The sequence below is a fragment of the Idiomarina xiamenensis 10-D-4 genome (assembly GCF_000299895.1).
GTDB lineage: Bacteria > Pseudomonadota > Gammaproteobacteria > Enterobacterales > Alteromonadaceae > Idiomarina > Idiomarina xiamenensis.
Genome location: NZ_AMRG01000001.1, coordinates 1 through 230686, shown reverse-complemented (window position 1 = coordinate 230686; position 230686 = coordinate 1). Strand labels below are relative to the sequence as shown.

Sequence of the window (230686 nt, the reverse complement as noted above, 5' to 3'; positions counted from 1 at the left end):
TTGCGCACGTCTTCAAGCAATTCATCGACGCGGTAAACGACACCGTCTTTGATGGTGTACTGTAAGGCCCGCTTACGCACCGGTTGGTTATTATCGTCTAAGCGAAAATGGCCGGTGCCATACAATAACTTAAAGTTGTGTAACGGGTTTTCGTCGGCAATGATCAAATCGGCTTTTTTGCCCACCGATACCGTACCAATGTCCTCCTCCATGCCCAGCGCTTCGGCGCCAGACAAGGTGGCGGCGCGAATCACTTCTAATGGGTTAAAGCCCGCTTCGCGCAGTAACTCCAGTTCACGAATAAAACCAAAACCGTAAACCTTATAGATATAACCGGAATCCGAACCGGTGGTGACGCGGCCACCGTGGTTTTTATAGTCGTTTAAAAACTGCATCCAAATGCGGTAGTTTTGCTTCCATTGGATCTCTTCGTCGGTGGTCCAGTCAAACCAGTATGAGCCGTGTGCATAACGGCTGGGTTGAAAGAAGTCCCACAACTGCGGCAAGGTATATTGCTCGTGCCAAACTGCTTGACGCTCGCGCATTAGGTCACGACTGGCTTCGTAAATCGTTAATGTCGGGTCGATGGTAAAATCTAGCGCAATCATTTCATCGCGCACCGCGTTCCATCTTTCCGAACCGGGCTTAGCCGCTTGTTGCCAGAGCTTACCCGCCTCGGCAAAACGGTCTTGCTCGTTATTGTAGTTGTAATTAGCCGGATAATTCTGAATCACCTGTTCGGTAAATAACGCTTCGGGCAAGCCGTACCAATGCTCCATTGAGGTTAACCCTAAACGTGCCGAATCTAAAGCGTTCATACGCACCACGTTAAGCTGCGCGTGGTGCATCATGGTGCCTAGGCCTTGCTGCTGAGCCTCATCCAGTGCCGCTTGCATGACTTTTGGCGAAGCCCCAAAAAACTTAATACCGGCAGCGCCTTGTTTGGCGATAAAACGCACCCAGTCACGGGCGTCGTCGGCGCCAAAAATGGGCGCCTCCCAACCTTGCCCAAAGCCGACGTAAGGCACAATGCGTGGCGAAGCAATGGCGTTTTTCTCAGCCTGCTGCTGATGCCACTGGACCCAGTCGTAGCCGTTAAAACTACCCGGTTCGCGTACCGTGGTGATGCCATGCGCTAGCCACAGCTTCAGTACATATTCGGCAGGAATACCCTCGGCCGAGCCGCCGATATGACCGTGCATATCGATAAAACCGGGCAGCACATAATGACCACGCAAATCCATTTCTTTATCACCGGCCTCGGCTTGTGGCCGCCGCTCAGCTTTAATCGGCATGCCCGGGTTACCGACGCTGACAATTTCCGTGATGCGGTCATCCTCAATGACGATATCGACCGGCCCATAAGGTGGCGCACCCTCACCGTTAACCAGCGTCACACCCCGTAAAATCAAACGTTCATAGGGTCCGTCACCACGCTCGCGCGGCGGCGCTTTAGGTGGTGCGGCCAAAGCTTGGGTAACAAAAAACAGCAAACAGATGATCGTGATCAGCGTGCGCATAAGGTATCCTAAGGTTTTATTATAATATTGAGTTAAGGTGCTGATAATTCATGCAGCATAGCAACAGCCAGCGTCAGCGGCAATTGCCAGCAACTGACCAAGCACAGCGTCAGCAATTACGCCAGCAGCTGAAGCAACGCCGCGCGGCGTTATCGCCGCAACAACGCCAGCAGGCAGCGCAACGACTGGTCGAGCAAGTGTTGCCGCTACTCGCGTCGTCACCGGCTAAATTGACCGTAGCGCTGTATCACAGCTTTGCCGACGAATTGAATACCGAGCCATTACTACAAGCGCTACGGCAGCATGGACAGCGCCTGCTGTTACCGGTATTACACCCGATTAATCGAGGCCAACTGCTGTTTTTACACGATGATGGTCAGCAAGCGCTGAACTTAAATCGCTTTGGTATTGCCGAGCCACAACTAGACTGCCGTAAGGTCGTGCCTTTAGCGCAAATTGATTGGCTGTTCACACCACTGGTCGGTTTTGATCAGCAGGGTCAGCGATTGGGCATGGGTGGTGGCTTTTATGACCGTACTTTTGGCCGCTACCCACAGCTACAGGTAGCGGGCTTGGCATATGACTGTCAACAAGTCGAGCGCTTACCCAGTGCCGCTTGGGATGTCCCCTTACCTTTAATTGTGACGCCAACACGCTATTACCGGTTTGACAGTGGTTCGCCTAGCGACAACGCTTAATGAGCCAATAAGCAAATTTTTGGCCTTTAACCAACTAACGCCTAACTAACGACGAGCAATTATTAATGGACGCCAAACAACTGAAACAACAAGCCGCACAAGCTGCGCTAGAATTCATCGAACCCAACACCATCGTCGGTGTCGGCACCGGCTCTACCGTGAATTACTTTATCGATGCCCTAGCAACCATGAAAGATGACATCGCCGGTGCGGTATCGAGTTCGGAGGCGTCAACTCAACGCTTACAAGAACACGGCATTGAGGTTATTGAGCTCAATCATACTGCCGACATTCCGGTGTATGTCGACGGTGCCGATGAAATCACCGCTCACCTGCAAATGATCAAAGGCGGTGGCGGTGCGTTAACCCGCGAAAAAGTCATCGCCGCAGTTGCCAAACGCTTTGTTTGTATCGCCGATGAGTCAAAACTGGTCGATGTTTTAGGTCGTTTTCCGTTGCCCGTTGAAGTGCTGCCGATGGCGCGTTCTTATGTCGCCCGCGAAATCGTTAAATTGGGTGGCGATCCGGTTTGGCGTGAGGGTTTTGTCACCGATAACGGCAACCTTATTTTGGATATTCACAATTTAACTATCCTTGAACCGATGAAACTTGAGCAACAATTGAATAACATCGTGGGTGTGGTGACCAACGGTCTGTTTGCCCAACGCGGCGCCGACATCGCCTTGATTGCCAGCGCCAGCGGCGTCGACCAACGCCATGCCGATTAAATCGGCGATCAGCCACTTGCACAGGACCGCGTCATGAGCGACGTATCGTTAGCCAAAGATAAAATTCAGATCCTACTCCTTGAAGGAGTACACCCCAGTGCCGTCGAAAGCTTTGAGCGTCAGGGTTATAGCAATATTGAGTACATAAAGGGTTCGCTTGACGAAGACCAACTTTGCGAAAAAATCCAGCAAGTGCATTTTCTCGGCATTCGTTCACGCACGCAGTTAACCGCCAAAGTGCTGGCGCACGCCGACAAGCTACTCGCCGTCGGTTGTTTTTGTATTGGTACCAACCAAGTCGATTTGCACGCCGCCCGTGAGCGCGGCGTGGTGGTGTTTAACGCGCCCTTTAGCAACACCCGCAGTGTCGCCGAATTGGTGCTGGCCGAGATCATCATGCTGTTGCGCCGTATTCCAGCCAAAAATATGGCGGCTCATCAGGGCGGTTGGGATAAGTCTGCTCAGGGCTCGTACGAGGCTCGCGGCAAAGTCTTGGGTATCATCGGCTATGGTCACATTGGTACACAGTTAGGTATTTTGGCTGAACAACTGGGTATGCAGGTGCGGTTTTACGACATCGAGGACAAGTTGGCGCTGGGCAATGCACAAGCGGTGGCCAGCCTGCCGAGCTTGTTAAAGCAAGCCGACGTAGTCACCCTGCATGTGCCAGAAACGCCGCAAACCCAGTGGCTTATCGGTGCCAAAGAAATTGCCACCATGAAGCCCAGTAGCGTGTTGATTAACGCGTCACGCGGCACCGTGGTCGACATCGATGCGCTCGCCAGTGCCCTCAAAAATGAACAACTGAGTGGCGCCGCTATTGACGTATTTCCACAAGAGCCAAGTAGTAACAACGAGGTCTTCGAATCGCCGTTGCGCGGTATTGCCCAGTGTTTATTAACGCCACATGTCGGCGGCTCCACCATGGAGGCACAAGCCAATATCGGTATTGAGGTGGCGGGCAAGCTGGTGCGTTATTCCGATAACGGCTCGACACTATCGGCGGTTAACTTCCCCGAAGTTAGCTTACCGACACACGCCACCTCGCGGCGTTTACTGCATATTCACGAAAATCGCCCGGGTATGCTGACCGCGGTCAACCAGATCATGGCCGATTTAGATATTAACGTGTCGGGTCAGTATTTACAGACCGACGAAAAAGTCGGTTATGTGGTGATTGACGTCGATATCGACCCAGAAGCGAAAGTCGCTGATGAGGTGGTACAACGGCTACGAGATATCCCGGGCACTATTCGTACCCGGGTACTTTATTAGTCACGGCTACATTAGTGACCGCTACATTAGTCGGCGCTACCGCTCACTTAGTCTGACGCGGGCTTGTTGCTCGCGCTACCTTTGACCGTGCGCTCCATCGACTCTGGCGAGACATGGCGCACGTCTTTACCCTTGGCAAAGAACACGATGTACTCGGCGATGTTCTGACAGCGGTCGCCGATGCGTTCTAACGAGCGCGCCGACCACAACACGTCCATAACCTTAGGAATACCGCGCGGATCTTCCATCATGTAGGTCATCAGCTGGCGGGTTAGCGCCTCATATTGACGATCGGCCTGCGCGTCTTGCTGATGCACTTCTAATGCCGCTTCAATATCCATGCGAGCAAACGCATCCAAGACTTTATGCAGCATTGCTAACACTTGCGAGCCGAGGTTTTCCAGACTGATCAAAAATTGCTGCTGGTCCTTGTTAAAGCTTTCTTTGGCCACGCGCGCGATACGCTCGGCTTCATCGCCAATGCGTTCGAGGTCAGCAATAGTACGGAAAATCGCGATAACCAAACGCAAATCGCTGGCAGCTGGCTGCCGTTTAGCGATGATTTGAATACAAGCTTCGTCGATTTGTACCTCGAAATCGTTGACTCGATGGTCGCTGCTTAGCACCCGCTCGGCCAACTCTTGGTCAGAGTTCTCAATCGCCATTAAGGCATTGTGCAGCTGTTGCTCGACCAAGCCGCCCATGCTCAATACTTTATTACGAACCGCTTCTAGCTCTTCGTTAAATTTGCCAGAAATGTGTTTACTGGTGTTTAAATTGGCATCCATTTGCATCGCTCCTATTAACCGTAACGACCCGTAATGTAGTCTTCAGTTTTCTTTTCTGACGGCGTGGTAAATAACGTATTGGTATCGGCGTACTCAATCAGTTTGCCCATATACATAAAGGCGGTTTGGTCCGATACCCGCGCCGCTTGTTGCATGTTATGGGTAACGATAACCACGGTGTACTTGGCTTTTAACTCGGTGATCAGCTCTTCGATGGTCAGCGTCGAAATAGGATCCAATGCCGAGGTCGGTTCGTCTAACAACAACACTTCCGGTTCAATGGCGATGGAACGGGCGATTACCAGCCGCTGTTGCTGACCGCCGGATAAGCTGAACGCACTATCATTCAGACGATCTTTAACTTCGTCCCATAGCGCCGCACCCTTTAACGAGTTCTCTACCACTTCGTCGAGTACGCGGCGGTCACTGACACCCATTAAGCGCATGCCGTAGACCACGTTCTCGTAAATCGACTTAGGGAACGGATTGGGTCGCTGAAACACCATACCAATGCGTCGACGCAAGGCCGCCACATCGACATCTTTATCGTAAATATTTTTGTCGTGCAGCTTGATCTCGCCTTCAATGCGACAAATCTCGACCAAGTCATTCATGCGATTAATACAACGTAACAGCGTTGATTTACCGCAGCCCGATGGGCCGATAAACGCGGTTACCCGGTTTTTCGGGATGGCCATCGACACTTGATGTAGCGCCTGATTTTCACCGTAATACAAATTCAGGTCATTAATGGTTAACGCCGTTTGTTCGGTTGTTAAGTTCGCTAAATCAAGCGTTTCTGTATTGCTTGTGTTCGGAGTAACCGAAATCATATAACTCACCTTACTCTCGTCTTAATCTGAAATTCGTGTCGACTTACTGTTCAAGCGCACGGTATTTTTCGCGCAGGTGGTTACGTACCCCTATCGCGGTTAAGTTTAGGCCAATAATGACCGTGACCAACAGGAATGAGGTTGCATAAACCAGTGGTCGTGCTGCTTCGACGTTGGGGCTCTGAAAGCCGACATCGTAGATATGAAAGCCTAAATGCATAAATTTACGGTCTAGATGGAAGTACGGGAAGTTACCGTCTACCGGTAACATCGGCGCCGACTTCACCACTCCCACCAACATCAGTGGTGCCACTTCGCCAGCGGCACGGGCGACCGCTAAAATCAAACCGGTCATAATGGCCGGCGACGCCATTGGCACGATAATACGCCAGATGGTTTCAGCTTTGGTCGCACCTAACGCTAAGCTACCCTCGCGCACCGAGCTAGGAATACGCGATAAACCTTCCTCGGTCGAAACAATCACTACCGGCAGGGTCAAGATGGCAAGTGTTAGCGCCGACCATAATACGCCCGGTGTACCAAAGGTTGGGCTGGGTAACGCTTCGGGATAAAACAGCTGATCTAACGAGCCACCGACCATATAGACAAAGAAACCTAAACCGAACACGCCATACACAATCGACGGCACACCGGCTAAGTTGATGACGGCAATACGAATAATTTTAGTCACCGCGTTGCGTTTGGCATATTCGTGCAGATAAATCGCGGCAATCACACCAAACGGGGTCACGATAATCGACATCAACAGCACCATAAAAACGGTGCCGAAAATGGCCGGGAATACGCCACCCTCGGTGTTCGCTTCGCGCGGATCTTGGCTAACAAATTTACCAATTTGTGCAAAAAAGTGTCCGGTCTTTTCAAACACATTCATGTCATTTGGAAAGTTGGCGTCCAACACCCGGTACATCGGAATGCGCACTTGTTCGCCGCGCATGTCACGCATCACCACCGCATCACGACGCGCTTGCTCACGAAAATCAAACAGATGCTTTTCGACCTCACGGTATTGTTCGCGCAAGGCCGCTTGTTGCTCAGCAATGCGCTGTTCGGCAGTGGCGTCTAACTCGCCCTTTAACTCCAGCGAGCGCCGCTCAAGACGCAATTCGTTGAGCTGATAGTTGATGTGATTGATCTCGCCTTCTTCAAGCTCTGTGGCTTGTTCATTGAGCGCCACCGCACGTTCGATGCGTTCAAATAAAAGGCTTCTTAACTGGGCCGGATCATCGACTACGGATTCGCCATTTTCTAGTACATCGGTCACGTAGCCATAAAAATTACCGTCCTTGCTGCGCTCTAACACTGCCAGATCTGCCGGCTGTTGGTCGGCGCTAATCGATGTCTCTAGTACCCAAGTAAAATCCAACGGCACAAACTCACGGTTACCGATTTTCACCAAGTAACGCTCGACCGTCAGGTGCTCGTAGTTTTCTAAAAATACGCCGGATTCTTCTAACCGCGTGACCGGGATTTCCTCGCTGTCGTATACCTCGCCGATCAGCGTACGTTGGCTACCATCGGCAGCCGTTACTTGAAATTCGTGAATAGCCGCAGGCCAAAAGAATGATAGCCCGCGCCAGCCGATCAACAACAGCAATCCCAGCACCGCAATCAAACTGACACTCACTGCGCCTGCTGTTAACCAAATCCATGGCTTGCCGGTTTTAAACCACTTATTCATGTTTAACCTCTCGCCGTTTACATGGAACTGTATTTGTCGCGCAGGCGTTGGCGCACAAATTCAGCTGCTGTGTTGAAGATGAAAGTGAAGATAAACAGCACGAAGGCCGCCAAGAACAGGATGCGATAATGTGAACTGCCGACTTCCGATTCAGGCATTTCAACCGCTATGTTGGCCGACAAGGTGCGCATTCCCTCAAAAATATTCCAATCCATGATCGGCGTGTTACCGGTCGCCATTAATACAATCATGGTTTCGCCGACGGCGCGCCCCAAGCCCATCATAATGGCCGAGAAAATCCCTGGACTGGCGGTTAACAACACCACTCGCGTGAGCGTCTGCCAAGGCGTAGCGCCTAACGCCAACGAGCCCTGAGTTAAATGCTTCGGCACACTAAAGACGGCATCTTCGGCAATCGAGAAAATGGTCGGGATCACGGCAAATCCCATGGCAATACCGACCACCAACGAGTTGCGTTGATCAAAGGTGATGCCCAGTTCATTGGTGAGGTAACCACGCACGTTGCCATCAAACAGCCAGTCCTCGATCAGCGGGCTCATGCCAAAGGCAAAGTAGCCAACCAGCAAAATAATTGGCATCAGTAGCAAGGCCGCACGACCATCGCTCACTTTACTGCGGATATGGGTCGGCAAGCGGCTCCAGATAAATGCGGTGGCAATGATGGCTAACGGCACCAACACCAGAACCGCCATCATTCCCGGCAGATATTGTTCGACCAAGGGCGCTAACCAGAGCCCCGCCAAAAAGCCCAAGATAACGGTCGGTAAGGCTTCCATGATTTCAACCGTGGGCTTAACCGCTTTACGCACCGACGGCGACATAAAGTAGGCTGTGTAAACTGCGGCGGCCAAGCCGATAGGTACAGCAAATAACATGGCGTAGGCAGCCGCTTTGATGGTACCAAACGAAATGGGTACTAAACTGAACTTGGGTTCAAAGTCATCGGAGCCGGAGGTCGACTGCCAAGTATATTGCGGCTCGGGATAGCCCTCGTACCAGACCTCATGCCATAAACCGCTCCAAGTCACCTCGGGATGTTCGTTATCGACGTCAAACAGATGCAGACGGCCGTCGCTTAACGCTAGCAAGTGATTAGCACGCGGATCGATAACCGCTTGCTGTACCGCCACACCGGCTGGACGTTGATGATACAAATCAGCCTCGGAGGTGGTGTGGAAGATATTCAGTTCACCATCGGCGGCCACGCTGTAAAATGTGCGTCGATAGTATTCCACCACCAGCGCTTTAACCGCACTGTTACCGCTATCAAAGCTACGAATAAACTGATAATTCCGGCCTTCATCAGAAGCCACCTGAAACCATTGTGAGATCTTACCGCTGTCGTGACCAATGATAATCGAGGACGCCCCAGCCAATAACTCCACGGTAGTGATTTTACCCATGGCTTTATTGTCTGAAATGAGCAACTGACGTTCGCTGACATTACCATCGCTGCTAACATCATAAACGTGAATACGCTCACCACGACGCACCATCAACTGGCGTAGGTCGGGTGTCATTTCCAGCTCGTCAATGACACCGTTAAAGGGAATTTGCTGATAGCTCGCCTCAAGCGTGACGGCACCGGTTAAAAAGTCTTCATTGGCATTAAAACGGGTCAGCAGTAAATCGCCTGCCGCGGTCACCGCAGCGAACTGCATGGTGGCGTCGTCATACTCATAGACGAGCTGGTTTAACTGGCGTTGCTGCTGGTCAATCAATAACGGTTGGCCGTCGTTCAGCACCTCGACATAAGGTTCAATTAAGCGCTCATTGTTAGGAAAGCTAACACTAAACTTTGGCTGTACGATCAGTGCTCGACCACCGCTCATCGCGTAAACATAGCGATTATTGACCGGCAGCGTCGCGTCAAAGGCAGTAATGTCAGCCGCATCGAGCAATTGCTGTTGTAACAGTACCTGCCCCGCCTGACGTTGCTGCGAGGGTTTATCCTGAACCGCAAAAAAGGTCACCAGCCCTTGGTCGTCAAAGCGATAACCAATTTCGCCTTGCTCTTCCATGCCCAGTGCCAGCGTTTGGCCTTGGCCTGGCGCCGCAAAATCTGTTAACGGCTCAACCTTGACTGAGCGAAAAATGGGTTCTACGACGTATAATAAGTAGAAGAAAATCATCAGCAGCGCGATTAATACCATGCTACCGCCTAAGGTCACACCCCAGCGGGCCATGCGATCTTTGAGCAAGCGGCTGCGATTTGCTGCTAAGTATTTCGACGAGTTGGAAGCCATGAAATACCTCTAACCATTTTAAAGTTGCCGAAGTATACCGACACTATATGACAGTATTGTTACATGGCTGTCATAAAATATTCACAGAAACGGTGCATGCTAGGGATAACACAGCATAAGGATAAGGTACCGTGACCGAATTGCCTATTTACGCTAAAGAATTAAGTTGGTTAGCCTTTAATGAACGGGTCTTGCAAGAAGCCGCGGATAACGATAACGCGGTCATCGAGCGGGTGCGCTTTTTAGGGATTTTCTCCAATAACTTGGATGAATTCTTTCGGGTTCGGGTGGCCGATGTGCGACGCCGCATTCAATATGCCGCCAGCGATAGCATTCGCGCCTACGAAGAACAGCTATTGCAATCAATTCAAAAGAAAGTGCTGCAATTGCATGAGGACTTTGAGCGCATTCGGTTAGAGGTCTACAGCAGCCTAGCTAAAAAGCACATTTACATACTCGAAGAGCAGCAATTAAGCGAGCGCGATGTCGACTGGTTAAAGGGTTACTTTCGCGACACGCTGCTACGTTACTTAGTGCCGATATTTATCGATACACATACCCATGTTGCCGCCCGCATGGATGAGGATTCAGCCTATCTGTGCATTCAGATCCAGCACCAAGACAATATTCGCTATGCGTTAATTGAAATTCCCACGCATGAATTGTCGCGCTTTGTGCAACTCCCTGCCGAAGGCTCTAAGCGTAAGAAAAAAGTGGTGCTGCTGGATAATATTATCAGCCTGTTTTTGCACGAGATCTTTCGTGGCCTGATTGAGTTTGATGGGTTACAAGCATTTTCCTTAAAAATGACCCGTGATGCCGAGTTCGACGTCAGCGAAGAGATAGACCAGAGTGTACTTGAACAGATGGAAGAAGGCTTGAAGCAACGTATTCAAGCCAAGCCGTTACGTTTTGTTTATGACAAAGCCATGCCCTCGGCGATGCTGCGCTTTTTGGTCAAACGCTTAAACCTCAGCGCCTATGACGCGGTAGTTCCGGGTGGCCGTTATCGTAATTTCCGTGACTTTATTCGGTTTCCCAATGTCGGCCGTAAATCTTTGCAAAATGCACCGCTGCAGGCGCTCGACCACTGGCAGTTTGAAGCCTATCCATCGGTATTCTCGGCCATCGACGCGAATGATATTTTACTCTACTACCCTTATCACAAGTTTCGCCATTTAACCGAAATGGTGCGGCAAGCCGCCTGCGACCCACAAGTCACACATATCCGCTTAGCCATTTATCGTGTGGCAAAGCATTCGCGTATCATCGGCTCGCTGTTAGACGCCGTACACAACGGTAAATCGGTGTCGGTGGTGGTCGAGCTACGAGCCCGTTTCGATGAAGAAAATAACATTGAGTGGGCACGCTTAATGACCGATGCCGGTATTCAGGTGTCGTTTGGTATTCCGAATCTAAAGGTACATAGTAAAATTTGCCTGATCACGCGCAAACAGGACGATGTCGTACGTCAATATGCGGCTATCGGCACCGGTAACTTTCACGAGCATACCGCCAAAGTGTATACCGATTTTACCCTGTTTACCTGTCAGCCGGCTATTACTCAAGAAGTCGAGCAGGTCTTCGATTTTATTGAGCATAGCTACAAACGTTACCGTTTTAGCTCATTATTGGTATCACCGCTGAATCAACGCGAACGACTGCTGGCCTTGATTCAACGTGAACAGCAACATGCTCAGCAACGGCAAACGGCGTGGATAGAAGCCAAGGTCAATAATTTAGTCGATGTGGAACTGATTCAAGCCCTTTATGCCGCCAGTCAAGCGGGTGTTAAAATCAAACTGATAGTGCGAGGCATGTGTGCCTTAGTGCCCGGCATCAAGGGCATTAGCGATAATATAAAAGTGATCAGTATCGTCGATCGTTTTTTAGAACACCCGCGGGTGATGGCCTTTGCTAACGGCGGCCAGCGCGAAGTGTACATCGGTTCAGCGGACTGGATGGCGCGTAACCTCGATCAACGCATTGAGGTCAGCGTGCCGATTAACGACGCCAAACTGCAACAACAAATTATGGATATTCTAGCGTTACATTGGCGCGATACCACCAAGGCCCGGGTGATCGACGCCGAGCAACGTAATCACTATGTGAAGCGTGGGAATAAACGTAAATTACAGTCGCAATTGGCTATTTATGACTATTTAAAGCAGCAAAATCGTGCCAGCGAATAAACCACTGCGCACGTTCTTAGCACCACTTTATCGATGAGGCCAGTGATGACCGATAAGCCTGTAAGCACCGCACCGGAGCATACCGCAAATGAGTCACATCAGACCCAAGCAGCTGAGCAGTTTGCGGCACTGGATTTAGGCTCTAATAGCTTTCACCTGATCACGGCGCGAGTCGTCGATGGTGCCTTACAACCGCTGTTAAAACTCAAACAACCGGTACAACTGGGAGCCGGTATGGACGATAAGCAAAGTTTGAGTCAGCAAGCGATGCAGCGCGGTTTTGAGGCACTGCATATCTGTGCACAGCGATTACAAGGATTTGCCCCAGAGCAGGTGCGCGTGGTCGCTACGCATACGCTACGTAAAGCCAGTAACGGACGTGAGTTCTTACAGCGCGCAGCCACCATTTTGCCCTATCCTATCGAAGTCATTTCAGGTCACGAAGAAGCACGACTGATTTATCAAGGCGTCGCGCAAACGGTCGCCGGTCAAGCGACACGGATGGTCATCGACATTGGCGGCGGCAGTACCGAGTTGATCGTCGGCGACGGCAGCCAAGCGCGTTTTGTCGCTTCTCGCAGTATGGGTTGCGTCAGCTTTACCGAACAATTTTTTGCTAACGGAAAAATTAGCAAGAAGCGTTTTCATAAAGCCGTAGTCGCTGCGCAGCGCGAAGTCGAACCGTTATTATCGCAACTTAACCGTTACGACTGGACTACTGTCATTGGCACCTCCGGCACTATTAAAACCATCGCTGCCGTGGTCAAAGATTGTGGCTGGAGCGAAGGTGGCATTACCCATGCCAGCTTGCTCGAGCTGCAACAATGGCTGCTCACACAGGGTCATGCTGACGCGCTTACTCATAAAGCTATCGCGCCGGAGCGACAATCGGTGATGGCGGCCGGGTGTGCGATTCTGCTCGCCATTTTTAATGAACTCGAACTCGATTATCTCAGCGAACACGATGCCGCTCTCCGTGAAGGTGTGTTGTACGAATTAGCTGCACAACAACTGCAAGGCGATGACGTTCGCCAACGCACCATCGATGCCATCGCCAAGCGTTATCAAGTGGACGAGAATCAAGCCGCACGAGTAGCGATAAGTGCCGATAAACTGTTCCACGGCTGTCAGCACGCGTGGGCCCTAGAGCGACCGATTTGGTATGCCTTACTAAGTTGGGCAGCCAGGTTGCACGAAGTGGGCTTGCATATCAATAGTAGTGGCAAGCATAAGCACTCGGCCTATATTCTTGCACATGCCGACCTACCCGGCTTTAACCGCGAACAACAAGACATTCTAGCCGCTATTGTGCGCTTACAGCGCAAAAAGCTACAACCATCAGCATTACCTAAAACCCGTTTATACCCGCTGCGCCAAGTACAGCGCCTGGTGGCTATCATACGTTTAGCCGTATTGGTTAATCAGGACCGACAGTCAGACCCAGTGATAGCCAAGGTACATGCCGAGCAAGATAATTTAACCCTGCAACTGACTCCCGATCGTCAGCAAGACATGGTATTGCAAGCCGATCTATTGAACGAGCGACAACAGCTAGCCAAACTCAATATCGAATTGCTTTGGGCGTGATCAGCAGCGTGCTTAATCTAAAAAGCCCAGTCCGAGGACTGGGCTTTCGTTATTCAACATCAAATAGACTGCGGTATTAGAAACGGTAGTTTAAACCCACAGTCACCGTGTTCATCGGCGCGGCGTGCAGACGATAATGGCTAACACCTAATTTCACCGCCCAATGCGAGTTAACCTGATAGCGAGTGAAGGTCTCTAACACCATCACCGTATCGTCGTTTTCCAGCATCTGTACTGTTCGCCCTTGACGGAAATCACTATCACTGCGCATGCGCCAAACACCTAAACGCACGCCGGGACGCCATTGTTCGGAATCGGTAAATGGCGTCAGCAGCAAGCTCAGCTCTGGACCTTTACCTGATACCGGCCAAACATCTTTCAGGCTATCAGTATCAACATCTTCGGGTAAACGAGCAAAGCTGGTGGTGATCTCGTTGGTATCCACCCAAGCTAATTCAAACGCTAGCACCGGGTTGACTTGCCAGCCACCATATAAACGTAGGCCTTGGCGTGATTTATCATCAATGTTCAAACCGCTGTCGGCATAACCTAGGGCGGCTAAATCGGCTTCCACCTGCTCGGCTTTCACGTCGCTATGGATTTGCAATGCCTCTGCGCCTAAGTACCACTCTTGCGCGGCCGCTTGGTGCGTGACACCCAATACTGCCAACGCCATTAACGCCGAACGTTTGAGTGCCTGACGGATCGCGCGAGTCCGCAGTCCTAATAACGCACCTAACAACAGCAACAAGCCGCCACCGATATTACCACCTGAGCGAGTTTCGGCTGGGCGGGTTGGCTCTGGCTCCACCGGCGGCTCTGGTTCAACTTCCGCTTCGACAGCCAGCACACCCGGATCGCGAATACTGCCGTTAACCTGACCGTCGTCGTCGTTCGGACCACCATCTTCGATGAACAAGCGCACACAGCCATGACCCGCACTCAGACCCGGCGTCCAACTGTCAGCCGAGACCACCGGACAACGGCCATTGCTCATTTTCTCCGCACTGTCGATACGGTTCGAGTCATCTTCGACAAAGGTCTGCCATTGGCCATCGATCCACTTGCGCCAGACCGCGCCTTGCGGAATGCTGACACCGCTGACCAAAGGTATCGCCACCGGCACGATATCGCCTGGAGCAGTGATATCGACCACGTTAAAGTTGACCATTGCGCCAAGTTGGTTAAAGCCTTCGTCCTCGCCCAACGACGCGTCATTTAGCACAGTACCAAACTGCTGACTTTGCCATGACTGCTCGGCACTTAACACACCCAAGGTCAGCGTGTACAAGCTCGGCACTTCAATAAAGCCATCTTCATTCTCACCACAAGCACTTGAGCGTGCGCTGCCAACGGCTGCTGGACAGATGGCCAGGCGGTTTAACCGTTCAGCGTTCTGGTCAGCCGCTGTCGGCAAGCCTTTCACCAAGCCCGCACAGTCATTATCCGGACAGCTATCAACCACAGTCAGTGTTATTTCGGCCTGACCGCTACGCTCTGCCGCAGTGGCTTCGACGCTGATCAGGTAGCTGCCGTTGTCGACACTTTGTGGGTCAAAACTAGCGCTGCTTCCTGCGACGCTCAAGTCGATATCCGACTGCCAGCTAAATTCAGCGTCGGCACCACTTTTCAGTGCCGCAGTCAAGGTTACCACGCCGCTGTCACGACTGACGATGCGCGTTTGCTGCTCACTCGCCTGATGACTACTTAGCTGTACCGTTAACGGCAGTGCTTGCTCGGTTAAACGCAAGGTCGTCGTCGCCGGTGAACCAGCGAGGGCTTGCTCAATATCAGCTAGCGTTAACTGCACCTCGGTAGCCGATGCGCTTGCTTGCATACTCAACACTTGCTGTAACGACTGTGGTTCGTCAAAACTTAACGCTAACGGCGACTGACCCAGAGCATCGCGATTCAAGGTCGCGCTGACCGGATATTCAATCGGCTCATCGCTCAACCAAACACCGACATCAACGGTCTGCTCTTGCTGCGCTAGCTGTCGTGACGCGCTAAACGCCAAGTACGGCATGACATCAAAACTCAGTTCTGTGATCTCACCTGAGACTTCATCACGGAAGCGTAAACTATAGCGACCGGTCAGTTCGGCCAAGAAGATAAAACTACCGTCTTCTTGCAGGCTAATCAGCGCTTCAGCCTCGGCACCTTTTAGGCGTGTTTCAACACCACCGCGTAGACGGTCAACCCATTGTAAGGCCTTATCACCGGCACCACCGTTAAGGCGGAAGCCAACCGCTTGCGATCCACCAACCGGACCATCCTGGTCTTTTTCGGCGTCGGTTGAGTCATACACATGAATTATCAGCTCGCAGTCTTCTGTCACGCGTGCCGTGGTAATCGTCATATCTGAGCGTGACGCGGAACAGCTACCGGCCAGTACCACATAGTCTTCAACATCAGCTAAGGTCAGTGTGAAGCTCGCTCTCTCACCTCGCTTAACAGTTTGTGAAGCCGGCGTCACCTGGCCATTACCCTCAACCCGAGCAGTCACCGTCACTTTAGCTGACTCCTGCCATTGAGCAACCACGGTCACGTCATTAGCCGGCATCGTCTCGGGTATCGCCGGCTGCCAACTGACAAAGGTGTGGTCTTCTTTCGTAGGCGTTTGTGGCTTAGCAACCTGAGCACCGAAATCTGCCGTCAGAGGCTCTATAGCGCTACCTCCATCAGTGTCAAACGTAATGGTATATTGGTTAACTTGCCATTGTGCTTTTACCGTTAAGTTTTCAGCTGGCATTGTTGGCGGTAACTGCGGCGTCCAGCCTTTAAATGTATAGCCCTCACGAGTCGGGGCAGTCGGAGCGTTCACCGTAGCACCATAACTGTAGGTTTGGCTTTCGATAGCACTACCACCATCACTATCAAAAGCAATGATATAGCTATTAGCTTGCCACTGTGCGATCGCCGTGACGTCATTGGCAGGCATGGTGCTCGGTAATACCGGACTCCAACCGACAAAGGTATAGCCGAGGCGGGTAGGCGCTACCGGTGCAGTGACAGTCGCACCGTAATCGATGCTTTGCGCCGCAACCGCACTACCACCATTGCTATCAAAGCTCAGCGTGTAGCTATTAACCTGCCATTGTGCAGTCACCGCAACGTCGTTGGCGGGCATCGTGCTCGGTAATGCCGGGCTCCAGCCGGTAAAAGAATAGCCGGTACGAGTAGGCGCCGCGGGAGCAGTGACGGCCGCACCATAATTAACGTTTTGCGCCGCAACCGCGCTACCGCCGTTGCTATCAAAGCTCAGCGTATAGCTATTCACCTGCCACTGCGCCGTTACCGTGACGTCATTGGCTGGCATAGTGCTCGGTAATGCCGGGCTCCAGCCGGTAAAAGTATAACCAGTGCGTGCCGGTACGGTCGGTAAGGGAATCGCTTCGCCAAATTCGACAATTTCAGTTAACGGTGTGCCTGCGCCAAGATTAAAAGTAACAGTATAAGAGTTCTTCTGCCACTGTGCCGTGACACTCAGATCTTCACCCGGCATGGTGCTTGGTAACTCTGGGCTCCAGCCGGTAAAGGTATAACCGGTGCGAGTCGGCGCGGTAGGTGCGGTCACGCTGGCACCATAAGCCACTTCCATATCAGCCACGCTACTGCCGCCCGCACTGTCAAAGCTAATGGTGTAGCTCTTTAATTGCCATTGCGCATACAAGCTAACCGCACTGCTAATCAGCGGTAAATTAGTGGTGTAGTTAGTACCCGAACCGTCACTGGCAGTATTCCAACCCGTGAAGTTGTAATGCTCGCGAGTCGGCTGTGGTAACTTGATAGTCGAACCAGGGAAGTACTTAGTCGCTACGGCTCCAGCACCTTGCTGCTCATCTAAGCTGACACTCACCGTCGGTATTAAACGTGCTAGGTTTTGCGCAGGTTTACCGCCCGCCGAGCTGAATGAACCGGTCAGATAAAGACTATCGTTAGCGGCGTCCAAGCCATTAATTAGCTGATTAACACTCGTGTCTGGTTGTTGGAAAGCACCGTTTTTAAGAACGTATAAACCGCTATCGCTACCTAAGAACAACTCCTGCTTAAACGATTGCAAGGTTTTTCCAGAGCCAACGTCGCTGTCGCCAACATTAGACCATTGACTGCCATCCCAAGCCGCAACGCCGCTGGCACTGACGCTCTCATTCATGCGATAGATATTGCCGGTCACATACAGAACATCGTCGTGTACCGCCATGCTCAGCACCATACCCGTGACGGCATCAAGCTCTAGCGGGTACCACTGCTCGCCATCGAATGCAGCGACTTTAAATAGTAAAAAGCCCTCTGGGTTATAGAAGCGACCGCTAACAACCACTTCACCTTGGTACTCGACAACATCAGTTGGCCCATAGTGAACTTGATAAGGAAAATCAACGCTTAACCATTGACTGCCATCCCAACGAGCCATACCAGTGGCAGACTCGCCACCCGCAGAGCTAAAGTCACCCAAGATCCATAACTCGTCGTTGATCACTTTTACGCGATAAACGGTATTATTCACACCGATCGTTAATGGCTGCCAAGTTTGTCCGTCGCTATCCCAACGCGCCACGTGTGCCACCGCGGAGCTACCACTATGGTCGAATGCTCCGGCCGCATAGAGTTCACCTTGGTAACTCGCGATGGTCGTTACCGTACCGTTAAAACCGTCTCCCATTGCGTGCCATTGCGAGCCGTCCCAACGCGCAATCCGGTTTGCTGCAATACCTGAGATTTCAGTAAAGTCACCACCGACAATGGTATCGCCATCATATTCCGCGACCACCTGTGTCGAACCGTCAAGGAAGGTCGATTGAAAACCTTGCCACTCGCTATCATTGTTCAAGCGCACTAAGTTAACAACGCCATTTTTATCGAGCAGACCGCCCAATAAAATTTCGTTGTCGAACTTAGCGATGCGGTAGATACGAATCACCGTACCGGCGTAAAGCCCCAAACCATCACCAACGGCTTGCCAACTGCTGCCGTCCCAAGCGGCAATACCTAAGCTACTAATGCCGTCGGCCGTTTCAAATTGACCGCCAACGTAAAGCTTATCGTTATCAGCATATAGCGAATAACCCGCATCGGATAAACCGCCACCCACCGCTGACCATGCGCTGCCATCCCATGCGGCTATGTATGGGAGAGCATGACCTCCAGAGCCAGTAAATTGACCGGTTACATAAAGTTTGCCTTGGAACTCAACCGCATCGTTAACGGTGGTATTCAGACCTTCACCCAGACTAGACCATGAGCTACCGTCCCAACGGGTGATGTAGTTATGGTTTTCACCATTGACCATGTAAAAAGAGCCAACGACGATTAAATCGCCATTGTATTCCGATACCGAATTAACGGTACCCTGGTCAGGGCCACCCATCGCATGCCAATTGCTGCCGTCCCAACGCGCAATGCGATTAACGCTAATGCCGCCCGCAGCAGTAAAAATACCGCCGGCTATCAGCTCACCGTTATAAACAGTTAGATCGACCACCGACGAGTTAAGGCCGTCACCGAGCGCTTGCCAATTGTTCCCATCCCAGCTCGCAATACGCAGTACACTCTCGCCGCTGGCAGTAGTAAATGAGCCGCCGACGATCAGTTTGTCATTAAAAACCGTCATCGCATAAACCGCGTTGTTAACACCATCGCCCAATTTTTGCCAACGATAACCGTTCCAACGTGCGATATAATAAACTTGCTCACCAGCAACTTGTGCAAACGTGCCACCGACGTATAAGTCACCCTGATATTCAACCATGGCGCGAACCTGATTGTTCGGCGAGCCACCAGCATCCGGTGCAAACGCTTGCCAGTTAGCGTCACTAAAGGTCGGGTCGATGAGTACTGGATAACGAGCGGCACGGTCGTCGACTTCAATCGTCAGCCGATTGTGAGCCGTGGCACGCATGGTTGCCGCCAGTCGCTGACCATCGGCATCTATAACTTGCAATTTGTGGTAGCTGAGTTCGCGACCGTTTGCCGTGGTCACGTTGACACCCTGCCCCGCACCAGCAACGTTCGCGCCTTGAAAAGCCAAGGTTAGACTCAATGCGCCGTCGCCTTGAGGGCGCTGAGAAATTAAGAAGTCTTGCCGCACACCATGCATCGAACTACTAAAAATTTCGGTCAACTGTTGACGCTTAAGCAACACCCGTTGCGCATCGGTTACCACATGACCGGCGCTTAGTAGCTGCTGTTGTATGCGTCCCAAACTAATTGGGCGAACCGACACCTGCTCGTCAGCTCCCTGTTCGTGCGCCACCGTTAAGGTAGCGCCTTGCGCATCAATCTGAGCCTGCAAACGCTGCATTGGCGAGGCCAGCGAAACCGCCCCGTTAGTCAGCACACGCGGCGCATAATCGCTGTTATCTACAGCAACATCGTTTGTCGCCAGCGCTGATGCGAGCGGTAAACTCGACAATAGTACAAATTTGTACAGCCAAGACTTAACATTAATCATAATCACGACTCAATCCACACAAAGATAACGTGATTATAACACTGTAAATATTCGTAAAGCTTGCTTTTTTTAATGACTTTTTATTGTAAAAAGCAAAAACCTTATAAAATAAAAGGTTAAAACAAATAACCCTTACAAATCAACAGCTAAAATGACGTCAGCATTAAAAAACTGACGTCAAAAGACGTCATAAAAGCGATGGATAAGCTTCATGTTCAGCGCTTGACCATACGCTAGATTGAACCTCTCCTATATGCATTTGTTGCATCAGCCACATACATAATCTTGACTGACCAATACCGCCACCAATGGTGCTGGGTAACTGCCCCGCTAATAACTGTTGATGCCACGGCAAGGTCGCTAAATGCTGTTGTCCACTCAGCGCTAACTGCGCTCTTAAGGCGCTAGCGTCGACCCTGACTCCCATCGACGACAACTCAATAGCGTCATCTAAAACGGGATTCCATAATATAATATCGCCGTTTAGCCCCACCGTGCCGCTACTGTCAGACGTCGACCAATCGTCGTAATCAGGCGCCCGCAAGTCATGTACTTGACCGTCGCTAAGCTTCGCACCAATCCCCATCAACAGCACCGCACCATATTGCCTGGCGACCATTCGCTCACGCTGTTTCGCCGGCAACTGCGGATATTGCTGCTGCAATGCTGCACTGTCGATGAAGGTCAATTGCGGCGGCAATGTCGGTGTTGTTAATTGAAACTGTTCGGCATAGTCCGCAGCGCAAACTTGCAGCGCCGCATAAATGGCAGCCGCCGTCTGCTGCAATGTCGCGCGACTGCGTTGGCTTGGTAAAATCACTTGCTCCCAATCCCATTGGTCGACTTGTACCGAGTGAATCGGACTCAAACGCTCCTCATCGGGACGCAAGGCGCGCATTTGAGTGACGATACCCTCACCAGCAGCAAACTGATAACGCGCTAATAATTGCCGCTTCCATTTCGCTAATGAGTGCACTACTTCATAGTCGGTGGCTAAGGATTTCACCGCAACCTTAACCGCTTGCTCATAGCCCGCTAAACCGTCCTGTACACCATCTCGCGGGTCGGTCAATAGCGGCGCTTGCACCTCTTGCAGTTGTAGTGCCTGACATAAAGCTTCGGTAAAGCGCTGCTTGATAAAGCGAATACGACTTTGGCGTTGGATGAATTCATGTTTCATGTGCGAGTCCTCAGATTTGCCTTGCCCAGATAGATACAACATCGACCAAACCACGGAAATAATCAATAACCACTAGCAAATTACCCTAACAGCAATAATTTTATTGAAATTAATTCGATTTAAATTAGATAATATCTACAAAACCATAAATTAATGGGTGTAAATCGAATGATCGATGATTTAGACAAACAAATCCTAACCGCACTGCAGCAAAACGCGCGACGTTCATACGCCGATTTAGCTAAACAGTTTCGGGTCAGTCCGGCGACCGTACACGTACGCGTTGAGAAAATGCGTCAGCAAGGTGTCATAACGGGCACCGTAGCTACACTCGACAGCCGCAAGCTTGGTTATGACGTGACCTGTTTTATCGGCATTATTTTGAAGAGTGCTGGCGACTACCCGGCGACACTAGCGCGCTTGGAGCAATTACCAGAAGTGCTAGAGGCCTATTATACAACGGGGCAATACAGCATTTTTGTGAAAATCATGGTGCGTTCAATTGACGAATTACAACAATTATTGATCAGTAAGATTCAGGCCATTGATGCGATTCAATCGACGGAGACATTGATTTCGTTGCAACAGCCGATACAACGACAAATTACCCCATAAAAAAACCGGCTCAATTGAGCCGGTCGGTTAACTTAAGAAAAGCTTAGTGGTTGTGTAAGCCCAACCGCTTGAGTTCAGCATCGACCACTGCGCGTGGCAAAGGAATATAACCGTCTTTCTCTACGATTTCTTGTCCCGTTTGCGACAGAATCATTTTCAGGAATTCAGCATCGGCAGGTGCTAGCGGCTTATTGGGGTGCTTATTGACATACACGACCAAGAACCGAGCTAATGGGTATTTACCGGCTAATGCATTTTCTGTGTTGGCGGCGATAAAGGGTTCACCCGCTTTTTGCGCTAACGGTACCGCTCGTACACCTGAAGTCATGTAACCAATACCCGAGTAACCTATCGCGTTCACCGACGTCGATACCGATTGCACCACCGAAGCCGAGCCAGGTTGCTCATTGACATTGGCGCGGAAGTCGCCGTCACACAACGCGGTTTCTTTAAAGTAACCGTAGGTGCCGGAAACCGAGTTACGACCATATAACTGTAAATCGCGATTTGCCCACGCGCCGGTCATATCTAAATCACCCCAGCGATTAACTTGCTGTTGTGCGCCACATTTACGCGTTGATGAGAAAATGGCGTCAACCTGTGGGATCGTTAAGCCTTCAATCGGGTTATCTTTATGTACAAACACCGCCAAGGCGTCAATAGCAACTCGCACCGGCGTTGGCTTGTAACCATGACGCTTTTCGAAAGCTTCAATCTCTTTCGATTTCATCATCCGACTCATCGGACCAAAATTAGCAGTACCTTCGGTCAATGCCGGTGGCGCCGTTGATGAGCCAGCCGCTTGCACCTGAAAGTTAATGCTAGGATACAGACGGGTAAACTCTTCAGACCAAAACGTCATCATGTTAGCCAGCGTATCTGAACCTACCGAAGACAAATTACCGGATAAACCGTTGATAGGCTCATATTTAGGCAGATCGTCAACCGCGTATGCAGAGGTTGCCGTCATTGCGCCTGCTAACACACAGGTGGCGAACAATTTTTTCATCGTCATAAATCACTCCAATACGTACCGATGCGAATTAGCATCTGAGTTTGGTTAACGTTCGCATAGCAGTATAGGTAGCCTGTGTGACACTTTAATGACAACACACACAAAAATGTCACTAATTTGTCATTAACTCGGCTGAAATTCGAAACCAAAAACGGCTACCGACGCCTTCTTTACTACTAACCTGTAGCTGCGAATGATGGTGTTCTAAAGCATGCTTAACGATGGAAAGACCAAGCCCGGTACCACCACTGGCGCTATTGCGGTCGCTATCGACGCGATAGAAACGCTCGGTAAGACGCGGTAAATGCTGCGATGCAATACCCGCACCATTATCACTCACGCTGAGTTCTGCTTGTTGCCCCACTTTACGCCAGTTGACGGTTATCTCTCCGCCCTCTTGCGTGTAATTAATGGCATTACTGACTAAATTGACAATCGCGCTGCGTAGCTCATCTTCGCGGCCATACATATCCAGTTCGGCGATATTAAATAGCAGTTGTTGTTGGCGCTGTTGAGCTAAGGGCTGCATCTCGCTTTGGATTTGTCGCAATAGCTGCGGCATGCCCACTTTACGTTCAAATATATCGCCCCGCGCAGCGCTATCCATACGTGACAATACTAGCAATTGATTGACCAGATTGCGCATTCGTTCACTTTGCCGATACATATCGCCAACCGCTTTCTTTTGTAATGTAGGCGGCATACTGGCCGGCTCATCCATCATTTCCAGATAGCCCTGCAGAACGGTCAGCGGCGTTTTCAGTTCGTGTGAGACGTTGGCGACAAAGTCTTTGCGCATACGCTCTAACTGGCGTAATTGCGTGACATCGCGAGCTATCAGCATAAACTGGTCGTCGGAATAAGGCATGATGCGGATTTCAAGCTCGGCATGTTCGCGTACCGGCGACGGAATAGTTATCGCCTCGCGAAAGTCACCCTTATTGAGGTAACTAACAAATTCAGGGTGGCGAATCAAATTCGATAAGCGTATGCCGGCATCGCTAGGCCAACGCAAACCAAAATGAAACTGTGCCAGCTTATTACTCCATAACAACGAGCCATCGGCACGAAAAACCACCGCGGCATCGGGAATCGCTTCGGAGGCTTCGCGGAAGCGTCGCAGAATACGCGCCAGCGCGCGACGACGATGCTGACTACGCCGTTGCGTACGATAAATACCTTCGTAAATGTAACTCCAACTACCAGGAGCAGAAGGCGGCATGATGGTGCGACTACGCCATAACCAACGGATCAACTTCAGTTTGAAAAAGTAATTCCATACGGTCAGTAGCAGCAGACCGATACTTAGCGCCAGCCACAACTGGTCAAGCAGAGCACCGACCAAAATGAACGGCGCTAAGTAAATCAGTAATCCACGAATTAAAAACAGTGCGGAAAAATTATTATCCATAACTAACGGGCTGAAAAGCGGTAACCCACACCTCGCACCGTTTGAATGAAGCGGTCATGGCCATTATCAGCAATGGCTTTGCGTAAACGACGAATGTGCACATCGACGGTGCGGTCTTCAACATAGACGTTTGTGCCCCACACCTGATCGAGCAACTGCTCACGACTATAAACCCGTTCTTGATGAGTCATAAAAAAGTGCAGCAAACGGAATTCGGTAGGCCCCATATCAACCGGCCGGTCATAAGCCGATACCCGATGTGACACCGGATCAAGCTTTAAACCATCCAATTCTAACGGCTCATCCAACGAGGTCGGTGATACACGACGGAATACCGCTCGCATGCGCGCCATTAATTCTTTTGGCGAAAAAGGCTTGGTAATGTAGTCATCTGCGCCCACCTCAAGACCTTTCACTTTGTCTTCTTCTTCGCCACGGGCAGTCAACATAATAATCGGGATGTTGCGAGTAAACTCTTCGCTCTTCAACTGTTTTGCTAATTGAATACCGGAACCTCCGGGTAACATCCAATCCAGCAGGATCATATCGGGAAACGGCTCGGTTACTTTATCTAAGGCAGTCTGGTAATTGGCCGCTTCAATCGCTTGATACCCGTGCTGCTCCATGACAAAGCTTAACATCTCACGAATTGGCGCTTCATCTTCGACGATAAGTATCTTTCTTGACATGTGTTTTCACCCAGTTCTCTCTGACTATGGCGAATTATGAATTAACTATATGACACTTTTATGAAATTAATACAGTTTTATTAACTTGCTAAGCATTTATTTTAGTTATCCAACGACGCCGTTTAGATAAAGCAGCAACTGATAAACTAAGGGCAATGTTAAAAAGCAAAATAAAATACCGTAGCCGACTAATGCCGCCGATAACGATGGCGCTAAACCAGCCATAATCGCCACCGCGCCAGCAGAGATCATGGGCGGCATGGCGGCCTCGAAAATCGAGACTTGAACTACGACATCATCAAACCCTGTCCATACCAACAGCGCTATCGCCAATAACGGCATCGCCACCAGTTTAAGCAATAAACCAACCAATAACGGATTGCGATCGTGTCGCGCTAAACGGAACTTAAGCTGGAAGCCAACAGCGATCATGATCACCGGCACCAACGTGGCAGCCAAAGTATCGACCATCGACTGCAACACCGGCGTGTAACTGAAGCCGCGCAAACCAAACGCCGCCACTAACGCAATAAAGGGTGGAAAAATCACAATTCGGTGGGTAATTTGCCAAGCACTCGGGCGAGTTTGCTGGTCGCTATAAACAGCGGCAATGATAGTGGCATAAATTGCCAAACCTAAAAATGACCCCAGTTGGTCATAGAGCACGCCATAAGGGAGCGCTTCGGCGCCGTAAAACGCCTCAATCATCGGCAAGCCAAGAAAAGAAGTGTTGCCTAAAGGAATACAAATCAATAACGCACCAGTAGCGCCGCGAGACCAATGAAAACGCTTCGCCAACAATAATATCAACGGCACCACTAACGCTAACAATAGCCAAGGTAATAAAGCCGGGATGATCAACGCTGAAGAAAAAGTTAGCGCGGGAATTTTTTGTAGGACTAAGGCCGGTAACGCGATATAAATCACATACAAATTTAATACTTGACCGGTATTCTGTGGAAATTGTTTAACCCGTTGTAACGCTAGGCCTAGAAGCAAATAAACGGCGATAAAAATTAAATTTTCCAAGACGGTCCCATCCTTACTGAGGCTTTAGCTTAGTTTGCCGCTAAAAAACGATAGCAGCAACGGCTGCGGGTTAGTCAATGTCGACCAAAGTCAAAGATGGTCAAGGCGCACAGAGCCATTAAAAATTGTGGCGAATACCTACTGCAATATAATCTTGGTCCAGATTACTGGTCTCTAAATCGCGTAAACCATACCACGCATAGACCTTGGTATTGTCACCTAAACGGTAATCGACACCAGCCGCCCAAGAGGTATCGGTGCCGTCTTGCTCGTCATAGTCCATCAGTTGCGCTTGTAGTTTTAGCGTCAACTGACCAAACGGCTGTGCCGCACTGACAACAAAGCCGTCCGCCTTATCGCCACCATCGCTCAGTTCCTGCGCCTGGTACATAAGGCCTAGCACCGTGTTCGACCACTTTGTCGAGAGCGCCGCCCGCACAACATCATAACCATCGACATCACGGTCAACGGCAACACCAGCGTACCATGCCGTGTCACGCAAATACTCGTCACCATAAGCCAAGCTCAATGATAGGCCATCGTCGGTTTCATCTTCTTCGCTCAAAATATAAGAAAGGCCTACGCGCCATTGTTGCCACTTCGGTGAATAATAGGTGAGTGTATCGCTGGTACGGTTTTCACCCTCCCATAACGCTTTAATATCCATCTCATAATCGCTAAATTGGTCAATCGTGCCTTGTAGATCTTTTAACACGGTATCGCGACGCCCCAGCATCACTTGACCAAAAGCGCCACCTAAACCGATGTATTGGTTACGTGAGGTGATGTTGTCATCACCGCCCAAATCGGCAACATCCACTTGCCACTCTAAGCGATAAAAAACCTCTAGCTCGTGCTCTAACGCTTGACTACCCTTAACGCCGAAACGCGATGAGTTAGAAACCATCTCCGAATCACTGCTGACGCCATCGTCATTACGCTGTAATGAGACATCGACGCGGCCGTATACGTCAAGCAGCTCCGAGCCTAATGAAGGAAAACTCAGCGTTGCCAGCATAGCCAAGCTCAGCTTAGCCGAAGATGAAATCGCGTTCATAAATGTACCTATTCGCAGTCAGTTGAACAATAAAGCGGCAGTTTATAACAGTTTTATGACAGAATGATGACTGTATGACTTTTTTATGTCGCTTATGCAAACTATTTATGTCTGACGTATTTCAGTTTTATTGCGATGCTCTTTTGACTGATATTCTTTCACGCAAAAAAAAGCCACTGACCGTGGCCAGTGGCTATGGATGATAGAGCGGTTATGAAAAATTAGAAAGCAAAACTCATGACGATAGTTCTGCCAACACCTGTGCCTGACGCTGCTCGCTTTGTGTGTATTTTTGCCATTGCGCGGCCATTTGTGCGCTGGCGTCGTATTGTTTAGCCTGTTCAAAAGCCACCAACGCCTGTTCATATTGCTTTAATTGCAAGCGTGCCATGCCAATTGCCACATGCATATTTCCGGCTTTCTTTAAGCCCCCTTTGGCTAACGCTTGCTCAGCAGCACGAATAGCGGCTTGATACTGTTGATCATTTAGCAAAACTTGCGCAAGTTGCGCGTATAACTCGCCATCTTCGGCTAATGGCGCAGCTTTTTGCAAGGTTGCCACCGCCTTTTCGGTTTCTTTCGCCAACACCCAGCTTTGCGCCAACAGTTTTAAATTGCGCAAGTTTTCTTCAATTGCCCCGCTTTGCATGCCTGCAGCTAACACTTGTGCCGATTTATAAGGTACGTTGTTTAAGTAATATAACTGCGCCAAGTTAACCTTATCAGCAGCCTTTTCTAAAAAGCCCATTTGGTAAGCGGTTTCTAACATAGCCAGTTGCTTTTGTTCTTGCCCCAACTGACCGTACATACCGGCTAATTGCACCCAATATTCAGGCTTATTAAACAAACGCACCATTTTTTCTAACACCCGCGCCACTTGTTGCGGCTGCTCTAATTCAAAATAGATGGCACGTTGCAAAATCAACCAGTTTTCATCGGGACGATCAGCTTTATCCTCAGCAATTTTAATCGCCTGATTTATCGGCACCAAGGCTTCATCAAATCGTTTTGCTTGATACAACGCTTGCGCCCGTAACACCAACGCTTTACTTTGCGGCTCGTCGCTATTGGCTTGCCAACGCTCAAGGTAACTCAATACCTGCTGGTACGAGCCTTGCTGCATCGATAGTTGCGCCAAGCTGAACAAGGTATTCTGACGCAAGGGCTGGGGAATCGGTTGCTCGTCAACGACCTGATCAAAATAACGAATTGCATCGTCAATACGCTCTTGCTCGTAATACATAAACCCGTAGAAGTTCCAGAGCATGGCACGTTCATAGCTGTTCATCGAGTCAAGCTTGCCCTCGACGTTTTTCAATACCGCCAAGCCACCTTGCAGATCACCGTTATCAGCCATTTCCTGAGCGCGGGCTAATTGGCTATAAACCGCTTCTCGCAGCGCCGGCACACGCTCAGTCTGTTGTGCGTTAACGGCTGCAGAAGACAGCATGGTCAACAATAACAACAGCATCACTGCATTTTGTTTAAACCCGTTCATGGTTGTTCTCCTAACCGCTCATCTCGAAAGTAATACGGTTCTGTACACCTTGTACTTCAACCGCTTCACCATCGATGACCCGTGGTTTATATTTGAACTTCAGCACCGCATCCAGCGCCGCTTGATCAAAAATATCTTGCGGCTGCGCTTCGATAACACGGGGTGCACGCACCGTACCTTGCTTAGTCACGATAAATTCAACTACCACATAACCTTCAATGCCGCGCTGCAACGCACGTCGCGGATAAACCGCTTGCACTTTTACGATAGGTAAGTACTCACCATCGCTACTATCGAGTCCTAATCCACCACTTAAGCCAGCATCGGCACCAACATCGGCACTAAAGCTAAAACTATTGGCGGCCTCGTTATCGACCTGCGAGTCCATTTGCGGCTGCGGCATATCTGGCGGTGGCTGCTCGGGTTCAGGTGGTCGCTCAGGCTTACGTTGCTTTTCCTGCACCTGTTCTTGTTGTTTAACCCGGACAAAGTCCAACACGCTGCCGCGAGGCGGATCGCTCAACGCACCATCACCGCTACTGATCAAGGACTGCATCAAGAAGAACAACACCAGTGTGATCACCGCCGCTGCTAATAACGCCCCTAGCACTCGTAACATGACTTACTCTTCTTGTGTGGCTATCGAGACATCAAACACGCCCGCTGCTCGCGACGCGTCCATGACTTTGATCAAGGTTTCAGTGTTCGCCATTTTATCGGCCTGAATCACCACCGAACCCTGCGGATTCTCGGCATACAAACGTTCGATGTTGGCTTGCACCGCGCGGATATCGACTTGTCGCTTGTTGATCCATACCTGATTACTTTCACTAATGGCAACCAAGATATTGGCACGATCCTTTTGCACCGCGGTACTGGCTTCTGGCCGGTTGACATCGATACCCGCTTCTTTGACAAACGACGCCGTAACAATAAAGAAGATCAGCATGATAAAGACCACGTCCAACATGGGCGTCATGTCGATACTGGCTTCTTCTTCTTCAATTAAATTGGCAAAATGCTGTTTCATAACCCACGCCTCTAGTTGTGGTCCATTAACAAACGGTCTTCGAGTTTCAAACGCTCACGACGTGCAGTGCGTTTAAGCCAAGTGGCAGCCATCACTCCCGACAACGCGCCCACCATGCCAGCCATGGTTGGAATGGTTGCCTTAGAAACGCCCGACGCCATTGAGCGAGCGCTACCCGTACCGGTTATCGCCATCACATCAAAGACTTCGATCATGCCAGTCACGGTGCCCATCAAACCCAGCAATGGACACAGCGCAACTAAGGCTTGGATAATGGCTAGATTACCACCTAGCTTTAAACTCACCCGCGAGATCCACGCTTGGCGAATTTGTTCGGCATTCCAGGAGCGCCTGTCGGCGCGCGCTAGCCACTGTTGCAAGATCTGCTTTTTCAGTTGCCGATGACCTTTTAGGTAATAAAAAATACGCTCAAGTATCATCAGCCACATCACGAAAATGAGAATACCGATGACCAGCAGCACGACGCCGCCGGTCTCGATAAAATCACGAATTGCGTTGATAAACTCGGCTAGGAATAACACGTCGCTTAGCTCCGCTCTGAGCGCTCGGCGATAATGCCCGACGCTTGTTCTTGTAACACGTGCACTAAGTTCTTACTGCGCGTATTCAGGGTGGCAAATAACAACGTCATCGGAATCGCCACCACCAGACCCAGTACGGTTGTCACCAACGCTTGCGAAATACCGCCAGCCATCAATTTCGGGTCGCCGGTACCGAACAGCGTGATCGCTTGGAAAGTCACGATCATGCCGGTCACCGTACCAAGTAGCCCCATTAACGGCGCGACCACCGAGATGATCTTAATAAAGGTCAAATTGCGAGTTAACTTAGGCACTTCGCGCAAAATGGCTTCGCTTAGCTTTAATTCAAGCGTTTCGGTGTCTGCCTCGGGGTTGTTATCTTTCACCTGCATAACCCGACCCAGTGGGTTGTCGTTACGCGCGCTGGTTTGTTTTAATTGACGTTTGACCTTAGCGCCAACCAATAACAACGAAATAAAACGTTCCAGCGCAAACAATAAGCCAATGGCCCCTAATGCTAAGATCACGTAACCCACAGCGCCGCCCTGCTCAACACGTTCAGATAGGCTCGGCGCCTGCACCAACAAGCCCAAAATAGAACCGCCAGTCGGGTCTAAACCAAACTCGACCACGCCACCGTTGGCTGCTTCAATAGCTTCAGCGCTGGCCAAATAACGACCGCTCGGCTGCCGCACTAACTCCACTACCGAGCCAGTGGTTGGCAGGTATTCCAAATATTTGCCATCGGCGACCAAGTTGAAGGCACCGACACGCACCACCTCGTCGTTGTCCTTCTCACCGTCGGCCTCGGTCACTTGCGTCTCGAAGCGCGCGACTTTGCCGGACTCTGTCATTTCTTTTTGCAGGGCAAACCACACTTGCTCGATTTCTTCGATCGATGCCAGTTTTGAGCTAGACCCCATTTTTTCAGCGAGCTGCGTTAATTGCTCGCTACGTCCGGGGTATTGCGCCGAAATCACCGAGTTTTGGAACTGACTAGCCGCATCGTTGGCGACTTGCTGGAGCACACCAAACAGTTCTTTTAGTGACCCCATGCGCTGCGTCAACGTGTCGCTTAAACCGGCTAAGTCGGTCTCGTTGTTTTCAAAACGCGTCTCCAACTGTTCGGCACGCTGTTCTAACCGCGTGCGCTCGGCAATGGCGTCGCGTAATAACTGCTGCTGTTGCGCCGCCTGCGCGCGAAACGCTTGTTCACGTTCTTTATTTTGCTGCGACTGGGCGAACTGGCCTTGCTCAAGTTGTTGCAGCAGCTGGTCCAAGTTAACCGGTTCTTGTAATGGCGCCGCAACAGTGGCTACTGAGGCCACTATTAAGCTCATTGCAGCGCTCGTTTTAAGGATTGATTTAAACATCTGCAAGGCTCCTTACTGTGCCGCGAATACGGGCATCATCAGCATGTCGGGGGCAAGCTGTTTTTTCGCGATGCGCATAGCGGTGTTGATGTTACTGAGATAGCTGTCGTCCAACGGGTGCCAAGCGTTTTTCTCTTGGTTCCAGATGCCCAGTTCACTGCCATCACGAGTCTTATAAATCAGCGTTAAGCGACCGATGCGCAAGAAATCAACATCTTGTTCTTGTCCATCGATGGTCATGCTGCCGTTGTAGGTCTCAATGGTGCGGCCATAATCGGTTTCAATTTCGTAAGCTTCGAGCACGCGCCGAAACTTTTCTGATACGTCAACGTTGGCGCGTTCTAATAATTCCCGTAAACCGGCAATGCGTTGTTGTCGCTCTTGCGGTAAAAACGGCATATCCAAGTCGACAAACTGTTGCAACGCGTCGATCATACGCAGCATCAGTGGCGATACTTGACGCTCTACCACACTGACTTCGTCGATTGACGCATTGAGGTCGGCTTTTTCTTGCTCCTGACTACCAATTTGCGCCTCTAACTGACGGGTATAAACTTTTAAACCATCAATTTCTTTCATCACGCGCTGGTATTGCTGCACGCGTTCTTGCATATTGTCAGCAATGTTATCGATAGTGACTTGAGATTTTTGCGCCGACTGATTGATGGCGCTGGCCGCCTCAACCACCGGTTCTAATGACTGTTGTTGTGCCGATGACGGAATGGCGGTAGCCATCGCCAGCACCATTGCACTGCCTGTCGCTAACAGCTTCATGACGTTAACCTTAAGTTTCAGTGGCACAGCGTTATTGCTGCGTTTTAGTAAATTCGCAGGGGACTTTAGTGAATTTTAATGACAGCTTGATGACGCCAATGTGTCATTTATGTAACAGTGGTTGCAGTTTCGTTGCAGTTACATGACGGCATTATCACGGTCTGTTCAGCCGAGCAGAAAATGAAGCCGGCAAATAACAGCGTTGATTGTGACAACACGCAGCCTATAATAAGCTCTTAATTTATTTGCGATGAGTCAGCGGTGAGCACAGGGATTACATAAGTCCGTTAGCATGCCGAGCAACCACGGAATCCTTTATGCCAACGTCCAGCATTTCCAGAGCCCTACTGACCCGTGTTTTGTCGGCCTATTTTATTTTGACGTTTTTGGTTACCTGTATCCAAATCGCCGGCGAATACTTTGATACCAAAGGCATGTTGGTGGCCGAATTAGAAAACCAACAACATACGTTTAGTGGCTCGTTGGCTCGTTCGTTATGGGAGTTTAATAACGATCAGGTCGAGGTCATTGCCGAAGGCTTGCTCAGTATTCCTTCGATTGCTGGTGTCATTGTCCGTAACGATAGCGGCAATGTACTGATTGATATTGGTTCTACGTATCCTCTGCTAGATGTGCCCAGTCAACCCTCTGAGGGGATTATGCTGGGTGAACGTGACGGTGTGTTCGGCTACTTCTCAACGTTGGTGTTTGAGTTTTCTGGGCAATCAACAAAAGTCGGCGATGTGACATTATTTTCGACTCGCGATATTGCCATCAGCCGTATTAAGGTCAGCTTAGGCTTTATCATCGGCAATGCCATGATCAAAAGTACCTTTTTGTTGATCTTATTCTCGCTGGCATTTAGCCGTATGCTAAATAAACCGATGAGCGACTTAACCCAGCAAATCAGTAATTTTCGCTTAGACGACCTAGAGCATTCGCGGGTGCATATTAATGGCCAGCCGAACAACGAATTCATGTTACTGGAGCAAGCTTATAACCAGCTCATCGATAACATCGAAGACTACCAAGAAGATTTGCAACGTACGCAACAACAATTGCTGCACGCCAATCGCAAACTGGATGAGCAAAACGCTCTACTAGAACAAGAGGTCGCGCGGAAAACCTCGACGCTGAGTCAAGTCATGCTGGATTTAGAGCAGCGTAAGAACGAGCTGGAAATGCGGCAAGATAAGCTAGAACGTGAAATTGGCCAACGTCGCGATATTGAAAGTAACCTGCGGCAAACCAATCAGCGCTTAGAAAACTCGCTGCACAATTTACAACAAGCACAAGCACAACTGATCGAATCAGAAAAACTGGCCTCACTCGGCGGCTTAGTCGCCGGCATTACGCACGATGTGAATACGCCTATTGGTATCAGTGTGACGGCATCGTCGTTTATGCGCGAACGGTTGCAACAATTATCACGTGCATTGACCGAAAAGTCGTTAACGCAACAACAACTCAGTAGTTTTATTAACGACTGTGGCGAGAGCCTGACGTTATTAGACAATAACCTGCAACGCGCGTCAGATTTGATCAGTAGTTTTAAACAAGTTGCGGTTGACCAAACCTCAGATGCCATTCGTGATATCAACCTGCTGCAATATTTAAATGAAGTGGTACAGTCGTTACAACCTCACTTGAAGCGCACGGCTCATCAGGTCGAGGTAAGCTGTGCTGAAGATTTAAATATTCGTTGTCCGGCCGGCGCTATCTCGCAAATTTTTACTAATTTAATCATGAACTCGCTGATCCACGGCTTTGAAGGCGTGGAACAAGGACGCATAACGATTGTCGCAGAAGCCGGTGATGGTGATATTCACTTTGTATACCGCGATAACGGCTGCGGCTTGAACGACGAGCAAATGCGACAATTGTTCGATCCGTTTTTTACCACTAAACGTGATGCCGGAGGCAGTGGCTTAGGCACACACATTATTCGTAATTTAATTACCCAGTCATTGGGTGGTGATATCAGTGCCGAAAGCGAGCCAGGCAAAGGCCTGATTTATCGCTTTAGCATACCCGTTACTTTTTTATCCTAACTCGTTTTAGCTTACTTAGGGATGTCTCATGTGGTTTCGTAACCTCCGTTTTTACAGTTTTTCAAGCCCTTTCAGCCTGCCTGATGACTTTGCTGAGCGTCAGCAAGAGCAGCGCTTTCGCCCTTGTGGTCGACAAGAACTAGCCAGTTATGGTTGGTATTCGCCGTTTGGTGCCGACAATGACATGTTGCATCATCGCATCGGCGATAACGTGTTGTTCTGCGCGCGAAAAGAAGAAAAAGTTTTACCGGCCAGCGTGATCAACGCCGAGGTCGAAGAAAAAGCCGAACAAATCAGTGCCGAACAAGGTCGCATGGTGGGCCGTAAAGAAAAACAAACCATCAAAGAAGACCTGATCCACACCTTATTACCGCAAGCGTTCAGTAAGTATCAATTAAGCTGGGGCTATTTGAATTTGGAGCAGCAGTTCATTGTGATTGATGCCTCTGCCGCCTCGCGAGCCGAAGACTTACTCGCCTTGTTACGCAGCACCGTGGGCTCGTTACCAGTCAAACCCATCGCCAGCGAACAAGCGCTAGAGCTGTACATGACACACTGGTTACGCAAGTTACAACTGCCAGCCGGTTTTGAGTTTGGCGACGAAGTCGAACTCCGTGGCAGCGATAACGACGGCGCCGTGGTACGTTGTAAACAATTGCCCTTGGACAGCGATGAAATTGCCACTCACTTAGTACATGGCAAACAAGCGGTAAAACTGGGGCTAGAGTGGCGCGAACGATTAACTTTCGTACTGGAAAACGATTTTGCGGTAAAACGTTTTAAAGCCACCGACGTCCTCATGGAAGAAAAAGATGACTTGGTCGATGCCACTCCAGAACAACAGCTAGACGTTGATTTTGCTCTGTTAAGTGGTGAGATTAACGCCCTTTATCCAGAGCTGTTAGCAACCGTCGTCAATACTGATATTAGCGAATAACAAGGAAGGTGACTCAAAGCGAGTCACCGATAACACCGCCCAAAGCTTGCTGAATCGATTGGTAACGCTGTTGCACGGTGTCTTGCTGCCAATAATCTAAACTCGGTAAAAAGCCCAGTTGATGGTATTCGGCGCAAGTTAAACCGGGTGACTGTTGCAAGTGGCCAGTTAAACGCCCAGCCAAATGTACAACATCGGCATAGCTAAAGACTTGCCCATCGCGGTTAGGTTGTAACAAACCGTCGCGCCAACACTGCGCGACTTCTAGCAAGTTTTCGCCAAACTGCCAAAACTGCAGTAATAGTGGCCCCACCCTAACATCAAGTTTTTCAATGGCATCGGTAATAAAACTGGGGTTAGCAAAGCTAGCTTGATGTTGTTCGGCTACCGCCAGCACCGGCAATGCGCCAATACCCGCCACCATACCGGCCAATAACGCCACATCGGTATGCAAACGAGCGGCTTCATTGTGGGCGCGTAGATCCGGTGCCAAAACCGCACAAGCAGCGGCCAAGTCGCGGCAACGACACCAGCTTGCCATATAATAGTCACGAATGATCTCGTTATGCGGGACGAACAGTTGCTCCACCGACAATGCCGTGGCAAGCAGACGAATGCGGCGCAGGCCGATACGGGTAAGCGCCTGCATCAAGCTTTCTGCACGGACCCTCCCGCCCAAATAAGCACTGTTCGCCAACTTGATCAAACTGGCGGTAAGCGCGGGGTCACGTTGAATAACCGTCGCTAACTGCTGCAAATTACAGCCATCATCGGCGGCCGCACGCGCTACCGCATCGGCCGTTCCGGGTAAGGCAGGCAACTGTAAATCGTCGCGCTCAAGCTTATCCAAAACGATTAGATAAAGCGCATTTTTAGCTGACGAAAAGGGATCGTCACGTTGACAGCTGGCTGGGTTATTCACGGCTAAACGCCTATAGTTTCCGACAAAGACTCCATTTAACGCTTTGCTTAACCAAAATTCAACCTCAATGCGGGAGGCGGCTGCCAAGGATCCTTTGCGATTAAGCGCTGGCCACAATCGACTCGCTATTGATTAGCCCGGTTAATTACCGCCATAATGGCAAAGGACATAAGCTGCCGTTGTCGCCAGTGTTATAACAGTCCATGCTAGCGATAATAGATTGCACGCCAAAATAACGAACGATAAGGCTCAGGAAACCATGAAGACATTTGCTTTAAGCGCGCTTGCCGCGACTTTCTTGCTCAGCGGTTGTGGTCAGCCCAGCTCTCCTCAGGATGCCGCTAACACCGCCGACAAGCTGATCCCCGATAATCAACAACATCAAATATTGGATAGCGCCAAAACACGTTTAGATATTTATGCACCAGTCGAGTTAACCAGTTCATTAAGTCATTTATCGAATCAGCAGCAACAACTGGTCGGTAAGTTGATCGATGCCGCTAAAATCATGGACGATTTATTCTGGCAGCAAGCTTATTATGGCGATAAGAGCGAATTACTCAATGGCCTTGATGGTAAGGTCAAGAATTTCGCTGATATCAATTATGGCCCCTGGGATCGACTCAATAACGAAAAGCCATTTTTAAGCGGTTTCGACGAAAAAGCCGCCGGCGCCAATTTTTATCCGCAAGATCTGACCAAAGCCGAATTTGAGGCCGCCGATTTTGACGGTAAGCAAAGCCTATATACCTTGGTTCGCCGTAACGACGCTGGTGAACTTTACAGCGTGCCTTATTCTGAAGCTTACGCCGCGCCGTTAAAACAAGCCGCTCAATATTTGCGTGAAGCGGCACAGTTAGCTGAAAGCGAAGCATTTGCCAAATATCTAACCATGCGTGCCGATGCTTTAGTGAGCAACGATTATCAGCCATCCGACTTTGCTTGGATGGACATGTCAGATAACAAAATCGATGTGGTAATTGGTCCTATCGAAACCTATGAGGATCAGCTCTACGGCTACCGCGCCGCGTTCGAAGCTTACGTCTTGGTCAAAGATTTAGCTTGGAGCGAAAAGCTAGCTAAATACGCACAATACTTACCGCAGTTGCAGCGTGAGTTACCGGTTGCGGATGAATATAAACAAGAAGTACCCGGTTCGGGGGCGCAGTTAAATGCCTATGACGTGGTTTATTACGCCGGACACTCGAATGCTGGCAGTAAAACTATCGCCATCAACTTACCTAACGATGAGCAGGTACAGTTGCAAAAGGGCACCCGTCGGTTGCAGTTAAAAAATGCCATGCGGGCTAAGTTTGATAAAATTTTATTGCCGATAGCAGACCAGTTGATCGCGCCCGACCAACGCCAACATATTACCTTCGATGCGTTCTTTGCCAACACCATGTTTCACGAAGTGGCGCACGGTTTAGGTATTAAAAACACCATCAATGACAAAGGCACGGTACGTGCAGCACTGAAAGAACATGCCAGCGCCTTAGAAGAGGGTAAAGCCGACATTTTGGGCTTGTACATGGTGACTCAGTTGGTTGAGCAAGGCGTACTCACTGACGGCAAACTTGAAGATTACTACACCACTTTCTTAGCCGGTATCTTCCGTTCGGTGCGCTTTGGTGCGTCTAGTGCTCATGGCAAAGCCAATATGATCCGCTTTAACTATTTTGCCGATAAAGGTGCCTTTAGCCGCACCGAAGACGGTCATTATCGCGTCAATATGGAAAAAATGCGGCAAGCCATGACCGATTTATCAGCATTAATTTTAACCCTCCAAGGCGACGGTGATTATCAAGGTGTTGACCAGTTATTCAAACAACAAGGTAACATCGGTGAGCAACTTGCAGCCGACTTAACACGTTTAAGTGATGCCGATATTCCGGTCGATATCACCTTTAAACAAGGTCGCGACGTGCTGGGTTTATAAGCACTCATGCCGTTATCCAGTGCCCGTCAAATGGCGTTACTCTTGGCCATACTCTATGCCATTTTGGGTGGGCTCTGGATTACTTTTTCGGATGCCGCTGTTAACCAGTGGTTCGACGATGCCACACTGAGACAGCAAATACAGACGTATAAAGGGTGGGCGTACGTTTTATTTACCGCCACCCTACTCTTTTTTCTTAGCTATTCCGCCTTAAAACGCGAAAAACAGCTCAGCGAAGATGATTCGCTCACTAATTTACACAAGCACGAGAGCTACGTAGTGCTGCTACAACAATTGCTGGATAACACGCAGCAACAGCGCCAAGCGGCAGTCTTGTATTACGTCGATATTAACCAGTTTCGTCAGTTAAATTCCCGTTATGGCTTTAACCGCAGCGATCAATTATTGGTCGGATTTAGCGAATTGTTACGCAAAAACTTTGATGCGCGAACCTTATTAGCGCGCTTAGGCGCCGACCAATTTGCCATCGCCTATCAGATTGAAGAAACCCACCACCGCCAAGTTGTTGACCGCGCCAATCACATTCAGCGCTATCTGACCTTAGCGGCTGATGCCGAAGGCATTCAAGCTAGTGCAGCCATTGGTGTAGCGATTTACCCCAACGACGCCGAGCGAGCCGAGCACTTACGCGATGCCGCTGCCACTGCACTGAGTGAAGCCAAGCAAGCCGGGATAGGTAAAATTCGCTTTTACAATGCAGAGATCGCAGCCCAACAAAACCAGCACTTAGCACTCGTTGAAGCACTCAAACAAGCGATTCAACAACAACAGTTAAGTTTGGTTTATCAACCACAATATCATTTAGCCAGTGGCGAAATTTGTGGTTGCGAAGTGTTAGTACGCTGGCAGCACCCGCAACTCGGTGCAGTATCACCCGCGCAGTTTATTCCATTAGCAGAGCAGCATCATTTAATCGAGCCACTTAGTAACTTGGTATTAAAACAGGCCAGCCTCGAACTCGATCAAGCCGGCTTATTAAATGGCCGTTTGCAGCAAGTCTCGATTAATATTTCTGCCAGTGAATTTCATACCGATTTGATTCCACGATTAACCCGTGATGTGGCTTGGTTACAACGTTTGCGTCCTTTTTTGCAAATCGAAATTACCGAGACGGCAGCGCTTGAAGATTTGCACACCAGTGCCGAAGTCATTAAAACCTTAGCGGCGGTGGGCATTCGTTTTTCAATAGATGACTTTGGTACTGGCTATTCGTCGTTATCGTTGTTAAACGATTTACCTATCGACGAAATTAAGATTGATAAAAGCTTTATTGATCACATCGTCGATTCTCCACGCAGCCACGCCATCGTCGAAACCGTGATAAAATTGAGTCAAGCATTTCAGTTAAATAGCGTTGCCGAGGGCGTTGAACAAGCGGCTCAAGCCGCGGTCTTAAAACAGCTGAATTGTCATAGCGCACAAGGCTTTTACTTTTCTAAGCCACTGCCAATCGACGATTTACAGCAATTATTGCAACAATAACCTGCCTGACCCGATAAGGATGTAGTGACCATGAAAGTGGGTGTTTTTGACAGTGGTGTGGGTGGTTTAACCGTCGCCAAGTCATTGTATGAAAGTCGCTTATTCAGCGATATCGTTTATTACGGCGATACCGCCCGTGTACCTTACGGCAGTAAAGACCAGAATACCGTACTTCGTTATGCGCTGGAGGCGATCGAGTTTTTTAATGGCGTGGATGTCGATTTTGTCGTCGTTGCTTGTAATACCGTCAGCGTAGTTGCCTTAGCGCAAATGCAGCAATACAGCAATAAACCCGTGTATGGCGTGATCGAGCCTGGCGTATTGGCACTGCAACAACGTCAACTGGATAAAAATGACGACCGTATATTGGTCATTGCCACCAAAGCCACCATCAACTCTGGCGAATATCAGCGCCGTATTGAAGCGCTCGGCTATGGGCAGGTAATTGCGCGTGCAACTCCGCTGTTTGTTCCTTTAGTTGAGGAGCAATGTTACCAGGGACCAATACTCGACGCGGTTTTACAACATTATTTTGCCGACTTATCCGCGCATGCGATCACTACGGTGGTATTGGGGTGTACCCACTATCCTCTCATTGCGCAGGCGATTGCAGCGTATTTTAACGGTGCACTCACCATTCACTCCGGCGAAGCCATGGTGGCCTGGCTGCAACAACAATTACAGTTAAACGCCCATTTTGACAAGACTCGGGTGACGATTTACGCGTCAGAAAATGTCGCCGCCGTTAAGCGTGTCGCGGCACAATGGGGATTACCCCTTCAAAGCGACGCGCCTGCCAAATAAAAAGCAGCGGTCAGTTGCCGAAACTCAGCGCTATAGCCTTGCTGATGATGGATGGTTAAGCGCTGTTGTTGCGGTTCAAACGGCTCAGCACAGCGCCATCCATATTGTAGCAATAACCGACGCACGGGTTTATGCGCACGCGTTCGCACCAGACAACGGCGCTGCAATTGCCAGCCGTCATCGGCCATAGCGGCCAGCCAATTGCCCTCATGGTCGGCTGGAATAACCACCGCTAAACAGCCGCCCGGTGCTAATAAATATTGTGCTTGTTGTACTAACTGAGCAAAGCTCAAGCGCTGCTGATGACGCGCTTGGCGTCTAGCGCTCGGCGATTGAGCCTGCAAAGTAGTCTGGTTAGCGCCAGCAAAATATGGTGGATTACTGATAATTAATTGATAACCCTGGTGCCGCGACGGTGCTTGCGCAAAGGCCATGATGTCTTGGTTAAACACTTGTACCCGCGTTGGCCAAGGCGAATTAGCAACGTTATATTGCGCCTGCGTAGCCGCCTGTTGGTCCAACTCGACCGCGTCGATGGATACCGCCTCTGCATCATCAGCACTGCGCTGCGCCAGCATCAACGCCAAGATGCCACAGCCGCAGCCAATGTCCAGCCAACGTCGTGCTGAGTGCTTGCATTCAGACGACGAAGTGGGCAGTTGTAGCCAACTACCCAGCAATAAACTATCGGTACCAACTTTCATCGCACATTGGTCATCTTTCAGGTAAAATTGCTGACATTGAAATGCCATGATGACAACCCCTAAGTAATCGCGTCACGCCGTCTCGGTACGTGCAGCGTTCAGCCAACAGGAAATACTGACTATGAACCCGGACTGGGAAGACCTGGATCTCGATGAGCGCCTGGTCGGCGTACTCAAGCAGGCGAATCTTAACAAACCTTCGAAGGTTCAGCAGCAAAGCATTCCGTTAGCCTTAGACGGTTTAGACGTGATGGTGTCGGCTCCCACCGGTACCGGCAAAACCTTAGCGTTTTTGCTACCCGCCATCCAGCACATGCTGGATTATCCACGCCGTCAGCCCGGTGCTGCACGAGTGCTGGTACTGGCGCCGACGCGTGAATTAGCGGAACAAATCGCCACTCAGGCGCAAGCCTTCGAGGTAGCGACAGGGTTAAGTTGCGTGTTGATCACCGGCGGTATTAACTACGGTACTCAGTTAGATCAATTAGAACTCGCGCATGATATCGTGGTGGCCACACCGGGTCGGCTGATCGATTTAATCGAGGCCGAACAATATGAATTAGAAAGCGTCGAATGGCTGATCATCGATGAAGCCGATCGCATGTTGGATATGGGCTTTAGCGCGGCGGTACAGCAATTAGCCGCAGAATGTCGACAACGACAGCAAGCCATGTTGTTATCGGCAACGTTAAACAGCCCCGGCGTTGAGCGCTTTGCTCAGCAGCTACTGAAACAGCCAAAACGCGTTGACGTTGACCCACCCAAGCGTGAAAAAGGCAAAATTCACCAGTGGCTCCATATTGCCGATACCGCCGAGCACAAATATGCGCTATTACATCGCCTCTTGAATCAGCACGAAGGCCGCCGCGTAGTGTTTGTGCGAACCCGTGAACGCGCCTCGCAATTGGCTAACCAACTACAACGAGATGGCTTGAAAAGCTTTACCCTGCGCGGCGATATGCCACAGGCAGACCGGCAAGCAGTGGTCAAAAAGCTCAAACAGCAAACCGATACCATTTTAATAGCGACCGACGTGGCTGCGCGCGGCTTGGATATTGACGATGTGACGCTGGTCGTGAATTACGATTTACCCAAGCAGGCCGATGTTTATTTACACCGTATTGGACGTACCGCTCGCGCCGGCAAAAGCGGAACCGCTATAGCCTTAGTCGAGGCTCACGATGCCTTACTGCTAGGTCGTATTGAGCGCTATTTAAAAGAAAAAATAGAGCGTCGCATCATCAAAGACTTGCGTCCGCAATACAAGTTTCCCAGCACCGAAAAATCCAAGCCGAAGAAGAGCAAAGGCGCTAAGGGCGCCAAGGGCACGAAAACCGATAAAGGTAATAAGAACGTTAAAAAGAAAACCATTAAGCGCCGTTAACGCGGCGCTTAACTTGTTTCGCGCAAGCAAACAGCAAGTAATAACTGAGTGCGCCGGCGGCGTCGGCGAGCACGTCCCAACCATCGGCCGAACGTGATGGTGTTAAGCCTTGCACCAGTTCAATGACCACGCCGTACCCCAGCAGTAGCAAAAATGCTAGCCAATGTGGCAAAGCGAAGGCGTAATGCAAACAGGCTGCCAAAATAAAAAACAAACTGACATGCACCAGCTTATCAAAGTGCGGTATCGCAGGGGCAGCGCTGGGTGGAAATTGCCATAGGAACAACGCCGACACCACCATTAAGACTACTGCAAATAATAACCGCGCCATCATGCTGCCAAAACTCCGTTGAATACATCGTTGTTGCCGCAGTGTACCGCATTTTTAGCGTTTGAAGCCATCCAACCAGGGCGGCATTACGTAATGTTTTGTAAAAGTCAGCTTCGGGTATCTTTTATGCAACGCACAACCGCCGAATTTACGCACTTATCATCTATAGCACGCTGGGCTGCATTAGCGCTGCTGTTACTAACGCTAAGTCCAGTTGGCTATGCGCGTAGTACAGCTACCGATTTTCCGGCCGACGCACCATGGCTAAATGTGTCAGAAAAACTGAGCATGGAACAACTGAAAGGCAAGGTTGTGCTACTCGACTTCTGGACCTATGGTTGTGTCAATTGCATGCACGTACTGCCTGATCTGGCGCGCTTAGAGGAACAATTCGGTCACGCCTTGGCGGTCATTTCGGTACACTCGCCTAAGTTTGAAAACGAGAAAAACACCGAGCGATTACGACAAATTGTGGCTCGCTACGAGATCAAGCATGCGGTTGTGAACGACGTCGACTTCAAACTCTGGCGCGCCTATCAGGTTAACGCCTGGCCCACTTTTGTGTTAATTGACACCAACGGTCAGTACGTCGGTCAACTGTCCGGCGAGGGACAATATGAAACCCTACAGCAAGCCATTAAGTTGTTACTAGAAGAAGCCGATGACATCGACCGTAAACCACTTCCCATCGCCTTAGAAACCCTGCCCGAGTCGCGCTTCGCGGCACCCGGCAAGGCAGTTAGCAATGGCGACTATATCGCCGTTGCCGATACCCTACATCATCAAATTGTGGTGACCGATAAACACGGCAAAACCGTGCAACGAATCGGTACCGGCAACGCCGCCTTCAATGACGGCAGTGCCTCTGCAGCTAGCTTTAATAGCCCACAAGGCCTCGCATTTGCTGAGCAAACGCTGTATGTCGCCGATACCGGCAATCATGCTCTGCGCGCAATTGACCTGAGCAGTTGGCAGGTGACTACCGTTGCCGGAACCGGACAATTGGGCCGCAACTACAATGCCAGCGGCAAAGCCACTGCGGTCGCCTTACGCTCACCATGGGACATCACCATGTATCAAGATGATGTCATCATTGCCATGGCAGGGACGCATCAGATTTGGCGCTACTCACCATCACAGCAGCGCTTGAGTATTCTAGCTGGTAGTGGCCGCGAAGCCCTGTTAGATGGCACCGCCAAACAAGCCGCATTCAATCAACCAAGTGGTTTAGCCGTGGTCGGCGACACGCTTTATGTGGCTGACGCCGAAGCCAGTGCTATTCGCGCCATTGATTTAACCACACAAAAAGTGCGCACTGTCGTCGGTCAAGGCTTATTTGAATTCGGCAGTAAAGACGGTGACTTTGCCCGGGCGCTGTTACAGCATCCACTGGCGGTGGCGGCGTTGACACCTGATCAGCTAGTGGTTGCCGATACCTATAACCATCAACTGCGACTGTTGGATTTAGGCACGCAACAAGTCTCAACGCTTCACCTCAGCGACTCTTTATTAGAGCCCGGCGGCGTAAGCATCATTCGTACTAACGAGCAAAACCAGCTACTGATAGCCGATACCGGCCATCAGCGTATCCTGATAGCAAAGCCAAGTGCCGATGGCTGGCAACTGCAGCCGCTACCTGACGATGACGCTGACGACTAAGCCGCTAAGCGATGGCTAGGCAGGTTGGTAAACCGCAACATTACTAAAGCCCTGTTCTTGCAAATACAGGGCTTGTAAGCGGCTCATAACGCCTTTATCGCAATACAACAAATACTGTTTTTGCGGATCCAGCTCGCTAAACTGTGTCGCTAACCGATAAAACGGTATATGCGTCACCTCGGCTTCGGCTAGCGTTAACGGTGCTCGCTCTTGTTCATCAGGGCTGCGCACGTCGATGATCACGGTGTTGCTATCTTGTACTCGGCGATAATCGACCTGTCCAACCTTAGCTTCGGTTTGCGCGGCTATATCCTGCATACTCAGAATATTAGCCGCACCCACGACACGCGCGATGAGTTGGTTATCAAGCTCTGCTTCGGCAGCTTCTATTTGATCAAGGCGCGCCGCTACTGTGGGTTTATTCGAGATAACCCCGCAGTACTCGGGAATAGCTTTGGCTAGCGGCTCGGTGCCTATCTGTTTTGCCATGTCAACGATGTCTTGTTTGTCGCTGACGATCAGCGGCCGTAATACCAAGGTATCAGAAGCATGATCAATGACTTGTAGATTGGCTAAGGTTTGGCTAGAAACCTGCCCTAAGGCTTCGCCGGTAACCAGCGCCTTAGCCTTTAACAGACGCCCGGTCAGGCTGGCTGCACGCATCATTTGCCGCTTTAACACCACGCCCATTAAGCCGTTATCAACCTTGGTAAGGATTTCCTCGACCACCGGTGCAAAATCAATACTGACGAACTTCAACGGGTGTGAGGAACTATAGCGCTGCCATAAATAATGTGCCGTTTGTTGCACTGCGATCTCGTGTTGATCGCCACCCAAATTAAAAAAGCAGAAGTGAGTACGGGCGCCACGGCGGATCATCTGATACGTGGAGACACTGGAATCATAGCCGCCCGACAATAAACTCAACACGGTATCTTGGCTAGGTATCGGAAAGCCGCCCATGCCGACTTGCTTATCGCTTAGCAGACGCAGTTTATCGTCTTGTACCTCTAACCGAATTTCTAGCTCGGGTTGGGTCAATTTAACCCGTGTACCAGCGACACGCTGGTTGATACCCCCACCAATGTAGCGTTCAAGATCTTTAGAACTAAATGGATGATGACCATTGCGGCGCACTCGCACGGCAAACGTTTTGCCCTCGACGCGCTCGGCATAATGCGACAAGGTCAACTCAAGTGCTTCTTCAAAACTGCTCAACGGCACTTCGATAAGCTCGCTAAAAGAGCTGATACCGGGTATATCGGTGAGCTTAGCGGCGACTTGCTGAGCTAAACCAGCGACATCGTCAGCCCAGATATCAATGCGATCCCACATCCAGCGCACGCGCATTGACGGGTGTAATGGGGTTAGAATTAGCTTTAAATTATTAACCAGTAATTTGCCGTACCGCTTGCGGACCGACTTACTTTTGATGGTGATTTCGGCCTGCAACCGTACAACAAACTTCATCAAATACCTCGGGCAGAAACAAAAACAACTATTATAGCGAAAGCGTCAAGCCCCCGCTAGTTAGCTGCTGGGTGGTTCGCTTGTGGGCGGTGTTTCTGACGCACTTTGCGGTTGGCTCATTTCAATCGGTTGCGACTCTTTTGCCTTACCTTGCATAATGGCAATATCAACACGCCGATTACGACGCCTATTCTCAGTCGAATTATTCGGTAACAACGGCTTGGTATCGGCGTAGCCCATGACAACCATGCGATCGTCATCGAAGTTCTGCACTTTTAACATTTCTTCGGCTACAGCCACTGCGCGCTTACTTGATAAGTCCCAGTTTGACGAATAAATCTCTGAACGAACTTGTTGGTTATCGGTGTGTCCGGAAATCGTAATTTCGCCAGGAATGTCTTTAAGTACATCGGCGACACGCTGAATGACGGGTCGGAACTGCGGCTGTAAGAAAGCCGAACCAGCCGGAAATGCACCGTTTTCTTTCACCCGAATAAGGATTTGTTGACCCAATTGCTCCAGCTCTAACGCGCCATCTTTAACCTGCTCCTGCAACTGCTCTTGAATACGTTTGAGCAACTCAGACATGGTCGCGTCTTGCTCTGCCGAGCTTTGCTGCGACTGGCTTTGCTGGGTTTCCTCGGTCTCGCTTTCTTGACCACCACGTTGCTCTTGTTGACCACCCGCAAAATCACTTTCGCCGTCCTGAAACTCCAACATTTGTTGCGTGACTTCCATCGTTTGCTGTTGGATGGTTTCGATGGGCGTTGGATCGGGTTTACCAGGACGAAACTCCTGCGCGATAACGCTGGTGCCTTTAGGAATATCCTTTACTTCGATTTTATTTTGCACACCCAAGGCAAATTTCATCGAGCCGGCAATTTGTTTAAACTTCAATACATCCATTTCGGAAAACGCCAGCAGCAACACGAAGAAGCACATGAGAAGTGTCATCAAATCGGCAAAAGTAGCCATCCACATCGGCAATCCCGGTGGTGGGCATTTTTTTTCTTCGTTTTCTTCTGCGGCTGCCATAAGTACTTACTCTTCCGCCGTGATACGTTTTGATTCAGCCAAATAATTACGCAAAATCCCTTCAATAACACGCGGGTTCTGACCGTCTTGAATACCTAATATGGCATCTAAAATAAGCTGTTGATTAAGCTTCTCTTGGTCGGCACGCAAAGTCAGTTTGTTAGCTATTGGGATACAGATAATATTTGCAATCAACGCACCATAAAGCGTGGTTAACAACGCCACCGCCATGGCTGGTCCAATGGCTTTGGGGTCGTCCATATTATTCAGCATGCCAACCAAACCAATGAGGGTACCAATCATCCCCATCGCTGGCGCGATGTCGCTCATGACTTTAAAAATCTTTACGCCTTCTTCGTGCCGCGCGTAACTCATATTAATGTCTTTCGCCAGCGTCGCCCGCACCACATCGGCGTCGTGACCATCGACCAGCATATCGATACCTTTGCGAAAAAATTTGTTAGGCACTTCGGCTTCTTCTAACGCCAAAAAACCGCCCTTGCGGGCTGAATCGGCTAATTCCACGGCTTTATCGATTAATTCCTGCGGCTGCTCAATTTTGAACATAAAAGCTTTTACCGCTACCTTGCCCGCCCCCAAAAACTGCGCCAGGGTAAAGTTAGATAAAGTAACGAATAAGGTGCCGCCAAAAACGATTAAGATGGATGGCACATTGACGAAAATTAATACATCGCCACCAAGAATCATCGCCATCATGACGAAGCCAAAGGCACCAATAAGCCCAACTATCGTTGCTATATCCACTAAATTCTCCTCTCACAACGGATAATTTACATGATTACCCGTTCAACAGACGGTCGCGCTAATGCTATTCTTAACGATAGGATGCCGACTGACAAGCATTGTACTGGGTTAAATTAAGACCGAGTAAACAATTCATCGGCTAGATCATTAAAATCTTTACTGAGAATGCAGCGCAGATACCCTTATGAGCGAATCGGCAGAAAAAACTTTTGAACAAGCCATGCAGGAATTGGAACAGTTGGTACACGAGCTAGAGCAAGCCGACCTGCCCTTAGAACAAGCCCTGAGCAAATTTGAGCACGCCGTTAACCTGTCTAAAATCAGTCAGCAACGCTTGCAACAAGCCGAACAAAAAGTAGCGCTGTTATTACAACAGCAGCAAGGCGAAAGCTTAACTGATTTTGCTGACGATAGTGATGGAGCCATTCAGTGACGCTAAAGCAGTTACTCGAGCCCAGTAAAACCCGGGTTAACCAGTTTTTACAGCAACAGTTAAGCGACTACCCCCACCTTTCCAGTAATTTGGCCGCTGCCATGCAACACGGTTTGTTGCTTGGCGGTAAGCGTGTGCGTCCACATTTACTGTTTAGTATTGGTGAGCTTTGCCAAGCTAACGCTGCGACACTGAACTGGCTAGCGGCGGCGGTGGAGTCGGTACATGCCTACTCATTAATACACGATGACTTACCCGCAATGGATGACGACGAGCTCAGACGCGGTCAGCCGACTTGCCACATCGCGTTTGATGAGGCCACCGCAATTTTGGCCGGTGATGCGTTGCAAACATTGGCGTTTGAGTGGGTGAGTCAGCCACTGCCGGAGGTCAGCGCCCAACGGCAGTTAAAAATTGTACAACAATTAGCGTTAGCCAGCGGCGCGCAAGGCATGTGCGGTGGGCAAGCACTGGATATCGAGGCCACCCGACAACAACTCAGCGAGCAACAGCTGGCACAGATACATCAGCATAAAACCGGCGCCCTAATTCAGGCTGCGGCGAACATGGCGGTGTTAGCTGGCAACGACGAAGCGCAGCAATATTTGCCCGCTTTTTCGCGTTTTGCGGCCGATTTAGGCTTGGCTTTTCAGGTGCAAGATGACATCCTTGACGAAATCGGTCAGACCGAAGCACTGGGCAAACCGCAAGGCTCGGACAGTGCCGCCGAAAAGGCCACTTATGTCAGATTGCTGGGCTTGCAGGGCGCTCAGCAACGGCGCCAACAATTACATGAATCAGCGCTACACGCTTTGTCGACAATACCTTACAATACGACATCACTAGCACAACTAGCTAACGTCCTGCTAAATCGGGACCATTAATAATATCATGACGATAGACGCAACTACCTACCCGTTACTCAGCGAAATTGAGTTTCCCGCCGATTTGCGACGGTTAAAAAAACATCAACTGAGTCCGCTATGCGACGAGGTTCGCCAGTTTTTATTAAATTCGGTCAGTCAAAGCAGCGGCCACTTGGCTTCTGGTTTAGGCACCGTCGAACTGACCGTAGCCTTACATTATGTTTTTCAGACCCCGGTCGATCGCATTATTTGGGATGTCGGTCATCAGGCTTATCCTCATAAGATACTGACCGGGCGTAAAGAGCAATTGCAAAGTATTCGGCAAAAGGATGGCTTACATCCTTTCCCTTGGCGTGAAGAGAGTGAATACGATGTGCTATCGGTGGGACATTCTAGTACCTCGATCAGCGCCGCGCTGGGCATGGCAATCGCTGCCGAGCGTGCTCAACGCGACGAAAAAATCGTCAGTATTATTGGTGACGGCGCGATTACCGCCGGTATGGCTTTTGAGGCACTCAATCATGCCGGTGATATTAAACCCAATATGCTGGTGATCCTGAACGATAATGATATGTCGATTTCAGAAAATGTCGGTGCCTTAAATAATCACTTTGCCCGTTTATTGTCCGGCAAAACTTATACCTCAATTCGCGAACGCGGCAAGCAATTGCTGCGCGGTATGCCGCATATTCATCACTTGGCCAGCCGTGTCGAAGAGCATATGAAAGGCATGGTTGCACCGGGCACCATTTTTGAAGAGCTCGGTTTTAACTACATCGGTCCTATCGACGGTCACGATGTTGACTTATTAACCGACACCCTGCGCAACATGCGTGATCTGAAAGGGCCACAATTACTGCACGTGGTTACCCGCAAGGGTAAAGGCTATAAGCCCGCCGAAGACGACCCGATTGGTTATCACGGTGTGCCCAAGTTCGATCCCAATCAAAATCAGTTACCCAGTAAAAAGCCGGGTATTCCATCATACTCAGAGCTGTTCGGCGACTGGTTATGCGACATGGCTTGCGACGACGATAAGTTAATGGCGATTACACCAGCCATGCGTGAAGGCTCTGGCATGGTCAAGTTTTCACGTCAGTTCCCGCAGCAATATTTTGATGTGGCGATTGCTGAACAGCACAGTGTGACCTTTGCTGCGGGCTTGGCAATAGCTGGCTACAAGCCGGTGGTGGCGATTTATTCGACGTTTTTACAGCGCGCCTATGACCAGTTGATTCATGACGTCGCCCTGCAAAACCTGGATGTCTTATTTGCTATCGATCGTGCCGGTATTGTCGGTGCCGATGGCCCGACTCACCAGGGCGCGTTCGATTTAAGCTACTTGCGCTGTATTCCCAACATGGTGGTGATGGCGCCAAGCGATGAAAACGAATGTCGGCAAATGCTTTACACCGGCTATCATCATAATGGCCCTGCAGCAGTGCGCTATCCGCGCGGACAAGGTCGCGGTATCGCGCTAGAACAACCGTTAGCCGCCATCCCCATTGGTCAGTCACGGCAGCTACGCAAAGCCGCTAGCGAGCAACAACGAGTGGCGTTACTTAACTTTGGTGTATTGTTGCCAGAGGTGGAAGCGGTTGCCGAGCAATTGGACGCTGCCGTCATTGATATGCGCTTTGTTAAACCGCTTGATGAAGACGCCATCAAAGCGGCTGCAGCGGATCATGACTTGCTTGTCACTATCGAAGAGAATGCGGTTGCCGGTGGTGCCGGTAGCGCGGTGGCAGAGTATCTAAGTCGTGCGGCGATAGCGTGTCCGCTGTTATCGATAGGCTTACCCGATATTTTCATTAAGCACGGCTCGCAAGATGAGATCCGAGCCGAGCTAGGCTTAGATAGCGCCGGTATCTTACAGCAGATCCAAGCTTACTTGAGCAACTAACGCCGAACTCAAGTATTTCTAAAGTATTAAGGCCGCGCCATGTAAAATGAGCGCGGTCAAAATACCCGCCACGACGTCGTCTAACATAATACCACTGCCGCCGTGCAACTGACGGTCGCACCAGCCCACCGGACCCGGTTTGCTGATATCTAAAATGCGGAATAGCACAAATGCCGCCAGCAACCATGGCCATTGATGCGGTAACGCATACATGGCGATAAAATAGCCGACAATTTCATCCCAAACGATAGCTGGATGATCATGCACACCCATCGCTTTGGCCGAATAGGCACAACAAGCAATACCCGCCAGCGTCATCACTACTAGCAAGATTAATTGCTGCCACCAATTAAATTGCAGCAGCCCAACCAGTAGCAGCAGCGGAATAGCAGCCAGGGTGCCAAAGGTTCCCGGTGCTTTGGGTGCCAGTCCAGAGCCAAAACCCAGCGAGATTAAATGAATCGGATTAGCCAGCGATAACTTATTCGCTAACAGCATGGTCATCTCCAAAATGGTTAAAGCCACGCTGTTCGGGCATTTGCCAGGCTTGCCCATCAAGCGACAACTGCATGCTACCTGGCCGACCACCAATCACCTGACCAATGCAAATGGGTTTTACCGCGGTGTGCGCTAACGCCGTGTCTAACATACCTCGACGTTCTTCAGGGACGGTAAAACACAACTCGTAGTCGTCGCCGCTGGTTAGCCCGTAACGCAGTGCGGTGTCGGTATCGACGGTCTCGGTTAATGCCAGCGACAGCGGCAATTCATTTAAATCGATACGTGCGGCTAACTGCGAGCGTTGCAGTAAATGACCTAAATCGGCCAGTAGGCCATCAGAAATATCGATAGCTGCGCTAGCAATACCACGTAGTGATTGTCCTAAGGCTACCCGCGGATGTGGGTAGTGTAGCTTCTCGACCACTCGTTGTAGGTGCGCGGCGGGTAACTGTACACGTCCCTGCGTGGCCGCTAACCCTAAACCAGCATCGCCAACATTGCCGCTTAAATAAATCCAATCACCGGCTTTCGCCCCATGCCGAGTAATAGCGCGGCCATTGGGTAATTGCCCGTGAGCGGTAACGGTAATGGTTAGTGGACCTTTGGTGGTATCGCCACCGACCAAGGTACAGCCGTAGTAACGGCTAACTTCGTGAAAGCCAGAGGAGAAGTCCGTTAACCAGTCATGGTCAATCTGCGGCAAGGTTAGCGCTAAGCTTAACCAGCAGGGTTCGGCACCCATTGCCGCTAAATCACTGAGATTAACAGCAACCACTTTATGACCTAATGCTCGCGGCGGCGTGGTGCGATCAAAATGTACCCCTTCTACCAAGGTATCGGTAGCGACCACCAATTGATGCTGGGCAGCGGGCGTTAAGATGGCACCGTCGTCGCCGATACCGAGTTCGACATCACGACGACTGTGCTGACGATGAGCAAAGTACTCATCGATGAGAGAAAATTCATCGACCGACATGATTTATTGGCGAGCGGGCCGCAATGAATCGACAGCTTTGTCTAAAACACCGTTAACGAAGCGGTGGCTATCGTCGGCACCAAATGATTTAGCCAATTCAATAGCCTCGTTAATGGCCACTTTATAAGGCACATCGATACGTTCGCGTAACTCATAACAGGCTATGCGTAAAATCGCACGCTCAATGTGGTCTAAATCGTCGATCGGGCGATCTAAAAACGGGCTCATGGCTTGATCGAGATTACGCGCTTGCGCACCAACCCCTCGTACTAACGCCATGAAGTAATCAGTATCGACCTTGCTGGTATCGTTGTCGGTTAAAAACTGAGCTTCGATATCACTGATAGAATTCTCGCTTAACTGCCAAGAATAAATCGCTTGAACGGCTAATTTACGAGCCTTACGACGCGCTGCTGGTTTCATCATCAACCTCTTACAACTGAGCCAGTACGTTGACCATTTCTAACGCACTTAACGCCGCTTCGGCGCCTTTATTGCCGGCTTTAGAGCCGCTGCGCTCAATGGCTTGTTCGATGCTGTCGGTGGTGATCACACCAAAAGCGACAGGGACACCCGTTTGTTGCGCAACCCGCGCCAAACCGCTATTGCATTCGCCAGCGACAAAATCAAAGTGCGGTGTACCACCACGGATCACGGCACCGACCGCGATGATCGCGTCAAAGTCGCCGGAATCGGCCAATTTCTGTGCGGTAACTGGCATTTCATAGGCGCCAGGTACGCGTACAACGGTAATGTCAGTGTCGCTAACTTGACCGTATTGCTTGAGCGTACCTACCGCGCCTTGCAGTAAGCTCTCAACCACGAAATGATTAAAACGCGATACCACAATGGCAAATTTTTTACCGGGTGCGGCAATACCGCCTTCGATGACGTTCATGACTGTTCCTATCAACCCAAACTCGATGAAATTATTGTGCGCGATAATAGCACAAATTAAAACAATGTGCGCTGCTACAAAATCGCTTAGCGGGCGCGGTAGGAAAAGAACAGCGTGGCGTTATCTTTGTCTTCGGCAACTTGACTGAGACCCTGCCGGCGCACCTGCGCTAACGCGACTTCGTTAGTGGTCGCGACCGGTAGTAGCAGATTTTGCCAAGGCCATTGTGTCGCCAACCATGGCAACACCTGCGATAACAGACGCTCGGCGCTATCACTGCTGCTCTCGCGCTCGGTTAACCACCAGCTCAGTTCGGCATCATACTGTTGTTCAGCCAGCCCCGGTACGTCGCTACGTTGTTCGAGAATCGGTACCAGATAAAGCGCACCAACGATAGTGTCTTTATTGCGCGGCCGAATAATGAAGGTAAAGGCTCGTCGTTGTAAGTGTTGCTCAACCTGATAACGAACCATCTCGGTATTCATTTCAGGCGTGGCTTTTTCGGATGGCCAAGCCCAACCAAGTTGATGATAAAGGAAAGATTGTGATGAAAAATAAGCTTTATAAAACGCCGCCGCATCGTCGTTAGACAACGGCGTCAACACATAGTCGTTAGTTTGTAGTTGTGCTGGCACCTGCCACTCATCCTGCCAAAAGTTTAAAGCCTGCGCGGGAGCACAGGCAAACAAGCAAAAGATGAGTAGCCAGCGCGACATTTACGTGACGCTCCCGTGCTTACCTTTGGCGTGCATAAAATAGGATTTAACACGCTGAAGTTCGCTTTCAATATCACCACTAATCATTAACGCCGGGCCAATATCAACCACTTTACGGGCAAAATCGAAAGCCACCGGTATGACCGGCACGTGCGCCTGTCGAGCGATATGTAAAAAACCGGTTTTCCATTGGGTCACTTTTTTGCGCGTGCCCTCGGGCGTTAACACCAACATCAACTGTCGTTGTTGAGCAAAACGATCGACCATTTGTTCGACTACACCGCGCGCGGCTCGGCGATCGACCGGAATCCCACCCAGTTTACGCATCAGCGTGCCTAGCGGAAAATGAAATAACGTATGCTTGGCCAAAAACGACAGCTTCAGACCTAACGCCATTTTTGTAAATACACCTACCGGGAAGTCCCAGTTTGAGGTATGCGGCGCTACCGCTACCAAGGCTTGGCGTACCGCCGGAAATTGCCCATTGATACGCCAACCGCCCATTAAACGCAGTCCTGCGCGACCCAACCAACGACTAAAACGACCACCTTGAGTGGGCAATTCGCCGAGTAACTGCTCGGGTACAGGATCTGGAGCTTTGGTCATAACTACCTACATCTGTTTTAACTGCTGCTTAATTTCGCGCAGCTTAGCTTTAATTTTTCGCATATTCTCGGGACCCACGCGCAACAACTGCTTCTGTGCCGGTGGTAAGCCTTCGAGCGCCGGATCAGCGTATGTGTACATCACCTGGTCGTCTTCAACTTCAATCAAGCTATCGGGTTCAGGCGTCGCCAATAATACATCAATGGCCTCAATGGCACTATCAGTGAAATCTCCATCGGGATAACCGATTTCGCCGTAAGCCTCGCCGATCAGCGGTTGAAAATGGCGATAGTTTTTAATCAGCACTTGATTATCGATGCTGGTAAACCAACTCACTAAGTTGTCATAACGGTCATAACTGCGCTCATCAATATACAACTTGTCATCTAATTCGATTACCGCAAACTGACCATCAGGGCGCGCGACTGGCGCGTGTTCGGTCACCACCATGCCGTTACGCAAGTTGTCCACGAACACCACCACGTCACGGATCATGCTGTCGCTGGACAATGGCTGAGTATCGACCTCGTCTTGCGCTAAGGTTTCCATCACTACCGGAGTGCTCTGCGCTAGGCTCGGCAAGGGTTGTTCGGGTTCAGGCTGCTGCTGCGGTTGCTCGTCTGGCGTTTCAGCAACCGGCTCAAAATCATCAGGTTCGGCCTGCGGTTCTGGTTCAGGCTCTGGTTGCGCTGCGGTTTCCGGCTGCTTAGGCACTTCCATACTGCGTTCGACCGGTTGTCGTTGCTGAGTTGTATCATCACCACTGGTCAGCCACCAGACTAGGCCGGCGGCAACGATAACTACAATAGCAGCAACGGCAATCCAAGTGCCTTTGTTGCCGCCGTCTTGTTTAAATTCGTCAGTGTCGTTGCTCATGCCCTGTTTCCTCTATGACTTAAGCCGATTGTTGCGGACGCGTAAAAACCAACTGCGCGTCGTCGGATTGGGCCGCGCTATATTGATAGCCAGCGGCTGAAAATGCCTGTAAGTCAGACACTTTTTTAGGTTTTTCGTTCAGAATAAAGCGTGCCATCATGCCGCGCGCTTTTTTCGCATAAAAGCTGATGACTTTATACTGACCATTCTTCTCATCTTTAAATACTGGCGTCACTAACTTTGCGTTCAATTGCCGAGTTTTTACTGCGGAAAAGTATTCGTTTGACGCTAAATTAACGAGAACCTCGCTATTACTTTCTTGGCAGTCACGGTTCAGCATATCGGTGATCAGCTCGCCCCAAAACTCGTACAAGTTTTTACCGCGCTCATTATCCAGCTTGGTGCCCATTTCTAACCGATAAGGCTGCATTAAATCGAGCGGCCTTAACAGACCATACAAACCCGATAGAATGCGCAAATGCTGTTGCCCGTAAGCAATCGCATTAGTCGATAATTGATAAGCATCAAGCCCCGCATAGACATCACCATTAAAGGCAAACAGCGCGGGTCTGGCGTTATCCTGATTAAAAGGCAGTTGCCAGTCGGCAAACCGAGCAGCGTTTAACCCGGCTAATTTATCGCTGATCTTCATCAAACTGCCGAGTTGCTGCGGTGACAATTCGCGGCAACGTTCAACCAACAATTCGGCGTGATTTAACAGCCTCGGCTGAGTCGCCGTTACGGCCGGATAAGTCGATTGATAATCTAGATTTTTGGCCGGTGATATAACGGCTAATACACTCACATGCGCCTCCAACAGACAACGAACAATGAACCACAGGTTAGCGCTCTTGGCTTACCCTATGTGGTTAGACTTTATAGCTAATATACTGATTTTATGCGGCAAGATCATCTAAGCGAGCGGATTAGCCAACGCCAAAAACAAAACAGGCCGACCATTGTCGACCTGTTTAAGCGTAGACCTTGAGTTAGGTTACGGCAACGGATCTTGATCGGCACCCTCTTTTTCTACCTCGGTAGGCATCAAGTCATCACGACTAACGCCCAACATTAATGCCACCGAACTGGCAACATAAATAGAAGAATAAGTACCAATAAAGACACCAAACAATAACGCCGTAGCGAATCCATGAATCAACTGGCCACCCAAGAAGAACAACGCTAACAGCACTAAGATAGTGGTTAGAGAGGTGATTAGGGTACGGCTCATGGTCTGCGTCAAAGACACATTGATGGTTTCTTCCGGACTGTATTTACGGAATTTGCGAAAATTCTCGCGAATACGGTCACTGACCACTACGGTATCGTTAATCGAATAACCAATAACCGCCAGCAAAGCCGCTAATACCGTGAGGTCGAATTCCAACTGAAACACCGAAAACAAACCTAAGGTAATGATCACGTCGTGTGCCAACGCTCCTACCGCACCGACAGCTAAACGCCACTCGAAGCGAATCGCGATATAAATCAGGATACAAATAAGCGCGGTTAACATGGCTAAACCGCCTTGCTCCTTTAACTCATCGCCAACCGCCGAACCGACAAACTCGATACGTTGCATTTGCATATCGACGTTCATACCCGACTGCAATGCCTGCATCACCTGATTGCCCAGTTCTTCAGCCTTAACGCCTTCGCGCGGCTCTAAGCGAATCAAGATTTCGCTTTGCGAACCATAGGTTTGCACCACCGCATCGCCAAAATCGTTCTCGCTTAGCTGTTGCCGCACTTGATTAAGGTCGGCAGGCTGTGAAAAGCTCACTTGAATCAGCGTACCGCCGGTAAAATCCAAACCAAAATTTAGATTATTGATCACCAGCGAGGTCAAAGACGCTAGCACCAACAAGGTGCTAAACGCCATGGCGACAAAACGCCCTTTCATAAAGGCGATGGTTTTGTCTGTTTTAATAATCTGTCTCATGTTCGCCCCCTACACCGACAGCTTCTTGATACGCTTGCCGCCCCAAATAGCGTTAACAACCGCGCGCGTACCAACAATGGCAGTGAACATTGAGGTAATAATGCCGACCGCCAAGGTAATGGCGAAGCCTTTTACCGGACCAGTACCTACCGCAAACAAAATGATAGCGGCGATGAGCGTGGTCACGTTGGCATCAGCGATAGTCGACAAAGCACTGTCGTAGCCGTGATGAATAGCTTGCTGAGGGCTACGTTTAGCTCTGATTTCTTCACGAATACGTTCAAAAATCAGTACGTTGGCATCCACCGCCATACCGACGGTCAAGACAATACCGGCCATTCCCGGCAAGGTTAACGTAGCACCCGGGATCATTGACATAACGCCAATGATCAGCACCACGTTGGCAGCCAGCGCAGCGTTCGCCACCATACCGAATTTACGGTAGTAAATGACCATGAACAGCAAGACTAAAATAAAGCCCCAGAAAATCGCTTGCGTACCCGAGTCGATGTTCTCTTGGCCTAAGCTTGGACCGACGGTGCGTTCTTCAACGATTTGAATCGGCGCAATCAATGCACCGGCACGCAACAGCAACGCCAAGTTCTGAGCTTCTTGATGCTGTAAGCCAGTAATGCGGAAGTTACTGCCTAAGCGGGCTTGAATAGTCGCCACGTTGATAACTTCGGCGTTCTTTTCAAACACTAACTTACCCTCAGCATCACGACGGTCGGTGGCTTTGTATTCAATGAATACCGTTGCCATCGGTTTACCAATGGCGTCGCGGGTAGCGGTTGACATTTTATTACCGCCAGCGCCATCTAAGGCGATGCTGACTTGCGGCTGACTATTTTCGTCAAACCCAGCATTCGCGTTAATAATATGGTCACCGGTCAGAATCACCTCAGATTTCAACAACTGCGGGGCGCCATCACGCATCGGTAGTAATTCACTACCAAAAGGCACACGGCCACGTTGTGCATCGGCCACACTGTTATCGGTATCAACCATGCGGAATTCTAATGTTGCCGTGGCGCCCAAAATATCTTTGGCTCGCGCGGTGTCTTGCACACCCGGTAATTCAACCACGATACGGTTGGCGCCCTGACGCTGAATCAGCGGTTCCGCAACGCCCAGTTCGTTAACCCGGTTACGCATGATGGTGATATTTTGAGAAATTGCGTATTCGCGGGTTTCGCGCAATTTATCTTCGGTCATTTGCAGGGTAATTTGGCGCGCATCGGCGTCGTCCAGCAACACATAACCGGGATATTTATTGTCGAGGAAGTTTTCCGCCGCCTGAAAATCTTCGGCGGTACGCAGCTTAACCACGATATGATTGTCTTGCACGCTGACATCGGTATAACGAATGCGTTGGTCGCGTAAGTCAGTGCGTACCAAGTCGCGCGTCTGCCCACCAATTTTGCTCAGCGCTTCATCCATGTCGACTTCCATCAGGAAGTGCACACCACCGCGCAAGTCGAGACCGAGCTTCATCGGTTCAGCACCGATACTGCGTAACCAGGTTGGCGTCGCAGGAGCTAAATTGAGTGCGACGATATAGTCATCGCCCAAGGCTTGATTAAGAATATCGCGGGCAGCCAGTTGATCACTATCAGAATTAACCCGAACTAAAATTTGTTCGTCTTCCAGTGCCACTGACTTAACCGTCAGATTAGCCGCTTGTAGGCTTTCACGTACGTCATCGAGTGTGGCTGCCGTGACCGTACTATTACGGCTGGCAGAAATCTGAACAGCGTGATCTTCACCGTATAAATTAGGCAGCGCATATAGCGCTGCCACGGCGATGATCAACACCACCATCAGATTTTTCCACAACGGATACTTATTTAACACGTTGTGTCCTTAGCTTTTGCTTACAGAGACTTCATCGTCCCTTTAGGTAACACCGAGGTCACTGCTGCTTTTTGTACAGTCACTTCAACGCTATCGCTGATGGCAATCACCATCACGTCTTTATCATCGCTGATTTTGGTAATACGACCGACGATACCACCATTGGTTAGTACCTCGTCACCCTTACCCATTGATGCCACCAGCTCGCGATGTTGCTTAACACGCTTAGCTTGCGGACGATAAATCATAAAATAGAAAATCAGACCGAAGGCCAGCAACATGAAGACCAATTCCATCACGCCACCACTTTGAGCTGCGCCTTGCTGCTGCGCGTACGCATTAGAAATAAAGAAATCCATTGAGGTTATCCTCTCATTGTCGTTGTAATCGGCCCACGCCGTTGTCTGCTTGGTTATGGGGGTGTTTTCCCCATTTGACAAGGTTGGTCGGCCAAAGCTTTGAAAAATTTGTCAGGCAGTGTACCCGAATCCGATCAGAAATTCAGCGTTTATACGTCGTATCCGAGCGCTTTTAAGCGTCGTCGCAAGCCAATTTGGGACACTTCCAATTGCCACATCATCTGTTCGGTGTCGCCATGACATTGACGATAACAGGTCGACAACTCCTGCTCACCGATATCTTGCGCATTACGGAAGCCATCAAAGCGTTGCAGTAACTGATAAACCGACGCCCGTGAAATCCCTAGCTGCTCGGCACAGGCCTGCAACTCAAAGCGGTTGTCCTGCAACGCCTGCGCTAACTCTTCACGGCTGATGCTGTTGGGTTTTCGGCGCTGCTGCTGTGGCGGACGTGCGGTTAAGGTATGGTGGCCAGACGCTGCTGGCCGCAGCATCGACAACAGTTGGGGTTCAATTTGCAGTTGTGCTTTATCACGACTATCGATGACCACTTGCCGCGCCACATTTCGTAATTGGCGCACGTTACCAGGCCAACTGAATTCTAGCAGTTGCGTCATCGCCGCGGCCGTTAGCGTCGGCATGGTGGGAACGGCTTGCTGCCAATCTTGGTGTAAGCGCTGCCACTGTTGCTGTGCAAAATGCATAAACAGCAAACCAATGTCCTCGCGGCGCTCGCGCAGACTCGGTAAAAATATTTGATAGCTGGACAGACGATGTAACAGCGGCAGTTTGAAGCGCTCGTGTTCAGACGCCGTTTCCAAATCGGCATCGGTAGCAGCAATTAAACGCACACTGATTTGCACTGGCGAGGTTGAGCCAACCGGATAGATTTCGCCGGTTTCTAACGCCCGTAGCAACATCGCTTGCACATCACCCGAGGCCTCACCAATCTCGTCTAAAAATAGGGTGCCGCCATCCGCCGCCATAAAATAGCCATCACGGTCGGCGGCCGCACCGGTGAATGCGCCCTTGCGTGCACCGAATAATTCAGCGACCGCTAACGAGTCTTGCATGGCCGCCAAGTTGACCGATACGAACGCCTGTTGTTGCCGTTGCGAATGCTGATAAATAGCCTGTGCTACCAGTTCTTTACCGGTACCGGTTTCGCCGCGAATGAGCACCGGCTCCTGTAACCCAGCAATACGAGCAATACGGCGACGTACACTGGCTAAATAAGGGCTCATACCTTTTAAACCAAAGTCATCTGAGTCTTGTTCAGCGGGCATGGGTAACCACTTTAATAGCAGCACTACGCGGTCGCTTAAGGTTATCGGCACGCCGTCTAACAATTCGTCTTGAGTCAGTATGTATTCGTCTGCTGACGCACGATCACTGACATTTAAGCGGGTATTGCTATCCCCCTGCTTAACCACAACATCGTCGCTGCCACGGCGTTCAAGCCAAACTGGTGTACGACTTATGTAAGCGTCCGCCAGCGCCTGGCCGAAGCCTTGTTGATGCTTAAATTCCGGTTGATTACGACTCAACGGTGCACGCCCCTGACGCATCAAATCGACCAAAATAGCCGACTCTCCAATACGTTCAAGTTGCGGATGCAGCATGATCACCAGAGTGGGATAAAGCTGTTCGTCACTCTGCGATGAACTATCGGCATGGCGGGTCGATAAAACCTGCGTTTGCGTTTGCGCGTTGATATCCATGTAACGAATTACACCATAGCTAAGCCGTTAAACCATAGTTAAACCCTAGTTAAACCCTAGTTAAACCCTAGTTAAACCATAGTAACGAGTTAAACGTTGCGTTGATAAACGTTATCTTAAGGGCTAGTTGGTTAAATAGCTAGCGTCGATAGTGGGATTCCACGCCAAGCGCCGAGGGTAGGTGTGACCATGGACTTATTCGCCTCTCCCCTAGGCAACGCTGGCTAGCCGTGCCAAACTAGGTTTTTTTACTTAACCAGCAACCGTTATGGACTTTGCCTTTTATTGGATAGATTTAGCCGGAGTAGCGATTTTTGCAGTTTCCGGCACCTTACTCGCCTTTCGTAAAAAAATGGATGGCTTTGGTGTTATCGTACTGGCCTCGGTAACCGCTATCGGCGGTGGCACCATTCGCGACCTGATCTTGGGCTTACCGGTATTCTGGACTCATGATCAAACTTATTTTTATTCCATTTTGATGGCCGCTTGTATCACCATTATTTGGTTGCGCTATCGTAGTTACATTCCAATGACCACCTTATTGGTCGCCGACGCCGTGGGGATCGCTTTTTTTGCTGCTATGGGTGCGCAAAAAACGCTAATGGCAGGCTTTCCCCCCTTTATTGCGGTGATCATGGGCACCATCTCGGCCTGCTTCGGAGGCATGTTGCGTGATGTACTGGCACGGGACGTACCACTGGTGCTAAAAGGCGAGCTGTATGCCACCACCTGTATTGTCGGCGCAGCCTGCTACACCTTGCTGGTGGCTATCGATCCGCTGTTAGCGTTAGCGGTTGGTATGACCGCCACACTAACGCTGCGGCTGTTGGCGATCCGCTTCCGCTGGTCGCTGCCGGTATTCAGCGACAGTCAGGATAACGTGTAATTATCGCGCATTTAACGTCAAACCGTTCACTATAACGATAAAAAAAGGACCTTGACCATGTTAAGTCTGATCGGCCTCGTTGGCGGCCTCATACTATTAATTGTACTGACATTACGTGGCTTAAATCTGTTTATCGGTGCACCACTGTGCGCCTTGGTTGTTGCCGTTTGTAGTCGGTTACCGCTACTGCAAGGTGAGCACAACTTTGTCAGTATTTACATGGATGGTTTTGCCGGTTTTGTCGCGGCATGGTTCTTTATGTTTTTACTCGGCAGTTTGTTTGGCAAACTGATGGAAGATACCGGCGCGGCCGATAGTGTTGCTAGCTGGATCATTGGTAAATTAGGCCGCCGCCAAGCGGTGTTGGCGGTCGTGCTAGCCTGTGCGATTTTGACATACGGTGGCGTATCGGTATTCATCGTGGCGTTCTCGGTCTATCCCATGGCCTTGAGTCTGTTTAAAGACGCTAACTTACCTCGTCGCTTTATTCCGGCAGCGCTAGCATTTGGCTCCATCACCTTTACCATGACCTCCGCCGGTTCACCCGAAATTCAGAACTGGATCCCGATCAAGTATCTCGGCACCTCGCCCTACGCTGGCTGGCAAGTCAGTATCGTGGTAGCGGCACTCATGGCTGGCTTTGGCTATTGGTGGTTACAGCGCATGATCGGCCGCGCGGTGGCAAACGGCGAATCGTTCCAAGCGCGCAACGGCGATCCGCAACTACCGCAGCGACAATTACCGTCGCCATTGACCGGCCTGATTCCGCTGCTGGTGGTGTTAAGTATTTCTTTTAGCTTCCATCAGCAATTACAACAGAACGCGCTTATTGTGGCGTTGCTGGGCGGCGTACTAAGCTTGGTATTGATTAATTTTCGGCATTTACGGCAACCTAAAATCGCCATCGGCGAAGCCACCACCGGCGCCCTGATAGCGATCGGTAATACTGCTGCTGTAGTAGGCTTCGGCAGTATTGCGCAAACCACACCGGCGTTTAACGAGGCGGTGGCATTGATGACGCAGATACCGGGTAATGAGTTACTGGGCGCGGCGTTAGCGGTGAGCGTAATTGCCGGTTTAACCGGATCAGCTTCGGGCGGTCAGGCGATTGCTTTACCCTTGGTGGCGCCGCACTATTTAGACGCCGGGGTGGCAGCAGACGAACTACATCGCATTGTTTCGATATCCTCGGGAGCCATCGACTCACTACCGCACAACGGTTATGTAGTCACTACCATTCGCGCTATTTGCGGCGAAACCCATCAAGCGGCTTATTGGCCCCTAGCCGCGTTAACCGTCGTAGTTCCAGTACTGGGTTTAGCGCTGGCTATCGCGATGTTTATTCTCTGGTAAGACAGGCCGCGCAGCGTCGACAACCGCTAAATGTCGACGCCGTGCGCTGAGCAGCAATGGCGACAGACTAATTATTGCCGCCAAGTTTTTTGAATAAACCCTCTTTTAATTTGTCACCTACCGAATCTTCGGCTTTAGCGTTTAACAAATCGTTCAAACGACTGTCTTTGCTGTCAGCCAGTTCAAGTAACTGCGTTAATTCCGCTAGTTGCGGCTGTTGTTCCGACAAGGCACTTTGTACCTGCTCGTTTAAACGCGCCTTGACCGCATCCAATTTATCTTGCGCCGCACTCATCGCCGTTCCCGTTAGCGCTTCGGTTAGCTGACGGTCCAAGTCCGAGTTAAGCGATAAGGACGGCGAAGTAATATCGCCACTCATGTTAGCGCGAATATCTAAGCGCTGAAGCTGTCCGAGCGCCTGCCCAACCAACTGCGCCCAACGTTGTTCGCCGCTGGCTTGGATATCCAAATTAGCCAACCGAATAGCGCCGTTACCCTCTAACTGGTTACTACGCACCGCCATCGAGCCGTCGGTGTCTAAGGTGGTGGCTAACAGTGTGGCGCTGAAAGCCGACGATTCGCTCAACGGCGTATCGCTCAGTTTCAGCCCTTTTAATTGCCATTGCTGACGCGCGTCAATACCGTTTTCTCCTAAGGATAACTCGCCATTCAAGTTAAACGACTGCCATAAGCCGTTATTGTCAGCCCGCGCTTGAAAGGTGGTCGGTTGGCCTAATTGCTGGTGTTGATGAGTGATATTGCGCCAATCGACGTCCAGCACGGTATCGCCAAAGGCAAACTCGGTGACCGCCTTTTTAATCAAAAACTCTGGCGGCGCATCGTCTTCGGTAAACGATAACCACTGCCCTTGCCCGCGCGCAGGCTCGATCGTCTGATCGTTACTGGAACGCGCCAGCATTGGCGCTACTTGCTCATAAGCGAGCAAAATGTACTGGCTCCATTGCCGCGCCTTTTCACCAAATACCAACGACGTGACATTACCTAAGCCTTGACTGTCCAATTTGAAAAACTGCTGGATGCGGTCGATATCGTCACCAGGTGCCGATTTAACGGCCGCTAACTCAGCACTCAAGGTCTCGCGAGCTTGACTAACGGTGTCTTTGAATTGCTTAACCGCATCGCGGTCGGCACGGAAGTCTGCCTTCAGTTTTTCTAACTGCTCACGGCGCTGCGCTAAATCTCCCAGCCCTTCAATTTTGCCCTCAGTCAGCTCCTTGATGCGCTGCTCGTAGGACTTTAAGGTCTCGTCGCTGGGCAACGCCGCCTTGGCCTGTTCCAGTTTTTGTTGCTGCTCGGCAAAGGTTTGTTTGGCGTTAGCAATAACGGTCTCGGTTTGGATATTGACCTGTTGCATGATGTCATCGACCGATGGCAATTCAATATCCAGCGCCTCTAAACCCGAGCCGGCCGCATCTAACAAGCTGTCTTTAGTCACCGGCGCATAGACTTCACCGGCACTGTCGCGTGGTTGGTCAACGCGAATGCCGCTGGCATTCATTTGTTCGAAAATATAACGCCCTAACAATAACTGACCGGTGTCGATATCGGCACGCACCTCGCCGACCACCACCCGATTATTCTCCGGCTGCTGCGGATTGGTCACTTGAATACCATAAACGCCTATCGATAACGGCACCCAACTATGCTCGACGCGTTCGATATTAACTTCGGCACCGTTCAGGCGACCCAGCGTTTTTTCCATGCCCCAGCGCAAAATACTGTCGAGGAATAACCACGAAAACGCCACCAACAATCCAACAAAGACGACAAATGCCAGCAACCCCGGCCAACGAATAATGCTACGTTTCATGCGCTGTTACCCCCGAATCCCTGCGTAAATCTGCCAAAAACGACTAGCGCGTAAACCTTGCACCACTTTGAGTTTGAGCAACCAAGCCTGAATATGACCGCGATAGTTGATGACAATCAGATAGCTCAGTACCGCTAATATCGGTGCAAACAGCAGACTAACGATAATGCTACCCATGGTAATACTATGATGGAACTGGGTAATGCGGCCCCAAGGCGACGCGTATAGTGTTTCCCAAACGCCTTGCCAGCTCGGTGATTGCAACACGCTCATACCAATTTGATGGAACCACGGGTCGAGTAAATAGGCGATCCCCGAGAATACCAAAAACGAGACAATAAAAGCCGATAGGTTAATTCGAAACAGCAACGCGGCTAATAAAATGATTAAATTGTGCACACGCCATAACGGCGTCAATCCCAGCACCATGCCCAACACAAAGGCAAAAGCCAATGCCCAGGCACCTGTTTCAGAGTTCAAAGCTTTCAATAGCTTGGCTAACAACGTCAGCATCAGCGCTTCTCCTTGCCAATTTCACGTCTATGCTTGGTAGTTAATAACTACACTTTTGCATCAGTGCAGTAAGTGGTTAATACTGATTGTTCAGAATAGCGTATTCTGATCACTTTATAACTTCTGATTAGAAAAATTAGTTGTAAAAGTGCTTGTTTTTTTAACGTCCTAGACTTAAAAAAGCGGCCAGCATTCAGTCGGACTGAAATGCCTTTTTAACCCTTGATGGAACGGACATTTTTCATGCAACAGACGCCACAAATCATTGTTGATGACATCAGCGATTGGCAACCCTACTATCCCAGTCAGTCACTCGTCACCGCAAGTGAGTACTTACAACAGCAACACCCGAAAAGTCGTACCCACGCCTTAAACCTTTGTGCCGACTTGAGCTACTTGTCCACTGGCTATTACGTCAGTTTGCTGGCCGAGGCACGAGGCCAACGTATCATGCCATCGGTGTCGACCATCAACGATCTGGCTAACTTCTCTCATTATCAGCTATTGCTAAGTGATTTAGACAAACAACTAACCCGCTTTTTAGACAGCGAAAAGCAACAAGCGCCGGTATCGTTTTTGATTTGCTTTGGACAAAGCCAGCAGCCACAACTGAATACCTTCGCACGACAACTGTTCGAGCGCTACCCCTGCCCGATCATGCGTGTCGAATTGGCCTGGCAAGGACGTTGGTTCATTAATCAACTGAGCGCTGGCAGCTTGACCGAACTAGATGACGAACAGCAAACCTTCTTTGGTAATGCGTTAGATAGCTTTAGTAAGCGGGTCTGGCGTAAAGCTCGTACGCGTAAAGAATATCGCTACGATATGGCGATTTTGTACGACCCAGACGAGAAAATCCCAACCAGCGATAGTAAAGCGCTGAAAAAATTCATTCGCGCGGCAAAAGATTGCGATATCGACGCCGAGCTGATTACCAGCAGCGACTTTAACCGTTTGCTGGAGTTTGACGCGTTATTTATTCGCGAAACCACGCGTATTAACCACTACACTTACCATTTTGCTAAGAAGGCTGAAGCCAACGGCATGGTCGTGATCGATGCCCCCGGCTCGATTTTGCAATGTGCTAATAAAGTATTTTTGAAAGAGCTGCTTGAGAAGCACCAAATCGCAACGCCCAAAACCGAACTGTTGTTATTGCAACAGGACATCGATTATACCGCCATCGGCAAGCGCCTTGATTATCCAGTGGTGCTGAAGATCCCAGATGGCTCGTTCTCGATTGGTGTCGAAAAAGCCGAAGATGAAGCCGAATTTCGTGAAGTCGCCGCACGCTTGTTTGAGAAGTCGACGATTCTGTTGGTGCAAGAGTTTTTACCCACCGACTTTGACTGGCGTATTGGCGTCCTTAATAACCGTCCGATATACGCTTGTCAGTATTTTATGTCACGTAATCACTGGCAAATTTATGAACATGTGGAAGGTAGCAAACCGAAAAGTGGTTCATTTGAAACCGTTGGCGTGCATCAAGTGCCAAAAGACGTGGTGAAAGCGGCGTTACAAGCGACGCGACTGATCGGCGACGGTTTATACGGCGTTGACCTAAAAATGACTGACAAAGGTCCTGTCATCATTGAAATCAACGACAACCCTTCGATTGAGTCCAGTGTCGAAGATTTACACTTGGGCGACGAGCTTTACCGGATGATCATGGCCGACTTTGCAAGGCGCTTGGAAGAAAAATAGTGAGCACCGATGTGACCATTCGTTTAGCCACGCGTGACGACCTTACCCAACTGGTCGCCCTAGAGGCGGCCTGCTTTGACTATAGTCGTATCGGTAAACGCAGCTTTAGCCGTTTAATGCAGTCGCCCTCGGCGCAATTGCACGTATTGGTAAAGGCAAAGCAAATTCAAGCTTACAGCTTATTATTGACGCGTCGCAATAGCCGCCGCTGGCGTTTATATTCGTTAGCCGTAGCGCCAGCAGCCAGAGGTCAAGGCTTAAGTAAACGATTACTTCACTACGTCATCGACTACGTTAAGGCGCAGCATGCGAGCGCGCTCACGTTAGAAGTCAAAACGGATAATGCAGCCGCCATTGCACTTTATCGGCAGCTTAACTTTGAAGTCACCGACGTGCTGGTTGGTTATTACGACGACGGTTGTGACGGTTATAAAATGTCACTCAGCTTTAACCCTTAATGGCGATGCTCTGCCGTTTCATTAGCTGGCGGCTGAGCAGTGGCTGATGGCTGTTGCTGCTGATTAAGCGATTTTAATAATGCGTCCATCGCGGCAATAAATGACGGTTCACCGGCTAAATTGCCATGCCCGACCCCGGCTAAACGAATAAACTGGTCATCGGCCTTGAGCAACTGAGCTAAACGCTCAGACGCGTCAATCGGGATCAGTTTATCCTGTTCACCATGAATCAGGGTGATTGGTGTCTGACATCCGCTTAAGGCTTTATCGGTGCGTAATGGATAGCGCAATACCGCCGAGGGGATGTAGGGCACGATTTGCGCCGCTAGATCGACCATACTGTAGTAAGGTGCTTTCAGGACGAGATAACGCGGCTGCTGACGGCAAGCCAACCACGCTGCTGGGCCAGAGCCCAATGAATAACCGACCACCACGATATCTTGCTGCTGGTAAGATTGCAGCAACCAACGATAAAGCGCAGCCACATCGCCGTATAATTGGCTTTCACTGGTGATTTCACCAGCACTTTTACCATAGCCGCGATAGTCCACCATGAATAAGTCGTAGCCATTGTCTAAGTAAACCTGGTTGTATTCGGGTTTAGCCCAATCGACCAGCGAACCGCGATTGCCATGTAGGTAAAAAACGACGCCCTGTCGCTGCTTTTGCGTGCGAAACAACAAGCTGTGTAAACGTACGCCATCGGGCATGGCGATATAAGATTCTTCAAACGGCTGCTCATAGTCATAAACATAGTCGCTAGCCAACAGCGTCGGCTTAAATAGCTCCCGCTCCTGCCAACCATAGTAATAGCCAATCACCGCCGCATATCCCAATAGCGCGATAATAACGACCGCTATCAGGCTGCGTAGCAGGCTAAAACCGCGATAAGCGATCATCGCAACGGTTTGCTCCGGTCAACCTGAGCGCCAGCCGGCAACTGATCAACGTCGGTGTCGTCGTGCGCCGCATCAGGTTCGTGCTGTTCAGCGTCAGAGGCTCGACCAATAGCGGCTAACTTCGCGGGTACTCGATTACCGGGAAAATCGGTAAAGACACCATCGACGCCGGCCTGTTGTAACCACTTGATCAAGGTTGGATAGTCTGGTGTGCCTGAGGGTAACTGATCGGCACGCGCGGTGTATACGTGTACGCGTAAACCAGCCCGATGCGCCGCCTTGACTAAATCGGTAAACTGCGGTTGGCCGTTTTCGTCCACGCCTTTTAACACGTGCGGTAGCCACACCCCAACCGCTGACACGGTATTGGATAAGGCTTCTAATCCAGCGGCACTGCGCATTGCCGAATAATCAACGTCGGCTTCGTTCCATTCATTTTCACCGATCAATTGCACCGTCGGCGCGTTCACGTGATATTCGCGTAATAAACGACGCAAGACCTCAGGGTCAAACGATTGTAGATACAACGGCGATGGACTACCTTTAGGCTCCAAATAACCAGCGCGAGATAAAGCCGCCATGGTTGCCGCCGTGACATCAAAGCCTTGGTTGCGATACCACGCGGCATTCTTAATTTCGACGTAAGCACCGGTACGCATGTCACGGGTTTTATTTAATCCATTTAACAGCGCCAAATGCTCGGCCAGCGTAGCAATACGAAAATTGACTGCGCTACCATCAAAGCGGTTCGGCCAACGCATGTCACCGGTCGACTCATCAATGCGGTCATGCAACCTCAGCTGTTTTAACTCAGCGACGCTAAAGTCCAACACATAGTATTTGCCATCTGGACGCGTACGCTCAGGGAACACGTCAGCAACATTGCTGACAGCGCCTAGTGTCAGGTCATGTAATACCACCGGCACGCCGTCACGGCTTAGCTGCACATCCTGCTCTAAATAGTCGGCGCCTAAGCCATGCGCCAATGCCGCGGCGGCTAGAGTATGTTCAGGTAAATAACCGGAAGCACCACGATGGGCAATCACAATCCAATCTTTGTCGTCGACATTTACCGGACTCTGTTGAGCCTCTTGCGCCTGCTCAACGGCTAGCGGATCTTGCGCTAAAACCGGTTGCTGGTCGCTATCAGCGGTTACCGATGGTTGCTCTACTGAAGACGACGATTGCTGATTAGCTTGTAACGCTTCAACCACCGCTTGTTGCATATCATTGTCGCCTTGAGCCCAGCTTGGCGTGCTCGTTATGCCCCCCAGCAAGACTGCGACAACAACTTTTTTTCTAATATTTTTCAAGCGATTAGATTGGGGGTTCACCGAGCTCATGGTGACCTCCTTTACAATGTAAAGATGGAATCAGTTTGCCACAGTTCGGCCATCGCGCAAGCTGACTAACGTATTTTTTACGTTTTACTACACCTTTGGCTTTATGCACGCCACAGCGCCGTTATTGGCGAGGCAAAAATAAACGCACCGAGAAAGTCGCGATAGCTTCGCTGACTTCGTCGATCGCTTGGGCTAAGCTAGCGCTGTCTTGCGCCGCCAGACGCGCAGCAAATGTACTTTGCGCCAAGCGCTTTTCGTCGTCATCCAGATACACCACCTCGACCGCCAACACACTCTCGTCTAACACGACCACACGGTAGCTTAAAATCACACCGTCGCCTTGGCTAAACCGTTGCGGTTGATAAAGTGCAGCGGCTAAGCGTTGCGGTAGGCGCTGACTGATGGCACTTGGCACCGCCAATGTCGATGGTCGCGCTTGCAAGGCAATACTGGAAACCTTCGGCAGCGGCTCGGCTTTAGCTCGCGATGCCGGTCCGCTAACCTGCACACAAGCACTCAGCGACAGCGCTAAAGTAAGACTCGCCGCGCCGAGTAACAGCAACTTGCATAACGCTCGACAGCGGCGCAACGCCGATCCGATGCTCATGGTCTTAGCTCCAGTAATCACGAGTGACGTGAAGCACGCGCTGCGATTGCTGACGATAACGCTGCAGCAACTCGGCTATCGGTTCGACTTGATCGCTCAAACCGCGTTGTTGCAGGTAGTCAGCGTTATACAATTTACTGGCGGAACGCTCACCGAGATCGCAAGCAAAGGTGACAATCGTCTTACCTTGCCCATGATATAACGCTGCCGCTAGTGCCGCAGCGACGTTCAATGCCGAACTACTGCCCAACACAATGCCGTCTTCATCACGCACATAACGTGACAGGGTGACTAAATCTTGATCCGGTAGATTGATCGCATAATCGATTTTAGCCTGTCGGAAATTCTCGACCCGACGCATAATACCGATGCCCTCGGTCATGCTGGAACCCGATGATTGATACTCGCCAGTTTTGAGGAACTGATAAATGCCAGAGCCATCGGGGTCGGCCAACCAGACCGCCAAATCGGGCTTTTGTTGCTTTAAATACGTAGAGTTACCAGCAATCGTGCCGCCAGTGCCAGCAACCGATACCAAGACATCAATAGCACCCTGTGTTTGCTGCCAAATTTCCGGCCCGGTTTGCAAAAAATGAGCACGTGCATTGCTAGTATTTTCAAACTGATTCGCCCACCAGTAATCATCGTGCTGTTCAGCGATACGCTTAGCGGTGTGATAAAAATGATTGGGATCTTTAAACGGTACTGGGTCGACCGCTTTTAACTGTGCCCCGTGCAGGCTGATCATGCGAGTTTTTTCCGGCGCCTGATCGTTAGGCATCACCGCTAGCATTTTTAAGCCGTAAGATTTAGCCACCAAAGCCAAACCAATGCCGGTATTGCCAGCAGTGCCCTCAACAATGGTCATGCCCGGTTTTAGCTCACCGCTAGCCATGGCGTCTTTAACTAATTGCAGGGCCGCGCGGTCTTTAATCGAGCCACCCGGATTTTGAAACTCGCACTTGAGGTAAATGTCGCAACCGGTCAAGGCTGATAAACTCGGGATTTTCAGCAAATCGGTCTGACCGATCAAGTCTGCCGGGCGCTCACCCACGCGGGCGGCGAGCGTTTGCGAAATCGAACTGGTTGTTGTCATACTACCCTCATGTCACACAGGCGTTGATTTGAGTATATCAGACTCTTACGCGATGCTCGCGGTTAACGCTCAGCGCCGCTGCGCAGTTGCCGTTGACGGTGCTGTAAAACTAGGAAGACAGACCATGCAAGACCATCAACATAACTCTATCGCTGCGCCCAGCATCGACTGGCCCGGCTCAGTCGCTGCCGCTCGTCAGCAACAACGACAGCTGGCACAACGCTGCCTGCAGCAGACCACGGAGTGGTCAGGATTATGTCACGGCGACGTGGTGGTGGGTGCCGATGTCGCGTTTCCGCAAAATGGCCAACTGACGCGTGCGGCAGTGGTTGCCATGCGCTGGCCGTGCTTGACGGTACTCGAGCTGCAAGTGCATGAACAAGCCACTAGCTTACCTTACATCCCCGGGTGTTTGAGTTACCGCGAAGGTCCAGCGTTGTTAGCGGCACTGGCAAAACTAAACCATGACTATCGACTACTGATGTGTGATGGTCAGGGTCAGTCGCATCCGCAACGCTTGGGCATTGCGGCTCATATTGGCGCCGTGTTACAAAAGCCCAGCATTGGTATCGCCAAGTCCAGGCTTTGTGGTAACGGTAGCGAACCTGCAGCCGCGCGAGGTAGTAGTAGCGAACATTGGCATGACGATAAACAACAGCAGCTGGCTGGCTATTGGTTGCGCAGTCGAGAGGGCGTAAAGGCGGTACTGGTTTCGGCCGGTTACGGGCTCGACCAGCAGCAGGCATTAACCGCGGTTAAACAATGTTTAGGCCGTTATAAATTGCCGTTGCCAACTCATCTTGCCGATAAACTGAGTAAGTCCTATTAAACCGGCTAGGGAAACTGCGAATAAGTCTATGGTCGCATCTTCCCGATGAAAGACTTAGAACCAAACGCCCGACTGACGCTTGGGCTTCTGGTCACTGGCGGTACGTTCAATTTGCGCGCGGTTATCTTGCACACGGTAGGCATCGCCATCGCATTGAATAGCGGCTAAACATTGATCGGTTTGCACCTCATGGCAGCGTTCTAAAACCACGCCGTTGCCGCCGATCGCTTGCACTGCCGCTTTCAAATCGAGCATCGCCATTTGCTGTTGCGATTGCCCCTGCACGGGGCAAGAAAAGCCGCTTTGACGAGCTAAAAAACGCGCCTCAACGTTATTGTCGTAAATGTCGTAGGGGCTGTAAAAATTGACGGTTTCAACCAGCGCCGATGACACCTCTGCTTCACTTTGGTTGGCTTGCTGGGTATAACGATTAAACGCACTACAGCCTGCTAACACAGCAATTAGAAAAACGCTGATGAGCGTTCTTAGCATCATTGAGGCCTCCCTATGTAGTTTACCCAAAGTGTCGCTAATCAACGTAACTTAGCCAAAGTCACTCAACCAAAGTAACTTAGTCACGCCAATCAAAAAAGCGATAAAGGAAAATTCAGCGCTAAGATAAAAGGTACGCATTAAACTGTAAAGCGGTTTACGGTTTCTTAACGCTTGCTAGTCGCCTATCAATCCGCCCACACGCACCAATAAAGTGCAACCCGAGTCAAAGCAACCCGCCTTAGCACCAACATGGTGCAGCTATCAGCGTGATTTTTGTTGATAACGCCACCTAAGACTATTTATCAAACAAAACATACTGATAACAAAGGTTATTTTTATGTTGGCACAAACTCTGAATAAGGTTTAGCTCTGGTTCTATATGACAGCGAGAAGCGTCTATGAAAATGATAACAGCCTTAATTAAACCCTTTAAGTTGGATGACGTTCGAGCTGCTCTCGCAGAAATCGGCTGCAAAGGCTTAACGGTGACCGAGGTACGCGGCTTCGGTCGACAAAAGGGCCATACCGAGCTGTATCGAGGGGCCGAATATCGCATCGACTTTTTACCCAAAGTAAAAATCGACATCGCCGCCAGTGACGATCAAGTCGAAGCCATCATCGACGCCATCAGCGATGCTGCCCACACCGGCAATATCGGCGACGGCAAAATATTCATTACCCAGCTTGAACAAGCGTTGCGTATCCGTACCGGCGAAGTTGATGACGAGGCAATTTAGGAGAGAACGATGGCCAGCTTAGCGCAATTTAGTGAGTTACAATTTGCTCTGAACACCTTTTATTTACTGATCTCAGGCGCCCTAGTCATGTGGATGGCAGCGGGCTTTTCGATGTTAGAGGCGGGTTTGGTGCGCAGCAAAAATACCACCGAGATCCTAACCAAAAATATCACCTTGTACGCGATTGCCTGTACGCTATTCCTGCTGGTCGGCTATGGCATCATGTATCGCGGTAACGATGCTGGCGGCATCATACCGAGTTTAGCGCTGCTGTTAGGCGAAGCCGACAGCGAGGCATCACACGCATTAGCCGCCGACTTCTTTTTTCAAGTAGTATTCGTCGCCACCGCCATGTCCATTGTCTCGGGTGCCGTTGCTGAGCGTATGAAGCTCAACGCCTTTCTACTATTTAGCGTGGTACTGACCGGTTTTATTTATCCGGTAGAAGGATACTGGAGTTGGGGCGGTGGTTTTTTAAAAAGTGCCGGCTTCGTCGATTTTGCCGGTTCCGGTATTGTGCATATGGCTGGTGCCGCCGCCGCATTGGCTGGCGTATTGTTGCTTGGCCCACGGCTCGGCAAGTACCGCCGTGACGGTAGCATCAACGCCATTCCTGGCGCTAACATGCCATTAGCAGCGCTGGGCACCCTGATTTTGTGGATGGGCTGGTTCGGTTTTAATGGCGGTTCGCAGCTTGCGTTAAGCAGCTATGATGATGCTAACGCTATCGCCGATGTCTTCGTTAATACCAATGCCGCTGCGGCAACTGGCGCTATTAGCGCATTGCTGATGACGCGCTTGCTGTGGCAAAAGGCTGACCTAACCATGATCCTCAACGGCGCCTTAGCCGGGTTAGTGGCAATTACCGCCGATCCGGTCAGTCCCACACCACTATGGGCGGCCGCTATCGGCGTCAGTGCCGGTGTGCTAGTGGTGCTATCAATTATCGCCCTAGACCGCTTACATTTAGATGACCCGGTCGGCGCGATTTCGGTACACGGCGTCGTCGGTCTATTGGGTTTGCTGTGGGTGCCAGTGAACAATAGCGAAGCGAGTTGGTCGGCACAATTATTGGGCGCCTTTAGCATTTTTACTTGGGTCTTTTTATGCAGTCTGTTGCTATGGTGGTTATTGAAAGTCTGTATCGGCATTCGCGTCTCGGCAGAAGACGAATACCAAGGCGCCGATATCAGCGATTGTGGCGTCGAGGCCTATCCTGAATTTAGCGGCTCAGGTAAACGCAACTAGAGTGAATCAATAGGCTGAATTGTAAAGAAAAATACCCGCTTTCAGTGCAGCTATTGGGTATCCAATCGGCGTTTTCTTGCGTAGCTGCTATAGTGATACTGGCAGCAGCAAGGAGACTACGAGCATGGCAGCAAGTCAGGAATTTGTTACTCAGCTTTTAGCCAAAGCGGATATTCGCGTCAACGGCGATAGGCCTTGGGATATACAAGTTCAGCAAAGCGCTATGTTTGATCGCGCACTCGCCTACGGCAACCTAGGTTTAGGCGAGTCATACATGGACGGGCAGTGGCGTGCAGAGCGTTTAGATATGTTCTTTGCACGGCTGCTGCGGGCTCGCATTCAAGATCAAGTCAAACCCACCCGCTTACTGTGGCACGCGTTAAAGAGCCGGCTTTTCAATTTACAAAATATCAAGCGCGCTTGGGAGGTGGGTCGCCACCATTACGACCTCGGTAACCGCTTGTATCAGGCCATGCTCGATCCGCTGATGGTGTACACCTGCGGCTATTGGCGCAACGCCGATGATCTAGCCACAGCACAACGCCACAAGCTGGAATTAAGCTGCCAAAAACTGGGCTTAAAGCCAGGCATGAAAGTATTAGATATCGGCTGTGGCTGGGGCAGCTTTATGCAATACGCTGCCGAGAACTATCAGGTTGAATGCGTTGGCGTCACCGTCTCCAAAGCACAGGTGGAGCTAGGCCAGCAGCGCTGCCAAGGATTGCCGGTAAAGTTTTTGCTGCAGGATTATCGTGATTTACAGGGACAATTTGACCGTATCATTAGTTTGGGTATGTTTGAACATGTCGGCAGTAAAAACTATGCCGATTACATGCGCGTGGCTAAGCGCTGTTTAACCGATGATGGCCTGTTTTTATTACATACTATCGGTAAACACGGCAACAGCGGCGGTACCGACCCTTGGATCAGCCGCTATATTTTTCCCAATGGTGAAATTCCCACGCTAGAGAGCATGTCCCCCAGCCTTGAAGACAACTTTGTGGTTGAGGATTTACACAACTTTGGTGCCGATTACGATAAAACCTTGATGGCTTGGCTAAGCAATTTTGAACACGCTTGGCCACAATTAAAAAGCGACTACGATGAGCGCTTTTATCGTATGTGGCGGTACTATTTATGCAGTTGCGCCGGTGCCTTCCGCGCCCGCGACGTGCAGTTGTGGCAGTGGGTGTTAAGCAAGGCCGGTATTGAAGGCGGCTACCAACGCCCGCTAAGTTAGTCTTTCAGGGGCCAGTAGCCTACTCGAAAGCCGCCCCAGTGTTTACCGTTTACCCAAATGGGTACCGATAAGTCATGCATCACTTCGCCGGTATCGCGCTTATAGGTTTGCAACAAGAGTTGTTGAGTATGTGCGCCGCAACGCTTGCCGGTCGCGTCGTTGAACAAGCGGCGTGAGCGATTACCTACCTTGTCCTGTTCGGCTTTACCCGTTAACGGTTGATTAAAGCGATCATTATGACGGGCGACGTAACCATTCGGGTCGGTGGTAATGGCGTAGACAATTTGCGGGTGACGCGCTAAGGCGGGCTCTTGAATCGGCGCTAAGTGACGCTGAAAGTATTCACTGTACGCCGTTTCTAACTTATACGAGGCATCCGTAGCCGGTCGATATTCACGACTGAATAACTGCGCCTCGGTTAATTCGCCGCTATCGAGCGCCGCGCTTAGCAACTCGCTAACCTGTTCGGCGGCTTGCGCAGCAACGTCATAAATAGCGCGATGCGGAGATTCAGCATCGTGCATGACTAATAACGCGAATAGTGACTCTGATTGAGCTTCTAAATGGCTAGCCTGGCCCAACACATCGCTCATATACTGTTGCTGCTCGTGCAGTTCTTGCTCAACTTGCCGAAAAGCCAGTCGGCTATCGGTTAATTGCTGATGATTCTGAGCAACATTAGTGGCAATTTGCTGTAGCTGCTCCTCGACTGAACTGGCATGCTGTAAAATCTCATCGAGTTGCTGCACCACCCCATTGACGGTGGTTGCTTGCTGCTCGACTTCGTCGGCTAGCGCGCTCATGCTATGACTGGCGTGTTGCGTTTGCTGATGAATCGCTTCGACCAACTGACTGACTTCGACGGTCGAGCTTGAGGTACGTTTAGCTAAGTTACGCACTTCATCGGCAACCACGGCAAAGCCACGACCATGCTCACCGGCACGCGCACTTTCAATCGCCGCATTTAAAGCCAACAGATTGGTTTGCTCGGCAATGGCATCAATGACCGCTGTCACTTGACGTATTTTTTCAGCATCCGCGCGTAAGCCTTCAACATCTTGCGCGACAGCACGACTTTGTTTGACTACCTGCTCGATATCGCCAATCAACGTCTGTACTTGCTGCTGTCCTTGCAGGCTGATTTGGCGCGTTTGCTCACCGGCATCAGCAACATTAGCCGTGTATTGAGATATTGATTGCGCGCGCTCAGCGATATCGGCAACCTGAGCGACATTACGATTAAGCACCGAGACGTTATCTTGCAGCACCTGCTGTAGATGCTGTATACGATGACTTAACTCGGCGGTAGCAATCGCATTATCGCCAGCGTTGGCAGCGACTTGTTGCATTGCGAGTTGTTGTGCGGATTGCTCATTGGTGGCGCTAGCGGGCGTGGCCGGACGGCGCCACAGTAACACGAGCAGCAGACTTAGGCCGATCAGGTTTAGCGTTAACCGCAGCCAATCGTTATCAAGCAGTGCGCTGCTGAGCAACACCATAAGCGCAGCCAGCAACGCGCTAGAATTAACCCACGATAAGGCTTTGTTAGCGCCGCTTAAATTGCTCATAGGCCATCCTCTGTTGACGCCCATAAACGGTTGTTAATCTGCTTAAACTATCAGCTTAATCATGCTTTACCATGCGACCAAAGTCTAACCACTGCTGACACTGTCAGCGTATGGGCTGGTCACGTTCATGTAAATCTTCATCGGCGTCGGTCAGGCGTTCGGCTAAGCGCTCATCGGCGGTCAACTCCGCCGAGGTGTTAAACTCGCGCATAAAAATTTGCCAAAACACCATAAATAGGGCCGCGATCAGTGGGCCAATGACAAAGCCATTGATGCCAAAAATAGCTAAACCACCAACGGTTGAGAACAGTACCACGTAATCGGGTAGCTTAGTGTCGCGACCAACCAAAATCGGACGTAAGACGTTGTCGGCTAGGCTGATGATGACGGCGCCGTAGGCAAATAAAATCACCCCGTCCATCAACTCACCGGTGGCCATTAAATAAACCGCTACCGGCGCCCAGATGATCGCCGCACCAATTGCCGGTATCAGCGATAAAGCCGCCATCACCACACCCCATAAGGTTGGTGCCGGTAAGTCTAGGATCCAGAAAATCAGGCCACCGAGAGCCCCCTGCACAATAGCCACTACCAAGTTACCTTTAACAGTAGCGCGAGTGACCTCGGCAAATTTTGTAAAAAGCTGTTCCTCGCGATCGTCGCCCAACGGTAACGCTTGCACTAACAGCCGTGTTAATTGCGGACCGTCGCGTAACAAAAAGAAACTTAAGTACAACATCAAACCCAAGTTTAAGAAGAAACTGAAGGTGCTTTGGCCGATACTGAAGGTTTCTTTCGCCAGTACTTGGCTCACCGATACTGCGCCATCGGATAAGCGCTGTTTCAGTGTCGCCGGGTCCATACCCAATTGATTTAAGATATCACCGATGAAAGGAAAAGCCTGACGTACGCGATCAACCATGTCGCCGACGCTGATATCGCCGTCGCTTAAGCGCTGATAAAGCTGTACGCCTTCACTCACAAATGACGAAATAATGGCAACGACGGGTATCACCACAATGACCATGCACAACATCAAGGTTAAGGCCGCGGCGATGCTCGGGTGCTGGCCAATGCGTTGATTAATACGGCAATGCACCGGGTAAAAAATGACGGTGATCACAGCCGCCCAAAAGATGGCTCCCCAGAGCGGCTTTAAGACCCACAAGAAGGCTAGTGAAACTACCACTAACATCAATAAAAATGAGCGTTGTTCCAGTTTCTGTTGCATCAACATCCCTTTCGTTGCAGGCGCCGTCGTCAGCGCCATCAAAGCCATTAATCTGGCATCCTACTCCGACTCGGCGCTAAACTAAAGCACCTTAGCGGCGGCGCTTGACAGCTCACCGCTTTCGTATCAATCTTTACCTAACAACAGCGACCAGCAAAGCGCCCCATGAAAAGTTTAACCGAACACCTCAGCAACTATGCTTGCTACCATCGCGATAGCCGCAATATCCTGACGCATATGTTTGGCATTCCGATGATTGTCGTGGCGATTGTCATTTTGTTGTCGCGACCCACGTTCAGCCTGCTGGGGCTGCCATTAACACCAGCCTTATTGCTGAGTATAGCGGCTGTTATCTTTTATTTCCGCTTAAGCAAGCTGTTCGCTGCAGTGATGGCGTTTTTGCTGCTACTGTGTTTAATCGTCGGTGAACAAATTGCCATGCAATCAACTGCACAATGGTTAATTACCGGTATCGGGTTATTTGTCGTCGGCTGGATTTTTCAGTTTATTGGTCATTATTACGAGGGCCGTAAACCGGCTTTCGTCGACGATATCATCGGCTTACTGATCGGCCCCTTGTTTGTGGTCGCCGAGGTATTATTTGCGCTAGGCTTGTGCAGCTCACTGCAACAAGCCATTGAACAGCGCGTGGCACAACAAATGGCGCCCCCCAAGCCATAGTCAACAGCGCCTCGTTAATGCGCCACAATGCAATTGCGGCCGCCATGCTTGGCTTCGTAAAGCGCTTCGTCAGCAAGCTTTCGTAATTGCTCGGCATTGGCATCGGCATGGCTTTGGTTGTCAACGCAGCCACCCGATAGTGAACAATGAAAATGCCCATTAGCGTGTTGAAATACCAGCCGCTCGAAACGTTCGCGAATATCGTCCAGTATCAGCTTCGCTTGGGCGGCGTTGCAGTCGATTAAAACCGCAAAAAATTCCTCACCGCCATAGCGACCAATGCGGTCATCACGTCGTAGCCGTTGTCTTAATAACATAGCCGCAGACGCTATCACCATGTCGCCCACCGCATGTCCATATTGGTCGTTAACGCGCTTAAAAAAGTCGATATCGACCATGACAAAAGCCACCGCCTGTTCGCGCTGCTGAGCACTGTGCCACTCTAACTCAGCCGCTTCTTTAATATTGGCATGCTTTAACAAACCGGTCAGACCATCGAGCATGATTTGCTCGTTAAGATAGCGAGCTCGCTCAACTCGAACGCGTATTGCCGCGACCAAGTGCTCGTCAGAAATAGGCTTGGTTAAAAAGTCATCAGCACCACTGCCCATTGCCGATAGCTGCCTATTCACATCAGTTTCGCCAGATAAAAAGACGATTGGCAAACCAACGCAACTCGGATATTGGCGTAATACCCCGGCTAACTCACGGCCGCTATAACGCGGCATGTACAGGTCCATAAGCACCAATTCACTGCGCTGAGAGAGTACCGTCTCGACAATTTTTTCAGCCTCGGTCAGACGCGCCACCTGCATACCAGCCGCCTGCAGCACCAACTGGTAGTGCTGAGCTAGGTCATCGTCATCTTCGATAATTAATACTCGCTCAGCCGCAACCGAGCGGCGTATCACCAACTGCATGAGTTGGTTCACCACCCGCGGCACATCAAAGGGCTTAACCACAAAACCAGCAAAGCCTAATCGTGCCGCCAGTATGCGCCTTTCAAAATCATCGCACTCGGCGATCATCAAGGTCGGCAGTAAATGTTGCTGCGCACGCGTTTGTACCCAGGTGGCGTTATTGCTCAGGCGATTCACGTCGTCGCGGCTGACATCAAGCAACACCACCTCATACTGATAAAGCCGCGCATCATCGCCAGCGATAATTGACGACCAAGCGACAAAGGCTAAGCGGCAACCGTAAGCGGATAGCTGTTGGTCGAGGAGTCGCTTTAGCGCTTCATCGTCGGTGATAACGAGCAGTGTCAGGCTATCGCTGCTGGCTTGTTGCTCGGTTAGAGTACTCGCATCCGCTTGATATTGTTGCAAGCTCAATGGCGTACGAACTAACTGCTCCACTTGCTCAATCAGCAGGTGACATGGCCTCGCCGGCAGCGGTTGCTGCTGTTGCAGGCTCAACACGTCATGTTCTAGCTGTCGGGCTTGCTGGCCCAAGCTGGTTAAGCCAAAGGTGCCCGCAGAACCGGCTAACTTATGAAGTAGCTGATGTAATTCCGACAGTGCAGATGCCTGCTGTTGCGGGTCAAGCAAGGTTTTTGCCACTTCACGGATATGCGCTAGCGACGCCGGCAAGCGCGTTAAATACTGTTCGCGCAGGTTGCCTAATTGCTTTAGAAAGTCTTGTTGAGCGCCGCTCATACTTGCTTCCATATGGTTTCGATTTGTGCCGCTAATTGCATCGGATCAAAGGGTTTGCTGATCACTGCTAAGGCACCTAGTTGCTTTAACTCCTCAACCTCTTTGGGTTGCACTTTGGCGGTCATAAAAATCACCGGCACCCTGGCTTGACCACTCAATTGGCGCCACTGTTGTAGCAATTGGGGGCCATCCATACCGGGCATCATCACATCCAGCAATAACAGTTGCGGTGCAAATGCCGGACCTTTTGTTAATGCTTGTTGCGCCGATTCACAGCAGCAAATTTGGTAACCACCTAAGGCCTGTAACGCCATGCTGGCGACTTCACGAATATCGGGTTCGTCCTCAACATATAAAATACGCGTTAACGCGGTCATCATTTAATCCTTATCTGAGTCTGGCGTGGTCTTGGTCAGGGTTGCTTGTCGGTTCAGCTCATCATCAATAAGCGCAAGTAATTCGCTGGGTGCCAGTTGCTGAGTTTTCAGCAGAGCCTTGACGGCTGCATCGCCTTGATTAAGCTGCTCGGCGGTCAGCATCACTACCCGCGTATTGGTAGCTAATTGCTGTACCGCTTGCCGACCGTTAGCATCATCGCTAAGCATGTTAATATCGATAAAAACAGTATCGACCCGCTGTGTCGCTAAATAGTCCTTCATCGCGATTAGGCTGGTCACATGATGCCAGTCTTGCTGGCAATTATTACTGCTTGTGATGCTCGCCGCGGTATTCTCGTCCTTGCAGACTAATAACAGTGGCAGTGAGTGCTCGCTAGAGGTTAACGTCGCGCGCTGCAGTGCTTGCAGCAGCCGTTTTTCGTCGATGGGTTTACTTAACCAGTCGATACCGGCATAACGCCCATTGATCGCCAACCGCCCCTCTTCCATTTTTACCGACAGCACAATCAGCGGCAAATCGCGCAACTTGGGTTGCTTGCGCACCGCATGAATAAAGTCGACACCGTTACCGTCAGGTAAGAGTAAATCAACCGTGATTGCCGCAAATTGCTGTGTCGCGACTAACTGCAGCGCTTGTTGTTGTGAAAACGCGATTTCGGTGGCGTAACCGCCGCGTCCGATAGTTAATGCCAGTAGCTGAGCAATATCCGGGTCATCTTCTAAAATTAACACACGCTTTTTGCCAGTTAGCGCGTTATCAACAACCTGATGTTGACTCAGTTTTTCGTCGGCAACCGAACTATGTTCTTGGAATGCAGGTAAATCGACATAGAAAGTCGCGCCTTCGCCCTCGACAGACTCAAAATTAATGCGCCCGCCCATACGTTCGACTAGCTCACGGGTGATCGCCAATCCCAAGCCGGTACCACCTTTTTTGCGCGTATCCGATGCATCGGCCTGGGAGAACTTGGTAAAAATTTGCTGGTGGAAGGCTAACGGAATACCGGGTCCGTGATCGCTTACCGAAACCCTGACAAAACCTTTTCGATGGCTGAGGCTAACATCGACGATGCCGCCATCGGGCGAGAACTTGATCGCATTGGAAAGTAGATTCGCCAACACTTGTTGAAAGCGCTGATTATCAATACGAACAAAAGTATGGTCTTCTGTTGTCTCCAACGACACCTTAACAGAGCGTTCGCCAGCAAAAGTTTGGTGGCTCTCAACGGCATATTGCAACTGCGGCCATAATGGTTGCAGCTTAATGTCGAACACCATTTTACCGGCTACCAATTTTTCCATGTCCAGCAGGTCGTTGATCAGATAGGTCAGGCGCTGGCTATTCTTATAGGCGATTTCGATCATACGCGAGGCCGACTCGGGTAAAGTACCGGCAATACCACCGTTTATCAGACCGAGGGCACCGCTAATGGATGTCAGCGGCGTACGTAACTCATGACTGACAGTAGAGATAAACTCGCTCTTCATGGTTTCTAACCGCTTACGTTCGGTGATATCGCGGATCATACCGACGTAGTGAGGCTGACCAGCGTGTTCCACCTCCCACACCGATAATTCCATCGGAAACAAGCTACCGTCCTGCCGCATCCCTTCAACTTCACGGCCGATACCGATAATACGAGCGATACCGGTTTGCTGATAGTTACTCAGGTATTCGTCGTGATGCTCTTGATGCGGCGACGGCATCAGCATTTTTACATTGTTACCGATAAGTTGTTCGCGCTGGTAACCAAACAATTGCTCGACGGATTGATTCGCGGTAACCATAATACCGCGCTGGTTGATGGTAATAATGCCATCCAGCATGTTGTCCAAAATTGCTTCGGTATAACTGGCTTGTTCACGTAACTGCAACTCGCTTTCTTTACGTGCCGAAATATCCTGAAATAAGCCTTGCAAGCCTGCGCAACGGCCGTTCTCTATGCGTGGTAAGCCGATTGAGCGCACCCAACGAGAGCGTCCGCTTGCGGTGGTGATGACGAGTTCCAAGTCATAAGCTTTGAAGTGTTCAATCGCCTCATCAACGGCCTGTTGTAAACGTTGCAAACTGCCGTCATCACGGTAAAAAGCAAAAGCGCTGTCTAAAGTTGGTTGATAATCATCGTCGACCTCATGGATACGCTTTGTCATGGCGCTCCAATGCAACGAGTTATCGATTAGATCAACCTCCCAGGTGCCCATTTTTGCCGCTTCACTGGTTTTTTCAATAAGTGCATAGGCATTACGTAACTGCTGTTCCGATTGCTTTTGTTCCGTAATGTCCATCAAGGTGCCGATATGACCGACGATTCGTTGCTGCTGGTCGCGTAACGGCGACACTTGGCAGGTGACCCAAGCGTTACTCGGCAAGTCTTGTTGTGAGCGGCGAAAACGAAAGTCAAAGCGAAAACTGCTGCCACTTTGTTGATAACACTGCCAACGCTCAAGCAGTTCACTGCGATCTTCAGGCTCTACGGCCGTTAACCATTCGCCCGCCATAGCCTGTTCTCGAGTTAAGTTGGCAAGCCACAATGCGCGATCGTTAACAAATAAACAGCGATTATTATCGTCAATTTCAAAGATACCGACCGGCGCCGATTCGGCTAACGAGCGAAAACGTTGTTCGCTTTCGTTTAATAACTGCTGCGCGGCTTCTTTTTCTTCTCGCACTCGCGAGGCGTAGACCAACTGTGCAATAGTCGACGTCAATGGCTCAAGAAAGCTGACTTGTTCTTCACGGTAGCCACTCACCGCATTGGCTACGCCAACCAAAGCTACAATTTCACCACCGTAATAAGCCGGAATCGCCATAAACTTACGCAATTCAGGATGCCCAGGGGGTAAACCTTTGGCCCGTGAGTCGGTCATGGGCGAGTCAGAGATTAGTGGTTTACCCGCTGTCACCGCACGACCGAACAGTGTCGTCATATCCCTGAACTCAAGCCCAGTCGGGGCGTGCTTATCAAAAAACTCTCGGCTGGCTTTATCCCAAGCGATATTGGTTAAGGTATACGCCTTCATATACGGCTGACCATGCTCGTCATACAGAATATCGCCAATAAAGCCGTATTCACTGTCCGTCAGCGCCAGCACATCATGCAGGAGCCCATCGAAGGCAGCGGTACGGTTACTGGCTTGTATAAACTTGGACTGGGCGCGCGCAATCACATCGTTAAGACGTTTTGCCTGATGCAGTTCCCATTGCTGTTGGCTTTCATTAACGCGCTGTAACTCGGCCTCAACGCAGGCGGCGAGCTCGCGTAATAATGCCAGTTGTGTTTCGTTAAACTCCCTAACTTGGGTATCAATAACACATAGCGTACCTAAACGGAGGCCATCGGCGCTTTGAACCGGCGCGCCAGCGTATGCGCGTAGGTGAGGTTCACCGGTGACTGCGGGTAGCTCTTTAAAGCGCTCGTCAGCACTTAAATCATTAACCACCAACAGGTCTTCAACGGTGATAGCAAAAGAACAAATTGAGACGTTTCTTGGTGTTTCACAAAAATCCAAACCGATGACCGACTTAAACCATTGCCGCTCTTTAGCCACTAAAGAAATGGTTACGATTGGCACAGAAAATATTTTCTGTGCCATACGTGTGTAGCGTTCAAAACGCTCTTCAGGAGGAGTATCAAGCAGCCCTGTTTTATCTAACGCGGCTAACCTTATTATTTCTTTATGATTATCGGTTTGCATATACCTGCACTTATACTATAACGCTTGAAGCCTGATATCGTTTCTGTAAAAGCTATTTAAATACTTGAGTCTAATTATTATTAAAACCTATCATAACCTTTATCAGTTAACGTCTTGAAAGCTTAGGCAACATTTAGCTAAGTGCAAATAATTTACGTCATTCAAAATAACGTGCTGCTGCAAGTATGCGCTGATCGTCCGTTAATTCAAAAGCACTATCCTGAAAGTTTGGTGGCCCCATTCGACCCATCGCATCTTGGCTAAAAATCAATCCTTCGGCAGGCATACCATTTTGACTAAAGTTTAAGCGTTGATCATCGTTAGCATCGTGAAAAGCTGCAAACGCGTATTCGCCCGCAGGAATATCAGGAAATACAATTTTTACGGTGCCCTCAGCCGCTGGCACGACTTGTCTAATCTCACACACATTCGGAAACTGCTCGTCTTCTTGGCACAGCACCGCACGGATATTACCCTCTGCGGAGCTGACACCGGTAACCACAACAGTCAATTCGTGGCCCTCATCTGCTACAGCAGCTGTCGCCATAAGCGTCATCGACGCAAACATTAATCCCTGTAATTTATTCATAATATCCTCATCAATAAAAATAGTATTGGTTACTGAATGAACTTCTCTTCAAAGCTCCCCTTTTCTAACGAAAAAAGGTGTTTAGCATAACTCGCTGCGTCACTATCATGGGTCACCATAATGATGGTCTTGTTGAACTCCTCATTTAATAACTTCAGTGTTTCCAGAATTTCTTTGGTGGCTTCCGCATCAATATTTCCGGTCGGCTCGTCACATAAAATCAGTGGCGCATCAGAAACGATTGCTCTAGCTATTGCTACTCGTTGCTGTTGCCCACCTGAGAGTTCTTCAGGCAAATGGTCAGCGCGGTCTTTTAAAGCAACCAGATCTAATGCCTTTTTTACCCGTTCACGACGATCACTTTTACCCAATGAGGTCAACAAGAGTGGTAGCTCGACATTCTCAGCCGCGGTAAGGTTTTTTAATAGGTTGAACGACTGAAAAACAAAGGCGACATGCTGAGCGCGCCAATCCGATAACTGTCCCTCGTTGTAATGATCAATACGTTTATCGGCAAACCAATATTCACCACTATCGATACCATCAACACCACCGATGATATTTAAAAAGGTGCTTTTCCCTGTTCCCGATGGCCCCATCACCGCATAAAAATCGCCCTCATTTACACTGAAATTGAGGTCATTAAACACCTGCACCTGATTATTCTTCTTGCGGTAGCATTTATTAACGTTGGTTAATGTGATCACCGTCCCTTTCCTCCCTCACTGGCTAATCTAACACCATCAATAAAGCTCACTCTAACCGCCATATTGGGTAAAATGCGTTCCGAAGCCTTAAGAATTTCAATGCGCACACGCACCGTCGCTTTTGCACGGTCGACCGTGGGCACTATCTTTTTAACTTTGCCGTCGAACATCCAGTCATCGTAGGCATAAAGCTGAGCCTTAACCGGCTGTCCTTCATAAATTTTATCGAGGAAAGCTTCGTTCACATCAACTTCAATTTCTAACGATGACATATCGACGATGGTGCAAATACCCGTTCGGGTATAGCCGCCACCGGCTGAGCTGGGGGAGATGATTTCCCCAGGTTGGGCGTTTTTGATGGTCACCACTCCAGAGAATGGTGCACGGATAGTATGGTCGTCTAAACGCTTTTGCAGTTGTTCAACTTCAAGTTCATTCTGCGCAACATTGGCGCGTGCAATCGTCAGGTTGGACTGCAACACATCCAAATCAATACGTAACGAGTCAAGCTCTGACTGATTCGAAAAATGTTGCTCTGCCAGCGATTGATAGCGCTTAATTTGACGTTCGGTATCACGAATCTCTGCACGACTTTTTTTAACTTCGGCTTGGTATTGCTGACGCCGATTTTGCGCTAACTTTAAATCTAACTCAGCAATACGCGCATCTAATCGAGCTAATGCCTGACCGGCCTCAACCGCAGTTCCCTCGTCGACATAAACCTCTTCAATGAGACCAATAATCTTTGCCGACACCGTTGCCACACGCTGTGCGGTAATATGGCCTGAGGCCTCCAACACACTGTTGTTGACGCTAAACGAGGATTGTTGCGTATTATCCGCTCCGCCCTGCTTAGCATTGATTTGTACGGCGTCGTCGCTTTGCACCATAACTTGGCTGTTCTGTTGACTAGCGCTGATCTGCTGTTGCTGTTGATTTGCCATAGCGGTGCTTTCACTTGCTTGCCAAAAACCATAGCCAGCAATGCCAGCTACGGCAACGATGGCTAGCGGCATGAGTCGCCGCCCCAACGACGGTTTTGCTGGTGTTGCCGAGCGGTCGATGCGCAATTCGTTTAATGTTTCTATTTTTTTATTCATCATGCGACCTATGCTTCATAAGGTTTGCTCGCTTTAATTCTGCTACCGCCTAAAGCGGGTATCAGACCCGAAAGAACGCCCACCACTAACGCTAATAACAAAGCTTGGAGGGCAGTAACGCTGTCTACCTGCAAGGCGAATGAGACGGTATTAAAGCCGGCACCAAAGGTTGAAGTAAGTAACCCATCAAATAGCAACCAAGCGCTAATAAAGCCCACCGCAGCACCTAACAACGCGTAGATACAAGCTTCATAAATCACTATCGCAAACACCAAATCACGCTTAAAACCGACCAGACGCAGCACTTTAAACTCCTGTCGACGTGCGTCTATCATCACTTTTAAGCTATTAAAGGTGCCGCAAAATGCGCCGACCGAAAGGATAATCGCCAGCGGCCAACCGATATAAGTGATCAGACCTACCGTAGCGCTAGATTGCTGTTGGAAATGCGACTTTTCGGTCGCCAATTGCAGCTCTAAACGACGCTCCTCGGCTATTGCTATCGCCAAATCAATTAACGCATCGTCATTAAGTAATGGAATACGTACCGACTGAAATTGATTCTGTCGTTCGAAATCACTTTGCACGGTTTTATCTGACGCCCACACCTCGGATTCAAACAAATTACCGTGTAACTGAAAAATACCGACAATGCGCCACTTGACGCCACCGAGGTTTATTTCTTCGCCGACTTGCAGCGCATCGACGCGCTGCGCCAAGCTATGACCGACGATCAATTCTGCGGTACCGGGCCGAAACATGCGTCCCTGCACTAAGTTAAAACCTTCGTGTAAATCGGTAGCCGTGGCTTGTAGGCCCCGCAGGTTAATATTAATCCGTTCATTTTGATGACTTAGCGTGGTCGAGACGACGCTAACTAACTCGGCTGAAATTGCTTGTCGCTGGCCATAAAAGCGATTGACCAAATTTTGCAAAATATCTACCTGCTCTTGGCTAATATTGCTGGTAATTTCGGTTTGCGCATCAGCCGACAAAGCAATGCCAATATGCTCCGAACCAGAATTCGTTAAGGCTTGCTCGAACCCTTTTGCCATCGATAAAAAGCCAACCAATACCACGACAACCAGCGCTATCGAGATTATGGACGTTAGCGACATCCACTTTTGCCGCCACATAAAGCGGTGTGAAAAGCGGAAGAAGTGCCAATATAACGCGAATTTACTCATGAACTTTAAAGGCCTCCGCTGGTTTCATGCGCAGTGCTAAGTAGCTAGGAATAGCACCCGAAATCACCGCTAAGGCGAGCGCGATGACTAACGTTTGCAGCAGTACAAAGGGTGGCAAATTAATGTCGGGGATGATCGGCCAGTAATAAATCATGACCTTATTGACGATAAAGGCAAGCAACAACCCCAGCGCGGTTCCCAGCGAGACCAACAAGAACACTTCGGTATAAATCATGCGAAAAACATGCGCGCCACTAAAGCCGATAACTTTTAATACACCGATATCACGGGTACGCTGGCGCACCATTAAAGCAATGGTGCTAGCAACCACCATGACGATAGAAAGAAATGAAATCAGTACCACACTTTTGATAATAAAAAAGACATCACCAAACTGTTTAAAGAAGTCATCGTGAAAGGCCTTATCGGTGGCCGAGAAAGTGCTTTGTTGAGAGCGTAAAAAATGGTCATCAATGCGGGTTGCCAGTTGGTTAGCGTCAACGCCGTCTTGCGGTACAACAATAAAGCTGCCGACCGTATCCGGCCAAATAACACGACCGTCGTTCAAATAGTCATAATGTGCAATGACATATTTACGGCCACCTGAGGCATCGGTGGTCTCGAACAAGCCGCTGATTTCAAATGACCAGAAGCCAGAACCATCGCTGGGTTGAAACAAAATGCTTTTCAAAGGCACTTGGTCACCCACCTGCCAGCCAAATCGATTAGCGATATGGCGGTTGACCAACAAACCGTTTTTACTGCGCAAGAAGCGTTGTACAGCGGTATCGGAGATTTCCATTTCGGGATGCTGTTGCAGCCACATGGCGCCATCTACCGCAAATGACATGATATCTTGATCGGTTTCTTGGTAATGCAAACCAAACCACGTTGCATGGCCCACCGATGCAACGCCATCAATGGCGGCTAAACGCTGTTGATAAGCGATAGGCAACGGATCAACTAAGCCACCTTGGCTGATCACCATGAGTCGACTTTGCGCAAACTGGTCGCTACCACCGGACATCGAAAAATTAAGCGTGCCCAATACGCCAAAAATCAAAAAGCCAGAGCAAATAGTAAACAGCAGCAAGCAACTGCGTAAGCGGTTACGTTTGACGCTGGTCCAAGCTAATGATAACGCTTTGCTCATGGCACCCTTAACTCCGTTGGTCGGCGGTTGATAACGCTATGCGGATACGTTCGGCCAAGAAAAATTCATAAGCCGGCGTTACCCCAAGACGATTGTTTAACATATGAATTTGTGAACCGACCATACTCATAATGGCCATCTCGCACTGCTCGTCAGTCTCTACTCGCTGACCATCCAATGGCGAGACTAACTGCTGCTCACGATACAGCCGCCGCCATTCGTCAATGGCGTGACTCAAGTAGCTAAGCCAAGTGCCAATGACACCCGTGACCTGCTGTTCAACCACTTCATCTAAACTGCGCGCAATCGTTTTTCGTAACGCCGGATCGGCTTGTTGTGGTACTTGCACGCCAGCAGCATGACTACGCCAAAACTCAGCATAGTAGGTTGCAAACTGTTTAACAGAAGAAAGTGACGGATTAACAGTAAAGACTGAGCAAATGATCATTTTCAGTGACAATTGCAAACGCTGATTCAATTGTCCTTGCGTTGCCGCGATGATTGCCAACGCCACTTCGCTAGAAATCGAAAATAAACGCTCGTTAATGACCAACGCCGATTCGCCACCATAGCGCGCATACTCGGGCTCATAAGGGAACTGCTTTACTTCACCATCGTGATGCCAATCCAGTTCGTCGATAGCCATTGGTTGTCCGTCAAAACTATGATTGGCATAGTATTGTTCGGCACTGAGCGCTTGCTGTGCGGGTAATTGACGAGCGCTATCTTGTAGCTGATTAAGCACCTGCTGTGGCTGCTGCAACGATTCGAATCTAACGCGAATATGCGGGCCGCCATCCCAATAGCGCAAAAAGAACCAACTCGCCGTTTGCTGTTCGGCTTTTAACGTGCGCACCAAACTTGGTAATTGTTGTTGTAAGAAAACTTCTTGCTGCTCAGTATCGTGCAAAAACACGTGAAAAGCTGACCAGCGCTGTGCGTGAGTCGTTGTCATAGTTTTACCGCAAAGTTGTGATGGCGGTGAAAGCCCACCAAGACCTGAACCAATAATTGCCCGGTAAGCCCTAAGCGCTGCTGTAAAGCCGTATCACGAAACATTCTTACCGGGCGCGCAAAGGCGCCGAATAATGACGCCGTTAAGGCAATATCATGGGCCACCGCGCCAGCCGCCATATGCGCCAGCCGTAACGAACTATCACCGTAAGCCGCCAGCCATTGTTGCGGCTCGACGGTGATGAATAATTCCATCGTTAACGACGCGATGTTGTACTTTTGCTGACTGCTGTATAAGCAATCACGTAATTGATCTAAAAAAGCTTCTTTATCGGCGGGCAGTCGTAGCGCTTGTCCCTGGCCGTCATAAAGCCCTTGCTCAACGCCAAATGGATTAATCCAAGCGACCTGCATCGTTAACAACGACTCGCCCGCTAACCGTTCACGGCGCTGCGCTAATTGTTCGCGGGTTTGCAAAAAGTCAGTTAAAAACTGACGGCTCAAGGGCGGCGTTTTTTGTGCAAAACCAACCGCATCATTGGCCGCGGTACGACGCTGCATAACGCGTAACACATCGGTAGTCGGTAACGTTACCGGCGCGCTGCCGGATGGCGCCGATGAGGATGGTTCCGGCGTCGGCGCCGGAGTCGCAAACAGATTGAATAACGCCGGCAAGTTGGGCAGGCTGGCGTAAGCAATGGACGGCTCTTGCCAGACCGCGATACGGGTATCGGCAGCATTGCTCTGCAATAGCTGCCAAGGCGGTTGTTGGAATCGTAACGTCTGCGCCGCAAAAATTTGTGTCGCGCTTTGGTTGTCGACCAACAGCGCTTGCAGCGCCGGTAACGACTCAGGACAAGCGCTTGAGTGCAGCTCACACAGCTGCGTTAAGTAATTAGCTTGTGCGACTAAAATACCGGCATCTAAAGCAACGCCATAGGGGCTATATTCGCCATATTTATTGACCACCATCCAGTAGTTTCCGGCTATTGCTAAAAGCGCTTGGTCGGCGGCCAGGGGTTGCTGCCAGGCTTGCTGCCGGGCAACGCACTCTAACGCATGATAGTTGGGCTGATAGCGAAAAACATCGACATAGCCCTGCCGTGCTGTTGGCGTCAGTAAGTAGAAGCAACAGGAAAGTAAACCACCAAAGGAGCTTACCGGATAGTGAATATCGGGACGATTCAAGGGTTCATAACGCGCAGGTGCGGCGCAGAATTGAAACAGCAAGCTCAGTTTGTCGACATCACTTAAACTGGCTAAGGCAGAATCACCGCCAGCAATGAAATCGGCAACACTGAGACTAGTGCGCGGCGGTTGCTTAACGAGCGGTAGTAATTGTGCATCGCGTACCCCTTTATCAGGCGGCTATCCACTAAGATCGGCATGTACAGATTATCAAAACGACGATCGCTTGCTAATAACCAAGCATCCGCTGCATTCAGCGGTGGCTGAGAGGATGGTATTGACTGCTGAGCTAATAAATCGCGCATAACAAACTCACGGAAAATTATGTGGGTAAGGGTTCAAGTCACCGACATCGTTAAATTCGGTAACGCCCACGCTGCGTGCAAAGCGATTGATTCGGTTCAGCGCAATGCGACGATATTGATGTCCAAACGTCACCGGCAACAGACCCGGCGCAATAACCTTTACGCAATGCAATTGATGTGCAGCCAATTCAGGAAAGGTTAAGTCGACCACTAATACGTCATCAGCATAGGCCATCACTTGCTTAATGAGCTGACGTAAGTCGACAGTCATATCGCGTTGGCTATGTTGTGCATAAGCGTCGCCGTATAAATCGGACAAGCGCTGTTTGGGCTGCTCCGAAAACAAGAACGCCAAGCGCGAGAAAGTTTCCGGCAAACTATAAAGCAGCACGTGGTCGTGCATGTCCTGAACCTGACTGGGATCAGCGAAGAGTCGCTGTGCTTTTTCCTTTAACGGTGGCATCGACTGCTGATACACCCCCATTGAGGTAGTCACCTCGATCAGCCCGCTGTAAATCGCTTGCTCCGGGCGCAGATGAGCACCGGCAGCACAGTATGATTTTACCGGCGCGTGCTCGGCATCATCGACGATCATGCACCAAACCACGGGAACATCGATGCCGACCCGAATATCAAAGGCGTGTAAGCGGAATCCCTGACCTCGGGCGCGCGCTAACAGCAACTGAATGCGTTCGTCGTCAATGCTATCTAAGTCGATTTCAGGCGGTGTAAAACGACCATACCAAGTGGTCATGTAAGCATCTCTCTCGATCAGCTCTAGCAGCCCACAAAATATCGCTTCTTCTTTTGCGCCGCCCAATGCACAGCCATTAGAAGTCTCGTAAACAAAGCGGTTAACCGGTTGCGACGGGGTGTTTAGTAAATAGTAATAAACCGACTGCTCGGGCACTAACAGCGCCTGATCCTGTGCAAACGAGTGCGCCCACACCCAAGAGAATTCTAAATCCTCGCTGTACGCGGGCAGACCGTAGCCAGCTTCGTGTTGTTGCTGCTGATCGTGCAACAACAGCTGCTGAGGGTCGATAGCTGGTAGTTGTAGTTGCCGATAACTACTGCGTACCACGGTACGATGAGCACGCGGCGCGTGTCCGGCATAGCGCTCTAAACCCTCTAAAATAGCCACCATTTCGGCACTTTGTTGGGTTTCGCTGCGGCCATAGCCGCTCTCGACTTCTCGCGTATGCATGATCGGCAGTTCGGCTGAGTACATCGGCATCAAGTTCGAGGTCAGACTCTGATAAACATGCCGAATCAACCCCAAATGACGGTCATAAAAATCGCGTTTCAAACGTGCTAATGACAGTTGACTGTTGGCGACACGGGTATCACTTGCACGATCTTTCAAACAGGGTTGTAAGTCGAGCTTGGCGGCTGCGGCGGAATCGTCCGGTAAGCAGGCACAAATAGGACATCCTGGATCGCTGATGAAACGATGTTCAGAAGTTCGGTTACGCAGCACATCAAAGCGAATCACACGACGTGCGTAGGCGGCTAAGTGATCGTGTTCAAGCCGAGCAAAATGATAGTGCAATAGCTGTTCAATAATGTTCAAGCTAGCCGGCGACAGCGCACCAGGAAGCTGAGTTCGAATCTGATCGGGTGCGGGCTCGGCTAAGCGCGACCAATGATAAGGTTGATGGTGATTATTGTGCGCCCAGCGCCGCATACAGTTGATACAGCCCGCACCACCGTTAGCCACATAGGGACCTAGCCACATTTCACCGGGCGCCAAGCCGACCAGCAACAGCGCTTGTTGACGCTGCTTCGCTAAACGCTGCAATTCAGTCAGCCATGCATGCTGACGTAGGCTCGCAACGACCAGCAAAACCTGATCACTGTGCGCGTCAGGTGACTGATAAGCCGCTAACCGTTGTACCCGATGGTGCTTGGCAAAGGCCGCGTGTATGTGTTCCACAATTGGCGACCCGTCGTGCGCTATGAGCAAACCTGGTGACTGGCTCATACAACCTCCAGCGCTTCTGTAACGACATCAACCGTTCCGGCATAAACCCCCATCGATAACAGCGCAGTATCAAAGTACTGCTCGTGCAGGGGTGGCAATGACGGCGGCTCTTGGCGTGTCAGTTGACGCCAACGCTCACCTTGCTCATCAACAGCAACATTAGCTGCAGGTAGGCTATCGACCCAGCTTGCAACGCTCATGCTTAGCTCATGGCTATCGCCGAACTGCTGCTGTAAGTAGGCTTCGCCTAAGCACTGCCGAAGCGCTTCTAAGGGCGAGTAACTAACGGCATGCAGCGTCTGTTGTGGGCTAATTTGCAGGCCACAAACAAAGCAATAGCCTTGTTCGTCCCAATACAGCGTGAACTGCTGTAACGCGATTCCGGTGGTGGTTAAAAACTGCCATAGCAACTGCACTTCTTCATCGACTACTTGCGCCAAAGGCACCGACAAACTATGCAGAGCACGACAACGCTGAACATCGTTCAGCCAGTAACGAGCGAATGCCTGCTGTCGCCATGTGTTTACATCAAAGGCCACGGTTAACGCTTCGGCAGCGACCTCGGCGGCAGCAGCCATGCGCCATTGAATGGCTTTGCTCAACACCCGTAAACCAGCGCCGTCAGCACTCAACGCCACCGCCATTAGCGTGGCTGCCGATTGCGCAGCTGGCAGCGCGCTGACATCAAGGCGGGCATGAAAAAATGGGACTTGCTTTATTTGTCGTCCTGCAGTCTCGTCAAAACAGCCCAGTAATGGGTCAAAATACGGAAACAATGCCAATTTGACTTGTTCGTAAAGCAGCATATCGCGCTCTTCGGGTAGCTCAAATTCGCTTTCAAACGCTAACGGCGCTGTGCTTAGTTGGCCATTCTGCTCTACTCCACTGGCTGCCGTGGTCAGTAGTGGCAGCAGCGGGTGTCTGGATAACTCGAGATAAGGAGAGACTTGATAAACATAGTTACGTAACGAATTCAGCTCCAAAGCAAAGAAAGCTTTGACCAGATTTAACGCCGCCACGCTACCCAACACCGACCACGCCGCATCCGGCATTTGTACTGCGCTATCGGCTGCCGGTCGAATTTGCTGCAACATCGCCATATGGTCACACTGACTAATGCTGGTCACCGGCGATACAACCGCGCGCCCTTGCACCCCACCGGCAACCGCCGTCACCGTGGCAGGGCCAAACCATTGTTGCTTACGGTAGGGTAAATCGGTACTGCAAAACAGCACTTGTTGGTCGTTCACATCATGTTCGTCTGATAGCTTATCGACAACCTGCAGTTGGCACTGCCAACCTGGCAATTGTTGCTGGTAATCAGCGATAATGGCTTCGACTGCCGTCGCCGTGTCGCGGTCGTTGAGCACGGTTACGGTTAGCGTCGACAGACCCGATATGGCCAACCCATGCAGTGCCGAAATTAAGCTAGGCCCATTACCAATCAGCAAAATGCGCTGCTGCTGCCAAGCCGAAAAGCGTTGCTCAAAATCGCTACTGGCCTCTCTTAAGTACTGATAAAAATCGACAAATTCAGCACAATTCCACCAGCTTTCGGGTACCTTGCTGTCGCTTTGTCGCGGCATCAGCATTTGATGTTGCTGCCACTGCGTCAACAAGCTGTGAAATAGCGGTCTGACTTTTTCAGGTAGTTTTTGATGAATATCTTGCAAACTGACGCCGGCATCAATAAACGCCACGATTTTGGCGACGATGGGATAGATTTGCTGGCCTTTTAAAACAAAGCCACCATTCGCGCCCTGAAAATAAACGCCGTCTTCGACCTTATTAAAATAAATGTTGCCCTTTAACTGTAAATTCTGCTGTGGCAGTGAATGTGTTTGCGATTGCTCAGCCATGCTCACCTCCTGCAGCAACAGGAATAATGTCCTGCCAATTCAACTGCCATTGCCGCTCAACCGCGTTAGCCAGAATATGGCATAGCGAGAATTTTTGTACGGGACTGATCTCTAAGGTTGGTAATAACAGATAAAAATAATTGACGGTCAAGCGGTAAGCGATAAAGGGCTTCGAACGGAATAACTGCTTACCTTGTTCATGCTGGAGGGCGCTCTTAACCACCTTGCCGGTATTAAAATCACGATCGATGGTTTTAATATGGCTCGGTACTTGAGACGAGACTTGCTCAGCCATTTTCACAAAGTGGCGTTCGCTTTTAGAGACTTCATCATCGTCATCGATAAACGCCTGATAATTATCGGTAACCGTTGCCAACTGCTGTGCATAAGTTTCATCGACGATAGCCGACCATTGCCGTAGTAACTGCATAACCGTGCTCGATAATGACAACTGCGACCATTGCTCGCGCGTTAATTTGGCCAGACTGTCATCAACCACACTTTGTAAACGTTGATCAAGCGCATCAAATTTTTGTCGTAGCGCGCCGCTTTGGTCGTAATTTTCTAGAAAAAACTCGGCGTGTGAACGGTAGGAAATATAGCCACGCCGGATACCATCAGGCTGAAAACGCATCGCCACCATACCCATCATCAAAATTAGGGCGACAAAAAATTCGTTTTGTTGCTGCTGTTTTAATGCCACTAACGCGAGCGTGAGTTCGCAAGTCGCTTGCAAAAACTGCACTTTATTTTGATGCAGCGCTTCAATATCAACGCTTTCACTCAGCTCATAAGCGGCAATACTCACGCTGTTATTAGTCAATAGCGGTAAGTAAGGCGGCGAAGCCAATTCACTCATGCCCAACTGATAAGACAGTTTCTCGTAGGCTTCTGGCTGTAGCTCCGTGGTTGACGGGTGTTGTTTTAGCCAATCATCCAGTTGTGCTTTGATACGCGGATAACACGCATCAAACTGGTTTTGTGAGCATTGCAAAGTCAGGTCGATATGAGGACCAAACTTCCAGTGGCTTTGTAAGTAAGCGGTAATTTTTGCAGGCTTTAAAATGTCTTCAATGACGTGCTTTAGCGGCCCTAGCAGCAACGCCGATTTATCATTTTCAAAATAAGCAATTCGAATAACGTGCCACATGATTAGCCCCCTTGCTGAGTCGCGGTTGAGTGATGCTGACCTTTAAAGGTGCCCGGCTTCTTGGTGATCTCGAACTGAAATTCAGCAACGTGTGGTTGCTGTTGCACCGTCACATGCTGATCATCGACATCCGGTAACGGCTCACTAATCACAATGGGGTAGTCATTGCGATTTAAGGCGATATAAAGCAATTGCACTAAGCGCGGATTGCGAAAGTCGACGTAAAAGGGTTTCATGTTCTTGAAGTCCAGTTTCGACCAGTCGAGTTTGCTATCGGTCGAGCCCGGATTAGTGTCAAAAGGTGATACCCGCACAAATCCCGATTGTGGTAATTGACGCTCTTGAATAAAGCGTTGCAGCGCGGCAAAGAACTCGGCTTCCGGTAATTCGGCGGAGGGTAATAGCTCGCGCGGCACCATATATGATTTACGGATCAAGACCACATTACCCACCGAAACTCTAGGGATCAGGCTGATATCTTCACGCGTGCTAAAGCGGCCACTACGCAAAATCGGCAACACATAAATAAGCACCCCATTCATATTCAATAGGGTTAAAATGCGGTGCAAATTGGGCAATAACAGCGGCATCAGAAAGCCGTGATAAAAGCAATCTAATAAGCGACCGGTTGGCGATTTAAAAAATACCTTGTGAGTCAACTGGTCGTACACCAGCGTCAGCTGGTGCAACGCGAGTTTTTCGGTTTCTTCACGGTTATTAGCAAAAGGTGGGATCTGTAGCTCTTGCTCAGTCAGTTGCGGATGTTTATTCGCATTAAAGCCAAATAACCCGGATATTTCAGCCGACTCACCGTCGCGGCTGACGGCACTTAAATAATCTTTAATATTGTTTATTTTGTCGCTACCCAGCACTTCAAAAAATCGAGATAACAGACCCGAATGACCACTGAATACCTGGTTGAGTACAAATAACGGCTGGTTGTCGGCTTGCGCGATTTGGCCCAAGAAGCTGTGCGATGCACCTCGCTCGCGAATCGCTGCTGGCACCGTCGCCAATAATTGCCGTAATTGCGCGCTATCGAGTTGTACCTGTTCGACTCGCCGCTGCTGTTGGTCGTTAGCAAATACTTGCGTTAATAAATAGTCGGTAAATGTCGCAATTGCCTGTTTAAACTCGGTGGTGATAGCTGAAGGCTTAACCAATTGACTGGGATCGGCAACAAAATCCGGCAGCCCTGCGCCATAACGATTGGCAAAGTCGTCGATAAAGGCAGCCGCGTCTTGGCACTCACCGTCAACGCCAAACCGATCGACAAAAAAGTCAGCAAAGTTTGTTTGCGCCAATTGGTGTACGTCAAAGAATACTGATAACTCGGTCAGTAGTTTAAAATCGTCCGCAAACGGCTCTAAGAAAGCTTGTTCAACCGCCACCTCGTCATCGACAAAATAGCTATTTTCAAAAAAAGCCGGTGTTTGTAATTCTGCCGCGGGTGTTGCTTGCAATGCGTCGGCAAAAGCAGCGATACCATCATTAATACGCCGTGCGCTTTGCAGCCGCTGCTCGGCGGCTAATTGCGGAAACTCGTCTAACAGCTCTTCTAGTTGTTGTAGGTGTGCTAGTGCTTGTTGCGCGCCAGCGTCGCTGGAACGCTGCAGCACTTGCGCAGCCCAAGTTGTCAGTTCGGTTTGATTATAAAAACCGCTTTCAACCACGAAGACCTGTGCATCAAACAGTTTAGCCAAATAACTGTCGACCACATTGGCTTCTAATTTAGGCGCTAGGGTTAATACTTTAGCAATCAACTCGTCAGCTAGTACTTCGCTTTGCTGCAATTGTTGGAAGGCCACAAACAAACACTGAATCATCTGATTGGCATTCAGTTTGACGTCGACCTCACCGGTACCCCAAACGCGACCATTAAGACCCGCCTCAGGCACCACTCGTTTCAGCTGGATTTGACCATCGACTAATTGCATAGATGGATTTAGCTTGATCGGAAAATCCGCTTTGATGCGCTGATAGTCACTTAGCAGGCTATGCATGATGGCTTGAAACAGGCTCGCCTTGACTTCCATACGGTGGGTGAGCTCGCCCGACAATTCGATATCGCGTGAGCTTTTAGCCGTACGCCAGTGCCCGACAAAAACCGGAGTAAAGGTTGATAACGGACTGGTTTTTAACGAGCTACGGGAGGCGTAACGCAATAATCCAGCCTCTAACTGACGACGCTTTTTACGCTTTATCTTTTTTTCCGGTCGTTGGTAAAGCGCTTCCAAATCTTCAAATATCTTCGGGTTCGAATAGCTTAAGGCATGCCGTAGATTCTTGCTTTGCCAAACCGCATTAAGCTGCGCCGAAATAGCGTCAGATTCGTTTTGATAAACTTGCTCCAGCTCTTGCCGACACTGTTCAAGCCGATTAATGCGCTCAACAATGTCTTGCACCTGACGAAAGCTATCAGCATCAAAAACATGCTCAACGTCAGCTAACAAGTTGGTGGAAATCGGCCGACAATTGAAGATGTTTCTCTTTATCTTAAGCAATTTATTCGATGCGGCCTTATCGTCTAAACCTTTAATACAGGTTTCAACATAGCCGCAATAGTCTTCTTTATTCGCCTCTAACCAGTGTTCTAACTGCAAGATATCGTCGACATGACGCTGGCACTGACCGTCACTTAAACTTAAGGTCAAATTAGCGGGTTCACCGCAGACCCGTAATAAGTAATTCGGGTGCAACGCAAAACCATCGTCATGCAAACGTTCTAACCATGTTTTATCGGCTGCATCGGCCTGTCGTGAGACATTGTTAGCGAGCATAATCAGTCGTCCCTATTTTTTTAATCGTTTTCAAGACGCATTGACAGCAGGTGCTGTTTACACCGCTGACTTTTCAAAAGTGCGGTTGGCAACAAAAATACAAATCACACCAATGACCACCGATACCACCACCGGCACGATGGCCGCCTCACTGTATAACTGCCCTGACCAAGACAGGCGTAACAGCTCCACCACGTGATACATCGGGATGACTTGCGCTATCATCAGGAACAGTTGATTAAAGGTTTCCAGTGGTATCGTGGCGCCAGAGAGGAACAACATCGGTTGGAAAATTAAGACGCTGGCAGAAAACACAGAATTTGAACGCTTGAACAAGCTGCCCAACATAAAGCCGAAGGCAAACAAGCTGAACGCCGAAATCGCTAAACCGAAAATAACTTGCAGCGGGTACTCAGGAATAATGCGGTCAAACATCAACCAGCCCAGAAAGAACACTTCCACCATGCCCAAGATGAAAATAATAAAGGCTTTAACTAGGGTAGAAAAAACAATCGAGTTAATGCTTAACGGCGTTACCATCAAACGTCTAAAGAAGCCCAACTCTTTATAAACCACCAGCGATGGCGCGATGTTAAACAACGCGGTATTTAATAAAATGATACCCAGAAAGCTCGCGGTGTATTCGTCGTAATAACTGTTTCTAGCGCTGCCATAGGTGCTATCACCAAACAACATACCAAACGCTAAATACATTGCCGCAGGAAAAATGAGCGCGAAGAACAATACCATCGGCTCTTGAAAATAGACTTTAGAGTCAAAAACGAGATAAGCCCGAAATTTTTTTGAAAGCATTATTATTGTCCGTTAGCTGCCTGTACATAATGAGAGTAAGCCTGATCGAGATTGCCGCCGATCTCTTCTGCTTTGCTAATGACGTCATGCGGCGCACCATTAAAGACAACCCGTCCTTGATGCAGCATGACAACGCGATCAGCTAATGTGGTCGCCTCTTCCATATAATGGGTGGTGAACAGGATAGTCTTGCCCGAGGCCTGTAATTTCTGAATCAAGCGCCAAAACTCTTGCCGTGCAATCGGATCAAGGCCAACCGTCGGTTCGTCTAATAGCACTAAATCGGGGTCATTAACCAACGCCAACGCCAGTGATACGCGCTGCCGCATGCCGCCTGACAACTGACCGATTTTTTTATCGACGAACTCGGTCAGCTCTAACGCTTCGATGATTTCATTCACGTCAGCGGTTTTTTGATACAGTTGTTGAAAGAAATGCAAAAAATCGCGGGCTGATACCTTTGGAAAAAGGCGAACCTCCTGCAGGTGTGCACCAACCCGAGGCAGGTGTTTTTTCCGGTGTTTAAGAATATCGATACCGAAAACTGAAACCGCCCCTTGTTCAGGTTTTTTCAGGTTTAAAATCGTTTCGATGAATGTTGTTTTACCAGCCCCATTAGGCCCAATCAGCGCAACCGTTTGACCACTATCCACCGTCAGAGATACATCATGCAGGGCGTACTTGTCGTCATATGATTTACTTATTGATGACACGGTAATGAGTTCTTTATTATTCTGCATTAGTGAACAACTCCCCATGTTAAAGCGCACCCACAACCAACAACGGGTACGCTTTGCAGTTTAACGATGATTTAGTTAGCTTTAATTTCTTGTTGAACTGAAACATCGCCACCACCACAACTACCGCAACATGATGATGAACCACAGGTAGAGCAAGAACCGCACGATGAGGTGCCGCTTGATGCGCCGGTTTCAGGTAAAGCCATTGCGTTGCTTACATTCGCAACTTCTAAACCGTCCAAGTTCACATCGTCTACGTTCAAGTCATCGAAGTTAATGTTCTCTGTTAACATAATCGTCTTCCTATTTTTTTTATTTAATGAGATCTGCACTGCAGATCGGCTAACGAGCAATCGCTCGCTTACCCCGCAACAACAGGAAATACGGGCCGCTGCCGACAGTACTGCGGTTCAAAAAACAGCCAGCAACAACCTCACTATGTCAACTAGTCAGTTGTTAGTCAAACGTTAATAGTTAAAAGTTTTATGAAATAATTACCAGTCATAACGAATATGATAGCTGTGCTATTAGATCGAGATATGAGCGTTAAGACAGGAGGATTTAGGTCACTAAAAGCGGGCTAGCGAAGGTCTGGAGTAGCTAAAACGACCAATAAAAAAGGGGCCCAAGGCCCCTTCTAACAATAACGACTAAGCGTTAAAAAAATTACTCGACACCCATCTCTTTTAACAGGTTTTGGGCGCCGTCTACTTGACTCATTTGCCACAGCATGTAGCGACTATCGAGCTGAATCGACCGGGTATTGTCGACGTTGAAGTCCCAGTCAGAAATGATCGAGTCTAACGTACCGTCAAAGGCCAGTCCCACCAGTTCACCTTTGCCGTTTAGCACTGCCGAACCTGAATTACCGCCGGTAATATCGAGGGTCGCCAAAAAGTTAACCGGTACCGAGTTCAACGACGGCACAAAATAGTCGCCGTAGTTTTTCGCAGCAATCGCTTCTAACTGCGCATCTGGTGCGTCAAACTCACCCTCACCAGTCGCTTTTTGCTGAATACCGCGCAGTGTCGTAAAGGCTGTCCAAGCGGTACCGTCGTGGGTGCCATGATCACGGCCTTTAACGTTGCCATAAGTCACTCGCAGGGTGCTATTGGCGTCTGGATAAACCGCCTCACCTTGTTCATTCATGTAAGCGATTTTGGCGCGCATATAGTTGGCATAAGCTTGCTGGATTTTACCCGCCAACTCTTCTTCACGCTTTTCTTCAGCCATCGCTTGCGGATAGAGTGCCGCTGCGGCTTTGATGAACGGGTCTTGGCTTTGTTGTAACTCAGCCGGACTCATTTGCAACAACGCCATGCGCGCGTCGACATCGCTAAACACGCTATTCGCGTACCAAGCATCAATGACATCTCGCAGTTCGGCGTCGCTCATATCGGCGCGCAGTCCCATAGCCTTGTTAAATTCACTATGCTGTTGTGCCGCCGGCTTATTTAAATACTGGCGTACAAAGTGCCGATCTAAGGCCGCCTCGACTTGGCTATCATAATTACGCGCCAAACCGCGCACATAGGCCTCAAACCGCGGTAAGTCACGCGCTTGATAACCAACTTCACGTTCAGCATCCGGTTTTTGCTGCTCTTCGGCTAGGCGATACAACGCTTGCGCAGTAGCAAATAAACGTGGTTTAGCTAACGTATAAGCATGATCTTGATGCTCTCGTTGTTGCCGCTCTTTCAGCAACGACTCAATTTGTTGCAGGCTATCGGCGTATGCATTGCGGTTTTTATCGTTGCTATTTACCCAAGCTGTCAACGCTTTATGTTCCGCTTGTTTACGTGCCAGCATGTCGCTATCGGCATAACTATCGAGCATACCCTGACGGTTTTTCATGTAATTGTTCAAGCCCGCCACACGACTGGCGTATTTCAGTTCAGCATCTTTGTTGTTCGCGGTTTGCTCGGCAATGATATCCAGTGACTGCTTATAATAGCTGACCGTATTGGGGTAACTCCAAGTGAAGGTATCTTCTACCTCGCTAGGCAAGCGATGACGGTTGGTACGCCCTGGATAACCCAGCGCCATGACAAAGTCTCCTTCTTGCAGTGGCTCTTGCGCCAAGCTCAAATGAAACTTAGGCTGGTAAGGTACGTTGTCTTCGCTGTACTCGGCTGACTCTCCGTCAGGCCCTACATAAGCACGATAGAACGAATAGTCACCGGTATGGCGTGGCCACATCCAGTTATCGGTATCACCACCAAACTTACCAACGCCCTCGGCAGGGGCATGCACCAAACGCACGTCTTTGATTTCTAACTGCTTAATTAAATAATACGACAAACCGCCGTAGAAGCTAGAGACATCACAACGGTAGCCCGCATCACTCTCGCACTCAGCGACCAAGCGTTTACTGTTATTCTCGATCGCCTTGACCCGCTCGCGACCGCTTAACGCTGCGGTGGCCTGATCGATAACATCGCTGCTAACGTCGCGGACATCGGTCGTAACAAAAATACGTGAGCCTGGCGCTGCGGGTAGTTCCTCGCTGAGATTTTTGGCTAAGAAACCATTCGCTAAGATATTATTTTCAGGGGTCGAGTTGTAAGCAATACTGCCATAGGCACAATGGTGGTTAGTGACCACTAAACCCTCTGGCGAAACAAAAGAAGCAGAACAACCGCCCAAACTCACCACCGCTCCCATGGGGAACTCGGTCAACTCGGTCAAATTATTGGGGTCAAGCTGCAAACCGGCGACCTTCAATTTATCGGCAATGTCGGGTAACTGCTGCGGCATCCACATGCCTTCATCAGCATGGGCAAACGAACTGGCTAATGCCAGCGCTAATAGCGTTCTTTTAAGCATGATAGAAATTATCCTTAGGCAGATAAGTTAACAACGCATCATTGAGCAAATGCCCATGGCCGTCAATTTGCAAATGTAAGAATTTGCAAATCGACGCCACCAGCATCAACTAGGTATTAAGCCTTGGGCTCGTCGTCATCTTGTTGGTGACGTAAATAGCCCGCGCCCTGTTCGGTCTCGGTTAAGCGCTGTTTGTCGTCTGTTTGCCGCGATACTTGATTCACTCGCAAAATGTTCTCAGCATTGCGTAAATCTTGCGAGTTACTAAAACCGGCGATGGTTTCGCGGTTTTTTAAGAAGCTGCGAATTTCATCGACCATCATGTTCAATTCTTCTTCGTTTTTATGCAGCGACATCACATAGCGAGGCATTTCTACATTGTTCTGGCCGCTATCGGCAAAGGTGCTGGTATTAATACGAGAACTCACTATCCAAGGTGTAATAGACGATTTAACAATGACGTTCTCGCTGCGCGTTGAGTCATGAATAGACATACCGGTAGAAATTTTTGATTCGGTAAAGGTTCCCTCGGTTTTCATATACATGAGCAACGAATTAAACTGTAGCTCGGCCCAGAAGATATGCGCCGCGTTCTCCAGAATTTGTCCTCCCGCATGCAGCAACAGACATAACAATAAGGTGGCCAACACCGGCATCACCACATCACTAAGCTGTCCCATAAATGCTGCGCCGTTGGCGCCTTGCAGCATCGCCACAACATCATTGCCACTGACGACTTGCCATAAATCAATCAATTGTGACGTCAGCAGTAGTAGCGTTGCCGCTCCTGCCACAATCAGTAATTGCGCGAATAGCGTGGTTAATAAACGAGTTAATGAAAAGCTTGGCGTGACTTCGGTTTTTGCCAACGCCGGTTGCGTTTCAATTAACAGCTCGCCGGCAAAGTCACCTTTGCCCTGACTTTGTTCATTAAGACGCGGACTAAACTCAATATAAGTACGGTTGGGCACTTCTTTATAACGACGGTTAGCCAAAACGATATTTTCAATATTGATAAAGATTTCGTTTGGATGTACCGACTCTTGCAGATTTTCACGATATTCAGCAACTTCGGTATTGGTTTGAATCAATGCCCCACGCTGCTTTACCAACACTGCAATTAACGCCATGCTGATAAACATCAACATGATCAAAAAAATCAATAACGGCCAAGCACTAAAACTCGACGCTTGTGCAAACAATGCCTCGATATCAGCCATCAACCGCTGTTCGTTATTGACTAGCCAGTTATACAACACGCCAATCACCACCGGGAACACAATCGATAGCGCGATAATTTTGGCTAAGCTGGTCGCACTGGAGCTATTTAGCGTTTTTACTTTACTCAGGCGAATATGTTGCGCGCCGCGACGCCATGCCAGCACTAAATAGAGCACCAAAATAAACGAAAATAAGGTAATGATCAGCGGCCCAGCGGCACCGGCCAGCCCCACCGCAGCGACAAAATAGGTCAAGCCAAAAGCGACAAACGCGATAAACGTCGTTACCGCCAGCGCAAACACATCCTGCACTAGATTGCGAATCGGATAGGGCAAAAATATCAAGCGCGGAAAAACCGTATGTGCCAGCCTGGCTAACCACCCCTGTGGCTCAACAAAGGTCAGGTTTTTACGTCCCATCAACATCGACTCTAAAGCGGAGCTAGGATAGGCCAAACTGCCGCTTTGTTGTTCTAGTTTGGCGTTATCTCGCTCGCTCTTAGTTAAGTTATACGCTAACGACGCCGGTACCGAACGGCCGACAAAGAACTTAAACAGTTGCATTAAGCCACTACCACAACGCTTTAGCCCCAAAACCAGCAAGACAAAGCCAGCAATGGCGTATAACCAAGCACTGCTCAACTGGGTATCAATTAGCGCGGCCACATGAAATAACGCATAAACGCCCAGCAGGGTTACTAACACCCCCGCGACGAAACGAATAAGCCCTTCTTTTTTAAAAGGGTTTTTAATACCCAGTGTTTGTGAACCAAAATCGTAGGCCATAACAGTCCTTGCAGTTGTGCGTCGCCGGTAAGCATGCCAGCGGATCGACTCAATGGTAATTAATCAAAATATTGACGTTCCAAAATGATATTGAGTCAGCTTTAGCTTGGCAAGCAAATCACTTGTCAACTCTGGCTAACAGCCTGCGACAATTTATTTACTGTCCTATTAATTTAAATCAAGTTTGTCCCTTGAACCTGTAAGGGTAAAGAGTAGACTTATCACGACCCTTGCATCAGGAGTAGTCGTTATGGAGCTTGATCCGCTGTTGCTATCGCGAATTCAATTCGCTTTTGTTGTTTCATTTCACGCGATTTTTCCCGTTTTTACCATCGGCCTTGCCTCTTATTTGGCGCTGATTTACGGCCTAGCCTTTAAAACTAACGACCCCAAATGGGAACGTTTAGGCGCCTTTTGGACACAAGTCTTTGCCGTGGTATTCGGTATGGGGGTGGTGTCCGGTATCGTTATGGCTTTCCAGTTTGGTACCAACTGGAGTAATTTTGCCTTAGCTACCGCCAACTTCCTCGGCCCGATGCTGAGCTACGAGGTTATCACGGCATTCTTTCTAGAAGCGGCGTTCCTTGGCGTATTACTTTTTGGACGCGGCAAAGTACCTAACGGCGTACACTTTTTTGCAGCGTTGATGGTCTCTATCGGCACCTTCATTTCGTCATTTTGGATTTTATCGGCAAACAGCTGGATGCAAACCCCGGCCGGTGTCGAAGTACGCGACGGTATTTATCACGTGGTTGACTGGAGTGCAGCAATTTTTAACGCCTCATTCCCATACCGCTTTATGCACATGGCGCTTGCATCATTTATTACCGGTAGCTTTGTGGTGGCCGGAGTGAGTGCTTGGTTCTTGATTCAAAAGCGCGATGTCGACTTACATCGTAAAGCGCTCTCCATGTGCTTATGGTTGCTGTTGATCATCACCCCGCTACAGGCCGTAGTCGGTGATTTTCATGGTTTAAATACGCTTGAACATCAACCCACCAAAGTGGCGGCGATGGAGGCCAACTGGGAAACCCAATCGAACGTGCCGCTGTTGCTGTTTGCATGGCCCGATAAAGAGCAACAAACTAATCACTTTGAAGTCGGCATTCCGAGCATGGCGAGTCTGATTCTGACCCATGACTGGGACGGCGAAGTACCGGGACTGAAAGAAGTACCACCAGAAGAACAACCCTATGTACCGATCGTGTTCTGGTCGTTCCGGGTGATGGTGGCAATGGGTGTGTTAATGATTATTACCGCCATTATCGGTCTGGCATTACGTCCTAAACGCGCTTACATGCGCACTCGCTGGTACTTACAGAGCTTACGCCTGATGACCTTAAGCCCGTTTATTGCGGTGCTAGCAGGCTGGTTCGTCACCGAAGCTGGACGCGCGCCCTATCTGGTTTATGGCATGATGACTCATGCCGAAGGCTTAACGCCGTCATTAACCGGTGGTATGGCATTGTTTACGCTGATTGGTTACTTCTTGGTATACGCATGTGTGTTTGCGGCAGGTGCTTACTACCTGACCCGCGTCATTCGCATGGGTACCGAAGATACGCATCAGACTCACGATGACAAACATCGTGCTAAACGTCCGTTATCAGCTGCCGAAGCTAGCTTCGATTAAGGAACAACGTCATGAGTGAACCAATTTTTGATTTAACCTACATTTGGGCCGCCATCATTGCCTTTGGCGTGATCATGTACGTGCTGATGGACGGTTTTGACTTAGGTCAGGGCATTCTGTTTATGTTTGCCCCTAACGAAGAAGACCGCGATGTCATGATGAACTCCATTGCACCGGTTTGGGACGGTAACGAAACCTGGCTGGTGCTGGGGGGCGCGGGTTTGTTAGCGGCGTTCCCGCTGGTCTACGCGGTGGTGCTGCCAGCCTTATATATCGGTGTATTCTTGCTGGTGGCCGGCTTGATTTTCCGCGGTGTCGCGTTCGAGTTTCGCTTTAAAGCGCATACCTCGCGGTACTTATGGAACTGGTCGTTCAGCATCGGCTCAATCGTTGCCGCTTTTGCTCAGGGCGCGGTCGTTGGTGCTTATATTCAAGGTTTCGAAACCGAGAATATGCGCTATGTCGGCGGTGCGCTGGATTGGCTAACCCCCTTTACCATTTTAACCGGGCTGGGCTTGGTTGCCGGTTACGCCTTACTCGGTGCGACCTGGTTGATCATGAAGTCAGAGGGCGAAACACAAGCTTGGGCTTACAAGCTGGTGAATCCATTGCTGGTATTCGTATTGTTGGTATTCGCCGCCATCAGTGTGTGGACGCCGTTTGTTGATGAGTTTGTCTCTGACCGCTGGTTTAGCGGCTTCTCAGCCATTTGGTTATTACCGATTGGCGGTTTAATTTGCGCCTACTGGATCTTTAAATCGACCCGCGATAAGCGCGAAGGTACTCCCTTTGTCGCCACTATGGGACTATTCGTGTTTACCTACCTAGGTTTGTTGGCGAGTAAATGGCCTTACGTAGTACCGCCCAATTACACCTTGGCAGACGCGGCCTCGGCGCATGAATCGCAACTGTTCTTGTTGTTAGGCTTACTCTTTGTTATCCCGATTGTATTGACCTACACCGCTTGGACTTACTGGGTGTTCCGCGGTAAAGTCAAGGCCGGTCAGGGTTATCATTAGTCAGTCGTTTAGGAAGCTCATTTCATGCGAAGTGGTTTTAACGCAGCCTCTGCTTACCTGAAACAACTTGCAAAAACCGTTAAACGCCCGATCCAGCGGGCGTTTTTATTTGGCTTAGTCAAAACCCTGGCGATTATTGTGCAACTCTGGGCGGTGGCTCGCTTAGCACATGACACCTTTGTCGGTGAGCAAGCCCTGCTTCAGCAATACCCCACCTTGATCAGTCTAGGCTTAGCCAGTTTACTACGTGTGTACGCGGGTTGGCAGCGCGAACAAGCACAGCAACGAGCCGCCAGCGATGCGCTGCAAGCTGCGCGCCAACAACTAACCGAGCGCTGGCAGCAGCAACTGCAACAAGGTCAACGCTTAGCCGCCGCCGATGGTAGCCTAGCGCTGGAGCCCATCGACGCTCTGCACGGCTACTTTAGCCGTTATCTGGTACTACAATATCTCACCGTTTTTTCGCCGCTGCTGATTTTAAGCGTTTGCTTTTGGCTGAACCCGGTAGTTGGCTTACTGTTACTCATCAGTGGCCCGGTAATACCGCTATTTATGGCATTAATCGGTATCGGCGCCGAACGTCTCAGCCAGCAACACGCGCAACAAAACTTTGCACTGAGCCGTAGTTTTACCGACAAACTGCGTAACTTGGCGACCTTGCAGTTATTTGCCGCCACCGATACCGCCGTTGACGATGTTGCCGCTGCCGGTGAGCGTTATCGACAAGCCACCATGAGTACGCTGAAGGTCGCGTTTTTATCGTCGGCAGTGCTGGAGTTCTTTGCCAGTGTCGCCATTGCTGGCGTCGCTTTGTATGTCGGCTTTGGCCTGCTCGGCTATATCAGTTGGCTAGGCGCCGACCAGCTGACCTTATTTAGCGGCTTATTGGTGCTGCTATTAGCACCCGAGTATTTTGCCCCGCTGCGTCAATTCGCGCAGAGTTACCACGACCGTGCCGCCGCTTTAGGCGCTGCCACCTTGCTTTGCGAGCACCAGCCCAAGCAAACGCTCAGCCCGGTAACCACCGCAGCAAGCAGCGAGCATATCGCGTGGCAACGACTGTCGGTAACACTGACGCCCAACATGCAGTTGCATTATCCACCGGCGCAGTGGCGTTGCAACACGCTGGTCGTTATCTCAGGCCCTTCGGGTAGCGGTAAAACCACTCTGCTGCGCGCGTTGCTGGGACAAGCCCCCTACACCGGCGAGCTCAGCATGCCAGCGCCTATGTCAGCCACGACTGGGCGCGCCTACTTTGCTCAACAGCCTTATATAAAACCCGGCTCGATCCGCGCTAACCTCAATTTATTCGGACAATACCACGACCAGCAGTTGCAACAGGCCTTGGCAGCGGTGGCACTAACCCCCCTGTTAGCCCAGCTAGCCGATGGCTTAGATACCCACATCGGCGAACGTGGCGTAGGACTTTCTGGTGGCGAGAGACGCCGTCTAGCGTTGGCTCGTTGCTTGTTAGCGCAACGGCCGTTGCTGATTGCCGATGAACCGACCGAAAATCTCGACCCCGCATCGGCTGCGGTGATCCGTCAACAGCTGCGCGAGTTGACCGACAAGGGCTGCACCGTCGTGGTCGCCAGCCACGACCCTGAGCTACAGCGTATGGCCGACCATCACTATGTTATCGGCTGTAAGGAACAAGATCATGCGTGATAGTCAGTACTTACGTCCATGGCTCAAACAGCTACTTACCCAACGCCGACAGCTATTACTCGGCATGGCATTAGCGTGGCTAACCACCTTGTTTGCCTTGGGGCTATTGTCGTTATCGGGCTGGTTCATTACCGCCTCGGCGCTGTATGTCGGCTTTGATATTTATAGCCCGGGCTCGGGTATTCGCTTTTTTGCGGTGTCACGGACCGTCGGGCGTTATCTCGAACGTTTGGTTAATCACGATTTAGTGCTTAAGCTACAAGCACGTTGGCGTATTGCGCTATTTAAACGCTTACGCCAACAACCGTTAAACGCTGATAAACGCTTTCGTTTAGCCGACACCGTGCAGCGCCTAACGCGCAATATCGAAGCCATGGACAACCTATTGTTACGGCTATTGCTACCAACCTTGGTGTTTACCCTGCTAACGCTGTTGGTCGCGGTTTGGTGGTTGTTTTATCAGCCCTGGCTAGCGTTAGCGTTACTACTGACCAGCCTGTTAGTGATTGCGTTAAGCGCTCATTTGGCGCTACGCAGCCGCATTTTGGCGGTACGCTATACCCGCCAGCAACAACGTTTGCGTAGCGCCAGCATGGCCTTGACCGAAAGTGCCGCCGAGCTGGCTGGCTGGGGTTATTACGAGGCTTATCAACAGCGCTGCTTAGGTCACGGCGAGCGCTTACAACGCTGGCAGGATGACGAAGCCAAGTTACGCCAGCGCAGTCAAGCCTGGGTCGATTTAGTCGTACAGTTATTATTCATCGTTGTGCTAGTGATCAGTCTCACTATGGTCAACAGTGGCCAGTTAAGCGCCGCACAAGCAATCATGCTCAGCTTAGCCGCACTGGCCTGGCAAGAAACCGCGCTAGAAACACCACAGCAATGGAGCAGTTACGGTAGCATTATTGGCGCCAGCCGGGCGCTCTTAAAACCACAGCCAGAATCTGACGCGATGGCGAGTAGCCAGGTCATCCAAAGTGCCGACAGCGATGTTCATGGTCGCGATGTTCATAGTCGCGATATTCAAGGTCGCGATCTGCAACTTCGTATTGCTCAACTGAGCATTACCCGCCAACAAAGGCGCGTGGTGCAACATCTAAATTTGGTCACAGAACCGGGCCGAGTGTATTGGTTACAAGGCTCGTCCGGTGCCGGTAAGTCGACCTTGGCCGACACCTTGATGGGGCTATATCCGGCCAGCAATGGTGACATTAAGCTGCAGCATCGTGGCGACAGCAGCGCACAATCAATGGCCGTTCATTGCGCTTATTTAACCCAACAAACCGATATTCTTGACGCCAGCATCGCCGCCAACCTGCGCATTGCAGCGCCTGCGGCTAGCGACGAGGCGTTGTGGCGAGTATTAGCCTTGGTCGAACTTAGCGACAGCGTCGCCGCATTAGCCGACGGCCTGCAAACCCGCATTGGTGATTATGGCCTGGCGCTTTCCGGTGGCCAGCTGCGTCGTATTGCCTTAGCCCGGGTGTTATTAAGCGGCCGCCCACTGCTGCTGCTAGACGAGCCCTTTAGTGGCTTACAACGCGATTTAGCCGCACGTATTTTGACACGCATGGTGGAGCAGTATGCGCAGCGCACGTGGTTGATCATCAGCCACGTCAGCGCCGCCGAGTTACAGTTTGAATTACCGAGTACGCAGCAGCTAATGTTGACGCCGACCGCTTAAGTCGGCGTGATTTATTCGCGCTAAGACAAGACGCGGGCGGCTAAAATCTGGATAATGGCGCCATTAGCTGGCTCTGCGACACATAGGTAGTTCATGGAAATTAACGTTAACTTTCTTGATAATTTGCGACTTGAAGCGAAATTCGACGATTTTACGGTCATCACCGATCAACCGATTCGCTACAAGGGTGATGGCTCCGCACCCAGCCCATTCGATTATTTTCTGGCGTCGTCGGCGCTCTGTGCCGCCTATTTTGTCAAAGTCTATTGCGTCTCGCGCGATATTCCCACAGACAATATTCGGCTGTCGCAAAATAATATCGTCGACCCGGAAAACCGTTACAACCAGATTTTTAAGATCCAGGTTGAGCTACCCGAAGATATCTCGGAGAAAGACCGCAACGGTATCCTTCGCTCTATCGACCGTTGTACGGTAAAAAAAGTAGTGCAAACCGGCCCCGAGTTTCAGCTTGAGGTGGTCGACAACCTCGCCCAAGATGCACAAGCACTATTGATGGCAGAGCCCAGCGCAGAGGCAACCACCTACATTGAGGGTAAAGACCTGCCGTTGGAGCAAACCATCGCCAATATGACCGCTATTTTGGCCGATTTGGGTATGAAGATCGAAGTCGCCTCATGGCGTAATATCGTGCCTAATGTATGGTCGCTGCACATTCGTGACGCGGCTTCGCCGATGTGCTTCACCAACGGTAAAGGCGCCACCAAAGAAAGTGCACTATGTTCGGCATTGGGCGAATTTATCGAGCGCTTGAGCTGCAACTTTTTCTATAACGACCAATACTTCGGTGAGCAAATCGCTAACAGCGAATTCGTTCATTATCCTAACGAAAAATGGTTTACCCTTACCGACGACGACAGCCTGCCAGACGGCATTTTAGACGAGCACATGCGCGCCATTTATGACGCCGACGGCGAGCTACGCGGTAGTCACCTGATCGACACTAACTCGGGCAATCAGGCGCGTGGCATTTGTGCCCTGCCTTATCAGCGGCTAGCTGACGGTGAGACCGTTTATATTCCGTCAAACCTGATTGAAAACTTGTTCTTAAGTAACGGTATGAGCGCCGGTAACACCCTTGCCGAAGCGCAGGTGCAATGCTTATCAGAGATTTTTGAGCGGGCGGTCAAACGCGACATCATCGAACAAGAACTGGCGCTGCCGGATATTCCTGCGGCGGTGCTAGACCGTTACCCAACCATCGTTGCCGGCATTGAGGGTCTGCAGCAACAAGGTTTTCCGGTATTGGTCAAAGACGCCTCGCTCGGCGGTCAGTTTCCGGTCGCCTGCGTAACCTTAATGAATCCACGTACCGGTGGCGTATTCGCCTCGTTTGGTGCCCATCCGTCATTGCAGGTGGCGATAGAGCGTAGCCTGACCGAACTCTTGCAAGGTCGCAGCTTTGAAGGGCTCAACGACGTACCGCCACCGACCTTTAACAGCATGGCGGTGAGCGAACCGAATAACTTTGTTGAGCACTTTATTGATTCTACCGGGGTGGTGTCGTGGCGCTTTTTCAGCAGTGACGCCGATTATCCGTTTTGTGACTGGGATTTCACCCACCACCAGGATCAGCCGTTGACTACCGAACAACAAGCCCAACGTTTATTCGATATCTTGCACGAGCTGGGTAAAGAGGTTTATCAAACGGTACATGAGGACTTAGGTGCGCCGGTCTGCCGTATTTTGGTTCCCGATTATTCCGAAGTTTATCCCGCCGATGACTTGATTTGGGATAACACCAACAAAGCCTTGGCTTTCCGCGAGGATATTCTTAACCTGCACCGCCTGAGCGATGAGCAGTTGGCGGCTTTAGTCGAGCACTTAGAAGAAAGCCAACTCGACAATTACACCGATATTGTCACCCTGATTGGTATTGAGTTTGACGACAACACCGAATGGGGTCAACTGACGGTGCTGGAGTTGAAACTATTGATTTATTTAGCGCTGCAACAACATGAACAAGCGCTGGAACTGGTCGATATGTTTTTGCAGTACAACACCAATACCGTCAAACGCGGCTTGTTTTATCAAGCCATGGCAGCGGTGTTGGAGATCACGCTGGATGAGGAATTAAATCTGGCCTCGTTCATCGACAATTTAACGCGCATGTTTGGCGATGAGGTGATCACCGCGGTAGTCGGTTCGGTGGACGGTAGCGTGCGCTTTTATGGCTTAGCCGAAACCGACCTGCAACTGAGCGGCTTAGAACGCCATCAACGGCTGCTAGAAAGCTATCAAAAACTGCATAAAGCGCGCGCACAACGCTATCAAGGTTAACGCTTAGTGAACTATTAAGCCCGTGTTTTGCTCCAAGGAAAAAACAACATGGGCTTAACCACTTATGCGCCAATTGCTTTTTCTCTGCGGGCTTTTTTTAGTTAGCCATAGCGCAGCCTATGCTGCGACTCAGACCCCATCGCCACAAGCACCACAGTTTCAATCTTATCAACTTAACCGCGATAGCGGGCAACCGCCGCTGCGGTACTACCTTGCACAGCGACAACCTGCAAACGATAAATTACTGCTGTTGTTGCAGGGTTCCGATTGTCGCAGCGTCAGCCATAACCAAACCATCAAGCAATCACTTTGGCAAGTCTGGCCTGCAGCCGATGTACTGCTGGTCGATAAATGGGGGCTGACAGCCGACAGTCGTGACGGAAATTGCCCGTCCAGCTATCTTGAACATGACTCGCCTTCACAACGGGTTGCCGACCTCAATCGCGTTCTGGAGCAGTTACACTATTCACAATTAGTAGTGGTGGGTGGCAGCGAGGGGGCTGTTGTCGCTAACCTGCTGCGCGCGCAGCGCCACGACATCGCCGCGACCATTAGTTTTAGCGGGGGTGGCAGATACTTCGCCGCCGATGTCGAACACAATATTGAACAAAGTGTGCCGCGCTCGGAGGTTGCTGAAGCCTTAAACGGATTTCGCCAATTTACCCATACCGTGCTAGCTGCCAGCGCGCCCATCGAGGTCGACAGTAGCGACCACGGCTACCGCTGGTGGCGAGAAATGCTGGAGCTGGATCAACAAGCGTTAATCGCCGCCGCTGATTCGCCGTTGTTGTTGCTTCAGGCGGGCCAGGACCAAGCCGTATCGTTAGCTGCGACAGAAGCGATGGTAGCGGCACTGGCGGCACCAGCTTGGCTGACCTATAAACGATTGGATAAGCTTGACCACGGCTTACGCGAAGCCGATTCATCGACCATTAGCGACCGCGCAATCACACTCATGAGGTCGTGGTTAGCGCATAGTATTGAGGATGAAAACCAACAATAAAACAACACCTTAGTAGTTTAATGAAGATAACCCTTTGTGCTAGAGTTGCGCCGCTTGATTGTCATCGTTCTGTCATAGTGTTGGCAATCTCATCAAGAAGACACTTTAGATAAAGGAATAAGTAGTCATGAAAAACCTTTCAATGGTTGCAGCTTCATTATTAGCGCTAGGTATTAGCGGTAATGCAATGGCCAATAAAGCGCCTAACTTTGACTTTGTTGGCGTTAGCTACGTGCAAGCAGACCTTGCTGACGAAGACTTAGACGGTTTTGCGGTTAAAGGTGAAATGAGCTTTGCAAACAACTGGTTTGCAGCCATCAACTACATGGATACCTCTGAAGATACCAACGGTATCGACTTGGATTATTCAGAAGCTTTCGCAAACGTCGGCTATCAGTTCTATCGCACTAACATGCTGACCGCTTATGTATCAGCCGGTTATGCGTGGGCGGAAGCAAAAGCGTCTTCTTCTACAGTTTCAATCAGCGCCGATGAAGATGGCTGGAACGCACAAGTGGGTGTTCGCGCAGCACTGACCGAACAGTTCGAACTTGACGCTAACGTTCGTCACGTTGACATCGAAGAATCAGATCAATACTACAGCCTGACTGGCCGTTACTTCTTTACGCCAAACTTCAGCGCTGACATTAACTACAGCTACATGAATAGCGACCAAAGCAATTACAGCATCGGCGTTAACTATCATTTCTAAGCTAATCAGCTAAGTGATAACTAGCCGTTGAGCTACAACAAAGGCCGCTTTATCAGCGGCCTTTTTTATGACATTGCATGATGGCAACGCGCTTAAACCTTAAATCGTTTAACGGTGATTTTAAGCTCCGTTGACACGCTATTCAGTTGTTCAAAGTCTTGTTGCATGGTGCTGGCATGTTGCACCGCCTGCTCGGTTAATTGATGCACGCCATCCAGTTTATCTCTGACCGTGTTCGCTTGTTGCTGTTGTTGTGCGGTGGCACTGGCTATTTGCTCATTGACGTCTTTTACTTGCGCGACCGCTTGGTTAATGTCGGTGATCGCCGCCAATACCTGCTGCACCTGTTGTACGCCCTTATCGCTTAATTCATCGGTGCGTTGCATCGAGCTTTTCACTTGCCCAGCGCTATGACGCAATTGCTCCACGGTGCTACGAATATTATCGGTTGAGCGTTGCGTGCGCGTGGCCAGCTCCCTCACTTCGTCGGCGACAACCGCAAAGCCACGGCCTTGCTCACCGGCACGGGCAGCCTCAATAGCGGCATTTAACGCCAACAAGTTAGTTTGTTCGGCAATACTATTGATGACCTCTAACACCGAACCGATTTCGGCGACATCCTTATTGAGCTGATTAACCGCCTCGGTGATCTGACTAATGTCGCTCGACACGTTTTCGATCAAACCCTGAGTTTGGGTCGAGTTATCTGACACCACCTGCATCGCTTCCGTGGCTTCGCTAATCGCCTGGGTAGTTTGTGCACCGTATTCGTTAATGGCCGCAGCGCTGCCATGCATCGCGCTGACCGCATCACTGATATCGCGAATTTGTTGCTGTTCGTAATTGACCTCTCGATTCAGCGTCGAGACCGTCTCGGACACCCTTTCCGCCGCTTCATTAACCGCCACCGAGGAGCTATAAGCCTGTTGCACTAGCGCTTGGATCTTATCGGCGAAACGGTTGAATGCGCGCGCCATTGCACCCACTTCATCGTTCGAATTGACCTGCAAACGGCGGGTTAAATCGCCTTCACCTTGCGCCACATCTTGCATCGCCTCGGCGATAGCTTTAACCGGCCGGAAGATATTGCGGGATATCCAGTACGAGGTCAGCGTCAGTACGGCAATAATTAACACGATGGTCAATAATGAATACCAACGTGCCTGCGCAATCGGCCCCTCGATCAAGGCGGCGGGTACTAATATACCCAAGGTCCATTGTATATCCGGTGTGCTCGACGCCACTGGCACGTAAAATACGCGATAATCCTTACCGCGCAGAGTGAGCGGCCAGCCATGCCCGGTGTCGCTGGTTTTGATTTGTTTGGCCAGTTCCGCAAAACCTTGCGTTTGCTGGTCTTTAACAGCCTGATTGAATACCTGATCTAAACTGCGCAAGGGTGAATTTAAAGCCAGCTCAACGCGGTCGCTGGGAAAGTACACCAACTGCTGTTGCTCATTCACCAAAAACGCCTGTCCCTGACCCTGATAATCGATACCATCGATCAGGTCGGCAATGGTGGAAATCAGAATATCGACGCCACCGACGCCGAGCAGGCGCTGCTCATCGTCATAAATCGGCATCTGCAGCACGGTCGACACGGTACCATCGGTGGCGTCCACTTGCGGCGAGGTCAAATACAGCTGACCGGCATCAATGGCCTCCTGCCACCACGGCCGTTGATTAGTGAAATAGCCGTGTTTGGGGTCGCCAGCATGAGGCCCGCTGCTATCGACACCGACGCGCCCTTGCTCATAAAAGTATTCATAGGTGTTGGCCGAGCCCACAAACACCGACTTAAGCGTTGGGTCGGCGCTGGATACCGCCTGAAAAGTGGCGATCATGTCTTGATAACCGACATCATCGTCCAAGTTTTTGCCACGTTGTTGGTAATCGACCAACCAACGGCGTATACGGGGCTGTTGAAATAAGGTTAACGGAATACGCGCGCGTTCGGCAAAAAATCCTTTAATGGTTTCCGCCTTTAAACGAATCGATTCATAAACCTGAGCTTCGGTTTTTTCGCGCGTTAAGGTAGACAGTTGCTGCGTCACCAAATAACCGGCTAAAGCGAGCAAAACGACCAACACGCCCGAAATAGAAATGATCAGCTTTCGCTGCAAGGACCCTGTTAAGCGCATCATGGTGTGACCACATTATTATTATCATGCTAACCAACATAACCTATTCATCGGCCAAAAAGTAGTCAGCTTTAATCACCTTTATGCGTTCGCTATTATTGTTGCCGCTGCGCGTATTCGCGCCGTGCTTGTCGAGCTTGCTCGCGCATTTCCGCCACCGAGGTATGCTTGACCTCCATCATCGATTCGGCATCATTCATAAAGCTTAATTCGCCGTCAAAGCGAATCAAATGCTGGCCGACCCGATAACCCTGTTGTTCATTATGAGCCACAAACGCCGACCACCAGAGGTCGTGTTTAGAATGTTTGATTTGCTGGTATTGCTGGTTATCAAAATAACGATAAGCTAAGGCTAATAGGCCGTAACTCGACACCGGCATATACTTCAATAGACCACGATCAAAGGTGATTTGGCTACGCCGATGATAATCTAAGGACGCTTGCAAGGCATCGTTAAAGCGCTCGACATCCTGCGTTAAAATACCCAGTAAAGCGTTAATCATGGCGCGCTCATAATGCGTTCTTTTGCATTGTAAGAAGCGTTCCGCCGAATCCACCGCTGGTGCCTTTAAATCAGGATTACGTAACGCCAGAATGCAATCGACAATGATGTGACAAACCACCCGTCCCTCGGTTAACGGCAACGAACGCGGCAGCATAAAGTCAATATAAACGTCGTCGTTAGCGGCATAACCGATTAACACCTGCCAAGCAAAAGCGCCGTGGTCATAGCCGCTAGCGTTATAAATGACTTGGTCATAACGATTAAACGAGTACAGCGCATTTAGAAATAGCTGAGGTTGCTGCTCGATCAGTGCGTGTATATAGCCAAAGCTTAAAAAATCCTGCGCGCGAAAGTGTACAAAAAAATCACGCGGTTGCAGCTCGCGCGCTTCGATATGACTTCGCGGTGGATTCAGATAAAAATGTTGTAACTCGTGATAGCGACGCAACAACGCACCCCGACACTGCGCCGGCGTCATATAGTCAATGCGGTTCAAGTCTTCAACGATCGCCTCACGATCCTTCTTGCTCAACTTAATCGGTAACGACTTCGGCAACATCCCTGGTCACTCCTGCTACGGTTACGGGCTGGGGTTAGGCTAGCAAACTTTGCAACTCCCGAGCAATGCATTAACTCAGCAAAGGGTGACGATATAGTCCGCATCGGTTTATAGTGAACAGCTGCCACTGACCGCGTTTAATATTGAGGGGATCAGCCAATGAACACCTTAACCACCACCTGCCACTGCGGTTCGGTCAGACTGTCGCTGACACTACCCAAACCAGCAGAACGTTACCACCCGCGCCGCTGCGATTGTGATTTTTGCACGCAACGAGGCTTGGTTTACTTATCTGATGCCAAAGGCAATATGCTCATTCAATCGAAACTGCCACTACATCGTCAACGCCAAGGTTCACATTTGGCCGACTTTCTCAGCTGTCCACAATGTGACACCACACTAGCAACCGCATTTATCACACCCGCCGGTAACTGTGTTGGCGCCGCTAACGCCACGCTATTTCCCGACGATAGCTTTGCCGATCCAATCGATATCTCACCCAAGCAATTATCAGCCGCCGAAAAAGCCGAACGCTGGGCTAGATTGTGGACTCCGTTGAGGGTGGTTGAGGGGAATCACAGAAATTAGACTTTCAGATACATCTGATTTAAATTGCTAGCGTCTGCTTCCGTTGAAATATAAATGTTTTTCACGATTACTGATACATTGTCCAAGCGTAAATTATCATACGCAACTTCGAGTATAAGAGTAAATCAACCAGTTTCTCACACAACAAGAGCCAAGCAAGTGGTAAAACCGATTATTGGAGAGTAAGAACATGCTTGAGGTTTACCCAAAACTTTTTGTAGGGAATGACACTGACGCTTCAGTCGCTTCGCAAGAAAGTAGCTGGTTTATTATTCACGCCTGCAAAGAGCCCTATCACCGACAAGCTTTAGGTTATTCTGGGAGAGCAGCCCCTAAAGGTCATCCAGAGTACTTAATTGCAAAACGAGAAAACCGACTTATTCTTAACTTAATTGACGCGAATGATCCTAATTACATTCCAAAAGTGGTGATTGATGAAGCGATAGATACTATTCATGGAGAGCTCAAAACTAATAAAGTATTAGTTCATTGCAACCAAGGCATGTCGAGGTCACCGACCATTGCTTTGCTTTACTTACTTAAACACACAGATGCCTTACCCAAAGACAACCTAAACCTAGCCTTAGAAAAGTTTCGAGAACTTTATCCTAAGTATACTCCCGCCAAAGGTGTCGCACTCTTTGTTCAATTCTATTGGCAAGTATACGCGGGCTAAACAATACTCAAACTCCACTCCACCCAATTACTTTTTGACAAGCTGACATTGGTCAGTGAGGGCACATTGCCCGTCACACCAATGATCGAATGGCTATATGAAAAAGCTGCGCTCAACATCAACCCCATAAGCGAATGACATGATCACCTTGTTTGGCTACAACGTCGACATTGCGTGTTAATAGCGTATGATAGTACGCGTGGTCCCCGCTGGTACTGGCAGCGTTGACCAGACCAAATTTATCTGAGCTGAATGGTCGCTTTGTTGATACCTTTGTGAATACCATGTTTAAATGTGGTTCTAATGAGATACACCTTAAAATGGTAGATAAATATTTGCGCCCGTTATAAATCGATAACGACTGTAGCCGATCTGTTCAGGGCGCGTTGAATCGAATAAAAGACGAGTTTGACACTCAGTTCAATGACGATTCAAAAATTCCACTAGACCGACTTATCAAATGATTTTAACTCATTCTCAAGTTTTCTTATTTCAAGATCTAAAAGCCTATCTTGTTGAGGTTGAATTTTTGTATGCCAATGACGAAAACCATAGAAGGTGAAACCAACACCAATAAAAAAGCCAAAAAAATACATCAAAAGCTCGAAGTCTAGTTCAGATCTAGCTATTCTCTCTTTCTCCTCATACAAATATAACTCAAGCTTCTCATCATTTTTTAAAACTCCTTTAGCTTTCAGATTCTCCATTGGTACAAAGCGGTCAAATGCCATAGAGTTATAATACTGATTCCGCATGAAGAACATTATTGCAGCAGTAAGCATGAGCAATATCCCGAGAAAAGCATAGAACTTATATACATTATCCGTTGGTAATGTAATGTTTGATTGCATTCGAACCCCCTAATGGACTTTATGGCTTTGTATTAGCCCCTTTTTCAAACAGACACTCGTTAGTTAAGCGATAGGCTTAGATCTATCTTTAAGGAGTGTCTATGGAGCGTATAGAAATCTTCACTGGCGAACAACGCCGTCGTCGCTATACTCCGCAGGAAAATGCAAAATTTGCGCCATAACCCTGCAGCCGAGTTATTCAGTGCCGCTGGGGGCTAGGCAAAACGGTATCACCCCGAGTTTATTGTTTAAGTGGAAGAAACTTATGCAAGATGGTGACATGTACGCAATTCAAGCTGGCGATGAAGTGGTCAGCGCAGCCGAGCATAAAGCGCTGCAAAAGAAGGTTAAGCAGCTTGAGCAGCTGCTTGGCCGCAAAACGATGAAAACGGAAATCCTCAAAGAGGCACTGGAGATAGCCCCGCCAAAACAGTTGATATCGCGCATGTCATTTTTACCAGCGAACGATTCCCTGTCATCCTTAGTAGTCAATACACTTGGTTTGTTGCGCTCGAACTTATATCAGCGCATTTATGGACGAAATTTAAGCCGCTCAGCGCGTTACAACAAGCAAGAAGATGCGGTCTTGTTACCGCAGATAGAAGCGCTGTATGATGGTCGAGAAACGAACGGCTACCGGCCTTTACTGAGCACTCAAATGGCAAGCTGCGCGCAGATGATTATGGCTTCGTTCGAGTAAACCCGAAGCGCGTGTATCGCATTATGCGCTTGGATAAGTTGTTACTACCCAAGCCTTACAGGTCGCGTTGGTGATAACCGTGCTCATGACGGTAAAGTCCTTACTTTGCATTCCAACACGCGCTGGTGCTCTGATGGCTTTGAAATCATCCGCTGGAACAAAGAAAAAGTGCGTATAGTATTTAGTCTGGATTATTGTAACCGCAAAGTAGTGAGCTACGTTGAGAAGACCAAAGGCATTAGTGCCACTATGGTTCAGCATGTGCTGGTTGAAAGCATTGAAAAACGTTTTCGCCATGCTTCGGTTTTACCAAAGGAAGTCGAATGGCAGACCGATAATGGTAGTTGTTATATTGCCGATGAGACGCGGAAATTTGCTAACTCACTTGGTTTTAAGGTCTGTACCACACCGCGATACGCAGCCCGCAGAGTAATGGCATAGCTGAGGCGTTCGTGAAGACGCTATTAATGGTGATATTACGTTAATGCCTCCAGAATTTAGGCAGGCTGCGTTGCAAAAAGACTATGATGCAATGAATGAGATGATCTATGGTGAATACCCAAGCTGGGAGTCAATCATGAATACTATCAAAGCGTTCGAGCAAGAGCTTGCTGACCGCTAGTCAGTAGCAACTCTGTTAATACTCTGGCAATATCAGCAAAGATCTAAAACTGTAAAGGACTAATGGAATGACTGAAGACCAGTTAGAACAACAGTCCTTGGAATCGTTTGCCGAGGATGGTTGGGAAGTTGCCCATGGTTCCGACATTGCCCATGAAGGCCTCTACCCGGAACGGATAGATTATAAGCAAATTTTGTTGTTCGCTGATCCTGAAACCGCTTTACGCCGCGTTAATCCGCGCCTACCCGAAAGTACCATCGAGCAAGTTGTTGCGTTGTCCGTGCTGTCTGGTAGTTGGACTATGTGAGCTACTTTCCGCTGATGTTTAATTTTCTTGTGATAAGGATAAGCTAGATGGCTAAGCAAACTATCTCTAGGGAAGAGTTGGATGTTCTACTCACAACGTTTGAAAACTCTCTCAAAAAAGTAAGTCGCAAAAAATACAAGGGCGACCCTTTTGGTGACGATGAGATCTCTATCGGCGAATTAATCGATGTAGCCAAAGATTTAATTTTGTCATTGAGATCTCTGACTCGCTCTAGGCACACATTTTCAATGCTGGTTGAACGCGATGAACGACAGGCAATTGCCAGTAAAATTGAAACACTTATTAAAAATACCAAAGATGACAGAATTGACCTCCTCTTTAAAAACCTTTCCGAACTGATCCGGATGCTTAGGGGGATGAACTTAAGAAGTGGCTGGAGTCTGGTTGCAGGTGCCAAGGAAAGCGCCTATGAACTAGAACAAAAAGCAGCTGCATTAGAGTCACGAGAAGAAAGTCTACAATTAAAGTTAAACGCTCTTGAAAAGAAAGCCGCCGAGGTTGAAAAAATAAAAGAACAGATTTCAAACTATTCAAAGAGCATAGGTCAATTTGCAGCAAACATAGACAACCGAGAAATAGAGCTTGAAAAGCAAGCTGAAACATCAAAAAACTTTGAGGAAAGACTGGAAGAGTTCGAAAAACTACAGGATATATACCTCGAAAAAGCAAAAGATTTAATAAGTCAAGCGGAGACTGCTCTTGAAGTAAGAACAGCCGAAGGATTGAGCAAAGATTTTAAAACTAAAGCTCAGAAAGCAAGCTCGAAAGCTTCGTTACTATGGGTTCTGCTTGCTGCTGCGTTTATAGCAGGCGCCCTGTATATAGGCTATAAAATAATAGAATCGTCGAGCCTTGATATTTCTCACGTAATTGCACGCCTATCTTTAATTCCTGTACTATTAACTGGTGCTTGGTTCGCTGCAAACCGATATATATTTCAAAAGAATTTGGCCGAAGATTACGATTACAAACAAGTTCTTATGTCTTCCCATGTAGCTTTTTCACGACAACTAAAAGAGGACAAAGGCTCTGACGAATACTATCAGGACTACATCAAGGGCTTTTTACGCGAAATTTATCAACACCCAGTAAAGTCTAATGGTATAGAACGCAACGAGCTGAACCAATCAAAGAATAAAAAACCGATAGAGAATGAACCCAATAGCGAGAGGCTTCTGTCGCGCATAAAAGAGCTCGAACGCGAGCTAGATCAAAAAACGATACTTATGAGAAAAGTTGAAAGTCAGATCTACGAATTAAACGCTAAACTAACTTCAGTTTCAGAACCCTAATGGTAATATAAGTAGCGCTTTATAGGCATTCGCAACTTGCAAGCAAAAAGGGGGGCTAAGGGTCGGGATCACTCCATTCGACTCGATCCGGAACAATCCGTATAGTAGGTATAACAAAAAAGGTATTTTGACCTCGTTGGATACGATAATGCCAACCTAACTTGAATTAGTCTCGACTTAATCTGACACATCTTCTTGAAAAGGTGAGAGTTACCCGTTTTGATAAAGGTGTCGAATCTTTAATCAAAACAAAATAGGTAACTCTCATGTTGCATACTAACAATCCAATCATTAAACACAAAGCAGGTCTGCTAAATCTCGCCGAAGAACTCGGTAACGTATCGAGAGCCTGTAAGGTCATGGGCGTATCACGCGATATGTTTTATCGCTATCAAGAATTGGTAGAAGATGGTGGAATCGACTCATTGATTGATAAAAGTCGTCGGTCACCGAACTTGAAGAATCGAGTTGATGAAGTCACAGAGAAAGCTGTTATTGATTATGCAATCGAATATCCTGCGCACGGCCAACACAGAACCAGTAACTAGCTCAGAAAGCGCAGCGTATTTGTCTCTGGCAGTGGTGTACGCTCTATTTGGTTACGTCACGACTTAGAGAACTTCAAGAAGCGTCTGAAGGCGTTAGAAACCAAGGTAGCCAATGACGGTATCATCCTCACTGACGCACAAATAGCTGCATTGGAAAAGAAGAAGCATGATGATGAGGCTTGTGGTGAAATTGAAACGCTTCATCCAGGTTACTTGGGTTCACAAGATACGTTCTATGTCGGCAACTTAAAAGGCGTTGGGCGCATCTATCAGCAGACGTTTATCGACACCTATAGCAAAGTCGCGTTCGCCAAGCTATATACGACAAAAACGCCCATCACTGCTGCCGATGCACTTAATGATAAGGTGCTGCCGTTCTTCGAACAGCACGACTTGCCAATGCTCAGATACTCACTGACCGCGGTACGGAATATTGCGGCAAAGTAGAGCATCACGATTACCAGCTGTATCTGGCAATCAATGACATCGATCACACCAAAACCAAGGCAATGTCACCGCAAACTAACGGTATCTGTGAACGCTTCCACAAGACCATACTTAACAAGTTCTATCAGGTTACATTCCGCAAGAAACTCTATGCGTCGCTCGAAGAACTTCAAAAAGATCTGGACGAGTGGATGGGTTACTACAACAATGAACGGACTCATCAAGGCAAAATGTGCTGTGGCAGAACGCCAATTGAAACATTAGTCGATGGGAAGCAGGTCTGGGCTGAAAAGAATTTAGCTCAAATCTAACCTAACAGCGGCACCTGAAAAAATGGGTAACTGTCAGATCAAGTCTGAGCTAGTACACCTAACTGGATCATTTTCCCTGAAGAATCGATACACACGGTATTGTTTTCTTATATGTATGATTCATAGAGATGGTTTCAATTTTCTTAGCTGAAGATAGAGCTCTCAGAGATTACAACCGCTTTTTTGCACCTCCCAAATCTTCGTCCCTCTTCTGGCCCCGAATATTTTTCAGGCGGATTGGGGGTCGAGGCATCATGAGCAGCGGCCTCGACGGGCGACTCTGCGATTCGTGTCTACCTTCTGCGAGTAGGGACTGACTCATGATATCTAGATTTTGCTTAGTCACTACTTTAATATGGTGTCTCAAAATAAACGATAATTCGGTGTCCGAAGATGGAAGAAATAACAAGCTCAAATCGCCTAGCTTATATTCTCGGCATAATGGCAACTTCTGTCCCAGCCCTATACTTGCTAGGCTACTTTTACCATTTCGGATATCTTGAGGAATATAACCTACCACCATCACTATTTAGGGACTCTTTCGAAGGTTATTTGATCAGTGCATTTACCTTTTTCATGCAATCTTTCGTATTACTCCTCAAGTTTTTTAAAAAAACTCCTCTTTCTATCCTTCTGCTCATATTAATGATTTGGCTATACGGATTATTAATAGCTTTTTTTAAGCGTCTAAAAGGTAAAACCCATATTCCAACCAACAAGCTAACCAACTGTAAAACCTATGATTTTATAGCCTCGCCAATCATTTTGGTACTAGCAACTGTCAGTATTTCTTATCTAATATTGGTCTTTATTGGTAGTTTAATTTTTGGAATTTTAATTAGTTGGGCCGTGGGTCATCAAATAGCACAACAAGAAATTAAAAATCACGTCGACTGTGGAGAGTCGGGATCGTGTGTCAGTTTAACTCCTGAGAATGGGATTGTTGTGCAAGGTAAAGTAATCGCAACTTCTAATAATTATATAGCAATTTACGATGGTAATACGGTTCATGTAGAATTTATCCAAAACTCAAAACTTAAAGCCAGACCTAGCATTTAGCCTTGTAAAGTGGCAAGTACGGTAAACGTACTAATATTATCTCGCAATCAATAACCGTATGACTAATACATTAAAATATATTTACTTGCTGAACTTAAAATTATTTACTGGCTTTCGAGCGAGCTACAAAACTATCGTCCTTTTTTATTTTCTTTACTAAAGCCACTACTGCTGCATCGGAGTATTGATGTCGGTCAGACATCTTACTGTGATAGTGAAAGTCATTATTATTCTTTTTCCATCCCAGTTTCATAATACAAGCTTGGATACAGTGACTATTTAATGCTGGCTTACCTTGTTGATTCTGCTTGGGTAACTTTTTACGTAGAGCCTCATCGTCGAGATCTTGCCATAATCTCTCATTGACGGCTTTCATAAGGCCTTTCTGACTAAATGGATGCGATTTGTCAGGATCTACATGCTTCTCAACAATCATAGCCTTACGAAGGTTTTGCAGATCTTCCGCACTCCCACTGGCCTTCGCAATAACAATTTGTTCATCTCCTTCCTCTTTAGCAAACACCAACGAAACCCGCAAAGGGATGGCAAACCCAATATCATCCGTCGCTTCAATTTCCCCTTTTAAGGTATCTGCTAACTCAAAAATTTCTTCAGCAGCTTCTCCATACAGAGTTTTCAATGTCGATTCTGGCGGCAATTTGAAATCCCCAACTAAAGACATCATTCCAGTATGCTGTGAGGAAATAAATGGAACTTCCGCATACTTTTCAAATTCAGAAGAATAATTGAGCACTCCAGATTGAAATACACGTGACGCTAGAGCTTGAAGCTCAGGCATCAGTAAGTGCACAGCTTTGTCACGCCATTCCGCAATTCTTTCTATATTTTTTCTTATTTGGCTACGCTCATCGTACAGGTTTTCAAGGCACTTTCTGAGAGTTATAGTCTTTCTAATGCCATGCTTGTTTGACTTTTCATAGATGAAGTTTTCACCTTGTTTCTCAATCAGGATTGATTTGAAAAGTTGCTCCCATGCCGCGCAAAACAAAAGTACGAAGCCATCAAGTTTGTTTTCTAGCGATGGTCTGTTGTACAACTCTAAAGCTAGCATCATGTTATCTTTGGATTTTTTTAAAAGCGCTTTAGCTAACGGTGATTTGCACTTATGTCCCAGCTCTTGAAAATGCTTGCTTTGCGACAGTCTTTTTTTAAATTCAACAAAGTTGATATCTAGAGTATTGATAGCTTCAAATTTATCTCTCCCAACTTTATTTACAAACTGTGTAAGTTGACCTTTATTTAGGTAAGTTTGAAAAGTTGAAGGCTTCCAACCGACAGAATCCACTAACTGCGACATAGTGAAGTTTGTGTTTTTGCGTTCTTTTTCCTGAAGATAATCAAAAAGCTTCTTCTGGCCTTGTCTTCCTGACATTCTAATTGCTCGCTAATACCTGCTGAGAGTAAAAAGTTACCAGTTACGTTAATTAGCGACACAAAGAAAGTAATGTCACAAAGACAGGTAACTGTATTCCGGTTTGGTTAACTATTGACTTGATTTTAATATAACCGAAAAAAGCGAGGTGTGATAAGCTAAAAAGTAGCACAGAGGTAGCACCAACCAATTTTTGTTAGTGGCAGCTAACACTGAAAGCCTTTAAAAATGGTGGCCCCTCCCAGATTTGAACTGGGGACCAACCGATTATGAGTCGGCTGCTCTAACCACTGAGCTAAGGGGCCATGACAAGATGGGATGGCTTAAGTGGTTGCTACGATTGCCGTTGTCGGCTATCGGCAAACCACTTAAGCGGCGCAAAGTATACGGATTTTTTAGGCGGTTGTCATCGGTAAATCAATGATAAAGCGGCCGCCAGGGGTTAAATCTTCGTAGCGAACTTCACCACCGTGGGCATGCGCAATGGTACGCACCATGGCTAATCCCATGCCGTACACTTGTTTACGCGAACGCGCCTTGGCATCGAAGAGCTGTTTGCGCATGGCTGGCGATACACCGGGTCCCTCATCGCTCACCGAGATCAGCATACGACCACTGGCCTGATGTGCTCGGACAAGTACCTCACTACCGCTTGGTGCAAAAGACAGCGCATTCAAGACTAAATTATCGACCGCATAGCGCAGTTGCAGGCTATCGATACTGATGCTGTCGTGTTCGTCGGCTAACGCCGTTACGGCGACTTGTCGACTCTCAGAAAGCTCGCGATGGCTATTAGCAATGGCGTTCAACCAGGGTTGTAATTGAATCGTCGTGCGTTTGATATCGCGACGGTCATTAAGCAGTAAAAGACCTTCCAGCGTATGCTCAATATGCGCCGCTTCGCGTAAGATTTCATCCAAACGCCCTTGATAGGTTTTTGCCGCCACCTGACTTAATTGTGACGCTCGGCGATGTATCGTTTCTAACGGCGCTTTGACCTCGTTCGCAAGCGCCGAGGCGAGTTGGCCCATCTCGATCAAGCGCTGTTCTTCGGAGCCGCGACTGTCGACTTCATCCAAGCTCTGTTGCAATTCTTTAATGCGTGCACGTGAAGCCTGCAGCAGGAATAACATCGGCTGCATTTCTGGAATATCGGTGGTTAGCGGTACTAACTGATCTTCGTCTTGTAGGCTTTCGGCTAATTCGTCACGACGTTGATACCAGCTACTGACAAAGCGATGCTGTAACACCATGATCAGCACTAACATAACCGCCAAGGTAGTTATAATAGCGGTCAAGGTGATCAGTAAGCCGTTACTGATGATGCCGCGCTCGGTGGCTAGCCAAACAACAGCGTCCTCATGACTCGCCAATGGGCAGATAGCAGTCAACTGTAGCAGCGTTTGCCCTTGTTGCGCTTGCAATACTAGCGGTTGGTCGCCAGCCGCAACGTCATTGACGTTAGCCAACACTCGCTGTTGCTCGGTATCGTCGGCGTGGGAGCGCACTTCACGGCCGTTATAGCTCGGAAAACTATAGGCAAAGAAGCCCGCTTGCCGCTGCCATAAACCGCCTTCGACGCCAGGTGCCTGCTCTAAGCCCATGTCGAGCCGGTTTTGCATAAAGTCGATTTGTTCGGGTTGCGCCAATGGCCGCTGTTGATCGGGAAATACCTGGTCCACACTGTGCGCGATATCGCTACATAACTGCGTTAAAGCAGCACTGCTGCGCGCCACACTGGCACTGGGTAAATTATAAAGTAGCGCCGCCAATGCCGCTAGGCAAAGACAGAATAAGCCCATCAGCAGCCAACGCAATTGACGACTATAAGCAGTTAAGGTGATCAACTGTCGCCACCCAAGGTGTTAATAAAACGTGAAGTTAGCATAACCAGTCAGCAGGCTGGGGTAAAGCGGGGAATGCGCTGTCATGACGACAGCGCACAAATATTACTCAGGTAGTTTATAAAACGCACAAGCATTACGGTAAAACACACGGTCAACCGCTTGCTCTTCACCGTCTAAAGCAGCGACGATGGTATCGATGTCACTCGGCTCGAACGGACGTTCATTACGCGTACCCGGTAGATCGGTACCAAACATCAAACACTCTGGGTTGGTTTGATACAACAGCTGCACTGCTTCTTTAATGTTGACTTCGGTGCGGCCAAATCCGCTGGCTTTAATCGACACACCAGCATCGGCTAAGCGTCGAATTTGTGACAAACCAGATTTTGCCATGCCCAGATGGTCGATACTTAACTTCGGCAGTTTAACCAAGGTTGGTACCATATCGTCCAAATCACGACTATCGACATACAGCTCTAAATGCCAGCCAGCCAGATCCCAGATACGCCGTCCGAATTCGACGATACCGTCGATATCTTTATGCACACCGCGTTTTAAATTAACGCGTACGCCACGAATACCATGTTGATTCAACGATTCAATTTTCTCATCGCTGACGCTGCCAGGTAGCTGAGTCACACCCGCATAACCGTCGCCTAATGCTTTTAAGGCGGCCTTCAAATATTCTTGGTCAAACCCCTGAAAAGAGCCGGACACCACGACACCACCTTTCATAGGCATACCAGACACGCGTTTTTGATAATCCGCGATAGTAAAGTTGTCGGGTGTGAACCCTTGGTTTTCAATTAACGGATACTCGCCATCATAAATATGTAAATGGGTGTCGATGATCCGTGTTGGCCGTTGCTGCTTTTCCATCTGGCCTCCTTCTGTTGTCGTAGACAATCTCGTTAGCTTGCTACTGTACCTGAAACATCCTTGCTTGACTAAGGGCGCTATAGCATCAATACCAAGCGCGCTTGCCAATCAGCCGATTGTGAAAAAGCCCGCATAGGCAGCGGGCTTTTTTAATTACGACTGAAACGCAAGAATGTATCACTGCTCGTCTAAAAACGACTTCAATTGTTCCGAACGGCTCGGATGACGTAACTTACGTAGCGCTTTTGCTTCAATTTGACGGATCCGCTCACGGGTCACATCAAACTGTTTACCCACCTCTTCCAAGGTATGGTCGGTATTCATATCGATACCAAAGCGCATGCGTAGCACTTTCGCCTCTCGGGCGGTTAAGCCACCGAGCACGTCACGTACGGCATTGCGTAAGCTTTCTGAAGTCGCCGAATCGACCGGTAAATCGAGTGTTGTATCCTCAATAAAATCACCCAGGTGCGAATCTTCATCGTCGCCGATCGGGGTTTCCATCGAAATCGGCTCTTTCGCGATTTTTAATACCTTACGGATCTTGTCCTCGGGCATTGCCATGCGCTCGGCCAGCTCTTCGGGTAACGGCTCACGTCCCATCTCTTGCAACATCTGCCGTGAAATACGGTTGAGCTTGTTGATGGTTTCGATCATGTGCACCGGAATACGGATGGTGCGCGCTTGGTCAGCAATCGAGCGCGTGATGGCCTGACGGATCCACCAAGTTGCGTAGGTCGAAAACTTATAACCGCGACGGTATTCGAACTTATCGACCGCCTTCATCAAACCGATGTTACCCTCTTGAATCAAATCCAAGAACTGCAAACCACGGTTGGTATACTTTTTGGCGATCGAGATAACCAAACGCAGGTTGGCCTCGACCATTTCTTTCTTAGCCCGGCGAGCTTTAGCTTCACCGATCGACATGCGTCGGTTAATGTCTTTCACTTTGGCGATAGTCAGGCCGGTTTCTTCTTCGACTTCCGCCAGTTTTTTAACACAGCGCTCAATTTCGCTACGCACAGCGGCTAAGCTTTCGGCGTAACTCTCGCTGCTGTTCACTTGCTCGTCAACCCAGCTCAGATTATTCTCGTTGCCAGCAAAGGCACGCATAAATTGACGCTTAGGCATACCGCCCTGCTCAATGCTGAGCTTCATGATCAAACGCTCTTGCACACGCACGCGATGCATCATGTCACGCATATCTTTGACCAAACGGTCAAATTGCTTAGGCACCAAGCGGAATTGTTTGAACAATTCACTCAGTTCATCAATTTGTGTACGCGCTTTGGCATGATCGCGGCCATGCTTTTGAATCGCCTGACGAGTGGCTTCGTACTGGTCACGCAATTCGGTAAACTTCTGCCGTGCGAATTCTGGATCGATGCCGGTATCAGCGTCATCATCGCTGTCATCGTCATCATCATCTTCGTCTTCGTCGTCTTCTTTCAGCTGCTCGTCGGTCAGTTCAGAGCCGACGTGAGTAGCGCTGACCGGTGCCGTATCGACTTCATTCGGATCAATAAAACCAGAAATGATATCGGTCAGACGCACTTCTTCGGCTTCAAATGCATCCCACTGCTCCAACAAGAAGTTGATCGCTTCGGGGTACTCGGCAACCGAGCACTGCACCTGATTGATACCATCTTCAATACGCTTGGCGATGTCGATTTCGCCTTCGCGGGTCAACAACTCCACGGTACCCATTTCACGCATGTACATGCGTACCGGGTCAGTGGTACGACCGATTTCGCTATCGACCGACGCTAACGCCTGCGCAGCTTCTTCTGCGGCGTCTTCATCAGCCGCACTTTCACTCATCATCAACTCGTCAGCATCCGGTGCGTTTTCAAACACCTGAATCCCCATGTCATTGATCATGCGAATGATATCTTCGATCTGATCGGAATCGACGATTTCCTGCGGGAGGTGGTCGTTGACCTCTGCAAATGTCAGGTAACCCTGTTCTTTACCTTTGGCAATGAGAAGTTTTAATTGCGATTGCCGATTCTGCTGCATACAGACTTTCCACCTGTGAATAACTTTGAACGGTTCGAGAGCAAGACCGTATAGTGTATCAGAAATTGACTCAATAGGCTAGTAATTGATCGCCCTGAAAGCCTTGAGTTGTATACCTTTTGAGCGCCTTGTGGCGATGAAGTTCCAGCCTAATAACGGTTAGCTTGTTAGGCTTTTTTCCCCGCCAGGTGCTGCACTAACAGCTGATATTCCTGACGTTCCTGTTTACTTAAAGATGAGGACGATTTCTCTTTTTGCAAGAGTTGATTGGCGCGTTGTTCAACATAGCGGTCGATCAAATAGACGAAAATGTCTTCAAATTCCGCCTGAATACCGTCGTTATCCATACCGTGCTGCCACACCGCTAAGCGTTGTAGCGCTTTGCTATGCTCTGATTCACGCCACTGTTCGAGTAACTGCGCGGTGCTATAACTGCGACTGGCGGTTTGTCGATGCAACGCCAGCAGTAAATCGACCCCCGGCATTTGTAAATCAGCCAGTTGCTCTTGCACCGCAATCGCCTGCCCAAGTTGCGGATACTGCACCAGTAGTGCAATGGCACGTCGCATCGGCGTCATTTTTAACGCTTGCGGTGCGTAGCGCGATTGTTGCGGGCGTTGAAAGTGCGAATTTAACTGCGAAGTCTCACGGCCGAGTAATTGCGCCAGACGTTCTAACATTAATTCGCGATAAAACTCGCTCGCGACCCGCTCGATCAGCGGCTTGGCTTGTTTAAGCAAGTTCGACTTACCGGCGTCATTGGCTAACGACATGTCTAAGCTGTCAATTAAATGGCCGAAAAAATAGTCGGTAAAGCTTTGCGCACCTTGTAAGCGTTGCGAGAACTTTTGCTGTCCTTCTTGACGCACCAACGAGTCAGGATCTTCGCCGTCAGGCAAAAATAGAAAGGCTAACTCAAGTCCATCTTTTAATAGCGGCAAGGCGTTTTCTAGCGCACGCCAAGCGGCATCGCGCCCCGCTCTATCACCGTCGTAGCAACACACCACTCGACTGGTGGCGCGAAACAGCATTTGTAGTTGCTCGGTGGTGGTCGCCGTGCCCAACGACGCTACGGCATAATCAATACCGTGCTGAGCTAATGCCACCACGTCCATATAGCCCTCGACGATCACCGCTTGCGGTAATTGCCGATGCGCTTGACGCGCCTCATAAAAGCCAAACAGTTCGCGGCCTTTATGGAAAATACGGGTCTCTGGCGAGTTTAAATACTTGGGTCCATCGCCTTCTAGAATACGACCACCAAAGCCGACCACCCGACCACGCCGATCACGAATGGGGAACATAATACGGTCGCGGAAAAAGTCATACTCACGGCCTTGGTCGTTACGGTTGATCAATTTTAGATCGCGCAATTGTGTCCGCGCTGCCGATTTTTGGCCAAAGGTACTGAGCACGCCATCCCACTGTGGCGGCGCGTAACCGATTTGAAATTGTTTAACGATGTCGCCACTTAGGCCGCGACCTTTCAAATAGTCGATCACTCGTGCTGAATTTTCATGGTGACGTAATTGATGCGAAAAATAGCGCGCCACTTGCTGCATCTGCGCATAATCATCGGCGGCTTGCGCACGTTGCTGGGCTGATTTTTGCGGGTTAGCGGTTTGCTCGCGCGGTACCTCAAGCCCCAACAACGAGGCCAACTCTTCGACTGCATCGGGGAACTCAAGGCCATCGTACTCCATGATAAAGTCGATGGCATTGCCATGCGCACCACAACCAAAACAATGATAGAACTGCTTATCGGCACTGACCGTAAATGAAGGCGTTTTTTCGTTATGAAACGGGCAACAGGCCTGATGATTTTTACCCGCTTTTTTAAGTGGCACACGGCTATCGACCACCTCGACAATATCGGCGCGGTCTAGTAAGTCATGAATAAAGGATTTCGGGATCAAGCCAGCCATAGCCCATCGATTGTATGTGGTTAAAGATGTCTTGCCAATCAAACAGCAACAAAAAAAGCCGCGATGGTTGCCTATTGGCAAACCCATGACGGCTTTTTATCAAGCTTTCAGCTTATCGGCTAAGTTTAACGAAAACCTTGCGGCTTAAACGTTAACGAAACGATGTCAGAGTCTTAGTAAAGACGTGTGCGACGAGCGTTTTCGCGAGCCAGTTTTTTAGCGTGACGCTTAACTGCTGCAGCTTTTTTACGCTTGCGCTCAGCAGTTGGTTTTTCATAGTGCTCACGACGACGTACTTCTGACAGTACGCCAGCTTTTTCGCATGAACGCTTGAAGCGACGCAGAGCCACGTCAAACGGTTCGTTTTCTTTTACTTTAACTACTGGCATTAAAAAATCACCTCGGAATAAAAACGGTTGCTTTGGTTAAATTTTAACCAGACTAAATAAATTTGGTGCTGAATTGTAGCGATTGAAATAACACCTGTAAAGCCCTTTTATCGATCAAATCCGATCTGCCGCGATCATCCCCTGTTCACTCAATGAGGCTTCGAGCGGTAATGGCTTGGCCGGATGGATAAAATAATCGACGCCGAGCGTGCGGCAGCTTTCGGCGCTAAGGTCATCGACTTGGCAGTGTGCCATGATTTGACAACGGTGGTGCTTCAATTCTGCAATCTGACGCACCAATTGTACACCAGTTACACGTTGCGCGTCGACCTCGACTACCGCCGCGAGCCGATAAAACGGTTCCCAGCAGCAATACTTTTCGTGCGCCGATAACGCGATTTGGTAGCCTTTATCGGCTAACCGTTGACAGGCGGTTAACAACGCCGCTGAAGGTGAGCGTTCGGTTAATAGTGTAATGACCACTTGCGAGCTTGGTAATAGCTCAGGCAGGCCCTGTACGATACCTGATTCGGTAAAATTCAAGAATACGCGCTTGTTATCAGCGATAACCTGTAATCGTTCACTAATAACACGACACAAGCGAGCCTTTTCGCTTGCCGCTAAACAAGGAAAGCTACGCCGATCTTCACCGCGAAAGTAAACCTGATAAGCCACGGTTTGTCCGTCACCGCTAACTATCGGCTGGCGACACATGCGCTGTAACAGTGCACCAACTAACATAACGACAAATCAGCGGATAATTTCGGTGATAAGCGCTGTTCGGCGGCTTTTAATAAGTGCTTGAGTTGCCGCGAATGTAGCACGAGTTGATTAACTACGTCGCTAAAGTCATCCATGCCACCGTGTAGCTCGATGCCAAAATGCAGATTATCCTGCTGACGCTCTCGGCAGCTACGTAACTCGCCAACTAAGTAGGTTAACGGCTGCTGTTGGTCATCGGCGTATGCGGTAAGTTCTACCGCTTGCCCTGGCTCCGGTAAAACCGTTTCGAGATCTTCACGAAGACAACTAAAGCCCAAGCCACCCGCTGAAATATCGGTGATCAGGCCATTCAGTAACGCTGGCTTTGCTGCATCCTCATGCATCTCGACATCGTCGCTAGCGACCTCACGAACAAAAGACAACTCAGCTTTTAATTCAATCTCTAAGCGCGGCGAGCGCCGAAGATTTTGCACTTCAACACGATTGGGATAACTTAAAAACAGTAATTTTCGGGGATAAGGTACGGTGCTTAAATAGCTGCAAACACCGGCGGCCACTTCACCGCTGGGTAGTAGTGTACGCACAATGACCATCGGCGCATCGACTAATAGGTTTTGTAATTCATGCCAATTGATATTACGCGCTAATTCAAAGACTAAATATTCTTGTTGCCGCTGACCAATAAGCTGCGCCTTAAGCTTAATTTTTCGAGTGTTTAAACTTACTTCTAGTTCGACGCTACTGTCCGCGCTAACGCGAGCAAAAATATCATTATTCCACATAATAAAGAGCCTCTGCGCTGGCGATGTTGTTATTAAATAAGCAGACTAGAGGCCGAGTGAAAAAGTGGGGTAGCGGCTTGCAAGGCTAAAGGCTGGTGAGTCAATCTTACAAGAGCTCCGCCACCCCAATACAGGTCAAAACGATTAACCAACACTCAGGCATCAGTATAACAGCAAGTTTTATACCAACAACAACTTAAATGGATTTTGCCGTTATTTATGGATATTTCGTCACTGATAGCGACACGTTCACAAAAATTGACGTCAATCGACGTTAATTGACGTCAACCATTTGCAATTCGTTAGCTAACTCAACATACTTGGCGTTATTCGGCTTCACCCATTAAACTCAGTAGCGTGGCTTAGGTGATCTCGCATTGCTGGAAAATTAAAAATAGTTGGCACTTCACTATTTGCGCCTCGCCGCCGATATCGTTAACAGCTAAACCGCTAGGGAAGGAGCGAATAAGTCTATGGTCACTCAGCGAGTCCTGAAGTATGCAGTTGCAAGGCAGGGTTGGCAGGTAATGGCAATCGTCCTTGCCAACAAGCCGAACACCGCAAATGCGTGCTTCAGGATTCGCCCTGCGGGGCATACCGCCAAGCACCTACTCGTCGTTGGGCTTTTTTGACTTAACCCATTAGGCCTGCAAAAGACCGCCTTGATTAGTTACTTGGCGGTATGCCTGAGCGACCATAGACTTATTCGCTCCTTCCCTAGCTAACTATAAAAATAACCAGAAGACTTTAACTGTGAACGACAACGAGCAAACCATTTTACCCGGGCAAGATAATCCTGACCGAGGCGACACGCCGCGGCATAGCTTTCCCTATTCCATCAATGCTCGTTATAGCTGTTTAGAATTATTGGGTCGCGGTGGTAGCGGCGCGGTTTATCGTGCTCGCGATAATAAGCTGCAACGTGATGTCGCGATAAAGTTTATTAATACCGACCAACGTCTGGCACGCGATCGTTTTATTAGCGAAGCACGCTTACTGGCTAAATTGGAACATGATCGTATTTGCCGTGTATATGAAGTCGCCGAGGAAGGGCCTGCATTATACATGGTCATGCAGTATGTGGCGGGCGCCACACTCAACGATTGGCGCACGTTGTTAACCACACGGCAATTGGTTGAAGCCATTCAGCAAGTGGCCGCCGGTGTTGCCGCAGTGCATCAACAGGGCGTTATCCACCGCGACATCAAACCGGCCAACATCGCATTAACCACCGATAACCAGCAAGGTGTTAAAGCGGTATTATTGGACTTTGGTATTGCTAGCGATATTAGTAACGCCACACTCGGCGTGCATGCCGGCCAGGGTAGCCTGTTTTATATGGCACCGGAGCAAGCCAAACTGGACCCGCAACAAATCACCCCTGCCGCCGATGTTTATAGTCTGGGCGCTACGCTCTATTTCTTATTGAGTGGTGAGCCGGTATTGGCAAGTCGCCGCACTACCGTGGCGCGCGCCGAATTATCCCAAGACAACATTATTCCACTGCAACAACTTTGCCCTAAGTTGCCCGACGATTTGGCCCAAGTGGTGATGCATTGTTTGCAACGCGATCCCACTAAACGCTACCAAAGTGCACAGCAGCTAGCAGACGATTTGCAACGCTGGCTCAACCATCAGCCGGTGTCGTTGATCCGTAGCCCCGCTTATCGTATTGCCAAATGGTACCGTCGTTCACCCGCGGCGGGCGTGATGATCACCGGTTTGAGTTTGGTGTTAATCGCTGCGCTGGTGTTGTTCGCCTATTACCAGCAACAAGTCGGGGTACGTGAATTGCGTTTGCAGCGCTTCACCGAGCAAGTCAAAAACATCGAAGCTGAAGTACGTTTTATTCGTATGAGCCCGATGACTTATATTGAAGACGATATGCGCCAACTCAGCCGACGCGCCGAACAGTTTGCCGCACAAGCAGTCAACGACAGTGATTTCTTTGCCGGCCCAGCTTGGTATGCCGCAGGCCGTACCTTTTATAGCTTGGGTCGTTTTAACGATGCTTATCACGCCTTACAACAAGCGTGGCAATCGGACTATCAGAACCCCAATGCCGCCCTGTATTTAGCCTTAACGCATAGCGAGCTGTATCAGCAAGGCCAGCAGTTTGCCGCTAGCATACAAAACCCCAGTGAGCGTGAGAGGTATCTCCAACAACTACAAGATGAGCATCAACAACCTGCACTAAGCCTGCTACAGCGAATGAGTGAGGGTTCACAAAGTGAGAGTATACCGAGAAGTTATTTAAGAGCCGTAGCAGCCTATTTAAACGATGACTTGAACGCTGCCGACAGTATTTTGCAGCAAGCTCGCGACATTCCCACCTGGTTTTACGAAGCCGAACGCTTAGCCGCAACGCTGGATTATCAGCGAGCGATTATTGCCAGTAACGTCGACGATATTGACAATATTAACAAATTCTATGAGGCAGCTAAGGAGCATTACCAAGCATTAGAAAACGTCGCTCCGAACTATACTAGCGTGTACTTAGAGCATGCCTCGCTGACAACTAACTTAGCCGCTTGGTTTTTAAAAATGTCGGGTGATGTAACACCTTATATACAAGCCGTTGAGCATTTGGTGCAACAAGCATCAGAGCAGCGCGCTACAAAACCCGAGCTATGGGCAGCCAAATCACAACTGGTTACCATTAAAGCACAGCTTAAAAATATTCAATCAGAATCAACTCTGAGCTTATTTGCCTTAGCCTTATCGCAAGCAGAAAAAGCTTATCGATTGTCAGTACACGACTCGAGCCAGCGTGACAACATACGCTTGCAGCTATTGAGTATGTTAAGGGATTTAATCAGACAGTTTGAACGCGATGGGTTACCACTTGAGAGTTTAGTCGCGCGCTTTCGAGCTGTCGCTGCCGATGTACCGAAGCATCAGCAGGACATTTATTTCTACTACAACAACGCCGTCGTTTATCAATCACTGGCTATTAGTGAATTAAAAACTAACGGAGATACGGAACTCGCCTCGCATTACTTGGAGCGAACTCGGTACTGGTTTGAGTCAGCCATAAATAGTCATCCAGAGCGTAGCGGACTTTATTTGAATTACGCAAATTTTCTAACGCGCGCCTCGTCATACCTCTCACATTCTATGGCACTTGACTTGCTTCATGTCGCACAACAAACCATTGATATCGGTTTAACTTTCACACCAGATTCATGGGCAGCCTGGTATTTCAAGGGCGCTGTTCATGACGAGCTAGCTAAGTTTGATAATTTAATGGGCATCAGTTCAGACGTTCATTATAAAACATCTTTAAGCGCCTACGAGAAAGCTAAGGCGCTAAATCCTGAGTCGCTCTTTCCGATACAGGCTATTCTATCTCCATTAATTTACCGCGGCATTTATTTGGATAGTAGCCAAGCGGCTTTAAAGCAAGTGCAGCAGCAAATCGCTATACATCAAACACGTTTAGCTAAGCGAATAGAGGAGCGTACCGACGACAACATTTCTAATCATTTCTACTTATTAGGGGTAGTCGGCAATTTTATGCTCGCGCAATGCCAACAGCAGCATTTTGAATTACCCGATATGGCGCTACAACTGGTGAGTGAAGACGAGCTAAATAATCCAAATATTGCTAATAGCCTTTTTATTAGCGTAAGTGCTATTGAATTCTATTTAAATTCATCGCAAAGGCCGCAAATTAATCGTCGTATGCAGCATCGGGTATCGATGTCCAATGCATCTGCTCGAGCTGCAAGCATTTTGCCACAAGGTGCTTACGCGTTAGCAGGTTTAAGTCAGTATGTAGTAAGTCCCTCTCAAGCTTCGATTGATGCATATGAAGATGCAATACAGCATTATCGAGCACAAATTCAAAGTACCAATGTCGACGGTATAATCATGTTCGATTTACTTCGTTTTATGCATAAGAAAATCATGCAAGAGCGGCCAGATGATAAACAATTAGAGGCCATTTTTCAGCAATGGTTGAGGCAGCCACCACAAGTAGAAATTAAGGGGCAAGGCTATAGCCCTGCCACCTTAAATGAGTTGCTAAATTAAACTTTAACGCCTAAATCACCACGCGCATCGGGCTCGCCAACCGGCTTCATGCCCTCTTGATAGCCGCTATCGTCATCAATACCGTGAACGACAAAGTTGTACTCGCGTGACTCTTTATCTTCGGCAAATTCGCTAGCCGCAATCACTACGCTATCGTTTGGGCCAACACGATGTACTAAACGATCAACGTTATGAGACTCATTGTAGCCTTGCACATGGACATGTGCGTCTTTATCGGCATGATTGGTAAATTTGATCGTACCGCTATAAGCCACCAGTTTACCGTCGGGGTATTCCAGCGCAAAACTTGGTGGGATAACGACTTCAATTTGATCTTTTGCTACAGACATTTAGGCTCTCCTTCGGATTTATTTATCTTTCTTCTCACCAGCCTCTTTACACTCTATGGTGTTCACGGCTTAATAGCCAGTACTATCGACTAGTTTTGTGACACCGTCAGGACAAGGACATGTTAGATCTGTTTTTATTTCAATTTACCTCGCTGTTTACCATGATCAATCCGATTGCAGCGATTCCGATTTACATTGCCTTGACCGATACCCTAACGCCTAAGGCAGCGCGCTGGGTAGCCATGCGCGCGGCGGTGACGGCGGCGATTGCGCTATGCGTGTTTGCCCTGATTGGTAATGCCATCTTTAGCTTTTTCTCGATATCGGTGAACGGCTTACGCGTGGCTGGCGGCGTGCTGTTTTTTATTATGGGCTTTGAGATGTTACGTGGCCGCACAGTGCCCAAACGGGTTGACGGTGAAAGCGATAGTGACTTTGGCTCTGACGCCGCAGTAACGCCGCTGGGTATTCCCATGATTGCCGGTCCCGGCGCCATCACTATGGTGATTTTGATCATGCAGGAAAGCCCGCAAACAACTAACACTATTAGCTTGATGGCGGCGATTATTGTGGTCTGTGCGCTGACCGCAGTGATCTTGTCGTTTGGTAAGCAAATGCTGGCAAAGCTGGGCCGTAGCGGCAGTAAAATTTTGATGCGGCTGATGGGCTTAATCGTCATGCTGATTGCCGTGGAGTTCTTTTTCGCCGGCATTAAGCCTTATCTGGTCGACATTCTACGTGCAGCGAATGCAGCCTAAGCGCTAACGCTCAAGCTGCTCTTCGCCAACGGCATCAGCCTAACCATCATGTCAGCGGTGGCACCGGTAAGTCACGTTTGGCGTAAAACTCAGCGACATGCTGGTCAAAACGTCCGGCTTCGATAGCGTCACGCATGTCTTGCATAACTTTCTGGTAAAAACGTAGATTATGAATGGTATTTAAGCGCGCCCCCAGAATCTCATTGGTCTTATCCAAGTGATGTAAGTATGCACGTGAATAGTTTTTACAGGTGTAGCAATCACACTCCGGGTCCAATGGCCCGGTGTCACTACGATGTACGGCATTGCGGATCTTCACCACGCCGCTGCTAATAAACAAGTGACCGTTACGCGCATTACGGGTTGGCATCACACAGTCGAACATATCAACACCACGGCGCACCGCTTCGACTAAGTCTTCAGGTTTACCCACGCCCATCAAGTAACGCGGTTTGTCGGTCGGCATTTGCGGCGCCGTATGCGACAAAATGCGCATCATATCTTGTTTCGGCTCGCCTACCGACAGGCCACCAATGGCGTAGCCATCAAAACCGATGTCGGTCAGACCTTTTAACGAAATATCGCGTAACTCTTCATACATGCCGCCCTGGATAATACCGAACAACGCTGCCGGGTTATCGGCATGCGCGTCTTTTGAGCGTTGTGCCCAACGCAGTGACAATTCCATCGAGTCACGGGCTTGCTTTTGCGTTGCTGGATGCGGTGTACACTCGTCAAAAATCATGACTATATCGGCACCTAATTCACGTTGTACCTGCATCGACTTTTCCGGCGTTAATAAGATTTTCTCGCCGTTAATGGGTGAACGGAAAGTAGCACCCTGTTCCGAAATTTTACGTAACTCGCCAAGGCTAAAAACCTGAAAGCCACCAGAGTCGGTCAGAATCGGCTTTTGCCAGTTCATAAAGTCGTGTAAATCACCGTGCTCACGAATGATTTGTGTACCCGGCCGTAACATCAGGTGAAAGGTGTTACCCAAGCAAATGTGCGCGCCAGTGGCTTCCACTTCTTCCGGTGTCATGCCTTTTACCGTACCGACGGTGCCTACCGGCATAAAAGCTGGCGTTTCTACCACACCACGTTCAAAAACCATGCGCCCACGACGCGCATTGCCATCATTGTTCAGAAGTTCAAATTTCATCGTATCGTTACTTATGTCACTGCTGAGTTATGCAACTCGGGTTAAAAGACGGAAAAACAGTCCGATTTGGCGCGCAGTATAGCATTGTCAGACGAGGCTGACTGCGATCAATTGACAGGACTGGTCAGAGCAGTCGCGAAAGGGTAGCATGAGGCTATCGCCACTTGTCGCCGAATCAGCAGACGGCGCCAAATCACATCGTTAAAAGGAAAAGATTATGGCTTTGCCAGAGAGTTTTCGTGGACGCTTACGTTTACCCGTGGTCGCTGCACCGATGTTCTTGGTGTCATCACCGGAGCTAGTTATCGAGGGCTGTCGCAGCGGTGTCATCGGTACCCTACCGGCATTGAACTTTCGCACGAGCGAGCAGTTTGAACAAGCGCTGCAGTTATTTCACGACAAGTTAGATGACAGCCACGCGCCTTGGGGCGTGAACCTGATCATGCACGAAAGCAATACACGCTTGGAAGAAGACCTTGCCCTGCTTGAAAAATACCAAGCGCCGTTGGTGATTACCTCGCTAGGCATTAACGAAGCGGTGATCAAACGCGTGCAAGCCTGGGGCGGTGTGGTGTTTCATGATATTGCCATGCTCCGCCATGCGCAAAAAGCCGCTGCCGCTGGGGTCGACGGTATCATTGCGGTAGCCGGTGGCGCCGGTGGTCACGCTGGCGTTATCAATCCGTTTGCCTTAGTTAAAGAAATCCGCAGCTTTTTTGACGGCACATTGTTATTAGCCGGTGCCATCTCGCAAGGCGAACAGATTTTGGCGGCACAACTGTTGGGCGCAGACTTAGCTTATTTAGGCACGCGTTTTATCGTCGCCAACGAAAGCTGGGCCGCACCGGAATATAAGCAAATGGTTACCGAGACCAGCAGTAGCGATATTGTTTACACATCAGCCGTTAGCGGCGTCGGTGCCAACTTTATGGCCCCTAGTCTGGCGCAAGCCGGATTAGACCCGAAGGCGCTTGCACTGAAGCCATTTGGCGGCAAACTTAAAGACCTGCAAGACGAAGCCAAGGCTTGGAAGAACATTTGGTCAGCCGGTCAAGGCGTCGGTAGCATCAAGCAAACCGCGCCCATCGCTGAGATTGTCGGACAATTAGAGAAGGAATATCAGCAGGCCTTTCGTCACGCCGACGATTTGCGCCCGTAAGTTCAGCGGATTAACCGATAAACATGGCGTCGCCATAACTGAAGAAGCGGTAGCGTTCACGCACCGCTTCGGCATAGGCCGCCATTACCGCATCGTAGCCAGCAAACGCCGAAACCAACATGATCAGGGTGGATTCGGGCAGATGGAAGTTAGTGATCATGGCATCCACCACGGCAAACTCATAGCCGGGATAAATGAAAATATCGGTGTCAGCAAAATAGGGTTGTAACGCTTGCCCTTTCGCAGCGGCATCTTTCGCTGCCGATTCCAGCGAACGCACCGAGGTGGTTCCCACCGCGACTACGCGACCACCGTTAGCACGGGTAGCGTTGATCGCCGCCACCGTTTCCGCCGGTACTTCGGCATATTCGCTATGCATCTGATGTTGCTCAATGCTATCTACGCGCACCGGTTGAAAGGTGCCCGCGCCGACGTGCAACGTCACATAAGCAAAGTTAACGCCCTTCTGGCGGAGTTGCTGTAGAATATTATCGTCAAAGTGCAAGCCTGCGGTCGGTGCCGCCACCGCACCGGGTTTACGGTTATAGACGGTTTGGTAGCGCTCACGGTCGCTATGCTCGTCAGGGCGGTCAATATAAGGCGGCAAAGGCATGTGGCCGTACTGTTCTAATACCTCAAGTACCGGCTTAGGATGATTAAAGCGTAACTCGAACAAAGTCTCGTGGCGCGCCAGCATTTCTACTTCAACAGCATCTTCAAGCCACAATAACTGCCCCTCTTTGGGTGCTCGGTTGCTGCGCACATGAGCCAACACCCGGTGCTCGTCAAGCAAGCGCTCCACCAATACCTCGACTTTGCCACCACTGCGTTTTTGTCCCAATAGTCTGGCCGGGATCACGCGAGTGTCGTTAAACACCAGTAGGTCACCCGCGTTTAAACAGTCGATAATGTCTTTGAAGTGGCGATGATTCACTTGCCCATCAGCGCGTTGTAAGTGCAATAAACGGCTAGCACTACGCTCGGCTTGTGGATAACGGGCGATCAATTCATCGGGCAGTTCAAAGTTGAAATCACTGACTTGCATGCGGGTTCTTACCTAACTGATTAGCTCATTTATTCGACTGGGGTGGTGACTTGAGAACCCGCTTGAGAAGCGGGTGGCTCGCGGCGGCTACAGTTTACTTGATTTTGCCATGAAGCCCAAGCGCACAAAAAAGCCCGGGTAAAAACCCGGGCGAATACTTGTACTCAGGGAGCATCTCACCTGTTGACAACCGCTCTGAATAACAGGTTAAAAGTTATACGCTTGTGCCTGCTTAAATAGATCACTGGCGTCACTTCTTCCCTGACAATTCATTAACTGTGACTTACTCACGATATATACACGCTCGTAATTATCGCCCGAATCCGGCTGCCGCAGACCATCCACAATGACACTGATCTGTTCATCGTCTGGTAGACTTCGCAGAGTTACCCCATAGTCACATAATACTTGTCCCATGGTTTGCTCAAAGCTGCCTAGCAGCTGCTGCTGTTGCTGCTGATGTTGTTTAACCAGTTCAGCGGTTTGCTGACGATTCTTTTGCTCTAACGCCTTGATTTGTTCCGCGTTCGCTTGCAGTTGCTGGTCGAGTTGTTGTTGTTGCTGCTGCAACTCGTCTAACTCGGCCTGTCTAGCCGCCTTATCTTGCTCACTGGCGCGGCGCAACTCAAAAGCTAAATCGCGTTGTTGCCGGCTGACTTCGCGTAATTCCCATGATAGGTCACGAGCATCGTCGGATAGTTCTCGAATTTGCTCACGCAATTGCCGCTGTTCATCACTCATACGCGCATCGAACAATCCGCTACGACGCATGCCTTCAATCGCCGTTTGCGCCGAGGCCATGGCTTCGCCGATCATGCTTTCAAACTCAGCCGAATCTAAATCAATATCGATGTCGGCGCGGATTTTTGAGATGGGTGGCACCGGCGGAACTGGCACATTCAAACCGCCAAAACCGACACCCGGTAGACGCACCCGATAAACCACACCTTGTCCGGCTAAATAGCTGTAGTTTAGGTCGGCAAACCGGCGCACCTCACCCTCGTTTTGACTAAATGCGGTGCGCATGATGTTAGTCATAATATGCAACTGACTACGTAGTTCGCTGTATGCCGCCACAGCCGGTTCGGCGGCGGAGGCTTGGTCAGCTAACGCCACAGAGCCACTCAGTAGGGTTGCCAGGCTAATCGCTAAATAGTGTTTGTTCATGGTCACAACTCCTCTAACTCGGTTCGCTAAGTCAGTCTTCAAGTTCAGTAGCGCTTTGTTTATTATCACGTGGCGGTTGGTAGCCGATAGGCTGGTCGGGTATGGTTTCTTTTAACTGACGCAACTGATAGGCATAGAACACCTGATCATCTTCGCGTTGTTCGTTCACATACTTAATTAAGTCAGCAAAGTCTTCACGTCGCTCTTGCCGCCCTGTCGCCAGGACGTAGCTGGCTAGCTGAGTGGTCGAGTCTTGCATATCTTGACGAATGTCCTGACGCAAATCAGCAACCTGCTGCTGCAAGTGTTGTTGTTGTTCGGCGGCCAAGCTGGCGACCCGCTGATCGACTAACTGTTGCAGTTGTTCAGCCTGTATCGCACCACCGAAGGCAATGCGTAACTGCTGGTCTTGCACGCTCACTTGCACGTTCAACAACACTAAACAGACCGCCAGTAACGAACAAGCCAAGGCCGTCATTGATAACCCTGTGCCCTGCCACCAGCGCGTTCCGCTCGGCTTGACTGGCACGCTGTAGCTTTGTCGTGGTGACCACGCCGGCACCGGCTCTGGCTGCCAACTATCGGCTGCCTGTTGCAGTTGCTGGAACTGCTGCATAAGTTTTGCTAACTCCGGCTCGTGCTGTTCTAAGTCACGTTGCAGTTGGTCACTCTCGCTAGCCGATAACTCGCCATCTAACCAACGTTCAAATGCTTGTTGCCAGTTATTCATGACTCCCCCTCTAATAACTGCTTTAACTTATCAGCACCGCTGTATAAGCGAGACTTTACAGTGTTCAACGATGTGCCGGTGCGCTGCGCTATGTCGGTTAAGGTTAGCTGCTGAAAGAACTTCATCTCTAACACTTGCCGTTGCGCCAATGGTATTTGCTGTAATGCCGCAACTAAGCGGCGGCCCTGTTGTTGCTGGCTGTATACTTGCTCTGGCTGATGCCAATCACAATCGCTACGCGGCTCCTCGCTGTCATCCAAGCCCTGCTGCTCACGCCGGCGTCGATAAAACTCGACGCAGCGGTGATGGGCAATAGTCATTAACCAGCTTTTAAATTGGCTTTCGCCGCGCCAACCGGCCAAGTTTCGGCACACCGCCATAAAGGTGTCCTGCATGATGTCGCGGGCGTCATCAGGGTTGGAGACCATGCGTAACGCATAGTTATAAACCAAGCCGTCGTAACGCTTGACTAGCTTGTCCCAGGCGCGCGCTTTGCCGGCTAAGGCGGCGCTGACTAATTTGCTATCGCTTGCTGCTAACACAAAACACGTTCCTCGTGATTTTGCCGTTATAGTCGATGATGCCGCAGAAAAAGTTTGGCGGATAGATAAAAAAAAGCCCGGGCGCTGCCCGGGCTTAGTCTATCGCTAGCTGATAACGCCAAGCGCTTACACGCCAAACGCCGCCTTGATGATATAAAAGAAGATGATCGACATGATGGCGCCCGCCGGTAGCGTGACTACCCAAGAAACCACGATGTTACGCACGACGCCTAAGTTGAGGGCGGCGATACCACGTGCCATGCCCACACCTAACACCGCACCCACCAAAGTTTGCGTAGTCGAGATAGGTAACCCGGTGCCCGATGCCAACACCACCGTCGATGCCGCGGCTAACTCAGCGGCAAAACCTCGGCTGGGTGTGAGATGGGTAATACCTTTACCAATGGTGGCAATCACGCGATGCCCAAAAATAGCCAAACCAGCGACAATGCCAACGCCCCCTAGCGGCAAGATCCACCAAGCCATTTTTGCTGAGCTGGAAATTTCACCACCGCTGGACACCACACTGACCACAGCAGCCACCGGGCCAATGGCATTGGCAACGTCGTTAGAGCCATGTGCGAACGCCATACAACAGGCGGTCACCACCATCAACACCGCGAATACTTTTTCGACGTTAGTGTAATGCATGTTACGGTCGGCTGAGGGATCGAACTTCAAGCGCGAAATGGCAGCTTTACCAATAAAGAATACCAGCACCGCAATCGCCAGCGACCATAACCAGCCTTCAACCAAGGTCAAATGTAAACCAACGTGCTTTAAGCCCTTGGTGATGGTAACCAATGACAGTACCAGACCTGCAAAACCCATATAAAAGGGCACATAGCGTTGTGCCATTTTTAATGGGTTATCTCGGTCAAAAATCAATTTTTGCGCGCTCATGAAGATCAAGTAGGCGATGAAGCCCGATATCGCCGGGGTCACTATCCAGCTACCCACGATACTGCCAACTTTACCCCATGATACCGAATCAACGCTGATACCGACCGCGGCAAAGCCGACAATCGCACCCACGATAGAGTGCGTGGTCGACACGGGCCAGCCCAAGTACGAGGCAAACAGCAACCAAAAACCAGCCGCTAACAACGAGGCAATCATACCGAACACCAGCAAATCAGGCGAATCAATAAAATAAGCCGAATCAATGATGCCTTTACGGATAGTCGCGGTGACTTCGCCGCCAGCTAAGTAAGCACCGGCGAACTCGAATATCATGGCGATAAAAATCGCTTGTTTAATGGTTAATGCTTTAGAGCCGACCGACGTGCCCATCGCATTTGCGACATCGTTAGCGCCGATACCCCACGCCATAAAAAAGCCAAAGATGGCCGCTAGCGCGATGAGGATCACGCCATAAGAAGTTAAAATATCCATCAAATGCCCCGCTTAAACTCGTGCCAACATTAGCTCAAAGCGGTTACCAACCCGCTCTGAAAGATCAGCTAAATCACCGACCCAGTCGATGATACGGTAAAGGAACATGGCATCCAGCGGTGGCATTTCATGCTCCAACTTACGCACTTTGCGGCGCAGTTGTACTTGTAGTTGGTCGGTATCTTGTTCGATGGCGTCCAGCTCGGCAATCATATTATTAACCAGCTCGCGCTCACGGCCACGGAAGCCCGTCTCTAACAAGTCGTCAAACTCACTGATAGTTTCACGCGCCTTACTGGCGGCGTCGATACAGCGGTTTAAATAAGCATCAAAATCGGTAACCAAGGTTTCCGGTAGCTGTAACTCACGCCCCATGACCAAGCCAGAAATATCTTTTGCTTTGTTAGCGATACGGTCTTGTTGCGAAACCAACTCTAATAAATCGGTACGTTCCACCGGCATGAACAAACCACCGGGCAAGTTAATACGGATTTTGCGTTTCATGTCATCAGCTTGTTTCTCTTTGCTAACGACGTCGGCGCGCGCTTGTTCAGCGGCCGCCCAGTCGCCTTTATAAACAGCGGCAAAGAATGGCTTTAGCGCTTCCGCACAATCATGTACTAATTCGATATGCTCGATCATCGGTTTTATCGGTGATTTAGCGAACACACCTAAAAAAGAGTTTACTGACATATGTGGTTACCTGTTTTATTAGGCTGTCTGTTTTTACCGCGCGAATAGTATCGAAAAGGGCTACGCTTGGAAACCTCTTAGCAACGACTTTATTGTTGACTAAATGTCAGTTCGATACGGCTAGTTTGTGTATTGACGGCCTCTTCGACTCGCGCCAGTTGTTTTGCCGCAGCGACCAATTTATCTACCATAACACTCATTTGCTCTGCAAAATCATGTACATGCTGACTTTGCTCAGTGACTAAGCCATGCGCTTGCTGGGCCTCACTGGCCGAATGCTGGGCCTGGTGGGCTACCTCGTTTGCGTTGTTGGCTAACTGTTTTGCTACACTTAATTGTTCATCACTACTGGCTTCCATATCACTGATGGTCGCCTCGATAGTGGCTGTTGCCGTACTCAGCTCAGTCAACATCGGTTTGATATCATCCAGCGACTGCTGGGTTTTTTGTGCTAGTTTTCGCACTTCATCGGCAACCACCGAAAACCCACGCCCCTGTTCGCCAGCTCTGGCCGATTCAATCGCGGCATTTAACGCTAATAGATTGGTTTGCTCAGCAATGGTGGCAATAACCGTTAAAATTTGCCCCACCGCTTGCACCGATTGTTCCAGTTCGGTTAGTGCCTGTCGCCCTTGATTCACGACGCTGGCTACCTGCTGTGCTTGCTGTTGCATGGAGCTTACGCGTTGTCCACTGTGGTGCATGGTTTGCTTGGTGCTCTCGGCGTTGTGTTGCAACTGCTCCGAAGCGGCGTTTAACTGTTCAGTTAACTGTAGCAGGTTATCTAATTGCTGCTGCGAACTTTGCGCGGCACCAACGGTTTGCTGAGACTGTTGCTGAATGCGTTTAAGTTCACTGGTAATTTCGCGTAAGGCATCGGTGACGACACGCATTTGCTCTTGCTTGAGTTGCTCTTGTTGCGCTAACGAATCGAGTAATTGATTAAAATAGCGCGCGATCTCGCCCATTTCAGTGGCGCGGTCGGCGCCGGGTAATGCTTGCAACTGCTGGTATTGCAGCAAGTTAGCCATGGCATCACGTAAACCGCGCAGCGGCCGCAACACTAAGCCGCGCATGGCTAGCCAGCTCAACAGCGCCAGTACTGGCAACAATAGCACTAACGGCAGTAGCATCCACTGCAACCGCTGCAACATATCGGCCTGCCGCGCCACCAGCGTATCCTCGGCACCACCAACGGCCTGCTGGATCTGGGTCAAATCACTTTGTATCGCGGTGAATCCCTGACGACGTTCGTTGACCGATGTTTCGGTGGTATCGAGCTCGCGCGTATAGCGCTGACTTAAGCTCAATAACTCGGCGCGGATCTCTTCGCCGATGTCTTTCGGTTCGCGCTGCACTAAGGAGAACATAGCCGCCTCGGCACTATCTTCGCTAATGCCCAACAAGGGTAACGCTTGTAACTGTTGAGCCGCGGCCTGCAGCGGTTGTAACGCGGCCACCACCGAATCGCGCTCGGCGTCAGCAAATAAATAAGCTTCGCGAGCGTGTATCAATTGTGTCAGCGCTAAAGTCATGTCGCTAGCTACGGCCAAATAGCGTGGTGCCGGTGCCGCGTTTTGCTGTAACCCGCGCTCGGCATAGTCGATTAAGCTAGAAATGTAGTCGCTTAATTGCCGTTCGGCGTTGATTAGCAGGGCCGCTTCGTTACCAGCCAGTTTGCCCAGCGCGCGGTAACGTTGTTGAGCGTTAGTGGTAAAGCGTTCGATGGCGGCTTGAATAGGTTGAGCCAAATCGTCGTGTAAGGCTGGCAAGCGTTGCTGCTTTACCTTATCGAGTAGGCTCAAAGCTTGATTGAGATTGATGGTGTTGCCACTTTGCAAATAAGCCGAGACTTCGGTGGCTACTGCCACCACCGCCTCTGACTTGAGGCGCTGATACTGGCGACTTTCTAGCTCCATGGCTTGCAGCTGAGTGTACGCCCAAATTAAGGCGCCGATAAATACCGCGCTAAAGGCAAACAATACAGCCGCCGACAGGCGACTATAAACAGACACGCGCATAACCACTCCAACCGTTGCAATGCGCGCCTATGCTACGGCAAAACTATGACAGTTTTGTGATCGGATGGCTGGCAGCTATACGCTCGTTAAGCTGTACAATACGTGCTGCCATTTCGGTAATGATGGCATCTTTAATTTTTTCGCGCATACGTGCGGGTAGCAGTTTCAAACCGTCGTTATCCAGCCGTAGCAAAATCACATCACTGGCGGCAATAGCCGACGCACTGCGCGGCTGTCGAGTAACAAATGCGCCTTCGCCCAAAATATTGCCGGCACCGACCCGCCCCAACTCGCGTTGTAGGCTACGTTTGATCACGCTCACATCGCCGCTTAAGACCAAATACAGTGCCGTATCACGTTCGCCTTCACGAAGGATATGAAAGCCTTTTTTGCACACATAGCAATGCAGTTTATCTTCTAACAACAGGCGTCGCTCGTCTTGATTAAACTGATCAAAAAAGCGTAAACGACTGACGATTTCTAATAATTTCAAACGCGATAGCGCGTTTAATTTCCTCATATCCTTTCTCGACTCGGTAACGCTTGCAGAGTTTGACTGTCTGCCCCATAGTAAATCAAATTACCGTCGCTCACCACAACCAAGGATTGCGTATGTTTGAATGGATAATGATGCCAGAAGCATGGATTGCTTTAGCGACGTTAACGGCGCTGGAAATTGTATTAGGCATCGACAATATCATTTTCATTTCAATTTTAGTCGGTCGCTTACCCGAAGCTCAACGCAATGCAGCACGCCGAGTTGGGCTGTTATTGGCAATGGGTATGCGTATTTTATTATTATTATCGCTAACTTGGATCATGACCCTCACCGAGCCGCTGTTTAGCCTGTGGGACTATGCTTTTTCGGGTCGCGATTTAATTCTAATCGGCGGTGGTTTGTTCTTGCTCGGTAAGAGTACATTAGAGATTCACCACGCCTTAGAGGGTGAGCAAGCTCACGAGCAAAGTACCGTTAAAGCCAGCTTTGCAGCCATCATTGTGCAAATCGGTTTACTCGATATTATTTTCTCGCTGGACTCGGTGATCACCGCCGTTGGCCTGTCTGACCATTTACCAGTCATGATCATAGCGGTAGTGATTGCGGTGTTGGTGATGATGGTCGCCGCCAAGCCCATCGGGGATTTTGTCGACCAACACCCAACCATCAAAATGCTCGCGCTGAGTTTCTTAATTATGATTGGTATGGCGTTGGTGGGCGAAGGCCTGCAGTTTCATGTACCAAAAGGCTATATTTATTTCGCTATGGCGTTCTCGCTGGTGGTGGAATTACTCAATCTACGCGTGCGTAAAAGCCAGCAAAAGCCGCTTAACTTACGCCGTCGCTTGGCACCACCAAGGGTCAACAACAGCGAGTAAACAGGCACAAAAAAAGCTGGCAATGCCAGCTTTTTTTAAGCAAACGGTTGTTAGAAAGTATATACCAACGTAACCGCCGTTTCGGTGTCGAGCTTCTCGATAGTCTCGTCAGAGACGTAGCTGTTATGCGTACCAGATACTGAGACTTTCATCGCTAATGAAGCATTAATGTTCGCCGAGACCGAGACTTCAGCACGAGTTTTGGTATTATCTTCACCAATTTCAGAAGCCAGCAAGGCATTGAAACGCGAGTTTTCAGTAATGTCCCAAACCATGTTACCGGCTAATCGTAAGATGGCGCTGGTTTCGGTTTCTTGTACTACATCGTCGACAATCGGTTTACGCCACGAATAACCCGGACCGATTTCATAATCAGCGTATAAGTTTTCGCTGTAGCGATAACGGGCACCATAACCAGTCACGATAGTGGCTTGATAGTCGTACCCACTGAATTTGTCGTTTTCATAAGAACCAAAGACAAACAGTGATGAAACGCTGTCAGGAGCAAACTTATAGTTGGTTTGCGCCGAGGCGAATAACTTATCGGCGGTGGTTTCATCTTCACCGGTCTCTTGGTCGGTTTGCTTAGCTTTATAATAGTCAAGCACGCCCTTGTGACGCCAGCTAACATACTCGCGAGCGCCGTTTAATTTACCTTTAAACGATTCGGTTTCGGTATTACCCGAGGTATAAAGCACACCCAGCTCGGCGCTAATTTGCCATTCTTTTTTGGCAGCATCAGCCATCCCATCATTGTCATCAAACATAAGTGCCGATGGCGCAGCCATCGCCGAAGATGCTGAAAACAGGCCTATCGCTAGTAACGTCAATCGCACGGGGTACCTCGTCTCACTTTATCCGGATCATTGTAAGCAAATGTGAACATTTCGAAGTTAGTATAACGACTTACATAGGCTTTGCTAAGAGGTGTTTGTGTAAAAATGGCTGGAAAGTCCATTTTTTATGATGAATGTCTTTAAAGTTAGGATAAAAGCCAGTAAAACAAAAAAACCCGTCGCCACAGCGACGGGTTTGTAATAGTGGCTAGCACAACGGTTATGGCTATTTAACCACGGCGCGTAACTCGCCTTTTTCGTAACGCTGGAACATAGACTCCAACGAAATTGGCTTAATTTTGCTGGCCTGGCCGGCGCAACCAAAAGCGTCATAACGCGCTTCACAGATGGCTTGCATGGCCTCAGTCGCGGCAGTGAAATATTTACGCGGATCAAAATTACTGGTGTTTTGCGCTAGATGACGACGAATCGCACCGGTCGACGCTAAGCGTAAATCGGTATCAATGTTAACCTTGCGCACGCCATGCTTGATACCCTCGATGATTTGTTCAACTGGCACACCGTAGGTTTCTGGGATCTCACCACCAAACTCATTAATGACTTTCAGCCATTCCTGTGGCACCGATGATGAACCGTGCATCACTAGGTGCGTATTGGGAATGCGGCGGTTGATCTCTTTAATACGATCAATAGCCAAAATATCGCCGGTCGGTGGGCGGGTAAACTTGTAAGCACCGTGCGAGGTACCGCAAGCGATGGCCAATGCATCAACGTCGGTTGCTTTAACGAACGCAGCCGCTTCTTCCGGATCGGTCAGCAACTGGTCGTGGCTAAGTTTGCCCTCGGCGCCAACGCCGTCTTCTTCACCGGCTTCACCGGTCTCTAACGAGCCTAAGCAACCTAATTCACCCTCAACCGAGACACCACAGGCATGTGCCATGGCAACCGCTTGTTGAGTGACACGTACGTTATAGTCGTAATCGGCCGGTGTTTTACCGTCTTCTTGTAACGAACCATCCATCATCACCGAGCTAAAGCCCAGTTGAATAGAGCGCTGACAAACCGCCGGCGAAGTACCGTGATCCTGATGCATAACCACTGGGATATGTGGCCATTCTTCCACCGCGGCTAAAATTAAATGACGTAAAAACGGTGCACCCGCATATTTACGAGCGCCTGCCGAGGCCTGCACAATCACCGGCGCATCCATTTTGTCGGCAGCCTGCATGATGGCGCGCATTTGCTCGACGTTATTGACGTTAAAGGCTGGCACGCCGTAATCGTGCTCAGCAGCATGGTCGAGCAATTGGCGCAAAGAAATCAGTGCCATAAGTTAAACTCCTGTCATATTCTGGTTCGTGTAATCGGTTATTTGGCGTCTTTTGCACGCTGCTCTAAAATCGCCACGGCGGGTAGGGTTTTACCCTCCAAAAACTCTAAAAATGCGCCACCACCGGTTGAAATATAGCTGATGTCATCGGCAACATCATACTTATCGATGGCCGCTAGCGTATCACCACCACCGGCAATTGAGAATGCCTGACTATTGGCAATAGCCCGCGCCAGCGCTTCTGTGCCCGCAGCAAACTGATCAAACTCAAATACGCCGACCGGACCATTCCAAACGATAGTACCCGCCGACGCTAGCAGCTCGGCAAACTGTGCCGCCGTGTTCGGGCCAACATCAAAAATCATGTCATCGTCAGCCACTGCATCCACCGCCTTGGTTTCTGCCCGTGCGCTTTCGCTGAATTCTTTGCCGGTCACCACATCAACTGGCAGTGGGATATATCCACCTTTTTCCTGTGCGGCGCTGACTAAACGGCGCGCTTCGTCCTGTAAGTCACTTTCATACAATGACTGACCGACATTGTGTCCTGCTGCTGCAATGAAGGTATTAGCAATACCGCCGCCGACAATTAACTGGTCGACCTTGTTTGATAACGACTCTAACACCGTTAACTTGGTCGATACTTTTGAGCCGCCGACAATGGCTACCAGCGGGCGCGCAGGATTGGCTAACGCTTTACCCAAGGCACTCAGTTCGGCGCTTAATAATGGCCCAGCGCAAGCTTGTGGTGCGTATTTAGCGACACCGTGAGTCGACGCCTGCGCACGGTGAGCGGTACCAAACGCGTCCATAACAAAGATGTCGCATAACGCCGCCAGCTTTTTCGCCAGTTGTTCGTCGTCCTTCTTCTCACCGACGTTAAAGCGAACGTTCTCAAATACCACCACTTCGCCGCCATCGACGTCGCAGCCCGATAAGTAATCGGTCTCTAAACGCACTGGAACCGCTAACGCACCGTTTAAATAATCAACCACCGGTTGCAACGAATACTGAGCATCATACTCGCCCTCGGTTGGCCGTCCTAAATGTGACATCACCATCACTTTGGCACCGCCCGCTAAAGCCGCTTCAATAGTCGGGATGGCCGCTTTTAAACGAGCGTCAGAAGCGACTTTTCCAGCCTTCACCGGCACATTCAAATCTTCACGAATCAGGACGCGTTTATCACGTAAGTCTAAATCGGTCATGTTAATGACGTTCATGTGTTTTTCCTTGCAAATTTACTCAGCTTTACGCTCAATCAGTTCGTCTTATCAGCCACTTGCCACATCGCATTGGCACTATCCAATAAGCGGTTGGCAAAGCCCCATTCGTTATCGCACCAGCATAATAATTTGACTAAACGGCGATGACTAACCCGGGTTTGCGTGCCATCGACAATACTCGAATGCGGATCATGGTTGAAATCAATCGATACCAGTGGCTCTTCGGTATAATCCAAAATGCCGCTCAACTGGCCTTGCGCAGCTTGCCGCAACGCAGCATTAACACTATCGATGCTGGCGTCTTGTTGCAGCGTTAAGGTTAAGTCCATAGCCGTGACATTGGTGGTGGGTACGCGTACCGCGATAGCCTCGAAACGCCCGGCAAACTTGGGTAACACCCGCTCAATCCCCCGAGCTAGCTTGGTATCTACCGGAATAATCGAACGACTAGCAGCTCGAGTACGACGTAAATCGGGATGATAGGCGTCGATCACTTGTTGGTCGTGCATAGCCGAATGAATGGTCGTCACCGCACCACTATCGACGCCAAAGGCGTTATCCATCACCTGGATCACCGGTACGATACAATTAGTGGTGCAAGAACCATTCGAGACGATGCGGTGCTGCGCCGTCAGATCTTGACTATTAATGCCGTAAATCAGGGTGAAGTCGACATCGGCCTGGCCCGGTTGCGAAAACAATACCCGCGGTGCACCGGCGCTTTGATAGCGCTGACCATCGGCGGCACTGCCGAACACCCCGGTACAGTCCAGTACCAAGTCGACTGCCAACTCGGCATAATCAAGCGCCGCCGGATCCTCCTCGTGAGTTAACACGATCTGCTGTTCAGCAACCGTCAGGGTGTCACCGTTGACCGCAACCGGCCACTGAAAGCGGCCGTGGCTCGAATCATACTTGAGCAAATGCGCCATACTGGTGGCATCCGCCAATTCGTTAATTGCCACCACTTTTAACTGCTCGCTCAAGCCACGCTCAAACATCGCGCGCAAGACACTGCGGCCGATACGGCCAAAGCCATTGATGGCAATTCGACACGGAGCAGTGGCGCTCATCTTAGCTGAGCTCCTCAGCACGCTTGACGATAGCATCGACGGTAAAACCGAAATGCTTAAACAGCTCGCCGGCAGGTGCGGACTCACCGAAACTGTGCATCGCCACGGTAGTCCCCTCTAAACCCACGTATTTCGCCCAAAAATCGGCAATACCCGCTTCGATAGCGATGCGCTGCGTGACTGCACGTGGCAACACTTGTTCTTTATAGTCGGCGTCTTGCTGGTCAAACACTTCGGTCGATGGCATTGACACGACGCGTACTGCTCGCCCCTGTTCACGCAGTTTATCGGCGGCTTGCATGGCCAAGGTAACCTCTGAACCGGTAGCAATCAAAATCAGTTGTGGCGTGCTATCGCTGTCACTTAACACATAACCGCCGCGTTCAATTTGCGTCAGTTGCTCGGCATTTCGCGCTTGCTGAGCTAAGCCTTGACGGCTAAAAATTAACGCCGAGGGGCCGTCATCGCGCATAAGTGCGCGCTTCCACGCCACAGCCGTTTCAACTTGGTCGCATGGGCGCCAAGTTTGCATGTTCGGTGTCATGCGCAAATTAGCCAATTGTTCGACCGGCTGATGAGTCGGACCATCTTCGCCCAACCCAATAGAATCATGGGTATAAACAAAAATTGCCGGCTGTTTCATCAACGCTGCCATGCGTACCGCATTGCGCGCGTATTCCATGAACATCAAAAAGGTCGCACCGTAAGCCCGGAAACCGCCGTGTAAGGTAATGCCGTTAATGATGGCCGACATGCCAAACTCGCGCACACCGTAATAAACGTAATTACCGTTCGCATCATCGGCAGTAATACCCTTGGCGTTATCCCACAGGGTCAGGTTCGAGCCAGCCAGATCAGCAGAGCCGCCTAACAATTCAGGCAGTTTACGGGCAAACTGTGTGATGCTGTTTTGCGAGGCCTTACGGCTGGCAATATCGGCGGGATTATCTTGCAATGACTGAATGTAGTCATTGGCATAAGTGGCAAAATCTTCCGGTAAACGTTGCTGCAAGCGACGCTGTAATTCGGCGGCCAAGTCAGGATACGCAGCTTGATAAGCGGCCATTTTTTTATCCCAGGCAGACTCTAACGCCACGCCTTTATCAATCGCCGACCATGCCGAATAAATGTCATCGGGAATAGTGAATGCCGGATGCGACCAATTTAACGCCTTGCGGGTCGCTAACACTTCGTCATCACCCAACGCCGCTCCGTGGCAGCTCTCGGTGCCTTGTTTATTTGGCGAGCCGAAGCCGATGATGGTTTTACAGCAAATTAAGGTCGGCCGTTTGTGGTCGGCGCGCGCTTCCTCAATGGCTGCCGTGATAGCTGCCGGGTCGTGGCCATCGACATTAGCAATGACTTGCCAGCCATAAGACTCAAAGCGTTTAGCAGTGTCGTCGGTAAACCAGCCTTCCACTTCGCCGTCGATTGAAATGCCATTATCGTCATAAAACGCAATCAGTTTACCCAGCCCCAAGGTGCCTGCTAACGAGCATACTTCGTGCGAGATCCCCTCCATTAAGCAGCCATCACCCAAGAAGGTGTAAGTATAATGGTCGATAATGTCGTGCTGATCGCGGTTAAATTGCGCCGCCAGTACTTTTTCAGCCAGCGCCATACCGACCGCGTTACTGACACCCTGTCCCAATGGTCCGGTGGTGGTTTCGACACCCGGGGTGTAACCGTATTCGGGATGACCCGGCGTTTTTGAGTGTAGTTGACGGAATTGTTTAAGGTCGTCGATAGACAGTTCGTAGCCGCTCAGATGCAATAGCGAATAAATCAGCATCGAGCCATGACCGTTAGAAAGCACAAAGCGGTCACGGTTGGCCCAATTAGGGTTTTTAGGATTGTGATTAAGGTAATCACGCCATAACACTTCGGCGATATCAGCCATGCCCATCGGCGCCCCGGGGTGCCCCGAGTTGGCTTTTTGTACTGCATCCATGCTTAATGCACGGATAGCGTTGGCAAGTGGCTTACGGTCTAACATGCTAAAACCCCGACATTGTGGAACTGACGAAAATGTGCGCGTATTCTCCACAATTCGGGGCTTACAAGCAAATTTACTGCATCATTATTGCCGTTAAATGTCGGCTTTTAGCGCCTCGGCTTTATCGGTTTGCTCCCACGGAAAGCGCTCGCGGCCAAAGTGACCATAGGTTGAGGTTTCCTGATAAATCGGGCGCTCTAGGTCAAGCATTTGAATCAAGCCATAAGGGCGCAAATCAAAATGACGGCGTACTAAAGCAATTAATTGCTCTTCAGAAAAACGACTGCTGGCAAAGGTGTCAATGCTAATTGACGTTGGCTCAGCAACACCGATGGCATAAGACACCTGCACTTCACAACGTTCTGCCAGACCTGCAGCAACAATATTCTTTGCCACGTAACGAGCGGCATAAGCGGCGCTGCGATCAACCTTTGACGGATCTTTACCCGAGAACGCGCCACCGCCGTGGCGTGCCATACCACCGTAGGTATCGACGATGATTTTACGACCGGTTAGGCCACAGTCGCCCATCGGTCCACCGATAACGAAACGTCCGGTTGGGTTAATGAAATAACGGGTATCTTTAGTCACCCATTCGCTGGGTAAGACCGGCTTAATAACCGTTTCCATAACCGCTTCTTGAACCTGCGCTAAGCTGACGTCTTCAGCATGCTGAGTCGACAACACCACGGTATCAATAGCGACCGGCTTACCGTCTTCATAGACAAAGGTTAACTGGCTCTTGGCATCGGGCCGCAGCCACGGCAAAGTGCCATCGTTGCGCACTTGGGACTGACGTTCAACCAAGCGGTGAGCATAGGTGATCGGTGCCGGCATTAACACATCGGTTTCATTGGAGGCGTAACCAAACATCAGGCCTTGGTCACCTGCACCTTGTTGTTCGGGGTGGTCACGGTCAACACCTTGATTGATATCGGACGACTGCTTACCGATGGCATTCAATACTGCACAAGAGTTGCCATCAAAGCCCATATCCGAGTGGGTGTAACCAACCTTGCGCACGGTAGCACGGGTTAACTCTTCAATATCTACCCATGCGTGCGTCGAAATTTCGCCGCCAACCAGGACCATGCCAGTTTTGACGTAGGTTTCACAGGCTACCCGCGCTTTCGGGTCCTGCGCCAAAATAGCGTCCAATACTGCATCAGAAATTTGGTCTGCAATTTTATCGGGATGCCCTTCAGAAACCGATTCTGAAGTAAATAAATGACGTGCCATAAGAGTCTCGTATCGCTAAATAAACAGTCGCTACTGCAACAAGGGGCGCATTCTACTGCAACTGACGCCCAGATTCCACATCTGGACGTCTAAAAGGCCAGTAAAATGCACTGATTGCAGCTTACCGTATTACTGTTTAGTCGGTTTACCCAAAATCTGATCAACTTTGGATTGCGTCAGCGGGTGATAACCGGGTCGAGCGTCGGCATAAACCTTGCGCGCCCATGCCAGATTTTCTGGCGTTTTGGCTAACTCACTGTACAACGGCACAACAAATTTGTTGCGGCCAATGCTCAGTAAATACTGACGTAAACGTGGTTGCACGGTTTGATAGTCGCGTTGAATCGCCAGTCGTAACCACGCGTAAGCAATTTCCGAATTAGCCGACTGCGTTAACTTAAACTGCTCATCTAAACGCGCCATATCTTCTAACGAAATATCGCTAGGTAATTGGCTGATCAAGTACAGCCAATGCTGCGTAGTCCAGCCGTCGGTATGCAGCGACTCGCCAGCAAACCAGTCCTGCAGTTGTTTATCGACTTTGGCAAATACCGGTGAAGTTGGATGTGGCGCATCGGCTGGTAGCCCGCTGTCATGGAGCCACTGGTTGACCTCGGTAATGCTGACAATCCCTGGATACTTGACCAACAATTCGCGCGATAGGTATTGCTTGAACTGCTCGGTAGAAATACTTTGAAAAGCAAAGGCGTCAAAATAACCACGCACGAATTGATCAAATCGCTCACGCCCGAACTTGTCTTCTAAATACATAAGAAATAGCTGACCTTTGACGTAAGGCACCTGCGAAAACACATCATCGGGATTGCGTTTACCCAGTTCAATGTTCAGCACCGTCTGGTCCGCGGGCAAGCTGTGTAAGTCTTCCTGCAAATCGTCGTATGCCAACGCTTGCTCCATCAGCGCGCGCTCTTTGCCATACAACTCTTCCATGATGCGGTTTTCAACATAGCTGGTGAAGCCTTCGTTAAGCCACAGGTCGCGCCAGCTAGCATTGGTAACCAAGTTACCCGACCATGAATGCGCCAGTTCGTGCGCAATCAGACTCACCAACGAGCGGTCGCCAGCAATTGAGGTCGGCGTGATAAACGACAAGCGCGGATTTTCCATACCACCAAACGGAAAACTCGGTGGCAAAATCAGCAGGTCGTAACGGTCCCAACGATAGGGTCCATAAAGCTTTTCGGTGGCAGCTATCATTTTTGGTGTATCGGCAAATTCCCACGCCGCTTTTTCGACCATCGCTGGCTCGGCATAAACCGCCACGTTGTCAGATATTTTCTGCCAGGCTAAATCACCGGCAGCAATAGCGATAAGATACGTGGGTATGGGTTGCGGCATGTTAAAATGATAATCGCCATCGCGCTTTACCGGTAGTTCGTTTTCCGCACTCATCACCACCAATAAGTCATCACGTGTAGTCACATGCGCTTTATAGGTTAAACGTAACGCCGGGGTGTCTTGAATCGGTATCCAACTGCGCGCGTGGATCGCTTGTGACTGACTGAACATAAACGGCTTCTGTTTGCCTTCGGTTTGCTCTGGTGTTAACCATTGCAGACCCGATGCGGTCGGCGCCGAGGTATAATCAATACGTACCGCGGTTGCCTCAGCAGGTACCGCGATAACCAGCTCACTGCCTAACACCGGATCGGCAGCTTTTAATTCAAAATCGGTATCGCGCCAGTTATCACCTAGCTCGACTTGCACGCTGTGAATACTCAGGTCACGAGTATCCATACGCAGCACACCGCGGTCGTTATCGCCGTGCTGTAATTGATAGGTTGCTTGGCCGCTGACTTGCTGCTTGGCGAAGTCCAAGTTGATATCTAGCTGTAAATGCGGCGTGCTAATTTCGTCTAAACGGGCATAGCTATGCTGGTCTTGGGCATAGCTAACGGCACTGGCGCTAAGGCCGATAAAGGTCAACGCGGCATAACCCACGCGTCGCCACCATTGGCTGGTCACAGGCAAACTCCTTGTTCTAGTTGTGTGATGAGTTGAAGCTCATTGCGCGCTTAAGACCAGTCTTAAGCGTGTATCGTCTTGATAAAATATCAGTAAATTCGCATGACCGTTAACCTTAACTCGACTCGGCATGGCAGTTATTCGTTACACGTCGGTGCGGACAAGGTCAGCGCGCAGTCTTAGGCTTCCTTGCCAGTACAGGCTCTGCTAACATGTTGGCACTGTTTAGCGACTGCTTAGCGCCGATGCGAATACCCCGAATTTATCATGCCACAGAGCTGCCACTTGGTACGCCGCTGCCATTAAGCGACGATGCCGTACAGCATGTGGTGAAAGTGTTGCGCTTGGGTAACGATGCGCAGCTACGCCTATTTAATGGCGATGGTCACGACTATCACGCCAAGATTGTTAGCCTCAGTAAGCGGCAGGCCGAGGTCGTGGTTACCGAGGTGCAACAGAACCCTAGCGAGTCGCCGCTTAAGATTCATCTTGGTCAAGGCATATCACGTGGCGAACGTATGGACTTTGTCCTACAAAAGTCAGTTGAACTCGGCGTTACCGATATCACCCCGCTGTTCACCGAGCGCTGTGGCGTCAAATTACAAGGCGAGCGACTGCTGAAAAAGCAGCAACAATGGCAACGCATCGTTATCAGCGCCTGTGAGCAGTGTGGTCGCAGCGTGATCCCAACAGTGCATACACCGCAACCATTGTCGCAGTGGCTACAAGATGATTTTGACGGTCTGCGCTTAACGCTCGATCCAGAAGCGGACAAGCCATTGCGTCAGCAACAACTGACGAACGCCGCGGTACAACTGTTAATCGGCCCTGAGGGTGGTCTCAGCGATGCCGAAATCGAACAAGCGGCAACCGCACAATTTCAAGCTGTACAGCTAGGCCCGCGGGTGTTGCGTACGGAAACCGCAGCGCTAGCGGCAATTACTTGTCTACAATATCAATTCGGTGATTTGGCGAATTAATTCGGTAAGGAGATGTGATGAAGATCGGCATGGTTATGGACCCCATTGCGGCGGTAAAAACATACAAAGACACGAGCTTTCGTTTACTACTCGAAGCACAAGCCCGTGGCCATCTCAACTATTACATGGAAATGGCCGATCTATTCGTCGATAACGGTCGGCCCTATGCACGTGTACGTACTGTTGAGGTGGTCGACCAAGCTGAAGACTTCTATCAATTGGGTGAGCCGGAAGTGGTACCGCTTGAGAGCATGGACGTCATTCTCATGCGCAAAGATCCGCCCTTCGATACCGAATTTGTTTACGCCACTTATATTTTAGAATTGGCTGAGCAACGCGGCTCATTAGTGCTGAACAAGCCGCAAAGTCTGCGTGACTGTAACGAAAAACTGTTTACCGCTTGGTTCCCTGAACTGATCACCGATACGCTGGTAACGCGCAGCGCTGAGCAAATTCGTGCCTTTCACCAACAACACCGTGACATCATTTTAAAACCCTTAGATGGTATGGGTGGCGCGTCGATTTTCCGGGTTGATGAACAGGGTCGCAATTTGGGCGTGATCATCGAAACGCTAACGGAACACGGCACTCGCTTTGCTATGGCGCAGCGCTATTTGGCGGAAATCAAAGACGGCGATAAACGCATCTTAATTATCGACGGCGAACCCATGCCTTATGCCTTGGCGCGCATTCCTTCGGCCGGTGAAACGCGTGGCAATTTGGCAGCCGGAGGTAGCGGCCGCCCCCAACCGTTGTCGGCTAGCGATAAAGCCATTGCCGAAAAAATTGGTCCAGAACTGAAGCGACGCGGATTACTGTTGGTCGGCTTAGATGTGATTGGCGACAAAGTCACCGAAATCAATGTCACTAGCCCGACTTGCATGCGCGAAATCGAAAACGCTTACGACATCAACATTGCAGAAAAATTATTTATCGCTATTGAGCGCCGTAAACATTGATTTTTACCGTACGCTCCCCCATACCTTAGGCATCATCAAAGTATTAAGGCGAGCGTATGCAGAGTTTACAAAACCACTTTATTATCGCCACGCCGGATATGGACGATCCGGCGTTTAAGCGCACGGTAACCTATATTTGCGAGCATAATGAAGAAGGCGCGATGGGCTTGGTCATTAACCAGCCCGCCGACGTCGCCGTTAATCATTTACTGCAGCAACTGGAAATTGTCTATCCCGAGCAAAGCCAATTATTGCAGGCCCCTGTTTATAGCGGCGGCCCGGTTGCTCGTGATCGTGGTTTTGTACTGCACCCACCGCAAGATAACTGGCGCAGCAGTTTACGCATGAGCGACGACATCATGGTCACCACCTCGCGCGATATTCTGGAGGCATTGGGCAGCTCGGCTGCACCGCATCAATTCATTCTGACATTGGGTTACGCGGGCTGGGAAGCTGGTCAGCTAGAACAAGAAATTGCTGACAATGCTTGGCTCACGATTGCCGCCGATGCCAACATTTTATTTAACACGCCGGCCGCAGAGCGCTGGCAGCGAGCGACCGAGATGCTGGGCTTTGATTTGGCACAACTAGCGCCCGGCGCCGGTCACGCCTAATGAGTCAACTGCTCGCGTTTGACTATGGCTTAAAGAGTATTGGTGTTGCCGTCGGCCAAGCCGTTACCGGCAGCGCCACACCGCTCGCGGCGTTGGCCGCCCGCGACGGTCAACCCGACTGGCAACAAGTACATTAGCCGCAGCCACAACAATTGGTGGTGGGTTTACCGCTGAATATGGACGGCAGCGAACAAGACATCAGTATACGAGCTCGCAAATTTGCTAATCGTTTACATGGCCGCTTTGGTTTACCGGTGGCTTTACAAGACGAGCGCCTTACCACCGCCGAAGCTAAAGCGTTGTTATTTGCCGAGGGCGGTTACCGCAACTTACAAAAAGCCAAAATAGACAGCCTATCGGCAGTATTGATCCTGCAAGATTTTTTTGCCAACGCAAGCACTTGAGCGATTATTCTGGTCACTTGGCGAGCGCCTCAGTTCGAGGTATAGTGACATAAATTTTACTCATTTGTGTTGGAGAACAGGCCTTGTTTGGTAACGAAGAACCTTATACCGTCACCGGTAATACCATTACCCTGAAAGACGAGAGCAAACAATTATTGCTGGTTACCACTGATCGCTATCCGAACATACTGGTATCCAAGTATTCGGTGGAGCTGAGTGATTGGCAACCCGAGCGCCGTCCTGGTGTGAAGAACATTCTGTTACAGGAATTATTCAAGCGCGATAAAGTGTTCTTCTTTATTCGCGCTGGCGGTGTCGAATATCAAGTCGATTTAAAATACGCCGAGAATCCGATTACCGAAATGAAGTTCTAATGATCAAGTTGGCCGGGCCAGTGAGCAAATACTGTCAACAGCTGGCGCTGATAGTATCGCTGGCACTCGGCCCAACAACGCTAGCAAATGCCACGCCAGCAGCTGATCCGCTGGTTTTCCAACGCCAACAACAAGGCCAGAGCGTGGCGCTCAGTTATGCTTGGCAAGATCAGCATCAACGCCCGCAGCAACTCACGTTAAATTACGATAAGCGCTTATTATTCGATTCTTTTCGCGACTTTCGGGGTTATCAAAAACAGCGCGCTAACCGCGAGGTTAAAGCTCGCTTAGCGCGTTATATACGAGAGCACCAGTGGCACAACGTACAAGTTAAACTCACACCGCAGCAACGCGCTATTCGACTGCTGCCCACGCGTGCTAACGATAATAGTCCGGAGACGCAGCAGCGGCTGATGCAATTGGCACAAGTTCAGCAAGAAATTTATAACCAATACTTACGCGATAACTATTACAGCCGTATCCATACGCCAGCCGAAGGCAGCTTGATCAAACCTGATCATATTCGTATCGCACGGGACTCAATGAGTATCATAAAACCCATCGCCGATAGCTTTCGGCAACAGTTAGGCAATAACTCGCAGCGTGAATACCTCAATAGCATTGCCTATTTTATCCAGAGCATACCCTACCGCTCATTAGAAGCTGACGCCGACAGCCGTGGCGATGGCTTTAATCCGCCGGCGCGCCTGCTTTATGAGAATCAAGGCGACTGTGATAGCAAGGCCACGCTGATGTTGGCGCTAATTCAGGAGCTTATGCCCAGCATTAAAGCGGGTATTGTTTATATTCCTAATCATGCCTTTATCGCGGTATCGGTAAGCACTCGCAAAGATGATCAAACCATCGAACATAATGGCCGTAAGCTAGTACTTATCGACCCCACCGGCCCTGCCCACCTACCGCTCGGCAGCGTCAGCGATAGCACCTTGAACGCCATTCACAGTCAACAATATCAGTTGGATATGGCAACCTCAGGCCTCTAAGTGAAATGACGAGCAACGTTATTTGCTGACATCTTCACAAACAAGAATAGTAATAATTAATTATCAGAATGTAACATTTATGTTATCTTAAGGGATTAGCGATAACGGCTTAATCAGCCAATAAAGGAAAAGTTTATGTTAGAAAGTGTCGATATTAACGCAACGGTTTTTGGTCAATTCATCGTCGGCTTTATGATTCTTTGCGGCCTGGTATGTTTTCTAACGACCAGAAAGAGATTTGAGTTGCCAATGTTGCTGACTTTTATCGGCGTGCTTTTGGCGATTATCCCCCCACTGGGCTTAATTTATATGGTGGTGCTGCTATTTATGGCGCAACGCCGACCCGTTACCACGGAAAGTGTCTAACAAGTCAGGGAAGGCGATAAATCGCCTTCCCATTAATAAGCGTTACAAATTCTCTTCGGCATATTGTGCCAAACTGCTACGCACCACGCCGTTTAAGTTGACCGTGGCGCTACCCGGATAGTCTTTAAAGCGTTCGACAATGTATGTCAGACCAGAGGTCAGTGCATTCAGATAATAGGTATCGATCTGCGCTAAGTTACCCGAAACCACTAATTTGGTGTTCGTGCCACAGCGGGTGATGATGGTTTTTAATTGCGAGGCCGTTAGGTTCTGCGCTTCATCTAATAACACCACCGCATTTTGAATGCTACGCCCACGCATAAAGTTTAATGATTTAAACTGGATATTGGCCTTTTTCATAATGTAGTTAAGGCTCGATTCCATGCTTTCGTCATTTTTATGCAGTACCTCTAACGAGTCTGTGATTGCCGCCAGCCAAGGCGCCATTTTCTCTTCTTCGGTGCCCGGTAAAAAGCCAATTGATTCGGCAATTTCCGGCGTATTGCGGGTCACGATTATTTTTTCGTAGCGGCCCTGCTCGATGATCATTTCTAGCGCCGCGGATAACGCTAACAGGGTTTTACCGCTACCGGCTGGGCCGGTTAGAATGACCATATCCAAACTGGGGTCCAACAGCGCTTGCAGCGCCATGGCCTGATAAATGTTCTTCGGATGAACGCCCCACGCGCTATAGCCCATCATGCGCTCGTAACCGAGGTCTTGCAGGGTGACTTGTTGGTCGTCATAAGCCACCACTTTAGCGGCGAACTCGTGAGTTTCATCGATCACATATTCGTTTTGAAAGACTTGTTCAAATAGGTTTCGCGGTACTTTGTGCAAGGTGTCACGACCACTTTGTTCACTGGTCACAGCCCCTACTTTTTCCCAAAAACTGCCCTCAAATTCATAAAAACCTTTACTCAAATAACGAATATCGTCGATCAATTGGTCGGTGCGATAATCTTCAACTTGTTTAACACCAGCACCCTTCGCTTTCAGCCGCATGTTAATGTCTTTGGTCACCAAAATAATTTTAGCGGGCTTTTTATTGCGTTGTAGCTCTAACGCCGCTTGAATAATGCGGTTGTCATTCTCGGTTAACGATAATACCGCATCGCTTTGGCTCAGCTGGTAATCAGGAAATATCGATAAGGTGCCCTCAGCATGATGTTCTCCTTGCACCCGCGACAACGCCACACCATCTAGAATTTGTTCTGGCGTAGCATCTTTTAACGCCTCTTCTAATGCTCGAATAGCGACACGCGCGTCACGACTGACATCTTTTTGCCGATCTTTAATAGCATCAAGCTCCTCCAGCACCACCATCGGAATGACCACATGATGTTCTTGGAAGTTTAGAAAGGCTAAGGGTTCGTGAAGTAAAATGTTGGTATCCAGTAGGTAGTACTTAGCAAGCGGTTCAGCCATGCGATTCCCCTGTACATCTTGTAGTAACTACGAGAATAGTTACGGTTAGCGATATTATTTTTTTGTGACAATCCCTTTATGACAACCATAGCTCACTGTTGATGAAAAAACTGTGACAGTGAGCAAATATTATTGCGCGCCCGTTAGTTATAACCAGACGCTCTATAATAGTGTGAAACGAGCTTTCTGATTTTTGGTCTTAGGCTATGATGATTCTGTTACAGCCTATTTGATAAGGAGTCTGTTATGGCATTACGACTGGGCGACAGTGCCCCCGACTTTACCCAACAAAGTAGCGAAGGCGAGATCAATTTTCACCAATGGCTAGGCAATAGCTGGGGGATTTTATTTTCGCATCCAGCCGACTTCACGCCAGTTTGTACGACCGAGTTAGGCTTAACCGCAAAACTCAAAAACGAATTCGAGAAGCGCAATACCAAAGCCATCGCGCTATCGGTTGATGACGCTGACTCGCACCAGCGTTGGATTGGCGATATCAATGATACTCAAGGTTGTGCGGTTAACTTTCCCATCATTGCCGATGCCGACCGCAAAGTATCCGAGCTGTACGATATGATTCACCCCAATGCCGATAGCAGCTTAACGGTACGTAGCCTATTCATTATCGATCCGAACAAAAAAATCCGCCTGATCATCACCTATCCGGCCAGCACCGGACGTAACTTTGACGAAGTATTACGGGTATTAGACTCGCTGCAACTCACCGATCAACATAAAGTCGCGACCCCCGGTAACTGGCAAGCAGGCGATGACGTGGTGATTGTGCCTTCGCTACAAGACGAAGACGAGATCAAACAGCGCTTCCCGAGTGGCTATAAAGCACTTAAGCCATACTTACGCATGACTAAAGATCCGAGTAAGTCTTAACCGCTAAAGTTAGCGGCAAACAGCTTGGCCTAGGGAAGACGTTGTCAGTTGCGGCGGCATTGGGTACCATTGCGCCCCAAAATCGCGGGACAATTAAGGATACGCAGTGACAACCTTTGCCTTAGGCCAACGCTGGCTCAGTGAAAGCGAAACCGAACTCGGTTTAGGTATTATTACGCAAGTACAGGGCCGCCAAGTGTCGGTGCTGTTCCCTGCCGGCGAAGAAACCCGTCATTATGCCAGCCATACCGCGCCGTTAGCGCGTTATCTGCTACAAGTTGACGACCGCGGTCAACATGCCGATGGCTGGCACTTTACTGTCACCGCCGTCGATTTTGCCGGCGACCTAGCCGTTTACCAAGGCCTTAATGACGCTGAGGAAAAGGTGATGGTGCCGGAATCGCAGTTGGCCGCACAAGTGCCGCTGAACTCTCCTTTAACGCGCTTACTTGCCGGACAAGCCGACCGCCTAGATATGTATTTATTGCGACGCGAAGCAAGTGAACACTTACAACGTTGGCAAAGCAGTCCAGTCAGCGGCTTGTTAGGTGGTCATATCGGCTTACTAGCGCATCAATTGTATGTCGCCAAAACCGTTGCCGATCGTTTTGACCCGCGCGTGTTATTAGCCGACGAAGTCGGCTTGGGCAAAACCATTGAAGCCGGCTTGATCATTCACCGCCGTATCTTACAAGGCCGCAGTCAACGGGTATTGCTATGTATTCCCGACAGTCTCTGCCATCAATGGCTGGTCGAGATGCGCCGCCGTTTCTCGCTAGCCTTTAGTCTGTTTGATGACGAGCGCTGCGCGCAAGCAGCATTAGACGACGAGAACCCGTTTTATACCGAGCAGCAGGTGTTGATCCCGCAATCATTATTGCAACAACCGCGCTGGGCACAAGCCGCCAGCGACGCCGGATGGGATTTGCTGGTGGTCGACGAGGCTCATCATATTGCTGCTGACTCACCGGCTTATCAACAGTTACAGACCCTCAGCCAAGCCAGTGCCGGCTTACTGCTGTTAACTGCGACCCCGGAGCAATTGGGCGAGGCCAGCCATTTTGCGCGGTTACAGTTACTTGACCCCGATCGCTTTCGTGACTTTGCCGAATTCCAACACCAGCAACAAGACGCGCAAGCGTTGGCAAGCTTGGCTTTGCAAGTGTCTGAACAACAACCACTCGGCAACGATACCCTAGCGCAACTGCAAAGCAAGTTACCGCAACTGGCGGTCTGCGCTGAGCCTTCGGCTGAACAACGTCAACAATGGATTGCGCAATTATTAGATTTGTATGGTACTGGCCGTGTCATGTTTCGCAACACCCGTGCGCACATTGGCGGCTTTCCAACGCGGCGCTTACACAGCTATCCATTGGCGCACGACGATTTGTTTGATGATGCTGAGGTCAGCGCCGAGCCGTGGTGGTTAGATGATCCGCGCGTTGAATGGCTGTTGAATCATATCAAACAGCATAAGCCAGCCAAGTCGTTGTTAATTTGTCAGTCTGCCGAACAAGTGTTGGATTTAGCCGAAGCGCTGCGCGTACAAGCCGGTATTCATGCCGCGGTGTTTCATGAGGGGTTGAGCCTGCTTGAGCGCGATCGCGCCGCCGCGTTTTTTGCCAGTGAAGAAGAAGGCAGTCCCATTTTACTGAGTTCAGAAATCGGTAGTGAGGGGCGTAATTTTCAGTTTGTACAACATTTAGTGTTATTCGATCTGCCCACCAATCCCGACTTATTGGAGCAGCGTATTGGCCGTTTAGACCGCATTGGACAGCAGGGTGACGTTAATATCCATGTGCCTTACCGCGAATTCTCGGTGGAGCAGTCGTTGTTACGCTGGTACCACGAAGGCATGAACGCTTTTGAACAATGTAACCCGATTGGTCGCGCCATTGCCGACCATTTTGCTGATGATATTGCCAAGTTGGCAGCCGATGATGCCAGCCAATTGGACGACTTGATCACACGTACACGCCACTATCAGCAACAGCTAAAAGCCGAGTTACAACAAGGCCGCGATATCCTGCAACAATTGAGTGCTTGTCAGCCACAGCAAGCCGAAGCGATTGTTGACGCGGTAAAAGCGGTCGAGGCAACAACCCCATTAGCGCCATTTTTAATGACCTTCTTTGACCGTTTTGGCGTGCACTGCGAAGCGCTCAATGACGATATTTTCTTGCTACGTCCAAGCGAGCACATGCGCGTGCCTGCGCTGCCGGGGTTACTTGAGGACGGCCAAAGTGTGACCTTTAAACGCGATATCGCGCTAGCGCGCGAAGACGTGCAACTACTTAGCTGGGATCATCCGTTAGTACAATCGGCATTAGAACTGCTGAACGAAGATAGCTACGGCAGTACCTGCGTGGCAGTGCTTAAAAACCGCGCATTGCCTGCCGGCGCGTGGTTCCTCGAACTCGAATTTATTAGTCAGGCGGTAGCGCCTGCCGCAGCCGTCGCGGGCGAGTTTTATCCGCAGCAACGATTGCGTGTGTTACTCGACAGCCAAGGACGTGATTTAACCGATAAAGTGCCAGCAGACGCTTTGGATAAACAAGCACAACACACCGACAAGAAAACCGCGCGTGAGTTGCTAAAACAGTTACGCCAGGCTTGCCAAGCTGGCAAACAGCCGCGCAACAACAGCAACCACTCATTGAGCAGGCGTTGTCACAAGTTGAGCAGCAACTTGGACAAGCATTGCAACGATTGCAGCAACTGGCACAACGTAATCCGCTGGTGCGCGATGACGAAGTGCAAGCACTACAGCAACGCCAGCAACAATTGCAGCAAGCCATTGCCCAGCCGCAACTCAGCCTGCATGCGTTGCGTGTGTTGGTTAATGTACCAGAATGACGCTGTTTCATTATCAGCCGCCGACCAGCCCTTATTTGACGATACTTTATCGCGATGAGCAGCTGTTGGTGGTGGATAAACCCAGCGGCTTACTCAGTGTGCCGGGGAAAGATCCGGCACATGCCGATTCGGTTTACACGCGCGTTAGCCGTGTATTGCCCGACGCGCGGGTAGTGCATCGACTGGATATGGCAACCTCCGGGATCATGTTACTGACCCTAGGCAAAGCCGCCCAAAGTCATGTTGCGCGACAGTTTCAACAGCGCCAAGTCAGTAAATTGTATACCGCCGAAGTGTGGGGCAAACCGCCTGCTGACAGCGGTTTTATCGATTTAGCGATGCGTTGTGACTGGCCCAATCGTCCACGTCAAATGCTGGATCTGGTTGCCGGCAAGAGCGCGCAAACGCTTTACCGCGTTATTGCAAAAACCGCGGCCCAGCGCTACCGCCTACAGTTATCGCCCTATACCGGCCGCTCGCACCAATTGCGTGTGCACATGCAAGCGTTGGGTTGCGCCATTGTCGGCGATAAATTTTATGCCTGCGCGGACGGCTATGCGGCAGCCCCGCGTCTGCATTTGCACGCCACCGAATTGCACCTGCATCACCCACGTAGCGAACAACCGATAAGCTTTTACTGCCCACCACCATTTTAATCATTAAAACCGATCGTTCGCGCTAAAGCCCTGCCTGCCAGCGCCGATACAGAGCTTATGAAACTATCGGCATTGTGCTTTTCGGCTCGGCACAAGCCGCAGACGACTATGCGCGTTATTTACCGCCGGGCGAAACGCGCTGGCTTAGTCCCAGTCAAAGTAACGAGAATGAACAACAAAGTACGCAACGGTTCTTGTTACTGGAGCGCGAAAGCCTGCGTTCGTTCAGTCGTGGTGTGCTGTTGAGTTTACCCGATTGGGGTTATCATCCGTTACAGTCGGCAGCGGTTCGTCAACTGTACCAGTTTGCACCGAGTATTGGCTGGCGTAGCTGGGCGCTGACACCGCCTGACACCGATTTACGCGGCGACATGTTACAGATCCCGGCGGTTGATGAACGCTTTCCTGAGGCGGTCGACGACGAACAACTGCAACCGTTGCTGGATGCATTGCGTGCGCGCTTGAGCGTAGCCGCAGCGCAGCGACGCGACTACCCGGGTTTTTACGTGTTGATTGTCGAGGGTATGACAGCCGCGTTGAGCCTACGACTACTGAGTGAAGACGCCGGTTTGCGCCCGGATGCGTTAGTGATTATCGACCCTTACTTACCGCAATATCGACTCAATCAAGCCTTGCCGAAAACCTTGGCGCAACTGCCACTACCGGTGTTAGACGTGATGACCAGCCGCAGTAACCGCTGGAGCTTAGCTAGCGCCGACAAGCGCCGCCAATTTGCCGATAAGTATCAGCAGGTCAGTTATCGGCAGCGCCGCCTTATCGGTGCCGATTCACAGCAACAAGCAGCGCTGACCAAATTAGTACAAGGCTGGCTAAAACAGCAGGGCTACTAAACCGATCTCAATCAACGCATACCACGTTGTTGCTTGATCATTTCGTAGGCCGCTTGAATTTTTTGCGCTTGCTCCTGCGCCGCTTTCATCATTTCTTCAGGCAACCCTTTGGCGGCTAATTTATCAGGATGGTGGCGCGACATCTGTTTGCGATAGGCCTTCTTAACCTCGCTGTCACTGCTGTCCGCACTAACACCTAAGACTTGATAAGCGTCGCTTAAACTGGGCTCAGAATGGCTGCGCGACTGACGTTGTTGTTGCCGCTGCTGGCTATACTGGCGTTGCCCAAAACGCTGACCAGCGCCTTGCACCAACAACCATTGATCCAGTTGATACTGATTGAATCCCAGCGTTTTAGCCACTTGTAACAACACATCGTATTCGGCTGACTGTAACTTGGCGTCATTTAACGCGACCGCAATCAACTGCTCCATAAACAGCTGCAAAATATCGCGATTGCCGTAAAACGCTTGTCGAAACTCGCGAATAACACGTTTTAATGGAAAGGTCGTTTGCTTGCCCTCACGAAACGCGTCGCGTGCTTCTCGTCGCGCTTCGTCGCCCAGTTCTAAGCTATCCATTAATAAACTCGCGTGCTGAATATCAACCTCGGTCACGCGCCCTTTGGCTTTGGCGACATGGCCAACCACCGCAAACAGGGTATAAATAAAACTGGCGTCACCAATAGCTCGATCGGTACCAAATAGATAACGTGAAAAGCCACCGCGGCGATTAAAGTCTTGCGCATAACCACGGTCAAACCAATGCCCGATCAACAAACCAATAATGGCGCCAGCCCAGCGTAAGAACAGCATACCGAACACAAAGCCCAGTACCTTACCCCAAATTTGCATTACTTCTCTCCTGCCGCTAAATGAGCCTCTAACGCACTCAGACGTGCTGGCGTACCCACATCCTGCCAATAACCGCTAAACTTTACCCCCGCCAAGCGTTGTTCGGCAATGGCTTCATCAAAGTAGGGTTTCAACTTACACTTGGTCAAGCGCTCAGTGGCTAACCAATCGGCCGAAAACAAGCCAATTCCGGCATAAGTCAAACGCTCTCCCTGCTGCGCGGTAATGCGTCCGCCTTGCAGGTGAAAGTCTCCCGCTGGATGATGTGGCGGATTATCGACGAGCAGCAAACTGGCTCTATCGTGGTCGGCCAAGGCACTGGGTAAGGTGGCGAAATCGACCTCACAATATACATCGCCGTTAATCAGCCAAAATGGATCATCACCAAGCAACGGTAATGCTTGAATGATGCCACCCGCGGTTTCTAACCCACCGGCAGGCTCTGGCGAAAACTGCGCATCTAACTGCCAACGACTGCCATCGCCCACATAAGCTTCGATTTGCGCGCCTAAGTGAGCGTGGTTAATGACTACGCGCTGCACCCCGGCTTTGGCTAACTTTTCTAAATGATAAGCTAGCAATGGCTTACCAGCCACCGGTAGTAGCGGCTTAGGGGTGCTGTCGGTCAATGGACGCATACGTTCGCCACGACCAGCAGCGAGGATCATGGCGGTTTTAATCTTTGCTCTTGGCACACTTACCTCATGTTGGCAACGAGCGGCCAAACCCGCCGTTGTAACCATTGTTGGAACGGCTGCAGCGCCGGATAACGCGCGGCAATACGGATCATATAACTGAGGGTGCGAGGCACGTCATTCAAGTAGCCATCTTTGCCATCGCGAATCGCCAGCCGAGCAAAAATACCAGCCGCTTTGGTATGCCGTTGTAAGCCCATATAATCAAACCAGCGTTGCCAGTCGGTGGCGCTAACATCGCTCGCCAGTATCTGTTCAGCCTGCAAATTAGTACGTAATTGCTGCGCCAGTTCATCAACCCAAGCATCGGGCCACTCAATATAGCAATCACGTAATAACGACACCGCATCATAGGTAATAGGCCCACAAACCGCGTCTTGAAAGTCAATTACCGCCAAGCTGTGGTCCGGCTGCACCATTAAATTGCGCGAATGATAGTCACGATGTACACCAACCGTTGGCTGCTGTAGGGCGTTGTCGATCATTTGTTGGCAAAAGTCGCCCCATAACTGACGCTCACGAGCGTCTAAGGTTAAGCTTAGCTGTTGCTCCAGTAACCAGTCATGAAACAAGTTTAATTCACGCGTCAATAACGCTTCGTTATACGCTGGCAACGGCCCATCGGCAGTTTCTTGCACGCGCATGATTGCCGGTAACATGGCTAGCGCTTGAGCATAATACTGACGCATATTATCGCGCCGTAATTTGCTCAACAATAGCGTTTGCCCTAAATCGGACTGCAACATGAATCCCTTCTCGATATCCACCGCCAACACCTGTGGCACCGGTATATTGCCTTGCGCGTAGGCTTCGGCAATGGCAAGAAAAGGCAGTAACGGCTCTTGTTGCGGTGGACAATCGACAGCAATCAGGCTGTTGTCCTCGCTTTGCACGCGAAAATAGCGTCGAAAACTGGCATCGCCCGAAACACTTTGTAACGCTTGCTGCGCTAACCCAGTTTGCGCTTCACACCAGGCTTGTAGCGCAATTTCTCGTTGATCTTCCACAAATATCCTTACCCCAACGCACAGTGCTTAACCATGCAAATGGCGAGTCATTCAAAATTGCTTTATCATACCCAGAATTTTGACTCGCAACAGCCCGATTTACTATCGCATGACACTGATAAATGTTTGCCCGCTGATTTCGGCGCGGGTTTTCCAGACTGCTGACGCCCCATCGCATCAGCGTGACACAGGAGCTAAGCTATGCGGCTGAACCCGATTGCGTCATTTTTATTATTGGCGGGAGTCGGTTCAGTCGGCCATGCTGAGACCCTCACAGAGCAGAATGTCAACCGCACTGAGGGCGGCGTTTGCCCTGTACGCACCACGCCGACACTGACGCTAGCACCTTTTCCAGACTTGCAGCCGGGTACGGTGGGGGCTCGTGCTGATAATGTTGATGTCAGTTATGACCAGTCGGTGGCACATTATCGCGGCAACGTCGAACTTGAGTATGATGGCCGCCGCCTGCTAACTCAACACGCCACCCTAAACCGCGACACGGGGCAAATCGATGCCCCCGGTGAAACCACCTTTACCGATGGTTACGTGTTTGTCACCAGTGCCAATTTTAGCTTGAATGCGAATGACAACGTCGCCGTGTTAGGGTCATCGGCTTATCAGTTCAGTCAACAAAATGCGCGTGGTGAAGCACAGTCCTTAACCCTCACCGAAACCAGCGTTGACCTAGCTGACGCCACTTTTACCACCTGTCCCGCCGATGACCCCGTGTGGCAGCTTTCCGCTGGCGAAATCCGCATGAATAAGGATGAGGGCTGGGGCGAAGCCTGGCACGCTAAGTTCGAGTTATTCGGTGTCCCAGTGCTGTATGTGCCTTACTTCAACTTTCCCATTACCGATGAACGTAAGACGGGCTTTCTATACCCCACCTTTGGTTCATCTTCAAATAATGGCTTTGAAGTCGAAACGCCCTATTACATCAATATCGCGCCCAATATGGACGCCACCATCACGCCCCACTATATGAGCCAGCGTGGTTTACAATTGGGTGGCGAATACCGCTATTTATCCGCCGAGCATCAGGGTCAGCTTAACCTTGAATATCTGGATGACGATAAAAGTTTAGACTCGGTTAATTCACGCTATCTTTGGCACGTTGAACATGAGGCTAACTGGAGCCAACATTGGCGGGGTTATGTTAATGCCACCGATATCAGCGATGACAACTACTTAAATGACTTTGGTAGCGACTTTGCCGGGCGTGCCGATACCCACTTGTACCGTCATGCACAACTGGACTACAGCGAGAACGACTGGAACGCGCAATTACGTTTCGAGGATTACGAACTTATTGGTCAGTATCGTTCGCCGTTTCGTACAATACCGCAAATCAGCGTTAACTATCAGCCGTTCGTTAATGATGGCTTATCATACAGCTTCGCCTCGCAATTAAGTCATTTTCGTAATCAAGATAACAGCGACGAATACGCTACCCGGCTGCACGTTGAACCCGGTTTCAGCTATCGGGTGGAACAGCCCGCCTATGACTGGATAGCAGAGGCTAGCTATTTGGTCACCCGCTACCAACAACAGTCGCCAAACGAGAATATTAGCGACAGTGTTACCCGAGCCTTACCGCAACTGCGCTTTCACGGCCGCTTAAACTTTGATCGCTTTTTTGAACATGATGGTGAAAACTACCGACAATCGTTACAACCACAAATTCAGTATTTGTTTGTGCCTTACGAGGATCAGTCGGATATCGGTATTTATGACACCACGCTGATGCAAGAAGACTATTATGGCTTGTTCCGGGCGCGGCGGTTTTCCGGCTTAGACCGTATCGCCGAGGCTAATCAAATTACCATCGGTGCATCGACCGGTATTTTTAACCAGCATGAGCAAGAATTGATGCGCTTTAGTCTTGGCCAAATCTTCTATTTAGAAGATAGCCGCACACGTCTGTTAGAGGACGATAGCAGCGCCATTACTTCAACCAACTCAGAATTAGCCGCCGAAGCCAGTTTCTATTTGGGACAACGCTGGTCATTTAGCAGCGCAATCCAGTATGATACGGAACTGAACCTGACCCGTAAGAGTCAGACCGCATTAGAGTATCGCAAAGACGAAAACAACCTGTTCCAAGTTAACCATCGAGTGGTGACCAATTTAATCGGTGACAACATCGAGCAAGTCGGTATGCAAGGCGTTTGGTCGCTCAACAATCGCTGGCAGGTTGCGAGCAATTGGTACTACGATTTGTCTCACAAAAGAACCAATGATGCGATCATTGGTCTGCAATATTCGAGCTGCTGTTGGGCGGTGCGCTTTAGCGCTTATCGTCGTATCAACCGCAACTTTGAATATATGCAAAACATCGGCATGCTAAATCAGCCTGAATTTGATAATGGCTATAGCATTCAATTTATGATTCGCGGACTTGGCGGTGACAACAATAGCTTGTTAGATATGTTACAAAAGAGCCTATTTGGCTATCGCCGCCCATTCTACTTAAGTAATTAGTGGTATTTAACATGAGAACTTTGTTGCAGTGTATCGTCGCCGTCGGCCTGACCTTAACCAGTTCGGCATACGCGTTACAAGAACGCCTGGTCGATGAAGTCGCTATCGTGGTTAACGACGGCGTGGTTTTAGAAAGTGAAATCGATCAATTAGTCGCCTACGTAAAGAATAATGCGCAGAAAAATAATCAAAGCTTACCGCGCGATGAAGTGCTACGCACACAGGCGTCAGAACGCTTAATTCTGCAAACCATTCAAATGCAAATGGCAGAACGAATGGGGATTCAAATCAGCGACGCGCAGTTAGACCAAACGCTGGCTAACATCGCCCGCGATCAAAACGCGACGCTAGACGAAATGCGCGAAGATGTCACCGCCGATGGCACCAGCTGGTCATCTTATCGGGAAAACATCCGTACCGAGCTGATTGCCGGTGAAGTACAACGCGCGCAAGTGCGCCGCCGGGTTTATATTACCCCGCAAGAAGTGAATAACTTGGTGCAACTGATCGAAAACTCCGGTGATAACCAAGTTGAATATAATTTGGGTCATATTTTGATCAGTATTCCCGAAAGTGCTAACCCTGAACAACTAGCGGCTTCACGTCAACGTGCTGAAAGCGTGTTAGAACGTTTAAAAAATGGCGAGAACTTCGCGGAGCTCGCCATCACTGCATCGTCGGGTAGCAAAGCATTAGAAGGCGGTGATTTGGGCTGGATGAGCGCGAACGAAATGCCCACCTTATTTGCCGAAGTGGTGAACGGTAAGCGTAAAGGCGACTTGGTTGGGCCATTACGCAGTGGTGTCGGTTTTCATATTTTAAAAGTGCAAGATACTCGCGGTCAGCAGACGGTTGAAATTGAAGAGGTTAAATCAAGACATATTCTGATTCAGCCTTCGGTGATCCTGTCAGACGAACGCGCCCGAGAAATGTTGAACAACTACCGTCAACAAATCCTCGATGGCGAAGCCGACTTTGCCGAATTAGCGCGTAAAAACTCAGCCGATACCGGTTCAGCTTCTCGCGGCGGAGAATTGGGCTGGTCACGTCCAGAGGCTTATGCCCCAGAATTTAAACAAAAAGTTGAAAGCTTACCGATTGGCGAAATCAGTGAGCCGTTCCATACTCAGTTTGGCTGGCACATTGTTCAGGTGGAAGAGCGCCGTACACAAGATGCCACCGCCGAAAGTAAACAAGATCGCGCTTACCAAATGCTGTTTAGCAGAAAGTACCGCGAAGAGTTAGATAACTGGATGCAAGAAATTCGTGACCAAGCGTATGTGCATGTGGTTGCGGAATGAGCGTCAAGCGGATCGCTTTTACCCCCGGTGAGCCGGCTGGTATCGGCCCCGATTTAGCGGTACTGCTGGCACAGCAAGACTGGCCAGTCGAGGTAGTGGTCTGCGCCGACGCCGACTTATTATTGCAGCGAGCCAAACAACTCGGTTTGCCGCTGCAGTTACGTCAGTACCAGGCCGCCAGCGCGGCGCAAGCACAGCAAGCAGGAACCTTGACCATTGCCCCGCAGGCCTTGCACAGCGCTTGTCAACCGGGACAATTAAATAGTGCCAATGGTCGCTACGTGGTAGCGACGTTGAAGCGTGCCAGCGACGGTAACCTCAACGGCGAGTTCGCTGCGGTGGTTACTGGCCCAGTGCACAAGGGCGTGATTAATCAGGCGGGCATTGCCTTTAGTGGACATACCGAGTTTTTTGCCCAGCAAGCTAACTGCAAAGACGTGGTGATGATGCTGGCGACCCGTGGCTTACGAGTTGCACTAGTGACCACTCACATCCCGCTGGCATACGTTAGTAAAGCCATCACCGAAGAGCGTCTAACCCAAGTTATCAACATTTTAGAACACGATTTACGTGTCAAATTTGGCTTGTCACAACCACGTATCATGGTTTGTGGGCTGAATCCGCATGCCGGCGAAGGCGGTCACCTAGGTGATGAAGAGCAACGCGTCATTGAACCGGTATTGAAACGTTTGCGCGAACAAGGTATGAAGGTTGAGGGTCCTTATCCGGCCGACACCATTTTTCAGCCTAAGTATTTGCAAGACGCTGACGTGGTGTTAGCAATGTATCATGATCAAGGGCTTCCTGTGTTAAAATACAAGGGCTTTGGTAACGCTGTGAACATTACCCTGGGGTTGCCATTTATTCGCACCTCGGTTGATCACGGCACCGCACTCGATTTAGCCGCCAGCGGCAACATCGACGCCGGTTCTTGCTTATTAGCAATGCAAACCGCGATCGATATGGTAGAGAAACAACAGCATGACTAATACCCATCAAGGCCACCGAGCTCGCAAACGCTTTGGACAAAACTTCTTACATGATCAACAGGTTATTGGCGACATCGTCGACGTCATTAATCCGCAGGCCGGAGAGCATCTGGTCGAAATCGGCCCAGGCTTAGCGGCGTTGACCGAGCCGGTAGCGGAAGCAGCCGGTCATTTGCAGGTCGTGGAACTAGACCGTGATTTAGCCGAACGCTTAGAACACCACCCCTTCTTAGCCAATAAACTCAGTGTTTATCGTGGCGATGCTTTGAAAACCGATTTTCACCAGTTCCAACAAGGTGAAGCGAAGTTGCGCGTGTTTGGTAACCTACCGTATAACATCTCAACGCCGTTGATTTTTCATCTACTCGACCAACTTGAGATCATTGCTGACATGCATTTTATGTTGCAAAAAGAGGTTGTCGATCGTTTAGCCGCCAACCCTAACAGCAAAGCCTACGGCCGTATCAGCGTGACCGTACAACAAGCCTGTCAAGTGGTGCCAGTGCTCGAAGTACCGCCCGGAGCATTTACGCCACCACCCAAGGTCGACTCTGCGGTCGTTCGTTTGGTACCTTATAGTAATCCTCCGATTCCGGTTAAAAGTCGTCAGACGTTACAGCAAGTCTGCTTGACCGCGTTTAATCAACGCCGTAAAACCATACGTAACAATGTGAAGCACTTTATCGATGACAGCCAGTTGACGGCGTTGGGTATTGATCCAAGTGCACGTCCAGAAACGCTTGAGATTGCACAGTTTTGTGCGTTAGCCGACTGGTGTGTAGACAATAAAAAGGCGTTATGAGTAAAGACAATATCGACATCGACGTAAAAACGCAGTATTTGGCAGCACAATCATCGCCAGAACAGCAACAATACGTATTTGCTTACACCATCACCATTACCAATAACGGTTCGCAGCCAGTACAACTGCTTAACCGCGAATGGCGTATCACCGACGCCGATACCAAGGTAACCCGCGTTGCCGGAGATGGTGTGGTTGGTCAACAACCGCAAATTGCGCCGGGTGAGTCTTTTAGCTATACCAGTGGCACCGTGTTGGCGACCCCAGTAGGCACCATGGAAGGCTATTACGGCATGACCGCGGAAGACGGTGAAGCCTATCGAGTGGCCATTCCATCGTTCCGCTTAGCCGTGCCCAATATTTTGCACTAAGCGGTTATGGCAGATTATTTTGTCGGTGATTTACAGGGCTGTTACAAAGAGCTGGATTGCTTGCTCGAGCGAGTTAACTTTAACCCGCAACAAGACCAACTCTGGTGCGTCGGCGACCTGATTGCCCGCGGCCCTGATTCGCTCGCTACACTACAGTATTTAAAGTCGCTGGGGGACAGTGTTAATACCGTACTCGGCAATCACGACCTTAACTTTCTGGCCGTTATGCATGGCTTACGACAGCCCAGCGATAACGATAAGCTACATGCCCTATTGGCTTCACCAGAACGTCATTACTGGCACGATTGGTTTTGCCAACAACCGTTGTTAAGGCATAACGAGCAATTAGGTGTGGTCATGACTCATGCCGGGATATACCCCTGGTGGTCAATCGCAGAAGCACGCCAATATGCCGCCGAAGTTGAGTCACAACTACGTAGCGAGCACTTAGGCAGCTTACTAAAGACCATGTATGGTAATAAACCTGACATTTGGCACTCAAGTCTTAACGAAACTGACCGATACCGTTTTATAGTGAATGCATTTACGCGTATGCGTTTTTGTAACGCTGATGGCCGTTTAGATTTTTCCTGTAAAATCGCGCCAGAGGATAATAAAGATAATCGTTTGAAACCCTGGTTTAGCTATTGGCGGCCAAAACCATCATTAACCGTGATATTTGGACATTGGGCCGCATTAATGGGTCGTACAGGCTCTCAATATGTTATTGGATTGGATACCGGATGCGTATGGGGTGAGTATCTGACACTGTTGGATTGGCAGCACAAGCAATATTATTACCAGCCAGCGTTAAGTTAAATAAGCACTCTGAGTATCAAGCTGTGAGGATGACATTATGAAAATAACCGTTGCGATGCGGGTAATTGGTGGTTTTGCCATCATTACACTATTGCTGCTTGTTATCAGTTTAAGTTCGTTATTCAGTATTAACGGCATTGGTGACTCAAGTGACCGCGTGAATACTATGGCGGTGCCAGCGTTGAATGCAGTAGCCAATGTGAAAACGGACGTGTTAGAGCTGTCGAACATTGAGTTAGCGACCTATCACGATACCACCATGGCTGAAGTTGACGCGCATTATGCCAAGTTTGAAGAGTCACACGGCACCATGATGTCCAGCTTGAACGAGTTGAAAGGCTTACTCGCTGGTCAGGGACAAAGTAGTTTACTGAATCAAGCCGACGCCGAAATCGAAAGTTATGTCGGCTTGTTATCCACCATGTTTGAGCAGCAACGTCGATATCTGCAATTGGGTCAACAAACCAAATCACAGCTCGACGATATCGCTTTTACTTTAGATGATGCCTCCATTGCATTGCTTGATGCCATGGATGCCGCCAATTCTGAGACCGTTAAAAAAGCAGCCAGTAATCTTGAGAATGCGATTGCGAGCTTGGTCACCCTGCTTTATGACTTACAAAACGCCGATTCTTTAGATGGCGCAAATGTCATTGCCAGCGAGATCAACATCGCCTTAGAAGGCATTGACACTCGTATTCAGGAGTTACAAAGCGCAGCGAGTGCGAGTAACGACATGGTCGGCAGTGCCATCAGCACTATCGGTGACGCGAAAGCGTCGTTACAAACTAGCGATAGCTACCCTAACAATGTCATCAAGCGCATGGAAACTCGCCAACAAGCTCGTGACACGCTGAGTAAATCGGAAGAGCAGTTAGCCTCGGTAATGGCAATTACCAATAAAACTCAAGACTCGGTGCAAGCGATTTCGGGTGAAGCCAGCGCCGACGTTCGCTCAGCCATTTCGACCAGTAGCTGGACCAACAGCATTCTGACCATCGTCTCGATTGCCTTGGCGGTGCTTATCTCTTATATCACCGTACGCAGCATTTCACGTCCATTGAGCCGTGTTAACCACATGCTTAACGTGATGGCAGAGGGTAAATTAACCGAGCGTGTCGATTATCAATCTGAAGACGAATTCGGTGAATTGGCGCGCAATACCAATAAACTCACCGAGAACTTAGCTCAGTTGGTGCGTGGCATTGCTAGCCGTGCCACTCAGTTGGCAACGGCGGCAGAAGAGTCATCCACAGTATCGGTGCAAACCACCAAAGCGATTGAAGATCAGCGTGGACAAATCGAACAAGTGGCGACCGCGACTCAAGAAATGAATAGCACGTCTAGCGAAATGGCGAATGGCGCCGAAGAAGCTTTGCGTGAAATTCAACATTCAGACGAAGAAGCAACCCGCGTTCGTACAATCTCGCACAAGAATAAAGAAACGATTGAAGTACTGGCGCAAGAGATTCAAGGTGCCTCAGAGGTCATCAACAAACTTTACGAAAACAGCACCAATATCGGTGGTATTCTCGATGTTATCCGCGGTATTGCCGACCAGACCAACCTGCTCGCCTTGAATGCGGCCATTGAGGCGGCACGAGCCGGTGAACAAGGTCGTGGTTTCGCGGTCGTCGCCGACGAAGTACGTACCTTAGCAAGCCGTACGCAAGAATCAACCGAGGAAATTCATCAGATGATCGAGAGCTTGCAAAGCGATGCACAGCGCGCCGTGACGGTGATGAATAAGGGTCGCGAGCAAGCCGAAATCAGTGTTGGGCAAACCGAGGAAGCAGCACAGGCGCTACAAGCGATTACCGATTCGGTGCATCAGGCCGCCGATAGCAGTAATCACATTGCTAGCGGAGCACTGGAGCAAAGTCGTACCGCTCAGGATATCAGCGAACGTTTAGAAGCTATCGTTGCCATTGCCGAGCAAACGGCCTCGGGCTCTAAGCAAACCGCGGCAGCATCTAACGAAGTCGCCAAGTTAGCCGACGAACTACAAGACTCAATTCGTAGTTTTAGCGTCTAACATGCTTAACAAACAAGGACTGCCTCGCAGTCCGGCCTTTTTTTTTTCGTCGTCAGTTATTGCAATGTAATACGGGCAAACTTACGTTTGCCCACTTGGTAGACAGCGGTGCTACCAGCGTCACAAAGCAATTTCGTATCGCTAACTTTGTCACCATCGATTTTCACCGCACCTTGCTTGATCATCCGCATCGCGTCAGAAGTCGACGCCACTAAGCCAGCCGACTTCAGCAAATGACCAATAGCCAGCTGCCCCGACTCGGTCGCTAACGTCAGCTCCGGCATATCGTCAGGTATTGCATTCTTTTGAAAGCGCTGGACAAAGTCTTGCTGCGCTGACTCGGCAGCGGCGTCATCATGAAAACGAGCGATGATTTCTTTCGCCAATAGTATTTTATAATCACGCGGATTAGCGCCGTCAGCGATAGCCTGCTTGAAACCCTCGACCTCGTTTAATGGGCGGAAACTCAGTAATTCAAAATAACGCCACATCAGTTCATCCGATACCGACATCAATTTACCAAACATATCGTTCGGGGCATCGGTGATACCCACGTAATTGCCCAGCGATTTTGACATCTTTTGCACGCCATCCAGACCTTCTAGTAATGGCGTCATGATCACCGTCTGTGGACGTTGGCCTTCTTCTTTTTGTAACTCGCGCCCCATCAATAAGTTGAAACGTTGGTCAGTACCGCCTAGCTCGACGTCCGCTTGCATGGCAACCGAATCCCAACCTTGCACCAACGGATACAAAAACTCGTGAATCGCAATCGGCTGGCCATTACTGTAACGCTTTTTAAAGTCATCACGCTCCAGCATCCGTGCCACCGTCTGCCGCGAGGCTAATTTAATCATACCCGCAGCGCCAAGCGACTCCATCCAACTTGAGTTAAAGCAAATCTCGGTCTTAGCCGGATCAAGGATCTTAAATACCTGCTCTTTGTAAGTCTCAGCATTGGCCAACACATCTTCTCGGCTTAGCGGCTTACGGGTGACATTTTTACCGGTTGGATCGCCAATCATACCGGTGAAATCACCGATCAAGAATTTGATCTGATGTCCCAAATCCTGAAACACTTTCAACTTGTTAATCAAAACCGTATGGCCGAGGTGCAGATCCGGTGCGGTAGGGTCAAAGCCAGCCTTAATGATCAGCGGCTTACCACTTTTAAGTTTTTCTTCGAGTTCGCTGGCAATCAGCACCTCTTCGGTACCACGCATGATTTCTGCCAGCGCATCGGCTACTGCTTTGGCCATATTGAAACTTCTCCTGATTGGCGGGTCAAAGGTCTGTTAATCGATCAATTCTACGTGATTGACGCACGAGAATTAAGCGCAAAATGCGTGTAAAAGCTCCGTTTTTTTACATTTGCAGCTCTGGCATTCGCTTATTTTTCGTATTATCCTGCTTTTTATAGGGCTTTCCCTAACGCTGTAGGTCCATTGGCAACCTAGCGGGAAACCAAAAAAAAGCCAACCGAGTAAATAACAGAAAGTGCGCTAAATTATGACAGCAGTAGCAAAACTGACGAAACAGTTATTAAATCAGCTGCCTCACTCACATAAAGTGTTGCTGACGGCGGTGAGTACAGTTTTACTGATCTTGTTGTTGTTGCCTTCTGAACAAGCAACCGCATCAAAAAACGTAAAATCTGTCGAAAAACTGGTATTGGGTAAACGCTACCAACTGGATCTTGAGTTAGCTGACCAGCCAAACAATGTCGCTCAGGAAGACAGCGACTTGCGCTGGAGTTCATATACGGTGAAGTCAGGTGATAGCCTGGCTCGTATCTTTGAGAAAAACGAATTAACCCCGCGCCAGCTTTATGAAGTGACCGAGGCCGGTGATGATGCCGCCATCTTGCGTCGCATTCATCCCGGTGAGGTATTGCGTTTTGCACGCAATAGCGATGGCGACTTATTGCAATTAGCTTACCCGATTAATAGTACCGATACGCTATTGATCACGCGTAACAACGATAAATACGTCACTGAAATCGAATCACGTGACGTCGAAACACGTTCCGACTTTCGCCATGCCGTGATCAACAGCAGCTTTTGGAACGCGGGTATCGACTCGGGTCTAACCGAAGGCCAGATCATGAGCATCGCCAATATTTTCGGTTGGGATATCGACTTTGCCTTAGATTTACGTAAAGGCGATGAATTTAGCGTGCTTTTCGAAAAACAATACATCGACGGTGATTTTGTTGGCTACGGTAAAATTCTCGCCGCAGAGTTTGTCAGTAGTGGCGAAAAGTTCACCGCCGTGCTGCATAGCAACGGCCAGTACTACTCGCCAGAGGGTAAAGCGATGCGTAAAACGTTCTTACGCTCGCCGGTTAAATTTACCTACATCAGCTCCAACTTTAATCCTCGTCGCTTGCATCCAGTAACCGGTCGTGTGCGTCCGCACAACGGTATCGATTATGCAGCCGCTGTCGGCACCCCGGTGATGTCTTCGGGTAACGGTAAAGTAATTGCCAGCTCGTATAATAAATACAACGGTAACTATGTCTTTATCCAGCACGGCGAACGTTACGTCACTAAGTATTTGCACTTGAGTAAACGTTTAGTGAAAAAAGGTGACCGCATCAAGCAGGGTCAATTAGTGGGCCGTGTTGGTGCTACCGGTCGTGTCACCGGCGCTCACTTGCACTACGAGTTCTTGGTCGACGGCGTACATCGTAACCCGCGTACCGTTGAGTTACCGCAAGCTAAATCCTTAGATAGCGATGAGCTGCCCAGCTTTAAACTTGAAGCTGAGCAATTACTGGCAGCGTTGAATAGCAATAAGCGTGTTTACTTGGCAATGCGATGAGTGACGCCGATTACTACATCGGCTTGATGTCGGGCACCAGCATGGATGGGCTCGACATCGTGCTGGTGCAGTTTCATGGCCAGCAGCCAACGCTGATTGCCAGCCATTGTCAGCCTATTCCCCGGCCATTACGACAACAACTCGAACAACTCTGCCAGCCGCAGCACAACGATTTACATGCCTACGCAGTCGCTGACCGCCAGTTTGCCATGTTTTGTGCCGAGGCCGTGTTACAACTGCTGCAACGGGTCGAGCTTCCGGCCACTGCGATAACCGCCATCGGCAGCCACGGTCAGACCGTGCGTCATCAACCACAGCAGCAACCCAGTTACACCCTACAGCTCGGTGACGCAGCAACCTTAGCGGCGTTGACTGGCATTGACGTGATTGCCGATTTCCGTCGTAAAGATATTGCTTTAGGTGGTGAAGGCGCGCCTTTGGTGCCAGCGTTTCATCAAGCGATATTTGCCAACCCAAACGAGCCGCGCGCGGTACTCAATTTGGGTGGCATCGCTAACCTAACCTACTTACCCGGCGCGGCGGACCAGGTCACCGGTTTTGACAGCGGTCCAGCCAATACGTTGCTTGATCAATGGTTCCGCCATGTGCACAGCAGCCATGATGAACAGCGCTGGTTTGATGAGCAAGGGCAGTTCGCCGCTCAGGGTCAGTTGTTGCCAGCGCTGCTTGAAACCTTATTAGCGGACACTTATTTCCAGCGTAGACCACCGAAAAGTACCGGCCGTGATGATTTCAACCTACATTGGCTGCGTCGGCGTTGTCCGGAAGTTGAGCAATATCATCCTGCCGACGTCCAGCAAACGTTGTTACAGTTAACGGCGCGAAGTGTGGCTCAAGCCTGTCAGCAGTTTTTACCGACCCCGCCAAGTCACTTATATGTTTGTGGTGGCGGCGCCTTAAATCCGCTACTCATGGAGGCTATACAGCAAGCGTTGGGCGAGCAGACTCAATTACACAGCACCGCCGCCTTGGGCGTGGAACCTGACTGGGTTGAGGCGATGGCTTTTGCCTGGTTGGCACGTTGTTATTATCAGCACCAAAGCGGTAACTTACCCGCGGTTACTGGCGCCAGCCGTGCGGCGATATTAGGCGCTCGCTGGCCGAGCGCCTAAAGTGTAGAATGCGCTGAACCTGTGCAGCTTAGCACTTAGTCCAGCTTAGAAAAGGCATCGCGGGTCAGGTTTTCATTATTGCCATCACCACCAACGACAATACTATCTTCGATACGAACACCACCGTAAGGGCGCAATTGGTCGACCTTATCCCAATTGATATCTTTACTGTCAGCGTGAGCTTCAAGTAACTGATCAACAACGTACAGGCCCGGTTCAATCGTAAACACTTGCCCTTCTTCTACCGGGCGTAACAAGCGCAAGAACGGATGGCGTTCATCACGCGGATAGCTGTCGCCATTATCGCTACGCAGAAAACCGCCGACGTCATGCACTTGTAAGCCAATAAAATGACCTAAGCCATGCGGGAAAAAGGCGCTGCTGTAGCCTTTTTCGTAAATAGCTTCGGCACTGCCGTTAATAAAACCAAAATCAGCCAAGATTTGCGCCGTCTTCAGGTGTTGCGACACGTGCAAATCGTAATAACTGACGCCAGGCTTGATTTCGCTGAGTAACTCTTGCTGGGCGCTATCCATGGCCTCAACTAAGTCGGCGAAAAAGCCAGCTTGGCGCGCATAAGTGCGCGTAATATCAGCACAATAGCCGCGATAGGTGGCACCCGCATCGATTAGGAATGAGCGGCTTTCACTCGGTGCTTGAGTCTGGTAAATATCATAATGCAGAATCGCTGAATGCTCATTGAGGGCAACGATACTGTTATACGGGACTTCGCTTTCACGAAAGTTCATCGCACTTAAATAGGCTTGATGAATACGCAGTTCGTCGGCGCCAGCGAAAAAGGCTTCGCGAGCCGCCAAGTGACCGCGCGCAGCCAGTAGGTTGGCTTGCCGTAAATTATCAACTTCCCACGCGGTTTTATACGCCCGATGATAATGCAAATGGTCCAGTAGCGGTGCCGGATTAACCGTGGCAACCGGCCAGTCAGCAACGGGTTGCGCGAAGTTTTCACCGATAAAGGCGCAATCTTTCAGTTGCTCGCCCAAGTCGTTGGCGATGGCCTGAACATCATCGATGATCTTTAATTCAACGTGCTGTTGCCATTCTTCTTCGGGTACATCAACCGCAGCATGCCAAAAATCGCGCGCTTGAAATAAATACACCACGGGCTTTTCGCCGGGGCGATAAAAAATGGCACTTTTAGGACTTTGGGTAACGGGGATCCAGTATTTAAACAGCGGGTTTACTTTATAAGGCGCCGGATTATCGTCTAAAAATGCGACCCGGGGTTGACCCGCATAAACCAATACCGATGAAAAACCGGTGGCACTGAGGGCGGCGTCAAAGCGCTCGCGGACAGTTTGAATGTGTTGTGCGTAATGGCTCATAACTACCTCAACCTGAGAAAAGTGATGAGCATGATAACGTATTCGCGCGCAGCCTGCACCAGCCTGCGCGTCCAACCGCCGCTAGCTGCGACTAGATACTGAAGCTAGCGCCACAGCCACAGGTGGTGGTGGCGTTGGGGTTATCAACAAAAAAGCGAGATCCCTGCAGGCCCTCTTCGTAATTAACGGTACCGCCAGCCAAATATTGCAAACTCATGGGATCGATAACGAGGATGACACCCTCTTTATCGATTTGCATATCACCGGGGTTCACTTTTTCGTCAAAGGTGAAGCCATACTGAAAGCCAGAACAACCACCGCCGGTGACGTAAACCCGCAACTTCAACTGGGGATTTTCTTCTTCGTCGATCAATTGCTTAACTTTACGCGCTGCCGCTTCGGTAAACTGAATCGGTACGGCTTGCTCAACAGCACTCATAGGCTCTAACTCTCTTTCCTACAACAAATGAATGGAAACCTTTGTTATTACGTCTGCATTTTCGCTTACCCGACTAAAAAGGTCAAGTATTGCTCAGCGACTCAGGGCTCTGCATCCAGCGACACCTCAAGGGATTCGGCCAACTCACGTTCTTCTTCGGTCAGTGGTTGTAATAATCGCGACCATGAAAATGAGCGTTCAAGTAAGCGGTTACTGCCTGATGCCAGTGTAACTTGCACGTCAATACGCTCCGGCACAAAATCAGTAGGTAATATAAAGTCACCCTCTAACAGGCTAAAATAACGCATAGCAAATTGCCGATCGACGTCGGCCAACTGGCTAATACTAATCAAGTCTAAGCGACGACTTTCGCCATTCACACGACCACGTAATGTCATCGCAACTTCGCCTTTCACCAACTCACGCCGACGCTCTAACTGAATCAGTGCTAAGCGAAAGTGATAATGTCCCGGCGCCACATTGGGACGCAATAACAGCGAATCAATCATCACGCCCTCGGCTTCCAACTCCGGTGCCATGATTTTTTGATAAAAGGCTAACTCGCGGCGCAGCGCAAAGTTTTCATCTTGCGCAATAGCAAGTTCCTGCTGCAAGCTTTGATTAGAGGCTCGCTCAACATCCAACTCGACCCGGTGCACGTGTTGTTGATACTCCATGCGCTCGACTTGCTGATACAACTCATCTAAACGCTGCTGCTGCTGCTCATGGGATTGCTGCAAATAGGCTAAGCGCCAATGACCACTGTAATGGCCCAGCAGCAGTAAACCGATAGCAATCGCCACCAGTATTAAGGTTACGGGTAACCGCCCTAACCGTTGCCGCCAATACGTTAAGCTAAAATAGGCTTTCTTCATGCACCACTACTTACTAACTGAATCAATGTGTTAAGCTTACTAATCTTCGTTAAACCGCGACCTGAGCGATAACCGACTGTGAGCTTCTCGCGTTCTTTGCACTTGCAGCTGCGCCGCCAGTTGGCGCAACCCACAACCACCATTGCGCTGTGCGTCATGGGGTTACTGGTGGGTGTGTTAGCTGCCGCTGTTATTGTTGTTTTTCGACTCGGCATTCTCTGGCTAGGCAACTCTATCGGCAACCACAGCCAGTGGCAACAGTTTATGCCAAACGGCTGGCGCTTTGGCGTTCCCATCGCTGCCGCAGCAGTTATTTATTTATTGATGATGGTCACCCGCTATCGTCGCTTTCGACTCGGCATTCCGTTTGTTATTCACCGCATGAAGCAACATTACGGTATGCTACCTTGGCGTAGCACCGTGAATCAATTTTTTGCCGGTATTATTGCACTTACCGCGGGTTTCAGCGTGGGTCGCGAAGGCCCCGCCGTACATTTAGGCGCCGCCATCAGTACCTGGTTTGGGCATCGCTTACAAGTCCCCTATAACAGTATTCGTACCCTGGCCGCCTGTGGTATCGCTGCCGCCATTGCCTGCTCTTTCGGCACGCCGCTGGCAGCCATGGTACTGGTTATGGAAGTCGTCCTCCGCGAGTACAAAGTACACATTTTCATTCCGGTTATGCTAGCCGCTGTTAGCGGTGCCTTAATCACCCGCGAGGTATTTGGCACCGCCACCGATTTGGCGATGCTGGTGCCGGAGCCGCTAACACCGATGCAACTACCCTGGGTGGTGATGCTCGGCATTTTGTTGGGTTTAGTCGGCGTTTTATTTAAAGCCCTGATGCTCGATATGATGCGCACCGCCAAGCATACTCATGTGCTCACCCGGTTTTTATTCGCCGGACTCATGACTGGTGCTTTGGGTCTCATTATTCCTGCCGGTTTAGGTCCTGGCCTGACCGCTATTCATCAAGTTATTGTGCATCAGCAAGAGCTAAATATTCTATTCACGCTATTATTCGCCAAATTGATCACCAGCGCCATCGCATTGGGCATGGGTATTCCCGGCGGCTTAATCGGTGCCGTGTTCGGTATTGGTGCCATTGTTGCAGCATTATTTACCGCCAGCTTAGCCAGTTTGGGTTTACATACGCCGCTACCCTTAGACATCTTTTTACTGCTGGGCATGGCTGGCCTATTAACCGCTACCATACACGCGCCACTGGCGGCGTTATTGGCGGTCATGGAACTTAGCCGTTCACCCGAGGTAATTGTACCGGCGATGCTGGTTATCGTGACCGCTTATTTGATTTCAAGTCAGCTATTCAAGTCGAAGTCGATTTTTATTGCCCAACTTGATTTGCAAGAGCTGCCTTATCAAATTTCACCGGTCACACTGGCACTGCAAAAAACCGGTATCGAAGCGGTAATGGATCGCGACTATATGCTGCTCAAACAACCGACTCATGAGCAAATTACCGACGCCCTGCAAAACGCCGATACGCAATCGGTAATTATTCAAAGCTATGATGCCGAACAACAACCGCTTTATCATATCGTCAGCTACGACATTATGGCCTCGGATGCCTCAGAGTCATCACTCAATTATACGCCGTTAACCGGTTTAAAAATTAACGTTACCTTGTCCGAGGCCTACGATATTTTAGCGCCGCAACGTCGTGGAGCGGTTTATATTTATGACGAAAGCCCGACCGATATTATCGGTGTGGTTAGTTGGGATATGGTACGTAAAGCATTAGACAGGGAGTTACCGTGAGCATTCTTTGGTTAAAGGCCTTACATTTAATTTTTATGGTGGCGTGGTTTGCCGGTATTTTTTACTTGCCTCGGTTATTTGTCTATCACGCTGAAACCAACGACGAAGCCGTCGCCGAACAGTTTAAAGTCATGGAGCGACGCTTATTATTTTTTGTCACACCATTCGCTATTTTAACCGCCATTTTCGGTATCGCGCTAATTGTCGCATACGGCAGCGCTTGGTTAGCTGCCAGTGGCTGGCTGCACGCTAAGTTGACCTTAGTGGCCCTGCTGTATGGCTATCATGCCTATTGCTTTAAGCTATTAGCTGACTTTAAACACAATCGTAATCGCCGCAGCGCTCGCTTTTATCGGATCTTTAACGAAGCCCCGGTGCTGATCTTGTTCGCGGTCATTATTTTGGCGGTCGTCAAACCGTTCTAGATTCTCAACAATGGCGCCATCTGCTATGATGGCGCTTGGCAAGGAAGACTGCCATTCCCTGCGAATCCTGTCTTGCAACTGCAACCCTCAGGACTCGCTGAGTGACTATAGACTTATTTGCATCTTCCCCGGTACTTTAGCTAACTCAGGACACGCCAACATGACTTTTACTGGGTCAAATATTCTGTCTGTTAATCAATTTACCATTGATAGCATACAGACCATTTTCGAAATCGCCGACCGTATGCAGCCATACGCCCGTCGGCAAAAACGTACCCGGGTTTTAGATGGCGCCATCTTAGGTAACTTGTTTTTTGAACCTTCTACCCGAACCCGGGTGAGTTTTGGTACCGCATTTAACTTACTCGGTGGCGAAGTTCGAGAAACCACCGGAATGGAAAGTTCTGCGTTAGCGAAAGGTGAATCGCTTTACGACACAGCGCGGGTACTCAGTAGCTACTCCGATGTCATCGCGATGCGCCATCCAAAATCAGGCGCGGTGGCAGAGTTTGCCGAAGGTAGCCGGGTGCCGGTCATCAATGGCGGTGATGGCGCCAATGAGCATCCGACTCAAGCGTTGTTAGATTTGTATACCATCAAAAAAGAACTGGCGTATCATCAGCAAAACATTGATGGCATGCACATCTGCATGGTCGGCGACTTAAAGTATGGACGTACTGTGCACTCGTTATCCAAGCTGTTAGCAATGTACAAAAACGTGCGCTTTACCTTAATTTCTCCGCGCGAATTGGCAATGCCGGATAATATCCTAGAAGTCATGGCGGAAGCCGGCCACCGTTTTACCGTCACCGAGCAGATCAGCGGTTCGTTAGATGCCGATATTGTTTACCAAACCCGTATTCAGCAAGAGCGCTTTTCCAGCCCAGAAGAGGCCGATCAATATCGTGGTAAGTTCCGCTTAAATAGCGAAATTTATACCAAACACTACAAACCCAATACGGTCATTATGCATCCATTACCGCGCGACTCGCGCGCCGAGGCCAACGAGCTCGATAATGACCTTAACCAGAATCCAAATCTAGCCATATTCCGCCAAGCCGATAACGGTGTTCTGATCCGCATGGCGCTGTTCGCGCTGACGCTCGGCGTCGCTGATCAGGTCGATCGCTACGAGTGTGAAGTGAATTGGTACAGCGACAAACGTAACGTCTAAGAGGTTTTTATGTCACGTTCCGACGAATTATTTAGCCAAGCTCAATTAAGCATTCCCGGCGGTGTCAACTCGCCGGTACGCGCCTTTAATGGCGTCGGCGGTACGCCGCTATTTATCGAACGCGCCGATGGCGCCTATATGTTCGATGCCGATGGCCAGCGTTACATTGATTATGTCGGCTCATGGGGGCCGATGATTTTAGGTCACAACCATGCTGCTGTGCGCGAAGCGACTATCGCCGCAGTACAGAATGGCCTGAGCTTTGGTACGCCGACCGCGGTCGAGATCACCATGGCTGAAAAAATCCGTAGCATTGTGCCGTCTATCGATAAAGTGCGTATGGTTAACTCGGGCACCGAAGCGACCATGAGCGCCATTCGCTTGGCGCGTGGCTACACGGGCCGTGACAAAATCCTGAAGTTTGAAGGCTGCTATCACGGTCACGCCGATTCGTTGTTAGTTAAAGCCGGTTCTGGGGCACTAACATTAGGTGTTCCCAATTCACCTGGGATCCCTGAAGATTACGCCAAACACACCTTAACGGTCACTTATAACGATATCGAATCGGTCCGTCAGGTATTTGCCGAAGTCGGTGAGCAAATCGCTTGTATTATTGTCGAGCCGGTAGCCGGCAACATGAACTGTATTCCTCCGGTCGACGGCTTTTTGCAAGGTTTACGCAAGGTTTGTGACGACTATGGTAGCGTACTGATTTTTGACGAAGTGATGACCGGCTTTCGGGTGTCGCCGGGCGGCGCACAGGCGCACTATCAAGTAACCCCAGACTTGACCACGTTAGGAAAGGTCATCGGCGGCGGTATGCCGGTTGGCGCTTTCGGTGGTAAAGCCGAAATCATGGACCACATCGCTCCTAACGGTCCGGTATATCAAGCTGGCACCTTATCGGGTAACCCCGTCGCCATGGCGGCAGGCTTAGCCACACTGACACAACTCAGCGACGACACCGAACTTTACCCGCGCTTGTACGCCCGCGTCGAAACGCTGGTCAATGGTCTGCAAGCTGCGGCTGATGAAGCCGGTGTTCCACTCACCACTAACCGTGCCGGTTCAATGTTTGGCTTTTTCTTTACCGACGCCAAGCAAGTCACACGTTTTGACCAGGCGACAGCCTGCAATATGGAGCACTTCCGTCGCTTTTATCACAGCATGTTGAAGCAGGGCGTTTATCTGGCACCATCGGCATTTGAGGGCGGCTTTATGTCGGCTGCTCACAGTGAACAGGATATCGCTGATACCATCAACGCTGCTAAGCAGGCTTTCGCTAGCTTATAACGGCTACCCGCTGAGGCCATATGCAGTACTCGCATATGGCCTCAATAGCAAGCATATTAATACGTCAGCGTTAACCACCGAACAACCGCTCAAACCAGTTTTTCTTATCAATTTCGCCGTCGCAATTAATGTCCTCGGGCAATGTTTGGCTGATACCCGGTAAACGTCGAGCGTTGTTACATGCTAACGGCACTTGGACACCGTTTTCACGGTTATAGGCTTGCATGGTGACGCCTTCCGCTAACGCATTGGTCAACGCGCGTGGTGCTTGGCGCTGCAACAGTCCCGCAATGACCGGTAACGCACCGCTACTCCCGGTTAAACCCATCGGTTGATTATCATCACGGCCAACCCAACTGGTCATGACTTGCTTGGCGTCAAAGGCGACAAACCAGGCGTCTCGTAAATCGTTGGTGGTGCCACTTTTGCCGGCCAAATGGGCGCTAGGGAAAGCCTGATTCAAGCCTCGGCCAGTGCCCTCGGCCACCACGCCCTGCATGGTGTAGCGTAGCAAGCTAGCCACTTCACGCGAGAATACCGCCGCTCCCGCATCGTCTTGACGTTGATAAATCAGATCGCCGGCGTGAGTGGTCACGGCGTTAATCGTCGCCAACGGCCGATAACGACCTTGATTTGCAATAGCCGCGTAGATGCGTGTTACCGCCAGCGGTGACAATTGCACTGAGCCCAAGGTCAAGGCCGGATAAGCCGCGATGGGGGTGTGCACACCCAAACCTCGCAAATAGCGCACTAGCTCAGCAATGCCAACATTCAAACCAACCCGTACTGCAGGAATATTGCGCGACTCGACGAAGGCATCGTAAAGGCTAATCGGACCGACATATTTACCGTCATAGTTACGCGGCTGCCAATCATCTTCACCTTTAGCCGAAACGCGCATGGGACTGTCGTCTAACATCGACCCCAAGCTATACAAATCGCTGCGAGATAACGCCGCACCATAAATCACCGGCTTCACCAACGACCCCACCGGCCTTAATGCCAGCAACGCTCGGTTAAAGCTGCCACGACGATTATGGCGATCACCCACCAGCGCGGTAATACCCGCTTGCTGGTAATCGGCAACCACTAACGCTCCCTGTAATTGCTCGTCATCGGAGAGCTGCTTTAAGCGTTGCTCTAAGGCAGCCTCAGCCGCTTGCTGTAGCTGCGGGTCAAGATAAGTGAAAATGCGTAATCCCGTACTCTGCCACGCTTGCGGTAGCTCAATACGCTGTAACTCTTGCTGCACTCGCTCTACATAGTGCGGTTGTGTCTCGCTGATCAAACGCCCTGAGCCGTTACTCACTAACGGCGTATCGAGACCAGCTAAATAGTTATCGCGATTGATCAAGTCATTGTTAAACATCAGCTGTAAAACCAAATCGCGGCGCTGCCGTGCGCGCTCAGGCGAACGACGCGGGTCATAATAAGAAGGGCCTTTCACCAATCCCACTAACATCGCGACATCGGCGGCATCCAATTCCTGAACTTGCTTACCAAAATAAAACAAACTCGCCAGCCCAACGCCGTGAATGGCATGGCCTCGGTCTTGGCCGAAATAAACCTCGTTGAGATAGGTTTCTAGAATTTCATTCTTACTAAAACGATAGTCGATAACCAACGCCATTAACGCCTCATTGGCTTTGCGCCAAAGCGTTTGGTCACGAGTTAGATACAAGTTTTTGACCAATTGTTGGGTCAGCGTACTTCCACCTTGTACGGTATAACCAGCGCGTAAATTAGCCCACATAGCACGGGCTATGGCGCCAGGCGAAACCCCGTAGTGATGATAAAAGTTTTGATCTTCAACCAATAATAACGTTTCCACCAACAGGTTGGGTACGACCTCAAGGCCAACCAATAAGCGGTCTTCATCATTACTACCATTAATACGCGCCACCAACGGCGGCTCCAAACGAAACGAACTCAGCGCCCGACCATCTGGCCAACTGACTAATCGGCTAATACGGTCCCCCTGAAACTCCACCCTAACCTGCTCTGCCATACGTGGGCCATCGGCAAAATCAAAAGGTCGCCGGTGAATCACAAAATGTTGTCGGCCGTGTGTGTATTCACCTGACTCTGCAGCCGTCGCAGTCGCGCGATAGCGCAATAGCTTTAATTCTTTAAGTACTTCGGCGTGGCTTAATTGCGCGCTCGGTGCCAAGGTCATCGCCCGACCATATACCAAAGCCGGGGCCTGATAGCGGCTCTGGCTAAAGCGCTCGGTTAAAACACTGTCTAAATACAGCAAATAAAAAAATAGAATCGCTAAACCGACCAGACTCAATTTAAGCCCAGTGATTAGCAAATAGCGCAGCGTCCGTTTGATTTTCGTGTCCTTCATTAATTACGACTACATCTGTCTTTTTGTTTTCAGCGTGGCCTGCGCTGAACTGGGATCGTCCGGCCACGGGTGCTTAGGATAGCGACCACGCATTTCCTTTTTAACCTGCTGATAGGCCCCTTGCCAAAAACTGGCAAGATCCTGCGTACGTTGCAGCAATCGTCCAGCCGGTGACAGCAGGTCTAGCGTCAAGGTAACCTTGCCATAGACAAGCGTCGGCGAGTGGGGTTCCCCAAAGGCTTCTTGCAGCTTTATCGCTGCTACCGGCTGTGGCTGGCAGTAATCAATACTGACTAAGCGTCCACTAGGCGCTTGCCATTGACTTGGACATTGCTGTTGTAGCTGCTGTTGCAGAGCGTAATCACAACGCGCCAATAATGCCTCATAGGGTCGCCATTGATGCAGTTGCTGCAAGTTCAGCAGCGCTTGCCAATAGGGCGCAGCCCAAACGGCTAGTTCGGCTAGCAACGCGTCATCGGTGAGCGCAAAAGGCAACGCCTGCGGCTGGTGTTGAGCCAATAAACGTAAGCGCGCCAGCAGTTGCTGACTGGCGTCACACCAATTTAAACGCGCCAAGCCCTGCGCTTGCAGATAATCGACGAAGGCTTGTTGACGCTGCTGCGCAGAGGGCTGTTGAGAACTTTCCCGGCTCTCAAGCACAATGGCGCCCAAGCGGCGTTCATCGATATTAACCAACCGTTGCGTCGGCCCCTGCCAGCGCGTTTGTTGATACTGCTCAACGGCTATTGCCGGATGTTGCGCTAACTCACGCCAAGTCAGCGGCAACGCTAAGCGAATACGGCTGTCGCTATCCCCATCGTGCAGGGTCAATTGCAAGGCCAGTAACCATTCACTGGATAGACTGTCATCGCCAAGCGACGCGCCGCTGCCATAACTCAGTAAATAGCGGCTTACGTCGCCACTACGGCGCTGCGCTACGCGGTCAGCAAAGCCCCACAACAGCACTTCGGCACTGCGGCTGAAATTGACGGCTGTAGGCTCGCTCACTTGTAACTGTTGCCGCCAGAATTGCCAGCGCTGTTGCCAACGACCAGGATTTTTCCGTTGTTGCCAGTGCTGCGCACATAGGCTCAGCCAGTCGACGGGCAAATGACGACTTTGCTGTACCTCGTCCAGCGACGCACTGCCGTTGCAGCCAAGGTGGCGTCGGCTTGACGCGGCTGCGCGCAATGGTAGGCAATAACAGCCAAGCGTGGGTCGCTGGCGGCGGCTGGTAATTGTTGCCCCAAGACGGTCAGTTGACCACGCTGATTGCAGATACCGAGTTGCTGCAATAATTGCTCGGCAACGGCTAAATTAGCGTCATTAGGCGGCGTTAACCAAGCCATTTGCGAAGGTTCACTGCCCCATGCCCGACACTCCAGTAATAAGCCAGTTAACTCCTGCGTATCAATATCGGCGGCGGCGTACTCGCGCAAACGTGCTTGCTCTTGTGCTGACCACAAGCGGTAACAAGCGCCAGCTCGCAGCCGACCAGCACGACCGGCGCGTTGCTCAGCCGCGGCTCGACTAATACGTTGCGTCAATAAACGACTAATACCCTGCTGTGGATGAAATAGCGCTACCCGCTCACGACCACAGTCAACCACCGTATCGATGTCGCTAAGCGTTAAACTCGTTTCAGCAATATTGGTGGCTAACACGATACGCCGTTGGCTTTGTTGTGGATTCAGCACGGCCTGTTGTTGAGCCAGCGATAAGCCGCCATGCAAAGGTTGAAGCGGTACGCCCGCTAGGCGGCTTCGCAAAGCCTCCGCTAAGCGCGCGATTTCAGCGTTGCCGGGTAAGAAAACCAGCACGCTATGTTGTGCTTGCTGCCAAGCCTCGGCGACCACCGCTGGTAGCTGTTGCTGCCAATCTCGTGCCGTCGGCGGCGGTCGATAATGCAATTGAATAGGATACTCTCGGCCTTGGCTAACAAACACCCGCGTAGCTTGCCCTTGCTGATCTAACCAGGCCGCGATATCGGCTGCCGGCAATGTTGCCGACATGATCAACAATTGTAGCTGCGGCTTAACCTGACGGCTTTCTAACACCAATGCCAAACCTAAATCACTGTGTAGCTGGCGCTCATGAAACTCATCAAAGATGACCAAACTGACGTCGTCGAGTAACGGATCAGCCTGTATCATCCGCGTAAAAGTTCCCTCAGTCACGATCAACAACCGCGTTTGCGAACTCAGCGCACGGTCCCCCCGCACCTGATAACCAACTTGCTGACCGACCTTCTCACCCAATTGCTGAGCCAAATAGTGCGCGATACCAATAGCGGCAACGCGACGGGGTTGCAACATGATGATACGTCCTTCATGCGCAGACTGCGCAGCTAACAGGGCAAGCGGTAACGCGGTCGACTTACCCGCGCCAGGAGGCGCTTGTAAGATCACCGCTGTTTGCGCTAACGCAGGAATTAATTCGGCAATGACGTCGTTGACGGGGAGTTGCTGGTTGTTCATGCACACCGCGAGTAAATTGACAGCAATAACGCCAATCGCTGCTTAGCGATCAGCTTAACTCTTGGCATGATACCGTAAACCGTCGGCAATGTGTTATGCTGGCACTATGCAGCACAGACTCTTTTTGGGTTTAGATTTACTCCCCCATCAAAAACAACAACTGGCGACTTGGCAAGCGCAAGCATTAGCGCATCCCAAAGCGGCAGTATTCTCAGGTAATTATCATCTAACCTTGGCTTTTTTTGGTGAGCGTGACGACAGTGAACTGACAGACATCGTGCAGCATTGTCAGGAACTGGTAAAACCGGCATTACACAGCCATTTTGGTTTATTGGGATATTGGTCCGAGAGCGAAACGGTGTATTTAGCACCAAGCCAACCTAATCGGCAATTAAACGACTTTGCAAACCGTTTGCGGGCACTCTTTGAACTGTCGGATCGACACCCCTTTAGCCCACATATCTCACTCATTCGTGGCGCAAAAAAGCCGGCTACGCTGGTGGCGGAGCCGGCCAATTTTACTCTGCAATGGCAAGCGCTGACCTTATTCAGGTCACGCAGCACCAACGCGGGTGTACGTTATCAGGCGCTTGCGCGCTGGCCGTTGCCGACGCCCGCGCGCTTAACCCCGTAAACCAACCGTTAAGCTTCGTGCATCAAGGTGGCAGCGATGGTACGAATGCCCAGTGCGGTGGCACCGGTCGCCCACATGCCATTAGCACTATTATGGTAGGCACCAGCTAAATCAAAGTGTAACCAGCCCTGCCCCTGATGAGGTGCAAAACGCAATAAGAAGCCCGCAGCGTTGCTAGCACCACCAGCACCACCACCTTTTTGCGGACGACTATTGGCAGTATCGGCAAATGCCGACGGACAGTTGTTACTATGCCAGTGGGCAAGCGGCAAACGCCATAGTGGTTCGCGCTCTTGCGCCGCTAAGTTTAACGTTTCTGCGGCCAAGCCGTCGTCGACGCTAAACAGCGCATTATATTCATTGCCGACCGCCATCTGCGCGGCGCCGGTTAGCGTGGCCGCGTCGATCACCAGTTTAGCGCCTGCTTCACCGGCAGCAAGTAAGCCATCGGCTAAAACCAAGCGCCCCTCGGCATCGGTATTGACAACTTCGACACTGGTGCCGTTTTTATAGGTGATCACGTCGCCCAATTTATACGCCGAACCATCGATCAAGTTCTCCGCGCAGCATAAGATCAAACGTACGCGCTTTTTCAAACCGCGTTGAATTGCTAACAATAGCGCACCGGCTACAGTCGCGGCACCGCCCATGTCACACTTCATCGCCAGCATACCCTCGCTGGCTTTAATGCTGTAACCACCGCTATCAAAGGTGATGCCTTTACCAATTAACGCAGCACTGACGTCGGTGTCTTTGTTACCATCAGGAATAAAATCCAATTGCAGCATGAGCGGTTGTTTGACGCTGGCACGGCCAACGTGGTGAATACCCACCCAACCGGCTTCAAGCAAGTCGTCACCGGCGATAATTTTATAGTCGATTTGATCGTCACCAGCGACGTCTTTAAATTTATCGATAACCCGCTGTGCTAGCGATTGCGGATAGATTTCGGCAGGCGGAAGGTTAACCAACTCACGCGTCCAACGCGCGATATCAGTCATCTGTGTCAACTGCTCCGCTACCTGAGGCTGTTGCTCATGCCAGCTAATTTGGTTGCTTGATAAGGTTGAGGTAAAACCTTGCGCTAACGCCCATTGACGCTCGATATCCCAGCCTTCGCCAGCGATGGCTAAATGCTGCAGACCGCTGTTATCTAACTGACGACCGGCACGTTGAATGGCACGTAAGTTATCGGCTTCGTTGTCAGCTAAGGGAATTGTGATAGCATCTTGCTGCCAATAAAAAGCCGCGCTGGCTTTCCATGCTGCGGTGGCTGAACGTTCGTTACTTAAATAGACGGGCATAGCTCTGGACATGACATCTGACTCCCAGTAAGTTGGCAAATTTTATTCCTTTACTTTAGTGGTTATGAGGTCGTCCATGCAATTTAACAAGCCCCTGCAACGCTTTACCCTCGTAAAGCGATATAAACGCTTTCTGGCCGACGTCATTGCTGCCGATGGCAGTACACTGACTATCCACTGCCCCAATACCGGTGCCATGACCGGTTGCGCCGAGCCCGGCATGAGCTTATACGCCAGCGACTCTGGCAACCCCAAACGCAAGTACCGGTATACTTGGGAGCTGAGTGAAAGCGCCGACGGCAACCTAATTTGCGTCAATACCCAACGGGCCAATGAGGTCGCCGCCGAGGCTATTCAAGCGGGCTTAATAAAAGCGTTAACACCACTAGATTTAAGCGCTGAAAACTTTAGCCGCGAGCGACGTTATGGCGAACAAAATAGTCGAATCGACATTTTTTTACGCGACCAACAGAACCGTCCCAGCTTTATTGAAGTAAAAAGTGTCACGCTGTTACAAGATGGCCGCGGCTATTTTCCCGATACTGTCAGTCAACGTGCACTCAAACATGTGCAAGAGCTTCAACATGTGGTGCAACAAGGTGCACGCGGCATTATGTTGTATCAGGTTATGCATAGTGCTATCGACAGCGTCACTCCGGCCGCACACATTGACGCTAACTACGCGGCGGCATTACAGCAAGCGCACCGCGCCGGAGTTGAGTGCTACGCCTTAAATTGTTACTTAACACCGCAGCAATTAACGGCGCAGAAATTACTACCGGTGATGCTTGATAACGCTTGAAAGCCAATTATTTACCCCCATATAGGGTGGCTTAATGGCCGAGGTAAAGGTATTTACCTCATCATCATACGAACATTGCACGCTACTTTGCTTTCTGGTATACGTAGCGTCCTTTTGACTAAAACACGTTGTTTGTAAGGAGATCCAGATGCCACAAAGCAACGCAAAGAAGACGCATGGCATCCTGGCGCTTGCTGGCCTAGAGCCATATCAGGAAAAGTCGGGCGAAGAGTACATGAACGAAGCGCAGCGCGAACACTTCAAGAAAATTCTTGAAGCGTGGCGCTCACAATTGCGCGAGGAAGTCGATCGCACCGTGCATCACATGAAGGACGAAGCGGCTAACTTCCCTGATCCGGTTGACCGCGCAGCTCAAGAGGAAGAGTTTAGCCTAGAGTTGCGTACCCGTGACCGCGAGCGCAAGCTGATCAAGAAGATCGAAAAAACGCTACAAAAAATCGAAGAAGACGACTTTGGCTTCTGTGACTCGTGCGGTATTGAAATCGGTATTCGCCGCTTAGAAGCGCGGCCGACTGCGGATCAGTGCGTCGATTGCAAAACCTTAGCCGAAATTAAAGAAAAACAAATGACCGGCGCCTAAGCGCCTGTTATTTATCCGCAAACCTACCTGCTCAATTCAGTAGCGAGATAAATAGCGAGCGTTAAGCATGGCTTATTGCGGCCGATTTGCCCCGACCCCGTCGGGGCCTTTGCATTTTGGTTCCCTGATCGCCGCTTTGGGTAGCTATTTAGACGCCAAAGCCCATGCAGGTCGTTGGCTGGTGCGTATCGAAGATGTCGATAAACCACGCGCTCAAGACGCTGCCGCCGATACCATTTTAATGCAGCTAGAGCAGCATGGCTTGCATTGGGATGGCGAGGTGATAAAGCAAAGCCAACGCGACGACCTGTATCAGCACTATCTACAACGTTTACATACTGCCGGACTCACCTATCGATGCGACTGCAGTCGTCGTCAAATCAAAGCTAACGGTTTATATTACAGCGGCTATTGCCGCCATCGCTCAAACGTTAGCGAACCTTACGCCATCCGCTTTTGCAACGACCAAGCCGAGTTACACTTTACTGACCGCTATCAAGGTCGAGTCGACTTAGAACCAGCCTTTGCACGCGAGGATTTTGTACTCAAGCGCCGAGACCAACTTTATGCCTATCAACTCGCGGTGGTTGTCGATGATATTGAGCAAGGTGTGACCGATATCGTTCGCGGCAGCGATTTACTGTTACCAAGCAGCTGGCAACTGAGTTTATGGCAACAATTTACTCAACAGCAGCCGCGTCTGATGCATTTACCGCTGGCGCTAGACCCGCAGGGACGCAAATTGAGTAAACAGAATCATGCTCCAGCGCTCGACTCATCGCGCATTTCTGAGAACTTGTTTCAAGCTTTACAGTTTTTAACACTCGAACCCGATGCCGCACTCAGACACGAACCGGCGGCTATCATCCTTGAGTGGGCGCTGCAACGCTGGTCTGTTAGCGAGTTTTTCTAGCCACTTTGTCAGTCGTAGCGCTAGCGTTTTTGCGTCATTTGGCATACCATATTGCGCTATTTTATACATCTGACTAACACGGCTGAAAAACTTATGAGTAAATCGTTACGCCTTTTATTGGTAGTTGTCATACTGGCAGTGGTCGCTTTCTTCGTTGGTAACTGGTACGTTGCCAAGCAAGCTAAAGCGACGATAGACGAGCAGTTAGCGGCTTTAAATGCCGACCCAGCGGCTGAACTTGTCGTTAGCTACGAGAACGTATCTGCCAACATCTTAACCAGCTCACTTGAAGTTAGCGGGTTAACCATCAAACACCCTGAGTACGGCGACTTTATTATCATCGATAGCGTCACCAGCAGTAATTTGTGGGAAATGATCAGCGGCGATGTTGCTCTAGAAGGCCGTAGCGCGATGACCGGTATGCGCTTTAGCGATAATTTCTTTGAAGCGCAAGCGGCGGGCATGCCGGCAGCACCGGGAACACTGGACGCATTAAAAGAAGTCAGCATCGACGCCTACTCAGATGTCAGTTATGAAAAAGGCGACGACCTGTTCCACGTTAAAATGGGTATTGAAGATAAGCAGTTAGTCAGCTTGGACTTTGATATCGACGTATCCAATGTCCGTGACGCTATGTATGCCATTGCTGAGCAACAGCAACAAGGCGGCGGCATGATGCAACCGATGGAAGTCGAAAAATTTATCGATATGTTGAAAGACGGCGTTCTGCATGAATTAACCATGCGCGTTGCTGACCATGGTTTAATTAACGCCTATTTAGACATGATGGCACAACAGTCGGGCATGAAAGCCGACCAAATGCGTGACATGATGGCGATGCAAATTAGCCAAATGCAACCATTAGACGCAACAGGTAACGAAGCCTTAGTTGGCTTTATTAAAGGTAATAACGGCTTAAAACTGCATTGGAAACCCTCGCAACCAATGTCATTTGCCGACATCGAGCAGCTTGGCGAAGAAAACCGTCCAGCCAGCCCAGAAGAAGCCTTTGAATTGTTCGGTATCAGCATCACCGCTGACTAAATACCGCCTTGCCGTAACCCCGCCTAGACGTTCATGATAAGTTTAGCGGGGTTACGACTTCCCTGATGTTCCCGGTCGAGCTACAATGCACCAACTCAGCACCGCGGAGATAAGCGTATTATTAAAAAAATCAAAGCATTGGCATTACGCGCAATGGGAAAACCCAGTTCAGACAACGATTCGGTCGGTGCCAGCATTTTAGCTGAGCCCATCGTCATTCCCCGTGCCCAACATTCGATATCGCGTAACCAAATCAGTGAAAATGCGCTAAAAGTACTTTATCGCTTACACAAAAGTGGCTTTGACGCTTATTTAGTCGGCGGCTGTGTGCGAGATTTGCTATTGGGTATTACCCCCAAAGATTTTGATGTGGTCACTAACGCCCATCCCGAACAGATCAAGCGTTTATTTCGCAACTGCCGACTGGTTGGCCGCCGCTTCCGTTTAGCTCATATCGTATTTGGCCGAGATATTATTGAGGTCGCCACTTTTCGCGGACACCATAATGGTGAGCAAGCGCAAACCGATAAAATAGCAAAACAAAACGATGAAGGTTTGTTACTACGCGATAACGTTTATGGCGACATTGATGAGGATGCCGAACGTCGTGACTTCACCGTCAACGCGTTGTATTACAACATTGCTGACTTTGCTATCTATGATTATGCCAACGGCGTGCGTGATATAGAAAACGGCGTGCTACAGCTAATTGGCGATGCCGAAACGCGTTACCGTGAAGATCCGGTAAGAATGTTACGCGCCATCCGCTTCGCTACCAAACTGAATATGCGTTTGGCGGATAACGTCGCAGCGCCCATTAAGCAACTATCACCGTTGCTACAAAATATTCCCGCAGCCCGTTTGTTTGAGGAAGTGTTGAAACTGTTTGTTGCCGGTAAAGCACAAGCTAATTTCCTGATGTTGCGCGACTACCAACTGTTCCAACAGTTATTTCCGTTGCTTAAAAGCCATTTGCAAAACGAACAAGCTGCACCCTTTCAATTTTTGCGGCAAGCCTTTATCGATACCGATACGCGTATTGCGAACGGTCAACGCGTCACGCCGGCCTATTTATTTGCAGCGCTGCTCTGGTATCCGCTACAAGCACGTATGGAACAGCTCATTACCGAGAGCGACTTAACGCCAATTGACGCCATGAACATCGCCGCCGCCGACGTCATGGCCAAGCAAGTGCAACAAGTCTCGATCCCGAAGCGCTTTTCTATTCCTGCTCGTGAAATTTGGCAGTTACAACAGCGTTTAGAGCGCTCACGTGGTGCTCGCGCTGACCGCTTGCTGACTCATCCACGGTTTCGCGCCGCCTATGACTTTTTACTGTTACGGCAACGTACCGCTGCGGATAATAGTGATGAGCAGCTCGCGCTGGAAAAGCAAGCTCATTATTGGACTAAGCGCCAGCAACAAGCCCCCCAAACCGATACGCAAGACGGACATAAGCCCAAAACTAAAAGGCGCCCTCGTCGCAGCGGTCGCCAAACGCGGCCAAAACGCTCATCCGCCGAACGGAAGTCGTCGTCATGAGTATTGTTTATATTGGCATGGGCGCAAACCTCAATAATCCGGCGCAAACGCTGTATCAAGCACTGCAGGTGATTTGCCATTTGCCATCGAGTTGCATTGGCAAAGTCTCGTCGTTTTATTTGAGTAAACCCATGGGTCCGCAAGATCAGCCCGATTATGTCAATGCTGTGATCGAACTACACAGCGATTTAACGCCTGAAGTGCTGCTGGAATCGCTGCAAATGATCGAAGACCAATTTGGCCGTCAACGTACTCGCCGTTGGGGCGAGCGTACGTTAGACTTGGACATATTATGGTTTGAGGGAGAACAACGACAAAGTCCGACACTGACGTTGCCACATCCAGGCCTACGTGAACGCGAGTTTGTCGTCATGCCGTTGTTAGAGATCGCTCCCGCATTGGTATTTGAAGACGGTGTAGCGCTCAGCGATATTGCTGCGCAGCTTCCGCAACGGCAACTCAGTGTTTTAATTTCCAGTCACAATATCAGTCAACTAGGGCAAATTGACGAGGGTTAACAGGAGCAGGCTATGGCGCGCATGTCGGTATCTCGATTACAAAAGATGAAACAAGAAGGCCAAAAAATCGCCTCGTTAACCGCTTATGACGCCAGCTTTGCTCGCGCATTCGCCGCCGCTGGCATTGACTTCATGTTAGTCGGTGACTCGCTCGGCAATGTGGTGCAAGGCCAAGACAGCACGGTGCCAGTGACGGTAGCTGACATCGTTTATCATACCGCAGCAGTGCGCCGTGGTGCGCCGGAAGCTTTTATTATCGCTGATATGCCATTTATGAGCTACGCCACTCCGCATGATGCTTATTTAGCCGCCGCTGAGTTGATGCGAGCGGGTGCGAATATGGTCAAGTTAGAGGGTGGAGACTGGTTATTAGAGACCATTGCTGGCTTGAAAGAGCGTGGTGTGCCGGTATGCGCTCACCTTGGCCTGCTACCGCAATCAGTAAATGTATTAGGTGGCTTTAAAGTACAAGGTCGTGAACAAGCACAAGCCGAACAAACCGTACGTCATGCGTTGGCGTTGCAAGAGGCTGGCGCACAACTGATGGTGCTGGAATGCGTGCCGAGTGAACTGGGGCAACGTATTACCGAAAAACTCAGTATCCCCACTATCGGTATCGGTGCCGGTGCGCAAACCGATGGTCAAATTCTGGTGATGCATGACATGCTCGGCATGAACAGTAATTACCTACCGAAATTTGTGAAGAACTTTTTGACCGATGGTCGCGATATCGACGCCGCTGTGTGTGCTTATATCAGCGAAGTGCGCAGCGGCGATTTCCCACAGCCAGAACATCGCTTTGACTGATGCAGCAACTGACTAACTTGATCGAAATGCGCGCCTGGCGGCACGCTCAACGACAGCGCGTAGCGCTGGTGCCGACCATGGGTAATTTGCACGATGGTCATCTGCGTTTAGTAGAAACCGCCAAGCAGCACGCCGAGGTGGTGGTGGTCAGTATCTTTGTGAATCCACTGCAATTCGGTGCCAACGAAGATCTGGATGCCTATCCACGCACCTTGGCAGCCGATTGTGAAAAGCTCAAAGCTGCCGGTGTCGACGCGGTTTTTACACCGACCGTGGCAGATATGTACCCGCGCGGCCTTATGCAGCAAACCACTGTCAACGTCCCCGAGATTTCCGATATACTTTGCGGCGCCAGCCGCCCCGGCCACTTTCGTGGCGTAGCGACTATTGTCTGTAAACTATTTAACATGGTACAACCCGACGTTGCCGTGTTTGGTCGTAAAGATTATCAGCAATTACAGGTCATTCGGCTAATGGTTGAGGACTTGAGCTTAGCGGTAGAAATCATCGGTGCCGAAACCGTGCGTGATGCTTCCGGCTTAGCGCTGAGCTCACGTAATGGCTATCTGCATAACAACCAGCAACGGCAAGCACGACAGATATACCAGACCTTGCGCCAGCTAGCTGACGCTCTGCACCAAGGCAAAAGTCACCAAATAGTCGAGCAACAGGGACAGCAACTATTGCAATCGGCCGGTTTCCGCACCGATTATGTTGCCGTGCGTCGCGCCAGTGATCTGCAAACACCACAAGCCGCTGACCGTGAACTAGTTATTCTGATTGCCGCTTATATCGGTAGCACTCGGCTAATCGATAACTATCGCGTTGATTTAGCTTGATGCGGTTAGATTAAGCCGCAGCCCGCCTGAGTTAGTGCGGCTCTAATAATCCCAGCTCACGCAGTTCGGTACGCAAGGCGCCCAGTAAGCTCGTCGCCTTCTGCGCGATTTTGCGTTGCTCTGCTAGCACATCGGCCAACATCTCGGCGGTGGTTAATGGATTTGCTAACACCACTCGAAATACGACAGTCGGCTCACGGTGGTATTGTGGTGGTGTCAGCTTGGTGCGCGACACAAATGACTGACCGTTTTCGCGCTGACGCTTCTGGATGTAACGGGTTAACGCATTAAGATGCGGCGTTAGTCGCTGCACTTGTTCGGCATTGGCTTGCGTCAACGCCTGCTTAACCCGCGCTGGCACATAGCGATAGGTCAGCAAGCATAGTTCTGGTTCGGAGATGACTTCGAAATCGTCTTGCTCGCGGATCAAGTCGGCAAAATAGCGTGCCTTCTCCAAGCTATTATCAATTAACATCTGATAGCCACGGCGACCAATAATGTGTAATGCCGAGTAGACTAACATCGCCATCCCCGGGCGTGAGCCTTCCATGGTCAACGAGCCCAAGTCTTTTGAACCTTGTCGGATAATGTACTCGGCGTGATGTTCGATCGCTCTGACCATGGCTGGATCACGGAATAGCACCATACCAGCGCCCATGGGTACGTACATTTGTTTGTGCGCGTCGATGGTCACACTGTCGGCACGCTCAATACCCTGCAACAAATGACGATGGCTATTCGACAGCAAGGTTGCACCACCCCAAGCGGCGTCCACATGAAAGTGAGCCTGATAAGCCTCAGCGATATCGGCTAACTCATCCAGCGGGTCGATGTGCCCAGTTTCGGTGGTGCCAGCAACACCGATAATCGCCATCACTTTACCGCCCTCATCGTTGATGCGCTGGCAGGCTTGACGCAATAAATCGGGACGAATGCGATTATTATCGTCGGTTGGTATGGCGACTAAGTTTTTACGGCCAATCCCTAACACGTCTGCGGCTTTCCCCAAACTATAATGTCCGCGTTCGGAAATCATGATAGTTAAACGCTTGTAGCCATAATGCTGTAAACCGGCGGCCAAGCCCTCATTAGCGATACCGGTAAATTCACCATCGGCTTTTAATAAGCGGTTACGCGCTATCCACAGCGCGGTCATATTGGCGATGGTGCCACCCGAGCAAAAAGCGCCTAAAGCATGTTGCGCGCTATGCATCCAACGCTGATAAAAGGCTTCATTTTCGCCATACACGAGGTGGTGTAGCATACCGATGACATTACGCTCTAATGGCGTAAAGGCTTTAGATGTTTCGATTTTTACAAGGTTCTGATTCAACCCCACCATCAGCTTAGCCAATGGCAATAAAAAGTAAGGTAATGCCGATGTCATATGGCCGATAAAGCGTGGCGACGAGGTATGCACTGAATGAGCGACCAACTTGTCCAATAAGAACTCGGTGTGATCCGAGACAAATTGAGGCAATTCCGGTAGCTGGCTGGCTTGAAAGTCTTTCTCGATGTCTTGCAGCGGCTTTTCACGAGTCACAATATGCTCGCCCAAAAATCCCATTAGATTTTCGGAAAGATGCTTTTCAATTTTTCCGAGGGTTGAATCGGGCGCTTCTGGGATCGTAAAAATACGATATAGCGCCTCTTGATTCACCTCGGCATATTGCGGGTCGTCCACTCGTGCTTCCTCAGACTGGTTCGCGCCAGAGTCAGAAATAGTTATCTTAATGGTTTATTTTAGCATTGCCTGTCGGCTAGGGTCATTCACAATTCACCGCCGCCAAAAAGCCACCGTCGTCGGCCAATTTAGCCTTCAGCTGCCATAACTGTTGGCCGCTTTGCTGATATTTACGCTCAAATGGGGTCATCGGCTGATGCTGAGACAGCAATGGCTGCAGGCTCGCCTGACAATCGGTTAACGCCAGTGCTGCTGCAACTTCGGTTAAATAAATACTCCAGTTCGAGCGCATCTCTAACTCACCGCCCAAGGCCAGAATATAGGGCCAAATCGGGCTACCATGCCAGCGTCGACGAAAATGGCTCGCTTTAGGCCATGGGTTAGGATACAGAATCGTATGCTTCTGTAATTGCCATTGCGCCGCCACCGCCAATCGCCAAAAATCGTTAAGGTCGGCGCGTACCAGTAAGTAGCGCTGTCCAGCATCAGCGGTTTGATAGCTGGCGTGACGGGCAAGCCGATGCGACGACTTGTCGACACCAATCACTAACGCCTCGGGATGTTGCTCAGCTAGCGCCGCGGTACTCTCACCGACGCCGCAGCAGGCATCCAAAATTAATGGCCCAGCCCACTGCTCAACCTGCGTTTGCACTTGTTCAAATGCTTCGCGGTTATGCGCTTGCAGGGGTTTCTGAAACGGGCTGCGTAAATGCCGCAGCACCACTTCAGCTAAATCGTCGTGATTCCCCTGCTGGTTGGTGCTGACCGGCTTGGCGGCGACCTTCACGAACGAATACCTACGCCACGCTGCAACAATTGGTAAGCAACGCCATAAAACACCAGTGTGAAGATCACTAATACGCCAATCGCGACGCCGATGTTAACGTCGGAAACACCTAAGAAACCGAAGCGGAAAGCGTTAACCATATATAAGATAGGATTCACCATCGACACTTTTTGCCAAATATCTGGCAACAACGAAACCGAATAAAATACCCCGCCTAAATAGGTCATCGGTGTCAGCACAAAGGTGGGTACGATGGATATGTCATCAAAGGTTTTTGCGTAGACGGCGTTAATTAACCCGCCTAGACAAAAAATCATTGAGGTTAAGATAACCGTTAACACGATGATGCCGACATGCGCAAAGCGTACGTCGACAAATAAAAATGACACCAAGGTAACAATACAAGCGACCATTAGCGCGCGCGCCATGCCGCCACCGACATAGCCCATAATGATGGTATTGGTCGATACCGGCGATACTAACATTTCTTCGATATTGCGTTGAAACTTGGAACTAAAAAATGACGAGGCAACGTTCGAATAGGAGTTGGTAATGACCGACATCATGATCAAGCCAGGCACGATAAACTCCATGTAAGTGAAGCCACCCATTTGCCCAATACGATCACCGACGATGCTACCGAAAATGACGAAATATAACGTCATCGTGATGGCAGGTGGAACGAGTGTTTGTACCCAAATGCGTAAGAAGCGCGTGCACTCCTTAATCCAAATGGTTTTTAATGCGATAAAACCGGTTGAGTTAAACATGCTGCAATAAACTCCTTACTTACGCCCTTTTTCGACCAAATCCACGAACAACTCTTCTAAACGGTTCGCTTTATTTCGCATCGATATCACCTGACAGCCATGCGCCGTCAACTGCTCAAACACTTTATTTAGACCGGCACTTTTGTCGACGTCAACTTCGAGGGTAAAGTCGTCGCTCCAGCGATAATTAAAGCCCGCTAGCTGAAGGTCTGGCTGAGCCTGTTCTACGTCAAAGATGAAGGTTTCGGTGTTAAGCGTGGATAACAGCTTTTTCATCGAGGTATTCTCGACAATCTGACCGGCGTCGATAATACCGATGTTACGGCATAAGTGTTCGGCTTCTTCCAAATAATGAGTGGTCAAGATGATGGTGATACCTTGCTGATTGATCTGTTGCAGGTAGTCCCACATCGACCGACGCAGTTCGATATCAACCCCAGCCGTAGGTTCATCCAAAATCAATAAACGCGGTTCGTGTAACAGCGCTCGCGCGATCATTAAGCGGCGCTTCATGCCACCAGATAGCGCCCGAGCCGGTTGGTCTCGTTTGTCCCACAAGCCTAACTGGGTGAGGTATTTTTCGGCGCGCTGATAAGCGACCTCGCGTGACACACCATAATAACCCGCCTGATTGACGACGATTTGCTTCACTTTTTCGAACTGGCTGAAATTAAACTCCTGCGGAACTAGGCCGATTTGTCGTTTAAGCTCAGTCAGCTGAGTGTCTAAGTCGTAACCAAAGACCTTCACTTCACCAGCCGTTTTATTGACTAACGATGAAATAATACCGATGGTGGTCGACTTACCCGCACCATTAGGGCCTAACAGGGCATAAAAATCGCCCTCTTCGACTTCTAAATCAAGCCCTTTAAGGGCCTCGAAACCACCTTTATAAACCTTCCGTAACCCTTTAATTGATAAAGCTTTTGTCATTGCTTTGGATGCTCCTTAGCGTATCCCCAACGAGACTGTAATTGATGTGGAATGCGTAAATGGTCCAAAATTCTAGCAACCATAAAATCCACGAGGTCCGCGATACTTTGTGGCTGATGGTAAAAGCCCGGTGCAGCCGGCATAATTGTCACGCCAGCCTGTGCCAAGGTCAGCATATTTTGCAGATGTATCGCAGAAAATGGCGTTTCCCGCGGCACCAATATTAATTGCCCACGTTCTTTAATGACCACATCGGCCGCACGTTCGATCAAATTATCACTGTTGCCATGTGCGATGGCGGCTAAACTACCGGTAGAACAGGGACAAACCACCATCCGCCGGGGCGCCGCCGAACCCGATGCAACCGGCGAGAACCAATCATTCTTGCCATAAACCTTAAGTTGCTCAGGCGAGGTCTGAAAGTGTCGCTGCAGTTGTTCGGCTAACGCCTCGGGCGCCGCCGCCAGTTGCAATTGCTGTTCGGTGGCAAACACCACTCTTGCGGCACTGGACATCAGCACATGCACTTGCTGTTGCTGCGCCAGTAAGCATTCTAACAAACGTAACGCATAGGGTGCACCCGAAGCGCCGGTAATCGCTAATGTGATACGGTTATCGTCATTATTCATCAGATTTCTCTTGGTTGCAGAGTGCTGGCGTTAAGCCGTTGTGCGGCGGTTATCAGCGCGCTGCCTCAACCACTCAACTAGACGTTGGTGAAAACCATCAAAGCCACCGTTACTCATGATCAGAACATGGTCACCGGCGCGTATCTGAGCCGTGACTTGCTGCAGTAGCTCAGTGCTATTAGTGGCAACCTGAGCCGCACCGATAGTATCAGCAACCGACCAACTCAACTGTGGGCTTTGTAATACAAACAGCTGATCGGCAGCGTCTAAAGCCTGACTTAGCTGTGCCGCATGGACACCCGCTTTCATGGTATTCGAGCGTGGTTCTAGCACCGCTAGAATACGAGCATCACCGACGTGCGCGCGCAAACCAGCCAGAGTTGTCGCGATGGCCGTTGGGTGATGGGCAAAATCATCATAAACACGCACGTTATCAATGTCGGCTAGTAACTCTAAGCGGCGCTTCGTATTTTTAAACTGTGCCAACGCTCGACAGCTATCAGCGGCGGCTATTCCCGCATGTTGTGCGGCGGCGATGGCCATCAAAGCATTATAAACGTTGTGCAGGCCGAGCAGTGACCAACTCACGTCAGCTTGGTATTGATTACGCCAGTAGACCTGAAAACGACTACCGTCGGCGGCAATATTACGTGCCTGCCATTCGCTCTCCTGCTGCTGCCCACCAACACTCACTTGTTCACTCCAGCAGCCACGCTCAAGCACCGCTTGTAAATTTGCGTCGTCAGCAGCGTAGAGAACTTGTCCATAACCGGGTACGACCCTGAGTAAATGCTCAAATTGCCGTTGAATCGCTGCCAAATCCGGAAAAATATCAGCGTGGTCGAACTCTAAGTTATTTAAGATTAAAGTCGATGGGCAGTAATGTACGAACTTAGACCGTTTATCGAAAAAGGCAGTGTCATACTCATCCGCTTCGATAACAAAAAAGTCACTCTCGCCCAAGCGTGCTGACTGCGCGAAATTGGCTAGCACTCCGCCCACTAAAAAGCCCGGCTTTAAGCCCCCAGCTTCGAGCAGCCAAGCTAACATACTTGCCGTTGTCGTTTTACCGTGAGTACCAGCGACCGCCAAAACCCAACGCTGTTGCAAGACATGATCATGCAACCATTGCGCCCCAGACTGATAAGGAATGCGCTGATTTAATACCGCCTCCACCGCTGCGTTGCCGCGGCTTAAGGCGTTGCCAATGATGACTAAATCGGGAGTAGGTGATAATTGCTTGGCATCATAGCCTTCGATGAGCTCAATCCCCAACTGCTGCAATTGCTCGCTCATGGGAGGATAAACCTGTTGGTCAGAACCCGTCACCCGGTGTCCGAGTGCCTTGGCTAGCGCCGCGATACCGCCCATGAAGGTGCCACAAATGCCTAAAATATGTATATGCATAAATTATCCAAGCTGCAAAATAAGCGCGCCCTGTTATTCCGCCATTGTAACACGCAAGGTCGGTAACACAGGCATTTTGCTCTAAAATACGGTAAACTTGCCGGCGCATTTTTCATCTATCGCGACAGAAACAAGAGGCTACGTATGCAACGCTTGATCCCTGCCTTACGCCAACAGCACGTAAGTGAAGGTTTGATCTCAGTTCTTCACACCCTACAGACTGCCAGTAAAGAGATTTCGTTCCGTTTACACCAAGGCGCATTAGCCGGTGTATTGGGCTCAACACTGGATGAAAATATTCAGGGTGAAACTCAGAAAAAATTGGATGTCTTGGCCAATCAGTTGCTCAAAGATATGTTGCTGGATTGTCCCCATGTGGCGGCGGTCGCCTCTGAAGAAGAAGATAGCTATGTAGTCGGCGCCGCCGACGGTGACTATCTGGTCGCTTTTGATCCACTAGATGGCTCGTCCAATATCGACATTAATGGTCTCGTTGGAACCATCTTTTCGGTGCTAAAAAAACCAGCCGATAGCGATGCCGCCAACATGTTCTTGCAGCCCGGTGATGCCCAAGTCGCAGCGGGATATATGCTTTATGGCCCTGCCACGATGTTGGTATTGACCACCGGTCAGGGGGTCGATATGTATACCCTTGATCAAACTGTTGGTGAATACTTACAAACTCGCAGCCAGATTGAAATTCCGGCCGAAACCAGTGAGTTTGCCATTAATATGTCAAATCAACGCCATTGGCAGCCAGCGATGCAACGCTATATCGGCGACTTACTAGCGGGCAAACAAGGTCCCTGCGAAAAAGATTATAATATGCGCTGGATCGCAGCGATGGTTGGCGATGTGCACCGGGTACTTAGCCGTGGCGGTTTATTTACTTACCCCTGGGATGCCCGTAAAACCGACAAGCCGTATAAGTTACGCCTGCTTTACGAAGCCAATCCAATGAGCTTCTTAGTCGAGCAAGCCGGTGGCTTAGCCAGCGATGGCGAACAACGCATTATGGCCATTCAGCCGCACGATATTCACCAACGCGTTGGTGTCATCTTGGGCTCGCGTAGCGAGGTGCAACGTTGTTTAGATTATCATCAAGATTAACGGAAAATAACGCCATTTATTCGCCTTTTGTCGGGGTTCGCAGCGGCGCCGCATAAGGGTATACTACGCGCCAGCCTATGCGCGACGTTTTCACAGATTGATGTATTAATAAAAGGATCTCACCATGAGTCTTAGTCATGTCCCGGCAGGCGACAAACTGCCAGAAGAAGTAAATGTGGTGATCGAAATCCCAGCCAACGCGGATCCGATCAAGTACGAAGTCGACAAAGATACCGGTACGCTTTGGGTTGACCGTTTTATGTCAACGCCGATGTTTTATCCCTGCAACTACGGCTTTGTTAACCAAACCCTGTCGTTAGATGGCGACCCGGTGGATGTGTTAGTGCCGACTCCATATCCTCTACAGGCTGGTTCTGTTATCCGCTGTCGTCCCGTCGGTGTATTAAAAATGACCGATGAGTCGGGCGAAGACGCTAAAGTTATTGCGGTTCCAGTCAGCAAACTCAGTAAAGAGTACGATCATATTCAAGACGTCGACGACCTGCCTGAGTTGTTAAAAGCGCAAATCACTCACTTTTTTGAGCGTTATAAAGAACTCGAAAAAGGTAAATGGGTGAAAGTTGACGGTTGGGCCGATGCCGCCGCCGCCAAAGACGAAATCAAAACCTCTTTCGAGCGCGCTAAAAAATAATTAATTTTTGCTGCACTCTCGAACTTCACTAGTCTAACTGTTATAACAGTACACTTACTGTCAGCAACTGTTAGGCTAGTGAGCTTTTTTATGACCATCCCGTCATCATCTTGCGTTGCTATTCGCAATTTATCTTTCGCTTGGCCCGGCCAAGCCGCGGTACTGGAGATTCCCGAGTTAACCATCGCCAACGGTGAGCACGTCATTGTGCGTGGTGCTAGTGGTTCGGGTAAGTCCACGTTATTGTCGCTACTGGCGGGTATTAATACGCCGCAACAAGGTCAGCTACAGGTCCTTGGACATGCCTTTGAAAAACTCAGCGGCAGTCAGCGCGACCGTGTCCGTGCCGATGATATTGGCTATATTTTTCAGCAGTTCAATCTGCTGCCCTATTTAACCGCCGTCGATAATGTGCTGCTGGCCTGCCAATTTTCGGCGAAACGTCGGCAACGCTTGCGTCAAGCGGGGCAATCACCACGCCAACGAGCCACTGAATTATTGCAGCATTTGGGTTTAGATAAGCAGCAACAAACGCAACCGGCGCATCAACTCAGTGTCGGTCAACAGCAACGGGTTGCTGCAGCTCGCGCCTTACTAGGCCAACCAGCCTTGCTGATTGCTGACGAGCCGACCTCGGCTCTCGACAGTGATCGTCGTGACGAATTTATTCAGTTGCTGTTCCGCGAATGTCAGGCACAACAAACTAGCTTAATCTTTGTCACTCATGACGATAGCTTGGTTAGCCATTTTCCACGCCATATTGAGCTAACTCAGCTGCAAGCGGAGGTTAACCATGCTTAAGCTTGCCCTAGCTAGCTTACAGAACCGTCGCGCCAGCGCGTTATTGACATTACTTGCCATCGCCGTAAGCGTGGCACTGCTATTGGCGGTCGAACGTGTCCGCGATCAAGTTCAAGATAACTTTGCCAATACCGTGTCGGGCACCGACTTGATCGTCGGTGCCCGCACCGGCCAAACCCAGTTGCTGTTAGCGTCGGTATTTCATATCGGTGCATTGAGTAATAACCTCAGTTGGGACAGTTATGAGGCGTGGCGTGAACGTCCTGAAATCGCCTGGAGTATCCCGCTGTCGCTAGGCGATAGTGTGCGCGGCTTACCGGTTGTAGCAACCACTGACGCCTTTTTTACGCATTTTCAATATGGTTTAAAACGTTCGCTGGAATTACAGCAAGGACAGTGGTTCGCGGCTAACGACCAGGTTGTCCTCGGTGCCGATGCTGCCAAACAATTGGGCTTAAAGATGGGAGACGATTTAGTCGTCGCACATGGTGCGGGTGGCATTAGTTTTTCCGAACACGACGAACACCCTTTTCACGTTAGCGGCGTGTTGGCATTTACCGGCACACCAGTCGATCAGGCGGTATACGTGTCCTTGAGCGGTATGGGCTTAATTCATGGTGATCTTGCCGATAATGGTGATGAGCATGAGCACGCCACGCACGACGAACACGAACACGAACACGAACACGAACATCATCATGCTGCCATGCAGGATGGTCATGTCACGTCGATCAGTGCTGCTTTGTTCGGTTTAAAGGTCAAACCGCTAGCCATTCGCTTACAGCGTGAAATCAACAACTACGATGCCGAACCGCTCAGCGCCATCATGCCAGGTCTAACCTTGCAACAACTGTGGAAAACGTTGAATATCTTTGAACGCGCGTTAACCGCCGTATCGGCAATGGTGGTGGTCACCGGTTTGCTGGGCATGCTCACCACATTGCTCGCTAGTTTGCGTGAGCGGCGCCGTGAAATGGCGGTTTTAAGAGCCGTCGGAGCACGTCCTGCCCATGTGTTTACATTATTGGTCAGTGAAGCGGTGCTATTAACAGTGCTGGGCTGCTTTGCTGGATTAGTGATACTCTATGCCAGTATCGGCTTACTCGGCGGCTGGATCCATAGTCAAACCGGCATGATGCTGAGCCTGAGCTGGCCCACAGTGGCTGAGTGGTATCGCTTAGCGTTAGTTGTCGCTGCTGGCTTTATTTTAAGTTTGGTGCCCGCTTGGCGTGCCTATAAGAATTCATTAGCAGACGGATTATCGGTGAAATTATGAAGTATCTATTAACCGCCATATTGGCCTTGTTTAGCCTATCCGCCATGGCCGAGCCCGAGCTGGTAGCTTGGAAAGATTTAGTACCAGAAGGGTTCACGCCACCGCCGGTGCGCTCACAACAGTATTATGATGAGAATCCAGACGAAGCGCGACAGCTCAATTTAGATGCGCCGGTGGTGCAATCCTTTGATGGAAAGTCGGTACGTATTCCCGGCTATATCGTGCAGTTAGAGGGCGATGCCGATAAAGTCACCGAGTTTTTGTTAGTCCCCTATTTTGGCGCTTGTATTCATGTGCCACCACCCCCGCCAAACCAAATCATCCACGTAAAATTTGCTGAGGGTGAGGGCGTTCCCTATGAGCTTACCTACGATGCAGTTTGGATTGAAGGTACTATGCACGTTGAACGTTACGAGGGCGACTTAGCCGTAGTCGGCTATACCATGGACGCCAATAAGGTCGAGTCTTACTACTAATGTGTAGACGACTGTCTGTTGTGAATAAACTTCATTAACTGCTCGGCCGGTAACGGCCGGGCAAAATAATAGCCCTGCACTTCAGCGCATTTCAGCTGTTGAAAATAAGCTACCTGCCACGCTTCTTCGACACCTTCAGCCAAAATACTCAAGCCTAATTTATGCCCCATTTCAACAATGGTTTCGATAATCACTTTACCGTTTTGACGATTAGCATTTTTGACAAACGAACGATCAATTTTCAGGCGATCAATAGGCAAGCTCTGCAGATAACTTAAGGAAGAAAACCCTACACCAAAGTCGTCAATGGCAATGCGAATGCCGCTTTGTTTAAGCGCCTTAAGAATCTCAGCGGCGTGCTCTGGCTCGTCCATAACAATACTTTCGGTGATTTCTAACTCAAGTCGCTCAGCTGGAATATGGTGAGTAGTCAATACTTGCTGTAAACGCTCAGCAAAATCCCATTGACGAATTTGCGGTACCGAGACATTAATAGCAACTCGCAAATTCCCTAACCCAGCCTGGTCAAATCGGCGAATTTCCTCGCATGCTTGCTTTAATACCCATTCCCCAATTTCAACAATCAGCCCAGAGTATTCCGCCAACGGAATGAACACCGCTGGCGAAATGAAGCTGCCATCGTCTTGCGGCCATCGTAATAAAGCTTCAACACCAATCACCTTACCACTCTTTAAGCAAATTTGCGGTTGATACCAAATGGTCAGTTTATCGGCATGAAAGTCTGCTCGTAAACGTCGAATCAATTCTAGTCGTTGCTGCGTTTCTGTCTCCATTTGCGGACAGAATGTCTGGCAACGTATCGAAGCGTGACGTTTTGCGTGCCGCAATGCAATAAAGCAATACTTGAACAACTCCATTGCTTCTTCCGCAGCTAACGTGCTACTCATACCAATATGAATATTTAGCAAAATACTATGTTCGCTAACGGCAAACGGCTGGCGGAAAATATCGAATAGGAAATCAGCAGACAATAATGATTGCTGACCAATCAAGCCAAATACATCGGCGCCAACGCGCGCCAGAAACACACCATCATGTATACGTTCTTGTAAACGTCTTGCGACAGCAACTAATACCTCGTTGCCAATATCTGCTCCAAGTCCATCATTAATATCTGAAAAGTGGTTGATATCAATAATCACCGCCAACTGTCCTTGTGTGTGCTGCCGCTTTTCGCCCAGCATGCGAATAAACTCAACACGATTGGCTAAGCCAGTTAAGCGGTCGAGGTAGGCAGTGGTACGTAAATCTTCAAATAATTTGGCATTCTCAAAGCCGATTGAAATATTGGCTAAAAAGACGTTAATTAAGTCCCGGTTAATATCACTAATTTCTTGTTTAGTTTCTAAATATGCTGCAATTTGAAATCGATTACCTTTAATATAAAACACCGTGGCGTCGGCCAAATAAAGGTGCTCTCGTCTTGCGATGCAGTTAAAGATAGCGCTTTTTATATCATCGTCATCTAACTGCGTTAACGGTCTATTAATAGCACGAGCAAAGCGGCCAGCCGCTCCCAGTACGATAACTTCTGGCTCATGGCCGCCACCGCTGCGAACCCCCAGCATGCCATCCGCAGGCAACCCTAGTAATGAGGCAATTTGTGTGACTACGCCCTCGGCAAAATTCGCCATCGAATGGCGCTCCATCAGGTTTGCCGCGGATGCTATCACTTGTCGAAGGCCAATACGGCTAGCATTAATGGTGCGGATCTGCTGGTAAGAACGAATAGCGGTGTAAACTGTTGTTAATAAACGCGCTCGAGTTAGCTCGGTTTTCGTGCGGTAATCGTTAATATCGTAATCACGGATAACGCGCTCTTCCGGTGCCGTTCCGGGCTGACCGGTGCGTAATACAATGCGCACCTCGTGATTGTTAAGCTCGTGCCTAATAGCAGCTGCTATCCGCAGACCCGCATCATCTCGCTCCATAACCACATCCAGCAAGATCATGGCGATATCGTCACGATCACTTAATAACGCAATGGCTTGCTCGGCGTTATAAGCGCTGTGGAATTGCAGTGAACGACCGCTCACCACAACATCGGCTAAGGCCAGTCTGGTTATCGTATGAATTTCAGCATCGTCGTCGACGATTAAGATGTGCCAAAAGTCATTGGTCGGTGATACATCTGGAGTTGTTGTATCTTCAGCAAAGATTAATAACTCCTCACTCGCAATTTTGCCCATGCTTAGATCCTGCGATCATAAAAATCACAATTTAATAACAATTCAGTTTAGAGTCTGAATAGGCATGAAGCAAATTCAACAAAATAAAAAACCGGCAAAAATGCCGGTTTTTTTATCTACATTTAGTTAAAAGTGAACTTCAATACCAGCAAACCAACCTTTGAAGTTGATATCGGTATTGATATTATCCAAATCGTCTAATGCTAACTTCATATCACGGTAACCCGCCTGCAAATTAACGTCGACCGTAATATTATCTATTAGCCGATACTCAATACCGGCTTGAATATCGCGAGCGTCGCTATCTTTAAATGATAAGTAATTAGCATCAGCAAAAAGTGTTATCGGTGTTGTGGGTATGCCGACCCGCACTTGTGTATAAAGCATCGGCAGAATACCCGAGAACTGTTGCGTAATAGGAGCCGCGTCTTGACCCGTATAGCTACTGGTATGGCCATCTAAATCGCGCGCCGTTAAGCCAAAGTCAACACTCACTAAATCGTTATCTAAGATTTCGTAATAAAACGTATAATCAATAAAATCGACGTCAAAGCCGACATTGGCTGTACTACCTTGCGGGTATTCGACACCGCCATATTGCCATGTGCCTTGCTCGACCTGAATGTCGCTCTTGGTACTCATATCAAACGAACTGATTTTGATATTGGGTAACAACGGCAGCGGATGTTCGAGCGCTATATAAAAGCTGCTGGGCTGATCGTCGCTAAAATCAAAATGGGTGACACCATTGCTTTGACCGAGTTCGCCGTCAACCGATAAGTCGTGATAACGGGCGCCGGCGTAGATACCTAGTACGCTATCAGCCTGACTAGAAAAACTAACTCCTAACATTGCCAATAAACTACAGGCAGTTAACACACCTTTTTTCATACATCTTCCTTTTAACATCTATAAATCAGCCTTGCGCTAACAAGTCTCGTAAATCAATCAACGCTGCGTCGGCACGACTGATAAAGTTAGCCATCACCAACGAATGATTAGCCATAAAGCCAAACCCCGAACCATTTAAAATCATCGGACTCCAAATACTCGCTTGGGTCGCTTCTAACTCGCGGATAATTTGGCGCAAGCTAACCATGGCATTTTTATCCTCTAACACCGCAGCGAAATCATGCTCAATGGCTCGTAGAAAGTGTAATAGCGCCCATGTTGCACCGCGTGCCTCGTAGAAGATGTCATCAATTTGCCACCAACTCGTCGGCGCCATCGATTGCTCACCAGCAATGCTGACATCGGCGCGGGCGACACTCGCACTGAGTCGCTGCGAGAGCGAGCCTAGACGCTTATCGACCTCGGTTAGCCACGCCCGTAGATTATCTGCTCGAGCAAAAAACTGAGCGCTATAATCGGCGCCGTCAGCCAAACCTAACCGATAAGCTCGAAGCTGTTTAATGGCTTCGCGATACTCGCTTTCAGCACTCGGCATTAACCAACTGGTATGGTCAATATTTAAAGCTGGCTGCGCCACCGTTAACTGCGTATTCTGAATCGACTGTGATTGCGAACGGCTAAACTCGCGCCGCATGGCTAAGGCTAGATCACGCGACATTTCCAACGCGCCAAATTCAAATGCCGGCATGTTGTCCATAAAAATGAAGGGTGGCATAACATCATTCGCAATAAAACCACCGGGCTTATCCAATAACGTTTCCATCACGCCGATGAGGGCGGTAGTCGTCACATACCCTGAAACTAACTGTGATTGCTCGGTATTAGCGTCGGCTTGAGCGCGCTCAACGACATTAAAAACCTCAGGCTCGCGGCTAAAATACCAACTCAGTAACCAAGCCAAGAGCAATAGGCCAATAGCAGCAGCAATCAGCCAACGCCAGTTCAAATGCTTCATTATTAACTACCTTGTTTGCTTATCTGCAGAACTGACTCTTTATATAGCTTTAACGCGAGCCTGAAACTGCTGTTCCGAACCATCTTCAAAGCGTAGCGTGAAGTTAACCTGCTCACCAACCCGTAATTGTGGATTCAGTTTGAATAACATGAAATGCAAACCACCAGGGTTAAAGCTTGCGGTTTCTCCGGGAGCAATACGCAGCTCTGGCAAGTGTACCATTTTCATCATACCTTGCTGCATTTGATGCTCATGAATTTCGGTACGCTCGGCTGCGTTGCTAGAAACCCCGGTTATCACCACGGTTTGTTCAGAATCATTATGTAATGATGCATAAGCGGCGCCATTATCGCTGCCCGGAATTGGTTGTTTTAACCACGCGTTATTGATAGTCAGTTCTGCTGCAAAAGCCGATGGCAGAGCCAAAAGCCCTGCCATTAAAACGATCCATGCGCGCATTTTCGAGTTCCTTACTATGAGATGTAACTTTCAACTAAGTTTACACGGCTCTTGGTTTTTTGCGCACCAATAAATAAACAACGAAAATAGCTAACAAAATTGGCCAAAAAACCGTTAAACCCCCTAACAAAAGAGCGCCTACTGCCATCAATATGGCGAAAAACACGCTCCCAAAAATAGCCATGACCACAAAAAATACCAAGGCCGCGACAGCCAATAACACCACACCGCTAATGGTAAAGCTCAAAATTCCACCAACGACACTACCGGCTAAAGCTAAAATGTTATCGCCAAAGCATAGCAATAAAACAACCGCTGCCAAGATCCACCAAATACTGTTATCGCGTTTCATAGCTATCTCCTTACTGCGCTGACGATGATTGACGCTGTGCTTTTAGCGCCGCCAATTCATTATCAAGCTGCTCTTGCTGTTGTAATGCTTGAAATTCAGCTTGCAAGTTATGCTGCTTAGTAGTCAGATCATAGGCCTCTAGTTCAGCCTCTAAACTATCGATTTTATGCTCGTAGCGCTCAAACTTTTGTAATGCCTGATCGACCTGTTCAGCATGCGACTGTTGGCGCACTTTTAAGCGAATATCGGCACTACCGTGACGACGCTCAGCTTGCTGTTGACGTTGCTTAGCTTCGCTTAGTTTCTGCTGAATACGGCCGATATCATCTTGCAGTTTGTCTAAGTCTTGCTGAACTTGGGCGAGCGCTGATTGCAGCGGCTGTCGCTGTTGCTCAGCCTCAAGCTTCTGCTGTAACGCCGCGCGCGCTAAATCTTCGCGATCATGATCCAATGCTTGTTGTGCTTTAGTTTGCCATTGTTGGCTTTGCGCCGTCAGTGCGTCAATTTGTCGCTGTAAACGTTTTTTCTCGGCAATATGAGAAGCCGCGACACCACGCAGTTCAACCAGTGTTTCTTGCATTTCTTGCACGATCAACCGAATCATTTTTTCAGGGTCTTCGGCCTTGTCCAGTAGTGCGTTCAAGTTGGCATTCACAATATCAGTTAAGCGTGTAAACATACCCATGATTCTCTCCTTTAATTATCGTCATCAAGTGCTGCTCAGCTCTGTTTAAATGAGTATCACCTGTGGTGGTCAACCGACTTAGAAGTAGTCAACTTAACGAAGATCAATCAAAGGTCATGCCACTATTTTAATTTCCTTATTTTTCAAATGATTAATAATAATCTTTGAAGAAGACAATAAAAAAGGCTGCATCAGGATGCAGCCTTTTTAACCAACTATTAGCGATTTTGACGATTAACTTATCGGCTGTCGCTTTAGAAGCTGTAACTCAACTCGGTAAAGTAATAGCCACCGTTAAAGCCCGTTGGTGAGTTGGTTAACGGATATTGGAAAATGCCATTAAAGCGATTACCTTCACTGCGTTTGTCCGGATATTCGTCGAATAAGTTCTGCGCACCAATTTTCAGACTTAACTGGTCGCTAAAGTGATACGATACCGCCACATCAGTAATCAACTCTGCGCCGTAGGTTTCAATACCCGAGCCATAATAAATTTTATAATCACCAAAGTAACTTAGCTGCAAGTGGCTCTCCCAAGCACCGACACGGTGAGTAAAGCCTAACGAACCACTATTTTTGGGTACGTAGTCGGTCATCCGTAACTGTTCTTGTTCATCAAACAGCTGCGCTTCTAAACCATCAAGCAGCGGCGGTAAATTAATGGCATCAATTTCAGTATCATTATAGCCATAAGCAAACTGTGCTTTTAAATCACCATAACGACCTAAATCGAATGTCTGTGCCGCCACCACATCAACCCCTTGCGTAGTCGTATCGACAGCATTAACGAAGAAACGTGCGTTTTCGGCACTGGTTCCAGCCAACGCGTCAGCAACGGCTTGCGAATCTTCTGGAGAGACGTCACCAGACAGTATAATGCGATCATCAATTTTAATCTGATAGGCATCGACGGTTAACGTAAAACCGTTATCACCTTGCCAAACAACGCCTAAACTGGCCGAAGTTGACTCTTCTGGCTGTAACCGTCCAATCTGCAAGGCTTGCGCAACGTCGCTAATATTATTGAATGTACCTGATTGCTCTGGCACCAGTTCACCATTACGGTCGACGAACAAGGTCGAGATGTTGGTAAAGTAAAGCTGTTGTACACTTGGCGCACGGAAACCGGTGTTAACCGCACCGCGAATAGCAAACTGATCGGTCAAGTCATAGCGCCCGCTAAGCTTCCAACTGGTGTTATTACCAAAGTCAGAATAATCTTCGTAGCGAACCGCAGCTCCCCACTTAAAGTCGAGCGTAAGCTGGTTTTCTAGCTCGACATAAACGCCAGTATTGTGACGTGATTCATCTACCTCAGAGTCCGGACTAAAGCCAGTAAAGCCTTGGCTTCCTGCCGGTCTATCCTGATAACTGCCGTTGATATATGAAGCTTCATCTCCGGCTTCGACAGCATAACTATTACGTCGATAGCTAATACCCATTGCCAGCGACAAATCTGAGTTATTAATAAATGGGATGAAACGTTGTGCGTCGATAGTCGCGTTAGTTTCTTCGTTCTTTAACGTACCAGCGTCAAACTCGGTTGGTGTTAAGTCAGGGCCTAAGGAGGCATTCAACGAGTTCTCGACGTTATATTGAAACTCACTTTTACCGTAACCGGCGCTGGCATCAATGTTCCACTCGCCGATGGCCCATTTATAGCCGACATAGGCTGACTGGTCGTTTACGTCAGGCGCTAAAATCGGTAGAAAGCCATCCGGATAAATTTCAGTCAAGGTATTGCTTTGAATTGCGCGACGATAAAATGCGCCTGATTTAGATGTACGGTCGCTATAACCAGCAAAAGCATACAACTCACCGTCGCCAAGTTGATAATTTAAGTTACCGAATAGGGCGGCATTTTCGTAAGCGGCATCACCAACGTGGAAACTTTTACGATTAAAGGTTTGCTCACGAGGATCGGGATCGCCATTCTCCAACAAGGGATATTGTTGACGTGTGTCGTAGCCAGCACGGTTAGTGCGATTTTTATGATGATATTCGGCAGACAGCGTTAGGGCGCCTTGGCCTGCCAAATCAAAACCGGTGCTGCCCGACAGCTTATATTGTTCACCATCACCGTAGTATGTTTGTCCTGCCTGCACATTCAAATCGCCGCCACTGGCGTTGTCTTTTAAAACAATATTGATGACGCCGGCAATGGCATCTGAACCATATAGCGCTGCAGCGCCGTCGCGTAAAACCTCAATGCGTTTGATCGCAGCAATAGGAATGGCGTTCAAATCAACGTTAGAACTACCGCGACCGGTAGTGCCACTTAAGTGAACTAAAGCACTGCTATGGCGCCGTTTACCGTTGATTAATACTAAAGTGTGGTCCGGTGATAAGCCGCGCAGCGAGGCTGGGCGTACCGCATCGGTACCATCGGTAACCGATGACGACGGAAAATTAAAACTCGGGACAGCATACTGCAATGCTTTGGCGGTTTCGGTAATACCCGTCGCAGCCAATGTTTCGGCGCTGATGATATCAACCGGCGTAGCGCTATCGGTTTCGGTTCGTAGGCTTAACCGAGACCCAACGACCTGAATCGTCTCTACGTTATTCGTTGCTTGCTGTTGTGTGTTCTGCTGTTGTGCAAAAACAAGGTTTGGTGCCACCAAGCTGGAACCGATGGCTGCTGCTAATAACGTAATTCTCACTGTGCTCTCCATAACGTGACGGGGTTTAACCTATTGTTAGTCAGTTAATTTTAGCACCGAGATCTAGTTTTGCTTTAAATTGATTGTCTCTTTCATATAACAAATAGCAATAGACAAAAAAAAACCTATAAAACAGACATAAAAAAGCCCCTGCTGGTATTCAG

The 230686-nt window shown here is 49.7% G+C and carries 198 protein-coding genes, 1 tRNA gene and 3 pseudogenes (1 of these 202 cut by a window edge); 83 read left to right on the top strand and 119 right to left on the bottom strand.

Annotated elements, in window-relative coordinates; genetic code table 11:
- On the bottom strand, positions 1 to 1520 hold the 5' portion of the coding sequence (locus A10D4_RS01005) for an amidohydrolase family protein (protein WP_008487151.1). 25 nt of this gene lie to the left of the window's left edge; 1520 of the gene's 1545 nt are visible here — the first part of the coding sequence; the start codon lies at positions 1518 to 1520; its stop codon lies beyond the left edge, outside the window.
- A gap of 50 nt (positions 1521 to 1570) precedes the next feature.
- On the opposite strand from A10D4_RS01005, the gene A10D4_RS01000 reads away from it, so the two are divergent.
- The 3 genes from A10D4_RS01000 to serA all read left to right on the top strand — a co-directional run bounded on the left by A10D4_RS01000 (position 1571) and on the right by serA (position 4221).
- A complete protein-coding gene (locus tag A10D4_RS01000) occupies positions 1571 to 2218 on the top strand; it encodes a 5-formyltetrahydrofolate cyclo-ligase (RefSeq protein WP_008487150.1) in 648 nt (215 codons plus the stop codon).
- Between the two features lie 65 nt (positions 2219 to 2283).
- Positions 2284 to 2946 (top strand): ribose-5-phosphate isomerase RpiA, encoded by a 663-nt coding sequence (gene rpiA / locus A10D4_RS00995; RefSeq protein WP_008487148.1) that lies wholly within the window; start codon positions 2284 to 2286, stop codon positions 2944 to 2946.
- 33 nt (positions 2947 to 2979) lie between these two features.
- A complete protein-coding gene (gene serA / locus A10D4_RS00990; RefSeq protein ID WP_008487146.1) occupies positions 2980 to 4221 on the top strand; it encodes a phosphoglycerate dehydrogenase in 1242 nt (413 codons plus the stop codon).
- A gap of 47 nt (positions 4222 to 4268) precedes the next feature.
- Here the strand turns inward: serA and phoU are convergent, their stop codons facing one another.
- The 4 genes from phoU to A10D4_RS00970 are packed head-to-tail and all read right to left on the bottom strand — an operon-like array spanning position 4269 to position 9811.
- The gene (phoU, locus tag A10D4_RS00985) at positions 4269 to 5009 is read right to left on the bottom strand and encodes a phosphate signaling complex protein PhoU (RefSeq protein ID WP_008487145.1); all 741 of its coding nucleotides are present in this window, start codon (positions 5007 to 5009) and stop codon (positions 4269 to 4271) included.
- A 14-nt stretch (positions 5010 to 5023) separates the two neighbouring features.
- Positions 5024 to 5842 carry a phosphate ABC transporter ATP-binding protein PstB gene (gene pstB, locus A10D4_RS00980; RefSeq protein WP_008487144.1) on the bottom strand — a complete coding sequence of 273 codons (819 nt, stop codon included), beginning with the start codon at positions 5840 to 5842 and terminating at the stop codon, positions 5024 to 5026.
- Positions 5843 to 5885: 43 nt separating this feature from the next.
- On the bottom strand, positions 5886 to 7544 hold the full coding sequence (gene pstA / locus A10D4_RS00975) for a phosphate ABC transporter permease PstA (protein ID WP_008487143.1): 1659 nt from the start codon (positions 7542 to 7544) through the stop codon (positions 5886 to 5888).
- Positions 7545 to 7561: 17 nt separating this feature from the next.
- Positions 7562 to 9811 carry an ABC transporter permease subunit gene (locus A10D4_RS00970; RefSeq protein WP_008487142.1) on the bottom strand — a complete coding sequence of 750 codons (2250 nt, stop codon included), beginning with the start codon at positions 9809 to 9811 and terminating at the stop codon, positions 7562 to 7564.
- Between the two features lie 131 nt (positions 9812 to 9942).
- On the opposite strand from A10D4_RS00970, the gene ppk1 reads away from it, so the two are divergent.
- Together ppk1 and ppx are read left to right on the top strand one after the other, a co-directional pair.
- Complete coding sequence (gene ppk1 / locus A10D4_RS00965; protein WP_008487141.1) at positions 9943 to 12003, top strand: polyphosphate kinase 1; 2061 nt, start codon at positions 9943 to 9945, stop codon at positions 12001 to 12003.
- A gap of 45 nt (positions 12004 to 12048) precedes the next feature.
- Positions 12049 to 13590 (top strand): exopolyphosphatase, encoded by a 1542-nt coding sequence (gene ppx, locus A10D4_RS00960; protein WP_008487140.1) that lies wholly within the window; start codon positions 12049 to 12051, stop codon positions 13588 to 13590.
- 76 nt (positions 13591 to 13666) lie between these two features.
- On the opposite strand, the gene A10D4_RS00955 is transcribed toward ppx, so the two are convergent.
- The gene (locus A10D4_RS00955) at positions 13667 to 20044 is read right to left on the bottom strand and encodes an InlB B-repeat-containing protein (protein WP_008487139.1); all 6378 of its coding nucleotides are present in this window, start codon (positions 20042 to 20044) and stop codon (positions 13667 to 13669) included.
- A 187-nt stretch (positions 20045 to 20231) separates the two neighbouring features.
- Positions 20232 to 21224 carry an aspartate--ammonia ligase gene (gene asnA, locus A10D4_RS00950; RefSeq protein ID WP_008487138.1) on the bottom strand — a complete coding sequence of 331 codons (993 nt, stop codon included), beginning with the start codon at positions 21222 to 21224 and terminating at the stop codon, positions 20232 to 20234.
- Between the two features lie 168 nt (positions 21225 to 21392).
- Here asnA and asnC point away from each other — a divergent pair, with 168 nt between their 5' ends.
- Positions 21393 to 21839 carry a transcriptional regulator AsnC gene (asnC, locus tag A10D4_RS00945; protein WP_008487137.1) on the top strand — a complete coding sequence of 149 codons (447 nt, stop codon included), beginning with the start codon at positions 21393 to 21395 and terminating at the stop codon, positions 21837 to 21839.
- 43 nt (positions 21840 to 21882) lie between these two features.
- On the opposite strand, the gene A10D4_RS00940 is transcribed toward asnC, so the two are convergent.
- The 11 genes from A10D4_RS00940 to A10D4_RS00890 form a co-directional block, all read right to left on the bottom strand.
- Positions 21883 to 22854, bottom strand: a complete 972-nt coding sequence (locus tag A10D4_RS00940; RefSeq protein ID WP_008487135.1) for a PstS family phosphate ABC transporter substrate-binding protein — start codon at positions 22852 to 22854, stop codon at positions 21883 to 21885.
- A gap of 112 nt (positions 22855 to 22966) precedes the next feature.
- Complete coding sequence (phoR, locus tag A10D4_RS00935) at positions 22967 to 24265, bottom strand: phosphate regulon sensor histidine kinase PhoR (protein ID WP_008487134.1); 1299 nt, start codon at positions 24263 to 24265, stop codon at positions 22967 to 22969.
- Positions 24266 to 24267: 2 nt separating this feature from the next.
- Positions 24268 to 24954 carry a phosphate regulon transcriptional regulator PhoB gene (phoB, locus tag A10D4_RS00930; protein WP_008487133.1) on the bottom strand — a complete coding sequence of 229 codons (687 nt, stop codon included), beginning with the start codon at positions 24952 to 24954 and terminating at the stop codon, positions 24268 to 24270.
- A gap of 105 nt (positions 24955 to 25059) precedes the next feature.
- On the bottom strand, positions 25060 to 25983 hold the full coding sequence (locus A10D4_RS00925; protein ID WP_008487132.1) for an AEC family transporter: 924 nt from the start codon (positions 25981 to 25983) through the stop codon (positions 25060 to 25062).
- Between the two features lie 118 nt (positions 25984 to 26101).
- On the bottom strand, positions 26102 to 27040 hold the full coding sequence (locus A10D4_RS00920; protein ID WP_008487131.1) for a porin: 939 nt from the start codon (positions 27038 to 27040) through the stop codon (positions 26102 to 26104).
- Between the two features lie 235 nt (positions 27041 to 27275).
- The gene (locus A10D4_RS00915) at positions 27276 to 28538 is read right to left on the bottom strand and encodes a tetratricopeptide repeat protein (protein WP_008487130.1); all 1263 of its coding nucleotides are present in this window, start codon (positions 28536 to 28538) and stop codon (positions 27276 to 27278) included.
- Positions 28539 to 28548: 10 nt separating this feature from the next.
- Positions 28549 to 29157 carry an energy transducer TonB gene (locus A10D4_RS00910; RefSeq protein WP_008487129.1) on the bottom strand — a complete coding sequence of 203 codons (609 nt, stop codon included), beginning with the start codon at positions 29155 to 29157 and terminating at the stop codon, positions 28549 to 28551.
- 3 nt (positions 29158 to 29160) lie between these two features.
- A complete protein-coding gene (locus A10D4_RS00905; protein WP_008487128.1) occupies positions 29161 to 29568 on the bottom strand; it encodes an ExbD/TolR family protein in 408 nt (135 codons plus the stop codon).
- An 11-nt stretch (positions 29569 to 29579) separates the two neighbouring features.
- Complete coding sequence (locus A10D4_RS00900; RefSeq protein ID WP_008487126.1) at positions 29580 to 30110, bottom strand: MotA/TolQ/ExbB proton channel family protein; 531 nt, start codon at positions 30108 to 30110, stop codon at positions 29580 to 29582.
- Positions 30111 to 30115: 5 nt separating this feature from the next.
- Entirely contained in the window at positions 30116 to 31483 is a 1368-nt protein-coding gene (locus tag A10D4_RS00895) for a MotA/TolQ/ExbB proton channel family protein (RefSeq protein WP_008487124.1), read from the bottom strand.
- A 12-nt stretch (positions 31484 to 31495) separates the two neighbouring features.
- Positions 31496 to 32257, bottom strand: a complete 762-nt coding sequence (locus A10D4_RS00890; protein WP_008487122.1) for a DUF3450 domain-containing protein — start codon at positions 32255 to 32257, stop codon at positions 31496 to 31498.
- A gap of 317 nt (positions 32258 to 32574) precedes the next feature.
- Between A10D4_RS00890 and A10D4_RS00885 the strand changes: the two genes are divergently transcribed.
- Positions 32575 to 34308 carry a sensor histidine kinase gene (locus tag A10D4_RS00885; RefSeq protein WP_008487121.1) on the top strand — a complete coding sequence of 578 codons (1734 nt, stop codon included), beginning with the start codon at positions 32575 to 32577 and terminating at the stop codon, positions 34306 to 34308.
- Between the two features lie 28 nt (positions 34309 to 34336).
- The gene (rdgC, locus tag A10D4_RS00880) at positions 34337 to 35245 is read left to right on the top strand and encodes a recombination-associated protein RdgC (protein ID WP_008487120.1); all 909 of its coding nucleotides are present in this window, start codon (positions 34337 to 34339) and stop codon (positions 35243 to 35245) included.
- A 13-nt stretch (positions 35246 to 35258) separates the two neighbouring features.
- On the opposite strand, the gene A10D4_RS00875 is transcribed toward rdgC, so the two are convergent.
- Positions 35259 to 36167 (bottom strand): HDOD domain-containing protein, encoded by a 909-nt coding sequence (locus A10D4_RS00875; RefSeq protein WP_192811495.1) that lies wholly within the window; start codon positions 36165 to 36167, stop codon positions 35259 to 35261.
- A gap of 259 nt (positions 36168 to 36426) precedes the next feature.
- Between A10D4_RS00875 and A10D4_RS00870 the strand changes: the two genes are divergently transcribed.
- From A10D4_RS00870 to murI, 3 genes are read left to right on the top strand one after another with little or no spacing between them, the layout of a single operon-like run.
- Positions 36427 to 38106: a dipeptidyl-peptidase 3 family protein gene (locus tag A10D4_RS00870; RefSeq protein WP_008487118.1), complete on the top strand. Its 1680-nt coding sequence runs from the start codon at positions 36427 to 36429 to the stop codon at positions 38104 to 38106.
- A gap of 6 nt (positions 38107 to 38112) precedes the next feature.
- The gene (locus A10D4_RS00865; RefSeq protein ID WP_008487117.1) at positions 38113 to 39609 is read left to right on the top strand and encodes a putative bifunctional diguanylate cyclase/phosphodiesterase; all 1497 of its coding nucleotides are present in this window, start codon (positions 38113 to 38115) and stop codon (positions 39607 to 39609) included.
- Positions 39610 to 39639: 30 nt separating this feature from the next.
- Complete coding sequence (murI, locus tag A10D4_RS00860) at positions 39640 to 40413, top strand: glutamate racemase (protein ID WP_008487116.1); 774 nt, start codon at positions 39640 to 39642, stop codon at positions 40411 to 40413.
- Here murI and A10D4_RS00855 read toward each other — a convergent pair.
- A complete protein-coding gene (locus A10D4_RS00855; protein WP_008487114.1) occupies positions 40389 to 41165 on the bottom strand; it encodes a tRNA1(Val) (adenine(37)-N6)-methyltransferase in 777 nt (258 codons plus the stop codon). The genes murI and A10D4_RS00855 overlap by 25 nt on opposite strands.
- A gap of 73 nt (positions 41166 to 41238) precedes the next feature.
- Here A10D4_RS00855 and srmB point away from each other — a divergent pair, with 73 nt between their 5' ends.
- Positions 41239 to 42501 (top strand): ATP-dependent RNA helicase SrmB, encoded by a 1263-nt coding sequence (gene srmB, locus A10D4_RS00850; RefSeq protein ID WP_008487113.1) that lies wholly within the window; start codon positions 41239 to 41241, stop codon positions 42499 to 42501.
- On the opposite strand, the gene A10D4_RS00845 is transcribed toward srmB, so the two are convergent.
- Complete coding sequence (locus A10D4_RS00845; RefSeq protein WP_008487112.1) at positions 42488 to 42835, bottom strand: VanZ family protein; 348 nt, start codon at positions 42833 to 42835, stop codon at positions 42488 to 42490. The two genes, srmB and A10D4_RS00845, sit on opposite strands and share 14 nt — an antisense overlap.
- A 123-nt stretch (positions 42836 to 42958) precedes the next feature.
- On the opposite strand from A10D4_RS00845, the gene A10D4_RS00840 reads away from it, so the two are divergent.
- Positions 42959 to 44491, top strand: coding sequence for a thioredoxin-like domain-containing protein (locus A10D4_RS00840; protein WP_008487111.1), 1533 nt, complete (start codon positions 42959 to 42961; stop codon positions 44489 to 44491).
- A gap of 15 nt (positions 44492 to 44506) precedes the next feature.
- Here the strand turns inward: A10D4_RS00840 and thiI are convergent, their stop codons facing one another.
- Genes thiI through pomA form a run of 3 tightly spaced genes read right to left on the bottom strand, consistent with a single transcriptional unit; the run spans position 44507 to position 47761 of the window.
- The gene (thiI, locus tag A10D4_RS00835; protein WP_008487110.1) at positions 44507 to 45961 is read right to left on the bottom strand and encodes a tRNA uracil 4-sulfurtransferase ThiI; all 1455 of its coding nucleotides are present in this window, start codon (positions 45959 to 45961) and stop codon (positions 44507 to 44509) included.
- 60 nt (positions 45962 to 46021) lie between these two features.
- Positions 46022 to 46996 carry a flagellar motor protein MotB gene (locus tag A10D4_RS00830; protein ID WP_008487109.1) on the bottom strand — a complete coding sequence of 325 codons (975 nt, stop codon included), beginning with the start codon at positions 46994 to 46996 and terminating at the stop codon, positions 46022 to 46024.
- Positions 46997 to 47002: 6 nt separating this feature from the next.
- A complete protein-coding gene (pomA, locus tag A10D4_RS00825; RefSeq protein WP_008487108.1) occupies positions 47003 to 47761 on the bottom strand; it encodes a flagellar motor protein PomA in 759 nt (252 codons plus the stop codon).
- Positions 47762 to 47945: 184 nt separating this feature from the next.
- Here pomA and A10D4_RS00820 point away from each other — a divergent pair, with 184 nt between their 5' ends.
- Genes A10D4_RS00820 through dxs form a run of 3 tightly spaced genes read left to right on the top strand, consistent with a single transcriptional unit; the run spans position 47946 to position 50963 of the window.
- The gene (locus A10D4_RS00820) at positions 47946 to 48194 is read left to right on the top strand and encodes an exodeoxyribonuclease VII small subunit (RefSeq protein ID WP_008487107.1); all 249 of its coding nucleotides are present in this window, start codon (positions 47946 to 47948) and stop codon (positions 48192 to 48194) included.
- Positions 48191 to 49078 carry a (2E,6E)-farnesyl diphosphate synthase gene (gene ispA / locus A10D4_RS00815; protein ID WP_008487106.1) on the top strand — a complete coding sequence of 296 codons (888 nt, stop codon included), beginning with the start codon at positions 48191 to 48193 and terminating at the stop codon, positions 49076 to 49078. Before A10D4_RS00820 ends, ispA begins: the two co-directional genes overlap by 4 nt.
- Before the next feature lie 7 nt (positions 49079 to 49085).
- The gene (gene dxs, locus A10D4_RS00810) at positions 49086 to 50963 is read left to right on the top strand and encodes a 1-deoxy-D-xylulose-5-phosphate synthase (protein WP_008487105.1); all 1878 of its coding nucleotides are present in this window, start codon (positions 49086 to 49088) and stop codon (positions 50961 to 50963) included.
- 18 nt (positions 50964 to 50981) lie between these two features.
- Here the strand turns inward: dxs and A10D4_RS00805 are convergent, their stop codons facing one another.
- The 12 genes from A10D4_RS00805 to A10D4_RS00750 form a co-directional block, all read right to left on the bottom strand.
- A complete protein-coding gene (locus A10D4_RS00805) occupies positions 50982 to 51461 on the bottom strand; it encodes a phosphatidylglycerophosphatase A family protein (RefSeq protein ID WP_008487103.1) in 480 nt (159 codons plus the stop codon).
- A complete protein-coding gene (gene thiL, locus A10D4_RS00800) occupies positions 51445 to 52440 on the bottom strand; it encodes a thiamine-phosphate kinase (RefSeq protein ID WP_008487102.1) in 996 nt (331 codons plus the stop codon). The genes A10D4_RS00805 and thiL overlap by 17 nt, the downstream gene beginning before the upstream one ends.
- Before the next feature lie 3 nt (positions 52441 to 52443).
- Entirely contained in the window at positions 52444 to 52863 is a 420-nt protein-coding gene (gene nusB, locus A10D4_RS00795) for a transcription antitermination factor NusB (RefSeq protein WP_008487101.1), read from the bottom strand.
- A 10-nt stretch (positions 52864 to 52873) separates the two neighbouring features.
- The gene (gene ribH, locus A10D4_RS00790) at positions 52874 to 53338 is read right to left on the bottom strand and encodes a 6,7-dimethyl-8-ribityllumazine synthase (RefSeq protein WP_008487100.1); all 465 of its coding nucleotides are present in this window, start codon (positions 53336 to 53338) and stop codon (positions 52874 to 52876) included.
- A gap of 86 nt (positions 53339 to 53424) precedes the next feature.
- On the bottom strand, positions 53425 to 54054 hold the full coding sequence (locus A10D4_RS00785; RefSeq protein ID WP_008487099.1) for a GNAT family N-acetyltransferase: 630 nt from the start codon (positions 54052 to 54054) through the stop codon (positions 53425 to 53427).
- Complete coding sequence (locus A10D4_RS00780) at positions 54055 to 54660, bottom strand: lysophospholipid acyltransferase family protein (protein ID WP_008487098.1); 606 nt, start codon at positions 54658 to 54660, stop codon at positions 54055 to 54057.
- A gap of 6 nt (positions 54661 to 54666) precedes the next feature.
- Complete coding sequence (locus tag A10D4_RS00775) at positions 54667 to 55536, bottom strand: DUF3014 domain-containing protein (protein ID WP_008487097.1); 870 nt, start codon at positions 55534 to 55536, stop codon at positions 54667 to 54669.
- A 19-nt stretch (positions 55537 to 55555) separates the two neighbouring features.
- A complete protein-coding gene (gene yaaA, locus A10D4_RS00770) occupies positions 55556 to 56341 on the bottom strand; it encodes a peroxide stress protein YaaA (protein ID WP_008487095.1) in 786 nt (261 codons plus the stop codon).
- 189 nt (positions 56342 to 56530) lie between these two features.
- Positions 56531 to 57478: a protein translocase subunit SecF gene (gene secF / locus A10D4_RS00765; protein ID WP_008487094.1), complete on the bottom strand. Its 948-nt coding sequence runs from the start codon at positions 57476 to 57478 to the stop codon at positions 56531 to 56533.
- A gap of 9 nt (positions 57479 to 57487) precedes the next feature.
- Positions 57488 to 59332 carry a protein translocase subunit SecD gene (gene secD / locus A10D4_RS00760; RefSeq protein WP_008487093.1) on the bottom strand — a complete coding sequence of 615 codons (1845 nt, stop codon included), beginning with the start codon at positions 59330 to 59332 and terminating at the stop codon, positions 57488 to 57490.
- Positions 59333 to 59352: 20 nt separating this feature from the next.
- Positions 59353 to 59691 carry a preprotein translocase subunit YajC gene (gene yajC / locus A10D4_RS00755; protein WP_008487092.1) on the bottom strand — a complete coding sequence of 113 codons (339 nt, stop codon included), beginning with the start codon at positions 59689 to 59691 and terminating at the stop codon, positions 59353 to 59355.
- Positions 59692 to 59840: 149 nt separating this feature from the next.
- Positions 59841 to 61412, bottom strand: a complete 1572-nt coding sequence (locus A10D4_RS00750) for a sigma 54-interacting transcriptional regulator (protein ID WP_008487091.1) — start codon at positions 61410 to 61412, stop codon at positions 59841 to 59843.
- 268 nt (positions 61413 to 61680) lie between these two features.
- On the opposite strand from A10D4_RS00750, the gene A10D4_RS00745 reads away from it, so the two are divergent.
- Both A10D4_RS00745 and A10D4_RS00740 read left to right on the top strand, forming a co-directional pair.
- Entirely contained in the window at positions 61681 to 62298 is a 618-nt protein-coding gene (locus tag A10D4_RS00745) for a trimeric intracellular cation channel family protein (RefSeq protein WP_008487090.1), read from the top strand.
- A gap of 57 nt (positions 62299 to 62355) precedes the next feature.
- Complete coding sequence (locus A10D4_RS00740; protein WP_008487088.1) at positions 62356 to 63651, top strand: GntP family permease; 1296 nt, start codon at positions 62356 to 62358, stop codon at positions 63649 to 63651.
- A 67-nt stretch (positions 63652 to 63718) separates the two neighbouring features.
- Here A10D4_RS00740 and A10D4_RS00735 read toward each other — a convergent pair whose 3' ends face one another.
- Both A10D4_RS00735 and A10D4_RS00730 read right to left on the bottom strand, forming a co-directional pair.
- Positions 63719 to 65482, bottom strand: coding sequence for a TIGR03545 family protein (locus A10D4_RS00735; RefSeq protein ID WP_008487087.1), 1764 nt, complete (start codon positions 65480 to 65482; stop codon positions 63719 to 63721).
- 6 nt (positions 65483 to 65488) lie between these two features.
- A complete protein-coding gene (locus A10D4_RS00730) occupies positions 65489 to 65995 on the bottom strand; it encodes a TIGR03546 family protein (RefSeq protein WP_008487086.1) in 507 nt (168 codons plus the stop codon).
- A gap of 243 nt (positions 65996 to 66238) precedes the next feature.
- On the opposite strand from A10D4_RS00730, the gene A10D4_RS00725 reads away from it, so the two are divergent.
- Both A10D4_RS00725 and A10D4_RS00720 read left to right on the top strand, forming a co-directional pair.
- Entirely contained in the window at positions 66239 to 67699 is a 1461-nt protein-coding gene (locus tag A10D4_RS00725) for a RimK family protein (protein WP_008487085.1), read from the top strand.
- Positions 67699 to 68157 carry a GNAT family N-acetyltransferase gene (locus A10D4_RS00720; protein WP_008487084.1) on the top strand — a complete coding sequence of 153 codons (459 nt, stop codon included), beginning with the start codon at positions 67699 to 67701 and terminating at the stop codon, positions 68155 to 68157. Before A10D4_RS00725 ends, A10D4_RS00720 begins: the two co-directional genes overlap by 1 nt.
- On the opposite strand, the gene A10D4_RS00715 is transcribed toward A10D4_RS00720, so the two are convergent.
- The 4 genes from A10D4_RS00715 to A10D4_RS00700 form a co-directional block, all read right to left on the bottom strand.
- A complete protein-coding gene (locus A10D4_RS00715) occupies positions 68154 to 69056 on the bottom strand; it encodes an alpha/beta hydrolase (RefSeq protein ID WP_008487083.1) in 903 nt (300 codons plus the stop codon). The two genes, A10D4_RS00720 and A10D4_RS00715, sit on opposite strands and share 4 nt — an antisense overlap.
- Positions 69053 to 70399 carry a glycerophosphodiester phosphodiesterase gene (gene glpQ, locus A10D4_RS00710; protein WP_008487082.1) on the bottom strand — a complete coding sequence of 449 codons (1347 nt, stop codon included), beginning with the start codon at positions 70397 to 70399 and terminating at the stop codon, positions 69053 to 69055. The genes A10D4_RS00715 and glpQ overlap by 4 nt, the downstream gene beginning before the upstream one ends.
- Positions 70400 to 70520: 121 nt before the next feature.
- The gene (locus A10D4_RS00705; protein ID WP_008487081.1) at positions 70521 to 71006 is read right to left on the bottom strand and encodes a hypothetical protein; all 486 of its coding nucleotides are present in this window, start codon (positions 71004 to 71006) and stop codon (positions 70521 to 70523) included.
- Positions 71007 to 71010: 4 nt separating this feature from the next.
- Entirely contained in the window at positions 71011 to 72102 is a 1092-nt protein-coding gene (locus A10D4_RS00700) for a cysteine synthase A (protein ID WP_008487080.1), read from the bottom strand.
- Positions 72103 to 72226: 124 nt separating this feature from the next.
- Between A10D4_RS00700 and A10D4_RS00695 the strand changes: the two genes are divergently transcribed.
- Positions 72227 to 72931, top strand: coding sequence for an endonuclease V (locus A10D4_RS00695; protein ID WP_008487079.1), 705 nt, complete (start codon positions 72227 to 72229; stop codon positions 72929 to 72931).
- Between the two features lie 54 nt (positions 72932 to 72985).
- On the opposite strand, the gene A10D4_RS00690 is transcribed toward A10D4_RS00695, so the two are convergent.
- Positions 72986 to 73426, bottom strand: a complete 441-nt coding sequence (locus A10D4_RS00690) for a hypothetical protein (RefSeq protein ID WP_008487077.1) — start codon at positions 73424 to 73426, stop codon at positions 72986 to 72988.
- A gap of 398 nt (positions 73427 to 73824) precedes the next feature.
- Between A10D4_RS00690 and A10D4_RS00685 the strand changes: the two genes are divergently transcribed.
- The 3 genes from A10D4_RS00685 (at position 73825) to cfa (ending at position 76651) form a co-directional block, all read left to right on the top strand.
- Positions 73825 to 74163 carry a P-II family nitrogen regulator gene (locus A10D4_RS00685; RefSeq protein ID WP_008487076.1) on the top strand — a complete coding sequence of 113 codons (339 nt, stop codon included), beginning with the start codon at positions 73825 to 73827 and terminating at the stop codon, positions 74161 to 74163.
- Positions 74164 to 74172: 9 nt separating this feature from the next.
- Positions 74173 to 75411 (top strand): ammonium transporter family protein, encoded by a 1239-nt coding sequence (locus tag A10D4_RS00680; protein WP_008487075.1) that lies wholly within the window; start codon positions 74173 to 74175, stop codon positions 75409 to 75411.
- Between the two features lie 124 nt (positions 75412 to 75535).
- Positions 75536 to 76651, top strand: a complete 1116-nt coding sequence (gene cfa, locus A10D4_RS00675; RefSeq protein ID WP_008487074.1) for a cyclopropane fatty acyl phospholipid synthase — start codon at positions 75536 to 75538, stop codon at positions 76649 to 76651.
- On the opposite strand, the gene A10D4_RS00670 is transcribed toward cfa, so the two are convergent.
- Both A10D4_RS00670 and A10D4_RS00665 read right to left on the bottom strand, forming a co-directional pair.
- Complete coding sequence (locus tag A10D4_RS00670; RefSeq protein WP_008487073.1) at positions 76648 to 78219, bottom strand: methyl-accepting chemotaxis protein; 1572 nt, start codon at positions 78217 to 78219, stop codon at positions 76648 to 76650. The two genes, cfa and A10D4_RS00670, sit on opposite strands and share 4 nt — an antisense overlap.
- A gap of 103 nt (positions 78220 to 78322) precedes the next feature.
- Positions 78323 to 79450, bottom strand: coding sequence for an AI-2E family transporter (locus tag A10D4_RS00665; RefSeq protein WP_040502184.1), 1128 nt, complete (start codon positions 79448 to 79450; stop codon positions 78323 to 78325).
- Between the two features lie 165 nt (positions 79451 to 79615).
- Here A10D4_RS00665 and A10D4_RS00660 point away from each other — a divergent pair, with 165 nt between their 5' ends.
- Positions 79616 to 80131, top strand: a complete 516-nt coding sequence (locus A10D4_RS00660) for an Mpo1 family 2-hydroxy fatty acid dioxygenase (protein ID WP_008487071.1) — start codon at positions 79616 to 79618, stop codon at positions 80129 to 80131.
- Between the two features lie 14 nt (positions 80132 to 80145).
- Here A10D4_RS00660 and A10D4_RS00655 read toward each other — a convergent pair whose 3' ends face one another.
- The 20 genes from A10D4_RS00655 to A10D4_RS00560 all read right to left on the bottom strand — a co-directional run bounded on the left by A10D4_RS00655 (position 80146) and on the right by A10D4_RS00560 (position 107224).
- Positions 80146 to 81789 carry a diguanylate cyclase gene (locus A10D4_RS00655; RefSeq protein ID WP_008487070.1) on the bottom strand — a complete coding sequence of 548 codons (1644 nt, stop codon included), beginning with the start codon at positions 81787 to 81789 and terminating at the stop codon, positions 80146 to 80148.
- A complete protein-coding gene (locus A10D4_RS00650) occupies positions 81786 to 82169 on the bottom strand; it encodes a response regulator (RefSeq protein WP_008487068.1) in 384 nt (127 codons plus the stop codon). The genes A10D4_RS00655 and A10D4_RS00650 overlap by 4 nt, the downstream gene beginning before the upstream one ends.
- Positions 82170 to 85883: a PAS domain S-box protein gene (locus tag A10D4_RS13540; protein ID WP_008487066.1), complete on the bottom strand. Its 3714-nt coding sequence runs from the start codon at positions 85881 to 85883 to the stop codon at positions 82170 to 82172.
- Positions 85884 to 86040: 157 nt separating this feature from the next.
- Entirely contained in the window at positions 86041 to 86472 is a 432-nt protein-coding gene (locus tag A10D4_RS00640; RefSeq protein WP_008487065.1) for a DUF2141 domain-containing protein, read from the bottom strand.
- Between the two features lie 29 nt (positions 86473 to 86501).
- On the bottom strand, positions 86502 to 87179 hold the full coding sequence (locus tag A10D4_RS00635) for an ABC transporter ATP-binding protein (protein ID WP_008487064.1): 678 nt from the start codon (positions 87177 to 87179) through the stop codon (positions 86502 to 86504).
- Positions 87176 to 88282 (bottom strand): efflux RND transporter periplasmic adaptor subunit, encoded by a 1107-nt coding sequence (locus A10D4_RS00630; protein WP_008487063.1) that lies wholly within the window; start codon positions 88280 to 88282, stop codon positions 87176 to 87178. Before A10D4_RS00630 ends, A10D4_RS00635 begins: the two co-directional genes overlap by 4 nt.
- A gap of 5 nt (positions 88283 to 88287) precedes the next feature.
- A complete protein-coding gene (locus A10D4_RS00625; protein ID WP_008487062.1) occupies positions 88288 to 89466 on the bottom strand; it encodes an ABC transporter permease in 1179 nt (392 codons plus the stop codon).
- Positions 89459 to 90619: an ABC transporter permease gene (locus A10D4_RS00620; RefSeq protein ID WP_008487061.1), complete on the bottom strand. Its 1161-nt coding sequence runs from the start codon at positions 90617 to 90619 to the stop codon at positions 89459 to 89461. The genes A10D4_RS00625 and A10D4_RS00620 overlap by 8 nt, the downstream gene beginning before the upstream one ends.
- A 7-nt stretch (positions 90620 to 90626) precedes the next feature.
- The gene (locus A10D4_RS00615) at positions 90627 to 91574 is read right to left on the bottom strand and encodes a thiopeptide-type bacteriocin biosynthesis protein (RefSeq protein ID WP_008487060.1); all 948 of its coding nucleotides are present in this window, start codon (positions 91572 to 91574) and stop codon (positions 90627 to 90629) included.
- The gene (locus A10D4_RS00610; RefSeq protein WP_008487059.1) at positions 91571 to 92803 is read right to left on the bottom strand and encodes a nitroreductase family protein; all 1233 of its coding nucleotides are present in this window, start codon (positions 92801 to 92803) and stop codon (positions 91571 to 91573) included. Before A10D4_RS00610 ends, A10D4_RS00615 begins: the two co-directional genes overlap by 4 nt.
- A gap of 29 nt (positions 92804 to 92832) precedes the next feature.
- Positions 92833 to 93066 carry a hypothetical protein gene (locus A10D4_RS00605; protein ID WP_008487057.1) on the bottom strand — a complete coding sequence of 78 codons (234 nt, stop codon included), beginning with the start codon at positions 93064 to 93066 and terminating at the stop codon, positions 92833 to 92835.
- 7 nt (positions 93067 to 93073) lie between these two features.
- Complete coding sequence (locus A10D4_RS00600) at positions 93074 to 95050, bottom strand: TOMM precursor leader peptide-binding protein (RefSeq protein ID WP_008487055.1); 1977 nt, start codon at positions 95048 to 95050, stop codon at positions 93074 to 93076.
- Positions 95047 to 96909 carry a hypothetical protein gene (locus tag A10D4_RS00595; protein WP_008487054.1) on the bottom strand — a complete coding sequence of 621 codons (1863 nt, stop codon included), beginning with the start codon at positions 96907 to 96909 and terminating at the stop codon, positions 95047 to 95049. The genes A10D4_RS00600 and A10D4_RS00595 overlap by 4 nt, the downstream gene beginning before the upstream one ends.
- On the bottom strand, positions 96902 to 98059 hold the full coding sequence (locus tag A10D4_RS00590) for a lantibiotic dehydratase C-terminal domain-containing protein (RefSeq protein WP_008487053.1): 1158 nt from the start codon (positions 98057 to 98059) through the stop codon (positions 96902 to 96904). The genes A10D4_RS00595 and A10D4_RS00590 overlap by 8 nt, the downstream gene beginning before the upstream one ends.
- A 2-nt stretch (positions 98060 to 98061) precedes the next feature.
- Positions 98062 to 100839: a lantibiotic dehydratase gene (locus A10D4_RS00585; protein ID WP_008487052.1), complete on the bottom strand. Its 2778-nt coding sequence runs from the start codon at positions 100837 to 100839 to the stop codon at positions 98062 to 98064.
- Between the two features lie 57 nt (positions 100840 to 100896).
- The gene (locus A10D4_RS00580; protein WP_008487051.1) at positions 100897 to 101652 is read right to left on the bottom strand and encodes an ABC transporter permease; all 756 of its coding nucleotides are present in this window, start codon (positions 101650 to 101652) and stop codon (positions 100897 to 100899) included.
- Between the two features lie 2 nt (positions 101653 to 101654).
- Positions 101655 to 102422, bottom strand: coding sequence for an ABC transporter ATP-binding protein (locus A10D4_RS00575; RefSeq protein WP_156812051.1), 768 nt, complete (start codon positions 102420 to 102422; stop codon positions 101655 to 101657).
- A 41-nt stretch (positions 102423 to 102463) separates the two neighbouring features.
- Positions 102464 to 102685, bottom strand: a complete 222-nt coding sequence (locus A10D4_RS00570) for a thiazolylpeptide-type bacteriocin (protein ID WP_008487047.1) — start codon at positions 102683 to 102685, stop codon at positions 102464 to 102466.
- A gap of 373 nt (positions 102686 to 103058) precedes the next feature.
- A complete protein-coding gene (locus tag A10D4_RS00565; protein ID WP_008487046.1) occupies positions 103059 to 105218 on the bottom strand; it encodes a S46 family peptidase in 2160 nt (719 codons plus the stop codon).
- A gap of 116 nt (positions 105219 to 105334) precedes the next feature.
- Positions 105335 to 107224 carry a hypothetical protein gene (locus A10D4_RS00560; RefSeq protein ID WP_008487045.1) on the bottom strand — a complete coding sequence of 630 codons (1890 nt, stop codon included), beginning with the start codon at positions 107222 to 107224 and terminating at the stop codon, positions 105335 to 105337.
- A 250-nt stretch (positions 107225 to 107474) separates the two neighbouring features.
- On the opposite strand from A10D4_RS00560, the gene A10D4_RS00555 reads away from it, so the two are divergent.
- The 7 genes from A10D4_RS00555 to A10D4_RS00525 all read left to right on the top strand — a co-directional run bounded on the left by A10D4_RS00555 (position 107475) and on the right by A10D4_RS00525 (position 117241).
- The gene (locus tag A10D4_RS00555) at positions 107475 to 108857 is read left to right on the top strand and encodes a cytochrome ubiquinol oxidase subunit I (protein WP_008487044.1); all 1383 of its coding nucleotides are present in this window, start codon (positions 107475 to 107477) and stop codon (positions 108855 to 108857) included.
- A gap of 11 nt (positions 108858 to 108868) precedes the next feature.
- On the top strand, positions 108869 to 109876 hold the full coding sequence (cydB, locus tag A10D4_RS00550; RefSeq protein WP_008487042.1) for a cytochrome d ubiquinol oxidase subunit II: 1008 nt from the start codon (positions 108869 to 108871) through the stop codon (positions 109874 to 109876).
- A 24-nt stretch (positions 109877 to 109900) separates the two neighbouring features.
- A complete protein-coding gene (locus tag A10D4_RS00545; RefSeq protein WP_008487040.1) occupies positions 109901 to 111544 on the top strand; it encodes an ABC transporter ATP-binding protein/permease in 1644 nt (547 codons plus the stop codon).
- The gene (locus A10D4_RS00540; RefSeq protein WP_008487039.1) at positions 111537 to 113228 is read left to right on the top strand and encodes an amino acid ABC transporter ATP-binding/permease protein; all 1692 of its coding nucleotides are present in this window, start codon (positions 111537 to 111539) and stop codon (positions 113226 to 113228) included. The genes A10D4_RS00545 and A10D4_RS00540 overlap by 8 nt, the downstream gene beginning before the upstream one ends.
- Before the next feature lie 93 nt (positions 113229 to 113321).
- Positions 113322 to 115526 carry an OsmC domain/YcaO domain-containing protein gene (locus A10D4_RS00535; RefSeq protein WP_008487038.1) on the top strand — a complete coding sequence of 735 codons (2205 nt, stop codon included), beginning with the start codon at positions 113322 to 113324 and terminating at the stop codon, positions 115524 to 115526.
- 64 nt (positions 115527 to 115590) lie between these two features.
- Positions 115591 to 116529, top strand: coding sequence for an alpha/beta fold hydrolase (locus tag A10D4_RS00530; RefSeq protein WP_008487037.1), 939 nt, complete (start codon positions 115591 to 115593; stop codon positions 116527 to 116529).
- A gap of 127 nt (positions 116530 to 116656) precedes the next feature.
- On the top strand, positions 116657 to 117241 hold the full coding sequence (locus tag A10D4_RS00525; protein ID WP_008487036.1) for a porin family protein: 585 nt from the start codon (positions 116657 to 116659) through the stop codon (positions 117239 to 117241).
- Between the two features lie 92 nt (positions 117242 to 117333).
- Here A10D4_RS00525 and A10D4_RS00520 read toward each other — a convergent pair whose 3' ends face one another.
- Together A10D4_RS00520 and A10D4_RS00515 are read right to left on the bottom strand one after the other, a co-directional pair.
- On the bottom strand, positions 117334 to 119385 hold the full coding sequence (locus tag A10D4_RS00520) for a methyl-accepting chemotaxis protein (protein ID WP_008487035.1): 2052 nt from the start codon (positions 119383 to 119385) through the stop codon (positions 117334 to 117336).
- A 92-nt stretch (positions 119386 to 119477) separates the two neighbouring features.
- Positions 119478 to 120446, bottom strand: a complete 969-nt coding sequence (locus A10D4_RS00515; RefSeq protein WP_008487034.1) for a hypothetical protein — start codon at positions 120444 to 120446, stop codon at positions 119478 to 119480.
- A 159-nt stretch (positions 120447 to 120605) separates the two neighbouring features.
- On the opposite strand from A10D4_RS00515, the gene A10D4_RS13535 reads away from it, so the two are divergent.
- Positions 120606 to 121034 carry a GFA family protein gene (locus A10D4_RS13535; protein WP_008487032.1) on the top strand — a complete coding sequence of 143 codons (429 nt, stop codon included), beginning with the start codon at positions 120606 to 120608 and terminating at the stop codon, positions 121032 to 121034.
- A 190-nt stretch (positions 121035 to 121224) separates the two neighbouring features.
- On the top strand, positions 121225 to 121710 hold the full coding sequence (locus A10D4_RS00505) for a dual specificity protein phosphatase family protein (protein WP_008487031.1): 486 nt from the start codon (positions 121225 to 121227) through the stop codon (positions 121708 to 121710).
- Between the two features lie 443 nt (positions 121711 to 122153).
- Here A10D4_RS00505 and A10D4_RS00500 read toward each other — a convergent pair whose 3' ends face one another.
- Positions 122154 to 122561: a hypothetical protein gene (locus A10D4_RS00500; RefSeq protein WP_008487030.1), complete on the bottom strand. Its 408-nt coding sequence runs from the start codon at positions 122559 to 122561 to the stop codon at positions 122154 to 122156.
- A gap of 70 nt (positions 122562 to 122631) precedes the next feature.
- Between A10D4_RS00500 and A10D4_RS13810 the strand changes: the two genes are divergently transcribed.
- From A10D4_RS13810 to A10D4_RS00470, 7 genes and pseudogenes are all read left to right on the top strand, one after another.
- On the top strand, positions 122632 to 123261 hold the full coding sequence (locus A10D4_RS13810; protein WP_083849588.1) for a transposase: 630 nt from the start codon (positions 122632 to 122634) through the stop codon (positions 123259 to 123261).
- A 168-nt stretch (positions 123262 to 123429) separates the two neighbouring features.
- The gene (locus A10D4_RS14525) at positions 123430 to 123702 is read left to right on the top strand and encodes a DDE-type integrase/transposase/recombinase (RefSeq protein WP_420196174.1); all 273 of its coding nucleotides are present in this window, start codon (positions 123430 to 123432) and stop codon (positions 123700 to 123702) included.
- A 43-nt stretch (positions 123703 to 123745) separates the two neighbouring features.
- Positions 123746 to 123883, top strand: a complete 138-nt coding sequence (locus A10D4_RS14155) for a hypothetical protein (RefSeq protein WP_008487025.1) — start codon at positions 123746 to 123748, stop codon at positions 123881 to 123883.
- A gap of 67 nt (positions 123884 to 123950) precedes the next feature.
- A complete protein-coding gene (locus A10D4_RS00485) occupies positions 123951 to 124190 on the top strand; it encodes a hypothetical protein (protein WP_008487024.1) in 240 nt (79 codons plus the stop codon).
- Between the two features lie 47 nt (positions 124191 to 124237).
- A complete protein-coding gene (locus A10D4_RS00480; RefSeq protein WP_008487023.1) occupies positions 124238 to 125503 on the top strand; it encodes an AAA family ATPase in 1266 nt (421 codons plus the stop codon).
- A gap of 266 nt (positions 125504 to 125769) precedes the next feature.
- Positions 125770 to 126809, top strand: a pseudogene (locus tag A10D4_RS13800) (IS481 family transposase).
- A gap of 393 nt (positions 126810 to 127202) precedes the next feature.
- On the top strand, positions 127203 to 127868 hold the full coding sequence (locus A10D4_RS00470) for a hypothetical protein (protein WP_008487020.1): 666 nt from the start codon (positions 127203 to 127205) through the stop codon (positions 127866 to 127868).
- A 100-nt stretch (positions 127869 to 127968) separates the two neighbouring features.
- On the opposite strand, the gene A10D4_RS00465 is transcribed toward A10D4_RS00470, so the two are convergent.
- From A10D4_RS00465 to A10D4_RS00425, 9 genes are all read right to left on the bottom strand, one after another.
- A complete protein-coding gene (locus A10D4_RS00465) occupies positions 127969 to 129261 on the bottom strand; it encodes a DUF3644 domain-containing protein (RefSeq protein ID WP_008487019.1) in 1293 nt (430 codons plus the stop codon).
- Between the two features lie 229 nt (positions 129262 to 129490).
- Positions 129491 to 129566 (bottom strand) — tRNA-Ile (locus A10D4_RS00460).
- 90 nt (positions 129567 to 129656) lie between these two features.
- Positions 129657 to 131108, bottom strand: a complete 1452-nt coding sequence (locus tag A10D4_RS00455; protein WP_008487018.1) for a sensor histidine kinase — start codon at positions 131106 to 131108, stop codon at positions 129657 to 129659.
- Positions 131109 to 131210: 102 nt separating this feature from the next.
- Positions 131211 to 131987 carry an amidohydrolase family protein gene (locus tag A10D4_RS00450; RefSeq protein WP_008487017.1) on the bottom strand — a complete coding sequence of 259 codons (777 nt, stop codon included), beginning with the start codon at positions 131985 to 131987 and terminating at the stop codon, positions 131211 to 131213.
- A 177-nt stretch (positions 131988 to 132164) separates the two neighbouring features.
- Complete coding sequence (gene rpoD / locus A10D4_RS00445; RefSeq protein ID WP_008487016.1) at positions 132165 to 134009, bottom strand: RNA polymerase sigma factor RpoD; 1845 nt, start codon at positions 134007 to 134009, stop codon at positions 132165 to 132167.
- 167 nt (positions 134010 to 134176) lie between these two features.
- Positions 134177 to 135934 (bottom strand): DNA primase, encoded by a 1758-nt coding sequence (gene dnaG, locus A10D4_RS00440; protein ID WP_008487015.1) that lies wholly within the window; start codon positions 135932 to 135934, stop codon positions 134177 to 134179.
- Positions 135935 to 136107: 173 nt separating this feature from the next.
- A complete protein-coding gene (rpsU, locus tag A10D4_RS00435; RefSeq protein ID WP_006954239.1) occupies positions 136108 to 136323 on the bottom strand; it encodes a 30S ribosomal protein S21 in 216 nt (71 codons plus the stop codon).
- A 114-nt stretch (positions 136324 to 136437) separates the two neighbouring features.
- Positions 136438 to 137064 carry a YuxH family protein gene (locus A10D4_RS00430; protein ID WP_008487013.1) on the bottom strand — a complete coding sequence of 209 codons (627 nt, stop codon included), beginning with the start codon at positions 137062 to 137064 and terminating at the stop codon, positions 136438 to 136440.
- The gene (locus A10D4_RS00425; protein ID WP_008487011.1) at positions 137058 to 137828 is read right to left on the bottom strand and encodes a PilZ domain-containing protein; all 771 of its coding nucleotides are present in this window, start codon (positions 137826 to 137828) and stop codon (positions 137058 to 137060) included. Before A10D4_RS00425 ends, A10D4_RS00430 begins: the two co-directional genes overlap by 7 nt.
- A gap of 753 nt (positions 137829 to 138581) precedes the next feature.
- On the opposite strand from A10D4_RS00425, the gene A10D4_RS00420 reads away from it, so the two are divergent.
- Positions 138582 to 141863 (top strand): serine/threonine-protein kinase, encoded by a 3282-nt coding sequence (locus A10D4_RS00420; protein ID WP_008487010.1) that lies wholly within the window; start codon positions 138582 to 138584, stop codon positions 141861 to 141863.
- On the opposite strand, the gene A10D4_RS00415 is transcribed toward A10D4_RS00420, so the two are convergent.
- Positions 141860 to 142213, bottom strand: a complete 354-nt coding sequence (locus A10D4_RS00415) for a hypothetical protein (RefSeq protein ID WP_008487009.1) — start codon at positions 142211 to 142213, stop codon at positions 141860 to 141862. The two genes, A10D4_RS00420 and A10D4_RS00415, sit on opposite strands and share 4 nt — an antisense overlap.
- A gap of 119 nt (positions 142214 to 142332) precedes the next feature.
- On the opposite strand from A10D4_RS00415, the gene A10D4_RS00410 reads away from it, so the two are divergent.
- Positions 142333 to 142971, top strand: a complete 639-nt coding sequence (locus A10D4_RS00410; protein ID WP_008487008.1) for a MarC family protein — start codon at positions 142333 to 142335, stop codon at positions 142969 to 142971.
- Between the two features lie 46 nt (positions 142972 to 143017).
- Here A10D4_RS00410 and tgt read toward each other — a convergent pair whose 3' ends face one another.
- Positions 143018 to 144133, bottom strand: coding sequence for a tRNA guanosine(34) transglycosylase Tgt (tgt, locus tag A10D4_RS00405; protein WP_008487007.1), 1116 nt, complete (start codon positions 144131 to 144133; stop codon positions 143018 to 143020).
- A gap of 217 nt (positions 144134 to 144350) precedes the next feature.
- Here tgt and A10D4_RS00400 point away from each other — a divergent pair, with 217 nt between their 5' ends.
- The gene (locus tag A10D4_RS00400) at positions 144351 to 145292 is read left to right on the top strand and encodes an NAD(P)H-dependent flavin oxidoreductase (protein ID WP_008487006.1); all 942 of its coding nucleotides are present in this window, start codon (positions 144351 to 144353) and stop codon (positions 145290 to 145292) included.
- 10 nt (positions 145293 to 145302) lie between these two features.
- Here the strand turns inward: A10D4_RS00400 and queA are convergent, their stop codons facing one another.
- The 8 genes from queA to A10D4_RS00360 form a co-directional block, all read right to left on the bottom strand.
- The gene (gene queA / locus A10D4_RS00395) at positions 145303 to 146337 is read right to left on the bottom strand and encodes a tRNA preQ1(34) S-adenosylmethionine ribosyltransferase-isomerase QueA (protein WP_008487005.1); all 1035 of its coding nucleotides are present in this window, start codon (positions 146335 to 146337) and stop codon (positions 145303 to 145305) included.
- Between the two features lie 207 nt (positions 146338 to 146544).
- Positions 146545 to 147504 (bottom strand): hypothetical protein, encoded by a 960-nt coding sequence (locus A10D4_RS00390; RefSeq protein ID WP_008487004.1) that lies wholly within the window; start codon positions 147502 to 147504, stop codon positions 146545 to 146547.
- A 31-nt stretch (positions 147505 to 147535) separates the two neighbouring features.
- Entirely contained in the window at positions 147536 to 148234 is a 699-nt protein-coding gene (locus tag A10D4_RS13515) for a hypothetical protein (protein WP_008487002.1), read from the bottom strand.
- Positions 148231 to 148776 (bottom strand): RNA polymerase sigma factor, encoded by a 546-nt coding sequence (locus tag A10D4_RS00380; protein WP_008487001.1) that lies wholly within the window; start codon positions 148774 to 148776, stop codon positions 148231 to 148233. Before A10D4_RS00380 ends, A10D4_RS13515 begins: the two co-directional genes overlap by 4 nt.
- 126 nt (positions 148777 to 148902) lie before the next feature.
- Entirely contained in the window at positions 148903 to 150171 is a 1269-nt protein-coding gene (locus A10D4_RS00375; protein WP_008486999.1) for an inorganic phosphate transporter, read from the bottom strand.
- A 12-nt stretch (positions 150172 to 150183) separates the two neighbouring features.
- Positions 150184 to 150864 carry a TIGR00153 family protein gene (locus tag A10D4_RS00370; protein WP_008486998.1) on the bottom strand — a complete coding sequence of 227 codons (681 nt, stop codon included), beginning with the start codon at positions 150862 to 150864 and terminating at the stop codon, positions 150184 to 150186.
- Positions 150865 to 150953: 89 nt separating this feature from the next.
- A complete protein-coding gene (locus tag A10D4_RS00365) occupies positions 150954 to 152885 on the bottom strand; it encodes a methyl-accepting chemotaxis protein (RefSeq protein WP_008486997.1) in 1932 nt (643 codons plus the stop codon).
- A 43-nt stretch (positions 152886 to 152928) separates the two neighbouring features.
- The gene (locus A10D4_RS00360) at positions 152929 to 153405 is read right to left on the bottom strand and encodes a Crp/Fnr family transcriptional regulator (RefSeq protein WP_051002058.1); all 477 of its coding nucleotides are present in this window, start codon (positions 153403 to 153405) and stop codon (positions 152929 to 152931) included.
- Positions 153406 to 153497: 92 nt separating this feature from the next.
- On the opposite strand from A10D4_RS00360, the gene A10D4_RS00355 reads away from it, so the two are divergent.
- The gene (locus A10D4_RS00355) at positions 153498 to 154262 is read left to right on the top strand and encodes a TerC family protein (protein WP_008486995.1); all 765 of its coding nucleotides are present in this window, start codon (positions 153498 to 153500) and stop codon (positions 154260 to 154262) included.
- A gap of 50 nt (positions 154263 to 154312) precedes the next feature.
- Here A10D4_RS00355 and A10D4_RS00350 read toward each other — a convergent pair whose 3' ends face one another.
- The 7 genes from A10D4_RS00350 to A10D4_RS00320 form a co-directional block, all read right to left on the bottom strand.
- The gene (locus A10D4_RS00350) at positions 154313 to 155098 is read right to left on the bottom strand and encodes a DUF481 domain-containing protein (RefSeq protein ID WP_237738505.1); all 786 of its coding nucleotides are present in this window, start codon (positions 155096 to 155098) and stop codon (positions 154313 to 154315) included.
- Between the two features lie 226 nt (positions 155099 to 155324).
- A complete protein-coding gene (gene fba / locus A10D4_RS00345; RefSeq protein WP_008486993.1) occupies positions 155325 to 156389 on the bottom strand; it encodes a class II fructose-bisphosphate aldolase in 1065 nt (354 codons plus the stop codon).
- Positions 156390 to 156427: 38 nt separating this feature from the next.
- Positions 156428 to 157612, bottom strand: coding sequence for a phosphoglycerate kinase (locus A10D4_RS00340; RefSeq protein WP_008486992.1), 1185 nt, complete (start codon positions 157610 to 157612; stop codon positions 156428 to 156430).
- A gap of 38 nt (positions 157613 to 157650) precedes the next feature.
- Complete coding sequence (gene epd / locus A10D4_RS00335; protein WP_008486990.1) at positions 157651 to 158688, bottom strand: erythrose-4-phosphate dehydrogenase; 1038 nt, start codon at positions 158686 to 158688, stop codon at positions 157651 to 157653.
- A gap of 1 nt (position 158689) precedes the next feature.
- Positions 158690 to 160684, bottom strand: a complete 1995-nt coding sequence (gene tkt / locus A10D4_RS00330) for a transketolase (RefSeq protein ID WP_008486989.1) — start codon at positions 160682 to 160684, stop codon at positions 158690 to 158692.
- A 93-nt stretch (positions 160685 to 160777) separates the two neighbouring features.
- Entirely contained in the window at positions 160778 to 161923 is a 1146-nt protein-coding gene (gene metK / locus A10D4_RS00325; protein ID WP_008486988.1) for a methionine adenosyltransferase, read from the bottom strand.
- 129 nt (positions 161924 to 162052) lie between these two features.
- Positions 162053 to 163909 (bottom strand): M1 family metallopeptidase, encoded by a 1857-nt coding sequence (locus tag A10D4_RS00320; RefSeq protein WP_008486987.1) that lies wholly within the window; start codon positions 163907 to 163909, stop codon positions 162053 to 162055.
- Positions 163910 to 164154: 245 nt separating this feature from the next.
- On the opposite strand from A10D4_RS00320, the gene A10D4_RS00315 reads away from it, so the two are divergent.
- The 7 genes and pseudogenes from A10D4_RS00315 to A10D4_RS00285 all read left to right on the top strand — a co-directional run bounded on the left by A10D4_RS00315 (position 164155) and on the right by A10D4_RS00285 (position 168610).
- A complete protein-coding gene (locus A10D4_RS00315) occupies positions 164155 to 164889 on the top strand; it encodes a 16S rRNA (uracil(1498)-N(3))-methyltransferase (protein WP_040502165.1) in 735 nt (244 codons plus the stop codon).
- A 17-nt stretch (positions 164890 to 164906) separates the two neighbouring features.
- The gene (gshB, locus tag A10D4_RS00310; RefSeq protein ID WP_040502136.1) at positions 164907 to 165848 is read left to right on the top strand and encodes a glutathione synthase; all 942 of its coding nucleotides are present in this window, start codon (positions 164907 to 164909) and stop codon (positions 165846 to 165848) included.
- A gap of 56 nt (positions 165849 to 165904) precedes the next feature.
- Positions 165905 to 166462, top strand: coding sequence for a YqgE/AlgH family protein (locus tag A10D4_RS00305; protein WP_008486984.1), 558 nt, complete (start codon positions 165905 to 165907; stop codon positions 166460 to 166462).
- Positions 166462 to 166866, top strand: a pseudogene (gene ruvX / locus A10D4_RS00300) (Holliday junction resolvase RuvX). Before A10D4_RS00305 ends, ruvX begins: the two are co-directional and overlap by 1 nt.
- An 83-nt stretch (positions 166867 to 166949) precedes the next feature.
- Positions 166950 to 167240 carry a hypothetical protein gene (locus A10D4_RS00295; protein WP_008486981.1) on the top strand — a complete coding sequence of 97 codons (291 nt, stop codon included), beginning with the start codon at positions 166950 to 166952 and terminating at the stop codon, positions 167238 to 167240.
- A complete protein-coding gene (locus A10D4_RS00290; RefSeq protein WP_008486980.1) occupies positions 167240 to 168244 on the top strand; it encodes a hypothetical protein in 1005 nt (334 codons plus the stop codon). Before A10D4_RS00295 ends, A10D4_RS00290 begins: the two co-directional genes overlap by 1 nt.
- A gap of 135 nt (positions 168245 to 168379) precedes the next feature.
- Positions 168380 to 168610: a hypothetical protein gene (locus A10D4_RS00285; RefSeq protein WP_008486979.1), complete on the top strand. Its 231-nt coding sequence runs from the start codon at positions 168380 to 168382 to the stop codon at positions 168608 to 168610.
- A 42-nt stretch (positions 168611 to 168652) separates the two neighbouring features.
- Here the strand turns inward: A10D4_RS00285 and A10D4_RS00280 are convergent, their stop codons facing one another.
- Complete coding sequence (locus A10D4_RS00280) at positions 168653 to 170038, bottom strand: PhoH family protein (protein WP_008486978.1); 1386 nt, start codon at positions 170036 to 170038, stop codon at positions 168653 to 168655.
- Positions 170039 to 170284: 246 nt separating this feature from the next.
- Between A10D4_RS00280 and A10D4_RS00275 the strand changes: the two genes are divergently transcribed.
- The 4 genes and pseudogenes from A10D4_RS00275 to A10D4_RS00260 all read left to right on the top strand — a co-directional run bounded on the left by A10D4_RS00275 (position 170285) and on the right by A10D4_RS00260 (position 175289).
- Positions 170285 to 170926 (top strand): peroxiredoxin, encoded by a 642-nt coding sequence (locus tag A10D4_RS00275; RefSeq protein WP_008486976.1) that lies wholly within the window; start codon positions 170285 to 170287, stop codon positions 170924 to 170926.
- 106 nt (positions 170927 to 171032) lie between these two features.
- Positions 171033 to 173782 (top strand): annotated as a pseudogene (gene rapA / locus A10D4_RS00270) (RNA polymerase-associated protein RapA).
- Positions 173779 to 174438, top strand: coding sequence for a pseudouridine synthase (locus A10D4_RS00265; protein ID WP_008486973.1), 660 nt, complete (start codon positions 173779 to 173781; stop codon positions 174436 to 174438). The pseudogene rapA and the gene A10D4_RS00265 overlap by 4 nt, the downstream one beginning before the upstream one ends.
- A 74-nt stretch (positions 174439 to 174512) precedes the next feature.
- Positions 174513 to 175289: a DUF3530 family protein gene (locus A10D4_RS00260; RefSeq protein ID WP_008486972.1), complete on the top strand. Its 777-nt coding sequence runs from the start codon at positions 174513 to 174515 to the stop codon at positions 175287 to 175289.
- Between the two features lie 11 nt (positions 175290 to 175300).
- On the opposite strand, the gene djlA is transcribed toward A10D4_RS00260, so the two are convergent.
- The 3 genes from djlA to A10D4_RS00245 are packed head-to-tail and all read right to left on the bottom strand — an operon-like array spanning position 175301 to position 177845.
- Complete coding sequence (gene djlA, locus A10D4_RS00255) at positions 175301 to 176143, bottom strand: co-chaperone DjlA (protein WP_008486971.1); 843 nt, start codon at positions 176141 to 176143, stop codon at positions 175301 to 175303.
- Positions 176143 to 176811 carry an N-acetylmuramate alpha-1-phosphate uridylyltransferase MurU gene (murU, locus tag A10D4_RS00250; protein ID WP_008486970.1) on the bottom strand — a complete coding sequence of 223 codons (669 nt, stop codon included), beginning with the start codon at positions 176809 to 176811 and terminating at the stop codon, positions 176143 to 176145. The genes djlA and murU overlap by 1 nt, the downstream gene beginning before the upstream one ends.
- 29 nt (positions 176812 to 176840) lie before the next feature.
- Positions 176841 to 177845, bottom strand: a complete 1005-nt coding sequence (locus tag A10D4_RS00245) for an aminoglycoside phosphotransferase family protein (RefSeq protein ID WP_008486969.1) — start codon at positions 177843 to 177845, stop codon at positions 176841 to 176843.
- Between the two features lie 201 nt (positions 177846 to 178046).
- Here A10D4_RS00245 and A10D4_RS00240 point away from each other — a divergent pair, with 201 nt between their 5' ends.
- From A10D4_RS00240 to A10D4_RS00210, 7 genes are read left to right on the top strand one after another with little or no spacing between them, the layout of a single operon-like run.
- Complete coding sequence (locus A10D4_RS00240; protein WP_008486968.1) at positions 178047 to 180326, top strand: LPS-assembly protein LptD; 2280 nt, start codon at positions 178047 to 178049, stop codon at positions 180324 to 180326.
- Between the two features lie 11 nt (positions 180327 to 180337).
- Complete coding sequence (gene surA / locus A10D4_RS00235) at positions 180338 to 181627, top strand: peptidylprolyl isomerase SurA (protein WP_008486965.1); 1290 nt, start codon at positions 180338 to 180340, stop codon at positions 181625 to 181627.
- On the top strand, positions 181624 to 182616 hold the full coding sequence (gene pdxA / locus A10D4_RS00230; protein WP_008486963.1) for a 4-hydroxythreonine-4-phosphate dehydrogenase PdxA: 993 nt from the start codon (positions 181624 to 181626) through the stop codon (positions 182614 to 182616). The genes surA and pdxA overlap by 4 nt, the downstream gene beginning before the upstream one ends.
- Positions 182609 to 183418 carry a 16S rRNA (adenine(1518)-N(6)/adenine(1519)-N(6))-dimethyltransferase RsmA gene (gene rsmA / locus A10D4_RS00225; RefSeq protein WP_008486962.1) on the top strand — a complete coding sequence of 270 codons (810 nt, stop codon included), beginning with the start codon at positions 182609 to 182611 and terminating at the stop codon, positions 183416 to 183418. Before pdxA ends, rsmA begins: the two co-directional genes overlap by 8 nt.
- Positions 183415 to 183789, top strand: a complete 375-nt coding sequence (gene apaG, locus A10D4_RS00220) for a Co2+/Mg2+ efflux protein ApaG (protein WP_008486961.1) — start codon at positions 183415 to 183417, stop codon at positions 183787 to 183789. Before rsmA ends, apaG begins: the two co-directional genes overlap by 4 nt.
- Before the next feature lie 6 nt (positions 183790 to 183795).
- A complete protein-coding gene (locus tag A10D4_RS00215) occupies positions 183796 to 184608 on the top strand; it encodes a symmetrical bis(5'-nucleosyl)-tetraphosphatase (protein ID WP_008486960.1) in 813 nt (270 codons plus the stop codon).
- 37 nt (positions 184609 to 184645) lie between these two features.
- Positions 184646 to 186643 (top strand): methyl-accepting chemotaxis protein, encoded by a 1998-nt coding sequence (locus A10D4_RS00210; RefSeq protein ID WP_008486959.1) that lies wholly within the window; start codon positions 184646 to 184648, stop codon positions 186641 to 186643.
- 56 nt (positions 186644 to 186699) lie between these two features.
- Here A10D4_RS00210 and tyrS read toward each other — a convergent pair whose 3' ends face one another.
- A complete protein-coding gene (tyrS, locus tag A10D4_RS00205; protein ID WP_008486958.1) occupies positions 186700 to 187902 on the bottom strand; it encodes a tyrosine--tRNA ligase in 1203 nt (400 codons plus the stop codon).
- A gap of 250 nt (positions 187903 to 188152) precedes the next feature.
- Between tyrS and A10D4_RS00200 the strand changes: the two genes are divergently transcribed.
- Both A10D4_RS00200 and A10D4_RS00195 read left to right on the top strand, forming a co-directional pair.
- On the top strand, positions 188153 to 189466 hold the full coding sequence (locus A10D4_RS00200) for a peptidoglycan DD-metalloendopeptidase family protein (protein WP_008486956.1): 1314 nt from the start codon (positions 188153 to 188155) through the stop codon (positions 189464 to 189466).
- Positions 189463 to 190599: an anhydro-N-acetylmuramic acid kinase gene (locus tag A10D4_RS00195; RefSeq protein ID WP_008486955.1), complete on the top strand. Its 1137-nt coding sequence runs from the start codon at positions 189463 to 189465 to the stop codon at positions 190597 to 190599. The genes A10D4_RS00200 and A10D4_RS00195 overlap by 4 nt, the downstream gene beginning before the upstream one ends.
- A 35-nt stretch (positions 190600 to 190634) precedes the next feature.
- Here the strand turns inward: A10D4_RS00195 and pepQ are convergent, their stop codons facing one another.
- The 3 genes from pepQ to A10D4_RS00180 form a co-directional block, all read right to left on the bottom strand.
- Complete coding sequence (gene pepQ, locus A10D4_RS00190; RefSeq protein WP_008486953.1) at positions 190635 to 191945, bottom strand: Xaa-Pro dipeptidase; 1311 nt, start codon at positions 191943 to 191945, stop codon at positions 190635 to 190637.
- Positions 191946 to 192036: 91 nt separating this feature from the next.
- Positions 192037 to 192384, bottom strand: a complete 348-nt coding sequence (erpA, locus tag A10D4_RS00185) for an iron-sulfur cluster insertion protein ErpA (protein WP_008486952.1) — start codon at positions 192382 to 192384, stop codon at positions 192037 to 192039.
- 101 nt (positions 192385 to 192485) lie between these two features.
- A complete protein-coding gene (locus A10D4_RS00180) occupies positions 192486 to 193259 on the bottom strand; it encodes a DUF6776 family protein (RefSeq protein ID WP_008486951.1) in 774 nt (257 codons plus the stop codon).
- A gap of 78 nt (positions 193260 to 193337) precedes the next feature.
- Between A10D4_RS00180 and A10D4_RS00175 the strand changes: the two genes are divergently transcribed.
- The 4 genes from A10D4_RS00175 to hemL all read left to right on the top strand — a co-directional run bounded on the left by A10D4_RS00175 (position 193338) and on the right by hemL (position 197930).
- Positions 193338 to 195038: a chloride channel protein gene (locus tag A10D4_RS00175; protein ID WP_008486950.1), complete on the top strand. Its 1701-nt coding sequence runs from the start codon at positions 193338 to 193340 to the stop codon at positions 195036 to 195038.
- Positions 195035 to 195463 (top strand): protoporphyrinogen oxidase HemJ, encoded by a 429-nt coding sequence (hemJ, locus tag A10D4_RS00170; RefSeq protein WP_008486949.1) that lies wholly within the window; start codon positions 195035 to 195037, stop codon positions 195461 to 195463. Before A10D4_RS00175 ends, hemJ begins: the two co-directional genes overlap by 4 nt.
- Before the next feature lie 160 nt (positions 195464 to 195623).
- Entirely contained in the window at positions 195624 to 196637 is a 1014-nt protein-coding gene (locus tag A10D4_RS00165) for an aspartate carbamoyltransferase (RefSeq protein WP_008486948.1), read from the top strand.
- Positions 196638 to 196646: 9 nt separating this feature from the next.
- Positions 196647 to 197930: a glutamate-1-semialdehyde 2,1-aminomutase gene (hemL, locus tag A10D4_RS00160; RefSeq protein ID WP_008486947.1), complete on the top strand. Its 1284-nt coding sequence runs from the start codon at positions 196647 to 196649 to the stop codon at positions 197928 to 197930.
- A 70-nt stretch (positions 197931 to 198000) separates the two neighbouring features.
- Here hemL and mrcB read toward each other — a convergent pair whose 3' ends face one another.
- From mrcB to A10D4_RS00145, 3 genes are read right to left on the bottom strand one after another with little or no spacing between them, the layout of a single operon-like run.
- On the bottom strand, positions 198001 to 200280 hold the full coding sequence (mrcB, locus tag A10D4_RS00155) for a penicillin-binding protein 1B (RefSeq protein ID WP_008486946.1): 2280 nt from the start codon (positions 200278 to 200280) through the stop codon (positions 198001 to 198003).
- 9 nt (positions 200281 to 200289) lie between these two features.
- Positions 200290 to 201390 (bottom strand): ATP-dependent helicase C-terminal domain-containing protein, encoded by a 1101-nt coding sequence (locus A10D4_RS00150; protein ID WP_008486944.1) that lies wholly within the window; start codon positions 201388 to 201390, stop codon positions 200290 to 200292.
- Entirely contained in the window at positions 201372 to 202757 is a 1386-nt protein-coding gene (locus tag A10D4_RS00145; RefSeq protein ID WP_008486943.1) for a DEAD/DEAH box helicase, read from the bottom strand. The genes A10D4_RS00150 and A10D4_RS00145 overlap by 19 nt, the downstream gene beginning before the upstream one ends.
- A gap of 106 nt (positions 202758 to 202863) precedes the next feature.
- On the opposite strand from A10D4_RS00145, the gene thpR reads away from it, so the two are divergent.
- A complete protein-coding gene (gene thpR, locus A10D4_RS13510; protein ID WP_008486941.1) occupies positions 202864 to 203391 on the top strand; it encodes an RNA 2',3'-cyclic phosphodiesterase in 528 nt (175 codons plus the stop codon).
- An 8-nt stretch (positions 203392 to 203399) separates the two neighbouring features.
- Here the strand turns inward: thpR and pepB are convergent, their stop codons facing one another.
- Positions 203400 to 204707 carry an aminopeptidase PepB gene (gene pepB, locus A10D4_RS00135; protein WP_040502129.1) on the bottom strand — a complete coding sequence of 436 codons (1308 nt, stop codon included), beginning with the start codon at positions 204705 to 204707 and terminating at the stop codon, positions 203400 to 203402.
- A gap of 64 nt (positions 204708 to 204771) precedes the next feature.
- On the opposite strand from pepB, the gene sfsA reads away from it, so the two are divergent.
- From sfsA to panC, 8 genes are all read left to right on the top strand, one after another.
- Positions 204772 to 205497, top strand: coding sequence for a DNA/RNA nuclease SfsA (gene sfsA, locus A10D4_RS00130; RefSeq protein WP_008486939.1), 726 nt, complete (start codon positions 204772 to 204774; stop codon positions 205495 to 205497).
- Positions 205498 to 205645: 148 nt separating this feature from the next.
- Positions 205646 to 206098, top strand: coding sequence for an RNA polymerase-binding protein DksA (gene dksA, locus A10D4_RS00125; RefSeq protein ID WP_008486938.1), 453 nt, complete (start codon positions 205646 to 205648; stop codon positions 206096 to 206098).
- Between the two features lie 67 nt (positions 206099 to 206165).
- Positions 206166 to 207011 carry a tRNA glutamyl-Q(34) synthetase GluQRS gene (gene gluQRS, locus A10D4_RS00120; protein ID WP_008486937.1) on the top strand — a complete coding sequence of 282 codons (846 nt, stop codon included), beginning with the start codon at positions 206166 to 206168 and terminating at the stop codon, positions 207009 to 207011.
- A gap of 93 nt (positions 207012 to 207104) precedes the next feature.
- Positions 207105 to 208055, top strand: a complete 951-nt coding sequence (locus A10D4_RS00115) for a DUF945 family protein (RefSeq protein WP_008486934.1) — start codon at positions 207105 to 207107, stop codon at positions 208053 to 208055.
- 153 nt (positions 208056 to 208208) lie between these two features.
- On the top strand, positions 208209 to 209597 hold the full coding sequence (pcnB, locus tag A10D4_RS00110; protein WP_008486933.1) for a polynucleotide adenylyltransferase PcnB: 1389 nt from the start codon (positions 208209 to 208211) through the stop codon (positions 209595 to 209597).
- Entirely contained in the window at positions 209594 to 210115 is a 522-nt protein-coding gene (gene folK / locus A10D4_RS00105; RefSeq protein ID WP_008486932.1) for a 2-amino-4-hydroxy-6-hydroxymethyldihydropteridine diphosphokinase, read from the top strand. Before pcnB ends, folK begins: the two co-directional genes overlap by 4 nt.
- Before the next feature lie 12 nt (positions 210116 to 210127).
- A complete protein-coding gene (panB, locus tag A10D4_RS00100) occupies positions 210128 to 210922 on the top strand; it encodes a 3-methyl-2-oxobutanoate hydroxymethyltransferase (RefSeq protein WP_008486931.1) in 795 nt (264 codons plus the stop codon).
- Positions 210922 to 211761, top strand: coding sequence for a pantoate--beta-alanine ligase (gene panC / locus A10D4_RS00095; protein ID WP_008486930.1), 840 nt, complete (start codon positions 210922 to 210924; stop codon positions 211759 to 211761). The genes panB and panC overlap by 1 nt, the downstream gene beginning before the upstream one ends.
- Before the next feature lie 31 nt (positions 211762 to 211792).
- Here the strand turns inward: panC and panP are convergent, their stop codons facing one another.
- The 6 genes from panP to mpl form a co-directional block, all read right to left on the bottom strand.
- On the bottom strand, positions 211793 to 213445 hold the full coding sequence (panP, locus tag A10D4_RS00090) for a pyridoxal-dependent aspartate 1-decarboxylase PanP (protein WP_008486929.1): 1653 nt from the start codon (positions 213443 to 213445) through the stop codon (positions 211793 to 211795).
- An 82-nt stretch (positions 213446 to 213527) separates the two neighbouring features.
- Entirely contained in the window at positions 213528 to 214232 is a 705-nt protein-coding gene (trmB, locus tag A10D4_RS00085; protein WP_008486928.1) for a tRNA (guanine(46)-N(7))-methyltransferase TrmB, read from the bottom strand.
- Positions 214229 to 215002, bottom strand: a complete 774-nt coding sequence (locus A10D4_RS00080) for an ABC transporter permease (RefSeq protein ID WP_008486927.1) — start codon at positions 215000 to 215002, stop codon at positions 214229 to 214231. Before A10D4_RS00080 ends, trmB begins: the two co-directional genes overlap by 4 nt.
- Before the next feature lie 15 nt (positions 215003 to 215017).
- A complete protein-coding gene (locus tag A10D4_RS00075; protein WP_008486925.1) occupies positions 215018 to 215935 on the bottom strand; it encodes an ABC transporter ATP-binding protein in 918 nt (305 codons plus the stop codon).
- Complete coding sequence (locus tag A10D4_RS00070; protein WP_008486924.1) at positions 215932 to 216564, bottom strand: flavin prenyltransferase UbiX; 633 nt, start codon at positions 216562 to 216564, stop codon at positions 215932 to 215934. Before A10D4_RS00070 ends, A10D4_RS00075 begins: the two co-directional genes overlap by 4 nt.
- A gap of 30 nt (positions 216565 to 216594) precedes the next feature.
- The gene (gene mpl, locus A10D4_RS00065) at positions 216595 to 217971 is read right to left on the bottom strand and encodes a UDP-N-acetylmuramate:L-alanyl-gamma-D-glutamyl-meso-diaminopimelate ligase (RefSeq protein ID WP_008486923.1); all 1377 of its coding nucleotides are present in this window, start codon (positions 217969 to 217971) and stop codon (positions 216595 to 216597) included.
- Between the two features lie 144 nt (positions 217972 to 218115).
- On the opposite strand from mpl, the gene A10D4_RS00060 reads away from it, so the two are divergent.
- The 5 genes from A10D4_RS00060 to A10D4_RS00040 all read left to right on the top strand — a co-directional run bounded on the left by A10D4_RS00060 (position 218116) and on the right by A10D4_RS00040 (position 222286).
- Positions 218116 to 219081 (top strand): class 1 fructose-bisphosphatase, encoded by a 966-nt coding sequence (locus A10D4_RS00060; protein WP_008486922.1) that lies wholly within the window; start codon positions 218116 to 218118, stop codon positions 219079 to 219081.
- A 124-nt stretch (positions 219082 to 219205) separates the two neighbouring features.
- Positions 219206 to 219733 (top strand): inorganic diphosphatase, encoded by a 528-nt coding sequence (ppa, locus tag A10D4_RS00055; RefSeq protein ID WP_008486920.1) that lies wholly within the window; start codon positions 219206 to 219208, stop codon positions 219731 to 219733.
- Between the two features lie 90 nt (positions 219734 to 219823).
- On the top strand, positions 219824 to 220534 hold the full coding sequence (locus tag A10D4_RS00050) for an ABC transporter ATP-binding protein (protein ID WP_008486919.1): 711 nt from the start codon (positions 219824 to 219826) through the stop codon (positions 220532 to 220534).
- Positions 220527 to 221810, top strand: coding sequence for an ABC transporter permease (locus A10D4_RS14430; protein ID WP_008486918.1), 1284 nt, complete (start codon positions 220527 to 220529; stop codon positions 221808 to 221810). Before A10D4_RS00050 ends, A10D4_RS14430 begins: the two co-directional genes overlap by 8 nt.
- Entirely contained in the window at positions 221807 to 222286 is a 480-nt protein-coding gene (locus tag A10D4_RS00040; RefSeq protein ID WP_008486917.1) for a DUF3299 domain-containing protein, read from the top strand. Before A10D4_RS14430 ends, A10D4_RS00040 begins: the two co-directional genes overlap by 4 nt.
- Here A10D4_RS00040 and A10D4_RS00035 read toward each other — a convergent pair.
- The 7 genes from A10D4_RS00035 to A10D4_RS00005 all read right to left on the bottom strand — a co-directional run bounded on the left by A10D4_RS00035 (position 222283) and on the right by A10D4_RS00005 (position 230522).
- The gene (locus tag A10D4_RS00035; RefSeq protein ID WP_008486916.1) at positions 222283 to 224496 is read right to left on the bottom strand and encodes a GGDEF/EAL domain-containing response regulator; all 2214 of its coding nucleotides are present in this window, start codon (positions 224494 to 224496) and stop codon (positions 222283 to 222285) included. The genes A10D4_RS00040 and A10D4_RS00035 overlap by 4 nt on opposite strands.
- Before the next feature lie 126 nt (positions 224497 to 224622).
- A complete protein-coding gene (locus A10D4_RS00030; RefSeq protein WP_008486915.1) occupies positions 224623 to 225387 on the bottom strand; it encodes a TIGR04219 family outer membrane beta-barrel protein in 765 nt (254 codons plus the stop codon).
- 25 nt (positions 225388 to 225412) lie between these two features.
- Positions 225413 to 226363 (bottom strand): DUF2333 family protein, encoded by a 951-nt coding sequence (locus tag A10D4_RS00025; protein ID WP_008486914.1) that lies wholly within the window; start codon positions 226361 to 226363, stop codon positions 225413 to 225415.
- 39 nt (positions 226364 to 226402) lie between these two features.
- Entirely contained in the window at positions 226403 to 226801 is a 399-nt protein-coding gene (locus A10D4_RS00020) for a copper chaperone PCu(A)C (RefSeq protein ID WP_192811491.1), read from the bottom strand.
- 61 nt (positions 226802 to 226862) lie between these two features.
- Positions 226863 to 227174 (bottom strand): hypothetical protein, encoded by a 312-nt coding sequence (locus tag A10D4_RS00015; RefSeq protein WP_008486912.1) that lies wholly within the window; start codon positions 227172 to 227174, stop codon positions 226863 to 226865.
- Between the two features lie 10 nt (positions 227175 to 227184).
- On the bottom strand, positions 227185 to 227859 hold the full coding sequence (pspA, locus tag A10D4_RS00010) for a phage shock protein PspA (RefSeq protein WP_008486910.1): 675 nt from the start codon (positions 227857 to 227859) through the stop codon (positions 227185 to 227187).
- 254 nt (positions 227860 to 228113) lie between these two features.
- The gene (locus A10D4_RS00005; RefSeq protein WP_008486909.1) at positions 228114 to 230522 is read right to left on the bottom strand and encodes a TonB-dependent receptor plug domain-containing protein; all 2409 of its coding nucleotides are present in this window, start codon (positions 230520 to 230522) and stop codon (positions 228114 to 228116) included.
- Positions 230523 to 230686 lie beyond the last annotated feature (164 nt).

Bases quoted from the DNA above. Each gene is read 5' to 3' on its own strand.
- A10D4_RS00955 (WP_008487139.1), bottom strand. From the start codon at position 20,044: ATGATTAATGTTAAGTCTTGGCTGTACAAATTTGTACTATTGTCGAGT.
- A10D4_RS00740 (WP_008487088.1), top strand. From the start codon at position 62,356: ATGTTAAGTCTGATCGGCCTCGTTGGCGGCCTCATACTATTAATTGTA.
- A10D4_RS00060 (WP_008486922.1), top strand. From the start codon at position 218,116: ATGCAACGCTTGATCCCTGCCTTACGCCAACAGCACGTAAGTGAAGGT.
- rdgC (WP_008487120.1), top strand. From the start codon at position 34,337: ATGTGGTTTCGTAACCTCCGTTTTTACAGTTTTTCAAGCCCTTTCAGC.
- A10D4_RS00840 (WP_008487111.1), top strand. From the start codon at position 42,959: ATGCAACGCACAACCGCCGAATTTACGCACTTATCATCTATAGCACGC.
- A10D4_RS00115 (WP_008486934.1), top strand. From the start codon at position 207,105: ATGAGTAAATCGTTACGCCTTTTATTGGTAGTTGTCATACTGGCAGTG.
- fba (WP_008486993.1), bottom strand. From the start codon at position 156,389: ATGGCACTGATTTCTTTGCGCCAATTGCTCGACCATGCTGCTGAGCAC.
- A10D4_RS00500 (WP_008487030.1), bottom strand. From the start codon at position 122,561: ATGCAATCAAACATTACATTACCAACGGATAATGTATATAAGTTCTAT.
- folK (WP_008486932.1), top strand. From the start codon at position 209,594: ATGAGTATTGTTTATATTGGCATGGGCGCAAACCTCAATAATCCGGCG.
- A10D4_RS00030 (WP_008486915.1), bottom strand. From the start codon at position 225,387: ATGAAAAAAGGTGTGTTAACTGCCTGTAGTTTATTGGCAATGTTAGGA.
- A10D4_RS00845 (WP_008487112.1), bottom strand. From the start codon at position 42,835: ATGATGGCGCGGTTATTATTTGCAGTAGTCTTAATGGTGGTGTCGGCG.
- A10D4_RS00650 (WP_008487068.1), bottom strand. From the start codon at position 82,169: ATGATGACCGCGTTAACGCGTATTTTATATGTTGAGGACGAACCCGAT.
- phoB (WP_008487133.1), bottom strand. From the start codon at position 24,954: ATGTCAAGAAAGATACTTATCGTCGAAGATGAAGCGCCAATTCGTGAG.
- A10D4_RS00745 (WP_008487090.1), top strand. From the start codon at position 61,681: ATGGACTTTGCCTTTTATTGGATAGATTTAGCCGGAGTAGCGATTTTT.
- A10D4_RS00750 (WP_008487091.1), bottom strand. From the start codon at position 61,412: ATGGATATCAACGCGCAAACGCAAACGCAGGTTTTATCGACCCGCCAT.
- A10D4_RS13515 (WP_008487002.1), bottom strand. From the start codon at position 148,234: ATGAATAACTGGCAACAAGCATTTGAACGTTGGTTAGATGGCGAGTTA.
- A10D4_RS00690 (WP_008487077.1), bottom strand. From the start codon at position 73,426: ATGATGCTAAGAACGCTCATCAGCGTTTTTCTAATTGCTGTGTTAGCA.
- A10D4_RS00505 (WP_008487031.1), top strand. From the start codon at position 121,225: ATGCTTGAGGTTTACCCAAAACTTTTTGTAGGGAATGACACTGACGCT.
- A10D4_RS00290 (WP_008486980.1), top strand. From the start codon at position 167,240: ATGATCAAGTTGGCCGGGCCAGTGAGCAAATACTGTCAACAGCTGGCG.
- A10D4_RS00590 (WP_008487053.1), bottom strand. From the start codon at position 98,059: ATGTGGCACGTTATTCGAATTGCTTATTTTGAAAATGATAAATCGGCG.
- yajC (WP_008487092.1), bottom strand. From the start codon at position 59,691: ATGGATTTCTTTATTTCTAATGCGTACGCGCAGCAGCAAGGCGCAGCT.
- A10D4_RS00265 (WP_008486973.1), top strand. From the start codon at position 173,779: ATGACGCTGTTTCATTATCAGCCGCCGACCAGCCCTTATTTGACGATA.
- A10D4_RS00525 (WP_008487036.1), top strand. From the start codon at position 116,657: ATGAAAAACCTTTCAATGGTTGCAGCTTCATTATTAGCGCTAGGTATT.
- cfa (WP_008487074.1), top strand. From the start codon at position 75,536: ATGGCAGCAAGTCAGGAATTTGTTACTCAGCTTTTAGCCAAAGCGGAT.
- A10D4_RS00625 (WP_008487062.1), bottom strand. From the start codon at position 89,466: ATGAGTAAATTCGCGTTATATTGGCACTTCTTCCGCTTTTCACACCGC.
- A10D4_RS00820 (WP_008487107.1), top strand. From the start codon at position 47,946: ATGAGCGAATCGGCAGAAAAAACTTTTGAACAAGCCATGCAGGAATTG.
- tkt (WP_008486989.1), bottom strand. From the start codon at position 160,684: ATGTTAGACCGTAAGCCACTTGCCAACGCTATCCGTGCATTAAGCATG.
- A10D4_RS00620 (WP_008487061.1), bottom strand. From the start codon at position 90,619: ATGAGCAAAGCGTTATCATTAGCTTGGACCAGCGTCAAACGTAACCGC.
- A10D4_RS00540 (WP_008487039.1), top strand. From the start codon at position 111,537: ATGCGTGATAGTCAGTACTTACGTCCATGGCTCAAACAGCTACTTACC.
- A10D4_RS00470 (WP_008487020.1), top strand. From the start codon at position 127,203: ATGGAAGAAATAACAAGCTCAAATCGCCTAGCTTATATTCTCGGCATA.
- secF (WP_008487094.1), bottom strand. From the start codon at position 57,478: ATGAGACAGATTATTAAAACAGACAAAACCATCGCCTTTATGAAAGGG.
- A10D4_RS14155 (WP_008487025.1), top strand. From the start codon at position 123,746: ATGCCTCCAGAATTTAGGCAGGCTGCGTTGCAAAAAGACTATGATGCA.
- A10D4_RS00885 (WP_008487121.1), top strand. From the start codon at position 32,575: ATGCCAACGTCCAGCATTTCCAGAGCCCTACTGACCCGTGTTTTGTCG.
- A10D4_RS00695 (WP_008487079.1), top strand. From the start codon at position 72,227: ATGCAAGACCATCAACATAACTCTATCGCTGCGCCCAGCATCGACTGG.
- A10D4_RS00910 (WP_008487129.1), bottom strand. From the start codon at position 29,157: ATGTTACGAGTGCTAGGGGCGTTATTAGCAGCGGCGGTGATCACACTG.
- A10D4_RS00145 (WP_008486943.1), bottom strand. From the start codon at position 202,757: ATGAACAACCAGCAACTCCCCGTCAACGACGTCATTGCCGAATTAATT.
- asnC (WP_008487137.1), top strand. From the start codon at position 21,393: ATGATCGATGATTTAGACAAACAAATCCTAACCGCACTGCAGCAAAAC.
- thiL (WP_008487102.1), bottom strand. From the start codon at position 52,440: ATGTCGGTCGATGAATTTTCTCTCATCGATGAGTACTTTGCTCATCGT.
- A10D4_RS00195 (WP_008486955.1), top strand. From the start codon at position 189,463: ATGAGTGACGCCGATTACTACATCGGCTTGATGTCGGGCACCAGCATG.
- A10D4_RS00785 (WP_008487099.1), bottom strand. From the start codon at position 54,054: ATGTCGCGCTGGCTACTCATCTTTTGCTTGTTTGCCTGTGCTCCCGCG.
- A10D4_RS00215 (WP_008486960.1), top strand. From the start codon at position 183,796: ATGGCAGATTATTTTGTCGGTGATTTACAGGGCTGTTACAAAGAGCTG.
- A10D4_RS00560 (WP_008487045.1), bottom strand. From the start codon at position 107,224: ATGGCCTACGATTTTGGTTCACAAACACTGGGTATTAAAAACCCTTTT.
- A10D4_RS00895 (WP_008487124.1), bottom strand. From the start codon at position 31,483: ATGTTTAAATCAATCCTTAAAACGAGCGCTGCAATGAGCTTAATAGTG.
- A10D4_RS00805 (WP_008487103.1), bottom strand. From the start codon at position 51,461: ATGCTGTTAGCGAATAAGTTATCGCTGGCTAATCCGATTCATTTAATC.
- A10D4_RS00020 (WP_192811491.1), bottom strand. From the start codon at position 226,801: ATGGCAGGGCTTTTGGCTCTGCCATCGGCTTTTGCAGCAGAACTGACT.
- A10D4_RS00200 (WP_008486956.1), top strand. From the start codon at position 188,153: ATGACAGCAGTAGCAAAACTGACGAAACAGTTATTAAATCAGCTGCCT.
- A10D4_RS00890 (WP_008487122.1), bottom strand. From the start codon at position 32,257: ATGAAGCTGTTAGCGACAGGCAGTGCAATGGTGCTGGCGATGGCTACC.
- rpsU (WP_006954239.1), bottom strand. From the start codon at position 136,323: ATGCCAGTAGTTAAAGTAAAAGAAAACGAACCGTTTGACGTGGCTCTG.
- pepB (WP_040502129.1), bottom strand. From the start codon at position 204,707: ATGTCCAGAGCTATGCCCGTCTATTTAAGTAACGAACGTTCAGCCACC.
- rpoD (WP_008487016.1), bottom strand. From the start codon at position 134,009: ATGCAGCAGAATCGGCAATCGCAATTAAAACTTCTCATTGCCAAAGGT.
- srmB (WP_008487113.1), top strand. From the start codon at position 41,239: ATGAACCCGGACTGGGAAGACCTGGATCTCGATGAGCGCCTGGTCGGC.
- A10D4_RS13535 (WP_008487032.1), top strand. From the start codon at position 120,606: ATGAACACCTTAACCACCACCTGCCACTGCGGTTCGGTCAGACTGTCG.
- pstA (WP_008487143.1), bottom strand. From the start codon at position 7,544: ATGAATAAGTGGTTTAAAACCGGCAAGCCATGGATTTGGTTAACAGCA.
- pdxA (WP_008486963.1), top strand. From the start codon at position 181,624: ATGAGCGTCAAGCGGATCGCTTTTACCCCCGGTGAGCCGGCTGGTATC.
- A10D4_RS00465 (WP_008487019.1), bottom strand. From the start codon at position 129,261: ATGTCAGGAAGACAAGGCCAGAAGAAGCTTTTTGATTATCTTCAGGAA.
- pstB (WP_008487144.1), bottom strand. From the start codon at position 5,842: ATGATTTCGGTTACTCCGAACACAAGCAATACAGAAACGCTTGATTTA.
- A10D4_RS00180 (WP_008486951.1), bottom strand. From the start codon at position 193,259: ATGAAGAAAGCCTATTTTAGCTTAACGTATTGGCGGCAACGGTTAGGG.
- A10D4_RS00855 (WP_008487114.1), bottom strand. From the start codon at position 41,165: ATGGCATTTCAATGTCAGCAATTTTACCTGAAAGATGACCAATGTGCG.
- phoR (WP_008487134.1), bottom strand. From the start codon at position 24,265: ATGGATAATAATTTTTCCGCACTGTTTTTAATTCGTGGATTACTGATT.
- A10D4_RS00865 (WP_008487117.1), top strand. From the start codon at position 38,113: ATGCCGTTATCCAGTGCCCGTCAAATGGCGTTACTCTTGGCCATACTC.
- mpl (WP_008486923.1), bottom strand. From the start codon at position 217,971: ATGCATATACATATTTTAGGCATTTGTGGCACCTTCATGGGCGGTATC.
- rpiA (WP_008487148.1), top strand. From the start codon at position 2,284: ATGGACGCCAAACAACTGAAACAACAAGCCGCACAAGCTGCGCTAGAA.
- A10D4_RS00565 (WP_008487046.1), bottom strand. From the start codon at position 105,218: ATGCTTAAAAGAACGCTATTAGCGCTGGCATTAGCCAGTTCGTTTGCC.
- A10D4_RS00535 (WP_008487038.1), top strand. From the start codon at position 113,322: ATGGAAATTAACGTTAACTTTCTTGATAATTTGCGACTTGAAGCGAAA.
- A10D4_RS00315 (WP_040502165.1), top strand. From the start codon at position 164,155: ATGCGAATACCCCGAATTTATCATGCCACAGAGCTGCCACTTGGTACG.
- A10D4_RS00595 (WP_008487054.1), bottom strand. From the start codon at position 96,909: ATGGCTGAGCAATCGCAAACACATTCACTGCCACAGCAGAATTTACAG.
- A10D4_RS00730 (WP_008487086.1), bottom strand. From the start codon at position 65,995: ATGCTGACGTTGTTAGCCAAGCTATTGAAAGCTTTGAACTCTGAAACA.
- gshB (WP_040502136.1), top strand. From the start codon at position 164,907: ATGAAGATCGGCATGGTTATGGACCCCATTGCGGCGGTAAAAACATAC.
- surA (WP_008486965.1), top strand. From the start codon at position 180,338: ATGAGAACTTTGTTGCAGTGTATCGTCGCCGTCGGCCTGACCTTAACC.
- A10D4_RS00035 (WP_008486916.1), bottom strand. From the start codon at position 224,496: ATGGGCAAAATTGCGAGTGAGGAGTTATTAATCTTTGCTGAAGATACA.
- hemL (WP_008486947.1), top strand. From the start codon at position 196,647: ATGTCACGTTCCGACGAATTATTTAGCCAAGCTCAATTAAGCATTCCC.
- A10D4_RS13540 (WP_008487066.1), bottom strand. From the start codon at position 85,883: ATGCAAACCGATAATCATAAAGAAATAATAAGGTTAGCCGCGTTAGAT.
- A10D4_RS00450 (WP_008487017.1), bottom strand. From the start codon at position 131,987: ATGGAAAAGCAGCAACGGCCAACACGGATCATCGACACCCATTTACAT.
- phoU (WP_008487145.1), bottom strand. From the start codon at position 5,009: ATGGATGCCAATTTAAACACCAGTAAACACATTTCTGGCAAATTTAAC.
- A10D4_RS00940 (WP_008487135.1), bottom strand. From the start codon at position 22,854: ATGACGATGAAAAAATTGTTCGCCACCTGTGTGTTAGCAGGCGCAATG.
- thpR (WP_008486941.1), top strand. From the start codon at position 202,864: ATGCAGCACAGACTCTTTTTGGGTTTAGATTTACTCCCCCATCAAAAA.
- A10D4_RS00050 (WP_008486919.1), top strand. From the start codon at position 219,824: ATGACCATCCCGTCATCATCTTGCGTTGCTATTCGCAATTTATCTTTC.
- pcnB (WP_008486933.1), top strand. From the start codon at position 208,209: ATGGGAAAACCCAGTTCAGACAACGATTCGGTCGGTGCCAGCATTTTA.
- A10D4_RS00905 (WP_008487128.1), bottom strand. From the start codon at position 29,568: ATGAAACAGCATTTTGCCAATTTAATTGAAGAAGAAGAAGCCAGTATC.
- A10D4_RS00285 (WP_008486979.1), top strand. From the start codon at position 168,380: ATGTTAGAAAGTGTCGATATTAACGCAACGGTTTTTGGTCAATTCATC.
- dksA (WP_008486938.1), top strand. From the start codon at position 205,646: ATGCCACAAAGCAACGCAAAGAAGACGCATGGCATCCTGGCGCTTGCT.
- A10D4_RS00275 (WP_008486976.1), top strand. From the start codon at position 170,285: ATGGCATTACGACTGGGCGACAGTGCCCCCGACTTTACCCAACAAAGT.
- pspA (WP_008486910.1), bottom strand. From the start codon at position 227,859: ATGGGTATGTTTACACGCTTAACTGATATTGTGAATGCCAACTTGAAC.
- A10D4_RS00870 (WP_008487118.1), top strand. From the start codon at position 36,427: ATGAAGACATTTGCTTTAAGCGCGCTTGCCGCGACTTTCTTGCTCAGC.
- dxs (WP_008487105.1), top strand. From the start codon at position 49,086: ATGACGATAGACGCAACTACCTACCCGTTACTCAGCGAAATTGAGTTT.
- A10D4_RS00075 (WP_008486925.1), bottom strand. From the start codon at position 215,935: ATGACAAAAGCTTTATCAATTAAAGGGTTACGGAAGGTTTATAAAGGT.
- A10D4_RS00485 (WP_008487024.1), top strand. From the start codon at position 123,951: ATGACTGAAGACCAGTTAGAACAACAGTCCTTGGAATCGTTTGCCGAG.
- A10D4_RS00415 (WP_008487009.1), bottom strand. From the start codon at position 142,213: ATGTCTGTAGCAAAAGATCAAATTGAAGTCGTTATCCCACCAAGTTTT.
- A10D4_RS00660 (WP_008487071.1), top strand. From the start codon at position 79,616: ATGAAAAGTTTAACCGAACACCTCAGCAACTATGCTTGCTACCATCGC.
- A10D4_RS00640 (WP_008487065.1), bottom strand. From the start codon at position 86,472: ATGAATAAATTACAGGGATTAATGTTTGCGTCGATGACGCTTATGGCG.
- A10D4_RS00015 (WP_008486912.1), bottom strand. From the start codon at position 227,174: ATGAAACGCGATAACAGTATTTGGTGGATCTTGGCAGCGGTTGTTTTA.
- A10D4_RS00355 (WP_008486995.1), top strand. From the start codon at position 153,498: ATGTTTGAATGGATAATGATGCCAGAAGCATGGATTGCTTTAGCGACG.
- metK (WP_008486988.1), bottom strand. From the start codon at position 161,923: ATGGCACGTCATTTATTTACTTCAGAATCGGTTTCTGAAGGGCATCCC.
- mrcB (WP_008486946.1), bottom strand. From the start codon at position 200,280: ATGAAGGACACGAAAATCAAACGGACGCTGCGCTATTTGCTAATCACT.
- A10D4_RS00165 (WP_008486948.1), top strand. From the start codon at position 195,624: ATGACTTTTACTGGGTCAAATATTCTGTCTGTTAATCAATTTACCATT.
- A10D4_RS00545 (WP_008487040.1), top strand. From the start codon at position 109,901: ATGCGAAGTGGTTTTAACGCAGCCTCTGCTTACCTGAAACAACTTGCA.
- ribH (WP_008487100.1), bottom strand. From the start codon at position 53,338: ATGAACGTCATCGAAGGCGGTATTGCCGCACCCGGTAAAAAATTTGCC.
- ppx (WP_008487140.1), top strand. From the start codon at position 12,049: ATGACCGATAAGCCTGTAAGCACCGCACCGGAGCATACCGCAAATGAG.
- serA (WP_008487146.1), top strand. From the start codon at position 2,980: ATGAGCGACGTATCGTTAGCCAAAGATAAAATTCAGATCCTACTCCTT.
- tyrS (WP_008486958.1), bottom strand. From the start codon at position 187,902: ATGGCCAAAGCAGTAGCCGATGCGCTGGCAGAAATCATGCGTGGTACC.
- A10D4_RS00605 (WP_008487057.1), bottom strand. From the start codon at position 93,066: ATGCGCGATTTATTAGCTCAGCAGTCAATACCATCCTCTCAGCCACCG.
- A10D4_RS00410 (WP_008487008.1), top strand. From the start codon at position 142,333: ATGTTAGATCTGTTTTTATTTCAATTTACCTCGCTGTTTACCATGATC.
- A10D4_RS00970 (WP_008487142.1), bottom strand. From the start codon at position 9,811: ATGGCTTCCAACTCGTCGAAATACTTAGCAGCAAATCGCAGCCGCTTG.
- A10D4_RS00780 (WP_008487098.1), bottom strand. From the start codon at position 54,660: ATGACCAAAGCTCCAGATCCTGTACCCGAGCAGTTACTCGGCGAATTG.
- murI (WP_008487116.1), top strand. From the start codon at position 39,640: ATGAAAGTGGGTGTTTTTGACAGTGGTGTGGGTGGTTTAACCGTCGCC.
- A10D4_RS00775 (WP_008487097.1), bottom strand. From the start codon at position 55,536: ATGAGCAACGACACTGACGAATTTAAACAAGACGGCGGCAACAAAGGC.
- A10D4_RS00400 (WP_008487006.1), top strand. From the start codon at position 144,351: ATGGCTTTGCCAGAGAGTTTTCGTGGACGCTTACGTTTACCCGTGGTC.
- A10D4_RS00580 (WP_008487051.1), bottom strand. From the start codon at position 101,652: ATGCTTTCAAAAAAATTTCGGGCTTATCTCGTTTTTGACTCTAAAGTC.
- A10D4_RS14430 (WP_008486918.1), top strand. From the start codon at position 220,527: ATGCTTAAGCTTGCCCTAGCTAGCTTACAGAACCGTCGCGCCAGCGCG.
- ppa (WP_008486920.1), top strand. From the start codon at position 219,206: ATGAGTCTTAGTCATGTCCCGGCAGGCGACAAACTGCCAGAAGAAGTA.
- A10D4_RS00570 (WP_008487047.1), bottom strand. From the start codon at position 102,685: ATGTTAACAGAGAACATTAACTTCGATGACTTGAACGTAGACGATGTG.
- A10D4_RS00665 (WP_040502184.1), bottom strand. From the start codon at position 79,450: ATGCAACAGAAACTGGAACAACGCTCATTTTTATTGATGTTAGTGGTA.
- A10D4_RS00715 (WP_008487083.1), bottom strand. From the start codon at position 69,056: ATGATCGCTTATCGCGGTTTTAGCCTGCTACGCAGCCTGATAGCGGTC.
- A10D4_RS00700 (WP_008487080.1), bottom strand. From the start codon at position 72,102: ATGACAACAACCAGTTCGATTTCGCAAACGCTCGCCGCCCGCGTGGGT.
- glpQ (WP_008487082.1), bottom strand. From the start codon at position 70,399: ATGAGCTCGGTGAACCCCCAATCTAATCGCTTGAAAAATATTAGAAAA.
- tgt (WP_008487007.1), bottom strand. From the start codon at position 144,133: ATGAAATTTGAACTTCTGAACAATGATGGCAATGCGCGTCGTGGGCGC.
- A10D4_RS00240 (WP_008486968.1), top strand. From the start codon at position 178,047: ATGCGGCTGAACCCGATTGCGTCATTTTTATTATTGGCGGGAGTCGGT.
- A10D4_RS00920 (WP_008487131.1), bottom strand. From the start codon at position 27,040: ATGAACGCGATTTCATCTTCGGCTAAGCTGAGCTTGGCTATGCTGGCA.
- A10D4_RS00025 (WP_008486914.1), bottom strand. From the start codon at position 226,363: ATGAAGCATTTGAACTGGCGTTGGCTGATTGCTGCTGCTATTGGCCTA.
- rsmA (WP_008486962.1), top strand. From the start codon at position 182,609: ATGACTAATACCCATCAAGGCCACCGAGCTCGCAAACGCTTTGGACAA.
- pepQ (WP_008486953.1), bottom strand. From the start codon at position 191,945: ATGAGCCATTACGCACAACACATTCAAACTGTCCGCGAGCGCTTTGAC.
- thiI (WP_008487110.1), bottom strand. From the start codon at position 45,961: ATGAAGTTTGTTGTACGGTTGCAGGCCGAAATCACCATCAAAAGTAAG.
- A10D4_RS00670 (WP_008487073.1), bottom strand. From the start codon at position 78,219: ATGAGCAATTTAAGCGGCGCTAACAAAGCCTTATCGTGGGTTAATTCT.
- A10D4_RS00515 (WP_008487034.1), bottom strand. From the start codon at position 120,446: ATGTTGCCGAAGTCGTTACCGATTAAGTTGAGCAAGAAGGATCGTGAG.
- A10D4_RS00070 (WP_008486924.1), bottom strand. From the start codon at position 216,564: ATGAATAATGACGATAACCGTATCACATTAGCGATTACCGGCGCTTCG.
- A10D4_RS00520 (WP_008487035.1), bottom strand. From the start codon at position 119,385: ATGATGCGCTTAACAGGGTCCTTGCAGCGAAAGCTGATCATTTCTATT.
- A10D4_RS00305 (WP_008486984.1), top strand. From the start codon at position 165,905: ATGCAGAGTTTACAAAACCACTTTATTATCGCCACGCCGGATATGGAC.
- asnA (WP_008487138.1), bottom strand. From the start codon at position 21,224: ATGAAACATGAATTCATCCAACGCCAAAGTCGTATTCGCTTTATCAAG.
- A10D4_RS00685 (WP_008487076.1), top strand. From the start codon at position 73,825: ATGAAAATGATAACAGCCTTAATTAAACCCTTTAAGTTGGATGACGTT.
- A10D4_RS00680 (WP_008487075.1), top strand. From the start codon at position 74,173: ATGGCCAGCTTAGCGCAATTTAGTGAGTTACAATTTGCTCTGAACACC.
- A10D4_RS00830 (WP_008487109.1), bottom strand. From the start codon at position 46,996: ATGGCAGCCGCAGAAGAAAACGAAGAAAAAAAATGCCCACCACCGGGA.
- A10D4_RS00080 (WP_008486927.1), bottom strand. From the start codon at position 215,002: ATGTTTAACTCAACCGGTTTTATCGCATTAAAAACCATTTGGATTAAG.
- djlA (WP_008486971.1), bottom strand. From the start codon at position 176,143: ATGCAAATTTGGGGTAAGGTACTGGGCTTTGTGTTCGGTATGCTGTTC.
- A10D4_RS00280 (WP_008486978.1), bottom strand. From the start codon at position 170,038: ATGGCTGAACCGCTTGCTAAGTACTACCTACTGGATACCAACATTTTA.
- A10D4_RS00360 (WP_051002058.1), bottom strand. From the start codon at position 153,405: ATGAGGAAATTAAACGCGCTATCGCGTTTGAAATTATTAGAAATCGTC.
- A10D4_RS00630 (WP_008487063.1), bottom strand. From the start codon at position 88,282: ATGATGAATAAAAAAATAGAAACATTAAACGAATTGCGCATCGACCGC.
- sfsA (WP_008486939.1), top strand. From the start codon at position 204,772: ATGCAATTTAACAAGCCCCTGCAACGCTTTACCCTCGTAAAGCGATAT.
- A10D4_RS00600 (WP_008487055.1), bottom strand. From the start codon at position 95,050: ATGAGCCAGTCACCAGGTTTGCTCATAGCGCACGACGGGTCGCCAATT.
- A10D4_RS00365 (WP_008486997.1), bottom strand. From the start codon at position 152,885: ATGCGCGTGTCTGTTTATAGTCGCCTGTCGGCGGCTGTATTGTTTGCC.
- panB (WP_008486931.1), top strand. From the start codon at position 210,128: ATGGCGCGCATGTCGGTATCTCGATTACAAAAGATGAAACAAGAAGGC.
- A10D4_RS00430 (WP_008487013.1), bottom strand. From the start codon at position 137,064: ATGTTAGTTGGTGCACTGTTACAGCGCATGTGTCGCCAGCCGATAGTT.
- A10D4_RS00615 (WP_008487060.1), bottom strand. From the start codon at position 91,574: ATGACAACGACTCACGCACAGCGCTGGTCAGCTTTTCACGTGTTTTTG.
- A10D4_RS00390 (WP_008487004.1), bottom strand. From the start codon at position 147,504: ATGAACAAACACTATTTAGCGATTAGCCTGGCAACCCTACTGAGTGGC.
- A10D4_RS00480 (WP_008487023.1), top strand. From the start codon at position 124,238: ATGGCTAAGCAAACTATCTCTAGGGAAGAGTTGGATGTTCTACTCACA.
- panC (WP_008486930.1), top strand. From the start codon at position 210,922: ATGCAGCAACTGACTAACTTGATCGAAATGCGCGCCTGGCGGCACGCT.
- A10D4_RS00725 (WP_008487085.1), top strand. From the start codon at position 66,239: ATGCAACAGACGCCACAAATCATTGTTGATGACATCAGCGATTGGCAA.
- A10D4_RS00585 (WP_008487052.1), bottom strand. From the start codon at position 100,839: ATGCTCGCTAACAATGTCTCACGACAGGCCGATGCAGCCGATAAAACA.
- A10D4_RS00210 (WP_008486959.1), top strand. From the start codon at position 184,646: ATGAAAATAACCGTTGCGATGCGGGTAATTGGTGGTTTTGCCATCATT.
- A10D4_RS00530 (WP_008487037.1), top strand. From the start codon at position 115,591: ATGCGCCAATTGCTTTTTCTCTGCGGGCTTTTTTTAGTTAGCCATAGC.
- gluQRS (WP_008486937.1), top strand. From the start codon at position 206,166: ATGGCTTATTGCGGCCGATTTGCCCCGACCCCGTCGGGGCCTTTGCAT.
- epd (WP_008486990.1), bottom strand. From the start codon at position 158,688: ATGAGCGCCACTGCTCCGTGTCGAATTGCCATCAATGGCTTTGGCCGT.
- apaG (WP_008486961.1), top strand. From the start codon at position 183,415: ATGAGTAAAGACAATATCGACATCGACGTAAAAACGCAGTATTTGGCA.
- A10D4_RS00735 (WP_008487087.1), bottom strand. From the start codon at position 65,482: ATGAAACGTAGCATTATTCGTTGGCCGGGGTTGCTGGCATTTGTCGTC.
- A10D4_RS00915 (WP_008487130.1), bottom strand. From the start codon at position 28,538: ATGAACGGGTTTAAACAAAATGCAGTGATGCTGTTGTTATTGTTGACC.
- A10D4_RS00655 (WP_008487070.1), bottom strand. From the start codon at position 81,789: ATGAGCGGCGCTCAACAAGACTTTCTAAAGCAATTAGGCAACCTGCGC.
- A10D4_RS00340 (WP_008486992.1), bottom strand. From the start codon at position 157,612: ATGAACGTCATTAACATGACCGATTTAGACTTACGTGATAAACGCGTC.
- dnaG (WP_008487015.1), bottom strand. From the start codon at position 135,934: ATGGCTGGCTTGATCCCGAAATCCTTTATTCATGACTTACTAGACCGC.
- A10D4_RS01000 (WP_008487150.1), top strand. From the start codon at position 1,571: ATGCAGCATAGCAACAGCCAGCGTCAGCGGCAATTGCCAGCAACTGAC.
- A10D4_RS00705 (WP_008487081.1), bottom strand. From the start codon at position 71,006: ATGAGCATCGGATCGGCGTTGCGCCGCTGTCGAGCGTTATGCAAGTTG.
- erpA (WP_008486952.1), bottom strand. From the start codon at position 192,384: ATGAGTGCTGTTGAGCAAGCCGTACCGATTCAGTTTACCGAAGCGGCA.
- A10D4_RS00375 (WP_008486999.1), bottom strand. From the start codon at position 150,171: ATGGATATTTTAACTTCTTATGGCGTGATCCTCATCGCGCTAGCGGCC.
- queA (WP_008487005.1), bottom strand. From the start codon at position 146,337: ATGCAAGTCAGTGATTTCAACTTTGAACTGCCCGATGAATTGATCGCC.
- A10D4_RS00040 (WP_008486917.1), top strand. From the start codon at position 221,807: ATGAAGTATCTATTAACCGCCATATTGGCCTTGTTTAGCCTATCCGCC.
- A10D4_RS00555 (WP_008487044.1), top strand. From the start codon at position 107,475: ATGGAGCTTGATCCGCTGTTGCTATCGCGAATTCAATTCGCTTTTGTT.
- nusB (WP_008487101.1), bottom strand. From the start codon at position 52,863: ATGAAACCAGCAGCGCGTCGTAAGGCTCGTAAATTAGCCGTTCAAGCG.
- murU (WP_008486970.1), bottom strand. From the start codon at position 176,811: ATGATCCTCGCTGCTGGTCGTGGCGAACGTATGCGTCCATTGACCGAC.
- A10D4_RS00370 (WP_008486998.1), bottom strand. From the start codon at position 150,864: ATGTCAGTAAACTCTTTTTTAGGTGTGTTCGCTAAATCACCGATAAAA.
- cydB (WP_008487042.1), top strand. From the start codon at position 108,869: ATGAGTGAACCAATTTTTGATTTAACCTACATTTGGGCCGCCATCATT.
- A10D4_RS00425 (WP_008487011.1), bottom strand. From the start codon at position 137,828: ATGTGGAATAATGATATTTTTGCTCGCGTTAGCGCGGACAGTAGCGTC.